At 72.3% G+C, this 230686-nt stretch carries 201 protein-coding genes, 1 tRNA gene and 3 pseudogenes (2 of these 205 running past the window's edge); 80 read left to right on the top strand and 125 right to left on the bottom strand.

The window, feature by feature from the left end; genetic code table 11:
* The 7 genes from pheT to infC form a co-directional block, all read right to left on the bottom strand.
* A protein-coding gene (gene pheT, locus C6376_RS21400; RefSeq protein WP_107444910.1) for a phenylalanine--tRNA ligase subunit beta crosses the window boundary here: on the bottom strand, window positions 1-2514 show its 5' portion. The gene continues 9 nt to the left of window position 1, outside the view; the window shows 2514 of its 2523 coding nt (coding positions 1-2514); its start codon is at window positions 2512-2514; the stop codon falls past the left edge of the window.
* Window positions 2514-3635: a phenylalanine--tRNA ligase subunit alpha gene (pheS, locus tag C6376_RS21395; protein ID WP_107444909.1), complete on the bottom strand. Its 1122-nt coding sequence runs from the start codon at window positions 3633-3635 to the stop codon at window positions 2514-2516. The genes pheT and pheS overlap by 1 nt, the downstream gene beginning before the upstream one ends.
* Window positions 3636-3786: 151 nt before the next feature.
* A complete protein-coding gene (locus C6376_RS21390) occupies window positions 3787-4902 on the bottom strand; it encodes an ATP-binding protein (protein ID WP_107444908.1) in 1116 nt (371 codons plus the stop codon).
* A 47-nt stretch (window positions 4903-4949) separates the two neighbouring features.
* Window positions 4950-5801, bottom strand: coding sequence for an RNA methyltransferase (locus tag C6376_RS21385; RefSeq protein ID WP_107449092.1), 852 nt, complete (start codon window positions 5799-5801; stop codon window positions 4950-4952).
* A gap of 209 nt (window positions 5802-6010) precedes the next feature.
* Window positions 6011-6394, bottom strand: a complete 384-nt coding sequence (rplT, locus tag C6376_RS21380) for a 50S ribosomal protein L20 (RefSeq protein ID WP_057580434.1) — start codon at window positions 6392-6394, stop codon at window positions 6011-6013.
* 96 nt (window positions 6395-6490) lie between these two features.
* Window positions 6491-6685 (bottom strand): 50S ribosomal protein L35, encoded by a 195-nt coding sequence (rpmI, locus tag C6376_RS21375; protein WP_003977225.1) that lies wholly within the window; start codon window positions 6683-6685, stop codon window positions 6491-6493.
* A gap of 107 nt (window positions 6686-6792) precedes the next feature.
* Window positions 6793-7494: a translation initiation factor IF-3 gene (infC, locus tag C6376_RS21370; protein ID WP_079041356.1), complete on the bottom strand. Its 702-nt coding sequence runs from the start codon at window positions 7492-7494 to the stop codon at window positions 6793-6795.
* Between the two features lie 384 nt (window positions 7495-7878).
* Here infC and C6376_RS21360 point away from each other — a divergent pair, with 384 nt between their 5' ends.
* Complete coding sequence (locus C6376_RS21360; protein ID WP_107444907.1) at window positions 7879-8247, top strand: DUF1844 domain-containing protein; 369 nt, start codon at window positions 7879-7881, stop codon at window positions 8245-8247.
* A 212-nt stretch (window positions 8248-8459) separates the two neighbouring features.
* Here C6376_RS21360 and C6376_RS21355 read toward each other — a convergent pair whose 3' ends face one another.
* Window positions 8460-9191: an SseB family protein gene (locus C6376_RS21355; RefSeq protein ID WP_107449091.1), complete on the bottom strand. Its 732-nt coding sequence runs from the start codon at window positions 9189-9191 to the stop codon at window positions 8460-8462.
* A 149-nt stretch (window positions 9192-9340) separates the two neighbouring features.
* Here C6376_RS21355 and C6376_RS21350 point away from each other — a divergent pair.
* Window positions 9341-10373: pseudogene (locus tag C6376_RS21350) on the top strand (serine hydrolase).
* Window positions 10374-10441: 68 nt separating this feature from the next.
* Here C6376_RS21350 and mycP read toward each other — a convergent pair.
* Window positions 10442-11641, bottom strand: a complete 1200-nt coding sequence (gene mycP / locus C6376_RS21345) for a type VII secretion-associated serine protease mycosin (protein ID WP_107444906.1) — start codon at window positions 11639-11641, stop codon at window positions 10442-10444.
* A complete protein-coding gene (locus tag C6376_RS45340; RefSeq protein WP_254076004.1) occupies window positions 11638-13896 on the bottom strand; it encodes a hypothetical protein in 2259 nt (752 codons plus the stop codon). Before C6376_RS45340 ends, mycP begins: the two co-directional genes overlap by 4 nt.
* Window positions 13897-14175: 279 nt before the next feature.
* Here C6376_RS45340 and C6376_RS21330 point away from each other — a divergent pair, with 279 nt between their 5' ends.
* Complete coding sequence (locus C6376_RS21330; protein ID WP_107444904.1) at window positions 14176-15378, top strand: amino acid deaminase/aldolase; 1203 nt, start codon at window positions 14176-14178, stop codon at window positions 15376-15378.
* 24 nt (window positions 15379-15402) lie between these two features.
* Here the strand turns inward: C6376_RS21330 and C6376_RS21325 are convergent, their stop codons facing one another.
* Genes C6376_RS21325 through C6376_RS21315 form a run of 3 tightly spaced genes read right to left on the bottom strand, consistent with a single transcriptional unit; the run spans window position 15403 to window position 18970 of the window.
* Window positions 15403-16185 (bottom strand): 3-oxoacyl-ACP reductase, encoded by a 783-nt coding sequence (locus C6376_RS21325; RefSeq protein ID WP_107449089.1) that lies wholly within the window; start codon window positions 16183-16185, stop codon window positions 15403-15405.
* A 14-nt stretch (window positions 16186-16199) separates the two neighbouring features.
* Window positions 16200-17588, bottom strand: coding sequence for an aldehyde dehydrogenase (locus C6376_RS21320; protein WP_107444903.1), 1389 nt, complete (start codon window positions 17586-17588; stop codon window positions 16200-16202).
* Window positions 17589-17599: 11 nt separating this feature from the next.
* Window positions 17600-18970: a glutamine synthetase family protein gene (locus C6376_RS21315; RefSeq protein ID WP_107444902.1), complete on the bottom strand. Its 1371-nt coding sequence runs from the start codon at window positions 18968-18970 to the stop codon at window positions 17600-17602.
* A 105-nt stretch (window positions 18971-19075) separates the two neighbouring features.
* Here C6376_RS21315 and C6376_RS21310 point away from each other — a divergent pair, with 105 nt between their 5' ends.
* Together C6376_RS21310 and C6376_RS21305 are read left to right on the top strand one after the other, a co-directional pair.
* The gene (locus C6376_RS21310) at window positions 19076-19810 is read left to right on the top strand and encodes a FadR/GntR family transcriptional regulator (protein WP_107444901.1); all 735 of its coding nucleotides are present in this window, start codon (window positions 19076-19078) and stop codon (window positions 19808-19810) included.
* Window positions 19811-19872: 62 nt separating this feature from the next.
* On the top strand, window positions 19873-20616 hold the full coding sequence (locus tag C6376_RS21305) for a gamma-glutamyl-gamma-aminobutyrate hydrolase family protein (RefSeq protein ID WP_107444900.1): 744 nt from the start codon (window positions 19873-19875) through the stop codon (window positions 20614-20616).
* Window positions 20617-20784: 168 nt separating this feature from the next.
* On the opposite strand, the gene C6376_RS21300 is transcribed toward C6376_RS21305, so the two are convergent.
* Window positions 20785-21729, bottom strand: a complete 945-nt coding sequence (locus C6376_RS21300; RefSeq protein ID WP_107444899.1) for a LysR family transcriptional regulator — start codon at window positions 21727-21729, stop codon at window positions 20785-20787.
* A 70-nt stretch (window positions 21730-21799) separates the two neighbouring features.
* On the opposite strand from C6376_RS21300, the gene C6376_RS21295 reads away from it, so the two are divergent.
* Window positions 21800-22966 carry a TDT family transporter gene (locus C6376_RS21295; protein WP_107444898.1) on the top strand — a complete coding sequence of 389 codons (1167 nt, stop codon included), beginning with the start codon at window positions 21800-21802 and terminating at the stop codon, window positions 22964-22966.
* On the opposite strand, the gene C6376_RS21290 is transcribed toward C6376_RS21295, so the two are convergent.
* Both C6376_RS21290 and C6376_RS21285 read right to left on the bottom strand, forming a co-directional pair.
* Entirely contained in the window at window positions 22878-23594 is a 717-nt protein-coding gene (locus C6376_RS21290) for a helical backbone metal receptor (RefSeq protein WP_107444897.1), read from the bottom strand. The two genes, C6376_RS21295 and C6376_RS21290, sit on opposite strands and share 89 nt — an antisense overlap.
* Window positions 23594-24190: a helix-turn-helix domain-containing protein gene (locus C6376_RS21285; RefSeq protein WP_107444896.1), complete on the bottom strand. Its 597-nt coding sequence runs from the start codon at window positions 24188-24190 to the stop codon at window positions 23594-23596. The genes C6376_RS21290 and C6376_RS21285 overlap by 1 nt, the downstream gene beginning before the upstream one ends.
* Window positions 24191-24888: 698 nt before the next feature.
* Between C6376_RS21285 and C6376_RS21280 the strand changes: the two genes are divergently transcribed.
* Both C6376_RS21280 and C6376_RS21275 read left to right on the top strand, forming a co-directional pair.
* Window positions 24889-25830 (top strand): 5'-3' exonuclease, encoded by a 942-nt coding sequence (locus C6376_RS21280; RefSeq protein ID WP_107444895.1) that lies wholly within the window; start codon window positions 24889-24891, stop codon window positions 25828-25830.
* Window positions 25831-25978: 148 nt separating this feature from the next.
* Entirely contained in the window at window positions 25979-26824 is an 846-nt protein-coding gene (locus C6376_RS21275; protein WP_107444894.1) for a siderophore-interacting protein, read from the top strand.
* Between the two features lie 200 nt (window positions 26825-27024).
* Here the strand turns inward: C6376_RS21275 and C6376_RS21270 are convergent, their stop codons facing one another.
* Window positions 27025-27531 carry a hypothetical protein gene (locus C6376_RS21270; protein ID WP_107444893.1) on the bottom strand — a complete coding sequence of 169 codons (507 nt, stop codon included), beginning with the start codon at window positions 27529-27531 and terminating at the stop codon, window positions 27025-27027.
* A gap of 238 nt (window positions 27532-27769) precedes the next feature.
* On the opposite strand from C6376_RS21270, the gene C6376_RS21265 reads away from it, so the two are divergent.
* Window positions 27770-29329, top strand: coding sequence for an amino acid permease (locus tag C6376_RS21265; protein ID WP_107444892.1), 1560 nt, complete (start codon window positions 27770-27772; stop codon window positions 29327-29329).
* A gap of 34 nt (window positions 29330-29363) precedes the next feature.
* Here the strand turns inward: C6376_RS21265 and C6376_RS21260 are convergent, their stop codons facing one another.
* A complete protein-coding gene (locus C6376_RS21260) occupies window positions 29364-29945 on the bottom strand; it encodes a GNAT family N-acetyltransferase (RefSeq protein ID WP_107444891.1) in 582 nt (193 codons plus the stop codon).
* A 114-nt stretch (window positions 29946-30059) separates the two neighbouring features.
* Here C6376_RS21260 and C6376_RS21255 point away from each other — a divergent pair, with 114 nt between their 5' ends.
* Window positions 30060-31034 (top strand): RluA family pseudouridine synthase, encoded by a 975-nt coding sequence (locus C6376_RS21255; RefSeq protein WP_107444890.1) that lies wholly within the window; start codon window positions 30060-30062, stop codon window positions 31032-31034.
* Between the two features lie 19 nt (window positions 31035-31053).
* On the opposite strand, the gene C6376_RS21250 is transcribed toward C6376_RS21255, so the two are convergent.
* The 6 genes from C6376_RS21250 to C6376_RS21225 form a co-directional block, all read right to left on the bottom strand.
* The gene (locus C6376_RS21250) at window positions 31054-32574 is read right to left on the bottom strand and encodes a cytochrome P450 (protein WP_107444889.1); all 1521 of its coding nucleotides are present in this window, start codon (window positions 32572-32574) and stop codon (window positions 31054-31056) included.
* A gap of 58 nt (window positions 32575-32632) precedes the next feature.
* Entirely contained in the window at window positions 32633-33253 is a 621-nt protein-coding gene (locus tag C6376_RS21245; protein ID WP_107444888.1) for an ATP/GTP-binding protein, read from the bottom strand.
* Window positions 33234-33656, bottom strand: a complete 423-nt coding sequence (locus C6376_RS21240; protein WP_107444887.1) for a DUF742 domain-containing protein — start codon at window positions 33654-33656, stop codon at window positions 33234-33236. Before C6376_RS21240 ends, C6376_RS21245 begins: the two co-directional genes overlap by 20 nt.
* Entirely contained in the window at window positions 33653-34060 is a 408-nt protein-coding gene (locus tag C6376_RS21235; protein WP_057579584.1) for a roadblock/LC7 domain-containing protein, read from the bottom strand. The genes C6376_RS21240 and C6376_RS21235 overlap by 4 nt, the downstream gene beginning before the upstream one ends.
* Window positions 34057-35676 carry an ATP-binding protein gene (locus C6376_RS21230; RefSeq protein ID WP_173985699.1) on the bottom strand — a complete coding sequence of 540 codons (1620 nt, stop codon included), beginning with the start codon at window positions 35674-35676 and terminating at the stop codon, window positions 34057-34059. The genes C6376_RS21235 and C6376_RS21230 overlap by 4 nt, the downstream gene beginning before the upstream one ends.
* 401 nt (window positions 35677-36077) lie before the next feature.
* Window positions 36078-36704 (bottom strand): TetR/AcrR family transcriptional regulator, encoded by a 627-nt coding sequence (locus tag C6376_RS21225; protein ID WP_107444885.1) that lies wholly within the window; start codon window positions 36702-36704, stop codon window positions 36078-36080.
* Between the two features lie 174 nt (window positions 36705-36878).
* Here C6376_RS21225 and C6376_RS21220 point away from each other — a divergent pair, with 174 nt between their 5' ends.
* Genes C6376_RS21220 through atzF form a run of 4 tightly spaced genes read left to right on the top strand, consistent with a single transcriptional unit; the run spans window position 36879 to window position 43472 of the window.
* Window positions 36879-37706: an urea amidolyase associated protein UAAP1 gene (locus C6376_RS21220; protein WP_107444884.1), complete on the top strand. Its 828-nt coding sequence runs from the start codon at window positions 36879-36881 to the stop codon at window positions 37704-37706.
* Complete coding sequence (locus C6376_RS21215; RefSeq protein ID WP_107444883.1) at window positions 37703-38305, top strand: urea amidolyase associated protein UAAP2; 603 nt, start codon at window positions 37703-37705, stop codon at window positions 38303-38305. Before C6376_RS21220 ends, C6376_RS21215 begins: the two co-directional genes overlap by 4 nt.
* Entirely contained in the window at window positions 38302-41808 is a 3507-nt protein-coding gene (locus tag C6376_RS21210; RefSeq protein ID WP_107444882.1) for a 5-oxoprolinase/urea amidolyase family protein, read from the top strand. Before C6376_RS21215 ends, C6376_RS21210 begins: the two co-directional genes overlap by 4 nt.
* Before the next feature lie 11 nt (window positions 41809-41819).
* Entirely contained in the window at window positions 41820-43472 is a 1653-nt protein-coding gene (gene atzF, locus C6376_RS21205) for an allophanate hydrolase (RefSeq protein ID WP_107444881.1), read from the top strand.
* 208 nt (window positions 43473-43680) lie between these two features.
* Here atzF and C6376_RS21200 read toward each other — a convergent pair whose 3' ends face one another.
* The 12 genes from C6376_RS21200 to C6376_RS21145 form a co-directional block, all read right to left on the bottom strand.
* Window positions 43681-46533 (bottom strand): RNA helicase, encoded by a 2853-nt coding sequence (locus C6376_RS21200; RefSeq protein WP_107444880.1) that lies wholly within the window; start codon window positions 46531-46533, stop codon window positions 43681-43683.
* Window positions 46534-46572: 39 nt separating this feature from the next.
* Window positions 46573-47487 carry a diacylglycerol kinase gene (locus C6376_RS21195; RefSeq protein ID WP_107444879.1) on the bottom strand — a complete coding sequence of 305 codons (915 nt, stop codon included), beginning with the start codon at window positions 47485-47487 and terminating at the stop codon, window positions 46573-46575.
* Window positions 47488-47518: 31 nt separating this feature from the next.
* On the bottom strand, window positions 47519-48463 hold the full coding sequence (gene tatC, locus C6376_RS21190; RefSeq protein ID WP_173985698.1) for a twin-arginine translocase subunit TatC: 945 nt from the start codon (window positions 48461-48463) through the stop codon (window positions 47519-47521).
* 47 nt (window positions 48464-48510) lie between these two features.
* Complete coding sequence (gene tatA, locus C6376_RS21185) at window positions 48511-48798, bottom strand: Sec-independent protein translocase subunit TatA (protein ID WP_107444878.1); 288 nt, start codon at window positions 48796-48798, stop codon at window positions 48511-48513.
* A gap of 285 nt (window positions 48799-49083) precedes the next feature.
* Complete coding sequence (locus C6376_RS21180; protein ID WP_107444877.1) at window positions 49084-49278, bottom strand: hypothetical protein; 195 nt, start codon at window positions 49276-49278, stop codon at window positions 49084-49086.
* Between the two features lie 20 nt (window positions 49279-49298).
* Window positions 49299-49589, bottom strand: a complete 291-nt coding sequence (locus C6376_RS21175; protein WP_057579600.1) for a hypothetical protein — start codon at window positions 49587-49589, stop codon at window positions 49299-49301.
* The gene (locus tag C6376_RS21170) at window positions 49586-50647 is read right to left on the bottom strand and encodes a YafY family protein (RefSeq protein WP_107444876.1); all 1062 of its coding nucleotides are present in this window, start codon (window positions 50645-50647) and stop codon (window positions 49586-49588) included. Before C6376_RS21170 ends, C6376_RS21175 begins: the two co-directional genes overlap by 4 nt.
* An 18-nt stretch (window positions 50648-50665) precedes the next feature.
* Window positions 50666-51643 carry a YafY family protein gene (locus C6376_RS21165; RefSeq protein ID WP_107444875.1) on the bottom strand — a complete coding sequence of 326 codons (978 nt, stop codon included), beginning with the start codon at window positions 51641-51643 and terminating at the stop codon, window positions 50666-50668.
* A 155-nt stretch (window positions 51644-51798) separates the two neighbouring features.
* Complete coding sequence (locus tag C6376_RS21160; protein WP_020128331.1) at window positions 51799-52170, bottom strand: FKBP-type peptidyl-prolyl cis-trans isomerase; 372 nt, start codon at window positions 52168-52170, stop codon at window positions 51799-51801.
* A gap of 65 nt (window positions 52171-52235) precedes the next feature.
* Window positions 52236-53240, bottom strand: coding sequence for an FKBP-type peptidyl-prolyl cis-trans isomerase (locus tag C6376_RS21155; RefSeq protein ID WP_107444874.1), 1005 nt, complete (start codon window positions 53238-53240; stop codon window positions 52236-52238).
* Window positions 53241-53377: 137 nt separating this feature from the next.
* The gene (pafA, locus tag C6376_RS21150; protein WP_057579606.1) at window positions 53378-54739 is read right to left on the bottom strand and encodes a Pup--protein ligase; all 1362 of its coding nucleotides are present in this window, start codon (window positions 54737-54739) and stop codon (window positions 53378-53380) included.
* 9 nt (window positions 54740-54748) lie between these two features.
* Entirely contained in the window at window positions 54749-56008 is a 1260-nt protein-coding gene (locus tag C6376_RS21145; protein ID WP_107449087.1) for an MFS transporter, read from the bottom strand.
* Between the two features lie 121 nt (window positions 56009-56129).
* On the opposite strand from C6376_RS21145, the gene C6376_RS21140 reads away from it, so the two are divergent.
* Window positions 56130-57149, top strand: a complete 1020-nt coding sequence (locus C6376_RS21140) for a LacI family DNA-binding transcriptional regulator (protein WP_107444873.1) — start codon at window positions 56130-56132, stop codon at window positions 57147-57149.
* Window positions 57150-57239: 90 nt separating this feature from the next.
* Here the strand turns inward: C6376_RS21140 and prcA are convergent, their stop codons facing one another.
* The 6 genes from prcA to arc all read right to left on the bottom strand — a co-directional run bounded on the left by prcA (window position 57240) and on the right by arc (window position 63397).
* Window positions 57240-57995, bottom strand: a complete 756-nt coding sequence (gene prcA, locus C6376_RS21135) for a proteasome subunit alpha (protein ID WP_107444872.1) — start codon at window positions 57993-57995, stop codon at window positions 57240-57242.
* A gap of 60 nt (window positions 57996-58055) precedes the next feature.
* Window positions 58056-58901, bottom strand: a complete 846-nt coding sequence (gene prcB / locus C6376_RS21130; protein WP_107444871.1) for a proteasome subunit beta — start codon at window positions 58899-58901, stop codon at window positions 58056-58058.
* Entirely contained in the window at window positions 58853-59446 is a 594-nt protein-coding gene (locus C6376_RS21125; RefSeq protein ID WP_107449086.1) for an endonuclease VII domain-containing protein, read from the bottom strand. The genes prcB and C6376_RS21125 overlap by 49 nt, the downstream gene beginning before the upstream one ends.
* Before the next feature lie 32 nt (window positions 59447-59478).
* Complete coding sequence (locus C6376_RS21120; RefSeq protein ID WP_107444870.1) at window positions 59479-59697, bottom strand: ubiquitin-like protein Pup; 219 nt, start codon at window positions 59695-59697, stop codon at window positions 59479-59481.
* Window positions 59698-59885: 188 nt separating this feature from the next.
* Window positions 59886-61397 (bottom strand): depupylase/deamidase Dop, encoded by a 1512-nt coding sequence (dop, locus tag C6376_RS21115; protein ID WP_367881049.1) that lies wholly within the window; start codon window positions 61395-61397, stop codon window positions 59886-59888.
* A gap of 233 nt (window positions 61398-61630) precedes the next feature.
* On the bottom strand, window positions 61631-63397 hold the full coding sequence (gene arc, locus C6376_RS21110) for a proteasome ATPase (protein ID WP_057579618.1): 1767 nt from the start codon (window positions 63395-63397) through the stop codon (window positions 61631-61633).
* A 243-nt stretch (window positions 63398-63640) separates the two neighbouring features.
* Between arc and C6376_RS21100 the strand changes: the two genes are divergently transcribed.
* A complete protein-coding gene (locus C6376_RS21100; protein ID WP_107444868.1) occupies window positions 63641-63946 on the top strand; it encodes a ferredoxin in 306 nt (101 codons plus the stop codon).
* Between the two features lie 57 nt (window positions 63947-64003).
* Here C6376_RS21100 and C6376_RS21095 read toward each other — a convergent pair whose 3' ends face one another.
* The 3 genes from C6376_RS21095 to C6376_RS21085 form a co-directional block, all read right to left on the bottom strand.
* The gene (locus C6376_RS21095) at window positions 64004-64576 is read right to left on the bottom strand and encodes a hypothetical protein (RefSeq protein ID WP_107444867.1); all 573 of its coding nucleotides are present in this window, start codon (window positions 64574-64576) and stop codon (window positions 64004-64006) included.
* A 277-nt stretch (window positions 64577-64853) separates the two neighbouring features.
* On the bottom strand, window positions 64854-65756 hold the full coding sequence (locus C6376_RS21090) for a tRNA (adenine-N1)-methyltransferase (RefSeq protein ID WP_107444866.1): 903 nt from the start codon (window positions 65754-65756) through the stop codon (window positions 64854-64856).
* A gap of 73 nt (window positions 65757-65829) precedes the next feature.
* On the bottom strand, window positions 65830-67458 hold the full coding sequence (locus C6376_RS21085) for a site-2 protease family protein (RefSeq protein ID WP_107444865.1): 1629 nt from the start codon (window positions 67456-67458) through the stop codon (window positions 65830-65832).
* Between the two features lie 152 nt (window positions 67459-67610).
* Between C6376_RS21085 and C6376_RS21080 the strand changes: the two genes are divergently transcribed.
* Together C6376_RS21080 and C6376_RS21075 are read left to right on the top strand one after the other, a co-directional pair.
* Window positions 67611-68591, top strand: coding sequence for a RecB family exonuclease (locus C6376_RS21080; RefSeq protein ID WP_107444864.1), 981 nt, complete (start codon window positions 67611-67613; stop codon window positions 68589-68591).
* A gap of 14 nt (window positions 68592-68605) precedes the next feature.
* Window positions 68606-69277 carry a response regulator transcription factor gene (locus C6376_RS21075; RefSeq protein WP_107444863.1) on the top strand — a complete coding sequence of 224 codons (672 nt, stop codon included), beginning with the start codon at window positions 68606-68608 and terminating at the stop codon, window positions 69275-69277.
* Between the two features lie 107 nt (window positions 69278-69384).
* Here the strand turns inward: C6376_RS21075 and C6376_RS21070 are convergent, their stop codons facing one another.
* The 4 genes from C6376_RS21070 to metH form a co-directional block, all read right to left on the bottom strand.
* Window positions 69385-70965 carry an ABC transporter substrate-binding protein gene (locus C6376_RS21070; RefSeq protein ID WP_107444862.1) on the bottom strand — a complete coding sequence of 527 codons (1581 nt, stop codon included), beginning with the start codon at window positions 70963-70965 and terminating at the stop codon, window positions 69385-69387.
* Window positions 70966-71059: 94 nt separating this feature from the next.
* On the bottom strand, window positions 71060-72667 hold the full coding sequence (locus C6376_RS21065) for an ABC transporter substrate-binding protein (RefSeq protein ID WP_107444861.1): 1608 nt from the start codon (window positions 72665-72667) through the stop codon (window positions 71060-71062).
* Window positions 72668-73141: 474 nt separating this feature from the next.
* Window positions 73142-73840: an HAD family phosphatase gene (locus tag C6376_RS21060; protein WP_107444860.1), complete on the bottom strand. Its 699-nt coding sequence runs from the start codon at window positions 73838-73840 to the stop codon at window positions 73142-73144.
* 113 nt (window positions 73841-73953) lie between these two features.
* On the bottom strand, window positions 73954-77472 hold the full coding sequence (metH, locus tag C6376_RS21055) for a methionine synthase (RefSeq protein WP_107444859.1): 3519 nt from the start codon (window positions 77470-77472) through the stop codon (window positions 73954-73956).
* A 353-nt stretch (window positions 77473-77825) separates the two neighbouring features.
* Here metH and C6376_RS21050 point away from each other — a divergent pair, with 353 nt between their 5' ends.
* The 6 genes from C6376_RS21050 (at window position 77826) to C6376_RS21025 (ending at window position 85144) form a co-directional block, all read left to right on the top strand.
* Window positions 77826-78590, top strand: a complete 765-nt coding sequence (locus C6376_RS21050; protein WP_107444858.1) for an IclR family transcriptional regulator — start codon at window positions 77826-77828, stop codon at window positions 78588-78590.
* A 375-nt stretch (window positions 78591-78965) separates the two neighbouring features.
* A complete protein-coding gene (locus tag C6376_RS21045; RefSeq protein WP_107444857.1) occupies window positions 78966-79760 on the top strand; it encodes an MIP/aquaporin family protein in 795 nt (264 codons plus the stop codon).
* Between the two features lie 75 nt (window positions 79761-79835).
* Window positions 79836-81374 carry a glycerol kinase GlpK gene (glpK, locus tag C6376_RS21040; protein ID WP_057579641.1) on the top strand — a complete coding sequence of 513 codons (1539 nt, stop codon included), beginning with the start codon at window positions 79836-79838 and terminating at the stop codon, window positions 81372-81374.
* 9 nt (window positions 81375-81383) lie between these two features.
* Entirely contained in the window at window positions 81384-83000 is a 1617-nt protein-coding gene (locus C6376_RS21035; RefSeq protein WP_107444856.1) for a glycerol-3-phosphate dehydrogenase/oxidase, read from the top strand.
* A gap of 210 nt (window positions 83001-83210) precedes the next feature.
* A complete protein-coding gene (locus C6376_RS21030) occupies window positions 83211-83882 on the top strand; it encodes a FadR/GntR family transcriptional regulator (protein ID WP_107444855.1) in 672 nt (223 codons plus the stop codon).
* 299 nt (window positions 83883-84181) lie between these two features.
* Entirely contained in the window at window positions 84182-85144 is a 963-nt protein-coding gene (locus tag C6376_RS21025; protein ID WP_107444854.1) for a PAC2 family protein, read from the top strand.
* Window positions 85145-85264: 120 nt separating this feature from the next.
* Here the strand turns inward: C6376_RS21025 and mshC are convergent, their stop codons facing one another.
* The 4 genes from mshC to C6376_RS21005 form a co-directional block, all read right to left on the bottom strand.
* Window positions 85265-86494, bottom strand: a complete 1230-nt coding sequence (gene mshC / locus C6376_RS21020) for a cysteine--1-D-myo-inosityl 2-amino-2-deoxy-alpha-D-glucopyranoside ligase (RefSeq protein WP_107444853.1) — start codon at window positions 86492-86494, stop codon at window positions 85265-85267.
* Window positions 86495-86652: 158 nt separating this feature from the next.
* Window positions 86653-87453, bottom strand: coding sequence for an SCO1664 family protein (locus C6376_RS21015; RefSeq protein ID WP_107444852.1), 801 nt, complete (start codon window positions 87451-87453; stop codon window positions 86653-86655).
* Window positions 87450-88040, bottom strand: coding sequence for a DUF3090 domain-containing protein (locus C6376_RS21010; protein ID WP_057579653.1), 591 nt, complete (start codon window positions 88038-88040; stop codon window positions 87450-87452). The genes C6376_RS21015 and C6376_RS21010 overlap by 4 nt, the downstream gene beginning before the upstream one ends.
* Window positions 88041-88151: 111 nt before the next feature.
* Entirely contained in the window at window positions 88152-88838 is a 687-nt protein-coding gene (locus tag C6376_RS21005; RefSeq protein WP_107444851.1) for a histidine phosphatase family protein, read from the bottom strand.
* A gap of 62 nt (window positions 88839-88900) precedes the next feature.
* Between C6376_RS21005 and corA the strand changes: the two genes are divergently transcribed.
* Window positions 88901-89896: a magnesium/cobalt transporter CorA gene (gene corA / locus C6376_RS21000; RefSeq protein WP_173985696.1), complete on the top strand. Its 996-nt coding sequence runs from the start codon at window positions 88901-88903 to the stop codon at window positions 89894-89896.
* 102 nt (window positions 89897-89998) lie between these two features.
* Here corA and C6376_RS20995 read toward each other — a convergent pair whose 3' ends face one another.
* Window positions 89999-90787: a hypothetical protein gene (locus tag C6376_RS20995; RefSeq protein WP_107444849.1), complete on the bottom strand. Its 789-nt coding sequence runs from the start codon at window positions 90785-90787 to the stop codon at window positions 89999-90001.
* 231 nt (window positions 90788-91018) lie between these two features.
* A complete protein-coding gene (locus C6376_RS20990; protein WP_107444848.1) occupies window positions 91019-92074 on the bottom strand; it encodes an LLM class F420-dependent oxidoreductase in 1056 nt (351 codons plus the stop codon).
* A 184-nt stretch (window positions 92075-92258) separates the two neighbouring features.
* On the opposite strand from C6376_RS20990, the gene C6376_RS20985 reads away from it, so the two are divergent.
* Window positions 92259-93245 carry an aldo/keto reductase gene (locus C6376_RS20985; protein WP_107444847.1) on the top strand — a complete coding sequence of 329 codons (987 nt, stop codon included), beginning with the start codon at window positions 92259-92261 and terminating at the stop codon, window positions 93243-93245.
* On the top strand, window positions 93242-95623 hold the full coding sequence (locus tag C6376_RS20980; protein WP_107444846.1) for a helix-hairpin-helix domain-containing protein: 2382 nt from the start codon (window positions 93242-93244) through the stop codon (window positions 95621-95623). Before C6376_RS20985 ends, C6376_RS20980 begins: the two co-directional genes overlap by 4 nt.
* Window positions 95624-95702: 79 nt before the next feature.
* Here C6376_RS20980 and C6376_RS20975 read toward each other — a convergent pair whose 3' ends face one another.
* Window positions 95703-96377 (bottom strand): hypothetical protein, encoded by a 675-nt coding sequence (locus tag C6376_RS20975; protein ID WP_107444845.1) that lies wholly within the window; start codon window positions 96375-96377, stop codon window positions 95703-95705.
* 47 nt (window positions 96378-96424) lie between these two features.
* Here C6376_RS20975 and C6376_RS20970 point away from each other — a divergent pair, with 47 nt between their 5' ends.
* Window positions 96425-96613: a DUF5703 family protein gene (locus tag C6376_RS20970; RefSeq protein ID WP_014671721.1), complete on the top strand. Its 189-nt coding sequence runs from the start codon at window positions 96425-96427 to the stop codon at window positions 96611-96613.
* 68 nt (window positions 96614-96681) lie between these two features.
* On the opposite strand, the gene C6376_RS20965 is transcribed toward C6376_RS20970, so the two are convergent.
* The 3 genes from C6376_RS20965 to C6376_RS20955 all read right to left on the bottom strand — a co-directional run bounded on the left by C6376_RS20965 (window position 96682) and on the right by C6376_RS20955 (window position 99431).
* Complete coding sequence (locus tag C6376_RS20965) at window positions 96682-97512, bottom strand: chaplin (protein ID WP_107444844.1); 831 nt, start codon at window positions 97510-97512, stop codon at window positions 96682-96684.
* A 191-nt stretch (window positions 97513-97703) separates the two neighbouring features.
* Window positions 97704-97937 carry a chaplin ChpH gene (gene chpH / locus C6376_RS20960; RefSeq protein WP_107444843.1) on the bottom strand — a complete coding sequence of 78 codons (234 nt, stop codon included), beginning with the start codon at window positions 97935-97937 and terminating at the stop codon, window positions 97704-97706.
* Between the two features lie 165 nt (window positions 97938-98102).
* On the bottom strand, window positions 98103-99431 hold the full coding sequence (locus C6376_RS20955) for a M20/M25/M40 family metallo-hydrolase (protein ID WP_107444842.1): 1329 nt from the start codon (window positions 99429-99431) through the stop codon (window positions 98103-98105).
* Window positions 99432-99635: 204 nt separating this feature from the next.
* On the opposite strand from C6376_RS20955, the gene C6376_RS20950 reads away from it, so the two are divergent.
* From C6376_RS20950 to C6376_RS20935, 4 genes are all read left to right on the top strand, one after another.
* A tRNA-Leu gene (locus C6376_RS20950) sits at window positions 99636-99720 on the top strand.
* 327 nt (window positions 99721-100047) lie between these two features.
* On the top strand, window positions 100048-103914 hold the full coding sequence (locus C6376_RS20945) for a Pls/PosA family non-ribosomal peptide synthetase (protein ID WP_107444841.1): 3867 nt from the start codon (window positions 100048-100050) through the stop codon (window positions 103912-103914).
* 80 nt (window positions 103915-103994) lie between these two features.
* The gene (locus C6376_RS20940; RefSeq protein ID WP_107449085.1) at window positions 103995-105347 is read left to right on the top strand and encodes a M1 family metallopeptidase; all 1353 of its coding nucleotides are present in this window, start codon (window positions 103995-103997) and stop codon (window positions 105345-105347) included.
* A 140-nt stretch (window positions 105348-105487) separates the two neighbouring features.
* Window positions 105488-105922 (top strand): YchJ family protein, encoded by a 435-nt coding sequence (locus C6376_RS20935; RefSeq protein ID WP_159083232.1) that lies wholly within the window; start codon window positions 105488-105490, stop codon window positions 105920-105922.
* An 18-nt stretch (window positions 105923-105940) separates the two neighbouring features.
* On the opposite strand, the gene C6376_RS20930 is transcribed toward C6376_RS20935, so the two are convergent.
* On the bottom strand, window positions 105941-106642 hold the full coding sequence (locus C6376_RS20930; protein ID WP_107444840.1) for a FadR/GntR family transcriptional regulator: 702 nt from the start codon (window positions 106640-106642) through the stop codon (window positions 105941-105943).
* A gap of 143 nt (window positions 106643-106785) precedes the next feature.
* On the opposite strand from C6376_RS20930, the gene C6376_RS20925 reads away from it, so the two are divergent.
* The 4 genes from C6376_RS20925 to C6376_RS20910 all read left to right on the top strand — a co-directional run bounded on the left by C6376_RS20925 (window position 106786) and on the right by C6376_RS20910 (window position 110804).
* On the top strand, window positions 106786-107304 hold the full coding sequence (locus tag C6376_RS20925; RefSeq protein ID WP_107444839.1) for a gluconokinase: 519 nt from the start codon (window positions 106786-106788) through the stop codon (window positions 107302-107304).
* A 220-nt stretch (window positions 107305-107524) separates the two neighbouring features.
* Complete coding sequence (locus tag C6376_RS20920; protein ID WP_107444838.1) at window positions 107525-108922, top strand: gluconate:H+ symporter; 1398 nt, start codon at window positions 107525-107527, stop codon at window positions 108920-108922.
* Window positions 108923-109009: 87 nt separating this feature from the next.
* The gene (locus C6376_RS20915) at window positions 109010-109768 is read left to right on the top strand and encodes an SDR family oxidoreductase (RefSeq protein WP_107444837.1); all 759 of its coding nucleotides are present in this window, start codon (window positions 109010-109012) and stop codon (window positions 109766-109768) included.
* A gap of 28 nt (window positions 109769-109796) precedes the next feature.
* A complete protein-coding gene (locus C6376_RS20910) occupies window positions 109797-110804 on the top strand; it encodes an L-idonate 5-dehydrogenase (RefSeq protein WP_107444836.1) in 1008 nt (335 codons plus the stop codon).
* 136 nt (window positions 110805-110940) lie between these two features.
* Here C6376_RS20910 and C6376_RS20905 read toward each other — a convergent pair whose 3' ends face one another.
* Window positions 110941-111564, bottom strand: a complete 624-nt coding sequence (locus C6376_RS20905; RefSeq protein WP_107444835.1) for a cytochrome b/b6 domain-containing protein — start codon at window positions 111562-111564, stop codon at window positions 110941-110943.
* Window positions 111548-112273, bottom strand: coding sequence for a molybdopterin-dependent oxidoreductase (locus C6376_RS20900; RefSeq protein ID WP_107444834.1), 726 nt, complete (start codon window positions 112271-112273; stop codon window positions 111548-111550). The genes C6376_RS20905 and C6376_RS20900 overlap by 17 nt, the downstream gene beginning before the upstream one ends.
* Window positions 112274-112827: 554 nt before the next feature.
* Between C6376_RS20900 and C6376_RS20895 the strand changes: the two genes are divergently transcribed.
* The 4 genes from C6376_RS20895 (at window position 112828) to C6376_RS20880 (ending at window position 115162) form a co-directional block, all read left to right on the top strand.
* Window positions 112828-113721 (top strand): DMT family transporter, encoded by an 894-nt coding sequence (locus C6376_RS20895; RefSeq protein ID WP_107449083.1) that lies wholly within the window; start codon window positions 112828-112830, stop codon window positions 113719-113721.
* A 161-nt stretch (window positions 113722-113882) separates the two neighbouring features.
* A complete protein-coding gene (locus tag C6376_RS20890; protein WP_107444833.1) occupies window positions 113883-114404 on the top strand; it encodes an NUDIX hydrolase in 522 nt (173 codons plus the stop codon).
* 45 nt (window positions 114405-114449) lie between these two features.
* Window positions 114450-114842: a YidH family protein gene (locus C6376_RS20885; RefSeq protein ID WP_107444832.1), complete on the top strand. Its 393-nt coding sequence runs from the start codon at window positions 114450-114452 to the stop codon at window positions 114840-114842.
* Window positions 114839-115162, top strand: coding sequence for a DUF202 domain-containing protein (locus tag C6376_RS20880; protein ID WP_107444831.1), 324 nt, complete (start codon window positions 114839-114841; stop codon window positions 115160-115162). Before C6376_RS20885 ends, C6376_RS20880 begins: the two co-directional genes overlap by 4 nt.
* A gap of 48 nt (window positions 115163-115210) precedes the next feature.
* Here C6376_RS20880 and C6376_RS20875 read toward each other — a convergent pair whose 3' ends face one another.
* Entirely contained in the window at window positions 115211-116221 is a 1011-nt protein-coding gene (locus C6376_RS20875; protein ID WP_107444830.1) for an NADP-dependent oxidoreductase, read from the bottom strand.
* 399 nt (window positions 116222-116620) lie between these two features.
* Between C6376_RS20875 and C6376_RS20870 the strand changes: the two genes are divergently transcribed.
* The 3 genes from C6376_RS20870 to C6376_RS45335 all read left to right on the top strand — a co-directional run bounded on the left by C6376_RS20870 (window position 116621) and on the right by C6376_RS45335 (window position 120632).
* A complete protein-coding gene (locus C6376_RS20870; protein WP_107444829.1) occupies window positions 116621-117643 on the top strand; it encodes a phosphotransferase family protein in 1023 nt (340 codons plus the stop codon).
* A gap of 5 nt (window positions 117644-117648) precedes the next feature.
* Window positions 117649-118863: an acyl-CoA dehydrogenase family protein gene (locus C6376_RS20865; protein WP_107444828.1), complete on the top strand. Its 1215-nt coding sequence runs from the start codon at window positions 117649-117651 to the stop codon at window positions 118861-118863.
* A 149-nt stretch (window positions 118864-119012) separates the two neighbouring features.
* Entirely contained in the window at window positions 119013-120632 is a 1620-nt protein-coding gene (locus C6376_RS45335; protein ID WP_254075823.1) for an IS1634 family transposase, read from the top strand.
* A 56-nt stretch (window positions 120633-120688) separates the two neighbouring features.
* Here the strand turns inward: C6376_RS45335 and C6376_RS20855 are convergent, their stop codons facing one another.
* From C6376_RS20855 to C6376_RS20845, 3 genes and pseudogenes are all read right to left on the bottom strand, one after another.
* Window positions 120689-121282 carry a TetR/AcrR family transcriptional regulator gene (locus C6376_RS20855; RefSeq protein WP_107449082.1) on the bottom strand — a complete coding sequence of 198 codons (594 nt, stop codon included), beginning with the start codon at window positions 121280-121282 and terminating at the stop codon, window positions 120689-120691.
* A gap of 54 nt (window positions 121283-121336) precedes the next feature.
* Window positions 121337-121792, bottom strand: a pseudogene (locus C6376_RS20850) (long-chain fatty acid--CoA ligase); the annotation flags it as partial.
* A gap of 134 nt (window positions 121793-121926) precedes the next feature.
* Window positions 121927-122688 (bottom strand): SDR family oxidoreductase, encoded by a 762-nt coding sequence (locus C6376_RS20845; protein WP_107444827.1) that lies wholly within the window; start codon window positions 122686-122688, stop codon window positions 121927-121929.
* 268 nt (window positions 122689-122956) lie between these two features.
* Here C6376_RS20845 and C6376_RS20840 point away from each other — a divergent pair, with 268 nt between their 5' ends.
* Window positions 122957-124330 carry a serine-threonine protein kinase gene (locus C6376_RS20840; RefSeq protein WP_107444826.1) on the top strand — a complete coding sequence of 458 codons (1374 nt, stop codon included), beginning with the start codon at window positions 122957-122959 and terminating at the stop codon, window positions 124328-124330.
* Between the two features lie 22 nt (window positions 124331-124352).
* Here the strand turns inward: C6376_RS20840 and C6376_RS20835 are convergent, their stop codons facing one another.
* Window positions 124353-127142 carry a penicillin acylase family protein gene (locus C6376_RS20835; protein WP_107444825.1) on the bottom strand — a complete coding sequence of 930 codons (2790 nt, stop codon included), beginning with the start codon at window positions 127140-127142 and terminating at the stop codon, window positions 124353-124355.
* A gap of 208 nt (window positions 127143-127350) precedes the next feature.
* Here C6376_RS20835 and C6376_RS20830 point away from each other — a divergent pair, with 208 nt between their 5' ends.
* Both C6376_RS20830 and C6376_RS20825 read left to right on the top strand, forming a co-directional pair.
* Complete coding sequence (locus tag C6376_RS20830) at window positions 127351-127953, top strand: hypothetical protein (RefSeq protein WP_107444824.1); 603 nt, start codon at window positions 127351-127353, stop codon at window positions 127951-127953.
* A gap of 314 nt (window positions 127954-128267) precedes the next feature.
* Entirely contained in the window at window positions 128268-129335 is a 1068-nt protein-coding gene (locus C6376_RS20825; protein WP_107444823.1) for an RNA ligase (ATP), read from the top strand.
* A 195-nt stretch (window positions 129336-129530) separates the two neighbouring features.
* On the opposite strand, the gene soxR is transcribed toward C6376_RS20825, so the two are convergent.
* Window positions 129531-130019 carry a redox-sensitive transcriptional activator SoxR gene (gene soxR, locus C6376_RS20820; RefSeq protein WP_107444822.1) on the bottom strand — a complete coding sequence of 163 codons (489 nt, stop codon included), beginning with the start codon at window positions 130017-130019 and terminating at the stop codon, window positions 129531-129533.
* Between the two features lie 131 nt (window positions 130020-130150).
* On the opposite strand from soxR, the gene C6376_RS20815 reads away from it, so the two are divergent.
* Window positions 130151-130612 carry a MaoC family dehydratase gene (locus tag C6376_RS20815; protein WP_107444821.1) on the top strand — a complete coding sequence of 154 codons (462 nt, stop codon included), beginning with the start codon at window positions 130151-130153 and terminating at the stop codon, window positions 130610-130612.
* Window positions 130613-130704: 92 nt separating this feature from the next.
* Here the strand turns inward: C6376_RS20815 and C6376_RS20810 are convergent, their stop codons facing one another.
* From C6376_RS20810 to C6376_RS20800, 3 genes are all read right to left on the bottom strand, one after another.
* Window positions 130705-131331 (bottom strand): TetR/AcrR family transcriptional regulator, encoded by a 627-nt coding sequence (locus C6376_RS20810; protein WP_107444820.1) that lies wholly within the window; start codon window positions 131329-131331, stop codon window positions 130705-130707.
* Between the two features lie 71 nt (window positions 131332-131402).
* On the bottom strand, window positions 131403-131645 hold the full coding sequence (locus C6376_RS20805; protein WP_107444819.1) for a YiaA/YiaB family inner membrane protein: 243 nt from the start codon (window positions 131643-131645) through the stop codon (window positions 131403-131405).
* Between the two features lie 59 nt (window positions 131646-131704).
* Complete coding sequence (locus C6376_RS20800; RefSeq protein ID WP_107449081.1) at window positions 131705-132856, bottom strand: acyl-CoA dehydrogenase family protein; 1152 nt, start codon at window positions 132854-132856, stop codon at window positions 131705-131707.
* Between the two features lie 157 nt (window positions 132857-133013).
* Here C6376_RS20800 and C6376_RS20795 point away from each other — a divergent pair, with 157 nt between their 5' ends.
* Window positions 133014-133649 (top strand): TetR/AcrR family transcriptional regulator, encoded by a 636-nt coding sequence (locus C6376_RS20795; protein WP_107444818.1) that lies wholly within the window; start codon window positions 133014-133016, stop codon window positions 133647-133649.
* Window positions 133650-133695: 46 nt separating this feature from the next.
* The gene (locus tag C6376_RS20790) at window positions 133696-134499 is read left to right on the top strand and encodes a helix-turn-helix transcriptional regulator (protein ID WP_254076003.1); all 804 of its coding nucleotides are present in this window, start codon (window positions 133696-133698) and stop codon (window positions 134497-134499) included.
* Window positions 134500-134843: 344 nt separating this feature from the next.
* On the opposite strand, the gene C6376_RS20785 is transcribed toward C6376_RS20790, so the two are convergent.
* From C6376_RS20785 to C6376_RS20745, 9 genes are all read right to left on the bottom strand, one after another.
* Window positions 134844-135923 carry a Zn-dependent alcohol dehydrogenase gene (locus tag C6376_RS20785; RefSeq protein WP_107444816.1) on the bottom strand — a complete coding sequence of 360 codons (1080 nt, stop codon included), beginning with the start codon at window positions 135921-135923 and terminating at the stop codon, window positions 134844-134846.
* 10 nt (window positions 135924-135933) lie between these two features.
* Entirely contained in the window at window positions 135934-137322 is a 1389-nt protein-coding gene (locus tag C6376_RS20780) for an aldehyde dehydrogenase family protein (protein ID WP_107444815.1), read from the bottom strand.
* Between the two features lie 464 nt (window positions 137323-137786).
* Window positions 137787-138497, bottom strand: coding sequence for a class F sortase (locus C6376_RS20775; protein ID WP_107444814.1), 711 nt, complete (start codon window positions 138495-138497; stop codon window positions 137787-137789).
* Window positions 138484-139230: a hypothetical protein gene (locus C6376_RS20770; RefSeq protein WP_107444813.1), complete on the bottom strand. Its 747-nt coding sequence runs from the start codon at window positions 139228-139230 to the stop codon at window positions 138484-138486. The genes C6376_RS20775 and C6376_RS20770 overlap by 14 nt, the downstream gene beginning before the upstream one ends.
* A gap of 103 nt (window positions 139231-139333) precedes the next feature.
* Entirely contained in the window at window positions 139334-140584 is a 1251-nt protein-coding gene (locus C6376_RS20765) for an MFS transporter (protein ID WP_107444812.1), read from the bottom strand.
* Between the two features lie 19 nt (window positions 140585-140603).
* On the bottom strand, window positions 140604-142037 hold the full coding sequence (locus C6376_RS20760; protein WP_107444811.1) for a CitMHS family transporter: 1434 nt from the start codon (window positions 142035-142037) through the stop codon (window positions 140604-140606).
* A gap of 141 nt (window positions 142038-142178) precedes the next feature.
* On the bottom strand, window positions 142179-144416 hold the full coding sequence (locus C6376_RS20755; protein WP_107444810.1) for a molybdopterin oxidoreductase family protein: 2238 nt from the start codon (window positions 144414-144416) through the stop codon (window positions 142179-142181).
* Between the two features lie 117 nt (window positions 144417-144533).
* Window positions 144534-145151, bottom strand: a complete 618-nt coding sequence (locus C6376_RS20750) for a TetR/AcrR family transcriptional regulator (protein ID WP_107444809.1) — start codon at window positions 145149-145151, stop codon at window positions 144534-144536.
* Between the two features lie 73 nt (window positions 145152-145224).
* Entirely contained in the window at window positions 145225-145803 is a 579-nt protein-coding gene (locus C6376_RS20745; protein WP_216825598.1) for a hypothetical protein, read from the bottom strand.
* Window positions 145804-145964: 161 nt separating this feature from the next.
* On the opposite strand from C6376_RS20745, the gene hmgA reads away from it, so the two are divergent.
* The 4 genes from hmgA to C6376_RS20725 all read left to right on the top strand — a co-directional run bounded on the left by hmgA (window position 145965) and on the right by C6376_RS20725 (window position 150642).
* The gene (gene hmgA / locus C6376_RS20740) at window positions 145965-147317 is read left to right on the top strand and encodes a homogentisate 1,2-dioxygenase (protein ID WP_107444808.1); all 1353 of its coding nucleotides are present in this window, start codon (window positions 145965-145967) and stop codon (window positions 147315-147317) included.
* A 27-nt stretch (window positions 147318-147344) separates the two neighbouring features.
* Window positions 147345-148094 carry a GntR family transcriptional regulator gene (locus C6376_RS20735; RefSeq protein WP_107444807.1) on the top strand — a complete coding sequence of 250 codons (750 nt, stop codon included), beginning with the start codon at window positions 147345-147347 and terminating at the stop codon, window positions 148092-148094.
* A 26-nt stretch (window positions 148095-148120) separates the two neighbouring features.
* Window positions 148121-149287: a type ISP restriction/modification enzyme gene (locus C6376_RS20730; RefSeq protein ID WP_107444806.1), complete on the top strand. Its 1167-nt coding sequence runs from the start codon at window positions 148121-148123 to the stop codon at window positions 149285-149287.
* A 92-nt stretch (window positions 149288-149379) separates the two neighbouring features.
* Window positions 149380-150642 (top strand): CaiB/BaiF CoA-transferase family protein, encoded by a 1263-nt coding sequence (locus C6376_RS20725; protein ID WP_254076002.1) that lies wholly within the window; start codon window positions 149380-149382, stop codon window positions 150640-150642.
* A 35-nt stretch (window positions 150643-150677) separates the two neighbouring features.
* Here the strand turns inward: C6376_RS20725 and C6376_RS20720 are convergent, their stop codons facing one another.
* The 3 genes from C6376_RS20720 to C6376_RS20710 form a co-directional block, all read right to left on the bottom strand.
* On the bottom strand, window positions 150678-150959 hold the full coding sequence (locus C6376_RS20720) for a hypothetical protein (RefSeq protein ID WP_107444805.1): 282 nt from the start codon (window positions 150957-150959) through the stop codon (window positions 150678-150680).
* A 126-nt stretch (window positions 150960-151085) separates the two neighbouring features.
* Window positions 151086-151904 (bottom strand): anti-sigma factor, encoded by an 819-nt coding sequence (locus C6376_RS20715; RefSeq protein ID WP_107444804.1) that lies wholly within the window; start codon window positions 151902-151904, stop codon window positions 151086-151088.
* Window positions 151901-152443, bottom strand: coding sequence for a sigma-70 family RNA polymerase sigma factor (locus C6376_RS20710; RefSeq protein ID WP_107444803.1), 543 nt, complete (start codon window positions 152441-152443; stop codon window positions 151901-151903). Before C6376_RS20710 ends, C6376_RS20715 begins: the two co-directional genes overlap by 4 nt.
* Before the next feature lie 210 nt (window positions 152444-152653).
* Here C6376_RS20710 and C6376_RS20705 point away from each other — a divergent pair, with 210 nt between their 5' ends.
* From C6376_RS20705 to C6376_RS20690, 4 genes are all read left to right on the top strand, one after another.
* On the top strand, window positions 152654-154162 hold the full coding sequence (locus C6376_RS20705; protein WP_173985695.1) for a DUF4331 domain-containing protein: 1509 nt from the start codon (window positions 152654-152656) through the stop codon (window positions 154160-154162).
* A gap of 201 nt (window positions 154163-154363) precedes the next feature.
* A complete protein-coding gene (locus C6376_RS20700) occupies window positions 154364-156118 on the top strand; it encodes a tetratricopeptide repeat protein (RefSeq protein WP_107444801.1) in 1755 nt (584 codons plus the stop codon).
* Complete coding sequence (locus C6376_RS20695) at window positions 156115-157854, top strand: nickel transporter (RefSeq protein WP_107444800.1); 1740 nt, start codon at window positions 156115-156117, stop codon at window positions 157852-157854. The genes C6376_RS20700 and C6376_RS20695 overlap by 4 nt, the downstream gene beginning before the upstream one ends.
* A gap of 60 nt (window positions 157855-157914) precedes the next feature.
* Window positions 157915-159546, top strand: a complete 1632-nt coding sequence (locus C6376_RS20690) for a serine/threonine-protein kinase (protein WP_107444799.1) — start codon at window positions 157915-157917, stop codon at window positions 159544-159546.
* A 43-nt stretch (window positions 159547-159589) separates the two neighbouring features.
* Here the strand turns inward: C6376_RS20690 and C6376_RS20685 are convergent, their stop codons facing one another.
* Window positions 159590-160396: an SGNH/GDSL hydrolase family protein gene (locus C6376_RS20685; protein ID WP_107444798.1), complete on the bottom strand. Its 807-nt coding sequence runs from the start codon at window positions 160394-160396 to the stop codon at window positions 159590-159592.
* Window positions 160397-160750: 354 nt separating this feature from the next.
* Between C6376_RS20685 and C6376_RS20680 the strand changes: the two genes are divergently transcribed.
* Together C6376_RS20680 and C6376_RS20675 are read left to right on the top strand one after the other, a co-directional pair.
* Window positions 160751-161845: a DUF5925 domain-containing protein gene (locus tag C6376_RS20680; protein ID WP_107444797.1), complete on the top strand. Its 1095-nt coding sequence runs from the start codon at window positions 160751-160753 to the stop codon at window positions 161843-161845.
* A 91-nt stretch (window positions 161846-161936) separates the two neighbouring features.
* A complete protein-coding gene (locus C6376_RS20675) occupies window positions 161937-162710 on the top strand; it encodes a DUF72 domain-containing protein (RefSeq protein ID WP_107444796.1) in 774 nt (257 codons plus the stop codon).
* On the opposite strand, the gene C6376_RS20670 is transcribed toward C6376_RS20675, so the two are convergent.
* Window positions 162711-163079 (bottom strand): GntR family transcriptional regulator, encoded by a 369-nt coding sequence (locus C6376_RS20670; protein WP_107444795.1) that lies wholly within the window; start codon window positions 163077-163079, stop codon window positions 162711-162713.
* 71 nt (window positions 163080-163150) lie between these two features.
* Here C6376_RS20670 and C6376_RS20665 point away from each other — a divergent pair, with 71 nt between their 5' ends.
* Together C6376_RS20665 and C6376_RS20660 are read left to right on the top strand one after the other, a co-directional pair.
* Window positions 163151-164080 (top strand): GNAT family N-acetyltransferase, encoded by a 930-nt coding sequence (locus C6376_RS20665; protein WP_107444794.1) that lies wholly within the window; start codon window positions 163151-163153, stop codon window positions 164078-164080.
* A complete protein-coding gene (locus tag C6376_RS20660; RefSeq protein WP_107444793.1) occupies window positions 164061-164564 on the top strand; it encodes a DUF402 domain-containing protein in 504 nt (167 codons plus the stop codon). Before C6376_RS20665 ends, C6376_RS20660 begins: the two co-directional genes overlap by 20 nt.
* A 113-nt stretch (window positions 164565-164677) precedes the next feature.
* Here the strand turns inward: C6376_RS20660 and C6376_RS20655 are convergent, their stop codons facing one another.
* Window positions 164678-165292, bottom strand: coding sequence for a class I SAM-dependent methyltransferase (locus tag C6376_RS20655; RefSeq protein ID WP_107444792.1), 615 nt, complete (start codon window positions 165290-165292; stop codon window positions 164678-164680).
* Window positions 165293-165432: 140 nt separating this feature from the next.
* Between C6376_RS20655 and C6376_RS46155 the strand changes: the two genes are divergently transcribed.
* Both C6376_RS46155 and C6376_RS20645 read left to right on the top strand, forming a co-directional pair.
* Window positions 165433-165567: a hypothetical protein gene (locus C6376_RS46155; RefSeq protein ID WP_107444791.1), complete on the top strand. Its 135-nt coding sequence runs from the start codon at window positions 165433-165435 to the stop codon at window positions 165565-165567.
* A gap of 381 nt (window positions 165568-165948) precedes the next feature.
* Entirely contained in the window at window positions 165949-167091 is a 1143-nt protein-coding gene (locus C6376_RS20645) for a lytic polysaccharide monooxygenase (RefSeq protein WP_107444790.1), read from the top strand.
* A 76-nt stretch (window positions 167092-167167) separates the two neighbouring features.
* On the opposite strand, the gene C6376_RS20640 is transcribed toward C6376_RS20645, so the two are convergent.
* Both C6376_RS20640 and C6376_RS20635 read right to left on the bottom strand, forming a co-directional pair.
* Window positions 167168-168043, bottom strand: a complete 876-nt coding sequence (locus C6376_RS20640; RefSeq protein WP_107444789.1) for a triacylglycerol lipase — start codon at window positions 168041-168043, stop codon at window positions 167168-167170.
* A 170-nt stretch (window positions 168044-168213) separates the two neighbouring features.
* Window positions 168214-168657, bottom strand: coding sequence for a MarR family winged helix-turn-helix transcriptional regulator (locus C6376_RS20635; RefSeq protein WP_107444788.1), 444 nt, complete (start codon window positions 168655-168657; stop codon window positions 168214-168216).
* Window positions 168658-168748: 91 nt separating this feature from the next.
* On the opposite strand from C6376_RS20635, the gene C6376_RS20630 reads away from it, so the two are divergent.
* Window positions 168749-169123 carry a cupin domain-containing protein gene (locus C6376_RS20630; RefSeq protein ID WP_107444787.1) on the top strand — a complete coding sequence of 125 codons (375 nt, stop codon included), beginning with the start codon at window positions 168749-168751 and terminating at the stop codon, window positions 169121-169123.
* 144 nt (window positions 169124-169267) lie between these two features.
* On the opposite strand, the gene C6376_RS20625 is transcribed toward C6376_RS20630, so the two are convergent.
* Window positions 169268-169879: a TetR/AcrR family transcriptional regulator gene (locus C6376_RS20625; protein ID WP_107444786.1), complete on the bottom strand. Its 612-nt coding sequence runs from the start codon at window positions 169877-169879 to the stop codon at window positions 169268-169270.
* 152 nt (window positions 169880-170031) lie between these two features.
* On the opposite strand from C6376_RS20625, the gene C6376_RS20620 reads away from it, so the two are divergent.
* The 3 genes and pseudogenes from C6376_RS20620 to C6376_RS46430 form a co-directional block, all read left to right on the top strand.
* A complete protein-coding gene (locus C6376_RS20620) occupies window positions 170032-171687 on the top strand; it encodes an amidohydrolase (RefSeq protein ID WP_107444785.1) in 1656 nt (551 codons plus the stop codon).
* Between the two features lie 84 nt (window positions 171688-171771).
* A complete protein-coding gene (locus C6376_RS20615; RefSeq protein ID WP_107444784.1) occupies window positions 171772-173259 on the top strand; it encodes an APC family permease in 1488 nt (495 codons plus the stop codon).
* Between the two features lie 431 nt (window positions 173260-173690).
* Window positions 173691-173984, top strand: a pseudogene (locus tag C6376_RS46430) (aldehyde dehydrogenase family protein); the annotation flags it as partial.
* Between the two features lie 87 nt (window positions 173985-174071).
* On the opposite strand, the gene C6376_RS20605 reads toward C6376_RS46430, so the two are convergent.
* Both C6376_RS20605 and C6376_RS20600 read right to left on the bottom strand, forming a co-directional pair.
* Entirely contained in the window at window positions 174072-175058 is a 987-nt protein-coding gene (locus C6376_RS20605; protein WP_107444782.1) for an ImpB/MucB/SamB family protein, read from the bottom strand.
* Complete coding sequence (locus tag C6376_RS20600) at window positions 175055-178510, bottom strand: DNA polymerase III subunit alpha (protein ID WP_107444781.1); 3456 nt, start codon at window positions 178508-178510, stop codon at window positions 175055-175057. The genes C6376_RS20605 and C6376_RS20600 overlap by 4 nt, the downstream gene beginning before the upstream one ends.
* A 382-nt stretch (window positions 178511-178892) precedes the next feature.
* Between C6376_RS20600 and C6376_RS20595 the strand changes: the two genes are divergently transcribed.
* Window positions 178893-179942, top strand: a complete 1050-nt coding sequence (locus C6376_RS20595) for a DUF3533 domain-containing protein (RefSeq protein ID WP_107444780.1) — start codon at window positions 178893-178895, stop codon at window positions 179940-179942.
* A 54-nt stretch (window positions 179943-179996) separates the two neighbouring features.
* Here C6376_RS20595 and C6376_RS20590 read toward each other — a convergent pair whose 3' ends face one another.
* The 4 genes from C6376_RS20590 to C6376_RS20575 all read right to left on the bottom strand — a co-directional run bounded on the left by C6376_RS20590 (window position 179997) and on the right by C6376_RS20575 (window position 185310).
* Entirely contained in the window at window positions 179997-181079 is a 1083-nt protein-coding gene (locus tag C6376_RS20590; RefSeq protein WP_107444779.1) for a S1 family peptidase, read from the bottom strand.
* Between the two features lie 518 nt (window positions 181080-181597).
* Window positions 181598-182509, bottom strand: a complete 912-nt coding sequence (locus tag C6376_RS20585; protein ID WP_107444778.1) for a S1 family peptidase — start codon at window positions 182507-182509, stop codon at window positions 181598-181600.
* Between the two features lie 511 nt (window positions 182510-183020).
* Entirely contained in the window at window positions 183021-183644 is a 624-nt protein-coding gene (locus tag C6376_RS20580) for an ATP/GTP-binding protein (RefSeq protein WP_107444777.1), read from the bottom strand.
* Window positions 183645-184074: 430 nt separating this feature from the next.
* Entirely contained in the window at window positions 184075-185310 is a 1236-nt protein-coding gene (locus C6376_RS20575) for a DUF5685 family protein (RefSeq protein WP_173985694.1), read from the bottom strand.
* Between the two features lie 311 nt (window positions 185311-185621).
* Between C6376_RS20575 and C6376_RS20570 the strand changes: the two genes are divergently transcribed.
* Window positions 185622-186059 (top strand): cell division protein SepF, encoded by a 438-nt coding sequence (locus tag C6376_RS20570; RefSeq protein WP_057579807.1) that lies wholly within the window; start codon window positions 185622-185624, stop codon window positions 186057-186059.
* 36 nt (window positions 186060-186095) lie between these two features.
* On the opposite strand, the gene C6376_RS20565 is transcribed toward C6376_RS20570, so the two are convergent.
* The gene (locus C6376_RS20565) at window positions 186096-187286 is read right to left on the bottom strand and encodes an acyl-CoA dehydrogenase family protein (protein ID WP_107444775.1); all 1191 of its coding nucleotides are present in this window, start codon (window positions 187284-187286) and stop codon (window positions 186096-186098) included.
* A gap of 123 nt (window positions 187287-187409) precedes the next feature.
* Window positions 187410-189005, bottom strand: a complete 1596-nt coding sequence (locus C6376_RS20560) for an MFS transporter (protein WP_107444774.1) — start codon at window positions 189003-189005, stop codon at window positions 187410-187412.
* Window positions 189006-189318: 313 nt separating this feature from the next.
* On the opposite strand from C6376_RS20560, the gene C6376_RS20555 reads away from it, so the two are divergent.
* Together C6376_RS20555 and C6376_RS20550 are read left to right on the top strand one after the other, a co-directional pair.
* A complete protein-coding gene (locus C6376_RS20555; RefSeq protein WP_107444773.1) occupies window positions 189319-190593 on the top strand; it encodes a mannosyltransferase family protein in 1275 nt (424 codons plus the stop codon).
* A gap of 207 nt (window positions 190594-190800) precedes the next feature.
* On the top strand, window positions 190801-191823 hold the full coding sequence (locus C6376_RS20550; protein WP_107444772.1) for a phosphatase PAP2 family protein: 1023 nt from the start codon (window positions 190801-190803) through the stop codon (window positions 191821-191823).
* Window positions 191824-191970: 147 nt separating this feature from the next.
* On the opposite strand, the gene C6376_RS20545 is transcribed toward C6376_RS20550, so the two are convergent.
* The 3 genes from C6376_RS20545 to C6376_RS20535 all read right to left on the bottom strand — a co-directional run bounded on the left by C6376_RS20545 (window position 191971) and on the right by C6376_RS20535 (window position 194488).
* Window positions 191971-192186 (bottom strand): I78 family peptidase inhibitor, encoded by a 216-nt coding sequence (locus C6376_RS20545; protein ID WP_107444771.1) that lies wholly within the window; start codon window positions 192184-192186, stop codon window positions 191971-191973.
* Between the two features lie 409 nt (window positions 192187-192595).
* Window positions 192596-193609 carry a YafY family protein gene (locus C6376_RS20540; RefSeq protein ID WP_107444770.1) on the bottom strand — a complete coding sequence of 338 codons (1014 nt, stop codon included), beginning with the start codon at window positions 193607-193609 and terminating at the stop codon, window positions 192596-192598.
* A gap of 111 nt (window positions 193610-193720) precedes the next feature.
* Entirely contained in the window at window positions 193721-194488 is a 768-nt protein-coding gene (locus tag C6376_RS20535; RefSeq protein ID WP_107444769.1) for a transglycosylase family protein, read from the bottom strand.
* Window positions 194489-195024: 536 nt separating this feature from the next.
* Between C6376_RS20535 and C6376_RS20530 the strand changes: the two genes are divergently transcribed.
* Both C6376_RS20530 and C6376_RS20525 read left to right on the top strand, forming a co-directional pair.
* Window positions 195025-195807: a hypothetical protein gene (locus C6376_RS20530; protein WP_107444768.1), complete on the top strand. Its 783-nt coding sequence runs from the start codon at window positions 195025-195027 to the stop codon at window positions 195805-195807.
* A 150-nt stretch (window positions 195808-195957) separates the two neighbouring features.
* Window positions 195958-196362, top strand: a complete 405-nt coding sequence (locus tag C6376_RS20525) for a hypothetical protein (protein WP_107444767.1) — start codon at window positions 195958-195960, stop codon at window positions 196360-196362.
* A gap of 165 nt (window positions 196363-196527) precedes the next feature.
* Here C6376_RS20525 and der read toward each other — a convergent pair whose 3' ends face one another.
* From der to aroH, 5 genes are all read right to left on the bottom strand, one after another.
* Window positions 196528-198009 carry a ribosome biogenesis GTPase Der gene (der, locus tag C6376_RS20520; protein WP_107444766.1) on the bottom strand — a complete coding sequence of 494 codons (1482 nt, stop codon included), beginning with the start codon at window positions 198007-198009 and terminating at the stop codon, window positions 196528-196530.
* Between the two features lie 86 nt (window positions 198010-198095).
* Window positions 198096-198683: a 1-acyl-sn-glycerol-3-phosphate acyltransferase gene (locus C6376_RS20515; RefSeq protein ID WP_107449079.1), complete on the bottom strand. Its 588-nt coding sequence runs from the start codon at window positions 198681-198683 to the stop codon at window positions 198096-198098.
* Between the two features lie 62 nt (window positions 198684-198745).
* Window positions 198746-199432: a (d)CMP kinase gene (gene cmk / locus C6376_RS20510; RefSeq protein ID WP_107444765.1), complete on the bottom strand. Its 687-nt coding sequence runs from the start codon at window positions 199430-199432 to the stop codon at window positions 198746-198748.
* A gap of 193 nt (window positions 199433-199625) precedes the next feature.
* Window positions 199626-200711, bottom strand: a complete 1086-nt coding sequence (locus C6376_RS20505) for a prephenate dehydrogenase (RefSeq protein WP_107444764.1) — start codon at window positions 200709-200711, stop codon at window positions 199626-199628.
* Window positions 200708-201070 carry a chorismate mutase gene (gene aroH / locus C6376_RS20500; protein ID WP_057579833.1) on the bottom strand — a complete coding sequence of 121 codons (363 nt, stop codon included), beginning with the start codon at window positions 201068-201070 and terminating at the stop codon, window positions 200708-200710. The genes C6376_RS20505 and aroH overlap by 4 nt, the downstream gene beginning before the upstream one ends.
* A 186-nt stretch (window positions 201071-201256) precedes the next feature.
* Between aroH and C6376_RS20495 the strand changes: the two genes are divergently transcribed.
* Genes C6376_RS20495 through C6376_RS20485 form a run of 3 tightly spaced genes read left to right on the top strand, consistent with a single transcriptional unit; the run spans window position 201257 to window position 202954 of the window.
* The gene (locus C6376_RS20495; protein WP_107444763.1) at window positions 201257-201910 is read left to right on the top strand and encodes a hypothetical protein; all 654 of its coding nucleotides are present in this window, start codon (window positions 201257-201259) and stop codon (window positions 201908-201910) included.
* A 43-nt stretch (window positions 201911-201953) separates the two neighbouring features.
* On the top strand, window positions 201954-202538 hold the full coding sequence (locus C6376_RS20490) for a DUF6529 family protein (protein WP_107444762.1): 585 nt from the start codon (window positions 201954-201956) through the stop codon (window positions 202536-202538).
* Window positions 202535-202954, top strand: a complete 420-nt coding sequence (locus tag C6376_RS20485; RefSeq protein WP_107444761.1) for a Rieske (2Fe-2S) protein — start codon at window positions 202535-202537, stop codon at window positions 202952-202954. Before C6376_RS20490 ends, C6376_RS20485 begins: the two co-directional genes overlap by 4 nt.
* Window positions 202955-203033: 79 nt before the next feature.
* Here the strand turns inward: C6376_RS20485 and C6376_RS20480 are convergent, their stop codons facing one another.
* The 11 genes from C6376_RS20480 to C6376_RS20430 all read right to left on the bottom strand — a co-directional run bounded on the left by C6376_RS20480 (window position 203034) and on the right by C6376_RS20430 (window position 216231).
* Window positions 203034-204056 carry an ADP-ribosylglycohydrolase family protein gene (locus C6376_RS20480; protein ID WP_107444760.1) on the bottom strand — a complete coding sequence of 341 codons (1023 nt, stop codon included), beginning with the start codon at window positions 204054-204056 and terminating at the stop codon, window positions 203034-203036.
* On the bottom strand, window positions 204053-204802 hold the full coding sequence (locus C6376_RS20475) for an NUDIX domain-containing protein (protein ID WP_107449078.1): 750 nt from the start codon (window positions 204800-204802) through the stop codon (window positions 204053-204055). Before C6376_RS20475 ends, C6376_RS20480 begins: the two co-directional genes overlap by 4 nt.
* An 84-nt stretch (window positions 204803-204886) precedes the next feature.
* A complete protein-coding gene (locus tag C6376_RS20470) occupies window positions 204887-206074 on the bottom strand; it encodes a pseudouridine synthase (protein WP_107444759.1) in 1188 nt (395 codons plus the stop codon).
* The gene (gene scpB / locus C6376_RS20465; RefSeq protein ID WP_057579916.1) at window positions 206074-206643 is read right to left on the bottom strand and encodes an SMC-Scp complex subunit ScpB; all 570 of its coding nucleotides are present in this window, start codon (window positions 206641-206643) and stop codon (window positions 206074-206076) included. The genes C6376_RS20470 and scpB overlap by 1 nt, the downstream gene beginning before the upstream one ends.
* A gap of 53 nt (window positions 206644-206696) precedes the next feature.
* Entirely contained in the window at window positions 206697-207803 is a 1107-nt protein-coding gene (locus C6376_RS20460) for a ScpA family protein (protein WP_107449077.1), read from the bottom strand.
* A 447-nt stretch (window positions 207804-208250) separates the two neighbouring features.
* Window positions 208251-208829 carry a hypothetical protein gene (locus tag C6376_RS20455; RefSeq protein ID WP_107444758.1) on the bottom strand — a complete coding sequence of 193 codons (579 nt, stop codon included), beginning with the start codon at window positions 208827-208829 and terminating at the stop codon, window positions 208251-208253.
* Complete coding sequence (locus C6376_RS20450) at window positions 208814-209950, bottom strand: ParA family protein (RefSeq protein WP_173985691.1); 1137 nt, start codon at window positions 209948-209950, stop codon at window positions 208814-208816. The genes C6376_RS20455 and C6376_RS20450 overlap by 16 nt, the downstream gene beginning before the upstream one ends.
* A gap of 402 nt (window positions 209951-210352) precedes the next feature.
* Window positions 210353-211477: an alanine dehydrogenase gene (gene ald, locus C6376_RS20445; RefSeq protein ID WP_173985690.1), complete on the bottom strand. Its 1125-nt coding sequence runs from the start codon at window positions 211475-211477 to the stop codon at window positions 210353-210355.
* A gap of 136 nt (window positions 211478-211613) precedes the next feature.
* A complete protein-coding gene (locus C6376_RS20440; RefSeq protein WP_107444756.1) occupies window positions 211614-213680 on the bottom strand; it encodes a tetratricopeptide repeat protein in 2067 nt (688 codons plus the stop codon).
* Window positions 213681-213863: 183 nt separating this feature from the next.
* Window positions 213864-214490: an NUDIX hydrolase gene (locus tag C6376_RS20435; RefSeq protein WP_107444755.1), complete on the bottom strand. Its 627-nt coding sequence runs from the start codon at window positions 214488-214490 to the stop codon at window positions 213864-213866.
* 91 nt (window positions 214491-214581) lie between these two features.
* On the bottom strand, window positions 214582-216231 hold the full coding sequence (locus tag C6376_RS20430; protein ID WP_107444754.1) for a CTP synthase: 1650 nt from the start codon (window positions 216229-216231) through the stop codon (window positions 214582-214584).
* 469 nt (window positions 216232-216700) lie between these two features.
* Here C6376_RS20430 and C6376_RS20420 point away from each other — a divergent pair, with 469 nt between their 5' ends.
* Together C6376_RS20420 and C6376_RS20415 are read left to right on the top strand one after the other, a co-directional pair.
* Complete coding sequence (locus tag C6376_RS20420) at window positions 216701-218503, top strand: glycoside hydrolase family 15 protein (RefSeq protein ID WP_107444752.1); 1803 nt, start codon at window positions 216701-216703, stop codon at window positions 218501-218503.
* Between the two features lie 110 nt (window positions 218504-218613).
* Window positions 218614-219996 carry an FAD-binding oxidoreductase gene (locus C6376_RS20415; protein ID WP_107444751.1) on the top strand — a complete coding sequence of 461 codons (1383 nt, stop codon included), beginning with the start codon at window positions 218614-218616 and terminating at the stop codon, window positions 219994-219996.
* On the opposite strand, the gene C6376_RS20410 is transcribed toward C6376_RS20415, so the two are convergent.
* Window positions 219983-220174 (bottom strand): hypothetical protein, encoded by a 192-nt coding sequence (locus C6376_RS20410; RefSeq protein WP_254076001.1) that lies wholly within the window; start codon window positions 220172-220174, stop codon window positions 219983-219985. The two genes, C6376_RS20415 and C6376_RS20410, sit on opposite strands and share 14 nt — an antisense overlap.
* 116 nt (window positions 220175-220290) lie before the next feature.
* Here C6376_RS20410 and C6376_RS20405 point away from each other — a divergent pair, with 116 nt between their 5' ends.
* Window positions 220291-221934, top strand: a complete 1644-nt coding sequence (locus C6376_RS20405) for a PucR family transcriptional regulator (protein WP_107444750.1) — start codon at window positions 220291-220293, stop codon at window positions 221932-221934.
* 47 nt (window positions 221935-221981) lie between these two features.
* Here the strand turns inward: C6376_RS20405 and C6376_RS20400 are convergent, their stop codons facing one another.
* The 5 genes from C6376_RS20400 to C6376_RS20380 form a co-directional block, all read right to left on the bottom strand.
* Window positions 221982-223112 (bottom strand): glycosyltransferase family 4 protein, encoded by a 1131-nt coding sequence (locus tag C6376_RS20400; RefSeq protein ID WP_173985689.1) that lies wholly within the window; start codon window positions 223110-223112, stop codon window positions 221982-221984.
* Window positions 223113-223385: 273 nt separating this feature from the next.
* On the bottom strand, window positions 223386-225104 hold the full coding sequence (recN, locus tag C6376_RS20395) for a DNA repair protein RecN (protein WP_107444748.1): 1719 nt from the start codon (window positions 225102-225104) through the stop codon (window positions 223386-223388).
* 165 nt (window positions 225105-225269) lie between these two features.
* Window positions 225270-226175, bottom strand: coding sequence for an NAD kinase (locus C6376_RS20390; RefSeq protein ID WP_107444747.1), 906 nt, complete (start codon window positions 226173-226175; stop codon window positions 225270-225272).
* On the bottom strand, window positions 226172-226987 hold the full coding sequence (locus C6376_RS20385; RefSeq protein WP_107444746.1) for a TlyA family RNA methyltransferase: 816 nt from the start codon (window positions 226985-226987) through the stop codon (window positions 226172-226174). The genes C6376_RS20390 and C6376_RS20385 overlap by 4 nt, the downstream gene beginning before the upstream one ends.
* A gap of 57 nt (window positions 226988-227044) precedes the next feature.
* Window positions 227045-227371, bottom strand: a complete 327-nt coding sequence (locus C6376_RS20380; RefSeq protein WP_107444745.1) for a hypothetical protein — start codon at window positions 227369-227371, stop codon at window positions 227045-227047.
* A 42-nt stretch (window positions 227372-227413) separates the two neighbouring features.
* On the opposite strand from C6376_RS20380, the gene C6376_RS20375 reads away from it, so the two are divergent.
* Window positions 227414-227761: an SCP2 sterol-binding domain-containing protein gene (locus tag C6376_RS20375; RefSeq protein ID WP_107444744.1), complete on the top strand. Its 348-nt coding sequence runs from the start codon at window positions 227414-227416 to the stop codon at window positions 227759-227761.
* Here C6376_RS20375 and C6376_RS20370 read toward each other — a convergent pair.
* From C6376_RS20370 to C6376_RS20360, 3 genes are all read right to left on the bottom strand, one after another.
* Window positions 227745-228644: an ABC transporter ATP-binding protein gene (locus C6376_RS20370; RefSeq protein WP_107444743.1), complete on the bottom strand. Its 900-nt coding sequence runs from the start codon at window positions 228642-228644 to the stop codon at window positions 227745-227747. The two genes, C6376_RS20375 and C6376_RS20370, sit on opposite strands and share 17 nt — an antisense overlap.
* Window positions 228641-229660: an iron chelate uptake ABC transporter family permease subunit gene (locus tag C6376_RS20365; protein WP_254076394.1), complete on the bottom strand. Its 1020-nt coding sequence runs from the start codon at window positions 229658-229660 to the stop codon at window positions 228641-228643. Before C6376_RS20365 ends, C6376_RS20370 begins: the two co-directional genes overlap by 4 nt.
* A gap of 83 nt (window positions 229661-229743) precedes the next feature.
* Window positions 229744-230686 carry the 3' portion of an iron ABC transporter permease gene (locus C6376_RS20360; RefSeq protein WP_107444741.1) on the bottom strand. It continues 104 nt past the right edge of the window, so the window shows 943 of its 1047 coding nt (coding positions 105-1047); the start codon falls outside the window, past its right edge — the gene reads right to left on this strand; the stop codon is at window positions 229744-229746.

The following is a 230686-nucleotide window of genomic DNA, read 5'->3' as shown; positions in this document are numbered from 1 at the left end:
CAGGACGGCTCCGGTGCGCTCGCCGGCCAGGGCCACCGCCGCGTCCCTCGCCGCCGACGCCTCGTCGACCGTCAGCGTCCGGTCGCCGGCACGGAAACGGAGCGCGTAGGCGAGCGACTTGCGCCCGTCGCCCAACTGCTCCGCGTTCTCGTACACGTCGAACAGCCGGATGCCCTCCAGCAGTTCGCCCGCGCCCTCGCGCAGCGCGGCCTCGACCTCGGCGTGCGGGACGAACCCGTCGACGACGAGGGCGACGTCCTGCGTGGCGACGGGGAAGGTGGAGATGCCCGGCGCCTGCGGGGTGTCGTCGCCGACCTCCTCGAGGACGTCGAGGTCCAGCTCCATCGCACAGGTGCGGGCGGGCAGACTCAGCGCCTTCAGCACCCGCGGGTGCAGCTCGCCCGCGTGACCGACGACCTGCTCCGCGCCGTCCACGACCGCCACGAACTCGGCGCACCGGCCGGGATGCCACGGCCCGTACTGACCCTTGCGGACGATCAGTTCGACGCCGGCTTCCCGGGCGACCGTGCGTGCCGCCTCGACGGCGTCGGCCCAGTCCGCCGGACGGCCCCTGCCCCACCAGCCGGCCTGCTCGCGGGCGCCCGCGAGGACGACGGCGACATGGCGCGGCTGCTCGGGCAGCACGGCGTCCAGCGACGCCAGCTCCTCGTCGGTGGGACGGCGGTCGACCGGCAGCTGACCGGCGACGCCCTGCTCCTCGCGCGGGAGGAAGACCAGACCCGTCTCGAAGAGGGCCAGGTCGTGCGAGCCCCGGCCGTCGTTGCGCCGCAGCGCGGCCAGCAGCCCCGGCAGCAGCGACGTGCGGAGCGCGGGCTCCTCGTCGTTGAGCGGGTTGGTGAGGCGCACGACACGGCGGGCCGGGTCGTCGGCGTCGAGCCCGAGCTGGTCGAAGACCTGCTCGCCCACGAACGGGTAGTTCGGCGCCTCGACGTAGCCGGCGCCCGCCAGCGCGCGGCCGACGCGGCGGTGCAGCCGCTGGCGGTGGGTGAGACCGCGGCCCGACGGCGGCTTGGGCAGCGTGGACGGCAGGTTCTCGTAGCCCTCCAGCCGGATGACCTCCTCCGCCAGGTCGTTGGCCTCGGCGAGGTCCGGCCGCCAGGACGGGACGGTGACGATCAGCTCGTCCTGCCCGTAGACGTCGCAGCCGATCTCCTGCAGCCGGCGCACGACGGTCTCGCGGCCGTACACCACGCCCGCGACCCTGTCCGGATGGTCGGCCGGAACGCTGACGGTGTGCGGGGCGGACGGCGCGACGACCTCCGTGACGCCCGCGTCGGCCGTGCCGCCGGCCAGCAGCACCAGCAGGTCGACCGTGCGCTGCGCGGCGGCCGCCGCGGCCTGCGGGTCGACGCCGCGCTCGAAGCGGCGCGATGCCTCCGAGGACAGCTTGTGCCGACGGGCGGTGCGCGCGATCGACACCGCGTCGAAGTGGGCGGCCTCGATGACCACGTCTCCGGTGGAGTTCCCCCCGTTCTCGAAGGCGTCGTGGTCGGCGATCTCCGTGTCGGCGCCGCCCATGACGCCGGCCAGACCGATGGGACCGCGGTCGTCGGTGATGACCAGGTCCTCGGCGTGCAGCGTGCGGGTCACCCCGTCGAGGGTGACGATCCGCTCGCCCTCCGCGGCCCGGCGGACGCCGATCGTGCCCTGGACCAGGCTGCGGTCGTAGGCGTGCAGCGGCTGGCCGAGCTCCATCATCACGTAGTTCGTGACGTCGACGGCGAGCGAGATCGGGCGCATGCCGACCTTCTGCAGCCGGCGCTTCAGCCAGATCGGGGAGCGCGCCTCGGGGCTCAGACCGCTGACGGTGCGGGCCGTGAAGCGGTCGCAGCCCATCGGCTCGGACACCTGCACGGGGTAGCCGAAGGCGTTGGGCGCCGGTACGTCGATCAGCGCCGGGTCGCGCAGCGGCAGACCGTAGGCGATGGCGGCCTCGCGGGCGACCCCGCGCAGGGACAGGCAGTCGCCGCGGTTGGCGGTGACGGCGATGTCCAGCACCTCGTCGACCAGCTCGAGCAGCTCGATGGCGTCCTTGCCGACCTCGGTCTCCGGCGGCAGCACGATGATGCCGTGGCTGCCGTCGTCGCCCATGCCCAGCTCGTCGCCGGAGCAGATCATGCCGTGGGACGTCTTGCCGTACGTCTTGCGCGCGGCGATCGCGAACCCGCCGGGCAGCACGGCGCCCGGGAGGACCACGACGACCTTGTCGCCGACGGCGAAGTTGCGGGCACCGCAGACGATCTCCTGCGGCTCGCCCGTGCCGTTGGCGGTGCCGACGTCGACGGTGCAGAAGCGGATCGGCTTCTTGAAGCCCTCGAGCTCCTCGATCGTGAGCACCCGGCCCACGACGAGCGGGCCCTTCAGGTCGGCTCCGAGGTGCTCGACGGTCTCGACCTCGAGGCCCGCCGACACGAGCTTGGCCTGCACGTCACGGCCGGTCTCGGTGGCCGGCAGGTCGACGTACTCCCGCAGCCAGGAAAGCGGGACCCGCATCAGATCTCCATCCCGAACGGCCGGGTGAACCGGACGTCACCCTCGACCATGTCTCGCATGTCTTCGACGTTGTGGCGGAACATCAGCATCCGCTCGATGCCGAACCCGAAGGCGAACCCGCTGTACTTCTCCGGGTCGACGCCGCAGGCGGCCAGCACCTTGGGGTTGACCATGCCGCAGCCGCCCAGCTCGATCCAGCCCTCGCTGGAGCAGGTGCGGCAGGGACGGTCGGGGTTGCCGACGGACTCGCCGCGGCAGACGTAGCACACCATGTCCATCTCGGCGGACGGCTCGGTGAACGGGAAGAAGTTCGGCCGCAGCCGGGTCTTCATGCCCTCGCCGAACAGCGACTGGACCATGTGGTCCAGGGTGCCCTTGAGGTCGGCCATGGTCAGGCCCTCGTCGACGGCGAGCAGCTCGACCTGGTGGAAGACCGGGGTGTGCGTGGCGTCCAGCTCGTCGGTGCGGTACACGCGACCGGGGCAGATCACGTACACCGGCAGCTCCCGCGACAGCAGCGAGCGGATCTGCACGGGCGAGGTGTGGGTGCGCAGCACGACGCCGGACTCGGTGCCGCCGCCCTGGCCCTGCACGAAGAAGGTGTCGGCCTCGCCGCGGGCCGGGTGGTCCGGCCCGATGTTGAGAGCGTCGAAGTTGAACCACTCGGCCTCGACCTGTGGGCCCTCGGCGACCTCGTAGCCCATGGCCACGAAGACGTCCTCGATGCGCTCCGACAGTGTGGTGAGCGGATGGCGGGCGCCGGCCGGCACGCGGTCGTAGGGCAGTGAGACGTCCACCGCCTCCTCGACCAGGACGCGCTGGTCGCGCTCGGCCTCCAGCTCCTCCTGACGCGTGCCGAGGGCCTTGTTCACGGCGCCCCGGGCCTGACCGACCAGCTTGCCCGCGGCGGCCTTGGCGTGCGGCGGCAGCGCGCCGATCTCGCGGTTGGCCAGGGCCAGCGGGGAGGCGCCGCCGGTGTGGGCGACCTTGGCCTCCTGGAGCGCGTCGAGGGAGTCCGCGGCGGCGAAGGCGGCGAGCGCCTCGTCCCGCATGCGCTCGATCTCTTCCGGTTTCAAGGCCTCGACCTCTACCGGGTCGTACGACTTATTCGGTGCCGACATCTCTTCCCGTGTCTTCCGATTGGCTGGCTGAAGGTCCCCGTCACCGACTCACGCAGAGGTCAGAGGGCCGTCCCTGGGACACAAAGGTGCCAAAGGCCGAGTCTAACGGGGTGGAGGTGTGCGAACGCGCCCGCGGGCCGCCCGGCCGTTCTCAGGTGAGATACGCCGGAGTGCTCACGGGCAACGTAAATCGGAACTCCGCGCCGCCGCCCGGGGCGCGGCCGACGGTGATGACGCCGCCGTGGGCTTCGACGATGCCCTTGACGATGTACAGCCCGAGGCCCGTGCCGCCGCGCTTGCTGCCCCGCCAGAAGCGGGTGAACACGCGGTTCATGGAGTCCTCCGGGATGCCTGCGCCCTCGTCGCTCACGGTGACCGCGGTACCGGTTTCCTCCCCCTCACGGGGAGACGCGGCGGGCGTGACGTCAATGGTGACGGTTCCCTCGCCGTGGCGCACCGCATTTTCGATGAGGTTGCTGAGGACCTGGTCGACCTTGTCGGGGTCGGCCCACAGGGCGGGCAGCGGTTGTTCGAGGCGCAACAGGAACCGGTCGGCGGGCTGTCCGGCGGCCACGTACGCCTGGATGTGCCGACCCACGGCGGCGCCCATGTCGACGGGCTGGCGGCGCACCTCCAGCCGCCCCGAGTCGATGCGCGAGATGTCCAGCAGTTCGGCGATGAGACGGGTGACCCGGTCGGCGTCGGCGTCGACGGTCTCCAGCATCAGCCGTTTCTGGTCGTCGGTGAACCGCGACCACTTGGCGAGCAGGGTGGCGGTGAACCCCTTGACCGAGGTGAGGGGTGAGCGCAGTTCGTGGGCGACGGTGGCGATCAGCTCGGCGTGGCTGCGTTCGGTGCGGCGGCGGGCCTCGGTGTCGCGGATCGAGACGACGACCCGGCGGACGGGTCCGGTGGGTCCGGTGCGGACGTAGCGCACCGAGACGAGCACCTCGCGTCCGCCCGGCAGCAGCAGGTTGCGCTCGGGCTGGCCGACGCGGATGGCGAGGCCGCCGTAGGGGTCGGTGAGCTGCCACCAGCGGCGGCCTTCGAGGTCCTCCAGCGGCAGGGCCGCCTCGAGGCGCTGTCCGAGGGCGTCCGCGGCGGCGACGGCGGTGATGCGCTGGGCGGCGGCGTTGAAGCAGACGACGTGCCCGTGCTCGTCGGCGACCACGAGCCCGTCGGGCAGGTCGTCGGGGTCCACGCCGAGTTCGGCCAGGTCACCGGCGGGTCGAGCCGCTCCCGGTGCGCTGTTCGTGCCGACACTCATCCCCGTACCCCACCTCCCAGACGAGGATCCCCGAGCACGCCACCCTACTAGCTGTCGGTGACGGAGCGGCACCCTCCGAAGGCGCGCTGTGCACGGGCCGATGCGTAGAGACATACGGCGGCGGCGGTCGCGAGGTTCAGGCTCTCCGCCCTTCCGTGGATCGGAACCCGCACGACGGCGTCCGCGAGGGCCCGCGTCTCCTCCGGCAGGCCCCACGCCTCGTTGCCGAAGACCCAGGCGGTGGGCCCGCCCATGGTGCGCCGGTCGAGCTCGTCGTCGAGGTCGTGGTCGCCGGCGCCGTCGGCGGCGAGGACGCGCACCCCGGCCGCCTTCAGTCCGGCCACGGCCTGTTCGACGGGGACGCCGACGGCGACGGGCAGGTGGAAGAGGGAGCCGACGGAGGCCCGGACGGCCTTGGGGTTGTACAGGTCGACGGACGCGTCGGTGAGGACGACGGCGTCGGCGCCGGCGGCGTCGGCGCAGCGCAGGACGGTGCCGGCGTTGCCGGGGTCGCGCACATGGGCCAGGACGGCGACGAGCCGGGGCCGGGCGGCGAGGATCTCCTCGAAGGGCGTGTCGACGAACCGGCAGACGCCCACGAGCCCCTGCGGGGTGACGGTCGTGGAGATCTCCGCGATGACCTGCTCGTCGGCGAGGTGGACGCGGGCGCCGGCCGTCCTTGCCTCCCCCACGATGTCGGCGTACCGCTCCGCGGCCTCGACGGTGGCGAACAGTTCGACCAGCGTCTCCTTGCCGTACCCCGCCGCCTCCCGCACGGCCTGCGGCCCCTCGGCAAGGAACAGCCGCTCCTTCCCCCGGAAGTTCCGCCGGGCAAGCCGCCGGGCGGCGGCCACCCGGGGGGAACGGGGGGAGATCAGCTCGGGGTTGGCGGGGGGCATGTTCACCTTCGCTACTCAATTGGCTTTCGGCCGGCGCGAGTGGTCCGACCTGGGGGGCGCGGGGAACTGCGCGACCGGCCACCGGCGGCCCGCATCCGAACGGAGGGAAGCTGCGGTCGACCCACGCCTCAGCGGGCCGCAGCAGCAAAGGACCCGCAGGCTGGAACCTGCGGGTCCTTCGGTCACGTCCGGCCTGGGCCAGCGCGGTGTCACGCGGCCTTGGGCGCGTTCACGTCCGCGGGGAGGGCCTTCTGCGCGACCTCGACCAGCGCGGCGAACGCGGTGGCGTCGTTGACGGCCAGCTCGGCCAGGATCTTGCGGTCGACCTCGATGTTCGCGGCCTTCAGACCCTGGATGAGGCGGTTGTACGTCATGCCGTTCTGGCGGGCCGCAGCGTTGATGCGCTGGATCCACAGCTGACGGAAGTCGCCCTTGCGCTTCTTGCGGTCGTTGTAGTTGTAGACCAGCGAGTGGGTGACCTGCTCCTTGGCCTTGCGGTACAGGCGCGAACGCTGACCGCGGTAGCCGGAGGCCGCCTCGAGGATCGCCCGGCGCTTCTTGTGGGCGTTGACTGCCCGCTTGACGCGTGCCACTTGTTAACTCCTTGTAGCGGGGCCGCGGTTGGACTCACACGACCCGGAAACGATTGGGTCCCGGTCAGGGATCAGGCGCGATGGTTGCGCCTGACGTCACTTGCCGAGAAGCTTCTTGATCTTCGCGGCGTCGCCCGGGGCCATCTCGGCGTTGCCGGTGAGGCGACGCGTCACGCGGGACGACTTGTGCTCGAGCAGGTGGCGCTTGCCGGCGCGCTCACGGAGCACCTTGCCGGAGCCGGTGATCTTGAAGCGCTTACTGGCACCGCTGTGCGACTTGTTCTTCGGCATAGCGCCGTTCTCTCCTCGTCGGTGGCGTTCCGGTGCCCGGTCGTGAAACCGGGCACGGTGGAACGTCGCTTGTATCGGATACGCCCTCAGGGCTCGCGCCCCGTGGATCACGCCTCGGCGGAAGCCTCGGCAGGGGCCTCGACGTCTGCTTCGACGTCTGCCTCGGCGTTCACGGCGTCGGCGTCCGCGGCGTTCTGCGAACGGCCCGGGTTGGCCTTCGCTTCGGCCTTGCGGGCCTCCTGCGCCTGACGGGCCTCGGCCATGGCCTCGGTCTTCTTCTTGTGCGGACCGAGGACCATGATCATGTTGCGGCCGTCCTGCTTCGGGTTCGACTCGATGAACCCGAGGTCCTGGACGTCCTCCGCGAGACGCTGCAGCAGTCGGTACCCCAGTTCGGGGCGGGACTGCTCGCGGCCGCGGAACATGATCGTGATCTTGACCTTGTCGCCCTGCTTGAGGAACCGGACGACGTGACCCTTTTTGGTGTCGTAGTCGTGCGGGTCGATCTTCGGCCGGAGCTTCATTTCCTTGATGACCGTGTGCGCCTGGTTCTTGCGCGCCTCACGGGCCTTCATGGCCGACTCGTACTTGAACTTCCCGTAGTCCATGAGCTTGCAGACCGGCGGGCGTGCGCTCGCCGCCACCTCGACCAGGTCGAGGTCGTACTCCTGCGCAAGCTCCAGTGCCTTGGCAAGCGGCACGATGCCGACCTGCTCGCCACTGGGACCGACAAGTCGCACTTCGGGAACGCGAATCCGGTCGTTGATGCGGGGCTCGGTGCTGATGGATCCTCCTCGGTAGCACCACACGGCAGTCTGGCGGACAGCCACGTAACGTCTGTGTTCGATATGTTTTCAACCACGTCGACGCACAAAAAATGCCCCGAACGATCACATGCGGGGCTCCAAGCACTACCGGAGCACCGCCGCGAGGATCGCGGGGCGCACTACCGGGCGATTCCATCGTCCGTACGGAACGATGGGGACCGCCTGACCGGGGTGACCCGCCGTCCTCGGGGAACGATCGGGTGGGAGTTCGGAGCCTCCACTTGTGGGCCGGGTCCGCCTGCTGGATGGCACGCGTGTCCGACCGGTCGTTACACGAGATTAGCAGCTCGGGCAGGCGGGCGCTAATCAGCCGCCGCCCGCCTCCTGCTGTCAAGAGGGCGTGCGGCGGGTCCTATCGTGTGGGGCATGAGTGACACCTCCCCCGGCGATGCGGCCGGCTCCCCCGACTTCGACGAGATGACCCGCGACATCGCCGAGGTCCCCGCCGTCGAGGTGATCGTGACGGTCGCCGTGAACCTGATGAGCGCCGCAGCCGTGAAACTCGGGCTGACCGAGGAGGGCGACACCTACAAGGACCTGGACGAGGCCCGCAAGCTGGTCACCGCGCTCGCCGGGCTGCTGGACGCGAGCACGACCGAGATCAGCTCCTTCCACGCCGCGCCGCTGCGCGACGGCCTGAAGTCGCTGCAGCTGGCGTTCCGCGAGGCGTCGGTCGTGCCGGACGAGCCGGGGCAGGGCCCGGGCGAGAAGTACACGGGCCCGGTCTACGGCTGAGCCGCAGACCGTCCGGGCACGGACGGGCCGGCCTCCGGAACACCAGGGGCGCGGAGCGCTCTGTCCGCGCGGACCTCGCGCAGGCGGACGGCTCGTGCGGGGACGACTCCGTGCAGCGACGGCTCCTGCGCGGACGGCTCGTCGGCGAACGGCCCGTCGGTGGACCGCTCCTCCCGGACGGCTCCTCGGCGGACGGGTCATCCGCAGACGGGTCATCCGCGGACGTACAGGGGCTCGCCCGAAGGCGTGGAACCGGCCGGCAGCAGTGCCAGGTCGAGGCCTCGCACCAGGCGGGCCCTCAGCGTCTCGTCGGCGGCCAGCCGCCGGGCCACCGCCCGGGCGGCCTCGGCCGGATCGGCCGACGGGTCGAGGACGAGGGCGAGGATGCCGTCCGCCCCGCCCGGCCCGAGATGGGCGCGGACGACCTCCGGTCCGGCGGCGACGGCGGCCCGGACCGCGGCGACGACCGCCGGGTCGTCGAGCGGGTCGGTGGAGGTGCGGCCCTCGGCGAGCGCCAGGAGCGCCGGTCCGGTCAGCTCGAAGGGCACCGGTCCGGCCAGGTCGAGGACGAGCGTGTCCGCCTTCTCGTGCGCGACCGCCCGCAGCGCCTGGTGCAGGGGGACGGCCACCGGGCGGGCCCCGGGGTCCCAGCGGGCGAGGGTGTCGGTGGAGGTGAAGGCGGGCAGGGCGGTGCGGGAGCCGGCCTTCAGGGTCGGCACGGCCATGTCGCTGGTCTTCTCGCGGCGCAGCCCGTTCTCGTCCTCCTCCACCTCGCCCAGAACGGCCACCACGGGCACCAGGAGCCGGGCGCCCCTGAGGGCCTCCAGCACCGGTCCCACGGCGGTGCGGTCCTCGGCCCAGGCGGCCAGCGCCGCGCTCAGTCGCGGGTCGGCGGAGCCGTCGTCGTCGGAGAAGCCGGGGTCGGGAATGTTCTTGTTCGCCACGGTCGTCGACCCTATCGGGGGGATGCCGTCGCCCTCGTGCCGGGCCGGGAACGCGGGGGTGACCGCTTTCACGGGATTCCCGGTCTCCGCTGAGCCGGCTCTCGCGTCCGCCCGACGATCCACACGGTGCCGCCTCCGGCATCGCGGGCATGGACTCCTCCGGAGCACGTCGCCGTCGCCGCGCTCGCCCCTCCCGGCGTCGTCCGTTGCTCGCGGGTCGCGCTCGCCGCGGCAGCCGTCCTCGGGGCGACGGCGGGCGGGACCGTCCGTGTGAAGACGCAGGCGCACCCGCGCACCGGAGCCGTATCGTCGTGCACTGCGACGACGCCGTCCGTCCCGGCGTCCGGACCGGGAGACGGAGAGGGGGCCCTGACGGTGCCGGAGGAGGACTACGACGCGGTGCTGGCGTCGGCGATGGCGTCGGTGACCGTGCCGGGCGAGGCCGCAGTGTCCGTGGCGGTGCTCGCCGTGGACTCCGGGGCCGCCGCCGTGTACGGCGGGGGCGCCTTCGACACGGCGAGCATCGTGAAGGTGGACATCCTGGCGGCTCTGCTGCTGCAGGCGCAGGACGCGGACCGTCATCTCACCGCGGCCGAGAAGACGCACGCCGTCGCGATGATCGAGAACAGCGACAACGACTCGGCGTCGGCACTGTGGCGGACCATCGGGAAGGCCGAAGGACTCGACGCGGCGAACGAGCGGTTCGGGATGACGGACACCGCGGGCGGCGAGGGCATGCTGTGGGGACTGACGCAGACCACGGCCGCCGACCAACTCACTCTGCTGCAGCAGGTGTTCGGTGACACGTCGGAACTGGGCCAGGCGTCGCGGACGTATCTGCGGGGCCTGATGGGGCGGATCGCCGTGGGCCAGCGGTGGGGCGTCTCGGCCGCGGCCGACGGCTCCTCGTGGGCGCTGAAGAACGGCTGGCTGCCCCGCAGCACGACCGGACTGTGGGACGTCGACAGCATCGGCCGGGTGACCGCCGACGGCCGCGACTACCTGGTGTCCGTGCTGTCGAACGGCAACGCGACGCAGGCCGCGGGGATCTCCCTGGTGGAGACGGTGGCGAGGACGGCGGTGGCGGTCGTCGCGGGCGGCGACGCCGCGGGACCGACGTCCCGGTCGTCGCCGACGGCCTCGGCGCCGGCCGTGTCCGACTCCTCTTCCGCGGCCGGGTAGCCGTGCCGGGGGGTGTGCCGGGGCCGCGGCGGCGGGTGGCGCCGCTCCGGCCGGCGGACGGCGTCCGGCTAGACGACGGCCTCGTAGGGCTCGTTCGGGTCGCGCTCGCGGCGGCCGCGCCACAGCAGGACCGCCGTCACCAGCAGCACGCCTCCGGCGCCGCCCGCGAGCAGCCCTGCCCAGCTCGACGTGGCGTGGTCCGTCCTCGGCTCGTCCGGTCCGGAGCCGAAGTACCGCTCGCCGTAGGCCGCGGACTGCAGGCCCGCGGGTTCGAGGCGGCCGGCGGTCCTGATCGCTGCGGCCGGGTCGATGAAGCCGTAGCCGCGGGAGTCGTCGCGGCCGCCGTTCGGGGCGTTGCGGGCGGTGTCCTCCAGGAGCTTCTTGATCTGCGCGGGGGTCAGACCGGGATGGGCGGCCTTGACGAGCGCCACCGCCCCGGAGACGAACGCGGAGGCCGCGCTGGTCCCCCAGCCCTGGTAGTACTTGTGGTCCGGGTCGGCGATGACGACGTCGACGCCGGGAGCGCTGACCGTGGCGTACCAGCGGCGGGTGGAGAAGGACGCGCGGGTGCCGTAGCGGTCGACGGCGGTCGCGGCGATGACGCCCGGGTAGGCGGCCGGGTACGAGATGTGGTCGCCCTTCTCGCCGCCGTTGCCGGCGGAGGCGACGACGACCGAGCCCTTCTTCAGCGCGTACTGGACGGCCTCGTCCTCGGCGGGTTCGGGATGCGCGGAGGCGGAGTCGTCGCCCAGGGAGAGGTTGATGACGTCGGCGCCCTGGTCGGCGGCCCAGCGGATGCCCTCGGCGAGGGCGTTGCCGCGGGTGTTGCGGGCCTTGGCGCGCTGCGGGTCGCCGTCCTCGAGGATCACGCGGACGGGGAGGATCTTCGCCTCCGGCGCGATGCCGAGCACTCCGTCGTCGTCGCCGTAGCCGTGTCCGTGACCGGCGATGATGCTGGCCATGGCGGTGCCGTGACGGGCCCAGGCGCGGTCGCCGGGCGCGGCGCCGAAGCCGACCAGGTCCTTGCCGGTGAGGACGTTGCCGGCGAGGTCGGGGTGGTCGGCCTCGACGCCGGTGTCCAGGACGGCGACCGTGACGCCCTTGCCCTTGGTGGTCTGCCAGGCCTGCTCGGTGTGCAGGGCGGTCAGGGCCCACTGCTGGGCGCGGATGCCGTCGGCGTGGGCCTGGGCGGCCGGCAGGAACGCGACGGAGCAGGCGAGCAGGCAACTGAGGAGTCCGGCCCGGCGGGCGGTGGTGCGTCGGCTCATGAGGGCTGCTCCGAGGACGGCGTGACGACGGTCTTGCGCAGACCGCGTTCGATGCGGTCGGCGAGGCCCTGTGCCTCGTTGCCGAGTCCCGCCTGGGCGGGGGCGGTCGTGGCGCCGGTCGCGGTGGCCGCGGGCGCGGGCTGCGGGGTGTCCACGGTGCGGCCGTCGGCCCAGCCGGAGACTGCGTAGACGACGACCGGCGCGTCCGTCAGGACGGAGATCGTCCACGCGGCGCGCTGTCTGTCGCCGAACGCGGCGGCCACGGTGCCCTTCGCGGCGTACGGACGGGGCATCAGATCGGCCCGCTTCGCCAGGCCCTCCTTGGTGACGCGGGCGTCGAGGGAGCGCATGGCGGGTGCGTCGGCCGTGGTGAACAGCAGGCCGACGGTGGTCACATAGCTCTGGGTGGCGTCGGTGTAGGTCGCTCGCAGCAGCCGCTCACAGCCGACCGGGGCGAGGACCTTCAGCAGCAGCGGGTCGAAGGCGTCGGCGCAGCCGCCGTCCGGGGCGACGGCGATCCGCGTCCAGGCGCGGTCGGCGCCGCCGGGACCGGCGCCCTGCCCGTCCACCGTGGGCGGGAACAGCTGGTCGACGGGGACGTTGTGCCACAGGCCGCCGGCGGTGACGTAGGCGCTGCGATCGGCGTCGTCCCCCGAGCCGCCGACGAGCCAACTGCCGGTCAGGGCACCGCCGATGAGGCCGAGCCCGAGAACGGCGCAGGCCGCGGCCGCGGCGGTGCGTCCCCGTTTGCCGAGGATCCAGGGGGTGTCTCGGTATCCCTCGGGCCGCCCGAACGTCACCACGGGCCGCCGTGCGCCGTGGCCGCCGCCCGGGGACATCGGAGCGCTCCAGGAGAGCGACGGGTCGGGTCCGCCCGCCGCGTCGGGGGCGGCCTCGGGCCGCCGCGGAGCCTCCGGCGCGGAGGACGAGGGGGGCCCGGGCGGGGCGGGGGGCGCGGCCGGGTGCGGCGCGGCGAAGTCGGGTTGCCGCAGGGCCGCGGCGGGACTCCACGCCGGTCCGTCGTCCGGCTGCGCGGCCTTCGGGAAGCCGCCGCGCGTGCCGGTGCCGGCCGCCTCGGGCGCGGGCACCCAGTCACGGGGCAGCGGCGTCCAGGCGCGGTCGGACGTGTGCACGCTCGCGGCGCCGGCGGCGGAACGGGTGCCCTCGGGACCTGCGGGGCGCGGGTCGTCCCGGTCGGCTGGGGCGGAGGCGGGGCGTGGACCCTGCTGGTCCGAGGCGCGCCGGGCGTCGCGGTCGGCCGGGCGCGCGGGAGCCGGCGGGGTGGTCCGGGAGGCGTCGTCCGGCCCGGTGGACCGAGGGGCCGGGTCGAAGGGCCGGAACGGGTCCGTGCCGACGGTACGGCCGGCGGCCGGACGGGACGCCCGGCCGGCCGCGTCCGGTCCGTCGACGGGGGCGGCGGGAGTGGTACCCGCGGCCGGGGAACGCGGGGGCTCACCGCCCGTGGGGGGCCGAGTCCCCCCGGACGTGGGACGCGGGGGCTCGGCGACCGCGGGGCCGGGGGCGTCCGGGTTCGCGGGGCGGGGGGCCGGGGCGGTGGGGCGGAAGAAGCCCGTGGTGAAAGGACGTGAGGCGGCCGCGTCGGTGGTGTTCCGGCCGTCCGCGGGGCGGGGCGCGGGCCTCGCCGGGCGTACGGCGCGGCGGAAGTCGTGGGGCGGGGCGGGACGCGGGACGGCGGGCGGGCGCTCGTCGGTCGGCGCGGGTACCGCGGTGTCGTCACCCCGCGGGGGCCGCGCGGGGCGGATCGGCGAGGGCGGGGTGTCCGGGAAGCGGGCCGACGCGGGGGGCGGGGGCGGGGTCATGGCGTCCGTGTGCGGGGCCCGCAGGGTGGTGAAGCGGGGGCCGGGGGGCGCGGTGTCCGCTGAGGCGGGCACGCCGCCCTCCTCCGCCGTGCCGGTGTCCTGGGCGGCCGGCGCCCCGGGGCCGGACGCCGCCCGGTGCGCGGACTGCTGCCGTGCGGCCGGGTCGGGCGTCGCGCGTGGCGCGGCTTCGCGTTCCGCACGGTCGGGTGCCGGGCGGTGCGGGGGCTCCTGCGCCGGCCGGCCGGGGCCGGTGGGGCGGGCGGTCCTCGCGCGGACGGTCGCTGGGTCCGCCGCGTCGGGGGCGTCCGCCGGGGCGGGGGCGGGGGCGGGCGGCTGGGCCGGGCGGGGCGGGGCGCTCGGGCGCGGCGGGACGCCGGGGTGGGGAGGCACGTCCGGGTGCGGGGGGACCGAGGCGCGGCGTGCTTCCGTGCTCATGCGCCCCCCGTTTCCTCGTCCCCGGGCCGTCGTTCTCGTACGCGGGCCGTCGATCCGTGCCCTGGCGAGCCGACGCGACCCGGTCGCCGTCGCGGACAGGCATACCCGCGCGGGCGGACCGGCATCCCGGCGCGACTGTCCGGCCGGAGCCGTTCCTCCGTACGTGCGCGTCACTCTACGGCTTGTCGCCGGTCGAACGGGAACCGGTCCGAGGCGCCCGGGGCATTAGCCCGGAACGTCCCCCTACCCTGCGGTAATCCTGTCTGGCAGGCTTCCTTCATGACTGCGCGCGCCGCCGACCGGGCCCGGTACGACCGGGCCACCGCCCATCTCGACGCCCCGCTCGCCCTTGTGGACCTGGACTCCTTCGACGCGAACGCCGAGGATTTGGTCCGCCGGGCCGGCGGCAAGCCGATCCGGGTCGCGAGCAAGTCCGTGCGCTGCCGGACGCTGCTGGAACGCGTCCTGGCGAAGGACGGCTTCGCGGGGATCATGTCGTTCACCCTCGCCGAGTCGCTGTGGCTGGCCCGCTCGGGTTTCGAGGACATCCTCCTCGCGTACCCGTCGGCCGACCGCGGCGCCTACGCCGAGTTGGCCGCCGATCCCAAGCTCGCCGCCGCCGTCACCGTCATGGTCGACGATGTCGCGCAGCTCGACCTCATCGACGCGGCACGGGCCGGCGGCAGTGAAGTCATCCGCGTCTGCCTGGAGTTGGACACCTCGCTGAAGCTGCTCGGCGGCCGGTTCCGGGTAGGCGCCCTGCGCTCGCCGCTGCACTCCCCCGCCCAGGTCGCCGACGTGGCGCGGGCGGTGGCCCGGCGGCCCGGCTTCCGGCTGGTGGGGATCATGGCGTACGAGGGGCATATCGCCGGGGTCGGCGACGCCGTCGCCGGACGGCCCCTGCGGTCCCGGGCGATCCGGCTGATGCAGGCCACCGCCCGCCGGGAGATCGCCGAGCGGCGGGCGGCCGTGGTGCGCGCGGTGCGGGCCGTCGTGCCGGACCTGGAGTACGTCAACGGCGGCGGCACCGGCAGTGTGCAGCACACCGCCGCGGAGGACGCGGTCACCGAGATCGCGGCCGGGTCCGGGCTGTACGTGCCGCGGCTCTTCGACAACTACACGTCGTTCAGCGGGCGTCCGGCCGCGCTGTTCGCCCTGCCCGTCGTGCGCAGGCCCGGCGTCGGGGTGGTGACCGTCCTCGGCGGCGGCTACCCGGCCTCGGGGGCGGCCGGGCCCGACCGGCTCCCGGTGCCGTACCTCCCCGAGGGCCTGCGTTACGACCCCCAGGAGGGCCCCGGCGAGGTGCAGACGCCGCTGCTCGGCTCCCCCGCCGACGATCTGCTGATCGGCGACAAGGTGTGGTTCCGGCACGCGAAGGCAGGCGAGCTGTGCGAACGGTTCGACGTGCTGCATCTCGTGGAGGGGGACGCCGTGACGGCGACCGTGCCGACCTACCGGGGCGAGGGTCACACGTTCCTCTGACCGACGCCCCGGGCCGCCGGGGTCCTACAGGGGGGTCACGTAGGCCCCGGAGATCCCGCCGTCCACCAGGAAGTCGGTGGCGTTGACGAACGAGGAGTCGTCGCTGGCCAGGAAGGCGACGGCGGCGGCGATCTCCTCGGCCTCGGCGAACCGGCCGACGGGGATGTGGACGAGGCGGCGGGCGGCCCGCTCGGGGTCCTTGGCGAACAGCTCCTGCAGCAGCGGGGTGTTGACCGGCCCGGGGCACAGGGCGTTCACGCGGATGCCCTCCCGGGCGAACTGCACGCCGAGTTCGCGGGACATGGCGAGGACGCCGCCCTTGGACGCCGTGTACGAGATCTGCGAGGTCGCCGCGCCCATCCGCGCCACGAAGGACGCCGTGTTGATGATCGAGCCGCGACCCTGTCGGCGCATGTAGGGGATGGCGGCCTTGCAGCACAGGTAGACGGAGGTCAGGTTGACCTCCTGGACGCGCTTCCAGGCCTCCAGGCCGGTCTCCAGGATGGAGTCGTCGTCGGGCGGGGAGATGCCCGCGTTGTTGAAGGCGACGTCCACGCTGCCGTACGTGTCGTAGGCCGCCCGGAACAGCGCCTCGACCTGCTCGGGGTCGGTGACGTCGACCTTCACGAAGATTCCGCCGACCTCCTCGGCGGCCGCCTTGCCGCGGGTCTCGTCGACGTCGCCGCAGACGACGTGCGCGCCCTCGGAGGCGAGCCGGCGCGCCGCGGCGAGGCCGATGCCGCTGCCGGCGCCGGTGACGACGGCCGTGCGGCCGACCAGGCGGCGGCAGATGTTCTCGTCGGGCAGGGGGGTGGATGACGTCACTGTGCGGGGCCCTCCGTGCTGATGAAGACGTTCTTGGTTTCGGTGAAGGCGGTCAGGGCGTCCGGGCCCAGCTCACGGCCGACGCCGGACTGCTTGTAGCCGCCGAACGGGGTCCAGTAGCGGACGCTGGAGTGGGAGTTGACGGACAGGTTCCCGGCGCGCACGGCCCGCGAGACGCGCAGCGCCCGGCCGACGTCGCGGGTCCAGACGGAGCCGGAGAGGCCGTAGGGGGTGTCGTTGGCGAGCCGGACCGCGTCCGCCTCGTCGGTGAAGGGCAGCAGCACGGCGACGGGTCCGAAGATTTCCTCGCGGGCGGCCGCGGAGTCGGGCCGTTCGCCGGTGAGCACGGTCGGCGGGAACCAGAATCCGGGGCCGTCGGGGGCGCTGCCGCGCAGTGCCTGCGCGCCGTCCGGCACGAACGACCGTACGCGGTCCACCTGCTGACGGGAGATCAGCGGTCCCATCCGACTCGCCTCGTCGGCCGGGTCGCCCACCACCACGGCGGCCAGCTCCCGTGCCAGGTGGTCGGCGACCTCGTCGTACACCGACTGCTGGACGAGGATCCGGGTGCGGGCGCAGCAGTCCTGGCCGGAGTTGTCGAGGAAGGAGTACGGGTCGACGGCGGTCCCCAGGTCGGCGTCGGCGAACACGATGTTCGGGCTCTTGCCGCCGAGCTCCAGGGTGACCGGCTTGACCTGCCGGGCGCAGCGCTCCATGACCTCGCGGCCGGTGCGGGTGGAGCCGGTGAACACGATCTTCGCGACGTCGGGGTGGTCGACGAGCGCCCGTCCGGCGACCGCGCCGTGGCCCGGCAGCACCTGGAAGAGATGCTCGGGCAGGCCTGCCTCCAGGGCGAGTTCGGCCAGCCGCAGGGCGGTGAGCGGGGTGGTCTCGGCGGGCTTGAGGACGACCGCGTTGCCCGCCGCGAGGGCCGGGAAGGCGCCCCACGCGGCGATCGGCATGGGGAAGTTCCAGGGGGCGATCACGCCGACCACGCCGAGCGGTTCGTGGAAGGTGACGTTCCAGCCGCCGGACACGGGGATCTGGCTGCCCAGGAGCCGTTCGACGCCGCCCGCCGCGTACAGCAGCAGGTCGCGGGCGTTGCCGGCCTCCCAGCGGGCGTTGCCGAGGAGGTGGCCGGCCTCGCGTACCTCGAGCAGCGCCAGTTCCTCGACGTGCGTGTCGACCACGTCGGCGAAGCGGCGCAGCAGCCGGGCGCGGTCGGCGGGGGCCGCCGCGGCCCAGGCGGTCTGCGCGGCGCCGGCCCGGGCGACCGCGCGGTCCACGTCGGCCGCGTCGGCGGCCGGGACGACGGCGACGACCTCCTCGGTGGCCGGGTTGAGCACGATCAGCTCGTGCGGGGACTGCTCGTGCGGGTGGGACAAGGAGGGACCTTTCACAGACGTTCGAAGGAGCGGCGCAGCTCCCAGTCGGTGACCGCGGCGTCGAAGGCGTCGAGCTCGACGCGTGCCATGTTGCGGTAGTGGGCGACGACCTCCTCGCCGAAGGCGGCCAGGGCGATCGGGCTCGCCGACCAGAGCTCGGCGGCCTCGCGGAGCGTGGTGGGGACGTGCGCGTAGTCGCCGGCGTAGGCGTTGCCCGCGCAGGCCTCGGGCAGTTCCAGCTTGTGCTCGATGCCGTACAGCCCGGCCGCGACCAGACCGGCGACGGCGAGGTGCGGGTTGACGTCGCCGCCGGGCAGGCGGTTCTCGAAGCGGGTCGACCGGCCGTGGCCGACGACGCGCAGCGCGCAGGTGCGGTTGTCGTGCCCCCAGGCGACGGCGGTCGGGGCGAAGGAGCCCGGCTGGAACCGCTTGTAGGAGTTGATGTTGGGGGCGTAGAGGAGGGAGAAGTCGCGCAGGGCGGCCAGCTGCCCGGCGAGGAAGTGCCGCATGACCTCGGACATGCCGTCCGGGTCGTCGGCCGTGCCGGCCATCACGTTCACGCCGTCCGTGTCGGTCAGCGAGAGGTGGATGTGGCAGGAGTTGCCCTCGCGCTCGTTGTACTTGGCCATGAAGGTGAGGGAGACGCCTTCCTGGGCGGCGATCTCCTTGGCGCCGGTCTTGTAGATCGCGTGCTGGTCGCAGGTGATCAGGGCCTCGTCGTAACGGAACACGATCTCGTGCTGGCCGGGGTTGCACTCGCCCTTGGCGGACTCCACGGTGAGGCCGGCGCCGGCCATCTCGTTGCGGATGCGGCGCAGCAGCGGCTCGATGCGGCCGGTGCCGAGGACCGAGTAGTCGATGTTGTACTGGTTGGCCGGGGTGAGCCCGCGGTAGTCCGCGTCCCAGGCCGCCTCGTAACTGTCCTTGAAGACGATGAACTCCAGCTCGGTGCCGACCTGGGCGGTGAAGCCGTGCTCGGCGAGGCGCTCCAGCTGGCGGCGCAGGATCTGGCGCGGGGCGGCCACCACCGGCGAGCCGTCGTTCCAGGCGAGGTCGGCGACCAGCATCGCGGTGCCGGCGTTCCAGGGCACGCGGCGCAGGGTGGCCAGGTCGGGATGCATCGCGAAGTCACCGTAGCCGCGCTCCCACGAGGACATGGCGTACCCGTCGACGGTGTTCATCTCGGTGTCTACGGCGAGGAGGTAGTTGCAGCCCTCGGTGCCGTGCCGGAGCACCTCGTCGAGGAAGAATCCGGCGGCGAACCGTTTGCCCTGGAGCCGCCCCTGCATGTCGGGGAAGGCGAGGACGACGGTGTCGATCTCACCGCTCGCCACGAGGGCGCGCAGCTCCTCGACGCCGAGCGGGGGTGTGCGGTCTGCCACGGGAAGGGCCTCCTTCGGCTTCCCCGGCTCCCTCGTCTTCTTCGGGCGGGCCGGGAGCCATAAGGTATTGCGCAGAACCATTGCTTGGGAAGGGGGCGCGGCCTGATGTCGGTGGACGCTGACGGCGGACCGGACGACCGGCTGACGCCGGTGCTGCGGCCGGTGCGGGCCGGAAACGGCTTCGAGGAGGCGCTGGAGCAGATCCTGCAGGTCGTACGGCTGGGTCTGGTACCGGGGGGCGAACGGCTGCCGGCCGAGCGGGAGCTGGCGGAACGGCTCGGGATCAGCCGGGTGACGCTGCGCGAGGTGCTGAAGGTCCTCCAGGACCAGGGGCTGGTCGAGTCCCGCCGGGGCCGGTACGGCGGAACGTTCGTGCTGCCGCGCGCGAACGCCGGCGGCGAGGACGAGCTGCGGCGGCGGATCGCGAGGACCGACGTCGAGGACGTCCTGCGGTTCCGCGAGGTGCTGGAGTCGGGCGCGGCGGGGCTGTGCGCGTCGCACGGCCTGACGGACGAGCAGGGTCGCCGGCTGCGCGAGGCCCTCGCCGCCACCGGGAACGCGCCGCCGGCCGACTACCGTCGACTCGACACGATGCTCCACCTGACCCTCGCCGAGCTGTGCGGCTCGCCCTCGCTGACGGCGCAGTACGCGGCCGTGCGGGCCACGGTGAACGACCTGCTCGACTGCATCCCGCTGCTCGTGCGCAACCTGGAACACTCGCAGCGTCAGCACACCGCGCTGGTGGAGGCGGTGCTGGACAGGGACGCGGACGGCGCGCGGGAGATCATGCGGGAGCACTGCGCGGGGACGGCGGCGCTGCTCAGGGGCTTCCTGACCTGAAGCGCGCCGGACGGTGAGCAAAGGTTCGGTGGGTGTCCATTGAAGGTCGACCGGGAGTACGTATGACGGTGACGGGTCACGGCGCGAGGTCGCCGGAGGGGCCGGGCGGGCCGGGCGGGAGACCGCTGATCGGCGTCAGCACCTATCTGGAGTCCGACACGCGCTGGCGGGTGTGGGAGATGGAGGCGGCGCTGCTGCCCGCGGCCTATCCGAGGCTCGTCCAGCGGGCCGGCGGGCTGGCCGTGATGCTTCCGCCGGACGCGCCCGAACACGCGGCGACGGTGGTGGCCCGCCTCGACGGCCTGGTCGTCGCGGGCGGCCCGGACGTCGATCCGGCCCGCTACGGGGCCGAGCGCGATCCGCGCACCGGGCCTCCGTCGCCCGAGCGGGACGCGTGGGAGCTGGCCCTGATCGGGGCGGCGCTGGCGGCGGACGTCCCGCTGCTGGGCATCTGCCGGGGCATGCAGCTGCTGAACGTCGCGCTCGGCGGCACGCTGATCCAGCACCTCGACGGGCACGCCGAGACCGAGGGCGTCTTCGGCCGCCACCCGGTCGAGCCGGTGCCGGACAGCCTGTACGGCAGGATCGCCGACGCGCAGGCCCTCGTGCCGACCTACCACCACCAGGCGGTGGACCGTCTCGGCACGGGCCTCGTGCCGTCGGCCCACGCGGCCGACGGCACCGTGGAGGCCGTCGAACTGCCCTCCGCCGGGTGGGTACTCGGGGTGCAGTGGCATCCGGAGATGGGCGAGGACCTGCGGGTCGTGCGCGCCCTCGTGACGGCCGCGTCCCGCCCCGCCGGCTGAGGCCCGCCGGCCGCGCGCACAACTTCGCCCCGGCCCGCCTCACGTCCGGTGACGGATCGCGCGACTCACGCATGGCGTCCCGTCCACCGACGTCCCGCACGCGGATGTCCCGCACCGGATGTCCTGCCCCCGGGCGCCTCGCACGCGCGCGTCACGTCGCCGCGGGCGTCAGCCTCGCGTGAGGGACAGCAGTTCGCGGGCCGGGCCGGTGGGGCGGTGACCCGTCGGCCAGACGGCCCTGAGGTCCCGGGCCAGGGAGACCCCCTCGACCGGGATGCCGACGAGCCGGCGCAGCGCCAGTTCCTCACCGACCGCGAGTTCGGAGAGGACGGCCGGCCCCGCCCCGCTCACCACGGCCGCCTTGACCGCCGTCGTCGAGGAGAGCTCGATCAGCGGGCGGGCCAGGCCGCCGAGGGCCGTGTCGAGGACCTGACGGGTCCCGGAGCCCTTCTCGCGCAGGATCAGCGGTGTCGTCGCCAGTTCGGCGGCGGGCAGCGGGCGCCGGCGGCGGGCCCACGGGTGCGCGGGCGCCACGACCACGATGAGGCGGTCGTGGGCTATCACGGCGCAGTCCAGGCCGGGCGGGAGCGTGAGGCCCTCCACGAAGCCCAGATCCGCCTCCCCGGCCAGCAGCCGCTCGGCGACGGCCGCCGAGTTGCCGGCGAGCAGCGAGACCGCGGTGTCCGGCCGGCCCGCGCGCAGCGCGAGCAGCCAGCCGGGCAGCAGATACTCGGCGATGGTCATGCTGGCCGCCACCCGCAGCCGCGAGTCGCGGCGGTCGCGCAGCGCCTGCGCGCCCGCGTCGAAGGCCTCCGCCGCCTCGACGATCCGCCGCGCCCAGTCCGTCACCAGCGCACCCGCGTCCGTCAGTCGGGAGCCACGGGGCGACCGGTCCACCAGGGCCACGCCCAACTGACGTTCCATGGACCGGATCCGGCTGCTCGCGGCCGGCTGGGTGATGCCCAGCTCGCGCGCGGCCGCGCCGAGGCTGCCCAGCCGGGCCACCGCCAGCAGCAGTTCCAACGCGCCCAGGTCCGGGACGCGGTGGGCGATCGAACCCCCGCCGCCGGGCCCCTGTTCCTGCGTGTCCCGCGCACCCGCCGCACTCCCCATAAGCCCAGTTTATGCCCCCATAGCGTCATCGTCCCTGGTGGCGGCTGCCCGGCCGGGCGACCGTGGAGTCATGGTCACCGCCGCCCAGCCCCTGTCCGCCCTTTCCCGTCCGCGCGCCGGAGCCGTCCGTCACCTCGGACCGCAGTGGTACTCCACGGTGATGGGCACCGCGATCCTCGGCACGGCGGGCGCCGCGCTTCCCGTCCGGCCGCCGGGGCTGCGGCCGCTGTGCGCGGCGTTCTGGGCGCTCTCCCTGGTGCTTCTGCTGGGCCTGCTCACCGCCCGCGCGCTGCACTGGCGCCACCACCGCGACCAGGCCCGCGCCCATCTCCTCGACCCGGCGACGGCCCCCTTCTACGGCTGCCTCGCGATGGCCCTGCTCGCCGTCGGGGGCGGCGCGCTCACCGGCGGCCGGGACTGGATCGGCGCCCCGGCCGCGGTCGTCCTCGACGCCGTGCTGTTCACCGCGGGCACAGCCGTCGCGCTCGCGGCCGCCGTCGCCGTCCCGTATCTGATGGCCGTGCGCCACCGGGTGGAGGCCTCCCAGGCCACGCCGGTGTGGTTGCTGCCGCTGGTCGCGCCCATGGTGTCCGCCGCGGTGGGCCCGTCGCTGGCGCCGCATCTGCCGGCCGGGCAGCCCCGGGAGACCCTGCTGCTCACGTGCGTCGCGCTGTTCGGGCTGAGTCTGCTCGCCACCTTCGTCATGCTGCCGCTGGTGTTCGCGCGGCTGGTGACGGGCGGACCGCTGCCGCTCGTCCTGACGCCGACCCTGTTCCTGGTGCTCGGCCCGCTCGGGCAGTCCACCACGGCCGTCGGAAGGTTCGCGGAGGTCGCTCCGGGGGTCCTGTCCGGCCCGGACGCCCGCGGTCTCGCCGTGTTCGCCGTGCTGTACGGGGTACCCGTCATGGGGTTCGCACTGCTCTGGCTCTGTCTGGCCGCCGCGCACGTGGTGCGCGCCCGCCGGCACGGGATGGGCTTCGCGATGACGTGGTGGGCGTTCACCTTCCCGGTCGGCACCTGTGTGACCGGGGCCGCGGCGCTGGCCCGGCACACCGGGCTCGCCGTCTACGGCGCGCTCGCCTGCGCGCTGTACGTCGCCCTGGTGGCCGCCTGGGGCGTGGCCGCGGCGCACACCGTCCGCGGGCTGCTCAGCGGAGAGCTGCTCGCAGCGCCCCGCCCAGCACCCGCGGGGCCTCGGCCAGTGACGGCCCGTACCACGTCAGGTGCCGTCCGCTGACCAGCGCGCAGGGCAGGCCCGGAAAGGCCTCCGGCCCGTCGTCGGCGGTGAAGCGGTAGGGCTCGTCCGGCAGGACGACCAGGTCCGGGCCGGCGGCGAGCAGGTCCTCGAGGGCCGTCCTCGGGTAGCGCTCGGGGTGCCCGGAGTACACCTGGTGGACGCCCAGGCGGGCCAGCACGTCCCCGGCGAAGGTGTCGCGGCCCAGCACCGTCCACGGCCGGCGCCACACCGGCACGACGGCCGTCCGGCGGACGAGCGGCCCGGGCGCGGCCCACGCGTCCTCCGCCTCGGCGAGCCATTCCGGTCGCGCGGGTCCTCCGCACGCCCGGAGCACCCGCGAGAGCTCCCGGAAGGCCTGCTCGAGGTCGCGGACCTCCGTCACCAGCACCTCGAGGCCCGCCGCGCGCAGTGCCTCGAGGTCCGGCCCGCGGTTCTCCTCCTCGTTGGCGATCACGAGGTCGGGGGTGAGCGCGAGGACGCGTCCCACGTCGGGGTTCTTGGTGCCGCCGATGCGGGCGACGTCCAGGCCGGCCGGGTGCGAGCACCAGTCGGTGGCGCCGACCAGGACGCCGGGCGCGGACACGGCCACCGCCTCGGTGAGCGACGGCACCAGCGAGACGACCCGCACTATCGCTTCCGGCCCCGGTCCCGGTCGCGTACCGCCTCGATGTGCTCGGCCACCGCGACGACGACCACGCGGGTGTCCGGCACGGTCGCCCGCCAGCGGTGGCGGACCCCGCCGGTGAGATACAGGGTGTCGCCGCGGCCCAGCCGGTAGGCGCGCCCCTCCGCCTCGATCTCCACCGCACCGTCGGCGACGTACATCAGCTGGTCGTTGCGGTGCTGGAACTCGCGGCCCGCGTCATGGTCGCCGGTGAACTCGGAGGCGTGCATCTGGTGGTGCCCGCGGACCAGGGAGCGCGAGCGCGGCTCCGGCTCCGGCCGGGCGTCCGCGCCCGGCTCGGCGATCTCGGCGCGGACGACGTCGACGCTGCACGCCGGGTCGGCGGCGGCGAGGAGTTCCACGGCGGTGGTGCGCAGGGCGTCGGCGACCTTCTCCAGGGAGCTGGTGCTGGGCCGCGCCCGGTCGTTCTCGATCTGGCTCAGGAACGGGACGGAGAGGCCGCTGCGCTGGGCCACGACGGCGAGGGTGAGCTCCAGGGAGCGGCGGCGGCGCCGCACGGCCGCACCGACCCGCAGGGGCTGTTCTTTGTGGTCGCCCATCGCTCCGGCTCCCTCCTTCGCTCGTCGGCGCCGTGTGTCCTCGGACACGTCCTCTGATGAGTTCTCTGCACCCTACGCATGTTCGGCAAACCGTTTCACGGGGCTGTCACATCGGCGCCACCCGGCGTGACATCCGACCTCACGGTTCACGCCAGCCGGCGGGGACCGCGCGGACCGCTGCGGGAGGCCCGCCCCGCGGTCTACCGGTTCAATGCGCGGACGGCCGCCTGTGTTCCCGCTCGTCCTCGGCCTCGGGGAGAGCCGGTCCGGGGCTGAGCGTAGCGCTCTGTGGTTGGCCGGATCCAGGCTGTGGACGGGCCTCGGCCCGCGCCTCGACCGCTCCACCACCATGGCACGACCACGACACGAGGGAGGGCCCCCGCGACCGCCGTGAAGCCCGTACGGGGGCCCGCCCCTGGCGAGGGACGGTCGCGGTGTTGTCAGGTCACCGCGCCGCCCGGTTCTCCGGCCCCGGACCGGCCACCGGTCCCCGCATGTCGACCAGGCCGGGATTTCCTTCGGCCAGGTGCGCACCGCGTCCTGCTCCGAGGCGGCGTGGCGGCCTCGGCGGTGCCGGCGGACGGCCCGAGGACGCCCCGGGCCGTCTGCGAGCCGGGCGAGGACCGCCGACAGGCCGGCATGCCGACCCGGTCGACGCCCGCCATGAGCGTCGGCGGTCGGCGGGACGCCCGTGCGGCATGATGCGTGGCGTGACCGGACGACTGATGCTTCTCGACACCGCCTCGTTGTACTTCCGCGCCTACTTCGGCGTCCCGGACTCCGTGCGGGCTCCGGACGGCACCCCCGTGAACGCGGTGCGCGGGCTGCTGGAGTTCATCGACCGGCTGGTGAAGGACCACCGGCCGGACGACCTGGTCGCCTGCATGGACGCCGACTGGCGCCCTCGGTGGCGGGTCGACCTCATCCCCTCCTACAAGGCGCACCGCGTCGCCGAGGAACGCGGGAGCGGGCCGGACGAGGAGGAGGTGCCGGACACCCTCTCGCCCCAGGTGCCGATCATCGAGGCGGTCCTGGACGCGCTCGGCATCGCACGCGTGGGCGTCGCCGGGTACGAGGCGGACGACGTGATCGGCACCTTCACCGGGCGGGCGAAGGGCCCGGTCGACATCGTCACCGGCGACCGCGACCTCTACCAACTCGTGGACGACGCGCGCGGGGTGCGGGTCCTGTACCCGCTGAAGGGGGTCGCCTCGCTGCAGTTGACGGACGAGGCGTGGCTGCGCGAGAAGTACGGGGTCGACGGGCGCGGGTACCCGGATCTGGCGCTGCTGCGCGGCGACCCGAGCGACGGACTGCCGGGGGTGCCGGGCATCGGGGAGAAGACCGCGGCCAAGCTGCTGGCGGAGTTCGGCGATCTGGCCGGGATCATGGCGGCGGTCGACGACCCGAAGGCAAAGCTGACGCCGTCTCAGCGCAGGCGGCTGGACGAGTCGCGGCCGTACGTCGCCGTCGCGCCCAAGGTGGTCAGGGTCGCCGACGACGTGCCGCTGCCCGAGGTGAGCACCGCCCTCCCCGACGCGCCGCGGGACGGGGAGATGCTGGAGGCGCTGGCGGCGCGCTGGGGTCTCGGGGGCTCGCTGCAGCGGCTGCTGACGACGCTGGGCGCACGGCGCGCGTAGGGCGTCGTCCCGCATCGGGCAACATCCCGCCGAGCTTGACGGGCCGTCCTCGGGAAGAGAGGTGAACCGGACTCTCGACCCTGAGGACGTCAACCGGGGAGAGATGCTAACTTAGGCTTACCTAAGCGAGGATGACTGGGAGGCCGTCATGGCAGAACGTCCGGCACGGAAGCCGCGCAAGCCCCACGTCGCGCAGGTCGTCCGCACCGAACGGCTCACCCCGCACATGCAGCGCGTCGTGCTCGGCGGAGAGGGCCTCGCGGAGTTCGCCACGGGAGCCTGCACCGACCACTACGTCAAACTCCTCTTCGGCCCCGAGGGCGTCTCCTACCCGGAACCCTTCGACCTGGAGCGCATCCGGGCCGAGTTCCCCCGCGACCAGTGGCCCGTGACCCGGACGTACACGGTGCGCCACTGGGACGCCGAACACCGGGAACTGACCCTCGACTTCGTCATCCACGGTGACGAGGGCCTGGCCGGGCCGTGGGCCGCGCGCGTCCGGCCGGGCGAGACCGTCCGTTTCCTCGGCCCCGGCGGCGCGTACGCCCCCGACACCTCCGCCGACTGGCATCTGCTGGCCGGCGACGAGAGCGCCCTGCCCGCCATCGCGGCCACCCTGGAGTCGCTGCCGGCCGGCGTCGTCGCCCACGCCTTCATCGAGGTGACCGGCCCCGAGGAGGAGCAGAAGATCGACTCCGACGTCGAGGTCGTCTGGCTGCACCGCGGTGACCGGCCGGTCGGCGAGAAACTCGTCGAGGCCGTACGGGCGCTGGAGTTCCCCGCGGGCCGCCCGCACGCGTTCGTGCACGGCGAGGCGGCCTGTGTGAAGGAGCTGCGCAGAATGCTGCGCGTCGAGCTGCAGATCCCGCGTGAGGACCTGTCGATCTCCGGCTACTGGCGGCTCGGTCACAACGAGGACGGCTGGCAGGCCGCGAAGCGAGAGTGGAACGCCCGCGTGGAAGCAGAGCAGGAGGGCACGAACCCGGCCGCGTGAACCGGCCGGAGCGGCCCGCCGCAGGAAGGCGACCCGCTCGCGCGGAGCGGGCCGCCTGACACCTCCGCACGGCCGTCGGAACCCCCGACCGCCGTCGGACACCTCGCGGCGCACGCGCCGGCTCGTGCCGCCTCGTGCCGCCTCCCGGCAACCGGCCGCTGCAGCGACCGCCGGTACGACCTGAACCTCCGGACCGAGAGTCACACGGCCGCCACCGCGAGCGCGAGCGGCCCCCGAGCCCCCCCGCCGCAAAGGAGCGCCGCGCCCCGGTCGAAGTCGGCGGACAGTGCCGAACGCCCCGCCGCCCTCGCCCGGTCCAGCGGGTTGCGGCAGCCCGTGCGCCGGTTGCGGCCGGGTATCCCCTCCGACGCGGTGAACGCGCGGGAGGGGAAGGCCGGCGACGGCAGCGGGAACGTGCTGACGCCGATGACCGACTCCGGTTGCCGCTCCCGCACGCCCGGGGCGCCGCCCTGCGCCCCGAAGACCGCGCCCGGCAGCACCGAGGCGACGACCACGCCCACGCAGCCGCCCGGCCGGTCCGCGCCCGCCCGCCGGACCGAGCCGGTCTCCGCCCGCCCGGCCCCCTGGGTCCGCGGAGCCGCACGCCCGGAACGGTTGCCCGGGCGGTGGACGTCGGCCACCTCGACGAGGCCGCGCTTCTCGAGGTCCCGCACGACGGTGCGGAGCGGGCCGTGGTCGGTCCGCACGCCGACGTCCTGTCCCGGCCGTACAGGGCCCGGACGATCTCGCAGGAGTCGGGGCGGACATCGCAGGTCGGCGTGAACCCATGAGGGACGCGATGTATCGCGATCGGATGAAGCCGGAAGCGACGTGAGGACTTGGGCCCGCTCCGGACATGCCCGCGTGACGCGGACGAAACAGCCCGTCCCTAATTTCTGTCGCCCGACAGGAATTCCGTTCCCTGGGCCCAAGGCAGGTTCCGCCGTGACGACGACCACGACTTCCACCGACGTACGTCCCGATCCGCCGCACCACTTCGACGTGGGCGACGGCTCGCTCGCCGAGTTCGGCTACCGCCAGGAACTGCATCGCAGCCTGGGCCGGTACGCCTCGTTCGCCGCCGGGTTCTCCTTCATCTCCGTCCTGACGACCGTCTTCCAGTTCTTCGCCTTCGGGTACGCCTTCGGCGGCCCGGTCTTCTTCTGGACGTGGCCGGTCGTGCTGACCGGACAGCTGCTGGTCGCCGCCTGCTTCGCGGAACTGGCGGCGCGCTACCCGATATCCGGCGCGATCTACCAGTGGTCGTCGCGGCTGTCGACGCCGTCGTTCGGCTGGTTCGCGGGCTGGATCATGGTGATCGGCCAGATCGTGGTGGTCGCGGCGGCGGCTCTCGCACTGCAGATGGTGCTGCCGGCCATCTGGGCGGGATTCCAGCTGATCGGCGACGACCCGGCGCCCACCTCACCCGACGGCGCGGCCAACGCGGCCCTGCTCGGCCTGGTCCTCCTGGTGCTGACCACGCTCGTCAACGTCCTCGACAACCGGGTGATGTCCCTGGTCAACCGGGTGGGCGTGACCGCCGAGATCATCGGCGCGATCCTCATCGCCGTCCTGCTGCTGACCCACTCCGAGCGGACCCCCGGCATCACCTTCCACACCACGGGCGCGGCCCGGTCCGGGCTGTTCGGGGCGCTCGCGGTGGGCTCGTTCACGGCCGCCTACGTGATGATCGGCTTCGACAGCGCGGGCGAGATGAGCGAGGAGACCCACCACCCCCGGCGCACCGCGCCCCGCACGATCCTCACCGCGCTCGGCGCGGCAGGACTGCTCGGCGGGTTGATCGTGCTCGGCGGACTGCTGGCCGCGCCCAGCCTCAGCGACGGCCGCCTCGGCGTGGACGGGCTCAGCTACGTCCTCACCAGCAGCCTCGGCGACGGCGTCGGCAAGGTGCTGCTCGCCGACGTGGTGGTGGCGATCGCGGTGGCCACGCTCGCCATTCAGACCGCGGCCTGCCGCATGCTGTTCTCCATGGCCCGCGACGGCCAACTGCCCCTGTCCGCCCGCCTCGCGCGCGTGAACCCCCGCACCGGCATGCCGAGCGCCCCCGCGCTCGTCGTCGGCGTCCTCGCGGCGGCCCTACTGCTGCTCGACTTCGCGTCCCCGGACGCCTTCCTGGCCATCGGCACCACCTGCATCGTGATGCTGTACCTGGCGTACGCGATGGTCACCGGCCCGCTGCTGGTCCGCAGGCTGCGCGGCGGATTCTCCCCGGCCGGCACGGACGAGACGGGCGCCCCGCTGTTCTCCCTGGGCCGCTGGGGCGTCCCGGTGAACGCCCTCGCGCTCCTCTACGGCCTGCTGATGACGGTCAACCTGGCCTGGCCGCGGGCCGCGGTGTACGACCCGGCGGGCGGCCACTGGTACTTCCAGTGGTTCACCGTCCTGTTCCTGGCCGCCACGGTCGCGGCGGGCGTCGCCTTCCGCGCGTACCGCAGGCGCACCGCCGCGTCGGCGACCGCTCTCGCTGATGCGCGGTCCGTCTAGGGCGTCGACGCGTGCGGGCGGGGCGGCCGAGCGGTCAGTCGCCCTGTACGCGCGCGTGCAGGTGCATGTCGTGCCAGCCGTCCTGATGGAGCACCGCACTGCGCTTGGTGCCCTCCAGGGCGAAGCCCGCCTTGCCGGCGACCCGGCAGGAGGCCTCGTTGGCGATGGCGTGCATCAGCTCCAGACGGTGGAAGCCGATCTCGTCGAAGGCCCAGCGCGTCAGGGCGGTCGTGGCGCGCGGCGCGACCCCCCGGCCGCGGGCCGCCCCGGTCGTCCAGTACGCGACCTCGGCCACGCCCTCGTCCAGTTGGACGGCGCGCAGCGCCACCCGGCCCAGCAGTTCGTCGGTGTGCGCGTCGACGACGGCCCACTGGGCGCTGCGCTCCTCCTGCCAGCACGTCCGCCACTCCTCGATCCAGCCGGCCACCTCCTCCTCGGAGTCGGCGGCCCGGATGTGCCACTGGTGCATCGCCGGGTCCTGGAAGGCGACGTGGACGGCCGGCGTGTCGGTGGCCCGCCACGGGCGCAGCAGCAGGCCGTCGCCGGTGCGGAGCACGGGCTGCGGGGCGCCCGAGAGGGTACCGGCGGGCAGGACGGGGTCGGCGGTGTAGGGCATGACCCGCATCCTTCCAAGCGGCCGCGGGCCGTCAACCGGATTTCCCCGTCGCCGCGCGAACCGGGGCTCCCGCCGGGGCCCCGCCCGGCACCCCCCGCCGTACGCTGGACCCCGATGAGACGCCGCACCCCTCCCCCGCCCTCCCCCCTGCCGCAGCGCGACGGCATCGACCCGGTGCGGGTGCGGCTGCCCGGCGAGGGCGACTGGGCCACCGTCCGGGAGCACCTGGTGGAGCGGCTCGGCGAGACGCGCGCCCCGATCGTGGACGCGATGCTCGCGGCCGGCCTGGTCGTCGGCGCCGACGGGACGCCGGTCGCGCCCGACGCTCCGTACGTGCCGGGCAAGTTCGTGTGGTTCCACCGGGAGCTGCCGGCCGAGACGCCCGTGCCGTTTCCGCTGGAGATCGTGTACCGCGACGAGCACATCGTCGTCGTCGACAAGCCGCACTTCCTGGCCACCACCCCGCGCGGCAGCCATGTGACGGAGACGGCCCTGGCCCGGCTGCGGCGGGAGCTGGGCCTTCCCGCGCTGGGTGCCGCACACCGCCTGGACCGGCTCACGGCCGGTCTGGTGCTGTTCACGGTGCGGCCCGAGGAGCGCGGTGCCTACCAGGGACTGTTCCGTGAGCGCCGGGTGCGCAAGGTGTACGAGGCCGTCGCACCGTACGACCCCGCCCTCGTCCTGCCCCGGACGGTGCGCAGCCGGATCGTCAAGGAGCGCGGGGTCCTGGCCGCCTACGAGGTGGCGGGCGAGCCGAACGCGGTGAGCCGCGTGGAGCTGCTCGAGCACAGCGCGGCGCGGGGGCTCGGCCGCTACCGGCTGCTGCCCGCGACCGGGCAGACGCACCAGCTGCGCGTCCATCTGAACTCCCTCGGCGTGCCGATCCTCGGGGATCCGCTCTACCCCGAGGTGGCCGCCCCCGTGCCGGCCGACGACTTCCGGCGCCCGCTGCAACTGCTCGCGCGGGAACTGGAGTTCACCGACCCGGTCACGGGGACGGAGCACCGGCTGCGCAGCGCGCGCACACTGCAGGCCTGGGCGTCGTACGACCGCTGGGCCGCCGCCGCACAGCCGGAGACCGGTCGGTGAGCGGTGCGGTGCGACCGGCTCAGTAGCCGCGCCACCAGGCCAGGAAGCGACGCCAGGCGTTCGGCCTGCGGGCCGGCGCGGCCGGCTGCGCGGCGGCCGGAACGGGCGGCGCGGGCGGCGCCGGCCGTGGCGCGGCGGCCGGCTCGGCGACGGGGCCCGGCACGGGCGCGGTCCGCGGCGGGGTGATCACCGGGGGCATGGTCCGCTGCGGCGGGACCGGGGCGTGGCTCGGCTTGTGCTTGACGTCCTGCTGGGGCTTCGGCTCGAACCGGACCGGCAGCTCCACCAGGTGGCGTGAGGCGATGGACGTCGTCCAGCGCAACTCGTCCTCTTCGCAGTCCAGTTGGATGTCCGGCAGCCGCATCAGCAGCGCGTCTACGCCGACGTCGGCGATGGCACGGCCGATGTCCTGGCCGGGGCACTCGTGCGGGCCGCTGCCGAAGGCGAGATGGGAGCGGTTGCCCTGCATGTGGGCGGACAGGTCGGGGCGGACCCGGGGGTCCACGTTGCCGGGCGCGGGCGAGAAGAAGAGGCCGTCGCCCCGGCGGATGCGCTGACCGCCCAACTCCGTGTCCTGCTTGGCGAAGTAGCCGAAGATCGTGCTGAACGGGGGCTCGTCCCACAGGGACTGCTCCACCGCCTCCGCCACCGTCATCTGGCCGCCGTTGAGCTGGGCGAGGAAACGCGGGTCGGTGAGGACCATGCGCAGCACGTTGGAGAGCAGGTTGACGGTGGCCTCGTAGGCGGCGAAGAGGACCAGGCGCAGATGCTCCCTGATCTCGTCGTCGGTGAGCCCGGCAGGGTGGCCGATGAGGTGACTGGTGAAGTCCTCCTCGGGCTCGGCGCGGCGGCGGGCGGTGAGGCGGCCGAGCGCCCCGACGACGTACTCGTGGCTCGCGACCGCGGTCTCCGTACCCTTGAGGGCGTCACGGGCGGCGTGCACCATCGTGTCGTTGTACTCGTCGGGCATGCCCAGGACATGGCACATCACGGCCATCGGGAGGTGTTCGGCGAAGTCGCCGACCAGGTCCGCCCCGCCCTTCTCACAGAAGCGGTTGACCAGGCGCTGACTGGAGCGGTTGATGTGGCGGCGCACGCTGCGGTCGTCGATGGTGGCCAGGGCCGCGGTGACCGCGCCCCGCAGCCGCTTGTGCTCCTCGCCCTCGGCGTGGGCGCAGATCGGCTGCCAGGCGATGTGCGGCATCAGCGGGTGGTCGGGCCGGACCTTGCCGTCCACCAGCTGCGACCAGATGCGGCTGTCCTTGGTGAACTGCGAGGGCGTGCGCACCATGCGCAGGTTCTCGGCGTGGCCGAGGACCATCCACATCGGCAGGTCGTCGTGGATCAGGACCGGCGCCACGGGGCCGTGTTCCTCGCGCAGTCGCTCGTACAGTTCGTTCAGGTCCTCCGCTCCGGGGCCGTAGAGGCGGGCCAGGCCGCCGGGGCCCCGCACGTGTGCGGGGCAGCCGGCCGGCGGGTCGAGGGCGAGGTCGTGCGGGCCGGTGGGGGCGCCGGTGGGGGTGGGGTGTTCGGGAGTCACAGGGGGTCGCTCCGAAACTGTGCTGAATCCGGTGTCGGTGGAGGGGGTGCCGTGCGGGTCAGGTGAGGCTGCGGCTGAGCGCCAGGGAGTGCAGGAAACGCATGAGGGTCATCAGGACGTCGCGGCTGGAGGCTCGGCGTCGGACGTCGCACTCCACGATCGGGATCTCGGGAGGCAGGTCGAGCGCGGCCCTCAGGTCGTCGAGGGGGTAACGGGGGCCGTCGGGGAAGGTGTTGACGGCGACGACGAAGGGCACGCCGCCCTCCTCCAGCCGGCCCATGACCTCGAAGCTGACTTCGAGGCGGCGGGTGTCGACCAGCACGACCGCGCCCAGCGCCCCTTCGAAGAGCCCGTTCCACAAGAACCAGAAACGCTCCTGGCCCGGGGTGCCGAAGAGGTAGAGCACGACCTGGTCGGTGATCCGGATGCGTCCGAAGTCCATGGCCACGGTGGTGGCGGTCTTGGTCTCGGAGCCGTAGTCGTCGTCGATCCCGATGCCCGCCTGGGTCATGGTCTCCTCGGTGGTCAGCGGCCTGATCTCGCTGACGGAACCGACCATGGTGGTCTTGCCGACGCCGAAGCCGCCCACAATGACGATCTTCGCCGCGGCGGTGGTGGTGTGCGGCAGGTGGTCCTCGGCCCGTGGGCCGGGGAGCGTGTCAGAGCCGTTGAAGTCCATGCATCACCGCTTCGAGAAGGGAACGGTCGGGGAGCTGCTGCCGGACGATGGGGGCGCGCGCCTGGACGAGCTCGGCCGCCAGCATCTCGGTGAGCAGCACCGTCACCACGCTGAACGGCAGGCCCAGATAGGCCGACACCTCGGCCACCGAGAGCGGGGCGCCGCACATCCGCAGCACCGCGGTCTGTTCCGGCGGGGCCGACGAAGGCGGCTCGGCGCACGCCACGATCAGCGTGACGAGGTCGAGGGGCGCCCGCTCGCCGTCCGCTCCCGTGATGATGTACAGCCGTTCGGGGTTCTTGCCCTCCCCCTCCTGCGGGGGCTCCGCGGCCTGCGGGGACGGCGGAGGCTGCGGAGGAGGTACGGGCAGGGGTTGTCGCCGCCGGCGTTGCGGAGGGGTCATACGTTCTGCCCGTTGCGCCGGGGAGGACTGGTCAGGTGAGCGCCGATGCGGACGACCAGGTCGCGCATCATGCCGCTCATCCGGCCCGCCTCGCAGCGCACGTCGGCGAGGACCGCGAGGTAGGCGTTGGCGCCCGCCGACATCATGTAGAAGTAGCCGCCGCTCAGGTCGATGACGACCATGTCCATCTCGCCGTTGCTGGAGTGGATCTCCTGTCCGACGGCGGTGGCCAGGCTCTGCAGACCGGCGCAGGCCGCGGCGACCCGGTCGGCGGCGTCGGGGTCGCCGGCGTAACGGGCGATGCGCAGTCCGTCGGCCGACAGCACCACGATCATCTCGATGCCCGGAACGCCGTCGTAGAGCTCCTTGAGCAGCCAGTCGAAGTTTTGGCGCTGCTGGATCACGTGGGGTCCCCTTCATCGTCGGCCTCGGTCTTGGCCTTGTCTTCGAGCAGGTGCAGGTAGGCGGTGGGATTGCGGGTGAAGTCCGTGGGGTGCACGCCGGGCGGAGCGACTTTCTTCAGGCCCTCCCAGAAGGCCTCGAAGGCCAGTCCGGGCTCGCGCTTCGGCTCGGGAGCGGGCTCCGGCTCGGGCCGCGCGAACGGGTCGGGCTTTCCCTCGCGGGCGGCCTCCTGGGCGGCGTACGCCTCGGCGTAGCGCTGGGTGATCGGGATGGTGGTCTTGCTGCGGCGCTGGGGCAGGCCCTGCTCGGTCCACTCGGTGACCTCGGGCACGTCGTCGGTCAGGGAGACTCCGGCCGGGATCCGCGCGTTGGTGGGCCGGCGCTTCTTGGGCGGGCGCTTGGGACCCTCGCCGACGGTGCTCAGGTCGATCTGCGGTACGGCGGTGGCGCCGATGCCGTGCGCGAAGCCGGGGGCCGGATCGCAGGTCTGCATCTCGCTCGGCACGATGAGGACGGCCCGGACACCGCCGTAGGCCGAGGTGCGCAGCGAGACCTGGAGGTTGAACGAGGTGCACAGACGGCCGACGACCGCGAGGCCCAGGCGCGGGGTGCCGCCGGCGTCCTGGATGTCGACGCCGGCTTTGGCCTGCTCCAGCATGCGTTCGGCCTTGGCGCGGGCCTCTTCGCTGAGGCTGACGCCGGCGTCCTCGATCTCGATGGCGATGCCGGTCTGCACCTCGACCGCGTTGACGTGCACCTTGCTCTGCGGGGGCGAGTAGCGGGTGGCGTTGTCGAGGAGCTCGGCCAGCGCGTGGATGAGCGGCTCGACGGAGAGCCCGCGGATGTTGACCTTGGCGATGGAGTCCAGCTTGATGCGCCGGTACTCGAGGATGCGGGACATGGCGCCGCGCAGCACGCTGTACAGCGGGACCGGCTGGGGCCAGTTGCGGCTGGGCCGGCCGCCGCCGAGCACGCCGATGGAGTCGGCGAGGCGTCCGATCAGCGCGGTGCCGTGGTCGATGCGCAGCAGGTCGTCGAAGACCTCGGGGTTGCGGCCGTGGTCCTCCTCCATCTCCCGCAGTTCCGCGGCCTGCTGGTGGACGATGGCCTGCATGCGGCGGGCGACGCTGACGAAGGAGCGCTGGGCGGAGTCGCGCAGGGACTCCTCGTGGTCGACGATGTCGAGGATCCTGCGGACCACGGCCCGCTGCGCGTCGTCGAGTTCGCGGAACGAAGGATCACTCTCGCTGAGGTCGCGCATCACCTCCCTGGGGGAATTTCCGGCGCGCAGCCACTGAACGGCGCTCGGCACGTGTTCCTGGGCGAGGCGACGGTTCTCCTCGGCGTGGTCGGCGACGCGCCGTTCCAGGTACGCGAGGCGCTGGTTCCTCTCCGCGCGCAGTTCCCGCAGTTGCCGACCGCGCCGGACCGACTCGGCTCCCGCCGCGATCACCAGGAGGGTGGCGACGCCTCCACAGACGCCGACGGCGAGCCGGGCCTGCGCCGCCACCAGGGCGACGGCGGCGCCGGTCGCCGCGGCCATCAGTATCGCGGGCAGCAACAGCACACGCGCAAGGGGAAGTTCTCGGCGACCGGGTGGGGACTGAACACTCACCATGTGGGCACCCTCTGTAGGGATCTGTCGTCATCTTCGGGATATCGGGGAACAAGCGCACGAATTCGCCTCAACTCGGTGCGTCGCGGGCGAGCTTAGTCCGACCGGATCATCGCCGCGCCAGATTCGGCAACCGCCTGAAACCACTCCCGTACGTGGAGTAACCTCAGGTCATTTACACGATGCGCGATCACACGAACACCGTGAGTAGCGGCGCACAGGCGTGCGAAACAATTCACCGGGACGGATGGGAGCACCGCCCTTCGGGCGGCACCACGCGAGACGCGGTCACCACGAGACCGAGACCGGCCGGGCGCCGTCGAGTCAGCGGCGCACGGCCCGCGCCAGTGGTCCCCAGCCCTCGTCGGTCACGCACGGCCCGCGCCGGCCGCGCGCCGCTCCCGTCAGTCGCGCACGATACGCAGGGCGGCGTCGGCGGTGGCGCGGGCGAAACGCGAGGCGGAGCCCTCCGCATCCGACCGGCGGACGAGGATGACGCCCTCGATGAGCCCGAAGACCAGGTCGGTTCGCACATCGAGCTCGTCCGCGTCGAGCGCGTCGCCCGCCTCGGTCGCGGCGACCAGCCGTCGGTAGGCGTCCTTGAGTTCGGCGCGCACGGCGTGGAAGCCGGCGAACCGCTCGGCCCGCACCTCGGGGAGCAGATAGAGACCGCCGAGGTTGTGGGGGCCGCCGCACAGCAGCTCCACATCGGTGCGGCACAGCTCCCACAACCGCTCCCCGGCCGGCCGCGCGGTGTCGGCCAGCAGCTCGCGGGCGCGGGTCAGCGACGGTGCGACCGTCGACTCCAGCAGGGCCGCGAGCAGCTCCTCCTTGCCGGAGACGTAGTGGTACATGGAGGCCTGGCGCATGCCCGCGCGTTCGGCGACGGCCCGGGTCGTGGTGGCGGCGTAGCCGCGCGTGGTGAACAACTCCGCGGCCGCCACGAGCAGTTCGTCGCGCGGCGCGAGCCCGCTGTCCGGGCGCTGCGCGGCCCGCGGCCGGCCCACTCGACGCCCGCTGTCCGTCCCCATGCGTTCGATCCTCGCACACGCCCCGGTACGGCGATCTTCGTCCGGGCCCCCGGTGAGGAGTCGGTAACCGGCCCGCAATCCGAGGGCAACGACGGCGACCCGCCCCGGACCTAATTTCTGTCGGGCGACAGAAATCAACGCGACAGTGACGGAACCGAGCTGCGGAGGTCCGCCATGGCGGCGACAGCGACCACATACGGAGCACGCGCCCACGCCCGGGCCCAGGAGGGCGCACGCGCCGAGGCCATGCCGGTCGTACCGGCCCGGGACTGGCCTGCCCCGCCCTGCGAGGCGGGACTCCTGGTCTGGGCCGAGACGGTCGCGGGCGGCAACTACACCCACCGCGTCCTGGCCCGGGGAAGCGAACTGCGCCTGACCGACCTGCACGGCGACGCCTGCGCCCACCTCCTGCTGTTCGCCGACGACCGGCCCTGGGAGCGGCTGAACGTCGCCGACACGGTCAAGGTGCAGTGGAACGCCTACCTCGGCGAGGGCGTCCTGCTCCTGTCCGACCAGGGGCGCGTCCTCGCCTCGGTCGTCGCCGACACCACCGGCCGGCACGACGCCCTGTGCGGCACCTCCACACTCGTGCGCAACACCGAGCGCTACGGCGACGGCGCCCCGCAGTCCCCCTCCCCGGCCGGCCGGGAACTGTTCAAACTGGCCGCCGCCAAGAACGGCCTCGATCCCCGCGACCTGCCGCCCTCCCTCTCCTTCTTCCAGGGTGTGCGGGTCGGCGAGGACGGCACCCTCGACTTCATCGGCTCGGCGGGCCCGGGCGGCAGCGTCACCCTGCGCGCCGAACAGGACGTGACCGTCCTGATCGCCAACGTGCCGCACCCGTCCGACCCGCGCCCGCGGTACGTCAGCACCGCGCTGGAGGTCCTCGCCTGGCGGGCCGGCCCGACACGACCGGGCGACCCGCTCTGGGACGCCACCCCCGAGGGCCGCCGCGCCTTCCTCAACACCGCCGAACACCTCACCGCCCGGGGGCTCGTATGAAGACCGTCGTTCCCGCCCGCGCCGCATGGTCGTCCGTCGTCCGCGCCGACGCCGTCCTCACCATCACCGACCTGCACGGCAACCAGGCAGTCGACTTCCTCGTGTACGACGCCCACGACACGTCCGTGCGCTACAGCGCCCCCGACACCATCCACGCCCAGGGCGGCATCTTCCTCACCACGGGCAGCGTGCTGATGTCCAACGAGCACACCCCGCTGATGACGGTGACCGCCGACGCCGTGGGCCGCCACGACACCGTCGGCGGCGCCTGCTCCAAGGAGTCCAACACCCTGCGCTACGGCCACCACACCTTCTCCCAGCACGCCTGCGTGGACAACTTCCTCGCCGAGGGGGCCCGGCACGGCCTCGGCAAGCGGGACCTGGTCTCCAACATCAACTGGTACATGAACGTGCCCGTCGAGAAGGACGGCACCCTCGGTATCGTCGACGGCCTCTCCGCGCCCGGTCTGTCCCTCTCGCTGCGCGCCGAACGGGACGTGCTGGTACTGGTCTCCAACTGCCCGCAGATCAACAACCCGTGCAACGGCTTCGAGCCGACGGCGGTGGAAATGACGATCACCGAGGCGGCCGGCGCATGATATTCGACACGGTGCTGGTCGCCAACCGGGGCGAGATAGCCGTCCGCATCATCCGCACCGCCCGCGAACTCGGCCTGCGCACGGTCGCGGTGTACTCCGACCCCGACCGCTCGGCGCCGCACGTCCGGCTCGCCGACGAGGCCGTGCGGCTCGGGCCGGCCCCCGCGAAGGAGTCCTACCTCGACGCCGACCTGGTCCTGCGGGCCGCCAAGGACACCGGGGCCGGCGCGATCCACCCGGGGTACGGCTTCCTCTCCGAGGACGCGTCCTTCGCCCGCCGCTGCGCCGACGCCGGCATCGTCTTCGTCGGTCCGACCCCCGGGCAACTCGAGCTGTTCGGCGCCAAGCACACCGCCCGGGCGGCGGCGAAGGCGGCCGGGGTGCCGCTGGCGCCGGGCACCGAACTGCTCGCCTCGCTCACCGAGGCGCAGGAGGAGGCCCGGGCCATCGGCTACCCGGTGATGCTGAAGGCGACCGGGGGCGGCGGCGGGATCGGCATGTCGGCCTGCGCCGGACCCGACGAGCTCGCCGACGCCTGGGAACGCGTCCAGCGCGTCGCGGCGGCCTCCTTCGCCACCGCCGGCGTCTTCCTGGAACGGCTCGTCGCCGACGCCCGCCACGTCGAGGTCCAGGTGTTCGGCGACGGCCGGGGCGGCGTCGTCGTCCTCGGCGACCGCGACTGCTCGCTGCAACGCCGCAACCAGAAGGTCCTGGAGGAGGCCCCCGCGCCGGGCATCCCGGACCATGTGCGCGCACGGCTCGCCTCCGGCGCCCGCGACCTGTGCGCCTCCGTGCGCTACCGCTCCGCCGGTACCGTCGAGTACGTCTACGACGCGGCCCGCGAGGAGGCGTACTTCCTCGAGGTCAACACCCGGCTCCAGGTGGAGCATCCGGTCACCGAGGAGATCTACGGCGTCGACCTCGTCGCCTGGATGCTGCGACTGGCGCGCGGCGAGGAGGACGTCGTCCGCGACCCCGGCCCGCCGCGCGGCCACGCCGTGGAGGCCCGCCTCTACGCGGAGGACCCGACCCGCGGACACCGGCCCAGCGCCGGCCTGCTGACCCGGGTGGAGTTCCCCGCGGGGGTGCGCGTCGACGGCTGGGTGGAGACCGGCACCGAGGTGACGACGTCCTACGACCCGATGCTCGCGAAGGTGATCGCGCACGGACCGAACCGCACGGAGGCCCTGCGGCGCCTCGACGCCGCCCTGGCCCGCACCCGTGTCGACGGCATCGAGACCAACCTCGGGCTGGTGCGGGCGGCGCTGACCGACGACCGCCTGGTCACGGCCACCCACTCGACGGCCACCCTCGCCGACGTGCACGACCCCACCCCGCGCGTGGAGGTGGTCTCCGGCGGCACCCTCACCACCGTCCAGGACTGGCCAGGCCGCACCGGCCACTGGCAGGTCGGCGTCCCCCCGTCCGGCCCGATGGACGACCGCTCCTTCCGCCTCGGCAACAGGGCACTCGGCAACCCCGAGGGCGCCCCGGGTCTGGAGTGCACCCTGCGCGGTCCGGCACTGCGGTTCAGCCACGCCACGTCCGTCTGCGTGACGGGCGCGCCCGCGACCGTCACCGTGGACGGCACGGCGGTCGCCCAGTGGGAACCGCTGACCGTGCCCGCCGGCTCCCTGCTGGAGATCGGCGCGCCGAGCGAACACGGCCTGCGCACCTACGTCCTGTTCGCCGGCGGTCTGGACGTCCCCGCCTTCCTGGGCAGCGCGAGCACCTTCACCCTGGGCCGGTTCGGCGGCCACGGCGGACGGGCCCTGCGGACGGGCGACGTCCTGCACGGCGGGACGACCGCCGAGGGCTCCCCGGTCACGGACCGGCCGTCCTTCGGCTCCGTCTGGGACGTCGGCGCCGTCGAAGGACCCCACGCCGCACCGGAGTTCTTCACCGAGGACGACATCCGCGACTTCTACGCCGCCGACTGGAAGGTCCACTTCAACTCGGCCCGCACCGGCGTGCGCCTGATCGGACCCAAGCCGCGCTGGGCACGCACCGACGGCGGCGAGGCGGGCCTGCACCCGTCCAACATCCACGACACGCCGTACTCCGTCGGCGCCGTCGACTACACGGGCGACATGCCGGTGCTGCTCGGACCGGACGGGCCCTCCCTCGGCGGGTTCGTGTGCCCGGCGACGGTCCTGAGCTCCGAACGCTGGAAACTGGGCCAGCTGCGGCCCGGCGACACGGTCCGCTTCCGGCCGGTGGACGTGGACGGCGCACCGCGCGCCGCGATCGTCGACGGCGGCGTGCTGGCCCGGGACGGCGACGTGACGTACCGGCGCAGCGGCGACGACAACCTGCTGGTCGAGTTCGGCCCGATGCAGCTGGACCTGGCCCTGCGGATGCGGGTCCACGCCCTGATGGAGGCGGTGGCCGAGACCGGCCCCGACGGCGTCACCGACCTCACCCCGGGAATCCGCTCCCTGCAGATCCGGACCGACCCGGACCGTCTCCCGAGCCACGAACTCCTCGCGGCCGTACGGAAGACGGTGGCCGCGTCGCCGCCCACGGACCGGCTGGTCGTGCCCTCCCGCACCGTGCACCTGCCGCTCTCCTGGGACGACCCGGCGACCCGGGACGCCATCGCGCGCTACATGGCGGGCGTGCGCGACGACGCCCCCTGGTGCCCGTGGAACATCGAGTTCATCCGCCGCGTCAACGGCCTCGGCACGCCGGCGGACGTCTACGACACGGTCTTCGCCGCGGAGTACCTGGTCCTCGGACTCGGCGACGTCTACCTGGGCGCACCCGTGGCCACCCCGCTCGACCCCCGGCACCGGCTGGTGACGACGAAGTACAACCCGGCGCGCACCTGGACCGCCGAGAACTCGGTGGGCATCGGCGGCGCGTACCTGTGCGTCTACGGCATGGAGGGTCCGGGCGGTTACCAGTTCGTGGGCCGGACGACGCAGGTGTGGTCGCCGTGGCAGCAGCGCGGGGCGTTCGCACCCGGCTCACCCTGGCTGCTGCGCTTCTTCGACCGGATCCGCTGGTACCCGGTCGACGCCGACGAACTGCTGGAACTGCGCGCCGACATCACCTCGGGCCGGTTCGTCCCGCGCATCGAGGAGGGCACGTTCTCACTCGCCGCGTACCAGGCCTTCCTCGCCGAACACGCCGACTCCATCGCCGCGTTCAGGGCGGGACAGCAGGCGGCGTTCGCGGCGGAGCGCGACGCGTGGGAGGCGGCGGGCGAGTTCGCGCGGGCGGAAGCGGCGACGGCGCCGCCCGCACCCCCCGCCGAGGTGAGCGTCCCCGCGGGCGGCCGGCTGGTCGAGGCGGAGTTCGCCGCGTCCGTGTGGCAGGTGAACGTCTCGCCCGGGGACGAGGTGAGCGCCGGTCAGCCGCTGCTCGCCCTGGAGGCGATGAAGATGGAGTCCAGGGTGCTGGCGCCGGTCGACGCCGTGGTGGCGCGGGTGCTGGCCCGGCCCGGCGACCAGGTGGAGGCGGGGACGGCGCTGGTCGTCCTGGCCCCGGCCGCGAACTGAGAGGAACCGCCATGTCGACGACGCTCCGTCGGATCCGCGCCGCCTACGACCGCGTCGAGGCCGTGGACCGCCCCGAGGTCTGGATCGCCCTGCGCCCGCGGGAGGAGGCCGAGGCGGAGGCCCGCGCGATCGACGAACGCGTCGCCGCAGGGGCCCGGCTCCCCCTCGCCGGACGGCTCTTCGCCGTCAAGGGCAACATCGACGCGGCCGGCCTGCCCACCACCGCGGGCTGTCCGGCGTACGCCTACGAACCCGCCGAGGACGCCCCGGCGGTCGCCGGTCTGCGCGCGGCCGGCGCGCTGCTGCTCGGCACGACGAACCTGGACCAGTTCGCGACCGGCCTGGTGGGGACCCGATCCCCGTACGGCGCGGTCCGCAACGCGTGGGATCCGGCCCGCGTCAGCGGCGGTTCCAGCTCCGGCTCGGCCGTCGCGGTCGCCCTCGGCATCGTCGACCTCGCGCTCGGCACGGACACCGCCGGCTCCGGCCGCGTGCCGGCCGCCTTCAACGGCATCGTCGGGCTGAAGCCGACCCGGGGCCTGGTGCCGACCACAGGTGTCGTCCCGGCCTGCGCGTCCCTGGACTGTGTGACGGTGTTCGCGCGTACCCTCGCGGAGGCCGAGCAGGCCCTCGCCCACATGGTCACCGGCCCCCTGCCGGCCCTCCCCGGGCGAGCCGCCGGCCCCTGGCGGATCGCCGTCCCGCCGCTCGCGCAGCTCGGCGAGCTGGACGAGGGCTGGGGCGAGGCGTACGAGGCGGCGGCCCGTCGGCTGGCGACGGCCGGCGCCGAACTGCGCCCCCTGGACCTGACCCCCTTCACGGAGGCCGCTGCCATGCTCTACGAGGGCGCCTTCGTGGCCGAGCGTTACACCGCCGTGGGCGCCTTCGTCGACAGGGCGACGGCCGAAGGCGGGGCGGGCCTCGACCCGACGGTGGCCGCCATCATCGGCGCCGCCCGCGACATCCCCGCCCACCGGCTCTTCGCCGACCAGGACCGGCTGGCCGCCCTGCGCACCCGTGCCCTGGCCGAACTGGCCGACGCGGACGCCCTGCTGCTGCCCACCACCCCCGGGCACCCCACACTCGCGGAGGTCGCCGCCGACCCGCTGGGCGCCAACGCCCGGCTGGGCCGCTTCACCAACTCCACCAACCTCTTCGACCTGGCGGCGGTGGCCGCGCCGGCCGGCGAGGTGAACGGGCTCCCGTTCGGCGTGATGCTCGTCGGGCCGGCTCACACGGACGAACGGCTCACACGGATCGCCGCCCTGCTCCGGCCGGAGACCCGACTTGCCGTGGTGGGCGCGCATCTGACGGGCCAGCCGCTGAACCCGCAACTGCTGGCGCTGGGCGCCCGGCTCGACACCGCGACCACGACCGCCCCGCTCTACCGCCTGCACGCCCTGCGCACCTCACCCCCGAAGCCGGGCCTGGAGCACGTGGGCGAGGGGGGCGCGGCCGTCGAGGCCGAGGTGTGGCGCCTGCCCGCGGAGGGCCTGGGCCACCTGCTGTCCGCACTCCCCCGCCCGATGGCGCTGGGCAGGGTGCACCTGTCGGACGGCAGCAGCGTCCCTGGCTTCCTGTGCGAGCCCGGCGCCCTGACGGACGCCGAGGACATCACGTCACACGGCAGCTGGCGCTCCTACCTGAACCACCACCAGGGGTAGCCCCCGGCGGCACAGGCGCGGCAGACCTCCCAGGGGTGCCGGGGGCGGCAAGCCTCCGGCGCGCTGGGCCAGGCAGGCCTTCCAGGGGCGCGGGAAACCGCGCACCCAAACCCCCGGGCACCCTTGCATCCAAGGGCGGGGAAAACGCCCTCAGGGGCGCGGGGAACTGCGCGACCAGCCACCAACTCCCCGCACCCGCCGCCCTCGCTCACCCGACCGACGAGTAGGCCACAACTCCCCGCAGCAGCTGATCGACGGCCTTGCGCGCGGCCTTCGCCACGGTCGAGCCCTCCGCAGGAGAAGCCGCCGCGATCTGCCCCAGCACGTCGATCACCTGCTTGCTCCAGCGCACGAAGTCGCCGGCCGGCATCTCCGCCTCGCGCAGCACCTCGTCGAGCCCCTTGCCGGAGGCCCACATATAGGCGGACCAGGCGAATCCCAGGTCGGGTTCGCGCTGTCCCACGCCCTCGGTCTGACTGATCCGGAAGTCCTCCTCCAGAGCGTCCAGCCGGCCCCAGATCCGAACCATCTCGCCGAGCGCGGCCTTCGCCTTGCCGGAGGGCAGCTTCGGTGCCATCGCGTCGTCGCCGACCCGCGACTCGTAGACCAACGCCGATACGCAGGCGGCGAGTTCGGCGGGGGCCAGCCCCTCCCACACGCCGGCGCGCAGGCACTCGCTGGCGAGCAGGTCGAGCTCGCCGTAGAGCCGGGCGAGCCGCTTGCCGTGCACGGTGACCTCGTTGCCGCGCAGATAGTCCAGCTCGGTCAGCAGCGCCACGATCCGGTCGAAGGTACGCGCGATGGTGTTGGTGCGTCCCTCGATGCGGCGCTCCAGCTGCGAGGTGTCGCGCAGCAGGCGGTGGTAGCGCTCGGCCCAGCGGGCGTGGTCCTCCCGGTCGGAGCAGCCGTGGCAGGGGTGCGCCCGGATCGCGGTGCGCAACCGGGCGATCTCCCGGTCGTCGGCGGCCTGGGAACGCTGCTTGCGGGCCCGCTCCGGCGGAATGTGCCCGGCCTTGGTGCGCAGCGCGGAGGCCAGGTCGCGGCGGGACTGCGGCGAGCGCGCGTTGAACGTCTTCGGGATCCGCATGCGGTCCAGAGCCTCGACCGGCACCGGGAAGTCCATCGAGGCCAGCCGCTTGACCTGCCGCTCGGCGGTCAGGACCAGCGGGCGCGGCCCGTCGTGGTGGTCGAAGCCGCGATGGCCGTTGGCCCGCCCGGCCGGAAGCCCCGGGTCGAGCACCAGCGCCAGTCCCGCGTACTTGCCGGCGGGCACGTGGATGACGTCCCCCGGCTTGAGCTTCTCCAGGGCCACGGCGGCCTCGGCGCGCCGCTGGGCCGCGCCCTGTTTGGCCAGCTCCGTCTCGCGGTCCTTGAGGTCGCGGCGCAGCCGCGCGTACTCGTCGAAGTCGCCGAGGTGGCAGGTCATGGAGGACTTGTAGCCCTCGAGACCCTCCTCGTTGCGCTGCACCTGCCGGGAGATCCCGACCACCGAACGGTCGGCCTGGAACTGCGCGAACGACGTCTCCAGCAGCTCGCGCGAGCGGTGCCGCCCGAACTGCTCGACGAGGTTGACCGCCATGTTGTACGACGGCTTGAAGCTGGAGCGCAGCGGATAGGTGCGGGTGCCCGCGAGCCCGGCCAGGTGGTCGGGGTTCATGGCGCGCTGCCACAGCACGACGGCGTGGCCCTCGACGTCGATGCCCCGTCGGCCCGCGCGCCCGGTGAGCTGGGTGTACTCGCCGGGGGTGATATCGGCGTGCTGCTCGCCGTTCCACTTGACGAGCTTCTCCAGGACGACCGAACGGGCCGGCATGTTGATGCCCAGGGCAAGCGTCTCGGTGGCGAAGACGGCCTTGACCAGGCCGCGTACGAACAGCTCCTCGACGACCTCCTTGAAGGAGGGCAGCATGCCCGCGTGGTGGGCGGCGATGCCCCGTTCCAGGCCCTCCAGCCACTCGTAGTAGCCGAGGACGTGCAGGTCCTCGTGGGGGATGGCGGCGGTACGCTCCTCGACCAGGGCGCGGACCTCGGCGCGCGACTCCTCGTCGTTCAGCCGCAGCCCCGCGTACAGGCACTGCTGGACGGCGGCCTCGCAGGCGGCCCGGCTGAAGATGAACGTGATGGCGGGCAGCAGACCCTCGGCGTCGAGCCGCTCGATGACCTCCGGCCGCCCCGGCGTCCACACCCGCGAGCGCTGCCGGCGCTCGCGCTCACGATCGGCTTCGCGCACGTTCCGGCCGCGCCTGCGGTCCTGGTAGGAGGGCTTGGAGGCCTCCATCCGGGCCAGACGGGCGAGGTCGGGGTTGACGGCCCTGCGGTGCCCCTCGCCCTCCTCGAACAGGTCGTACATCCGCCGGCCGGCGAGAACGTGCTGGAACAGCGGCACGGGCCGGTGCTCGGAGACGATCACCTCGGTGTCGCCGCGCACGGTATCCAGCCAGTCGCCGAACTCCTCGGCGTTGGACACGGTCGCCGACAGGGAGACCAGGGTGACCGACTCGGGGAGGTGGATGATCACCTCCTCCCACACGGCGCCGCGGAAGCGGTCGGAGAGGTAGTGCACCTCGTCCATCACCACGTACCCGAGGCCGAGGAGGGTCTGCGAGCCGGCGTACAGCATGTTCCGCAGTACCTCGGTGGTCATCACGACCACCGGGGCGTCGGAGTTCACGCTGTTGTCGCCGGTGAGCAGACCGACCTTGTCACTGCCGTAGCGGCGGCACAGGTCGGAGTACTTCTGGTTGGAGAGCGCCTTGATGGGCGTCGTGTAGAAGCACTTCCTGCCCTGCTGGAGAGCGAGGTGGACGGCGAACTCGCCCACGATCGTCTTGCCGGAACCGGTGGGCGCGGCGACCAGGACGCCCTTGCCCGCCTCGAGTGCCTGACAGGCCTCGATCTGGAAGGGGTCGAGACCGAAGTCGTACATCTCGCGGAAGGACGCGAGCGAGGTGGCCTGCTCGACAGCGCGCTTACGTGCTGCCTCGTACCGCTCGGCCGGGGAGAGATCCTCTGTCATCGTGCTTTCGAGCGTACCGGGCCACACCGACAACAGGACGATCATTATCCGGATCGGCTGCCGTCGAGCCTCGGTACGCCCAGCTCACAGGGGCACCGGCAGCCCGGTTCGGGGTCCGATGACCCGGACCGCGCCCGGCACGCACCGCGCGGTCAGCGGCAGCCGTCCGAGCCGCTCCCCGTCCGCGTACCCCGACACCCCCTCGGCGGCGATCTCGACCTTCGCCGCCCGGTGCACGGTGACCTCGCGGCGCTCCACGTGCGTGCCGCGGTACACCTTCGGGAAGACCCGCAGCAGCGTCGAGCGGCTGCAGGCCCCGACCACGGTGACGTCGAACAGCCCGTCGGTGAGGTCGGCGCCGGGGCAGATCCGCATGCCGCCGCCGTAGGACGGTGCGTTGCCGACGGCGACCAGGGTGGCCTCGGTCTCCAGGACGGCACCGTCGTCGAGGGTGATCCGGTACGGGAAGGGGCGCAGGGCCGCCAGTTCGACGAGCATCGCCAGGTCGTACCGGAGCCGTCCGGCGGGCCATCGCAGCCGGTTGCCGCGGTCGTTGACGCGGGAGTCGAAGCCGGAGGCGAGGACTGTGCCGAACCAGCGTCCGCCGGTCCGGCCGAGGTCGACGTCGCGGATCCGGTCCTCCTTGAGGGCCTCGGCGATCAGACGTCCGGCGGCGGCCGGGTCCCGCACGGGCAGGCCCAGGGCGCGGGCGAAGTCGTTGCCGGTCCCGGCGGCGACCAGACCGAGCGGGGTGCGGGTGCCGGCGACGGCCTGGAGCGCGAGGTGGGCCAGTCCGTCGCCGCCGACGGCGATCAGGGCGCCGGTGCCGTCCGCGACGGCGGCACGCGCGCGAGTGAGGGCGTCCCCTGCGTTCTCGCCGAGGACGGTGCGCACGCGGAAGCCGGCCGCCCGCAACGCGGAAGCGGCCGGCCGCGCTGCGCGGGCGCCCCGGCCGCGGCCCGCCGCGGGGTTGACGAAGAGGGTGATCTCACTGGTCACGGGGATGACCCCAAGAACTCTCCGACGCCTCTCAGGTCACGTCGTCATAACCGTTGACGCGGTCCGTGGTCGCCTGCTCCGGCAGCGACCGGCTCGCGGAGACGGTCTCGACCTCGCCGATGGCCTCGGGGGTGAGGTCCAGATCCGAAGCCTCGTCGTCGGCCGGTCCCATCGCGTCGCGACGGCTCTTGCGACGGTCGTTGAGCAGGGAGAAGGCGGTCGCGCAGAAGTAGAGGACCCAGATGGGACCGGCGAGCGCCAACATGGTCAGCGGGTCGGTGCTGGGCGTGGCGACCGCGGCGAACACCGTGATACCGATGATCATTCCGCGCCACCAGCCGAGCATGCGCTTACCGGTGAGCACCCCGGTCAGGTTGAGCATCACCAGCAGCAGCGGCAGCTCGAACGAGAGCCCGAAGACCAGCACCATGCGCACGATCAGGTCGAGCAGTTCGTCCAGCGGCAGCTGGTTGTCCAGGTCTGCGGGCGAGAACTGGAGCAGCACCTTGGCCATGGTCGGCAGCGTCTCGTACGCGAAGAACGCTCCGCCGAGGAACAGCGGAACGCCCGTGCCGACGAACGCGTAGGCGTACTTGCGCTCGTGCTTGTGCAGGCCCGGCGCGACGAAGGCCCACAACTGGTACAGCCAGACCGGCGACGCGAAGATCACGCCGGCCATCAGGGAGACCTTCAGAGCGAGCGTGAACGGCGTGAGCAGACCGTTCAGCACGATGCGGGCGCAGGTCGCGCTGCGCTGGTGCGCCAGCTCCGCGAAGCTGGAGTCGCACCCCACGGCATGCAGGATCGGGTTCGTGAAGAACTCGATGATGCTCTTGTAAAAGAAAGCGGCGACGATCGTCACGACGACGATGGCCAGCATCGCCTTCGCGAGCCGGTTGCGGAGCTCACGAAGGTGATCCGCGAGGGGCATCCGCCCCTCGGGGTCCATCTCCTCTTTGCGGGCAGACTTCAGCAACCCACGTTCCCATCTCGTGCGGCGGGCCGGAGGTCACCGGCCCTGCGTCAGCGCTTGGTCGTGTCCGTCGGCTCGGTGACCGGACGGGAGCTGGTCACGTCGCCGGGAGAGGCCTGGATGGTGCGCTGAACCGGGGGCTGCTCGTCGTTGTGGGGCGGGCCGGCCGGCGTGGCCGTGCTGCTGCCCTCTTCCTTCATCGCCTTCGCCTCGCTCTTGAGAATGCGAGCGGACTTGCCGAGCGACCGCGCCATGTCGGGAAGCTTCTTGGCGCCGAACAGCAGGATGACGACGACGAGGATGAGAATGATCTCGGGGGCGCCGAGCCTTCCGAACATAAGTCTTTACCTTCTCACCGAGGCTGCGGGGGTGGTTGCCGTCCGACCGGTCGGACAACTGTCCGAACGATCGTGATGACAGCGATCGTAACGCTCAGGGGTAAACGGGAGGCAATCCCCTTGTGCCTACTCCCGGTGCGCGGTCCGGGCCTCGTTATCCGAGCCGCGATCAGCAGCGTACCTGCCTCCCCCACCGGCGCGGGAGGGCGAAGTGGCCCAAAACGCATTCACCCGGCGCTCACGGAACGGCCACGGCTCCGCGCGTGCTCCGGCAGGGAGCAGCGGTCACAAGGAGTCCACGGCGCGCGCCGCACTCACCGCCGCCCGCTCCAGGTCCTGGGCGGCCCGGTCGATACGGCGTGCGGACTCCGCGACCTGCCGCCCCAGACTCCGCGCCTCGAGGAAGACCCGCACGGCGAACACCGCGAGAACGGCGAGACCCGCAAAACCCAACGCAACCGCGCACATCGGCCAGAACATGGGGCCGAGCCTAAACCCCGTTACGGGGTCTGCAGGCGCAGGGTCCTGACCCCGCCGCCGGTGAGCAGCTCGACGATGCGCTCCCCGGCCGGCTTGCGCACGGCCGCCCCGCAGTCGGGACAGGTGAACGAGTAGAAGGTGGTACGGCTGGAGGCGCCGATCGCGAGCCGCAGCGCGCTCGCGGTCAGCTCGAAACGGCCCCGGCAGTCCGGGCAGCCCGCCCGGAAACGGACCGGCGCCACACTGCGCATCCCCGCGAACGCGGACGCCACCGACAGCGCCCGCACCCCCGACGTCACCGACTCGCTCAAGTCCCCTGCTCCCGCCCGTCGACCCCACCGTCGCCCCGCTGCCGCTCCCCCTGCGCGACCGCCGGCTCCGCCGCCTCGAACCCGTCGTACGCCGCCAGCGCCTCACGGGCGGCACGGCGGGCGCTGTCGGCGAGGTCCGGCGGCGAGACGATCCGCCCGTCACGCCCGAGCCGCAGGGCCAGTCGCCGCAGCGAGGCCGGGTCGGGCGTACGCAGAGTGATACGCAGGCCGCCGTCGGGAAGTTCATCGGCGCTGTCGTGCGGGTAGTACTCGGCGACCCAGCGCCCCCCGGGACCGACCTCGACGACCACCTCCGGGTCCTCCGCGGACGGCTGCACCAGCCCTTCCGACAGGTCCCGCAGCTCGACCTCCGGCGGCGCGGACGGCTCGTCGAGAATCCTGATCTCGGCCACCCGGTCCAGCCGGAAGGTGCGGCGCGCCTCCGAGCGGCGACACCAGGCCTCCACGTACGTGTGGCCCACGCTGACCAGGCGGATCGGGTCGATCTCGCGCTCGGTGACCTGGTCACGGGCGGGCGAGTAGTAGCGGATCCACAGCCGGCGCCGCTCCGAGATCGCCCGGTCGACGTCGGCGAAGACGCCGCCCTCGGACTCGAACGTCACCGACAGGCGGGAGCTGGCTCCGGCCGCCTCGCCCGCGGCGGTCTCTACCTTCGCCGTGGCGCGCAGCAGCGCCTGCCGGTCGCCCTCGCGCAGACCGGGCAGCGTCGCCACCGCCCGCGCCGCCACCAGCAGCGCGGTCGCCTCGTCGGCGGCCAGCCGCAGCGGCTCGGCGGCGTCCGCGCCGAGCGCGGCCGGGTTGTGCCACCAGATGCGCTCGCCGTCGGTGTCGATGTCGAGGAGGTCCCCGCCCCGGAAACTGGTGCCGCACATGGGCAGCACGTCCAGGTCGGAGACCAGCTCGTCCTCGGTGATGCCGAAGGCGCGCGCCACGTCCTCGATGCGTGCGCCGGGGCGTTCCCGAAGGTACGTCACCAGGGAGAGCATCCGCCGGGTCTGGTCGATCGCGTTCGTGGGCCTGACCGGTTTGCCTGCCACTGTGTTGCTCGCTCCCCCTCAGCCCTTGGCCACGGCCCGTAGCCGGTCCACGACGTCCGCCCGCAGCTCGGCCGGCTCCAGCACCACCACGTCCGGCCCGAACTCCACCAGCCAGGCGTCCAGCCCGTGGCCGTACGGAATCTCCAACTCGTCCCAGCCGTCCCCGAGTTCCCGCACCGCGGTGGCCTTGGCCCGCAACGGGTACCCGGCGTCCGTCCGCAGCCGGATCAGGGCGCTGCGGTCGGCGGTCTCCCCCGCCCAGCTGGCGACCGTCTCGCGCACGATGACCACGTCGGGGACCGGCGCGGTGAAGCGCGCCCCGCGCGAACGCACCTTGCCGGTGATCCGCGACAGCCGGAAGACCCGCTCGGCCCCCCGGTCGCGGTCGAATCCGGCCAGATACCAGTGCCCGCGCCAGCACTCCAGCGCCCACGGCTCGACATGCCGGGGCTCCGGATGCGCCGCGGTCGCCTTGCGGTAGTCGAACACCACCGGCCGGCGGTCACGGCAGGCCAGCATCAGCGGCTCGAACGCCGCCTCGTGCACGGGAATCCGCGGTTCCAGCGCGCTGTGGGCCTCGTAGGGGTCGACGTCCTCGGGCAGCCCCGCGGCGCGCAGCTTCTGCAGAGCACCACTGGCCGCCCCCGCGAGCCGGGCCTGCTGCCACACCTTGGCGGCCAGACCCAGGGCAGCGGCCTCCTCGGCGTCCAGGGTGATCGGCGGCAGACGGTTGCTGTCCCGGCGGGCGAGATAACCGATCTCGCCGTCCAGGCTCTCCACGGTCTCGATGACCAGCCCGAGCTCACGGAGATCGTCCTTGTCCCGCTCGAACATCCGGTTGAAGGAGTCCTCCGACGCCGGGCCGCCGTGCCCGGACCGGACGGTCTCGACGTACGCCTCGATGGAGTCGCGCAGCTCACGCTTGCTGAGCGGCCTGCGCGTCCCGAGCAGACACAGCGCGAGGTTCATCAGCCGCTCGGCCTTGGCAATGGCCATCGACGCCCTTCGCCTCCCCTATGGTGCTTACGATCTACGACCGTACCGCCCCGCGGTACCCGGGCAAAAGCCGAGGGCCCATGCCCGGGCAGGCATGGGCCCCGGATGACCGCCACCGGTCGCGCCGCGACCGGCGCGGACCGGACGATCCGGGGTCAGACCCCGAGCAGGTCCACCACGAAGATCAGCGTCTCGCCCGGCTTGATCGCCGGGGTCGGGCTCTGGTTGCCGTAGGCGAGGTGGGCCGGGATCGTCAGCTGACGACGGCCGCCGACCTTCATGCCCTGCACGCCCTGGTCCCAGCCCTTGATGACCCGGCCGCCGCCGAGCGGGAAGCGGAACGGCGTGCCGCGGTTCCAGCTGGCGTCGAACTCCTCACCGGTGCTGAAGGCGACACCCACGTAGTGGACGCTGACGTTGTGGCCGGCCTGCGCGACCTCGCCGTCGCCCTCCCAGATGTCCTTGATCTCGAGGTCCGCCGGGGGCTCGCCACCGGGGAAGTCGATCTCGGGCTTGTCAATGCTCACGTCACTGGCTCCTGCACGTCTCACGGAAAAGCAACAACACGGACAGTCTTACACCTTGGACGGCCTCACGCCTTGGCGATGACGTCCACCGAGAACACCATCGTGGAGTCCTTCTCGATGCCGCTGCCGCTCGGCGGGTTGTCGCCGTACCCCAGCGCCGGCGGAATGACGATGACGACGCGGCTGCCCACCTTCTTGCCCGTCAGACCCTGCGCCCAGCCCGGGACCACCTGCTGCAGCGAGAACGACGTCAGCGCCTTGCTGCGGTACGTCGAGTCGAACTCCTTGCCCGTTTCCCAGACGACGCCCTTGTACTGCACCAGCACGGTGTCGTCGGCCGCGAGCTCCGCGCCGTCCCCCTCGATCACGTAGTTCGACACCAGCTTCGTCGGCGCCTTCGTCTTGGGGACGTCGATCGAGGGCGCCTTGCCGTCGGTGTTCGTGCCGACCTTGGGCACCCCGGCCTCGTTCTGCGGAACGTCCTTGCCCTTGGCGGAAGCCGTCGAGTTGAAGGTGTTCTGGATGTCGAACACGAACACCAGGGTGTCGGTGCCCGTGATGCCCGCCTGCGTGTTGCCCTCCTTGCCGAAACCCCAGGCCGGCGCCACCGAGAACAGCACCCGGCTGCCGGTCTTCTTCCCCGTCAGGGCATACGTCCAGCCCTCGAGGTTGCCGCCCTTGGCGAGCCGGGTGAACTGCATCTTCTTGGAGTCGTAGGAGTTGAGGAGAACCTTCCCGCTGGCCCAGATCTGACCGAGACAGTGGGCCTGGATGTAGTCGTTCTCCGCGACGGTCTTCCCGCTGCCCGCGATCACCGTCTTCACCGCCAGCTGGTCCGAGGGCTCACCGCTGCCCTTGGCGACCGTCGGCTTCTCACCGAACTTCACCCCCGCCGTGATGGCCGGCAGCGGACCGTCGACGATCTTCGGCGGAGGAGCCGCGGACGTGGCTTCCGCCGAGGGCGACGCGCTGTCGCTCGCCTTGCTCGTGTCGGACTTGTCGTCGCCGCACCCGGCGAGCGTGACCAGTCCCGCGGGTACGGCGGCAAGGATGAGGGAGCGTCGGCGCACGATGAAAGCCTCGTAATCGGTCGATCTTCTGATGGCGTGCGCGCAACTCTACGACGCGACACGGGCACCGTACGGGAAACGTACGGTGCCCGTGTTGCGTTGCCGTCCGCGCACGCAGCACGCGAGCGGCCCATCCCTCACATGCCGGCGATCAGCTTCTCCACCCGGTCGTCCACCGAACGGAACGGGTCCTTGCACAACACCGTGCGCTGCGCCTGGTCGTTCAGCTTCAGATGCACCCAGTCCACCGTGAAGTCCCGGCGCTGCTCCTGCGCACGGCGGATGAAGTCACCGCGCAACCGCGCCCGAGTGGTCTGCGGCGGCACCGACTTGCCCTCGAAGATCTTCAAGTCGTTGCAGATCCGCGCCGCCTGGCCCTTGCGCTCCAGCAGGTAGTACAGACCACGACGCCGGTGGATGTCGTGGTAGGCGAGGTCTATCTGCGCCACGCGCGGATGCGACATCGTCATGTTGTGCTTGGCCCGGTACCGCTCGATGAGCTTGTACTTCATGACCCAGTCGATCTCGGTGCCGATCCGGTCCAGGTCCTCCGCCTCGATCGCGTCCAGCGTGCGGCCCCACAGCTCCAGGACCTGCTCCACGGTGCCCGTACGGACACCCCGGCGCTCCACGAAGTCCACGGCCTTCTCGTAGTACTCCCGCTGCACCTCCAGCGCGGAGGCCTCACGGCCGCTGGCCAGACGGACCTTGCGGCGGCCCGTGATGTCATGGCTGACCTCCCGGATCGCCCGGATCGGGTTCTCCAGCGTCAGGTCCCGCATCACCGTGCCCGCCTCGATCATGCGCAGCACCAGATCGGTCGCCCCGACCTTCAGCAGCATGGTCGTCTCGGACATGTTCGAGTCGCCCACGATGACATGCAGACGGCGATACCGCTCGGCGTCCGCGTGCGGCTCGTCGCGGGTGTTGATGATGGGCCGCGAGCGGGTCGTCGCCGACGACACACCCTCCCAGATGTGCTCGGCCCGCTGACTGACGCAGTAGACCGCCCCTCGGGGCGTCTGCAGCACCTTGCCCGCGCCGCACAGCAGCTGCCGGGTCACCAGGAACGGAATCAGGATGTCCGCGAGCCGGGAGAACTCCCCGTGACGCGCCACCAGATAGTTCTCGTGACAACCATAAGAGTTGCCCGCCGAGTCCGTGTTGTTCTTGAAGAGGTAGACGTCGCCCGCGATTCCTTCCTCGTGCAGGCGTCGCTCCGCGTCCACCAGGAGTCCCTCGAGAATACGCTCGCCGGCCTTGTCGTGGGTGACCAGCTCGGTCACGTTGTCACATTCCGGTGTCGCGTATTCCGGATGCGAACCCACGTCGAGATAGAGGCGGGCGCCGTTCCGCAGAAAGACATTGCTGCTTCGGCCCCATGACACGACACGGCGGAAGAGGTACCGCGCCACCTCGTCGGGAGACAGCCGGCGCTGTCCCCTGAACGTACATGTGACGCCGTACTCGTTCTCCAGCCCGAAAATGCGGCGGTCCATGACTGAACATTACGCCCGATCCCCTGAACTGAAACGGGGTTCGGCAGCACGGTTTGGATCATTTTCCGATGAAGCCGCAACAACCCCACCCCCGGCGGGAACTGCGAGTACCCGCCCCGTGGCCAGCAAAACCAGCAAGGACACGCCCCCCGCGACAGCCGGCGCGACGAAACCCCACAGCGCCCCGCCCGCCTCCACCACCGGACCCGCCAGCCCCGTACCCACCGACGCGCCGACCGTGAACGTCGTCACCAGCCAGGAGAAAGCCTCCGTCACCGTCCCCACCGGCGCATGCCGGTCCACGATGACGAACGCACACGCGATGACAGGCGCCAGGAACAACCCCGCCAGCGCCGTCAACGCCACCATCGCCGCCGCCCCCGGCATCAACGTCAACGGCAGATAACACACCACCAGAAGCGCCACCAGCACCCGCAACCGCCGCTCCGGCGGCCCCGCCCACCGCCGCGCCCCGTACACCAGCCCCCCGACCAGCGCACCCAGGCCCAGCGCCGCCATCAACCAGCCGTACACCGCGTCCCCGCCGTGCTCGTCCGCGTACGGCACCGACGCCACCGTGATGGAACCCAGCGCCATCCCGATGAACAGGAACGCCCCCAGCAACGCCAGCAGACCGCGCGAGCGCAGCGCCCCCAGCCAGTGCGCCTCACGCGGAGCCGAACGCCACGCACGCGACGGCGGCGACACCACCACCCACAGCGCACCCGCCACCCCCACCGCGCTCAGCACCACCAGAGCCGCCCGCGCCGACCACAACGACACGCACAGCGTCACCAGCAGCGGCCCCACGGTGAACATCACCTCCTGCGCCACCGCGTCCATCGCATACGCCGTGTGCACCTGGTCCTCACGCCTCAGCACCGCCGGCCACAGCGCCCGCAGACCGCCCTCCAGCGGCGGCGTGAACAGCCCGGAAGCCGCCACCGCCGCATACGCCACCGGCCGCGGGTCCGTCCCCGTGAACGCGAAAACCGTCATCGCCGCGGCCGAGGCGAGCGCCGCCGGCAACTGCACCCACGGCTGCCCGTACAGATCCACCAGCCGCCCCAGCAGCGGCTGACCCACGGCGTTCGCGACGCCGTACACGGCCGCGAGCGCGCCCGCGAGGCTGTACGAACCGCCCTGCGCCCGCACGAACAGCACGATCGCGATGGCCGCCGTGGCGTTGGGCAGCCGGCCCACGAGCGTGCCGACGAGCAGCCGGGCAGCATGCTTCGCCCTGAGGATCTCCAGGTATCCCGCGGCCAATGTCCCGCCTCCGGTCGGCTCGCCCCGAGCGACGGTCACCCCCGAGGTTTTACGTATAACTTCCTGTGCCATACGTACCATGTGCGCTGTTCACCAGTCCAGACGAAGGAGCGACCCCACCGTGCCACGAGGCAGCACGCGCCCGACGAGCCGCGACGTCGCCCACGCCGCGGGAGTCTCCCAGGCCGCCGTCTCCCTCGTACTCGGCGACAAGTGGCGCGGCCGCGTCTCCGCACCCACCGCCGAACGCGTCCGCCAGGCCGCCCGCGAACTCGGCTACCGCCCCAACCTCGCCGCCCGCAACCTCCGCCTCGGCCACACCCGCACCGTCCTCCTCGTCGTCCCCGTCCTCACCACCGAGTTCTTCGCCGGCGTCTACACCGGCGCCGCGCGCGTCGCCGCCGAACACGGCTTCGGCGTCGTCCTCTACCCCTCCCCCGAAGGCATCGGACCCGCCCGCTCCCCCTTCGCCTCCGCCGAGGCCGCCCTCGACGGCGTCATCGCCTCCTCGATGGCCGCCGACGCCCTCACCGCCCTCCGCGGCGACCAGCTCCCCCTCGTCATGCTCGACAGCGACCCCGCCGGCAGCCTCGGCGCCGCCACCGTCAACCTCGACATCGCCGACGGCATCCGCCAGGTCGCCGACCACCTCCTCGGCCTCGGCCACCGCCACTTCCTGCACCTCGCCGCCGACGTGCCCTCCTGGACCTTCCACATCCGCGCACGCGAACTCGCCGCCCGCATCGCCGCACAACCCGGCGCCACCCTGCGCACCGCCACCACGCCCGTCACCATCGACGGCGCCCTCGCCGCCGCCGAGACCGCCCTCGGCGCCACCACGGGCCCCCGCCCCACCGCCGTCGTCTGCGACGACGACAAACTCGCCGCCGGCGCCTACAAGGCCCTACGCCGCCTCGGCCTGCACGTCCCCCACGACGTCTCCGTCACCGGCCTCGACGACCTCGCCCTCGCCACCGCCCTCGACCCCGAACTCACCACCGTACGGCTCGACGCCGAACTCTTCGGCGAACGCGGCATGCATGCCCTCCTCGCCGTCCTCGAGGGCCGCACACCGGATGCCGGGGACATCCCCGTCCACCTCGTCGTACGCGCCTCCACGGCACCGCCCAGGCCCTCCTGAGACACCTCACGCCCCGGCCGGGACACCGGCCGGGGCGTGAAAGAGGCGAACCACCCGGACACCGAGAGGCAACCCCGCGAGAGCGCGGACCTACTCCTTCCCCACGTCCTCGGAATCGTCCGAACTCTCCGCCTCCGTGGAAGCGCCGCCCGCCTCCAGCAACCGCGCGAGCTGACGACCCACGATCCGCTTGAACTTACGCTGCTGCGGCCTCGTACGGTCCAGCACCGCGACCTCCAGCCGCTCCGCCGGAATCTCCCGCTGCGTCCCGTTCGTGTCACGCGACAACGCCTGAACAGCCAGCTTCAGAGCCTCCGCCAGACTCATACCGTCCTGATGACGCTGATCCAGATAGCTGCTGATCTGCTCCGCGTTGCCACCCACCGCGACCGAACCGTGCTCGTCCACGATCGACCCGTCGTGCGGCAACCGGTAGATCTGGTCACCGTCCGGCGTGTCACCCACCTCGGCCACCACCAACTCCACCTCGTACGGCTTCTCACCGGCCGAGGAGAAGATCGTGCCCAGCGTCTGGGCGTACACGTTCGCCAGACCACGCGCCGTCACATCGTCACGGTCATAGGTGTAACCCCGCAGATCGGCATACCGCACACCACCGATCCGCAGATTCTCGTACTCGTTGTACTTACCGGCGGCCGCAAAGCCGATCCGGTCATAGATCTCACTGAACTTGTGCAACGCACGCGACGGATTCTCACCGACGAACACGATGCCGTCGGCATACTGCAGCACGACCAGGCTGCGACCACGAGCGATGCCCTTGCGCGCATACTCCGCGCGGTCCGCCATCGCCTGCTGGGGTGAGACATAGAACGGAGTCGACACCGGTTATCCGTCCCTTTCTGTCGAAGTCACTGGATCACCTGGGACACACACGGACCACGCCTACAGCAACGCCGCACGCGGGCCGTCCGGCTGCTCCAGACGACGCTCGAGGATCGAACGGGCGATACCCGACGACTCCTCGTCAGTGAGCCTGCGGAACCCGTCCTCGGTGATCACCGTGACGATCGGGTAGATCCGGCGCGCGACGTCGGGACCACCCGTCGCCGAATCGTCGTCAGCCGCGTCGTACAGAGCCTGCACCACGAGCGTCGTGGCCTGCTCCTCCGTCAGGTCGTCCCGGTACAGCTTCTTCATCGCCCCGCGCGCGAAGATCGAACCCGAACCCGTCGCCGCGAAGTGATGCTCCTCCGAACGGCCGCCCGTCACGTCGTACGAGAAGATCCGGCCCCGGTCCCGGTCCACGTCGAACCCCGCGAACAACGGCACCACCGCCAGCCCCTGCATCGCCATGCCCAGATTCGACCGGATCATCGTCGACAGCCGGTTGGCCTTGCCCTCCAGCGAGAGCTGCGCACCCTCGACCTTCTCGAAGTGCTCCAGCTCCAGCTGGAACAGCTTCACCATCTCGACGGCCAGGCCCGCGGTGCCGGCGATGCCGACGGCCGAGTACTCGTCCGCCGGGAACACCTTCTCGATGTCCCGCTGCGCGATGATGTTGCCCATCGTGGCCCGGCGGTCACCGGCGAGCACGACCCCGCCGGGGAACGTGACGGCCACGATCGTCGTCCCGTGCGGCGCCTCGATCACACCCTGCGTCGGAGGCAGCTGCCGCTTGCCGGGCAGCATCTCCGGCTGGTGCTCGGACAGGAAGTCCATGAAGGACGAGGACCCAGGCGTCAGGAAGGCAGCTGGTAGACGCCCGGTGCTACGAGTGTTGGCTTCCACGAAGTTCCCTCCAGGTAGGCGGCTGCCCGACGAACAGCGTCGGGGTCGTCTCCCAACTTGCCGATGGCCGAATTGCAGTTGAAGCACAGTACGCCTCGGACCCTACCCGTCTCGTGGCAATGATCCACATGGACGGCCGGGGCTTTCAGGCAGATCACGCACAGCCCTTTTTGGGAGGCGACCATGGCGTCGCGCTCGGCTTCCGTCAGGCCGTACTGGCGCTTCAGATGCCCACGGCGCCCCTTGACGGCTTTGCAGGCCTTGCAGCAAGTCGCAAGGCCGTCGGACGCCGTGGCGTTGCGATGCCACTCACTGTGCGGCTTGACCTCCTCACAGGTGCGGCAGAACTTGTGCCCCGCGGGTGCATACACCCGCGGCCGCACGCTCTTTCCCCTGGCCACCTGCCGGGCCTGGTAGTAGACCGCCCAGCACTCACGGCAATAGGCCTGCAACCCGTCCCGGGCTGCTTTGTTACTGGCGAAGGCTGCCCGCGACCTGAGCTCTTTGCACCGCGAGCAGCGCTTCACACCCTCTTCGCTTGCCAACCCGAAGACCCCCGAGACCTTCGATTCGAAGGCTACTCGCCACCCTTCTGAACGAAACTTCGAACGAAATCCTCGGCATTTTCCTCGAGTACATCGTCAATCTCGTCAAGAACCGAGTCGACGTCGTCGCTCAGCTTCTCCTGGCGCTCCTTGAGGTCTTCCGAGCCCTGCGTCTCGACCGCCTGCTCCTCGACCTCCTCCGTGGAGCGCGTCGCCTTCTGCTGGCCGCCGCCGGTGTCCTTGGTCGCCATAACCCTCACCCCGCTCTTTCGCCCGATGTGGTCGACAGGTCGGCATTCCTGCCGATCGGTGATGATCAGACCCTACAAGCCGGGTCCGACATCGGCCCCGCAGTTGCGTCAACGCAAGGGGACCATCTCCATGATTCCCGGCCAGGGCGCTTTCCACCCCGCCGGGCAGGTACCGTCCGGATAACCGTTCAGCCGCCCGAGAGGACCTTGACCAGGTCTTCTGCCGTGCGGCAGCGGTCCAGGAGCTCCTTGACGTGATTTCGCGTTCCGCGAAGGGGTTCGAGGGTTGGGACGCGCTGGAGCGAGTCCCGGCCCGGCAGGTCGAAGATCACGGAGTCCCAGGAGGCCGCGGCGACGTCGTCGGCGTACTGCTCGAGGCAGCGGCCCCGGAAGTACGCGCGGGTGTCCTCCGGGGGCTTGCTGACGGCCCGCTCGACCTCGGACTCGTCCAGGAGCCGCTTCATGCGCCCGCGGGCCGCCAGACGGTTGTACAGGCCCTTCTCGGCCCGTACGTCGGCGTACTGGAGGTCGACGAGGTGGAGGCGGGCGGCGTCCCAGTCGAGGCCGTCACGGCGCCGGTATCCCTCCATGACCTCGCGTTTCGCGACCCAGTCCAGTTCGCCGGCGAGGCTCATGGGGTCGTTCTCGAGGCGGGTGAGGGTGTCCTCCCAGCGGGCGAGGACGTCCTTGGTCTGGTCGTCGGCGTCCGCGCCGAAGCGCTCCTCCACGTATTTGCGCGACAGCTCGTAGTACTCCATCTGCAGCTGGACGGCGGTGAGCGTGCGGCCGCTGCGGAGGGTGACCAGTCGCTTCAGGCCCGGGTCGTGGGAGACCTGGTGAAGGGTGCGCACGGGCTGGTCGACGGCGAGGTCGACGGCGATGAAGCCGTCCTCGATCATCGACAGGACCAGGGCGGTGGTGCCGAGTTTCAGGTACGTCGAGATCTCGGAGAGGTTGGCGTCGCCGATGATCACGTGGAGTCGGCGGTACTTCTCCGCGTCGGCGTGCGGTTCGTCGCGGGTGTTGATGATGGGGCGTTTCAGCGTCGTCTCCAGGCCGACCTCGACCTCGAAGTAGTCGGCGCGCTGGCTGAGCTGGAAGCCGTGTTCGTGGCCGTCCTGGCCGATGCCGACCCGGCCGGCGCCGGCGAAGACCTGGCGGGAGACGAAGAAGGGCGTGAGGTGGCGCACGATGTCCGAGAAGGCGGTCTCCCGCTTCATCAGGTAGTTCTCGTGCGTGCCGTAGGAGGCGCCCTTGTTGTCGGTGTTGTTCTTGTAGAGGTGGATCGGCTGGGCGCCGGGCAGCGCGGCGGCGCGTTCGGCGGCCTCGGCCATGATGCGTTCGCCGGCCTTGTCCCAGAGGACGGCGTCGCGGGGGTTGGTGACTTCCGGGGCGCTGTACTCGGGGTGTGCGTGGTCGACGTAGAGGCGTGCGCCGTTGGTGAGGATGACGTTGGCGAGGCCGATGTCCTCGTCGGTGAGCTGGCTGGAGTCGGCGACCTCGCGGGCGAGGTCGAAGCCCCGGGCGTCGCGCAGCGGGTTCTCCTCCTCGAAGTCCCACCGGGCTCGGCGGGCTCGGTGCATCGCCGCGGCGTAGGCGTTGACGATCTGGGACGAGGTGAGCATGGCATTGGCATTGGGGTGGCCGGGGACGGAGATGCCGTACTCCGTCTCGATGCCCATTACTCGCCGTACGGTCATGCGGCCCTCCTTGCCCGGCGGCACCCTCGGTCGTGGGCGCCGCTCAGATACCGGTGGTGCTCCGGTGCGTGTGCGGTGCCCGTCCCCGCAACTAGCGACCCGGCGGTACGGAAGAGCCTAGAACGCCTCTGCGCTGGTGGGGAGATCATTTGCGTCATTGCCTTGCTCCAGCCGTGGCCCGGAAAACAGTCGGCTGCGGGTACCCGTGGTGGGCACCCGCAGCCGCCCTGCTTTTACAGGTACTGTCCGGTGTTCGCCACCGTGTCGATGGAGCGTCCGGTGTCCGCGCCCTGCTTTCCGGTGATGAGGGTGCGGATGTACACGATCCGTTCGCCCTTCTTTCCGGAGATGCGGGCCCAGTCGTCGGGGTTGGTGGTGTTGGGGAGGTCCTCGTTCTCCTTGAACTCGTCCACGCACGCCTGGAGGAGGTGGGAGACGCGCAGGCCCTTCTGATTCTTGTCGAGGAAGTCCTTGATGGCCATTTTCTTGGCGCGGCCGACGATGTTCTCGATCATGGCGCCGGAGTTGAAGTCCTTGAAGTAGAGGACTTCCTTGTCACCGTTGGCGTAGGTGACTTCCAGGAAGCGGTTTTCCTCGGATTCGGCGTACATGTGTTCCACTGCCGTCTGGATCATGCTCTGGACGGTGGTGGTCTTGTCGCCGCCGTGTTCGCCGACGTCCTCGGAGTGCAGGGGCAGGCGTTCGGTGAGGTACTTCTGGAAGATGTCCTTGGCCGCTTCGGCGTCCGGGCGCTCGATCTTGATCTTCACGTCGAGGCGGCCGGGACGCAGGATGGCGGGGTCGATCATGTCCTCGCGGTTGGAGGCGCCGATGACGACCACGTTCTGCAGGCCTTCGACGCCGTCGATCTCGGCGAGGAGCTGCGGGACGATGGTGTTCTCCACGTCGGAGCTGACGCCGGAGCCGCGGGTGCGGAAGAGGGACTCCATCTCGTCGAAGAAGACGATGACGGGGGTGCCCTCGGAGGCCTTCTCCCTGGCGCGCTGGAAGACGAGGCGGATCTGTCGCTCGGTCTCGCCGACGTACTTGTTGAGGAGCTCGGGGCCCTTGATGTTCAGGAAGAAGCTCTTGCCGGTGGCCTGGCCGGTGACCTCGGCGACCTTCTTGGCCAGCGAGTTGGCGACGGCCTTGGCGATGAGCGTCTTGCCGCATCCGGGCGGCCCGTAGAGCAGGACGCCCTTGGGCGGGCGCAGCTCGTGCTCCTTGAAGAGGTCGGGGTAGAGGTAGGGGAGTTCCACGGCGTCTCGGATCATCTCGATCTGACCGCCGAGGCCGCCGATCTGCTCGTAGCCGATGTCGGGGACCTCTTCGAGGACGAGTTCCTCGACCTCGCTCTTGGGGACGACCTCGTAGACGTATCCCGATCGGGGTTCGAGCAGCAGGGCGTCGCCGGGGCGGATGACGACGTCGAGGAGTGGTTCGGCGAGCCTGACCACTCTTTCTTCGTCGGTGTGTCCCTGCACGAGGGCTCGTACGCCGTCCTCGAGGACCTCTTTGAGGGTGACGATGTCGCCGACGCTCTCGTATTCCATGGCCTCGACCACGTTGAGCGCTTCGTTGAGCATCACTTCCTGGCCGCGTCGGAGCTCTTCGAGCTCGACGCCGGGGCTGACGTTCACGCGGAGTTTGCGGCCTCCGGTGAAGATGTCGGCCGTGCCGTCCTCGTTCGCCGTGAGGAAGACGCCGAAGCCGGCCGGCGGCTGTGCGAGCCGGTCCACTTCTTCCTTGAGGGCCACGATCTGGTCGCGTGCCTCGCGGAGTGTGCCCGCGAGTCGCTCGTTCTGGGCGGACACGCCGGCCAGGTTGGTCTGCAGCTCGACGATCCGCTCTTCGAGAATCCTCGTGTGTCGCGGAGAGTCGGCGAGCTTGCGCCGCAGGACGGCGATCTCCTGCTCAAGGTAGGCAATCTGCCCGGACGGGTCGTCGGACCCTCGTCCCGGGCGGATGCCGCGGTTCATGTCGTCGTCGTGGGCTGCCACGGTCCTCACCTCCTCCAAGGGGAGCTGGACGCTTCCAGACCCTACCTGGGTGGGTGTCGATTGAAACCCCTAGATCACAAAGACTGTCGGGGTGTGTCCGATCTTCACCCTTGCGCTCTCCCTCACGCCAGGGGAATACCCACCGAACATGATTGGAAAGCGGCCGGGGGTAGGGTCGAAGTGTTCAACACCCGTCGGAGCCTGCATGGTTCCCCGGCGGTTCGACGATAAACGGCGGGAGTCATGGGCGTGCAGCAGGAGGTCGGTGTCGGCGGTGAGGCGCTGGAGGTCTGGATCGATCAGGATCTCTGTACCGGCGACGGGATCTGTGCGCAGTACGCGCCCGAGGTGTTCGAGTTGGACATCGACGGTCTGGCGTACGTCAAGGGTGCGGACGACGAGCTGTTGCAGGCCGTGGGGGCGGCCACGCCGGTTCCGCTGCCGTTGTTGACGGACGTGGTCGACTCGGCGCGGGAGTGTCCGGGCGACTGCATTCATGTGCGCCGGGTCTCGGACCGGGTCGAGGTGTACGGCCCGGACGCCGGGTGACGCGTCGGCTGCGCACTGTGAGCGCTGTCTGATTTCTCACAGGGCGAACGGCCCGGTTCAGACGCTGCGGGCGGCGGCGGGGGTGGAGCGGACGAACCTGTCGTCCTTCCACTGCCATCTGGCGCTGTCCTTCACGTCGGGGCAGCAACTGGGCACGTCGGCGGTCGAGTAGCCGAGGAGTGTGGCGAGGACGGCTCCGTCGGTGACGGTGAGGCCGGTGACGGTGTTGCGTGCCCTGGGGTCGACGAGGGTGGCTACCACGCGCGCGTGGGTGTGGCCGGGGTTGTGGGTGAGGACGTAGACGCCGTCGGGCGGGGTGCCCATGGGGGCGTCGCAGTGGACGACGGCCACGGTTTCGGGGGCGCCGTCGCCGTCGAGGTCTCCGGTCGCCTTCTTCACCACGAGGGCTTGCTGGGGGCCGCAGTCGAGGGGGAATTCGACGTCCGCGGTGGAGGGGGCCGTGGTGGGGGCGGGTCTGGCGTCGGGGGTGGCGCCCTGGGCGGCGGTGGCGGGTTTGGGTTGCAGGAGCGAGGAGAGGGCGACGACGCCGGCGATGGCGGTGGCGGTCGCGACCCAGTGGATCGGCCGGGTGTGGGTGTGTGCCAGTTCCGGGACGGCGGGGTGCTGCACTAGGAGTTTCTCCTGCGGTGGCGGTGCCGGTGGGGGTGGGGGTTGGCCAGCATCGTGCCACACGTCACAGGGTGGGGGAACGGCGGGGTGCGGGATTTCGGACGTGCGGAGAGGAGTGGGGAACCGCCCTCGTCCACGCTCCGGCTCCGGTTCCGGCTCCGGTTCCGGTTCCGGTTCCCGGCAACGAGAAGGCGCCGTGCTCGCGTTCCCGTGGTGCTGGGGGGAACTCGGTCACGGCGCCTTGTCGTTGGGCTGGGGCGGGGTGGCGTGGGCCGGGTCAGCGGCCGCTGCCTCCGTCGGCGTTGGGACCGGTGTAGTCCTCGCCGTAGGCGCCCTTGGCGGGGCGGCGGCGGCGCATGGGCGGCTCGACGCCGTCGGCGAGGCGGCGGGCGGTGAGCAGGAAGCCGGTGTGGCCGATCATCCGGTGGTCCGGGCGGACGGCCAGGCCCTCGACGTGCCAGTTGCGGATCATCGACTCCCAGGAGGTGGGCTCGTTGAAGGAGCCGATCTCCCGGATGGACTCGACGGTCCGGGCGAGCTGGGTGGTGGTGGCGACGTAGCAGCACAGGATGCCGCCGGGCACCAGTGCCTTGGAGACGGCCTCGAGGCACTCCCAGGGGGCGAGCATGTCGAGGATGACGCGGTCGACGTCGGTGTCGGACAGGTTGTCCTGGAGGTCGCCGACGGTGAGCTGCCAGGCGGGGTGCGGGCCGCCGAAGTAGCGCTCCACGTTCTGCCGGGCGATCTCGGCGAAGTCCTCGCGGCGCTCGTAGGAGTGCAGCATGCCCTGGTCGCCGATGGCGCGCAGCAGGAAGCTGCTGAGCGAGCCGGAGCCGACGCCGGCCTCGACGACGCGTGCGCCGGGGAAGATGTCGGCGAAGGCGAGGATCTGTCCCGCGTCCTTCGGGTAGACGACGGCTGCCCCGCGGGGCATGGAGAGGACGTAGTCGGGGAGCAGGGGGCGCAGCGCGAGGTAGGCGACGTTCCCGGTGGTGCGGACCACGCTGCCCTCGGGTGCGCCGATCAGTTCGTCGTGCGGGAAGGAACCCTTGTGGGTGTGGAAGTTCTTCCCGGCTTCGAGCGTGAACGTGTAGTGGCGGCCCTTGGGGTCGGTCAGCTGAACCTGGTCCCCGACCTTGAAGGGCCCGCGCCTGCGGGCGGCACCGGTCGGTTCGGACATGTGAACAGCCTACCGGCGTTTGGCGGGGCCGCCGACCATCGGGGGCGTGCGCACCGGCTCGGGAGAGCGGTGGTCAGTTGGGGCGGGCCATGGCTTTGACGAAGGCGCGTTCGACGTCGGCGGCGGAGAGCACCCCGAAGATCTCTCCGGTCTCCTCGACGACGAGGTATTCGGTGGCGGGGGTGGCGCGCAGGACGTCGAGGAGGTCCTCGCCGGCGAGTTCGGCGGAGACGCGCATGCCGTCGTTGAGGTCCTGGGCGAGGCCGCTGACGGCGACCCAGGGGCGGCGGTGTTCGGGGACGCCGACGATCGCGGCCTCCCGGACGAGGGAGAGCGGTTCGCCGTTGGCGTCGACGACGACGAGGGCGCGGGCGCCGGCGTCGTTGGCGCGGCGGAGTGCTTCGGACAGGGGGGTGTGGGTCTCGACGGGGACGGCGCGCCGGGTGAGGGTGCGGGCGCGCAGTTCGGGGAGGTGTTCGCGCAGGCGGGCCATGCGCAGGCTGTTGCCGGCGCCGGTCCAGATGATCGCGGCGAGGATGGCGGCCAGCAGCGCGTCGGTGACGGTGTCCATGCCGACGCTGTCCTCGGCGCCGGAGCCTAGGGCGCCGGACTGGGTGAGGAGGGGGAGGCCGATGAGGACGGAGACGGCGAGCGCGCGGCCGACCCAGGCGGCGGCGACGGTGCCGGTCATCGGCCTGCCGGTGATCTTCCAGACGACGGCGCGGAGCATGCGGCCGCCGTCGAGGGGAAGGCCGGGCAGGAGGTTGAAGATCGCCACGATGAGGTTGGAGATCATCAGGCCGGCGACCAGGACGCCGGGGACCGTGCCGGGTTCGACGGCGTTCATGGCGAGGTAGAACACGCCGGCCAGGGCGAGGGAGAGGAGGGGGCCGACGAAGGCGAGCCAGAACTCGCGGCCCGGTGTCTCGGCTTCCTTCTCGATCTCGGAGACGCCGCCGAAGAACTGGAGCTGGATGCGGCGGACCGGGAGTTTGAAGCGGAGTGCGGCGATGGTGTGGGCGAGTTCGTGGATGAGGACGGAGGCGTAGAAGGCGACCGCGAAGAAGAGGGAGACGAGGTAGCGGGCGGCGCCGAGTTCGGGCAGGACGCGGTCGAGCTGGCCGCCGAAGACCCAGGTGATGAGGGCGGCGACGAGGAACCAGCTGGGGGCGACGTAGACGGGCACGCCGAAGGGGCGGCCCATGAGGATGCCGCCGCGGGGCTGCTCCGGTGGGCGCTGGGGCGGGGGGCCCTTGGGGAGGGCGGGGGGTGCGGGGCGTCCGGTCTCGGCGTCGGATCTGTTTCCGGCTCCGGCTCCGGCGGTGTGGTGGCCGGTGCGGGTGGCGGTGTCGCGAATGTCCTGGGCGTCGGTGTCCTGGGCGTGGGTCCCGTCGGTGTCGGTCTCTTCGGGGGCGGCCTGGTCCGCTGCGGGCTCGTCGCCGTCGGCCGTGCCGCCGTGGCCGGCCTCATCCGCTCCGGGCCGACCGGTGCCGGTGTCGGCCGTGTCGCCGGGGGCGGGGGCCGCTTCGGGGGTGTGACGTTCGTCGGGCGGGGACGGCTGCTGCCGCTGGGCGACTGTGGGCTCGGCGCCCCGGGGCTCGCTCGGCGGGACGTCGGTGGCCGCGGACGCAGGTGTCGCGGGGTGCTCGGCCGACTCTTCGTTGTCCGGCCGCGGCCGCCCGCTCCCGCCGCTTTCCACCACGGTGTCCCCTCGATCGAAGCGTCTCCCGCCCGTGCCGGGAGGGAGGGTCTGTGACCGATGGTATGCGGCGGTCGTGCGGTGTTCCGCCCGGCACCCCCCGCGTTTCCCGGCTCGGGGGTGACTGTCGGTGCCGGGCCGTAAGGTCTTTGGTCATGGAGAGCAGCAGCGAGGGCGTCGTCCGGGCGGGCGACGACGGTGTGGTGGCGGAGCCGTCGCGCACGGGGGCGGCGGGGTCCGAGGGGGCGGCGGGGGTCGTCGCGGTGGCTCCCGCGTCGCTGTCGCCGTCGCGGGCCGGTGATTTCATGCAGTGCCCGCTGTTGTACCGGTTCCGGGTGATCGACCGGCTGCCGGAGAAGCCGAGTCCGGCGGCGACGAAGGGGACTCTGGTGCACGCCGTCCTCGAGCGGCTGTTCGACGCGCCGGCGGCCGAGCGGACGGCGGCGGGGGCGAAGTCGCTGATCCCGGCGCAGTGGGACCGGCTGCGGGAGACGCGGCCGGAAGTGGTGGAGCTGTTCGCCGACGATCCCGAGGGCGAGCGGCTCGCCGGCTGGCTGGCGGAGGCGGAGCGGCTGGTCGAGCGCTGGTTCACGCTGGAGGATCCGACGCGGCTGGAGCCCGCCGAGCGGGAGCTGTTCGTGGAGACCGAGCTGGAGTCGGGGCTGCGGCTGCGCGGGATCATCGACCGGGTCGACGTGGCGCCGACGGGTGAGGTGCGGATCGTCGACTACAAGACGGGCAAGGCTCCGCGGCCTGAGTACGCCGAGGGCGCGCTGTTCCAGATGAAGTTCTACGCGCTGGTCGTGTGGCGGTTGAAGAACGTCGTGCCGCGGCGGCTGCAGCTGGTGTATCTGGGCAGCGGGGACGTGCTGACGTACGACCCGGTCCTGGCGGATCTGGAGCGCGTGGAGCGCAAGCTGCTCGCGTTGTGGGAGGCGATCGGGGAGGCAACGCGGACCGGCGAGTGGCGGCCCCGGCCGACGAAGCTGTGCGGCTGGTGCGATCACCGGGCGCACTGTCCGGAGTTCGGCGGTACTCCCCCGCCGTATCCGCTGCCGGTGACGCTCGAGCCGCCGGCGCCGGTGAGGGCGGCCGCGTCACAGGACGGGGCGCAGGGCAGAATGGGGCCGGGCTAGAGAAGGAGATCCACGTGGCCATCCGCGTCCTACTGGTCGACGACCAGCCGCTGTTGCGCACGGGCTTCCGGATGATTCTGGAGGCCGAGCAGGACATCGCGGTCGTCGGCGAGGCCGGAGACGGTCTGCAGGCCATCGACCAGGTGCGGGCGTTGCAGCCCGATGTGGTGCTCATGGACATCCGCATGCCGCGGATGGACGGGGTGGAGGCGACCCGGCAGATCACCGGTCCCGGGCGGGACGGTCCGGCGAAGGTGCTGGTGCTGACCACGTTCGATCTGGACGAGTACGTGGTGGAGGCGCTGCGGGCGGGGGCCAGCGGGTTCCTGCTCAAGGACGCCCCGGCCAATGAGCTGGTGCAGGCGATCCGGGTGGTGGCATCCGGCGAGGCCATGTTGGCGCCGAGCATCACGCGCCGGCTGCTCGACAAGTACGCCACGCATCTGCCGTCGGGTGAGGAGCCGGTGCCGGACACGCTGCACACGCTGACCGACCGGGAGGTGGAGGTGCTGAAGCTGGTGGCGCGGGGGTTGTCGAACGCCGAGATCGCCGCCGACCTGTTCGTCAGCGAGACCACGGTGAAGACGCATGTCGGGCATGTGCTGACGAAGCTGGGACTGCGGGACCGGGTGCAGGCCGCGGTGTACGCGTACGAGAGCGGTCTGGTGCGTCCCGGCGCCCAGTAGGCGAGCGGGAGCACGGGGCCTCGACGGCGTAAGGTCCGGCGACGCGGCACGGGTACGACAACGAAGGGCGCCCCGGCAGGGGGCGCCCTTCGTTGTCGTCCGCGGGCTCAGCTCTTGCTGAGTTCCCAGAAGCGGAACACGGTGGAGGCGTCCAGGCAGTTCTCCAGGCCGTAGACGTTCTCGCCGACGACCGCGTACTGCTTGCCCTGCCATACGGGCAGGACGGGCACCTGTGCGGCCACGATGTTCTGCAGCCGGCCGTAGTCGGCGTCGGTGGCGCTGCGGTCGCTCTGCGCGGCGGTGCGCGGGATGAGCGTCCCGGTGATCGTCTTGTCGGTGTAGTGGTTGCTCAGTACGTTGCCCTCGCCGAAGAAGGGCGATGTGAAGTTGTCGGCGTCCGGGTAGTCGGGCACCCAGCCCTTGACGTAGACGCCGTACTTGCCGGCGGCGATGTCCTTCTCGTACTGGCCGAAGGCGACGGACTTGACGTCGGCGTCGAACAGGCCGCTGGCGTTGAGCTGTGCCGCGACGGCCTTGAGTTCCTGGTCGGTGGCCGGGCCGTAGCGGGACGGGGTCGACCAGAGGGTGAGCCGCACCTTGTCGGTGATGCCGGCCGCGGCGAGTGCGGCGGCCGCCTCGGTCCGGGAGGGCCGGGCGCCGTAGCGGTCGAAGAAGGCGGTGTTGTGGCCCGCGATACCGGCCGGGACGATCGAGTAGAGCGGGTCGGCGGTGCCCTGGTAGACGTTCTTGATGAGGGCTTCGCGGTCGATGAGGTGGGCGATGGCCCGCCGGACGCCGAGCTTTCCGGCGACCGGGTCGTCCATGTTGAAGACCAGGTGCTGGACTTCCGCGCTGCTGCCCTCGACGACCTCGGCGCGGGCGTCGGCGCTCTGCTGGATGTCGGCGACGTCGGCGGCGGTCAGGCCGCGGTAGGCGATGTCGACGTCGCCGTCGAGCAGGGCCTTCTTGAGGGCCTTCTGGTCACCGCCGAAGAACTTGAGGGTGACGCCGGTGTTCTGGGCGTCGGAGGCGGTGCCCCGGTAGTGGTCGTTGACGGAGAAGACGGCTTCGTCGTCGCTGAAGGAGTCGAGCGTGTAGGGGCCGGAGCCGACGGCTTCGCCGTCCTCGCGCAGGCCGTCGGCGTCGTACTGCCGGTGGTCGACGATGGACCCGGCGCCCGAGGCGATCTTGCTGGGGAAGGTGGCGTCGGGGGCCTTGAGCTTGAAGACGACGGTCTTGGCATCGGGTGTCTCGACCGCGCCGAGGGTGGCGAACATGATCGCCGGTCCGGCGTCGTCGTTGATCTTCAGCATGCGGTCGAAGGAGAACTTGACGTCCTCCGAGGTGAGCGCGTCGCCGTTGCTGAACGTCAGGTCGTCCTTCAGCGTGCAGCTGTAGACCTGGGTCCGTGTGTCGGTGAAACGGCACTCGCGGGCGGCGTCGGGCTCGGGTTCGGTGCCGCCCTTGGGGAAGCTCAGCAGTGACTGGAAGACGTTGTTGAACAGCAGCCAGGAGCCCGGGTCGTAGCCGGAGGCGGGGTCCGTGGCCAGGACCTCGTCGGACATGCCGAGGACCACCGAGGAGCCGTCGCCCCCGGTGCCCCCGTTCTGGGTGCCGCAGCCGGTCAACAGGCCGGAGGCCAGCCCCGCCATGATCGGCAGGACCGGCCACTGGTTGCGCAGGTTCACGTAGTGCCTTGTCGTCGTGTTCTCGTCGCGCCGGAGCCACGGTCCGGGCCCCTGGCATAGGGCAGGGAGCAGTGAGCAGGGAGCCGGAGGCTCGTCAGCTGCTCGCGCCGCGGCCGAGCTCCCACAGCTGCAGCGTCGCGGAGGAGTTGAGCGCGTACGCCGTGCCCGTGACGTCGTTGTTGGCGGCGACGTACTGCTTGCCCTGCCACAGCGGCAGGATCGGGACGTCCTTGGCGACGATGTCCTGGATCTCCGTCAGGCTCTTGGTGGCGCTCTGGCGGTCGGCCTCGCGGCGGGAGGACGGGATCAGGGTGTCGATGATGTCGCTGTTGCCGTACGGCGACTTGAGGAAGTTGTCCTTGTCGAGGAACGGGGCGACGAAGTTGTCGGCGTCGGGGAAGTCGGGGAACCAGCCCATGCCGTAGACGGCGTACTCGCCCTTGCGCTCGGCCGGGACGAACGCGTCCCAGGCGGTGCCCTTGATGGTGACGTCGAACAGGCCGCTGTCGTTGAGCTGCTTCTGCAGCACCTCGAACTCCTGCTTGGTGGCCGGACCGTAGTGGTCGGTCGTGTAGTTCAGCGTCAGCTTCACCGGCTTGGTGATGTCCGCGTCGGCCAGCAGGGCCTTGGCCTTGCCGACGTTGGGTTCGCCGTAGGTGTTGACGAACGAGTTGGAGTGACCGGTGAGGCTGGCCGGGACGAGCGAGTAGAGAGGCTCGGCCTGGGAGCCGTAGACCTTCGACACGAGCTCGTTGCGGTTGATGATCTGGGCCATGGCCTGGCGGACGGCCTTGGACTTGACGGCCGGGTCCGTGGTGTCGAACGCGAGGTAGCGGATCTCGAGGCCGTTCAGTTCGACCAGGTCGATGTCTCCGCCGGCGGGGCTCTCGGAGAGCTTCTTGATCTGCTCCGGCGACATGGTGCGGGTCATGAGGTCGATGTCGCCCTTCTGCAGGGCGGTGCCCATGGCGTCGGCGTCCTTGTAGGACACCATGTCGACCTCGTCGTTGTTCACCTTCAGCGTCCCCTTGTAGTGGGGGTTCCGGGTGAACACGGCCTTCGTCATCTCGTCGCCGTCGGTGTCGGCCTTGAGGATGTAGGGGCCCGATCCGTCGACCGCGAAACCGTCGCGCAGCTTGCCCTTGTCGTAGTCGTCGGGGTTGACGATGCCGGCGACCGGGGTCGACAGCTTGAAGGGGAAGGTGGCGTCGGCGGTCTTGAGATGGAAGATGACTTCGTTGTCGCCCTGCGTTTCGATGGTGTCGATGGTGGACAGCAGGGCGAACACGCCGGAGTCGGCCTTGATGGCGCGGGCGCGGTCGATGGAGAACTTGACGTCCTTCGCCGTGACGTCGTCGCCGTCGGCGAACTGCAGGCCGCTGCGCAGCTTGCAGGCGTAGCGCTCGTTGCCGGTGTCGGTGAAACCGCAGCTCTCGGCCGCCTCGGGGACGGGCTCGCCCTCGCCCTTGGGCTGGATCATCAGGGTCTGCACGGTCTGGCGCAGGATGTTCCACGTGCCGACGTCGTAGGAGTACGCGGGGTCGAGCGGGGCCGGGGCGTCCTTGGTGGCGGTGAACCGGTCGGTGGTGCCCACGACGATGGCGTCGCCGCCGCCGCTGCCACTGTCGGACCCTCCGCAGGCGGCGAGCACGGGCGCGAGCAGACCGACCACGGCCGGCAGCACCAAAGTCTTGCGGTTCATGCTCGAGTTTCTCCAGAGCTGTCGGTCCGTGTACCCGGCATGCAGGGGTGGCGCTGCGGATCACGGGGTAGGCGATGTTGTCCCAATGAGATTAGTCCGCGTCGACAGGAGCGTTCACAGCCACCGGAGTTGAAGGGCCATCACGCAGCGAAACCGGCTGTGGACGCACTGAACAGCCGTCTGCGGAAGGATTAGTACAGCCGCTTACCAATCAGGACACAAGGACACCTCCGGACGCCCCCGGCACGGCCGGGATGCATACGGAGAGTCATCTGTCGAGCCCCGGCCAGGTGGGGAACGTCACAACCGGGCGAGGTTCGGGGCGGCCGGAATTCGGCCGTCACGGAGCGGCAGATGAAGATCCGAATTCCGCTTGGCTCACCCTTCGCCGAATTCCTGGTTATCGGTAGTGCACGCTGGGTGAAGGGCGCTGCATTTCCGTCATCGGCCGATCACGAATGGTCGTCGCGGTGATCAGTTGAGCGGCATCAGGCCGCGCAGAAAAGACAGGTCGACCTGTTCGAGCGAGGAGACGACGGTGCGTCCTTGCGCCGGGGCGATCGGCGCCACGGAGGGCACCGCGACCACGAGGCAGCCCGCGGCCTCCGCCGAGGCGACGCCCGTCGCGGTGTCCTCGACGACCGCGCACCTCGTGGGATCCACGCCGAGGCCGGCGGCGGCGAACAGGTAGGGGTCGGGGTGCGGCTTGGTGTGGGCAACCTCGTCGCCGGCGACGCTGAGGCGGAAGTGCTCGACGCCGAGCGAGGCGATGACGCGGTCGATGATGCGGCGGTGGGAGGCGGAGACGAGGGCGGTGGGCACCTCGTGCTCGGTCAGCTCGGCGAGCAGCCGCGCCGCTCCCGGCATCAGGGGCAGGGCGCGGGTGATGCGGTCCTCGAACCCCTCGTTGAGCAGGCCGGTGAGTTCGCCGACGGTGACGTCGGCTCCGGTCGCCTCGATCAGGAACCCTGCGCTGCGGCTCATCGGGCCGCCGACCACGACGTGGCGCCAGGAGTCGTCGAGGGTGTGTCCGAGCGCGCCGAAGACCTCGACCTCGACGTCCCACCAGAAGCCCTCGGTGTCCACCAGGGTGCCGTCCATGTCGAGGAACACGGCCTGCAGGGCTGAGCCCTCGGCCGTGCGGGTGACTGGCGCGGGAACCGTACTGGTCATCCGCGTACCTCCTTGAGGGACGAGCAGGCCGGTTCCCGCTGTGGGGAACCGGCCTGCAGTGGACCGACCAGTGTACGACTTATCGGATCAGTGTGCTGAGCGGCGCGCTCACGTCACCGGGCGTTGAAGTACTTCGCCTCGGGGTGGTGGATCACGATGGCGTCCGTGGACTGCTCGGGGTGGAGCTGGAACTCCTCGGACAGGTGGACGCCGATCCGCTCGGGACGGAGCAGCTCGGCGATCTTGGCGCGGTCCTCCAGGTCGGGACAGGCGCCGTAGCCGAGGGAGAAGCGGGCGCCGCGGTACTTCAGGGCGAACATGTCCTCGACGTCGGCCGGGTCCTCGCCGGCGAAGCCGAGTTCCGAGCGCACGCGCGCGTGCCAGTACTCGGCGAGGGCCTCGGCCAGCTGCACGGACAGGCCGTGCAGTTCGAGGTAGTCGCGGTAGGAGTTCGACGCGAAGAGCTTGGCCGTCTCCTCGCCGATGCGCGAGCCGACGGTGACGACCTGGAGGCCGACCACGTCGGTCTCCCCCGACTCCTCCGGGCGGAAGAAGTCGGCCAGGCACAGCCGGCGGCCGCGGCGCTGACGGGGGAAGGTGAAGCGGGTCCGCTCGTTGCCCTGTTCGTCCAGGATGATCAGGTCGTCGTCCTTGGACACACAGGGGAAGTAGCCGTAGACCACGGCGGCCTCGAGGAGGTTCTCGGTCTGCAGCTTGTCCAGCAGGCCGCGCAGCCGGGGGCGGCCCTCGCTCTCGACGAGTTCCTCGTAGGTCGGCCCGTCGCCGGTGCGGGCCTGCTTGAGGCCCCACTGGCCCTTGAAGAGGGCGCCCTCGTCGAGCCAGGAGGCGTACTCCTTGAGCTGGATGCCCTTGATGACGCGGGTGCCCTCGAAGGGCGGCTTCGGCACGGGGTTGTCGGTGGCGACGTCGGAGCGGACGTGGCCCTCCTCGGGTCGCTCCTCGACCTCGGCGGGGGCGGCGCTCGCGCGCACCCGGCGTTGCCTGAGCTCGGGCAGCTTCGCGCCGGGCACGCCCCGCTTGACGCCGATCAGGGCGTCCATGAGGCGCAGGCCCTCGAAGGCGTCGCGGGCGTAGCGGACCTCGCCCCCGTAGATCTCGTGCAGGTCCTGCTCGACGTAGGCCCGGGTGAGGGCGGCGCCGCCGAGGATGACCGGGTAGTCGGCCGCGAGTCCGCGCTGGTTGAGCTCCTCCAGGTTCTCCTTCATGATCACCGTGGACTTGACCAGCAGGCCGGACATGCCGATGACGTCGGCGCGGTGCTCGGCGGCGGCGTCCAGGATCGCGGAGACCGGCTGCTTGATGCCGAGGTTGACGACGTTGTAGCCGTTGTTGGACAGGATGATGTCGACGAGGTTCTTGCCGATGTCGTGGACGTCGCCGCGGACCGTGGCGAGCACGATGGTGCCCTTGCCGTCGTCGTCGGACTTCTCCATGTGCGGCTCAAGGTGGGCCACCGCCGCCTTCATGACCTCGGCGGACTGCAGCACGAACGGCAGCTGCATCTGGCCGGACCCGAAGAGCTCGCCGACGACCTTCATGCCGTCCAGCAGGGTGTCGTTGACGATCTCCAGGGCCGGCCGGGTGAGCAGCGCCTCGTCGAGGTCGGCCTCGAGGCCGTTGCGCTCACCGTCGATGATGCGCCGCTTGAGGCGTTCCTCCAGGGGGAGCGCGGCCAGTTCCTCGGCCCGGCCGGCCTTGAGGGACTTGGCGGTGGCGCCCTCGAAGAGCTGCATGAGCTTCTGGAGGGGGTCGTAGCCCTCGGTCCGCCGGTCGTGGATCAGGTCGAGGGCGGTCTGCACCTCTTCCTCGGTGAAGCGGGCGATGGGCAGGATCTTGGAGGCGTGGACGATCGCGGAGTCCAGGCCCGCCTTGACGCACTCGTCGAGGAAGACGGAGTTCAGCAGGATGCGGGCGGCCGGGTTGAGGCCGAAGGAGATGTTCGACAGGCCGAGGGTGGTCTGCACGTCGGGGTGACGGCGCTTGAGCTCGCGGATCGCCTCGATGGTGGCGACGCCGTCGCCCCGGGACTCCTCCTGGCCGGTGCAGATGGTGAAGGTCAGGGTGTCGATGAGGATGTCCGACTCGAGGATGCCCCAGTTGCCGGTCAGGTCGGCGATGAGCCGTTCGGCGATCTCGACCTTCTTCTCGGGGGTGCGGGCCTGGCCCACCTCGTCGATGGTCAGCGCGATCAGGGCCGCGCCGTGCTCCTGGGCCAGCCTGGTGACCTTGGCGAAGCGGGACTCGGGGCCGTCGCCGTCCTCGTAGTTCACCGAGTTGATCACCGCGCGGCCGCCGAGCTTCTCCAGGCCGGCCCGGATGACCTCGACCTCGGTGGAGTCCAGGACGATCGGCAGGGTGGAGGCGGTGGCGAAGCGGCCGGCGAGTTCCTCCATGTCGGCGACGCCGTCACGGCCGACGTAGTCCACGCACAGGTCCAGCAGGTGCGCGCCCTCGCGGATCTGCTCGCGGGCCATCTCCACGCAGTCGTCCCAGCGGCCGGCCAGCATGGCCTCGCGGAACTTCTTGGATCCGTTGGCGTTGGTGCGCTCGCCGATCGCCAGGTAGGAGGTGTCCTGGCGGAAGGGCACGGTCTGGTAGAGGGAGGCGGCGCCGGGCTCGGGGCGGGGGCTGCGCTCGGCGGGCTCGAGGCCGCGGACGCGTTCGACGACCTGGCGCAGGTGCTCGGGGGTGGTTCCGCAGCAGCCGCCGATGAGGTTCAGCCCGTAGTCGCGGACGAACGTCTCCTGGGCGTCGGCCAGGCCCTCGGCGTCCAGCGGGAAGTGGGCGCCGTCCTTGGTGAGGATCGGCAGTCCGGCGTTCGGCATGCACAGCAGCGGGGTGCGGGAGTGCCGGGCCAGGTAGCGCAGGTGCTCGCTCATCTCGGCGGGGCCGGTGGAGCAGTTCAGGCCGATCATGTCGATCCCGAGCGGTTCCAGCGCGGTGAGCGCGGCGCCGATCTCGGAGCCGAGCAGCATGGTGCCGGTCGTCTCGAAGGCCATGGACACCAGCAGGGGCACGTCGGCGCCGGTCGCCTCCATCGCGCGCCTGGCGCCGAGGATCGACGACTTCGTCTGGAGGAGGTCCTGGGTGGTCTCGACGATCAGGGCGTCGGCGCCGCCGGCGAGCAGGCCCTCGGCGTTGGCCTGGAAGCCGTCGCGCAGGGTGCCGTAGCCGATGTGGCCGAGGGTGGGCAGCTTGGTGCCGGGGCCGATGGAGCCGAGGACCCAGCGGGTGCGTCCGTCGCGGGCGGCGAAGGCGTCGGCGGTCTCGCGGGCGATGCGGGCGCCGGCCTCGGACAGCTCGTGCACCCGCTCGGCGATGTCGTACTCGGCCATGGCGGAGTGGTTGGCGCCGAAGGTGTTGGTCTCGACGCAGTCCACGCCCGCGGCGAAGTACTCCTCGTGCACGGAGCGCACGATGTCGGGCCGGGTGATGTTGAGGACCTCGTTGCAGCCCTCGAGGTCCTGGAAGTCCTCGAGAGTGGGCTCCTGGGCCTGGAGCATGGTGCCCATGGCTCCGTCGGCCACCACCACACGGGTGGCCAGGGCCTCTCGGAGCGCGGACACACGGGTCCGGCTGTCGGCGGAAGGGGTCGGCGGCACAGAGGCCATGAAAGGGCTCCCTCAGATGCGACGGCTGTCGGCTTTGCGTCACCCCGGGATGCGTGGAGCAGGGACTTCCCGAGGAGCGCGCACGCCGTCAGGGTAGCCGGGACCGAGGCCTTATGGTCAGGGGCGTCCACGGGGCGGACGGGTGTGGCGGCCGGGCAGGGGCCGGTCACGGCGGGTTCGGCGGGTGTCACGACCGTGCGACGGTCTTGCTGCTTCCGGGGGACGGACGGTGGAACACGTGTCGACCGACCATTGGCGGGAGGTCGGCATGGACCGGTAGTGTTCGACATTGCCGAACGGTGGCAGTGGATGCCGCCTACAGGCGGTCCGATGGGGACGGAGGCGGGAGGGCGATGGCGCGGAACATCCAGTCGGTCGAACGAGCGGCCGCGATGCTGCGGCTGCTCGCGGGCGGCGAGCGGCGACTGGGCCTGTCGGACATCGCCTCGTCCACGGGCCTGGCCAAGGGCACCGCCCACGGCATCCTGCGCACCCTCCAGCAGGAGGGCTTCGTCGAGCAGGACGACGCCTCCGGGCGCTACCAGCTGGGCGCGGAACTGCTGCGCCTGGGCACCACCTACCTGGACGTGCACGAGCTGCGCGCGCGGGCCCTGGTCTGGACGGACGACCTGGCCCGCTCCAGCGGCGAGAGCGTGCACCTGGGGGTGCTGCACCAGCAGGGTGTGCTGATCGTGCACCACGTCTTCCGGCCGGACGACAGCCGGCAGGTGCTGGAGATCGGAGCCATGCAGCCGCTGCACTCCACGGCCCTGGGCAAGGTGCTGTCGGCCTACGACCCGGTCGCGCACAGCGAGGCCCTGGAGGCCGAGCGCAAGCCCTACACGGACCGCACGGTGTGTGACGCGGAGGCTTTCGAGCACATCCTCGACATGACCCGCGCGCGCGGGTACGCGGCGGACGTCGAGGAGACCTGGGAGGGCGTCGCCTCCATCGCCGCGCCCATCCACGACCGGCGGCGCATGCCCGTCGGCGCGGTCGGCGTCACCGGCGCCGTGGAGCGGCTGGCCCGGGACGGCGAGCTGCGCCCGGAGCTGATCGCCGCGGTGCGCGACTGCGCCCGCGCGGTCTCCCGGGACCTGGGCGGCGGGCGTTTCTGAGCCCCGGGGCGGCCGCCGCCCCTGAGAAGTGCGCAAGACCCGGCCGGGACGTCCCACGACGTTCCGGTCTCTGTCATGCCCTGCAAAAAGACGTTCAAAGTGGGCATCGGGGGCGAGTATGTGCGCACCCACGCGAAGATCGGTAACTCACATCGATCAATAACGATCGCGTTTTCAATAACGGCACCCTTGACGCACACGTAACCGCCGGGCAAGACTCCCGTCCATCGGTCGACATTGTCGAACACCTAACGGCAATACGCGCTAGAGTGTGACAACGCCAAAGGCCGGCATCGCTCTCATCCCCGAGGGCGCTCGAACCCCCGGCGGGACCCGGGGTTCGGCTTCCCTGGACGAAGGACAAAGGAGTCGCGGGTGTCCAGCTCCGACATCTTCATCGGCGAGACCATCGGTACCGCCATACTCATCCTGCTCGGCGGCGGCGTCTGCGCCGCCGTGACGCTGAAGGCCTCCAAGGCCCGCAACGCCGGCTGGCTCGCCATCACCTTCGGGTGGGGTTTCGCCGTTCTGACGGCTGTCTACACCTCGGCGCCCCTCTCCGGCGCCCACCTCAACCCGGCGGTCACCCTCGCTCTCGCGATCAAGGACGACGACTGGAGCAACGTTCCGGTCTACTGGGCCGGGCAGCTGCTCGGCGCCGCCATCGGCGCCACCCTGGTCTGGGTCGCCTACTACGGCCAGTTCCACGCGCACCTCACCGACAGGGAGATCGTCGGCGGACCGGGCGCGCAGTCGACCAAGGTCAAGGCCGTCGAGGCGCAGGAGCAGGGCGCGGGCCCGGTCCTGGGCGTCTTCTCCACCGGCCCGGAGGTCCGGGTCGTCTGGCAGAACCTGGCCACGGAGATCATCGGCACCGTCGTGCTGGTCCTCGCCGTCCTCACCCAGGGCCTCAACGACAAGGGCAACGGCCTCGGCAACCTCGGCGCGCTGATCACCGCGCTCGTCGTGGTGTCGATCGGCCTCTCCCTCGGCGGCCCGACCGGCTACGCGATCAACCCGGCCCGCGACCTCGGTCCGCGCATCGTGCACGCCCTCCTGCCCCTGCCCAACAAGGGCGGCTCCGACTGGAGCTACGCCTGGATCCCGGTGGTCGGTCCGCTGATCGGCGGCGCGATCGCCGCAGGCCTCTACAACGTCGCCTTTGCTTAAGAGCACCAGCTGCACCGCGTACTCGGCAGCGCCGTACAGACAGCCTCTTATCCACGGAAACCCCAGGAGCACTCAGTGACCGACGCGCACACCGCCGGCCCGTTCATCGCCGCCATCGACCAGGGCACCACCTCCTCGCGCTGCATCGTCTTCGACCGGGACGGCCGGATCGTCTCCGTCGACCAGAAGGAGCACGAGCAGATCTTCCCCAAGCCGGGCTGGGTCGAGCACGACGCCAACGAGATCTGGACCAACGTCCAGGAAGTCGTCGCCGGAGCCATCGAGAAGGCCGGCATCACCCGTGACGACATCAAGGCCATCGGCATCACCAACCAGCGTGAGACCACGCTGCTGTGGGACAAGAACACCGGTCAGCCCGTCCACAACGCCATCGTCTGGCAGGACACCCGCACCGACGCCCTCTGCCGCGAGCTCGGCCGCAACGTCGGCCAGGACCGCTTCCGCCGGGAGACCGGCCTGCCGCTGGCCTCCTACTTCGCCGGCCCCAAGGCCCGCTGGCTGCTCGACAACGTCGAGGGCCTGCGCGAGCGCGCCGAGGCGGGCGACATCCTCTTCGGCACCATGGACACCTGGGTCATCTGGAACCTGACCGGCGGCGTCGACGGCGGCAAGCACTACACCGACGTCACCAACGCCTCCCGCACCATGCTGATGAACCTCCACACCCTGGAGTGGGACGACAAGATCGCCGAGTCCATCGGCGTCCCGCTGGCGATGCTGCCCGAGATCCGCTCCTCCGCCGAGGTCTACGGCGAGGTCACCGGCGGCAGGCTCGGCGACCTGCTCGGCGGCATCCCGGTCGCCTCCGCGCTCGGCGACCAGCAGGCGGCCCTGTTCGGCCAGACCTGCTTCGCGGAGGGCGAGGCCAAGTCCACGTACGGCACCGGCACGTTCATGCTGCTGAACACCGGCGAGAAGATCATCAACTCGTACTCCGGCCTGCTGACCACCGTCGGCTACCGCATCGGCGACCAGAAGCCGGTCTACGCCCTCGAGGGCTCGATCGCCGTCACCGGTTCGCTGGTGCAGTGGATGCGCGACCAGATGGGCCTGATCTCCACCGCCGCCGAGATCGAGACGCTCGCGCTCTCCGTCGAGGACAACGGCGGCGCCTACTTCGTGCCGGCCTTCTCGGGCCTGTTCGCCCCGTACTGGCGCTCCGACGCCCGCGGTGTGATCGCCGGCCTCACCCGGTACGTCACCAAGGCGCACCTCGCGCGCGCCGTCCTGGAGGCCACGGCCTGGCAGACCCGCGAGATCACCGACGCCATGACGAAGGACTCCGGCGTCGAGCTGGCGGCCCTCAAGGTCGACGGCGGCATGACCTCCAACAACCTGCTGATGCAGACCCTCTCCGACTTCCTGGACGCCCCCGTGGTGCGCCCGATGGTCGCCGAGACCACCTGCCTCGGCGCCGCGTACGCCGCCGGCCTCGCCGTCGGCTTCTGGACCAACACCGACGACCTGCGCGCCAACTGGCGACGGGCCGCCGAGTGGACCCCCCGCATGGACGCGGAGACCCGCGACCGTGAGTACAAGAGCTGGCTCAAGGCCGTCGAGCGGACCATGGGCTGGCTCGAGGACGAGGAGTAAGAACCCCACATGACCAGTCAGTCCACCCTGCAGTCCGTGCCTGCCCTGGGGACGCGCCCGGCGTCCGGCTCCAACCCGAGCCGCGCCGAGACCCGGGAGCAGCTCTCCAAGGCGTCGTACGACCTCCTCGTCATCGGTGGCGGCATCCTGGGCATCTCCACCGCCTGGCACGCCGCGCAGTCCGGTCTCAGGGTGGCCCTGGTCGACGCCGGCGACTTCGCCGGCGCCACCTCCTCCGCCTCCTCCAAGCTGCTCCACGGCGGTCTGCGCTACCTGCAGACCGGCGCGGTGAAGCTGGTGGCGGAGAACCACTTCGAGCGCCGTGCGGTCTCCCGTCAGGTGGCCCCCCACCTGGCGAACCCGCTCACGTTCTACCTCCCCGTGTACAAGGGCGGGCCGCACGGCGCGGCTAAGCTCGGGGCGGGCGTCTTCGCCTACTCCGCGCTGTCGGCGTTCGGCGACGGCGTCGGTCACCTCCTGTCCCCGGCCAAGGCCGCCCAGGACGTGCCCGAGCTGCGCACCGACAACCTCAAGGCCGTGGCCGTGTACGGCGACGACCAGATGAACGACGCGCGCATGGCGCTGATGACGGTCCGCGCGGCCGTCGAGGCGGGCGCGGTCGTCCTCAACCACGCCGAGGTGTCGGGCCTGCGCTTCACCAAGGGCCGGGTCACCGGCGCGGACCTGCGCGACCGGCTCTCCGGCGACGAGTTCGGCGTCAACGCCCGCCTGGTGCTGAACGCGACCGGTCCGTGGGTCGACCACCTGCGCAGGATGGAGGACCCGAACGCGGCGCCGTCCATCCGCCTGTCGAAGGGCGCACACCTCGTCCTGAAGCGCACCGCCCCCTGGCGGGCCGCGCTCGCCACCCCCATCGACAAGTACCGCATCACCTTCGCCCTCCCGTGGGAGGACATGCTGCTGCTCGGCACCACCGACGAGGAGTTCGAGGGCGACCCGGCGGATGTGTCGGTCACCGAGAAGGACACCGCCCAGATACTCGACGAGGCCGCGTTCTCCATCCGCGACCAGCAGCTCGACCGCGACCTGATCACGTACGCCTTCGCCGGGCTGCGGGTGCTGCCGGGCGGCCCCGGCGACACCGCGAAGGCCAAGCGCGAGACCGTCGTCACCGAGGGACGGGGCGGCATGCTGTCCGTCGCCGGCGGCAAGTGGACCACGTTCCGGCACATCGGCCGCACGGTGATGCAGAAGCTGGAGGCGCTGCCGGGCCACCCGCTGGGCGACGACTTCGAACCGATCTCCTCGCTGCCCAAGAAGCTGCCGCTGCCCGGCGTCGCCAACCCGCGCGCGGTCGCCCACCGGCTGCTGGCCGACAGCCCGGCGCCCGGCCCGCGCATGGCCGCCGACACGGCGAAGCACCTGGCGACCCACTACGGCTCGCTGGCCTTCGACATCGCACGGCTGGCCAACGAGGAACCCGAGCTGGCCGCGCGTGTCCACCCGGACGCCCCGGAGATCTGGGCGCAGGTCGTCTACGCCCGCGACAACGAGTGGGCCGAGACGGCGGACGACGTACTGCGCCGCCGTACCACGCTGACCATCCGCGGTCTCGCCACGGACGACGTCCGCGCCAAGGTGCAGGACCTGCTCGACAAGAAGTGACCGGACGGCACACCGACCCGGCGCCGGCCCGCCGCCCCGACCGGGTCCGGCGTCGGGGAACGGCCCTCTCCGTACCGGGGCCGGAACCGGGAAGGGGCGGCTCCCCGGGGAGCCGCCCCTTTCGCGGAGGTGGAGGCAGTCCCCTGGTCAGGCCTCATAATGGCGACGAGACGTCCGATGTCTCGGCGACGGACGAGAGGGAGACCGGTCATGGCAGTCACCGACGAGGCGATCGAGAAGATCAAGGGCATGATCGTCTCGGGTGCGCTGCGCCCCGGCGACCGGCTGCCCAAGGAGAGCGAGCTGGCGGCCGACCTCGGGCTGTCCCGCAACTCCCTGCGGGAGGCGGTGCGCGCGCTGTCGCTGATCCGGATTCTGGACGTGCGGCAGGGCGACGGCACCTACGTCACCAGCCTCGACCCGCAACTGCTGCTGGAGGCGCTGAGTTTCGTCGTCGACTTCCACCGCGACGACACGGTCCTGGAGTTCCTGGCGGTGCGCCGGATACTGGAGCCGGCCGCCACCGCGATGGCGGCCCTGCGCATCAGCGAGCAGCAGCTGGACGCACTGGACGCCCAGTTGGACAGACTCGGCACGGAGCCCTCGGTGGAGGAACTCGTCGCGGGCGACCTGGAGTTCCACCGGGGCATCGTGCAGAGCGCCGGCAACTCGGTGCTGTGTTCGCTGCTCGACGGGCTGTCCGGACCCACCACCCGGGCCCGGATCTGGCGGGGGCTGACCCAGGAGGACGCCGTCGCCGGCACCCTGCGGGAACACCGGGCGATCCTCGCGGCCCTGCGCGACCGGGACGCGGAGGCGGCCAGATCGTGGGCGACGGTCCACATCGCGAGTGTGGAGCAGTGGCTGCGGTCCACTCTGTGAGTCCGGCCGGGGGCGCCCCGAGGGCCGTCGGACGCTCGGCTTCCGGCCGACGCCGGCCTGTCGGGGCCCGGCCCGCCGATCCTCCTCGTCCCCCTCGTCCCCCGGCCTGCCCCGGGCCGCTCGCGCCGACGCGATCGCCCGGTGCGGGTTCCGGGTGTTCAGGGGTGTTCAGGGGTGTTCAGGGGTGGCGAACGGGGCAGTGATCCGTTCACTCCCCCGTGCAAGGGGGCTGCGGGCGCCTGCGCGGAACGCCGTAAGGTTGGGTGGTCAAGCGAGGGCACGTCGGAAGGAGGCGCTGGGTGATCGAGCTCGAGGGGGTTCCCGAGCTGATCGACCCGGTCATGGTGGCCGCGTTCGAGGGCTGGAACGACGCCGGCGACGCCGCCTCCACCGCGGTCGCGCATCTGGAGCGGGAGTGGAAGGGCGAGGTGTTCGCGGCGCTGGACGCCGAGGACTACTACGACTTCCAGGTGAACCGTCCCACGGTGTGGCTGGACGGGGGCGTGCGCAAGATCACCTGGCCGACGACGCGACTGTCCGTGGTGCGGGTCGGCGGCGACAAGCCGCGTGACCTGGTGCTGGTACGGGGCATCGAGCCGTCGATGCGCTGGCGCTCGTTCTGCAACGAACTGCTCGGCTTCGCGCACGAGTTGGGCGTGGAGCTGGTGGTCATCCTGGGCGCCCTGCTCGGCGACACCCCGCACACGCGTCCGGTGCCGATCAGCGGGACGACGTCCGACGCGGACCTGGCGCGGCGGATGGACCTGGAGGAGACGAAGTACGAGGGCCCCACGGGCATCGTCGGCGTCCTCCAGGAGGCGTGCACGCACGCGGGAGTACCCGCGGTGAGCCTCTGGGCGGCCGTGCCGCACTACGTCTCGCAGCCGCCGAACCCGAAGGCGACGCTGGCCCTCCTCAACCGCCTGGAGGACCTGATCGACGTCCGCATCCCGCTGGGCGAGCTGCCCGAGGACGCGCGTGCCTGGCAGGTGGGCGTGGACCAGCTGGCCGCCGAGGACACCGAGGTCGCCGAGTACGTCCAGACGCTGGAGGAGGCCCGGGACACGGCCGAGCTGCCGGAGGCGTCGGGCGAGGCGATCGCCCGCGAGTTCGAGCGCTATCTGCGGCGGCGGGACGGCGGCGGCCCGCCCGGCCCCGGGGAGCGGACCCGTCCCCCGCGGCCCCCGAAGCCGAGCGAGGAGGCCGCCGGCGACAAGCCGAGCGAGGAGGCCGCCGAGGACGGCGATTCGTCGGAGGACTGAAAAGCGGCGGAAACAGCGGAAAACAGTCGGCCGGCCATGCCGGCGGACAGGACGGGGGCGGTGCGCCGGTGCGCACCGCCCCCGTCGCCGCTCCCGTGGGTGACGGCGCCGTCCGTACGGTTACAGCGCCACGCCCAGCAGGGCGTCCACCGCACGGGACACGACTCCGGGTGCGCCGATGTCGGTGCCGCCCCGCTCCTGCTGGAGCGCGGCCCAGCGGTCGACGGCGGCCAGCGCGGCGGGGGCGTCGAGGTCGTCGGCGAGGGCTGCCCGGACCTCGTCGACGAGAGCCTCGGCGGGCGGCCCGTCGGGCCGGGAGACCGCGGCGCGCCAGCGGCCGAGCCGGGCCTCGGCGTCCGCCAGGACCTGGTCGGTCCACTCCCAGTCGGCACGGTAGTGGTGGGCGAGAAGGGTGAGCCGGATCGCCGCGGGGTCGACGCCGTCCTGCCGCAGCCGGGAGACGAAGACGAGGTTGCCGCGGGACTTCGACATCTTCTCGCCGTCGAGGGCGACCATGCCGGCGTGGACGTACGCCTTGGCCATCGGGAACTCGCCGGTCAGCGCCTGGGCGTGGGAGGCGCCCATCTCGTGGTGCGGGAAGGCGAGGTCCGAGCCGCCGCCCTGCACGTCGAAGCCCATCCCGAGGTGGTCCAGCGCGATGGCCACGCACTCGATGTGCCAGCCGGGGCGGCCCCGGCCGAGCGAGCCGCCGTCCCAGCTGGGCTCGCCCTCGCGGGCGGCCATCCACAGCATCGGGTCGAGCGGGTTCTTCTTGCCCGGGCGGTCCGGGTCGCCGCCGCGCTCGGCGGACAGCAGCCGCATGGCCGCCGCGTCCAGGTTCGAGACCCGGCCGAAGTGCGGGTCGGACTCGACGGAGAAGTAGACGTCGCCCTCGAGTTCGTAGGCGGCGCCCGCGTCCCGCAGGCGCTCGACGAGCGGGACGATCCCGGGTATCGCCTCGACGGCGCCTATGTAGTCCCGCGGCGGGAGCATCCGCAGGGCGGTCATGTCCTCGCGGAAGAGGGCCGTCTCCTTCTCGGCCAGGGCGACCCAGTCGACGCCGTCGCGCTCGGCTCGCTCCAGCAGCGGATCGTCGACGTCGGTCACGTTCTGGACGTAGTGGACCTGCCGCTTGGTGTCGAGCCACACGCGCTGAACGAGGTCGAACGCGTTGTAGGTCGCCGCGTGACCGATGTGGGTCGCGTCGTACGGCGTGATGCCGCAGACGTAGATACGGGCGACGGGACCGGGGTCGAGGGAGACCAGACCGCCGGTCGCGGTGTCGTGGATCCTCAGGTCGCGGCCCTGACCAGGCAGGGCGGGGACCTCGGAAGCGGGCCAGGCATGCATGTCATGAGCCTAACCGGACGGAAGTTGCGGGTACGAACCGGAGCGGGCCGGATGGCCGGGAAGGCGTTCTTGTGCGATCCCGGCCGACGTGCCCGCGAGAGCGCTCCGGGAGGACGCCCCCGAGGGCCGGGGACGGCTGCACGGGAGGCCGGGGACGGCTACACGGGAGGCCAGGGGATCGCCGGCCACTCACCGGACGGCTCCGGGTGGGTGCCCGACTCCAGCAGCGCCTCGGTACGCGCGCGCGTGGCGTCGATTTCGGCGGGGGTGATCAGCGCGGTCAGGGCGGCCGTCAGCCGCCCGCCCGGTTCCAGGGCGCCCTTGAGGCTCTTGAGCACCTCCACGGCCTCGCCGGTCAGCGGCTCCCCCGCCCAGCCCCACAGCAGGGTGCGCAGCTTGTTCTCGGCGTTGAAGGCGACGCCGTGGTCGATGCCGTAGAGCCGGCCGTCCGCGGTGGGCAGCAGATGGCCGCCCTTGCGGTCGGCGTTGTTGATCACCGCGTCGAGGACGGCCAGCCGCCTGAGCCGCTCGTCGTCGGCGTGCACCAGGAGCGCGGTGCGCCCCTCGCCGACCTCGGCGAACCCGACGGCCTTCCAGCCGGGCCCGGGTTCCTCCGCCTCGACGAGGGCGAGCAGCTCGGCCTCGGGGGCCGTCTCGATCCACAGCTGGCACATGCCCTCGCCGTACGGTCCCTCCCGCAGGACGGTCGGCGGCACGAGGCCCCAGCCGGTGGCCTCGGAGACCTCGTAGGCGGCCGCCTCGCGCCCGGCGAGGGTGCCGTCGGGGAAGTCCCACAGCGGCCGCTCGCCGGCGACGGGCTTGTAGACACAGGCGGCCTCCCGGCCCTCGTGGGCGATCGTGCAGTACAGCGCCGCGTTCGAGGCCTCACGGATGCGTCCGCGGACGGTGAGCTCACCATGCGCGAGGAGTGCGGCGGTGGCGGGGTCGGTGGTCGTCACGCCCCCCGGCGGTATCCGTTCTGGCGCGGACATACATGTCCTTCCGGGTCGAGCGGCAGACTGCACAGCGGGCACGGCGGGCGGCCGGCGTTGACGACGTCGAGGGCGCGTTTGGCGAAGGCCCTGGCCTGGGAGCCGCTGAGCCGGACGCGCAGCATCGGCGGCCCGTTCTCCTCGTCCTGCAGGAGTTTCTCCTCGGCCTCCGCGAGGTCCTCCTCGGAGTCCGCCTCGAGTTCCACGAGAGCCTGCGCCTCGACGATCATGCGCTGCTCCTCGCCGTCCCAGGCGAGGGCCATCGTGCCGACCCGGAACTCCTCCTCGATCGGGGTGTCGAGGGGCGCCGTGTCGGTGTTCTCGGCGGGCGACACGGCGGGTACCGCGGCGCTGCCGCCGCTGCGCCGGACGACCTCGTCGAGCAGTTCGTCCATCCGCTCGGCGAGTGCGGCGACCTGGGTCTTCTCCAGCGCCACGCTGGTCACCCGGGTACCGGCGGTGGCCTGGAGGAAGAAAGTACGGCGCCCGGGCAGTCCGACCGTACCGGCCACGAAGCGGTCCGGGGGGTCGTAGAGGAACACCTGACGGGACACGTCCTGATCTCCATGGGAATCGAGGGTCGTCGTGGATCGGGGGACGGATGAGGCTCGTCCGTGCGGGTAGGCGCGCCTACGCGAACCGCTTCACCCTACTGCGGCCGACGATCACGGTGCGCCCGCACCGCCCCCGACCGTGGCGTCCCCGGTCGGCGGCTCCTCGCGGGGGGCGAGGGAGGCGAGGTCGCCGGTGTCGCCGAGGCGTACGAGGAAGGGGCGCAGCCGGGTGTAACGGATCGCGGTGACGGAACACGGTTCGACGGAGATCCGCTGGAAGAGGTCGAGATGAAGTCCGAGGGCGTCCGCCACGAGCGACTTGATGATGTCGCCGTGCGAGCACATCAGGTAGACGGCGTCGGCGCCGTGGTCGCGTTCCACGCGCGCGTTCCACTCGCGGACCGCCTCCGCGGCGCGGGTCTGCATGGCCCGCAGGGACTCCCCGCCGGGGAAGGCGGCGGCAGAGGGGTGCGTCTGCACGACCTCCATCAGCGGCTCGTCCATCAGCTCGGCGAGCTTGCGGCCGGACCAGTCGCCGTAGTGGCACTCCCCGATCCGCTCGTCGGTGTGCGCGCGCAGGCCGGGGCGGGCGTCGAGGAGGGGCCGGATCGTCTCCTGGCAGCGCTGCAGGGGACTCGCGACGACCTCCGCGAGGGGCAGCGCCTCGAGCCTCGCGGGCAGCGCGGCGGCCTGTGCGGTGCCGCGCTCGTCGAGGGAGACTCCCGGTGTCCAGCCGGCGAGCACGGCGGAGGTGTTGGCGGTGGACCGGCCGTGCCGGACGAGGATCAACGTGGGCATGCGGCCCAGGGTAGGCGCACGCGCGCGTGTGCCGGTGAGGGTGCGAGGGGAGAATCCGACGCGTGATCGTCGACTGTGCCATCTACCGTGACGGGCGCCGAGCAGAGGGCCCGCAGGACTTCTCGGACGCCGTGGACGAGGCGCGTTCCGCGGGCGGGTTCGTGTGGATCGGGCTGCACGAGCCGACCGAGAAGGAGTTCGACCACGTCACCCAGGAGTTCGGGCTGCACCCGCTGGCCGTCGAGGACGCGTTGAAGGCCCATCAGCGGCCCAAGCTGGAGGTCTACGACGACTCGCTGTTCCTGGTGTTCAAGCCGGTCGTCTACGAGCCCGAGAGCGACACCGTCTCCTCCGGCGAGGTGATGGTGTTCCTCGGCGACTCGTTCCTGGTGACCGTCCGGCACGGCGACGGCGCCCCGCTGGCCGCCGTGCGCCGCCGGCTGGAGGACGAGCCGGAACTGCTCGCCAAGGGGCCGACGTCGGTGGTGTACGCGATCGCCGACGCCACCGTGGACCACTACCTGGACGTGGCGACCGAACTGCAGACCGACCTGGAGGAGCTGGAGACGGAGGTGTTCTCGCCCGACGGGGGCGGTTCACGCAACACCGCGTCGCGGATCTACACCTTCAAACGGCAGATCCTGGAGTTCCGCCGGGCGACCGGCCCCCTGGGGCCGCCGCTGAGCAGGCTGGCCGGCACCGGCGCGTACGGTTCGGGCGTGCCGTTCGTGAACGACAGGGCGCGGCCCTTCTTCCGGGACGTGCACGACCACCTCACGCGCGTGAACGAGTCCGTGGAGGGCCTGGACCGGCTGGTGACGGACATCCTGTCGGCGCATCTGGCGCAGATGAGCGTGCGGCAGAACGACGACATGCGGAAGATCTCGGCGTGGGCCGCGATGGCCGCCGTCCCCACGATGATCGCCGGGATCTACGGCATGAACTTCGAGCACATGCCGGAACTGCGCTGGGTGTGGTCGTATCCGGCGGTCGTCGCGGTGATGGGCGTGCTCGAGGTGCTGCTGTACCGGCTGTTCAAACGGCGCGGCTGGCTGTAGGCGCGGCCGTCCGGCCTGCCCGCGGCCGGCTCAGGGCCGGCGGCCGCTCCGAGGCGCGCGGCCGGCTCAGGGCCGGCGGCCGGTCCGAGGCGCGCGGCCGGCTCAGGCGAACTCTGCGGCGGTGGTCGCCGGGCCGCCGAGCGCGTCACGGCGCTCGGGCATCTCCAGGGACACCATGCGCCGCCAGCCGGCGACCCGCTCCCACGCGTACACCGCGTGGATGCCGGCCGCGAGGACGGCCGACTTCGCCCTCGGCCAGCCCAGGAGCCGGCCCATGTGGTCCATGACCGCGAGGCTGACGTCCCGGTAGACGCGGATCTCGGCGAGCGCGCAGGCCCGCAGGGTGCGCTGGATGACCCGGCCGTGGCCCGCGCGGGCGAAGCGGAGCAGTTCCTCGTGGCAGTAGGCGAGGTGGTTGTCCTCGTCGTTCGAGATCATCTTCACGGCGCGGCCGATGTCGGGGTGGTCGGCGAAGTGCCTGCGCAGCAGTTCCATCTGCTCGGAGGCGCGCTGTTCGGTGACCCGGCTGTGGGCGAGGTAGGTGACGATGTCGGGCACGCTCAGCGGCTTGTCGGCGGTGAGGCGGTCGTGGGCGAGACCGATGCCGCCCCGCTCCAGGAGCATCGTGTAGTCGGTCTCCGGCGGTACGGGGACGGGAGCCAGGCCGCGCTTGCTCATCAGTGCGCCGAAGATCCGCCCGTGCTTGTCCTCGTCGGCGCCGTGGCGGGCGATCCTGGGGGCGAGGTCGCGTTCGCTCCGCGGAACGAGCGCCGCGATCCGGGCGTTCTCCCAGCCGCCCTGCGACTCGCCCCCGGCGGCGATGGAACAGAACAGCGCGAAGGACTCGTCGTTGTCGATGATCTCCTGGAACAGACTCTTGGCCGAAAGCACTCGTCGATCACCTCTCCGCATGACACGCGATTCCGTGGCATTCCGTGAGGAACGAGTCAAGTGCGGTGGCGACGACGGTGCAACAGCTGTGCCGGACGGCTCCGCCGAACGGGGGATCCCGGAAGTCCGGCGCGGGAGCGTAACCGCGCGGCGTGCGGCGCGTTGTTCCCCGTGACGGCCGTGGCGGGGAAGACCCCCGAGCCCCCACCACGGCCGCAGACCTTCCCCCGGCTATCCCAGACCGGCGAGTTCCAGAGCCTGGGTGCCCGCCCGCAGCGAGGCGAGGCGCTCCTCCAGGGTGAACCCGGCGGGGGCCAGGGTGAGGGTGGTGACGCCGGCCGCCGCATAGGCCTTCATACGGTCGGCGATCCGCTCCACCGAGCCCAGCAGGGTCGTCTGGTCGATCAGCTGGTGCGGGACGGCGGCCGCAGCGCCCTGCTTGTCGCCGGCCAGGTACTTGTCCTGGATCTCGGCCGCAGCCTGTTCGTAGCCCATGCGCTGGGCGAGCTGGTTGTAGAAGTTCTGCTTACGGCTGCCCATGCCGCCGACGTACAGCGCGGTGTAGGGGCGGAAGGTGTCGGCGAGCCGCTCGACGTCCTTGTCCTCGCCGAGCGCGAGCGGCAGCGTCGGACACACGTCGAAGCCGTCGAGGGTCTTGCCGGCCTTCTCGCGGCCGGCCCGCAGGTAAGTGATCGCGGTGTCCTCGATGTGGTCGGCGGACGGGAAGATCAGCAGCGCCCCGTCCGCGATCTCGCCGGTCTGCTCCAGGTTCTTCGGACCGATCGCCGCGATGTACAGCGGGATGTGCTCGCGCTCCGGGTGCACGGTCAGCTTGATCGGCTTGCCCGGCCCGCCGGGCAGCGGCAGCGTCCAGTGCGCTCCCTCGTACGACAGGCGCTCGCGCGTCATGGCCTTGCGGACGATCTCGACGTACTCGCGCGTGCGGGACAGCGGCCTGTCGAACTTGACGCCGTACCAGCCCTCGGAGACCTGCGGGCCGGAGACGCCGAGGCCCAGGCGGAAACGGCCGCCGGAGAGGGAGTCGAGGGTGGCGGCGGTCATCGCGGTCATCGCGGGCTGGCGTGCCGGGATCTGGAAGATGGCCGAGCCGACGTCGATCCGCTCGGTCTGCGCGGCGACCCAGGTGAGCACGGTGGCCGCGTCCGATCCGTAGGCCTCGGCGGCCCAGCAGACGGCGTACCCGAGGCGGTCGGCCTCCTGGGCGACGGCGAGGTTGTCGCCGTCCATTCCGGCACCCCAGTAGCCGAGGTTGATCCCGAGCTGCATGACCGATCCCCTTACTCATCAGTAACGACGCTGTTCCGCAGACCTTAGCGCGGTGCCTGACGGCCCGGGCCTCCCGGAGCGCGCCGCAGGCCGCGGCCTGCGCGGAACCCGGCCGCCCGGCGCGGAGACTCCGGTTGTCCACAGGCAACCCACTGCCCAGTTCTGGCCAGTAATCTCGGCGTCCATGGAGCAGAGGCATCTCGGCCGCACCGGCCTGCGCGTGTCCCGTATCGGGCTCGGCACCCTGACCTGGGGCCGCGACACCGACGAGCACGACGCCGCGGACGTCATGAAGACGTTCTGGGAGGCGGGCGGGACCCTCGTCGACACGGCCGACGTGTACGGGGACGGGGACGCCGAGTACCTGCTCGGGAGGCTCCTGGACGGTCTGGTGCCGCGCCGGGATCTGATCATCTCCACCAAGGCGGGCAGCGTGCCCGACCCGGACCGCCGCTTCGACGGTTCGCGCGGCCACCTCCTCGCCGCCCTCGACGCCTCGCTGGCCCGGCTCGGCACGGACCACGTCGACCTGTGGCAGGTGCACGCCTTCGACCCGGACACCCCGCTGGAGGAGACGCTGCAGGCCCTCGACATCGCCGTCGCCAGCGGTCGTGCCCGCTACGCCGGGGTCTCCAACTACTGCGGCTGGCAGCTCGCCAAGGCAGCCACCTGGCAGCTCTCCGCTCCCGGCACGCGGACGCGGCTCGCGGCGACGCAGATGGAGTACTCGCTGCTGCAGCGCGGCATCGAGCGCGAGGTGCTGCCGGCCGCGCTGGACCTGGGCATCGGTCTGCTGCCCTCCTCCCCGCTGGGCCGCGGCGTGCTGACCGGCAAGTACCGCGGCGACGCCCTGCCACCGGACTCGCGGGGCGCCTCCGACCACTTCGGGCTCTTCGTCGAGCCGTACCTCGACGACACCGCGAGCCGCATCGTGGACGCCGTGTCCACCGCCGCGGACGGGCTGGCGGTGACACCGCTGCAGGTCGCCCTCGCCTGGGTCCGCGACCGTCCCGGGGTGGCCGCCCCGATCGTCGGCGCGCGCAACGCGCAGCAGCTCACGGCGGCTTTGTCAGTGGAGGCGCTTAGTCTTCCTGACGAGATCTGCCGGGCGCTGGACGATGTGTCGGCGCCCGTGCACCGCTATCCCGATCACGACTGGAGCACGCTGTGAGCACGGAGCCGGAGCCCCGGGACACGACGGAGAACACCGGACCGGGGACGCCGCGGAGCACGGGGCGCCCCGCGACACCGGACGATGCCGGGACGGCGCAACCGTCCGCAGCCGCCGACGACGCCTCGGCCGCCGACGAGGCGGCCGGCCAGGAGCCGGAGGACACGGAGCCCGAAGGTGCGGAGCCCGACGGCGCGGAGGCTGCTGCCGACGGGACTGCCCGCGGGACCGTGGACGAAGGGGCGGACGGCGCGGCCACGGCGTCGGGGACCGCGGACATCGGTGACGCGGAAGCGGCCGCGCAGGTCTCCGAGGCCCAGGCCGAGCTGGCGGCGCAGAAGCTCGAACGGGAGCGGATCGAACGGCGGAAGGCCGAGAAGGCCGCGCCCATCACCGCCGGGGCCAAGCTGAGCGGGAAGGCCGCCGACCTGCTGGCGGCCGTGCGCGCCGTGGAAGGCGGCGCGAAACCCCCGGCCACCGTGTTCGACGCCCCGCAAGCCGCCCCGCGCCGTGCCGCCGCGGAGCCGGTGCGCCGCCCGCACCAGGTTCCCGCCGAGGTCACCGGACCGGCGGCGCCGGCACCGGACACCGTCGAGGACGTGCGGCGCGTACTGGCCGACGGCGGTGCGCCCGAGGCGCTCGCCCCACAGACGGCCGCAGCACTCGGCGAAGGCGCCGGGCATCAACTGCGCGAGGACCCGTGGCAGCTCCTGCGCGTGGCCGGTGTGCGCCCCGAGCAGGCCGACGGCTTCGCGCGGGCGCTGCTCGGCCCGGACTGCTCCCCCGACGACGAGCGGCGCGGTCGCGCGGTCACCGTGTGGCTCCTGGAGCAGGCCGCCCTGGCCGGCCACACCGCCCTCGACCTGCCGACGCTCACCACGGCCCTCGGCCGCCAGTCCGTACCGGACGCGGAGACGGCCGTACAGAACACGCTGGACGAGGGCGAGGCCCTCGCCTTCCAGGACTTCCTGGACGAGCCGGGCGCCGGCCGGCCGGCCTCGGCGACGGCTCCGGGGCCGGGGACGCACGCCGACGAGGGCGAGGCGGGCGAGGAGAGCCGGCCGGTCCGAGTCCTGGTCGGACTGGAGCGATACGCGCTCGCGGAGGAGAGCCTCGCCGACGCGCTGGCCCGCGTGGTGAACTCGCCCGCGAAGGACTCCGCCGCGGCGTGGGAGCCGGCGGCGGCCGCCGCGACCGGCGGCACGGCCGAGCTGATCCGCGCCGTCGCCGGAAACGGTCTGGTGCTGCACACCGGCGGGGAGGCCGCCCGCGCCGAACCGGCCGCCCTGCTCACCGCGGCCCGGGCGCTGGGTCTGCGCGCGGTCGCGGCCTGCCACACGCCCGACGGACGGCGTCGCCTCGCGGCCCTCCTCGGCGAGGAGGGCGGCGCGGGGAGAGGCGCCGACAGCGCGGTCGTGACCGTCCGCGGTCTGCTCTCGGGCGCCGAGGGACCCGGCCGGGACGCCGAGGGCGCCTTCGCCCTCGACCTGCTGGTCCTGCTCGACGCGCCGCAACTCGACGTGGAGAGCGCGGCGATGCTGACGGAGTCGCTGCCGGACGGGGCCCGGCTGGTGCTCAGCGGGGATCCGGGGGTGCTCTGGTCCGCGGGCCCGGGGCGGGTCTTCGCCGACCTGCTCGCGGCGCGCGTCAGTCCGCAGATCGCCTCACGGACCCCCGATCCGGGTCCGATCGGCGAGCTCGTCTCGGGCGTCGGCATCGGTGAGCTCAACCAGGTCGACGCGCCCGGCAGGGAAATCGTCGTCGTGCCGGTGCGGGACGCCGAAGACGCCGTGCACCGGACCGTGCAACTGCTGGCCGAGTCGGTGCCGCGGGCCTTCGGGGTCGCGCCCGAGGAGGCCGTCGTGATCACTCCGGGCCACGGCGGCGCGGCCGGCACGCGCGCGCTCAACGCCGCCCTGAAGGAGCGGCTCAATCCGGGCCCCGGCCGCTTCGGCGGCTTCGACCCCGACGACCGGGTCGCCTACTCCCCCGAGCCGGGCCGCACGGTGCCGGGCCGGGTGGTGACGGCCGACGCGGAGGGGCTGCACCTTTCCTGCGCCGAGGGCTCCGTGGTCGTTCCGAGAGAGCGGGTGGAGCGGGCCGTGCGCCACGGGTGGGCGCTGACCGCGCACCAGGCGGTGGGCAGCCGCTGGCCCGCGGCGGTCGTGGTACTGCCCGGAGATGCCGCGCGGGCCCTCTCCCGCCCCTGGGTGTACACGGCCTTCGGCCGGGCGGAGCGCCATCTGTCCGTGGTGCACGGCGTCGAGCAGGCCCTTCCGCAGGCCGTCGCAGAGGTCCCGGCGAAGCCTCGGACCACCCGGCTGCCGGTGCTGCTGCGCACCCAGGTCCCGGCGGCCGCCGAGCAGGCCCCGGTCTGACGCGGACGGCGGCGGTCGCGCAGGGTCTCCCCTGCGCGACCGCCGCCGTCGGTGGTTCACGGAAGCAGCCTGGTGCCGGTCAGCGATCCGTGTCGAGCGTCTCCAGCTCCTCCTCGATCCCGTCCACGAGATCGTCGTCGGCGTCGTCGTCGAGGTCGTCGAAGACCGAGCTGACGTCGAAGCGGCAGATCACGCGCCCCGGGTCGGGCTGGTCGAACGGCGTCTCCAGCCACTCCCCCGGGTCGGCCGGGTCCTCGGCGGCCAGCACCCACAGCGTCGAGTCGGCCTCCTCGAGACCGAACTCCTTGTGCCGGGAGGCGATCTCGTCCGGTTCGAACTCGCCGAACAGGATGCCCAGCGCCCCGTGCACGGTGGCCGAGACCTCGGCGCCCGTTCCCTCGTCCTCCGCCGCCTCCACCCGCTGCGCCTGCGCCATCAACCGCTGCGGCTCCGCGACGGCGTAGTCGCGTCGGATCAGCACGCTCAGGGCGTTGGGCTCCTCGGGACCCTCGTACGGCGGCAGGGAGTCCTCCGCACCGGGGATCTCGAAGGGCGTGACCTCGTCGTAACGGTCGTAGAGCAGTTCGTCGTAGACCTCGGCGGCCGCGGCCAGCTCGTTGAACGCCTCGTAGACGGCCGGGTCGTCCTCTCCCGTCCTGCGTTCGACCGCGGCCAGGTGGCGGTCGAGCGCGGTCTTGACCGCCTCGGCGGCGGCGCGTACCTCGGCAGCGGTGGGCTGCGCAGCATCAGACATAGTGCAGACGCTATCCGTACCGGGCCCCAGCCCGCACAATAGATGCGATGCCGGAATACGAATTTGTCGACGTGTACGTACCGCGCGGGGTCTCCCGCAAGGAGGCGACACGACTGCTGACCGACCATGCCGAGTACGGACACTGGGAGTTGGACCGCCTGAGCCTGCTGCGCGACGGCAGTCGCAGGGTGCGGTTGCGCCGGCGGATCATTCGTCAGGTGCGCGCCACGTGGTGAGGTGAGACGACGAAACGGAGCGGGCCCCGCCTGGGCGGGGCCCGCTCCGTCGTGAGGGCCGGGACGTCTCACGCCGAGGGGCGCGCCTTGCGGTAGAGCAACGCGCCCGCGAGCAGTGCGCCCGCGCCGGCCGGCACCGCGAGGCCGATCGGCAGCTCGCTTCCGGTGTGCGCGAGCTGCGGCGCGTGGGCTGCGGGGCCGTGCACGGAGGAGTCGCCGACCGGCGTCGCGTGACCCGGGGTGGACGGCGCCTCGGGTGCGGACGGGGTGGACTCGCCGGGCTTGCCGGGGGTGTGGTGTCCGGGCCTGCCCGGCGTCTCGTGGCCGCGGGACGGGGGCCGCCGCGGGCCGCTGCCGTTGGCGCAGTCGTTGCCCATCGACGGGTTGAGGATGCCGACGGCGTCCACGCTGTTGCCGCACACGTTCACCGGCACGTCGACGGGCGCCTGGACGTGGTTGCCCGAACCGACGCCCGGCGACCCGCCGGTGTGGCCGCCCGCCTGGGCGCCCCCGGAGTCCCCGTGGGCGCCGGAGCCGGCGTGCTGACCGCCGCCGTAACCGCCGCCGTAACCGCCGTCGTGGTGGCCGCCGTGGTGGCCGGCCTGGCTGCCGCCGCGACCCTGGTGGTCGCCGTAGCCGCGGGACATCCCGCCGCCGCCCTTGTTGGCGCACGAGTTGCCGAAGGTCGGGTTGAGCACCCCGATGAGGTCCACGGTGTTGCCGCAGACGTTGACGGGCACGTTGACCGGCGCCTGTACCGAGTTGCCCGACAGGACGCCGGGCGAGTCGGTGGCGGCGCCGTACGCGCCGGAGTCGGCGTGGGCGTAGCCGCCGGCGGCAGCGATCACCCCCGTCGCGGCCGCCACGGTCATGAGGCTTTTGCGGGTGGCCTGTCGCATTGCTGAATCCCTGCTTTCGATCTCGCCTGTTTCCCGAATCGCTCCGAATCGCTCGCATCAGTGCAGCTGTTCGATGTCATCGGGCTCTACTGACTTCTCGGCTTTCCCTTCGGGAAAAGACCGGTCGGCCCCGGAGCACATGGCGTGCGCTCCGGGGCCGACGGCGTGGACGACCCCTCAGCGGGTCGACGTCACTTGTTGACGCAGGTGTTGCCGAAGGCGGGGTTCAGCAGCCCGATCGCCGAGATCGTGTTGCCGCAGACGTTCACCGGGACATGCACGGGAACCTGAACGACGTTGCCGGACAGGACGCCCGGGGAGTGCACCGCGGCACCCTGAGCGCCCGCGTCGGCGACGGCCATGCCCGCGCCCGCGAGAACCAGCCCACCAGTGGCAGCCGCAGCAGCGACGACCTTCTTGATCATTATTCCTCCTTGTAGGCAAAGCGACCCCATGCAGCAGATCGCATCACCAGTAACGAGGCGGAATTAGTGGGGCTACGCGCTTATCGGCGCATTCACTCTTCCCAGTCACTCCCGCACAGGCGGCCGATTCCATCAGCCCGGTGGGATCTCGTTCCGGCCGGACGTTCAGGACGCGTCGATGAAGCGGTCGAGCACCCGCACACCGAAACGCAGGCCGTCCACCGGGACCCGCTCGTCCACACCGTGGAACATGCCGGCGAAGTCGAGCTCCGGGGGCAGCTTGAGCGGGGCGAAGCCGAATCCGCGGATGCCGAGGTCGTCGAAGGACTTGGCGTCGGTGCCGCCGGAGAGCATGTAGGGGACGGCCTTGGCGGTCGGGTCCTCGGCGAGCAGCGAGGACTGCATGGCCTCGACCAGCGCCCCGTCGAAGGACGTCTCCAGGGCCTTGTCGGAGTGCACGTCCTCGCGGCGCACCTTCGGGCCGAGGATCCGGTCGAGGTCGGCGAGGAACTCCTCCTCGTAACCCGGCAGGAACCGGCCGTCGATGTGCGCGGTGGCCTCCCCCGGGATGACGTTGACCTTGTAGCCGGCGCCGAGCTGGGTGGGGTTGGCGGTGTTGCTGAGCGTCGCGCCGATCAGCTTGGCGATGCCGCCGAGCCGGGCCAGCGTCGCCTGCATGTCCTCGGGGTCCAGCGGTGTGCCCAACGCGTCGCCGAGTTCGTCGAGGAAGGCCCGGGTCGTCTTGGTGACCCGCACCGGGAAGGTGTGGCGGCCGAGCCGGGCGACGGCCTCGGACAGCTCGGTGATGGCGTTGTCCCGGTGGATCATCGAGCCGTGTCCGGCGGTGCCGGCCACGGTCAGCTTCATCCAGTGCATGCCCTTCTCGGCCGTCTGGACGAGGTAGAGCCGCCGCTCCTCGCTCACGGTGAACGAGAACCCGCCCACCTCGCTGATCGCCTCGGTGACGCCCTCGAACAGGTCGGGGTGGCGGTCGACCAGGTGCCGGGCGCCGTACGTGCCGCCGGCCTCCTCGTCGGCGAGGAACGCGAGCACGATGTCGCGGGGCGGGCGGCGCCCGGAGCGCAGCCGGTCGCGGACGACCGCCAGCGTCATCGCGTCCATGTCCTTCATGTCGACCGCGCCCCGGCCCCACACGCACCCGTCCGCGACCTCGCCGGAGAAGGGGTGGTGGGTCCAGTCGGCGGCGTTGGCCGGGACGACGTCGAGGTGGCCGTGGATGAGCAGTGCGGGCCTGGAGGGGTCCTCGCCCTCGATCCGGGCCACGGTGGAGGCGCGGCCCGGGTGCGACTCGAAGATCCGGGGCTCGAGGCCCACCTCGGCAAGCTTCTCCGCGACCCATTCGGCCGCCTTGCGCTCGCCGGGACCCGAGTGGTCGCCGTAGTTGCTGGTGTCGATCCGGATCAGGTCGCGGCAGAGGTCCACAACCTCGTCCTCGCCGGTGACACTCCTGGCATGGTCGTCCGTCGCGCTCACGCTGCTTCCTCCCGCTGTCACTGCTGGTGGGTCTCCTCATCCTCCCCCGCCCGCGGGTCCGCGCCCAAGACCGGTCCCGGCCCGTCACGAGCCGTTCACGCGGGCACGGCCGCGGCCGTCCGCCGACCGTGATCGGGGCACCCCGGAAAGCCTGGTAATGTTTACGACGTCGCCGCGAGGGAAACCGCGCACGACAGACACCTTGTCCGGGTGGCGGAATGGCAGACGCGCTAGCTTGAGGTGCTAGTGCCCTTTATCGGGCGTGGGGGTTCAAGTCCCCCCTCGGACACAGCAGCGAAGAGGGTGGTCCCGGCCGATGGCCGGGCCGCCCTCTTCGCGTTCACGCCCTCGTCGGCCCCCGGTCTCCGCCGGTCCGTGCACCTTTTCCCGCCCATGTGGGGCAGATCTCTCCGCCGTGCATGCCGCGCAGGTCAGCGCGTTGCGAACGATCTTCTTCCGTGCCCCGGACAGCCTCCCCAGGTGGCCGGCACAAGCCGACGAGCCTAGCTTCGTACTAAAATTTCCGGCTTGTCATGGAGCTGGACCGGACAACCCCAGGCAGACCTGCGGGCCCGCCGGCGCCCCGGAGGCTTCCGGGTTCGAGACGCGAGGACCGATGGCAGCCATTCACGAGAGCAGCGCTCTCGGCCTGCTCGACGAAGAGATCCACGCTCGATTCGGTGACACCGCCCGTTTCTCCGGCGGTCCCGCCGCCTCCGCCCGCACCCTCGTCGACGTCTTCGACGCCTCCGTGCGGTCCTTCCCGGACGAGCCCGCCCTGGACGACGGCAGCACGCTCCTGACCTACCGTGCCCTCGCCGTCGAGGTGGAGAACCTCCGGCGCCGGCTCGCCGCCGCCGGGGTCGGGCTCGGCGACCGGGTGGGCGTGCGCGTGCCCTCCGGCACCAACGACCTGTACGTGGCGATCCTGGCCGTCCTCGCCGCCGGAGCGGCCTACGTTCCGGTGGACGCCGAGGACCCGGACGAGCGGGCCGAGCTGGTCTTCGGGGAGGCGGACGTGCGGGCGGTGGTCGGCGCCGGCCACGAGATCACCGTCCACGGCGCGTCCGGGGTGGCCGCCGCCCGCCCCGGTACCGGGCACGACGCCTGGATCATCTTCACCTCCGGCTCGACGGGGAAGCCCAAGGGCGTCGCCGTCAGCCACCGCAGCGCCGCCGCGTTCGTGGACGCCGAGGCCGCGCTGTTCCTCACCGAGGAGCCGATCGGACCCGGCGACCGTGTCATGGCAGGGCTGTCGGTGGCCTTCGACGCCTCCTGCGAGGAGATGTGGCTGGCCTGGCGGTACGGGGCCTGTCTGGTGCCGGTGCCGCGCTCACAGGTCCGCAGCGGCGCCGACCTCGGGCCCTGGCTGGTCGACCAGGAGATCACGGTGGTCTCGACCGTGCCGACGCTGGCCGCGCTGTGGGAACCCGAGACCCTGAACGACGTCCGGCTGCTGATCTTCGGCGGCGAGGCCTGCCCGCCGGAGCTGGTGCAGCGGCTGGTGACGGAGGGCAGGGAGGTGTGGAACACCTACGGGCCGACCGAGGCGACGGTGGTGGCCTGCGCCTCGCTGATGTCCGGCGAGGAGCCGGTCCGCATCGGCTTGCCGCTGCGGGGCTGGGAGCTGGCCGTCGTGGACGAGGCCGGCGAGCCGGTGCCGATGGGCGGCAGCGGACAGCTGGTGATCGGCGGGGTCGGGCTCGCCCGGTACCTCGACGCCGAGAAGGACGCGGAGAAGTACGCGCCGCTCACGTCGCTGGGCTGGGAGCGGGCATACCGCAGCGGCGACCTGGTGCGCGCGGACGCCGACGGACTCGTCTTCCTCGGCCGGGCCGACGAGCAGATCAAACTCGGCGGGCGGCGCATCGAACTGGGCGAGGTGGACGCCGCGCTGCAGGCGCTGCCCGGCGTCGCGGGGGCCGCGGCGGCCGTGCGCAGCGCCCGCGGCGGCAACCAGCTTCTCGTGGGGTACGTCGTCGTCCAGGAGGGCTGGGACCAGGCGGCGGCCGTACGGCGGCTGCGCGCCGAGCTGCCCGCGGCCCTGGTGCCGCTGCTCGCGCCGGTCGACGACCTGCCTACCCGCACGTCCGGCAAGGTGGACCGCAACGCGCTGCCCTGGCCCCTGGAGGGGCTGGAGACCGGCGGCAGGACCGAGCAGCTGTACGGCACCGAGGCCTGGCTCGCCGAGCAGTGGACGGAGGTTCTCGGCATCCCCGTCTCCGGCGCCCGCGACGACTTCTTCGCGATCGGCGGCAGCAGTCTGGCCGCCGCTCAGCTCACCACGAGGCTGCGCACCCGGTATCCGAGCGCGGCCGTCCTGGACGTCTACCAGCAGCCCACGCTGCGCAAGCTGGCCCGCCACCTGGAGGAGTCGGCGCAGGACGACGGGTCCGCCCGCGTCGTCGCGCCGGTGGCCGTGCGCGCCAAGGTGGTCCAGCTGCTGCTCCTCGTCCCGCTGTTCACGCTGCTGGGGCTGCGCTGGACGGTGCCGCTGGCCCTGGTGGGCAACCTGTTGCCGAGGTACTCCTGGCTGCCGACCGCGCCCTGGTGGCTGGTCGTGAGCGGTGCGCTGCTGCTGTTCAGCCCACCCGGGCGGCTCGCGATCGCGGCCGGCGGTGCGCGGCTGCTGCTGCGCGGGGTGCGGCCCGGGCGGTACGCGCGCGGCGGCGGCGTCCATCTGCGGTTGTGGACGGCGGAGCGGCTCGCCGAGTTCAGCGGGGCGACCTCGCTGACCGGTTCCTGGCTGGAGCGCTACGCGCGGGCGCTGGGCGCCAAGGTCGGGCCGGACGTGGATCTGCACTCGCTGCCGCCGGTCACCGGCATGCTCAGGCTGGGCCGGGGCGCGGCCGTCGAGTCCGAGGTGGACCTGTCGGGCCACTGGCTGGACGGCGACCGGCTCGAGATCGGCCCGGTCAGGGTGGGTGCGCACGCGGTCGTCGGCACCCGCAGCATGCTGTTCCCGGGCGCCCGGGTCGGCAAGCGGGCCGAGGTGGCGCCGGGTTCCGCGGTGACCGGTCAGGTCCCCACCGGCCAGCGCTGGGCTGGCGCGCCTGCGGCCAAGCTCGGCAAGGCCAAGCGCAACTGGCCCAAGGAGCGGCCGGCGCGGGGCACGTACTGGCGCTTCATGTACGGCCTGACCGGATTCGCGCTGACCGCGCTGCCGGTGCTGGCCGGCGGGGCGGCGCTGCTGGTGGCGGGTCTGTTCGTGCCGCCCGGCGGCGGTCTCGCCGCGGCGCTGTCGGGTGCCGCGCTCGCCCTGGTCCCGGCGACGCTCGCCTTCGGGCTGGCGTACGCGGTGCTGCTGCTGGCGGCCGTGCGGCTGCTGAGCCTGGGTCTGCGGGAGGGCACGCACCCCACACACAGCCGGACGGGCTGGCAGGCCTGGACGGTCACGCAGCTCATGGACCGCTCGCGGGAGACCCTGTTCCCGCTGTACGCCGGGCTGGTCACGCCGGTGTGGCTGCGGCTGCTCGGCATGCGGATCGGCAAGGGCGCCGAGATCTCGACGGTGCTCGCGCTGCCCAGTCTGACCACGGTCGGCGAGGGCGCGTTCCTCGCCGACGACACGCTGACCGCGCCGTACGAGCTCGGCGGCGGCTGGATGCGGATCGGCCGGGCGGAGATCGGGCGGCGGGCGTTCCTCGGCAACTCGGGGATGACCGCGCCGGGGCGGAGCGTGCCGGACGGCGGTCTGGTGGGCGTGCTGTCGGCGACGCCCAAGAAGGCGAAGAAGGGCAGCTCGTATCTGGGGCTGCCGCCGGTGAAGCTGCCGCGGAACACCACGGACAGCGATCGGAGCCGGACGTACGAGCCGACCGCGCGGCTGTTGTGGGCGCGCGCGCTGGTGGAGCTGTGCCGGATCGTGCCGGTGTTCTGCTCGGCGGGGCTGGCGGTGCTGACGGTGGCGGCGCTGTGCGCGCTCGGAGCGTGGGCGCCGCTGCTGTCGGGGCTCGTGCTGCTCGGGGCGGGGGCCGCGGCGGCCCTCGTCTCGGTGGTCGCCAAGTGGCTGCTGGTCGGCCGGCACCGCAGTGGCGAGCACCCGCTGTGGAGCGGGTTCGTGTGGCGCAACGAGCTGGCGGACACGTTCGTCGAGGTGGTGGCCGTGCCGTGGCTGGCCGGGGCCGTGCCGGGTACGCCGGTGATGACGGCGTGGCTGCGCGGGCTCGGGGCGCGGATCGGCAGGGGCGCGTGGGTGGAGAGCTACTGGCTGCCGGAGTCGGACCTGGTCACGCTGGAGGACGGTGTGACGGTCAACCGCGGGTGCGTGCTGCAGACTCACCTCTTCCACGACCGGATCTTGCGGACGGATACTGTGGTCCTCCGTGAGGGTGCCACGCTGGGCCCTGGCGGGATCGTGCTGCCCGGCAGCACGGTCGGGGCCCGGACGACCCTGGGTCCCGCGTCGCTCGTCATGGCCGCGGAGTCCGTCCCGGACGACACCCGCTGGCTCGGCAACCCGATCGAGGCATGGCGTCCCTGAGGACGGGCCACTCGGACCCGGAGCGCGGCGACGCACCGGCGACGGGCGGTTCGAGCACAGGGCAGGGAGCGGACGCGGAAGTGGCAGTTCAGCAGTCGGTCGGGCCGGACCCGTATTTCCCGGCCAACGGTGACTCCCGGTACCGGGTGCACCGCTACGAGCTCACGCTGGACTACCGGCCGGGCCCGAACCGGCTGTCGGGCGCGGCGCGGATCAACGCGATCGCGGGGCGGTCGGCGCTGGCCGAGTTCCAGCTGAACCTGGCCGACTTCAAGATCGGCCGGGTCCGGGTGGACGGTCGTCCGGCGCACTACACGCATCGGGGCGGCCGGCTGCGGGTCCGGCCGGCCAAGCCGGTCCGCGCCGGGGCCGCCTTCACGGTGGAGGTGCAGTGGTCGGGCAACCCGAAGCCGGTGAGCAGCCCCTGGGGCGGGCTCGGCTGGGAGGAGCTGGACGACGGGGCGCTGGTGGCGAGCCAGCCGGTCGGGGCGCCGTCCTGGTACCCGTGCAACGACCGTCCGGCGGACAAGGCGTCGTACCTGATATCGGTCACGACGCCGTCGGCGTACTCGGTGGTGGCGGGCGGCCGGCTGCTGACGCGGACCACGAAGGCGTCGACGACCACCTGGGTGTACGAGCAGTCGGCGCCGACGTCGAGCTACCTGATAGGGCTGTCGATCGGCAAGTACCAGACGGTCCTGCTGGGCGACCCGGGGCTCGGCGGCGTCCCCCAGCACGGGCACATCCCGGCGCGGCTGCTGCCGGAGTTCTCGCGGGACTTCGCTCGCCAGCCCGGCATGATGCACCTCTTCCAGCAGCTCTTCGGTCCCTACCCGTTCGACGAGTACGCGGTGGTCGTGACGGAGGAGGAGCTCGACGTCCCCGTCGAGGCGCAGGGGTTGTCGCTGTTCGGCGCCAACCACGTGGACGGGGCGCGGGGTTCGGAGCGGCTGGTGGCGCACGAGTTGGCGCACCAGTGGTTCGGCAACAGCGTGTCGATCGCCGACTGGCGGCACATCTGGCTGAACGAGGGGTTCGCGAAGTACGCGGAGTGGTTGTGGTCGGAGCGGTCGGGCGGCCGCAGCGCGCAGCAACTCGCCGCCGCCGCACACCGGTTGCTGGCGACGCAGCCGCAGGATCTGCGGCTCGCCGATCCGGGGCGCAAGTCGATGTTCGACGACCGGCTCTACGAGCGCGGCGGTCTCGCCGTGCACGCCGTGCGCTGTGCGCTGGGCGACGACGCGTTCTTCCACATGGTGCGCGCCTGGCTCGGCGTGCACCGCGGCGGATCGGTGACCACGGCGACGTTCGCCGCGCACGCCGCCCGGTTCGCGTCCGAGCCGCTGGACGAGCTGTTCGCGGCCTGGGTGTACGGGACGGCGCTGCCGCCGTTGCCGACGCCTTCGGCGCAGCGGGGCGCGGCGTCGGCCTGAGCGCGGGGCCGTACCGGCGCCGGCCCGGTGACGAGGCGGGCGGCGCGGGGCGGTCGCACCTTGGGCTCCCGGGCACCTCGAGAGGCCCGGACGGGCGGCCCGCCGTCCGCCGGGCGGGGATCGCCCGGCACAATGTGCGCATGGCCCGACGTCCCGCCCGCCCGCGACAGCGCGCCTCCGCGGCTGTCCCCATTGTCCCCGCCTCCGGCACCGACTGCCCGTGCGGGCTTTCCGCACCTTACGAGGGGTGCTGCGGCCGCTACCACGCGGGCGCAGGGGCCGCGCCGACCGCCGAGGCGCTGATGCGGTCGCGCTACAGCGCGTTCGTCAGGGGCGAGGCGGGCTATCTGCTGCGGACCTGGCATCCGCGGACGCGTCCGGAGCGGCTGGAGCTCGATCCGGGGACGCGGTGGACGGGCCTGGAGATCCTCTCCGTGTCCGACGGGAGCGCGTTCCACCGGAGTGGGACGGTGGAGTTCCGTGCGTCGTACCGGGGCGGCTCGCTGCACGAGCGCAGCCGCTTCGAGCGGGTGGACGGGACCTGGGTGTACGTGGACGGGGAGTTCCCGGAGTGACGCCGTACGCCGGCCGCGTCAGGGAGCCAGGATGTCGAGTTCGTGGAGGGCGCCGACGGTGATCTCGCGGGTGAGGCGTTCCGCACGGGCCGCGTCGCCGGCCCGGACGGCCTCGGCGACCTGGACGTGCAGGGTGACGGCGGCCGGGTCGGGGTCCTCGAACATGACCTCGTGATGGGTGCGGCCGGCCAGGACCTCCGCGACGACGTCGCCGAGACGGGCGAACATCTCGTTGCCGGAGGCGGCGAGGATCACCCGGTGGAAGGCCACGTCGTGGATCAGGTACCCCTCCAGCCGGTGGCCGCGTGAGTGGGCCACCATGCCGAGCGCGCACTCGGTGAGCTCGGCGCACTGCTCCGCCGTGGCGTGGCGTGCGGCCAGACCCGCCGCGACCGGCTCGATCGCCGAGCGCAGGACGGTGAGCGAGCGCAGCTGACGCGGGCGGTCGGCGCCGGCCAGCCGCCAGCGGATGACCTGCGGGTCGTAGACGTTCCACGCCGACCTGGGGCGGACCGTCACGCCGACGCGGCGGCGCGACTCGACCAGGTCCATGGACTCCAGGACACGGACCGCCTCGCGCATCACGGACCGGGAGACGTCGAAACGCTGGGCCAGCTCGTCGGTGCGCAGGACGCTGCCGGGCGGGTACTCGCCCGCCGTGATCGCGGGCCCCAGGGCGTCCAGTACGCGGCCGTGCAGCCCCCGGTCCGGAGTGGTCATGCACTCAGCGTACGGGGTAGATCACGGAGCCAAAAAGTCAGACTTATTTGGTGCAGGGTCTTGCAATAGTCCTACCTAATCGGTTTCAGTGTCGTCGGCGGCGTCCACCGGCGCCGGATGTCGAGGAAGACAGCGAGGCAGAGATGCGTACCCCGCACGTCGTCGTGGTGATGGGCGTCGCCGGCACGGGCAAGACCACCATCGGCCCCCTGCTCGCCGCCCGGCTGGGAGTCCCGTACGCCGAGGGCGACGACTTCCACCCGCCGGCCAACATCGCCAAGATGTCGGCCGGCACCCCGCTCGGCGACGACGACCGGTGGCCGTGGCTCGACGCCATCGGCGCCTGGGCGGACGGGCGGGCCGGGCTCGGCGGCGTGGTCAGCTGCTCGGCGCTGAAGCGGTCGTACCGCGACCGGCTCAGGGCCGCCGCCCCCGCCGTCGTCTTCGTCCACCTGGCGGGCGACCGGTCGCTGATCGAGGACCGTATGGCGCACCGCCGGGGTCACTTCATGCCTACGGCACTGCTGGACTCCCAGTTCGCCACGCTCCAGCCTCTCGAGGCGGACGAGGCCGGCGTCGTCGTCGACGTCGTCGGCAGCCCGGAGGCCATCACCGGGCGGGCGGTGACGGCGCTGAGCACGCTCGCCGATCCCGTGGACTGAGCCTCCCCGTCCGGCCGACCACCGTCGGCCGACCATGGGACCGGCCTTCGTCGACCGGTCCTCGTCGACAGACCGTCGTCACCCTCCTCCTGAGCACTCCCGCAGGAGCACTCCCCCCGCGTGGGCCGTACCCGCGCGCTCCCCCGGCGTCGGCAGTACCCCCGCACGCCCCCGCACCCCCGTCACCCTCACCACTCCCCTACCTGACAAGGGAATCCCCGTGACCAGACTCAGTGTCGAGATGCTGGCAGCGGACGCCGTCGAGCCGATCACCTCGGCCGGCCACGCACAGCTGGGCATCGCCGTCCTGGCGGGCATCGCCGTGATCGTCCTGCTCATCACCCGGTTCAAGCTGCACGCCTTCCTGGCGCTGACCATCGGCTCGATCGCGCTGGGCGCGTTCGCCGGGGCGCCGCTCGACAAGGCCATCGCCTCGTTCACCACCGGGCTGGGCGCCACCGTCGCCGGGGTGGGCGTGCTGATCGCCCTGGGCGCGATCCTCGGCAAGATGCTCGCGGACTCCGGGGGCGCCGACCAGACCGTGGACACGATCCTCGCCAAGGCGGGCGGCCGCTCCATGCCCTGGGCGATGGTGCTGATCGCCTCGGTGATCGGTCTGCCGCTGTTCTTCGAGGTCGGCGTGGTGCTGCTGATCCCGGTGGTGCTGATGGTCGCCAAGCGCGGCAACTACTCGCTCATGCGGATCGGCATTCCCGCGCTGGCCGGCCTGTCGGTGATGCACGGGCTGGTCCCGCCGCACCCCGGTCCGCTGGTCGCGATCGACGCGGTGGGCGCCAACCTGGGCGTGACCCTGGCGCTCGGCGTGCTCGTTGCCATACCGACGGTCGTCGTCGCCGGTCCGCTGTTCTCGCGGGTCGCAGCACGCTGGGTGGACGTCCCCGCCCCCGACCGCATGATCCCCCAGCGTCCCTCCGAGGACCTGGCGAAGCGGCCCGGGTTCGGCGCCACCCTCGCCACCATCCTGCTGCCCGTCGTGCTCATGCTGTCCAAGGCACTGGTCGACATCGTGGTGGACGACCCGGAGCACAACGTGCAGCGCGTCTTCGACGTCGTCGGATCCCCGCTGATCGCGCTGCTCACGGCCGTGCTCGTCGGCATCTTCACCCTGCTGAGGCCCGCCGGGTTCGCCAAGGACCGGATCTCGGGGCTGGTCGAGAAGGGCCTCGCGCCCATCGCGGGCATCCTGCTGATCGTCGGCGCGGGCGGCGGCTTCAAGCAGACGCTGATCGACTGCGGCGTGGGCCGGATGGTGCTGGAGATCTCCGAGGACTGGTCCATCCCCGCCCTGCTGCTGGCCTGGCTGATCGCGGTGGCGATCCGGCTGGCGACCGGTTCGGCGACCGTGGCGACGATCTCGGCGGCGGGCCTGGTCGCCCCGCTCGCGGCCGACATGTCGACGACGCACACCGCCCTGCTGGTGCTGGCCATCGGCGCCGGCTCGCTCTTCTTCAGCCATGTCAACGACGCCGGGTTCTGGCTGGTGAAGGAGTACTTCGGGCTCACCGTGGGTCAGAACGTGAAGACCTGGTCGGTCATGGAGACGATCATCTCCGTGGTCGCGGGCGGTCTGGTCCTGCTCCTCTCCCTCGTGATCTAGACGACAGGTCACGGGCGTGGGCGGAAGGGACGGCGGGCGACGCCCGCGTGGACGGAAAGACGGACGCCGGGAAGAGGAGTCACGGCGATGAGCCACCCCCTGTTCGACATCAGCGGCCGGACGGCGCTGGTCACCGGCTCCAGCCGCGGCATCGGCCTGGCACTGGCCAGGGGGCTGGCCGAGGCCGGCTGCACGGTCGTCCTCAACGGGCGCGACGCCCCACGGCTCGAGCGGGCGGCCGCCGGACTCCCGGGCACCGTGCACACCAGCGCCTTCGACGTCACCGACGGGCCCGCGGTACGGGCCGGCCTCGCCGACGTCGAGAACCGGGTCGGCCCACTGGACATCCTGGTCAACAACGCCGGCATGCAACTGCGCGCCCCGCTGCTGGAGTTCGCCGACTCCGACTGGCACCGGGTGCTGGACGCGAACGTCACCAGCGCGTTCCTGGTGGGCCGGGAGGCGGCCCGGGGGATGACCGCACGCGGGCACGGCAAGATCGTCAACATCTGCTCCCTGCAGAGCGAGGTGGCCCGACCCGGCATCGCCCCCTACGCGGCCGCCAAGGGCGCGCTGAAGATGCTCACCAAGGGCATGTGCGCCGACTGGGGCCCGCACGGCGTCCAGGTCAACGGCCTCGGACCTGGCTACATCGAGACCGAGCTGACCCGGCCCCTGGTCGAGGACGAGGAGTTCAGCGCGTGGGTGCGGCGGCGCACCCCGGCCGGACGGTGGGGCCGTACCGAGGACCTGGTGGGCGGGGTGCTGTTCCTCGTCTCCCCGGCGGCGGACTTCGTCGGCGGGCAGGTGCTGTACGTCGACGGCGGTATGACGAGCGTGCTGTGAAACGTGCTGTGAAAGGACGTGACGACGGATGCTGGCATGTGTGATCCACGGTCCGGGCGACCTGCGCGTCGACGAACTGGCGCCTCCCTCGCCGGGGCCGGACGAGGTGCTCGTCGCCGTTCGGCACGGCGGGATCTGCGGATCCGACCTGCACTACTGGCGGCACGGCGGGGTCGGTGACTTCCGGCTGCGGGAGCCGATGGTGCTGGGGCACGAAGTCGTCGGCACGGCGTCGAGCGGGCCGCTCGCCGGCGCCGCGGTCGCCGTGCACCCCGCCACGCCGTGCGGGGTCTGCCCCGAATGCGCGGACGGGCGGCGACACGTCTGCCGGGACACCCGCTACCTCGGCAGCGCGGCCAGGATGCCGCACGTGCAGGGCGGCTTCGCCGCCGAGATCGCCGTTCCCGCCGCGCAGGTGCGGCCGCTTCCTGAGGGGCTGCCGCCGCGCCGGGCCGTGCTCGCCGAGCCGTTGTCGGTGGCACTGCACGCGGTGCGCCGAGCCGGTGCGGTGTCCGGACGGCAGATGCTGGTCACCGGGGCCGGTCCCATCGGCTCCCTGGTGGTCGCGGCGGCGAAGGCGGCGGGCGCGGCCCACGTCACCGTGACCGACCTGCTGCCCGCCGCGCTCGGGTACGCGCGCGCCGCGGGCGCCGACGCCGTCGTCCGGGCCGACGATCCGGCCGATCCCGGGTGGCCGGCGGAGGCGGACGTGGCCGTGGAGGCGTCCGGGACGGCCGCCGGGCTGGAGACCTGTCTGCGCCTGGTGCGCCGCGGCGGGGTCGTCGTGCAGCTCGGCATGCTGCCGCCTGGGCAGAGTCCCTTTCCGGGGAACCTGCTGGTCAGCCGGGAGATCGAGCTGCGCGGGGCGTTCCGTTTCGACACCGAGTTCGACGACGCGCTCCGGCTGCTCGCCGCCGCGCCCGCGTTCGACGCGCTGGTCAGCGCGGTCGTTCCGGTGCGGGCGGCGGAGTCGGCGTTCACGCTGGCCGCCGACCGCGGCCGCTCCTGCAAGGTGCTGCTGGACTTCGGCGACTGACCGACCCACAGCCGTCGGCGGCGAGGCCCCACGGGGGCGCGTTCCGGCGATCCGCCGGTGGCGGGGTGGGCCGGTCGCGGTCGCGCGGGGCCGGGCCGGGCGGTCATGGGGGGGCCGGTCACGGGGGATGCGCCGGTCACGGCCGCCAGTGGCGGTGTTCGCGCTCGGCCCACTCGCGGCTCACGGAGCCGGTGCGCATGCCGCGCCGCGCCTCCGGGTCCCCCAGCGCCATGCCGATGTGGCCGGCCAGGACGATGCCGACGGTCAGGGCCAGCCAGTCGTGCACGAAGGTCGCGCTGGTGCGCCACACGATCGGGGTGATGTGGGTGAACCACATGAGGAGCCCGGTGCCGAGCATGACCAGCGTGGCCCCGGCGATCCAGGCCGCGTAGATCTTCTGACCGGCGTTGAACTTGGCCGCCGGACGCGACTCCCGCCGCTTGTCCCGGCGCAGGACGGCCCGCAGCCAGCGGCGGTCGTACGGGCCGAAGCGGTTGAGGTGGCGCAGGTCGGCGCGGAACGCGCGGGAGGCGAGACCCGCGAGGACGGGGACGGGCAGGGCCAGCCCCGCCCACTGGTGGACCCGTACGACCAGTTCACGGCGGCCCACGAGCTGGGCGAGCTCGGGGACGTACAGGCAGGCGGCCGTCACCACGCACACGCCCATCAGCAGCGCCGTGGTGCGGTGCACCCAGCGCTCGGCGCGGGTGAAGCGGCGCACTCGCGTGGCGGCCGGCGGGGCCTCAGCTCGTAGGCTCATCGTCGCGTCCGTTCGAACGGCCGACCCAGGCGTCGACGTCGTAGCCTCGGTCCTCCCAGTAGCCGGGCCTCACCTTCTCGGTGACGGTGATGCCGGAGAGCCACTTGGCGGACTTGTAGAAGTACATCGGCGCCACGTAGAGACGGACGGGTCCGCCGTGGTCGTGACCGAGGTCCTTGTCCTGCATGCGCAGGGCGACCAGGACGTCGGCGCGGCGGGCCTGGTCCAGGGTGAGGCTCTCGCTGTACGCGCCGTCGAAACAGGTGAAGCGGACCGCGCCGGCCTTCGCCCGCACACCGGCCGCGTCGAGGAGGGCGGAGAGCCGCACGCCCTCGAACGCGGTGCCGGGGACCCGCCAGCCCGTGACGCACTGGACGTCCTTGACCATCCGGGTCTGCGGCATCGCTTTCAGCTGGGCCAGCGTGTAGCTGACCGGGCGGTCGACCAGGCCGTCCACGGTGAGCCGGTAGTTCGAGGCGTCCCTGTGCGGGACGGACGAGGTCACCGAGTAGTAGCGGAAGCCGCCTCCATTGGGGAGCAGCCCGGTCAGGCCCGTGGGGTCCTTGTCGGCGGCGCTGCCGAGGAAGGCCTCGAGACCGCGCTGCAGCGGGGGTGCGGCGACGACCCCGAGGGCGCCGAGGGCGAGGGTGCCGAGGAACACCCGGCGGCCGACGGGGGCGCCGCGTTCCTCGGACGGTTCGGGATTCACCCGTCCATTCGAACACCCACCGGCGGCCCGTACCAGGTTTCCCCGGCAGCCGTCAGACTTCCGTCATCACTTCCTGCCTTTCCGGGCCGCGGCGGGCCGGGTCCGCGCGGCCCGGAAACCCTCCGAACGCCGGGGCGATCCCGGGGGACGTCACGGCGGTCCCGTGAGCGCCGGGGCGATCCGAAGACCCGGCAACTCGAAGACCCGGCGACCCGGCGATCCGGGCGGTCACGGTGGCGGCGGGCAGTTGTCGGCGGCCCGCTCCTGGTGGGGGCCGCCGCCGGCCGCGTACCACGGGACGAGTGTGGCGTGCGCCATGGCGCGACCCGGCCGGAGCCCACACCATGGCCGTAGGGGCGCCCCGCGCCTCCGGCTTCGGCCGCGGGCCCCGCGACCGGGTCAGCCGCCCGGTTCGGGTACCCCCGCAACCATCGCCCCGGGCGGGCCCGTGGCGGACGCTTCGGGCACTCCCAGGGTGCCGAGGGCGCCGGGGCGCTACAGTCGGCCACTACGCACCCCGTCCGTGGCCCGACCGGATGATCGAGGTACGCAGCGTGTCGGTTCTGGTTCTGGTTCTCGCCGTGAGCGCCGCCTGCTGTCTGGGCTTCGGGTTCGTGCTCCAGCAGAACGCGGCCCAGCGGGCGCCGCTCGGCGACTTCCTCTCGCCGCGGCTGCTGCTCGACCTGATGCGGGTGCCGCGCTGGCTGGGCGGCCTCGGTCTCATGGTGGCCGGGATGGCCCTGGGCGCGATCGCGCTCGGCCAGGGCGAGATCTCCCTGGTGGAACCGCTGCTCGCGACCAACCTGCTCTTCGCCCTCGCGCTCTCCCGGCATCAGACGAAACAGTCGCTGGGCCGTCAGGGCTGGGCGGGGCTCGTCCTGCTCGCGGGCGGGGTGACCGTCTTCATCGTGGCGGGCGAGCCGCGCGGCGGCAGCGCGGTCACGGATCCGCTGCGGCACTGGACGATCATCGGCGCGATGATCGGACTGGCGCTGCTGCTCACCACCTACGCCAAGCGCTCCCGGCTCAGCGCGGGCCCGGTGCTGCTGGCCCTCGCCGCCGGTCTGCTGTACGGCGTGCAGGACGCGCTGACCCGGGTCAGCGGCCAGAACTTCTCGGCCGGCGGCCTCGGCGAGCTGATGACCGGGTGGGAGCCGTACGCGGTGCTCGCGCTCGGCGTGACCGGCCTCGTGCTGGTGCAGAGCGCCTTCGAGACGGCGCCGCTGCGGATGTCGCTGCCCGCGCTGACGGCGGCACAGCCGCTCGCCGGGATCCTCTGCGGCGTCGGCTTCCTGGGCGACCGGCTGCACACCGACACCGCCGCGCTGGCCTGGGAGGCGGTGGGGCTGGCGGCGATCGTCACGGGCATCGTGCTGCTCGGGCTGCACCCGGCGATGCCCCGGGGCGGGGCCCCTCGGGAGCGGGTGCCGAAGCTCCAGCCGCAGTAGGCGGCCCATCCGGCCGGGGCTCCCGGCGGCTGCTCGAGCGGATCGCCCGCGCGGGACCACCCGACCGGGGCTGCCCGAGCGGGAGCTGCCCGCACGGGGCTGCCGGGACGGTTGCCCGGATGGGGCTGGGGTCGCTCGCGTCGGGCTGCTTGGATGGGGCGATGAGCGCTGCTGACGAGATCCTCGACATCGTGGACGAGAACGACCAGGTCGTCGGCCGGCGTCCGCGCGGCCAGGTGTACGCCGAAGGCCTGCGCCACCGCTGCGTCTTCGTCCAGGTCAGGGACGCCGAGGGGCGGATCTTCGTTCACCGCAGGACGGCGACCAAGCTGGTGTTCCCGTCCCTGTACGACATGTTCGTCGGCGGTGTCGTCGGGGCGGGCGAGGCCTACGACGACGCCGCGCTGCGCGAGGCGGAGGAGGAGCTGGGGGTGAGCGGGCTGCCCCGGCCGGAGTACCTGTTCACGTTCCTCTACGAGGACGGGGCGGCGGGGAGCTGGTGGTCGGCCGTGTACGAGGTCCGCTGCGAACTGCCGGTGACCCCGCAGGCGGAGGAGGTGGCCTGGCACGACTTCCTGCCCGAGGAGGAGGTCGAACGGCGCCTGTCCGTCTGGGAGTGGGTGCCGGACGGGCTGGCGGCGTACGAGCGGCTCGGGGAGCACCGGGCCCGGTCCACGGCATGAGAGGCACCGGCGGGGCCCTAAGCGGCGACGGGTAGGGTCCTGCGGGTGATCGAGTTCGTACGGAACGTCCGGTTGTGGTTCGCCCCCGAGCAGGTCAGGGAGGAGGGCAGCACGCCCGACTACCGGTTCTCGCTGGCGAACGAGCGCACGTTCCTGGCCTGGCTGCGCACCGCGCTCGCGCTGATCGGCGGGGGCTTCGCGGTGGACCAGTTCCTGCCGGACCTGCGGTGGGGCTGGCGGGTGGGGCTGGCGCTCGCGCTGCTCGCGGCGGGCGTGCTGTGCTCCCTGCGGGCGGTGAACCACTGGGTGCGCTGCGAGCGGGCGATGCGCCGGGGCGAGGACCTGCCGTCCTCCCGTTTCCCGGCGCTGCTGGGCGTGGTGGTCGCGGTGGTGGCCGTGGCGATGGTGCTGGTGGTGCTGGTGGGGTGGGAGGGATGAGCGCCGGGCCGGCGCCGGAGCGGGACCCCGGTCTCCAGCCCGAGCGGACCCGGCTGGCCTGGCGGCGTACGACGCTGGCGAGCACCGTCTCGGCCGTGCTGGCCCTGAAGACCGCGCTGCACGGCGGTCCGTCGGCGTTCGGGATCGTGGCGGGTGCGGTGTGCTGCGCCCTGTGGCTGGCGTTCCTGCTGCTCGCCCACCGGCGCATCCACGCCCTCGCCGCCACGCCGACCCCGGCGGCCCTCACCGTCCGGCACGCCACGGCGGCCGTCGCCTGCGCGGTGGCGACGGCGGTGTGGGCCGTCGTCCTCGTGGTCTGACCCGCCCGCCGACGGGCTCCCCCGCCCACCTCCTCCCGGCCGGGCCCCCTACGCGCCGTCCGCAGCCGCTTCCTTCCTGTCTTCCGTTTCCTTCGCGTCTTCCGCTTCTTCCGCGTCTTCCGCTTCTTCCGCCCAGTCCACCGTGACCACGATCTTGCCGCGGGTGCGGCCCTCCTCGCTCAGGCGGTGGGCCTGCGCGGCCTGCTCGAGCGGGAACGTCCTGGAGACGTGCACGGAGACGACGCCCTGTTCGGCCAGTTCCGCCAGGCGGGTGAGGTCCTCGGCGTCGGGGCGGACCCAGCAGTAGCGGCCGCCGTAGCCGACGACGTCCCCGTCGGCGATCGAGGCCAGGCGTCCGTCCGGGACCAGCAGGTTGGCGGAGACCCTCAGCGCCTCGCCGCCGACCGTGTCGAAGGCGGCGTCCACGCCCTCCGGGGCCAGCCCGCGCACCCGTTCCGCCAGCCCCTCGCCGTAGGTCACCGGCTCGCCGCCCAGCGAGCGCACGAAGTCGTGGTTGGCCTCGCTCGCCGTGCCGATCACCCGGGCGCCCAGGTGACGCGCGAGTTGTACGGCGATCGAACCGACGCCGCCCGCGGCCGCGTGGACGAGGACGGTCTCGCCGCGTCTGACCCGGAGCGCCCCGGTCAGCACCTGGTAGGCGGTGAGCCCGGTGAGCGGCAGGCCCGCGGCCTCCTCCCAGGTGAGGTTGCGCGGCTTGCGGGCGAGGGTGCGCACGGGAGCGGCGACGTACTCGGCGAAGGTGCCGCGGGAGAGGAAGTCCTCACGGACGTAGCCGATGACCTCGTCACCGACCGCGTACTCCGGGACGGACACGCCGGGCTGGACGACGACCCCCGAGACGTCCCAGCCGGGGATCACCGGGAAGACGGCGTCCAGCATCCCGTCCAGATATCCCTCCCGGGCCTTCCAGTCGACGGGGTTCACGGCCGCCGCGCGGACCTTCACCAACACCGCGTCGGGGCCGATTCTGGGGTCGCGCACCTCCCCGTACGCGAGTGCCTCGGGGCCGCCGTAGCCTGCGTAACTGATCGCCTTCATGGGTCCGACCCTCCGGGGTCCGCGGACGTCACGCAAGCCGGATCACCCGATATGCCTGATCCCGTGGCACCCCGTCCGACGTCATCGCCCGCAGCCTCGAGGCGGGCCGCCCCCGTGACCGCCCTCCATCTCGAGCACTCCGCCCACACCCCCACACACAGAGCCGGGCGGCGGCCGCAGCCGCAGCCGTAGCCGCAGCCGTAGCCGCGGGAACGGCCGGAACGGGAACAGCCCGGACGGCCGAAAAGGGCCTGCCGACGGCTCCCCGGGTTCTGTCCGGGGTGCCGGCGGCCTATGGTGGCCCCGATCACGTTGGGCAATGACCCCTGGACTCCATACCGACCGGTCGGCATCATGGGGCGAGCCCCTGTTCACCCGTCCCGTCCGTAGGAGCGACGCATGAGCCCCGACCACCCGCCCGGACTCGACCTCGACCGGTTGCGCGCCCTGCTGCAGCGCGAGCGTCCCGGTCTGGTCCACGGCCCCCTCACCGGAGGGCTGATCGAAGGCGGGCGGTCCAACCTCACCTACGCGGTCTCCGACGGCGAGGCGAAGTGGGTCGTGCGCCGGCCTCCGCTGGGGCATGTGCTGGCCACCGCGCACGACATGAAGCGTGAGCACCGGGTGATCAGCGCCCTGCACCCGACGAGCGTGCCGGTTCCCCGCCCGGTCCTGCTGTGCGAGGACGACGACGTGCTCGGGGCCCCGTTCTACGTCATGGAGTTCGTCGAGGGCACGCCCTACCGGACGGCCGACGAGCTCGCCCCGCTCGGCGAGCGGCGCACCCGGGACGCGGTGCTGTCGCTGGTGGACACCCTGGTGGAGCTGCACGCGGTGGACCCCGCCGAGGTCGGCCTCGCCGACTTCGGCCGGCCCGAGGGGTTCCTGGACCGGCAGCTGCGCCGCTGGGGCAAGCAACTGGACGCCTCCCGCAGCCGCGAGCTGACCGGGATCGACGAGCTGCACGCGGCGCTCGGCCGTGAGCTGCCGGACTCGCCGGCCGCCGCCGTCGTGCACGGCGACTACCGGCTCGACAACGTCCTGATCGGCCCCGACGACACGATCCGCGCGATCCTCGACTGGGAGATGTCGACCCTCGGCGACCCGCTGACCGATCTGGGGCTGCTGGTGATGTACAGCGTTCCGCTGCGGCTGCCGGACTCCCCGATCTCCACGACCGCCGCGGCGCCCGGCCATCCGTCGCCCGCCGAGCTGATCGAGCGGTACGCGGCGGGCTCCGGGCGCGACGTCTCGGCGGTCTCCTGGTACACGGCCTTCGCCTGGTTCAAGCTCGCCGTGATCCTCGAGGGCATCCACTACCGCTACACGCTCGGCCAGACGGTCGGGCGCGGCTTCGACCGCATCGGGGAGCTCGTCCCCGTCTTCATCGAGCACGGACTGACCACACTCCAGGAAGGCTGACCGGCATGGACTTCGCGTTCGACGCCCGCACCGAGGACCTCCGCGCCAGGCTGCTCGCCTTCATGGACGAGTACGTCTACCCGGCCGAGGCGGTGGCCGAGGAGCAGCGCGCACTGCTGGCCTCGCCGTGGGACACCCCGGCCGTGGTGGAGGAGCTGAAGGCCGAGGCGCGCAGCCAGGGCCTGTGGAACCTCTTCCTGCCCGACACCGAGCACGGCGCCGGGCTCACCAACCTGCAGTACGCGCCGCTCGCCGAGATCACCGGCCGCTCCCCCCAGCTGGCGCCGACGGCGCTGAACTGCGCGGCGCCGGACACCGGGAACATGGAGGTGCTCGCGCAGTTCGGCGACGAGCGGCAGCAGAAGCAGTGGCTGGAGCCGCTGCTGGCGGGCGAGATCCGCTCGGCGTTCGCGATGACCGAGCCGGAGGTGGCCTCCTCTGACGCCACCAACATCACCACCCACATCGAGCGGGACGGCGACGAATACGTCATCACCGGTCGAAAGTGGTACATCTCCGGGGCGATGAACCCGGACTGCAGGATCTTCATCGTGATGGGCAAGACGGACCCGGACGGCCCGGACATCCGGCGCCAGCAGTCCATGGTGCTGGTGCCGCGCGACACGCCCGGCGTCACCGTCCGGCGGGCCATGCGGGTCTTCGGGTACGAGGACCACTCCCACGGCGGCCACGCCGAGGTGGTGTTCGACCACGCGCGCGTGCCGGTGACGAACCTCGTCGGCGAGGAGGGCGGCGGCTTCGCCATCGCCCAGGCCCGCCTCGGCCCCGGCCGGATCCACCACTGCATGCGGCTGATCGGCATGGCGGAGCGGGCGATCGAGCTGATGTGCCGCCGGGCCGTCTCCCGTACGGCCTTCGGCAAGGCTCTGGGACAGCAGGGCGTGGTGCACAACTGGATCGCGGACGCGCGCGTGACGGTCGAGCAGTTGCGGCTGCTGGTGCTCAAGACCGCCTGGATGATGGACACCGTCGGCAACCGGGGTGCCCACGCGGAGATCCAGGCCATCAAGATCGCCACTCCGCGCGCGGTCGTCGACATCATCGACCGGGCGATCCAGCTGCACGGCGCGGGCGGCGTCAGCCAGGACTTCCCGCTGGCCGAGCTGTACGCCGGGGCGCGCACGCTGATGATCGCGGACGGGCCGGACGAGGTGCACCAGCGGTCGCTGGCCCGGCGCGAGCTGAAGAAGTACCTCTAGACCCGGATTTCGCACATGCCTCGTTCGGTTGGAACGAGGCCCGTGCGGTGTCTGGTTGTCGGTCTGGTCGTTGATGTGATGTGTCGATGATTTCGCGTGCCGAGCGGTCGCGGGTACGTCGCCCACGGATGAACGTGGAGATCGCACCTGTGGTGGAGAGACGTCTGGGCGCTCTGCCTGCCTCTGCCGAGTTTCTGCGCCGGCTGGACGTGGCCCGGATCGTCGACGAGCTGTGCCCGGTGCGCGATGTCGCGCATCTGACCCACGGGCAGGTCGTCGAGGTCCTGGTCGCCAACCGGCTGTCTGCGCCCGCGCCACTGGTGCGGGTCGGCGACTGGGCACGTGAGTGGGCGGTGGAGGAGGTCTTCGGAATCGAGGCGGACCTGCTCAACGACGACCGTATCGGCCGCGCCCTGGACGCCATCGCGCCCGAGCTGGAACACATCGTCGGCACGGTCGGTGCGAGCGCGATCGCCGAGTTCGGCATTGATGTCTCGCGCCTGCACTGGGACATGACCAGCATCTCCCTGCACGGCGCCTACGAGACCCCGCAGGAGGAGTTCCCGCAGGTCAAGTACGGTCATCCCAAAGACCGCCGGGCTGATCTCAAGCAGATCCAGGCCGGGATCGCGATCTCTGCGGACGGCGGCATTCCCGTCTTCCACCGTGCCTACGACGGTGGGGCCGGCGAGGTCTCCCAGGTCGTCGGGGCGATGACGGCCCTGCGCGAGGTGGCCGCACCCCGCGAGTTCTTGATGATCGGCGACTCGAAGCTGGTCTCCTACTCCAACCTCCTGGCCATGCAGGAAGCCCGAGTGAGGTTCATCGCCCCGGCGCCTGCGGCCAGGATTCCCGATGGCCTGTTCGCCGGTCTCGACACGGCCCGGGCCCGCCCGGTCGACTACACCGCCGGACGAGACGCGGCAAAGCCACCCGCTCAGCGTGGCCAGTACCGCGTGCTGGAGGACACCCAGACCCTGGCTGGTCCGCGCAAGCGCGACCCGGCCATCACCGTGCGCCGGATTCTGGTCCACTCCAGCGCCAATGCCCAGGCCCAGCAGGCCGCCCGCATCCGACGCCTGGACAAGGCCCGTGAGGAACTGGACAAACTCCAGCGTGCCTGCGGCGGCCGGCACTACGCCACCGCCCAGAAGGTCACCGCCCGGCTCGGCGTGATCACCAGCAAACGCCGCATCGGCTCCTGCCTGGTCACCTCCATCACCGTCGATGAGAGCGGACGACCTGCCCTGACCTGGTACTACGACCAAGAAGTCCTGGCCGTCGAAGCCGCCGCGGACGGCTGGTACGCGCTGCTGAGCACCCTCGGTCCCGCAGAGGCCGACGCCGCCGAGGTCCTCATCCGCTACAAAGGCCAGCCGGTGATCGAGCGCCGCTACAGCGACTTCAAGGGCCCGCTCGCCGTGGCCCCGGTCTTCCTGCACCACAACCGGCGCATCGCCGCCCTGATCACCGTGATCTGCCTGGCCCTGCTGGTGTTCTGCCTCATCGAACGCCAGGTCCGCCAAGCCCTGGGCGGCGACCAGACCATGCGCGGGCTCTACCCCGACAACCGGGCCCTGCGCCCGACCGGACGCCTGATCCTCTACCACCTCGCCGACCTCCGGATCCGGGCCGGAACCGCCACCGACCCGCCAACCATCCTGATCACACGCGCCGTTCAAGCCCACCTGCTCGAACTACTCGGCATCGACGAAACCCGCCCACGCTGGCTGGACACCTCAAACCCCATGTGCGAAATCCGGGTCTAGACGCTGGGGCGCGGGGCCGGCGTCCATCGGCGGCCGGCCCCGCGCCTGTCGGCTCGTCAGGGCCGCAGGGCCCGCAGCAGCAGGTCGGCCAGGTGGTCGGCGACCTCCTGTGCGCCCATCGGGCCGTCCGGCCGGTACCAGGTCGACAGGTGGTGCACCGACCCGAAGTGGTAGTCGACGACCAGGTCGGCCGGGGTCGCGGTGGAGAAGACGCCGCAGGCCTGGCCCTCCTCGACGAGCGCCCGGAAGCGTTCGTGGTAGCGGCGGCGCTCGGATCTCACCTGCTTGTTCTTCTCCGGGCTCAGGTGGTGCATCGAGCGGAAGAAGATCATCGCGTCGTCGAGGTTCTCGATGGTCGTGACGACGACGTCGGCCGCCGCGCCCCGCAGCCGCTTCTCGATCGGCTCGTCGGCGTTCGCGAAGGCGTCGAGCCGCTCCTGCTGGACGCGCAGCACGCGCGCGTACACCTCGTGCAACAGGTCGTCCTTGGAGCCGAAGTAGTGGTACAGGGCCCCCTTGGTGACGCCGGCCGCCTCGACGATCTCCTGCACCGAGGTGCGGTCGTAGCCCTGCTCGGCGAAGAGCCGGGTGGCGGCGGCGAGCAGCCGCTGCGGCACGGGGGTCCCGTCTCCGTCCGTGGTCCTGGGCACTGCCGCCACCTGCCTTCCTCGATGCCTTGTCGGCGTGTCTCACCGGCTGTCGTGCTACTGACCGTCGTGCGGGCGGGAACGCAGTTCCCGACGGAGGATCTTGCCACTCGCCGTCTTCGGCAGGTCGGGCAGGATCTCCACCTGACGCGGGCACTTGTAGGCCGCCAGTCTGTCCTTGCAGTAGGCCGCGAGCGTATCGGCATCGGCGTCCGTGCCCGCACGCAGGCTGATGTACGCCTTCACGGTCTCCCCGCGGTAGCCGTCCGGCACCCCGGCGACGGCCGCCTCGCGCACCGACGGATGGGTGTACAGCACGTCCTCGACCTCGCGCGGCCACACCTTGAAGCCGGACGCGTTGATCATGTCCTTCTTGCGGTCGACGACGTACAGCCGGCCCTGTTCGTCCATGAAGCCGATGTCCCCGGTGCGCAGCTCGCCGCCCGGGAAGGCCTCGGCGGTGGCCTCGGGCCGCCGCCAGTAGCCGGGAACGACCTGCGGACCCCGCACCACGCCTCGGGCAGTCGCAGGCCGGTGCGCTGCCGCTCGGCGTTGTACCAGGGAGTCGGCCGGCGCGATCGGGGCGCGCTGGGCGTGGTCGAGGAGGGCCAGCCAGGGCTTGGCCTCGTAGCGGGAGGCGGGCGCCGTCACCGGGCCGCCTCCCACTTCTGCTGGAGATGGTTCATGTTGCCCAGCCAGCGCTCGGGATCGCCGGCGCGCAGCTGGTGGTACCCGGCGACCTCGGGGTGCGGCAGGATCAGGAAGCGGTCCTCGGCGATGCCCTTGAACAGGGCGTCCGCCACGTCCCGCGGCTCGATCGCGGTCGGCTTGAGCACCAGGTCGCCCGCGCTGCCGGTGGCGTCCAGCATGTCGGTGCGCACGCCCTGGGGACAGATCGCGTGCACCTTGATGCCCCGGTGCCGGTAGGTCAGCGACAGCCACTCGGCGAAGGCGTACGCGCCGTGCTTGGTGACGCTGTAGGGGGCCGCGCCGATCATCGTGAGCAGGCCGGCCGCGGAGACCGTGGAGACGAAGCGGCCCCGGCCGCGCTCCAGCCAGTCCGGGAGCAGCGCGTGGGCCGCGCGGACGTGAGCCATCACGTTGACGTCCCAGGCCTGCGCCCAGACGGACTCCTCGGCCGCCTCGGAGCCACCGGAGGCGACGCCGGCGTTGGCGCAGTACACGTCGACACCGCCACCGAGGGCCTCGCGGGCCCGGTCCACGACCGCCGAGGCGTCGCCGGGGACCGCGATGCCGCCGATCTCGTCGGCGACCGCCCGCGCCCGGTCCGCGTCGAGGTCGTTGACCACGACCCGGGCGCCCTCGGCGGCGAAGCGGCGGGCCAGCGCGGCACCGATGCCGCCTCCCGCTCCGGTGACGACCACTCCGGCATCCTGCACGGCTTCCACCCTCGGTCTCCTTCGACGCGGCTGCGGCACGGACTGCGGAGCCGGGGCGCGCACCGGCTCCGCGTCCCAGACTAACCAGTCGGTATGTTGTGGCGGAAGGGCTGCTCCTGATTCACGGCCGTTCGGCGCGCACCGGGTTCCGAGAGCCCGGGAGGGCGCCTTCCGCGCGGGCGCGCACGGATGAGGCGTGACGTATGGCCAATCGCTGCCGTTCGCAGGACGATGCGCGCACCTGGTGCGCACCGCTTCGCGAACGGGAGGGCCTGTCGTGGCGGAACCTGCGATGAGCGTGACCCCCTACTGGGAGCTGACCTTCGACGCCGACGGCGACGTCGACGGCGGACGGCGCGACCGGCTGGCGGCCGAGGTAGGGCGGCGCGGCGTGCGTGACCTGATCGTCTTCGCGCACGGCTGGAACACCGAACGCTCCTCAGCGACCGGGCTCTACAGCCGCTTCTTCGCCCCGATGCCCGCACTCGCCCCGTCCGCGCGGATCGGTTACGTCGGCGTGGTGTGGCCGTCGATGCGGTTCCCGGACGAGCCCATCCCGGACTTCCCGCGGTCCGCCGCCGCTGCCACGGGCGAGGGCGGGGTCCGGCGTCGGACGCTGGACGGGGAGACCCGGCACGCACTGCGGGAGACCTTCCCGGGCGGGGCCGCGGCGGTGGACCGGATCGGGCGACTGCTGGAGGAGCGGCCGCCCGAGGAGGGCGCGCTGGAGGAGTTCGGGCGGCTGGTGCGGCTGCTGGTGGACGTGGCGCCGCCCGGGCCGCAGGCGCTGTTCGCGGCGGACACCCTCGCGGAGGGCGTCCCCCAGGACGGGCCGCGGATGTTCGCCGGGCCCACGGCGGAGGTCTGCGAGGAGTTCGCCCGGGCGCTGGCCGGCCTCGAAGCCGGAGGACCGCTGTCCGACGGCCCGGAGCCCGGCCCGGAAACCGGCCCCGGTGTCGCGGAGTTCTCGCTGCCCAACCTCTGGGACGGGGCGCACGAGCTGCTGCGCCAGGCGACGTACTACGCGATGAAGCGGCGGGCGGGGACCGTCGGCGAGCGCGGGCTCGGTCCGTTCGTGGGCCGGCTGGCGGCCGTCGCGCCCGCGGTACGGGTGCATCTGGTGGGGCACAGCTTCGGCGGGCGGCTGGTGTCGTTCGCGCTGCGCGGACTGCCCGAGGGCGTGCGCACGGTGAAGTCCGTGACGCTGCTCCAGGGGGCCTTCTCGCACTACGCGTTCGCGGCGCGGCTGCCGCACGACGCGCGCGCGGGCGGAGTGCTGCAGGGACAGCAGCACCGGGTCGACGGACCTCTGGTGTGCTGCCACTCCTCCTTCGACGCTGCGCTCGGCACGATGTATCCGCTGGCCTCCCGGATGGCGGGCGACGCCCGGGGGGCGGTCGAGGAGTTCGGCGTCGGCAGCGTGCTGGGTGCCAAGTGGGGCGCCATGGGGCACGACGGGGTGCAGGCGGTGCCCGGCACGCGCGCGTGCACGCTCGCCGAGGCGCTGGCCGGGCCGCTACCGGCGTCGGGGTGCGTGAACGTGGACGCGGCCGCGGTCGTCCGGCGCGGTGGGGCGCCGGCCGGGGCGCACAGCGACATCGTGCACCCCGAGCTGGCGCGGCTGGTGCTGGCGGCGGGCCGCGTGCGCTGACCCGCCGCCGTTCCTCAGGGCCTCACCGGTGCGAGGTGAACTCCACCACCTGCTGGAAGGTGGGCCGGTTCTGCCAGCTGATGTTGCCGTGCTTGATGCCGCCCAGGGTGCGCTGCACGATCGAGTCGGCGCACCACTGGTTGCCGGCGGTCGTGCAGAGCTTGTCGGCCGGGTAGACCTGGGCCGCGGTCTTGCCGGCCGCCGTCTTCAGGGTGCTGATCAGGACGTCCCGGCAGCCGCTCAGGGTGCCGCCGCCGCAGTACTTCTGCGTCAGCCCGCCCTGCACGCTCTCGCCGAGCACGGCGCGGACGTCCTTGTCGACATAGCTCCACCAGCCGTACTGGAAGGAGCTGCCGGCGTGCGATCCGGTCGGCCCGTGGGCGGCCGACGGGGCCTCGTCGATGGGCAGGTTGGCGCCGAACGCGTTGTAGAGGGCCGTGCCGAGACCGGGTTCGAACTCGGCCTTGACCAGCAGCGGCCACCACGCGTCCAGGATGCGGATCGCGTCGGCGTCGGCGTACGTCTTGGAGCCCGCCGCGGTCTCCGTGCGCCTGCCGCCGGCCGTCAGCCAGGTCTGCAGCTTGGTCACGGCGGCCGCCGCGGTGGAGTCGGTGACCGTCGAGCTGTTGATCACCTTCAGCAGGTCGGGCAGGACGTCCTCGGCGCGCAGGTCGGTGAGCGCCGCCTCCCCCATCGCCTTCGTCAGCGACGCGCGCGTGACGCCGCCGGCCGCGACCAGTTTCTTCACCCGGTCCTCGAGGAGGTTGCCGCGGTGCACGGACCCGTCGCCCCAGGAGGCCGTCGTGTAGTCCTTGGCCTGCTTGTTGTTCCAGGAGATGTAGTAGTCCTGGTCGACGGAGTTGGGGTGCGCCGAGGCCGGGGTGTACTCGGCCGTGTTGGTGGCCGGGACCCAGTTCTTCCACTCGTAGGCCGCCTGCGCCCACACCGGGAACTCGGCGTCGACGCCGCTCGCGCGGACCGGGTTGTCGCCGCTGTTGTAGTACGCGGTGTGCGTGGAGTCGGCGTAGAACCAGTTGAACGTGTAGTTGATGTGCTGCACCGCGGCCTGGAAGGTCTGCGGGCTCTTGACGTAGTCCGGGTCGTTCAGCATCTGGAAGCCGATGATCGAGTCGGCCTCGTGCATGTAGGACGACCGCAGGGTGGTGTAGGCGACCTTCTTCCCGCCCACCGTCGCCCGGTACTCCACGGGCCCGTACTTCGTGCGGTAGACGCGCATGGTGTACGAACCGGCGGCCGTCCCGTCGGCGGTGGTGGGCTTCCAGGCGTTCTTCTGCTCGACGACGTCCATGGCCGTGCACACGCCGTGGTACAGGTAGTGGTAGTCGTCCTGGCACAGTTCGACCGCGTAGGAGTCGATGATGTCCTGGCCGGACGTCGTGGCGCTCCACGCGTAGTCCTGGCCGCGGCCGAGTTCGACGTACATGCTCAGGCCCGCGAAGGAGGCGCCGCGGGCGCTGATGCCCGGGCCCTGGATCTCCTGGAGCATGAGCAACTGCGGGGCGAAGTAGCCGGTCTGCGGCCCGAAGACGGCGATCGGGTGGCCGCTCGCGGTGGACCTGCCGCTCACCACGAGGGCGTTGGACATACCGCGCTTGGCCGAGCTGACGGCTGCGGCGGTCGCCGTGGCGGTGGCGGCGGTCGCGCTCGCGTCGGCGCCGGTGCCCGTGGCGTCGTAGACCAGCGGCTGCGAGGCCACCGAACCGGCGTCGGGCAGCGCCTCGCCCTGGGGGGTCGCGGGCTTGCCGCCGTAGGGGAAGCTCTCGCCGTTGTGGACGGTGAGGACGGCCTCGGGATCGTTGCGTTCGCGGAACGCCTCCCAGACCTGGGTGCCCTGCGCCACGCCGTACTTCTCCTGTGCGGCGAGCAGCGAGACGGCGTTGTTGACCTCGCCGCCGCCGCCCGAACCGAACAGCGCGCCGATGACCGAGGCCAGCGCCACCAGGTCGGTGATCTTGAAGTGGTCGATGGTGCCGGCGTTGGTGATTGAGTCCTTGTGCCCGGTCAGGACGTATTCACCGGGGAAGTAGCGGCCGCTGTCGGAGGCGTCGACGTAGGCGTTGACACCCGCCAGGTAGGCGTTGGCGTCGGCGAGTGCCTGCTGGCCGCGGGCGCCGTTGGTGGCGACGGCGTTGTCGATCTGAGCCTGGAGGTCTGCCTCGGTGTACGGAGCATTGCGCCAGAACTGCTGCTCGAGACCCTGGTTGGAGGGGTCGCCGCCCGCGAACGCGGTCAGCTGGCCGCGCCCGACGTGACGGAAGACGTCCATGAGCCACAGCCGGTCCTGGGCGGCCGCGTAGCCGGCGCCGAACTCGGTTCCGTACCGGGTGGTACCGGTGATGTGCGGCACACCCGTCTTCTTGTCGCGGACGATCGTCACGTCCGTGCGGCCCGCGGGCTTCACGGTCGAGGCGACCTGGTCGGCGGCGACGCCGAACGAGGCGTCGTTGAAGAAGGTGTTGATCGTGGCGTTGGTGAGGGTGGGGTAGCCCTTGGCGAGGTTGGCGTAGGGACCGAGCTGGTCCTCCGCGTGTTCGGGCTGGGTGCCGAACGCCTGGTTGAGGAGGATCTGCGCCAGGGTGGCGTTGCCGTTCTCGCCGGGCGGCAGGATGTCGGAGCACTGTCCGCCGCAGTAGTCGTTCGCGGCCGTGCCCTCGGCCGCTGCCGCCACTTGGGAAAGAGGCGACAAAAGACCGGCGATGAGAGCGCATATGGAAGCGGTCTTCAGGAACCCGGGGAATCTGCCGGGAGTTCTCAGTCTGTCGAGAGAGTTGCGGGGGGTTCGCCGAGGCATCGGCTGCTCCTAGCGACGGGGGTGGCCGAAAGGTTACCGCCGGTATCCCCGGGATTGAAGATGAACATGCGTCAAGTTTTCGGCTCGTGGAGGTCGTCGGACATCGGATGGAGCCGAATCGCTTGTCGATACGTCTATTCGACGACGTCCGTGCGACGACGCCGAAGTGACCGAAGCTCAGGTGCAGATGTGACGGAGGTGCAAGGCGATGGCCGGTTTCCGGAGTCTGGCGAGACAGGTGCGAGACCCGCGGTGCGATCTGGCGCTGCGGCGGTATTCGCTGCGTAAGTGCCTTGAGCGGTTCGCCCCCTACGGGCACCGGGCGACCTGGGACCATCTGTGCTCCCGGGCCGGGTTCGGCCCGGAGGACCGCTCCCCCGACCCGGCGCGGCTCGTGGCCGCGTTGGACGAGCTGGAGGCGGCGCGGGCGGTGTGGCTGACCTACGAGGGGGAGTTCGCCGAACGCCGCAAGAAGGAGAAGCACGACGGGCTGCGCCGGCCCGGGAGTGTGGACGACTGGCACCGCCTGACCTGGGGCGGGTTCGGCGTCGCCTGGTGCGACGACCCGCGGCTCCATCCCCGTGAGCCGCTGGCGGACGTGCTGCGCAAACTGATCGCCGCGCTGGAGCGCGCGCCGGGCTCCGGTTGCCCGGTGTGCGGCGGCGAACGGCTGCCCTGGAAGTACGAACTGGACCACGAACCGTCGTCGGGGCCGGTCTGCGCCGACTGCGGGATCCTCGTCCCGCGCCCCGTGCTCACACCCGAGGCGCTGGCGCACGCCCGGCGAGGACGGCTGCTGGTGTCGGCCTGACGCCCGCCTGACGCCGGCCCGAGCTCCGCGCGAGGCCGGCAGCCCTCAAGAACCGGCCCGCGAGGACGACGCGGGGGTGCGCCGGGGATGCCGCACCCCTGTTTCACACCGGCCCGCCCCGGGCCGGGCGACGCCCGGCCGGTTGCCGACGCGCCGTTCCCGCACGTCCCGAACGGGCGGACACCTCTCGAACGGGCGGAAGGGACCGGAAGGTACCAGCCGCCAATACGGTCGCTCCACCGTTTTTCCGGCGGGGAGGGTTGGGGGGATGAAACCCAACCGAGCCACCCGCCCGAGGACTTGAAGGAGCCCTGATGTCGACGCTGCGCGTCACCGCCGAAGTGCTGACCGTCCACGAACACCCCGACGCCGACGCCCTCGAACTGGCCCAGGTCGGCCTGTACCGGGCCGTCGTCGCCAAGGGGGCGTACCGCACCGGGGAGGCCGCGCTCTACATCCCCGAACAGTCCGTGCTCCCTCTCGATCTGGTCGAGGAGCTGGGACTGACCGGGCGGCTGGCGGGCAGCAGGTCGGACCGGGTCAAGGCGGTGCGGCTGCGGGGCGAGCTGTCACAGGGCATCGTGTGCCGGCCGAGGGCGCTGGCCGACGTCGATCTGGCGCGGGCCGCGGCGGACGGCGTCGACTTCGCGGAGCGGCTGGGCATCGTCAAGTGGGCGCCGCCGATCCCGCCGACCATGAACGGGGACGTCGAAGCGGCCCCGGAGCTGCTGCCGTGGGTCGACATCGAGAACATCCAGCGCTATCCCGGCATCTTCGAACCGGGCGAGCCGGTGGTGCTGACCGAGAAGCTGCACGGATCGGCGTGCCTGCTCACCTACGTCGCCGGCGAGGAGCGGGTGTTCGTGTCCTCGAAGGGCTTCGGCGCGAAGTCCCTCGCCCTCACGGAGGACCCGCGCAACCTGTACTGGCGTGCCGTACGCGGGCACGGCGTCGCCGAGGCGGCCGCCCGGCTCGCCGAGCGGCTGGGCGCACGCCGGGTCGGCATCTTCGGCGAGGTGTACGGCGCGGGCGTGCAGGATCTGACGTACGGCGCCGACGGCCGGCGCGAGACCCTCGGATACGCCGTGTTCGACGTCAGCGCGGAGATCGACGGCACCGTCCGCTGGCTGGACGCGGAGCAGCTGCTGGGCGGCGAACTGCCGCTGGTCCCCCGCCTGTTCGAGGGCCCCTACGACAGCGCGCGGGTGCTGGAGATCGCCTCCGGCCGCGAGACGGTCTCCGGACGCGAGCTGCATCTGCGCGAGGGCGTGGTGATCCGTCCGGCCGTCGAGCGGTACAGCCCGGTGACCGGAGGCCGGGCCATCGCCAAGGCGGTGAGCGGGGCCTACCTGACCCGGAAGGGCGGTACGGAGTACGAGTAGCCGAGGGCGGGGCGGGGGCAGTGCGAGGCTGAGGGCGGCACGCGCCCGGGGAAGCGTGCGCCCCGGGGCGGCGTGCACCCGGAGACGGCGTGCATCTCGGGGCAGCGCGCCGGGGCGGCGGCCGTACGGCCCGCGCCGGCCTCGCGTGTCGCGCGCCGGCCCCCAGTCCCGGTGCGGGAGCGGCCGGCCGTCGCGTCAGCCCTGTCCCGGGCCCCTGCCGTCTCCCTCGCGTCGCTCGGCCAGCAGACGCGAGCCGGCCAGCCGGTCGCCCAGGATGTCGTCCGGGTTGGACAGGACGCAGGTGGCGAGGGACAGGCAGCCGCAGCCGATGCAGTCGGTGAGGTGGTCGCGGAGCCGGTTGAGCTGCATGATCCGCTCGTCCAGCTCCACTCGCCACGCCTGCGACAGTGCGGCCCAGTCCTCACGGGTCGGGGTGCGCTCCTCCGGGAGTCCGGCGAGGGCCTCCCGGATCGTGGCCAGGGGGATGCCGACCCGTTGCGCGGCACGGACGAAGGCGACGCGGCGCAGCGTGTCACGGTGGTAGCGGCGCTGGTTGCCCGAGGTGCGGCGACTGCTGATCAGGCCCCTGGACTCGTAGAAGTGCAGGGCTGAGACGGCGGCGCCGCTGCGGGCGGCGAGCTGGCCCACGGTGAGCTCGTGGATCTTCTCGGGAATCTGAGGCACCCCTCGAAGCCTACCCACCCGTATCGGCCCCGGGTCCGTTGACATCGGCCCGCCAGCCGAGCATGCTAAGCAGTTGCTTAGACCCATGGCGCGGTGGCATGGGTATCCAGTGACGCGAGAGGGCCGCAGACATGGCAGAGCCGAGGATCTTCACGTCCGCCGACGAGCTGAGGGCGGCGGTGGGCGAGCAGCTGGGGTACACCGACTGGCTGGAGGTGGACCAGAAGCGCATCGACCTCTTCGCGGAGGCCACCGGCGACCACCAGTGGATCCACGTGGACCCGGAGAAGGCCGCCGCCGGTCCGTTCGGCACGACCATCGCGCACGGTTACCTCACCCTGTCGCTGCTGCCGCTCTTCGGACCGCAGCTGATCACGGTCGAGAACGTGAAGATGGGCGTCAACTACGGGACGAACAAGGTGCGTTTCCCCGCCCCGGTGCCCGTCGGCTCGCGTGTGCGCGCCACCGCGACGATCACCGGTGTCGAGGACGTCACCGGCGGAGTTCAGGTCAGCGTCGCGTTCACCGTGGAGCGCGACGGCGGCGACAAGCCCGTCTGCGTCGCGGAGTCGGTGGCCCGCTACTACCTCTGAGGCCCGCCGTCCCGCCTCCGACGCCTGACGTCCGACGTCTGCGCCTCGGAGGCCCGCCCGGGAGGCCCGGCGCCCGCGGGACGCCGGCGCGGCTACTTCGCCGCGCCGACCATCCGCAGCACGAGGTCGGCGTACAACTCGCCGACCTCGTCGGGGGTGCGCGGCCCGCCGACGTTGAACCAGCGGGCCACGTCGATACAGAGGGACAGCACGGCGAGGGTGGTGCCGTGCACGTCCGGCACGGAGAACTCGCCGCTCGCCACGCCGTCCTCGATGATCCCGCGGACCTCGGCGTCGACCTTGCGTCGCAGGCCCAGGATCTCCGCGCGGGCGTCCGGGCCGAGGGCGTCCAGCTCGTACTGCACGACCCGTGCCGTGGTGCGCCGCCCGGCGTGCCAGCGGACGAAGGAGCTGACGGCCTCGGCGAGACGCTCGGTGGCGCTGCCCTCGGCGGCGGCCGCCGTGCGCAGGATGTTCAGCGCACGGTCGTGACCGATCCGGCTGATGCGGTGCAGCAGCTCTTCCTTGGTCTTGTAGTGGATGTAGAGGGCGGCCGGGCTCATGCCCGCGCGGCCCGCGATGTCCCGGGTGGTCGTCGCGTGGTAGCCGCGCTCCGCGAAGGCCTCCACGGCGGCGACGAGGAGTCGCCGGGCCGCGTCAGGGGTGACCTCGTCCCAGGGCTCGATCTCGCCGCCGGCCGTCTCCTCCGCCGTAGTCATCGCTCGTCGCCTCTCTCGGTACAGGAGCTACACCATACCGCCGAAGGTGAGCGCTCGCTTAGAGTGCCCGCTCAGAGCTTCTCGAAGGGGCTGTACACCCGGGCCGCGGCGTCCTGCTTGTCCCGGATCACCTTGGCCAGGGTGAAGGCCGACGTGACGAGATAGAGGACGGCGATCGCGAGGAAGGCGCGCACCCAGGCGTCGGCGTTCAGCTTGAAGATGCCGATGGCGGTCGCCGCCATGGCCACGGCGAAGGACGCGACCGCCTGGCCGTAGAAGGCGGCGGTGTTCTGCTTGACCGGTGTCTCACTCATGGCCACAGCGTCGCGCGGGCAGGACACGCACCGCATCCGTCCGCGTACTCAGAACGTACTCAGAACGCCGAGACCCCCGTCAGGGCCCGTCCGATCAGCAGTTTCTGTATCTGGCTGGTGCCCTCGTAGAGCGTCATCACGCGGGCGTCGCGCAGCAGTTTGCCGGCCGGGTACTCGTCGATGTAGCCGTAGCCGCCGAAGACCTGGAGGGCGTTGTTGGCGGCGCGCACGGCGGCCTCCGAGGCGAAGAGCTTGGCCTTGGAGGACTCGGTGGCGAAGGGGAGGCCCCGGTCGATCAGGTCGGCGACCCGCCAGGTCAGCAGCCGGGCCGCGTCCACGTCGACCGCGATGTCGCTGATCAGCTCCTGGACGAGCTGGTGGTGGGCGATGCTCTTGCCGAACTGCTCGCGCTCGCCGGCGTACCGCACCGCCGCGTCCAGGGCGGCCTGTGCGATGCCGACACAGCCCGCCGCCACCGACATCCGGCCCTTGGCCAGCGCCGACATCGCGACGGAGAAGCCCCTGCCCTCGGGTGCCAGCATCGCGGAGGCGGGCACCCGGACGTCGCTGAGGACCAGTTCGGCGGTCGCCTGCCCGCGCAGGCCGAGCTTGCCGTGAATGGTGCGGCGACCGAGACCGGTAGTGTCCGTGGGGACGAGGAACGCGGAGACGCCCTTGTGTCCGGGCGCGTCGGTCGAGCGGGCGAAGAGCAGGACGACGTCGGCCCAGGTGCCGTTGGTGATGAAGGTCTTGGCGCCGTTGATCACGTACGAGTCGCCGTCACGGACCGCGCGGGTGGTGAGGTTGCCCGCGTCCGAGCCGGTGCCGGGCTCGGTGAGGCCGAAGCAGCCGACGTACGCCCCCGACGTCAGTCCGGGCAGCCAGCGGCGCTTCTGTTCCTCGCTCCCCCAGGCCGCGACCGACTTGGCGACCAGGCCGAGGGAGACGGACACGATGCCGCGCACGGACGAGTCCCCGCGGCCCAGCTCCTCCGTGACCAGGCAGTAGGAGAGGTGGTCGCCGCCGGAGCCGCCGTACTCCTCGTCGACGGTCAGCCCGAGGAAGCCGACCTCGCCGAGCTTCTTCACGACGGACCGGTCGACCTCCTCGGCCCGGTCCCAGGCGACGACATGCGGAGCGATCTCACGGTCCACGAACTCCTTGGCGAGCCGCCGGACGGCCGTCTGCTCCTCGCTGAGCCCCAGGTTCACCACGAGATCACCTCACTGAAGAGAAGCCGGACCCGGAAGGTCGACCCGGACGCCGGACCGGAAGGCGACCCGGAAGATCGACCGGGGATGCCGGCTCGGGAAGTCGGAATTTAAATTAGCACTGCTAGTTTACACCTGCAGCCCTACTATGTGCGCCATGGCCCGACCGCGCAAGCCCCTCCTCAGCACCGACCGGATCGTCGAGACCGCGCGGGCCCTCGTGGACGCGGAGGGCCTCGCGGCCGTCTCCACGCGTCGGCTCGCCGCCGAACTGGGGGTGAGCGGGCCCTCGCTGTACAACCACTTCCGCACCAAGGACGAGATCCTCGAAGCCGTCGCCGACTCGGTGAGCGCCCAGGTCGACCTGTCGATGTTCGAGGACACGGGCCGGGAGTGGCGGACGGCGCTGCACGACTGGGCCGTCTCCTACCGGGCCGCCCTGCGCGATCATCCGAACATCGTCCCGGTGCTCGCCCAGGGACCCGGCCGCCGCCCGGCCGGGCTTCGGCTCGCCGACGCGGTGTACGGCGCGATGGTCCGCGCCGGATGGCCCGCCGCCCAGGCCACCAGCATCGGCGCGCTGATGCGGTACTTCATCATGGGCTCCGCGCTCGGCTCGTTCGCCGGCGGTTTCGTCGACGACGTGAGCGCCTACGACCCCGCCGACTACCCGCACCTGGGACAGGCCCACCTGCTCGCCGAGCAGCAGGAGAAGATCGACGAGCGGGCGTTCGAGACCGGGCTCACGGCACTGCTGGACGGTCTCGCGCGGCAGTTCGAGCAGTTGCCCTGACATCGTTCGGCACCGGCCGAAGTGTGCGTCGCGCATGCTGGACGGCATGAGCGTCACGGACACCGGCAGCCGCAAGGACCCCCGGGCGGCGGGGCTGGCCGCACTCGCGGGCCTCGTCGCCGACGAGACACGGGCCTCCTGCCTGCTGGCCCTGCTCGACGGGCGGGCGTGGACCGCCGGCGAACTCGCCCGGCACGCGGGCGTGACCGCGTCCACTCTGAGCGAGCACCTGGGCAAGCTGGTCGCGGGGGGCCTGCTGACCGAGGAGAGGCAGGGGCGGCACCGGTACGTACGGCTCGCCGGCACCCGGATCGCCCAGCTCCTGGAGGACCTGGCCGCCCAGGTGACCACGGATCCGGCGCGGCCCCGCGGGCTGCGCGCCTCGAGCGCCGGCTCGGCGATGGCCCGGGGCCGTACCTGCTACGACCATCTCGCCGGCAGGCTCGGCATCGTCCTGGCGGACGCCCTCACGGCACGCCGCCTGATCACCCCGGCGCCCGCGCCTCCTCCGGCCGCCGCGCACCCCCGGTCGTCCGCCGAGACCGGCGGCGACCCCGCCCCCGACGAGCGGGGCACCGGGTTCGCGCTGACCACGGCGGGCATGCGGTGGTTCGCGGACTGCGGCATCGTCCTCGACCTCGCCGGCCGAAGGCCCCTGGCCCGTGCCTGCCTCGACTGGACCGAGCGGCGGCCGCATCTGGCGGGCGCGGCGGGCGCGGCCCTGTGCCGGCACGCCCTCGACACGGGCTGGTGTGTGCGCATCGGATCCGAGCGGGCCGTGAAGGTGACCGCGCGGGGCGAACGCGCGCTGGCCGAACTGCTGGGCGTCGAGACCGCCGCCCTGTGCTGAGCCTAGGCCGACGCCCCGCCGGTGTCCGCGCCCGGCCCGGACCCGCGGCTGCGCCCGCGTCGTCCGGCATGGCCGCCCACGCGATGCTCCCCGCCCGAAATCCGCGCGCCCCCGTCCGCCCGCCCCCTCCGCGGGTTGCCGCGGAGGGGGTGGGCCGCGGGGTCCGCACGGGGGGCGAGGGAGGCAGGGTTCCAGGGCCGGGGCCCGACCGGGAGGCCGGCCCCGGTCGGGCCGACCCCACGGGGCCGCTCCGGGCCGGGAGGCGGCGTCGGTGCTCGCCCGCGCCGGCGGGGTCGCGGGGGCGTTCGACGCCCGGTGCGCCCCGCACGGCAGCGGTGCGGGGTTCAGAAGACGACGAGCGCCCGGCCGCCCTTGCCGGCCAGCATGTTGTCGAAGGCCCCCGGGATGTCCTCCAGGACGATGCGCTCCGTCACCAGGGCGCCGAGGTCCAGACGGCCCGCCCGGACGTGGTCGGCCAGGACCGGGAGGTCCTTCGCCGGGTCGGAGTTCCCGTAGACGCAGCCCGAAAGGGTTCTGCCCCAGTGGAAGAGCTCCAGGGCGTTGAAGGTGACCTGCTGGTCCTTGCCGCCGATGCCGACGACCGTGGTGCGGCCGCCGCGCCGGGTGGATTCCCAGGCCGTGCGGATGGCGACGGCGCGTCCCACGCACTCCACGGCCACGTCGACGCCCTGCCGGCCGGTGAGGGCGCGGATCTCGCGGGCGGTGTCCGCCGAGGCGACCACGTACTCCGTGGCGCCCACCGACCGGGCCAGCTCCTCCTTCTCCGGGGAGACGTCCACGGCGACGATCGTCGGGGCGCCCGCGATCCGGGCCGCCTGGAGGGCGGCGAGGCCGACTCCGCCGACGCCGAAGACGGCGACCGTCTCGCCGGCCCGGACGCGCGCGCTGTGGTGGACGGCGCCGTAGCCGGTCAGGACGGCGCAGCCCAGCAGGGCCGCGTCGGTGAGGGGGATGCCGTCCGGCAGGGGCAGCAGGCAGGACTCCCGCACGACCGTCTCCTCGGCGAACGCGGCGACGTTCAGCCCGGGGTGCAGGTCCCTGCCGTCGGCGGTGCGGGCGTACACGTCAGCGGAGCCGTTCAGGGCGTTGGCGCACAGCCAGACCTCGCCCAGCCCGCAGGCGTGACAACTCCCGCAGGAAGGAGCCCAGTTGAGGACGACCCGATCGCCCGGCGCGACCCGGTCGACGCCCTCGCCGACGGACACGACCGTGCCCGCGCCCTCGTGGCCGAGGACCGCGGGGACGGGCACCCGCATGGTCCCGTCGGACAGCGAGAGGTCGGAGTGGCAGACCCCGGCGGCGGCGAGCCGGACGCGGACCTGGCCCGGACCGGGTTCCGGGAGCTCGATGCCGATGATCTCCAGGGGAGCTCCGACGGCGGGAAGTACGGCGGCACGAACCACTTCGGGCTCCTCAGAACTGCAGGGACTTGGTCTGGAGGTACTCGGTCAGCCCGTGGGCTCCGAGCTCGCGCCCGACGCCCGACTGCTTGTAGCCGCCGAAGGGGGCGAGGGGGTTGAACCGGCCGCCGTTGATGTCGACCTGGCCGGTGTCCATGCGGCGGGCAAAGGCCACCGCCTCCGCCTCGTCGCCGGCCCAGACCGCGCCGGCGAGCCCGTAGACCGTGCCGTTGGCGATCCGCAGGGCGTCGTCCTCGTCCTCGTAGCGCAGCACGGACAGCACCGGGCCGAAGATCTCCTCCTGCGCGATCGTCATGTCGGGGGTGACGTCGGAGAAGACCGTGGGGCTGACGAAGTAGCCCTGTTCGCGGGGGGCTTCGGGGCCACCCGCGACCAGCGTCGCCCCCTCGGCCACGCCCTGTTCGATGTACCCGCGCACGCGGTCGCGCTGCCTGGCGTTGACGACGGGGCCGATGCGGTCGCCGTACTTGGCCGCGGCGGCGGCGGCGAGCCCGACCGCCTCCTCGTACTGGTCGCGGTGGACGAGCATGCGGGTCCAGGCGCTGCACGTCTGGCCGGAGTTGGACATCACGTTGGCGACGCCGACGTTGACCGCCCGGGCGAGGTCGGCGCTCGGCAGGATGACGTTGGCGGACTTCCCGCCGAGTTCGAGGGCGACCTTCTTGACGGCCGCGCCCGCCGTCGCCGCGATCCGCTTCCCGACGGCCGTGGAGCCGGTGAACGACACCAGGTCGACACCGGGGTGTTCGGCGAGGGCCTGGCCGGCCACCGGGCCGAGGCCGGTGACCAGGTTGAAGACGCCGGCCGGGACGCCCGCTTCGTGGACCGCCTCGGCGAACAGCTGGGCGGTGAGCGGGGTGTCCTCGGCGGGCTTGAGGACCACGGTGCAACCCGCGGCGAGGGCCGGGGCGACCTTGGCGACGATCTGGTGCAGCGGGTAGTTCCAGGGGGTGATCGCACCGACCACGCCGACCGGCTCGTGCAGGACCGTGGAGTTGCCGACCCGTTCCACGAAGGAGTGCGTCGCGGCCAGCTCGGCGTAGGAGCCCGCGACCGCGATCGGCACCGCCGCGTGGACCGCCTGGGAGAAGGCGAGGGGTGAGCCGAGTTCGGCGGTGACCGTCTCGGCGATCTCGTCCTTGCGGGCCGCCAGGACGTCCCGGAGGGCGCTCAGTCGGGCGGCGCGCTCGGCGGGCGGGGTCGCGGCCCAGCCCGGGAGGGCGGCGCGGGCGGCGCGCACCGCGGCGTCGACGTCGTCGGCCCCGCCCGCCGGGACGCGGCCGATCACCTGCTCGTCCACCGGGTCGACGACCTCGATCACGTCCTGGCCGGCGGCCGGGCGCCACGCGCCGTCGAGATAGATGCCGTCGTGTGCCTTCATCGTGTTCCCTCCGGGCGGTCCTCGTGGTCCACGACCTAAACTAGCGTCGATAGTTTTCTGGCACCAGGGGCCACGGGAGAACGTCCGCCCGGTCGTCCGGGTCCGGCAGCCGGGCCGGGGCCGGGCCGATCCGGTCGCCGTCCCGTCGAATGCGAGGAGGGGCGATGTCGACGAGGGGCGATGTCCGCGAGGAGCGGCGTCCGCCTGCCGTGCCGGAGGCCGAGCCGGGACCGCGTGCGCACGGCCGGGCGGGCGGGTACGCGGGGCGCCGGGCGCGATGTCCGGCGACAGCCGGCCCACGACCCGGCCGCCTCGGGCGTGGACCTCGTCGGCGTCGTGCGGAGAAACGATGCGGGGAAATGACGCAGGAAGACGGCGCGGGGGCCCGGCGCGTGTCGTGAGAGGCGTCCGCCGGACGCGTGGGCCTCGGCCGGGCGGGACGGTGGGTGCGTCCCGGCGCCGGGTCAGCGGGTCGCCGTCAGATGGGCGAAGACGACGACGTTGCTCGTGTACCCGGTCGCGCGCCGGAAGAGGCCGCCGCAGGTGAGCACGCGCAGTTCGGGGCGGCGGGTCGGGCCGTACACCTCCTTGTCGGGGAAGGTGTCCTTGTCGAAGACCCGGACCCGGTCCACGGTGTAGACGGCGGTGCGGCCGTCGGCGCGCCGGACCTCGATCCGGGCGCCCCGGGCCACGCGCGCGAGGCCGGCGAAGACGGCGGGGCCGGTCCTGGTGTCACGGTGTCCGACCGCGATGGCGGCGCCCCGCTCGCCAGGGGTGGGGCCGCCCGCGTACCAGCCGACGAGCTTGGGCCGGTCGAGGGGCGGCGTCCCGAGGTGCCGGTCGGGGCCGAGCCGCAGCGGGACGATCGGCGCGTCGATGCCCAGCGACGGCACCCGCAGGACGGTCGCCGGGGACCGGGGCAGCGGGCGCGGCGGGGCGGCGTCGGGGCGCTCCGGCCCCTTCCCGCCCTCCTCTCCGGCGTCGCCCGCGGAGGCCGGGCCGGCGGCGGACCCGTTAGCCGCCGTCCGCCCGGCCCCGGGCGGCGCGCCCGGAGCGTCGTGCCCCCCGCACCGGACTGCCGCCGTCACCAGGACGACCGCGAGCACGGCCGTCCTGGTGAGGCGGAAGAGACGGGTCCGGTGCCAGGGCCTGCGTCCGCGCCTACGCGGCACCATGGTTGCGCCGGCGGGTCAGACGGAAGTAGGCGACTCCGCCGACGGCCACCAGGCCGACGGCCGCGGTGGCGGCCAGCGGGGTGAAGGCCTGCGAGGTGTCGGCGAGTCCGCCGCCGCCCGCGTGGACGCCGCCCTCGGGGCCGCCCTTCTCGCCGTTCCAGGCGCCGCCGCCCTGGCCGCCGCCTTCACGGCCGCCGGCGCCCTGCGCGGTGCCGTTCTGGCCCCCGCCGCCCCGGCCGTTCGCAGCCCCGAACTCCCGGCCGTCGTCCGTGATCGGACGGTTCGGGCCCTCGTTCCCGCGGTGCCGGTCCTCATCGCAGTGGATCTTGAAGACCTTCGTGGTGGGCGGGGGCGTCCCGGCGGGGAGGGCCCACTCGAGGGTGTACGAGCCCTCGGCCAGCCCCAGGGTGTCGGTGTGGCCGGCGCCGTTGGTGAGGGTGATGGTGCCGGTCACGGTGGCCGTGCCGGCGACCGGGGGCCGCGCCTTGATGGTGTAGGTGACGGCCGGCAGTTCGCCGAAGTTGGCGGCGTCGAGGTAGAACCGGCAGGCCACCGGGTCGTCCTTGGAGACGCCCGGGGGCACGTGCTCACGGTGGATCCTGATGTCGCCGGCCTCCCCGACGGCCATGGCCGACGGTGCCGCGAGGCAGGTGAACCCCGCCGCGGCGAGCACCGTGAGAGCCGTGGCGCCGAGGCGGGTGCCGAAGGCGGGCGGGAGCGTCGAGCTGGACATGCGCATTCCTCCGAGTCAGGACGATTTTCATACAAATCGCTCTTGCACCTGACTCTCTTTCACATCGGCGGCCCCGATGGTGGGACCGCCGCCCGACGCGCCGTCAGGCGTCGCTCGACCGGCGCAGTCCCGCCCCGGACCGGCGAGGCGCGGACCGGTCCTTCCTCACCTCCTCGCCTCCCCCGGCCTCTCCCGGCGACCTCAGGGCCACCCCGGAGGACAGCAGCAGCAGCGCTCCCAGCATCACGAACGGCGCGGCCACGCCCGCGAGCCCGGCGACCAGACCCGCGGCGGCCGGCGCGGCGACCTGGCCGAGCCGGTTGCCGGTGAGGCGCAGCGCGAGTGCGGTGGAGCGGGCGCCGTCCGGCGCGGCCCGGACGACCGTCGTCATGGACAACGGCTGTCCGACGCCCAGACAGAAGCCGAGCAGCGCGAGGATCCCGCCCAGCACCCAGACCGGCGCGGGCAGGGCGATGCCGGCGCAGAGCAGGGCCGCCAGCAGACAGGTCACCGTGAGCAGCGCGGTCCGGCCGAGCAGTCGCAGCAGCGGGGTGAGCACGAGCCGGCAGGCGATGGAGGCCGCCGCGCGGACGCTGAGCAGGACCCCGACGACGGACGGCGCGATGCCCCGGTGCTCGCCGACCACCGGCAGGTAGGCGGTGAGGATGTCGGTCGCGGACAGTACGGCGAGGCTGATGAGGATGCCTGCCGGGACGCCCCGGGCCCGCAGGATGCGCCGGACGGGGACGCGGTCCCCGTGCTCGCCGCGATGGTCCGGCCCTGGCTCGCGGTGCTCGACGCGCCACAGCGACGTGAACGCGACGGCGCACCCCGCTCCCGCCACGAGCAGGGCGAGCGCACTGCCGCCCGCCATGTCGGCACGGCCGATCAGCGCTCCGGCCGCCACCGGGCCGACCAGTTGGCCGAGCGAGGCGCCGATGGTGAAGTGGCCGAAGTTCCGGTCCTGTTCGTGCGGTGCGGACTGGCGGGCGACGAGCGACTGGGCGCCGATCACGAAGCAGAGGTGCCCGAGGCCCATCACGCCGCTCCACAGGGCCATCGTCCACAGGGCGTCGGCGAGCCCGCTGAGCACGCAGCCGCCGGAGATGAGGACCACACCGGCCGGCAGCAGGGGGGCGCACCGGCCGTGGTCGGTGCGCCGGCCGAGCGGGACGGCGGCCAGCAGCGGCAGCAGCGCGTAGACGCCCGCGACGACGCCGACGGCCCCCTCGTCGGCGCCCAGCGCGAGGGCCCGGTAGGAGACGGCGGGCCGCGCCATCGACACCGCCCCCTGCGCGAAGCCGAAGGCGATGACGAGACGGAGCAGCCAGCCGCGGTTCCTGCCGGGCCTCACAAGTTCCTCCACCGGACGGTCAGATGATCCCGAACAGGATGCCCGCGCCGAGAATCGTCAGGCAGGTCAGGACGGCCCACTTGACCACGAAGCGGGTGTGGTCGCCGAACTCGACCCTGGCCATGCCGACGAGGACGTAGACGGCCGGGACCAGCGGGCTCGACATGTGCAGGGGCTGGCCGACGAGCGAGGCACGGGCCATCTCCAGCGGGGTGACGCCGTGCGCCGCGCCGGCCTCGGCGAGGACCGGCAGGACGCCGAAGTAGAAGCCGTCGTTCGACATGAAGTAGGTGAGCGGGAGGCTCAGCACGCCGGTGACCAGGGCCATGTGCGGCCCCATGCCCTCGGGGATGACGTCCACCATCCACTTCGCCATGTGGTCGACCATGCCGGTGCCCTGGAGGACGCCCGTGAAGACGGCGGCGGCGAAGACCATGCCGGAGACGTTGAGGACGTTGTCCGCGTGCGCGGCGAGCCGGGCCTTCTGGTCCGGGATGTGCGGGAAGTTGACGGTGAGGGCGAGCGCGGCGCCGAGCAGGAACAGCACCGGGATCGGCAGGTACTCCATGATCATGGCGGTCAGCAGCGCGACCGTGAGCAGCGCGTTGAACCAGTACAGCTTGGGGCGCAGGGTGGCGCGGTGCGGGTCGAGGCCCTGGAAGCCGTCGTCGTCCGCGTCCTCGGCGTCGTCCTCGCCGGCGTCGCCGAGAGCCGCGGCGCCGGAGCCGCCGGCCGGGGCGGCCGCCTTGCCGGGGCCGGTGCCGGGGCCGCCGGCCCCGACGAGCACCGTCTCGGTCCGCTCGGCCTTCTCGTCCACCAGCACGTCGTCCAGGGTCAGTACGCCGAGCCGGGCCCGCTCGCGGCGGCCGAGGACGTAGGAGAGCGCGACGACGAGGACGAGGCCCACGGCGAGGGCCGGGATCATCGGCACGAAGATGTCGCTGGCGTCGACCTTGAGCGCGGTGGCGGCGCGGGCGGTGGGGCCGCCCCAGGGCAGCGTGTTCATCACGCCGTTGGCCATGGCGGCCACCCCGGTCATCACGACCAGGCTCATCTTCAGGCGCTTGTACAGCGGGTACATCGCCGAGACGGTGATCATGAAGGTGGTGGAGCCGTCGCCGTCGAGGGAGACGATCGCGGCGAGCAGCGCCGTGCCGACGACGATGCGCAGCGGGTCGGCCCTGCAGAACTTCAGGATGCCCCGGACGATCGGGTCGAACAGGCCGACGTCGATCATCACACCGAAGTAGACGATCGCGAACATGAGCATCGCCGCCGTGGGGGCGAGGCTGGTGACGCCGTCGATGACGTAGTCACCGAGCTTGGCGCCCTTCCCGACGAAGACGCAGAACAGTGCCGGGATCAAGACGAGCGCCGCGATCGGCGACATCTTCTTCAGCATGATCAGGACCAGGAAGGTCGCGATCATCGCGAAGCCGAGGATGGTCAACATGAATGGATACCTATCGTTCGCCCTTGAACATCCCACCTGGGGGTCGGCGGTGCGTTGACGTTAGGTCCGTTCAAACAGGGTTAACAACCCGTTGACGTGCGAGCAATAAGCGCAAAACTCCAGGTCACAGCTTTGCTCAGGTCACAGCGCCGGGATCGCGGCCAGTTCGACCGGCACCCCGTTGAGGACCGCGTTGCCCGACAGGGGGTCGAGCTGGCTGCCGTCGAGGAGCTGGTTGACGTTGACTCCGGGGTCGGCGGCGGCATGGCTCAGGCGCGTGCCGGGGCGGTCGTGGCCCCAGCCGTGCGGCAGGCTGACGACGCCCCGCCGCACGCCGTCGGTGACCTCGGCCGGCGCGGTCACCTCGCCCCCGGCGCCCGTCACCCGCACCGGCGCGCCGTCGCGCACGCCCAGCCGTTCGGCGTCCTCGGGGTGGATCTGCAGCGTGCAGCGGTTGGTGCCGCCGGTGAGGACGGGGACGTTGTGCATCCAGCTGTTGTTGGACCGCAGATGGCGCCGGCCGACCAGGACGAGCCCGTCCGGCCGCCGCTCCAGGGACTCGCGCAGCCGCGGGAGATCGTCGGCGATCGGCCGCGGCAGTAGTTCGATCCGGCCGGAGACCGTCTTCAGCGGCTGCGGCAGGCGGGGGCCGAGCGGCCCGAGGTCGATGCCGTGCGGACGCTCGAGCAGCCGGGCGAGACTCAACCCGTCCGGGCGGGCGCCGAAGCCGTCGCCGTAGGGGCCGAGGCGCAGCATCATGTCGAGCCGGCGTTCGGGACCGCTCTCGCCGGTGAGCTGCGCGGCGAGCTCCTGCGGGGCGCGGCCGTGCACGGGCGAGTGCGGCTCCTGGACGGCCTTGCCGAGGGTCCGGCCGACGGCCAGTTCGTCCACGGCCGACGGGTCGGCGCCGTGCATGCCGGTCACCGCCAGCGTCAGCCGGGCGAGGATCTCCGTCTCGGCCATCCGGCCGGGTTCCAGCGGGACGGCGGGGCGGGAGTAGCGGACCTGGTTGCGTACGGCCAGGGTGTTGAAGGCGAAGTCGTGGTGCGGGCTCTGGGAGGGCGGGGGCGGCGGCAGGACGACGTCGGCGTGGCGCGAGGTCTCGTTCAGGTAGGGGTCGACGCCGACCATGAACTCGAGCGACTCCAGCGCCTTGTCGAGCCGGTCGCCGTCGGGCGCGGACAGCACGGGATTGGCGGCCACCACCACCAGCGCCCGGATCGGCTCGCCCTCCTCGGTGGTGGTGTCGATCTCCTCGGCCAGCGCCGAGAGCGGCAGTTCGCCCTTGGCCTCCGGGTGCCCGCCGACCCGGGAGTGCCACCGGCCGAGCCGGAAGCCGTGTCCGGGGCCGGCAGGGCGGGGCGTGCGGTCGGTGGCGGCCTGCGGGAAGAGAGCGCCGCCGGGCCGGTCGAGGTTGCCGGTGAGGATGTTGAGGACGTCGACGAGCCAGCTGCCGAGGGTGCCGAACGGGACCGTGCAGCTGCCGATGCGGCCGTAGACGGCGGCGGTCGGGGCGGCGGCGAGCTCCCGTGTGAGGGCGCGCACGACGCCGGCCTCGACGTCGCACGCCGGGGCCACCGCCTCGGGAGTGAAGTCCCTTACGGCGGACCGGAGTTCGTCGACCCCTTCGACGTGCGGGGTCAACGCTCCCAGCCGCACCAGGTCTTCCTCGAACAGCACGTGCGCCATGGCCGCGAGGAGCAGCGCGTCGGCGCCCGGCCGGATCTCGATGTGCCGGTCGGCGAGTTTCGCGGTGCGGGTGCGGCGCGGGTCGATGACGGTGAGGGTGCCGCCGCGGGCCTTGAGCGCCTTGAGCTTGCCGGGGAAGTCCGGGGCGGTGCACAGACTCCCGTTGGACTCCAGGGGGTTGGCGCCGATGAGGAGGAGGTGGTCGGTGCGGTCGAGGTCCGGGACGGGGATCGCGTTCGCGTCGCCGAAGAGCAGTCCGCTGGAGACGTGCTTGGGCATCTGGTCGACCGTGGAGGCGGTGAACAGACTGCGGGTGCCCAGCCCGCCGACCAGCAGCTGCGGGTAGAGGCCGCCGGCCATGGTGTGCACGTTGGGGTTGCCGAGGACGACGCCGACGGCGTGCGGGCCGTACCGCTCGACGACCGGCCGGATTCCGGCGGCCACCGCGTCGAAGGCCTCCTCCCAGGTGGCCTCGCGCAGCTCCCCGTCACGGCGGACGAGGGGCGAGCGCAGCCGGTCGGGGTCGCCGTCCACCGCCGGGAAGGCGGCGCCCTTGGGGCAGACGAAGCCCCGGCTGAACACGTCGTCCCGGTCGCCGCGGGCGCCGGTGACCCGCGTTCCCTCGATGGTGAGCGTGAGCCCGCAGGTGGCCTCGCACAGGGGGCAGATTCGCAGGGCGGTGCGGGACACGGGTCCTCCTGGGGGCGGCGTTGCCTCGTCCCGGCCGAGCATACCGACCGGTATGACTTCTGGGGAGACCCCACGGAGGCGGCGTCCCCGCTCGCCGGACCGCCGTCGGCGCCCGGGTCAGTCCAGGACGCGCGCCAGGTACGCCCGCAGCAGCTCACGGGTCTCGTCGATCACTTTCGCGTCCCCCTCCGGGTCCACCCGGAAGGCCAGCTGGACGAGGGTGTCCGCGGCCTCCACGGCGATCAGGAACACCCGGCGCAGATCGTCGTCGGGTTCCCGGTCCAGGTGGCCGGCGAGCAGCTCGGTGAGGCGGTCGGCGACCCGGTGGTTGGGCTCGGCGTGCCGTGCGCCGACCGGGATCTGGTTGCCGAAGTCGACGAGGGAGAAGCCGGGCGCGGTGCGCTTCATGGCGAGGTACTCGTCGAGCACGGCGTCCATCGCGGTCCGCCAGTCGCCCGGCCGGGCTCCGCGCAGACGCTCGGTGACGCGCTCGGAGTAGTGCTCGAGGTTGCGCTGCGCGAGCGCGTCGGCCATCTGCCGCTTGTTGCCGAAGAAGCGGTAGACCGAGCCGATGGGGACGCCTGCGCGCTCGGCGACGGCCCGGGTGCTCAGGGCGTCGTAGCCGACCTCGTCCAGCAGGTCGGCGCAGGCGTCGAGGATCCTGGTCAGCCGTTCGGCGCTGCGCCGCTGTACGGGCGCACGACGGAGCGATGTCGCATGGGGCACGGACTTCATGATGCCTTTCCGTCGCGGCCGAGTGAACCTCACCTCTGGGTACGAAGAAACATGCCCGATGCACTCAACGCGCTCAGGGGGACGGCGGCCCCGTCGGCGCCCCGCTCGGCGCCTCCGCCGGGAGCCCGCCGGGCGGCACCGCGGACGCGGCCGACGGCTCCGACGCCGTGACGTCCGCCGTGGCCTCCACCGGCTTGCCCTCCACCGCCCAGACCGTCGCGTCGTCCGCGTAGAGACGGGCGGTGACGTGGTGGGTGCCGTGCGGGAGGTAGCCGGCCGGGATGCGGTACGCCAGGGTGCGCAGATCGGCGACGGCCAGGTCGTCGACGTACAGCCGGGCGAGGCCGCGACCGGTGACGGCCCGCTGCGGCGCTCCCGCCGGCGAGAACCGGAAGTTGGCCAGCTCCAGTCGCACGTTCCAGCCGCCGGAGCCGTCCGGCTGGACCACCACGCCGACCTCGGGAGCCCCCTTCTTCGCCACCTGGCGGTAGTGGCGCCCGTCGTCGTCCGTGTGGTCCAGGACCTTGCCGACAGGTGAGGGCGACGCCGCGGGCCCCTGTCCGCGCCCGTCGCCCAAGGCGCAGCCCGCGGATCCGGTCAGCAACAGGACACAGACCGCGAGCGCGGCGGGGAGGGGGCGCGTCCACGACATGGTCCGGACACTAGAGCACCGGCTCCCGCCCACGGATCCCCCTGAAGTCTGGTTCCGGCCGTGCCGTGATCGTCCTGTGAGAGGAGGACCGGCGGACCTCTTGCGTCCGGGAAACCGCAATCCTACGGTGATGCATAGGAATCAGTCGCGAGGGAGCCATGATGAGCAGCGGGGACGCACGCAAGACGGCCGAGGGGCTGGCCCACCTCTCGGGGTTCGGCAACGAACACGCCTCACAGGCCGTCCCGGGGGCCCTGCCCGACGGCCGCAACTCGCCCCAGCGCGCCCCCCTCGGCCTCTACGCGGAGCAGCTCAGCGGTACGGCGTTCACCGAGCCGCGCGCCCACAACCGCCGCTCCTGGCTGTACCGGATCCGCCCGTCGGCCGCGCACCCGGCCTTCACCCGGGCCTCGGACGGGGCGCTGCGCACCGGCCCCTTCACCCAGACCGTCGCCGATCCGAACCGGCTGCGCTGGGACCCCCTGCCCGAGCCGCCCGTGGGCACCGACTTCCTGGCCGGCCTGTGGACCGTCGGCGGCAACGGGGACGCCGCCCAGCGCAGCGGCATGGCCGTGCACCTCTACCACGCGAACGCCGGCATGGACCGCGTCTTCGGCAACGCCGACGGTGAGCTGCTGATCGTCCCCGAGCACGGCGGGCTGCTGCTGCGCACGGAGTTCGGGCTGCTGCACGCCGAGCCCGGTCATGTCGCGCTGATCCCGCGGGGGGTCCGCTTCCGCGTCGACCTGCTGGACGACTCCGCGCGCGGTTACGTCTGCGAGAACTACGGCGCCCCCTTCCGGCTTCCCGACCTCGGGCCGATCGGCGCCAACGGCCTCGCCAACCCGCGCGACTTCCGGGCGCCGGTCGCCGCGTACGAGGACGTCGAGGGGCCGGTGGAGGTGGTCAACAAGTTCTGCGGCCACCTGTGGAGCGCGACCTACGACCACTCCCCGCTCGATGTCGTCGCCTGGCACGGCAACCTCGTGCCGTACGTGTACGACCTGCGCCGCTTCAACGTCATCGGGACGATCTCCTACGACCACCCGGACCCGTCGATCTTCACGGTGCTGACGTCCCCGTCCGACACCCCCGGCCTGGCCGGCGTGGACTTCGTGGTCTTCGCCCCGCGCTGGCTGGTCGGCGAGGACACCTTCCGTCCGCCCTACTTCCACCGGAACGTGATGAGCGAGTACATGGGCCTGATCGAGGGCGCCTACGACGCCAAGACGGCCGGGAAGGGCGGCTTCGTGCCGGGCGGCGGCTCGCTGCACAACATGATGTCGGCGCACGGCCCGGACCGTGAGACGTTCGACCGTGCGAGCGCCGCCGACCTGAAGCCGCACAAGGTCGACGACGGGCTGGCGTTCATGTTCGAGACGCGCTGGCCGCTCGTCCTCACCCCGCAGGCGGCGCGGGCGGATCATCTGCAGCAGCGCTACGACGACGTGTGGCAGGGCCTCGAGCGTCACTTCCGTCCGTCCGCCGCACCATCCGACGGCACATTGCACTGAACGTTCCCGACCGGTACGGATAGGCCCGTGACCTCCTTCGCCCCGGACTCGATCGTCCTCACCCGAAAGCTGCCGCTCTGGTACCAGGTGTCGCAGTCGTTGCGCGCCTCGATACTCGGCCGCTCACCCCGGGATCCGCTCCGGCTGCCGACGGAGGAGCAGCTGGCCGGGCACTACGGGGTGAGCGTGCTGACCATGCGGCAGGCCCTGAAGGAGCTCGAGGACGAGGGGCTGATCACCCGGCACCGCCGCCGGGGCACGTTCATCGAGCCCACGGCACGGCGCGGGGCCCCGGTCCGGCTGCTGGGCTCGGTCGACGCGATCGTCGCCCAGCAGTCCGGGATGGCGACCGAACTGCTGGACCACGGCCGGGCGGCCGTCCCCGCCGAGGTCGCCGAGCACTTCCCGGATCTGGCGGAGGTGGGCACGTACCACCGCCTGCGCAGCGACGAGAAGACGGGCGAGCCCACCAACCACGCCCGCAACTACGTCCGTCCCGAGCTCGCCGCCCGCATCGATCCGGCCGACCTGGTCCGCTGGCCGATGACGAAGGTGCTGCGGGACGTGGTCGGCGTGGCCATCGGCCGCATCACGGACACGGTCGAGGCGCGGCTCGCGGACCCGGAGACGGCGCAGTTGCTCAGGGTCCCGCTGCTGAGCCCGATCCTGCACTACACGGGCGTCACCTACGACACCGACGGCCGGGCCCTGGACGCGGCCGTCATCCACTACCGCGGCGACCGTTTCTCCTTCACGGTCACCCTCGACGCGACGTGACCGCGGCGCGACCGGGCCGACGTACCATGCCCAGCGTGACGCCCGACGACGCTCCGCCGCTGGCGGACCTCATGCCGTGGTCCGTCGCACCGCCGAGGCTCGGCCGGGGATGGCCGACGGCCCCCGACCCCGCGTGTCTCAAGGCCCGCTGGGACGCCCTGCTGAAAGCCGAAGGGCCCGACCGCGAGGCCCTGTTCGAGCCGACGCGCTCGCGTACCCTGCACACGGCGGTCGGACAGCTGCCCGGCCGGTCCGGCGGCACCGAACGGCTGGCCCGCGCCTCGGGCCGCTGCCCCGAGCCGGTACGGGTGCTGGCGGCGCCCTTCGACGAGCAGTGGCTCATCCCCGACCACCGTCTGCTCGACTCCGCCCGCCCGGAACTGTGGCGGGTCGCGGACGACGCGCAGGTGTTCGTGGTGGAGACGCCGCAGACGGCGACGCGGCCCCTGCTGGCGACCTCCGTGCTGCCCCTGCTGCGGCCGGGCCGGATCCGGCCGCTGTACCGGCGGCCGGGCGGGGTGGAGCCGAACCTGGCGCCGGGGCTGCCCGACCTGCTGCGCCGGCTGGGCCACTCCCCCGATCCGGTGGACTTCCTGGCGTGGACCCTCACCGCAGTCCGCCCGGATCTCACCGTCCCGCTCACCCGGGACCGGGATCTGTGGGCGCACGGCGTCGAGTCGGGCCGTCGCGTGCTGTGGCTGCTGAGGCGGCACGGCGAGCGGCCCAAACTGCCGGGCGGCCGCCGGCCCTACGTCCGCGCCCCGATCCCGGCCCGCCCGCTCACCCTGCGGTACGACCGCGACGAGGAGATCCTGCGGCTGGACGAGGGCCGGATCTCGCCCGTTCCGCCCGAGGCGTGGGACGCCGAGTCGGAGCCGGGAGTCCGGGTCCTGGAGCGCTGGTTCGCGGCCCGGACGGCCCAGGAGGCCGAGCCGGGCACGCTGGCCGCGATCCGCCCCGCTTCCTGGCAGCAGACGTGGACCTCCGAACTCCTGGAACTGATCACGGTGCTGGCGCTGCTCGCGGAAGTCGGCGCGCGGCAGGCGGAGTGGGACGCCACGCCCCCGGACACGGTCACCACGGCGGAGCTGCGCGCGGCGGGCGTCCTGCCGGTCCCGGACGCGGCACGTCACCCCGCGACGGTCCTCGACCACCACGAGGAGGGACCGGAGGGCCAGTTCGCCCTCGTCTAGGGCTTGCTCCGGGAGTCCCGGCCACCCGGCCCCGCCTGCCCGGTCCGGCTCCCGCATGACAGAGGGGGCGAACGGAGGCCATGATCCACCCCATGGACCAGCCGCCCCAGCCCACGCCCCCACCACCGCGCCGGCTCCGGCCGGAGCCCCTGCCCCTGCCCCTGCCCCTGCCCCTGCCCCTCGAGGGTCTCGTCGTCGTCGCCGTCGAACAGGCCGTCGCGGCGCCCTTCGCCACCCGACAGCTCGCCGATCTCGGCGCCCGGGTGATCAAGGTCGAGCGGATCGACGGCGGGGACTTCGCACGCGGCTACGACACGGCCGCCGGCGGACTCGCCTCCCACTTCGTGTGGTGCAACCGCGGCAAGGAGTCGATCGCGCTGGACCTGAAGGACCCGCGCGGCCTGGCCGTGGTGCGCCGGCTGATCGCCGGCGCGGACGTGTTCGTGCAGAACCTGGCGCAGGGGGCCGCGGCCCGGCTGGGCCTGGACGCGGACACCCTGTGCGCGGCGCACCCGCGACTGGTGGCGGTCGACGTCTCCGGGTACGGCGCCGGCGGCCCCTACGCGGACAAACGGGCGTACGACATGCTCGTGCAGTGCGAGGCGGGACTGGTGTCGGTGACCGGGACGCCCGGGCAGCCGGTCAAGGCGGGCATCCCGGCGGCGGACATCGCGGCGGGCATGTACGCCTTCTCGGGGGTGCTGGCCGCGCTGGTGCGGCGGGGCACCACCGGGCGGGGCGGTCCGGTGGAGGTGTCGATGCTGGAGTCGCTTGCGGAGTGGATGGGCCATCCGCTCCATCACACGATGCACGGGGGCGTCCCTCCGCGGCGCACCGGCCTCGCGCACGCGGTGATCGCGCCCTACGACGCCTACCCGACGGCGGACGGCGGACGGGTGCTGCTGTCGGTGCAGAACGACCGGGAGTGGCGGCGGCTGGCCGAGCAGGTCCTCGGCCGGCCCGAGTTGGGCACGGACCCGGCGTATGCGACGAACGCCGCCCGGGTCACGAACCGGGAGGGCACGGACGCACTGGTGGCGCAGGCGCTCGGCGCGCTGGGCGCCGACGAGGCGGTGGCGCGTCTGGAGGGCGCGGGCATCGCCTGCGCACGCCTGAGGGATCTGCCCGAGGTCGCGGAACATCCGCAGCTGGCGGCCCGTGAGCGGTGGCGGGAGGTGGGGACGCCGGTCGGGCCGCTGCGGGCACTGCTGCCCCCGATCACACTGCCGGGCGGGACGGAGGCGCGGATGGGGGACGTCCCCGCGCTCGGGGAGCACACCGAAGCAGTGCTGCGTGCCGTGGGGATGACGGACGAGGAGATCGCAGCGCTGCGCCGGGACGGTGTGACCGCCTGAGCGCGGGACTCAGTGCATACGGGCGGGCGGGACGGTCAGTGCTTGTGCCCGCCGAACAGCGAGCGGCGCAGGCGGCGCAGGGGAGCGAAGAGCGAGACCCGGCTCACCCGTGCTCGCACCGTCCTCGAGCCGGCGTCGCGTACGGGCTCACGGGCCGTCAGCTCCCGCATGAGCGAGGTCGCCTCGAGCGTCTCGCGCTGCGGAATGGCGGGACCCCCCAGTACCGAGAGATGTCGGTCGAGCCGCGAACTGGTCGCGCTGCTCCCGCAGGTGATCGCGGGGACCCTAGCCCTACTGTGCATCGTTATCTGTTCCATGTCACTCCCCACCCGTACGAGTCCACCCGGCCCGGGCAGGGTAACCCTATCGCCCCGTCGAGGCACACATGTATCGAGCTCACAGGATTCACCTTCCCCGTAAGGGGGTTGACGACTCCTTTGCGATCACTCTCCGAATCCGACCGATTTCAGGGTGAGTTGGACAACCGGCTGTGTAGTGGGTTGCGACGAACCCCCGTCGGGCTCGACGGTCACAGCGAGTGACGTCGCGGCCTTGTCGAGACCGGTGGCGACCAGAGGCGTGTCGCTCGCGAACAGCCCCAGGGAGCGCGGTTGCGCGTCGGGGCGCATGAGCCACAGCTGGTGCACCTGCCCGGCCGGGAGATCGCCGTATCCGCTCAAGGTCACGACCGCCTCGCCGTCGGCAGCGGAAGCGATCACTCCGATAATGCGCCCCCGAGCGTCCCGCCCGGTGCTCGCCCGGGCGTCGGGAGCTGCGAGAACGTGGGCGATCTCACGCGCCTGGGCGCGCTCGGCGTTCAGCTCGTCCCGGGTCCGGTCGGCCTGGACGGCGAACAGCGAGGCGACGACGAGGGCCGCGGCGGCGGTGGCCGTCGCGAACGGCACGAACAGCGGGCGGCGCGCGCGGGGCGCTCGGAAGCGTTTCGGCGGTGGCTGTGTGCCCCAGACGTGCGGGGGCAGTTGGGGCGCGTGCTCCCGCACCGGGGCGCGCGAGGACTCCTGCGGGGTTCTCTGCACCGCGGCCAGCACCCGGTCGCGCAGGGCGGCCGGCGGTGGGGCGGCGGTCGACCAGGCGAGCCGCACCGCGTCCTCGGTCAACGCCCGTACCTCGGCCGCGCAGCGGTCGCAGGTCTTCAGATGCTTGTCGAAGCGGCGCCGCTCGTCCCCTTCGAGGGCGTCGAGCGCGTAGGGGGCGGCCAGCGAGTGAAGATCCTCCCGGCGGAACATCCCGAGGATGCTCATACGGCGCCTCCCAGGCAGTCGCGCAGCCGCGTGAGTCCGTCGCGCATCCGAGTCTTGACCGTGCCGAGCGGCAACGACAACCGGTCGGCGACCTCACGGTAGGTGTAGCCGTCGTAGTAGGCGAGGGTGACGGACTGCCGCTGAAGCGCCGTCAGGCGGTCGAGGCAGCGGCGCACCCACTCGCGTTCCAGGCCGGCCTCGACCTCCTCCGTCACCTGGTCGAAGGCGGGGTCGTGGTAGCGGCGTCCCTCACGTTGCTCGCGGTCCACGGCGGCGCGGGCGCTGCGCACCCGGTCGACGGCGCGGCGGTGCGCGAGGGTGAGGATCCAGGAGAGGGCGCTGCCTCGGCTCGGGTCGAAACGGCCGGCGGAGCGCCAGGCCTCGAGAAGGACCTCCTGGGCGACCTCCTCCGACTGCGCGGGGTCCCGCACGACCCGTCGGACGAGCCCGAACACCGGCCCGGACACCAGCTGGTAGAGCTGTTCGAAGGCCTTCTGGTCGCCTCCCGCCACGAGCACCAGAAGCTCGTCCGCCTCCATGCCGTCCCCCTTCCTGCGGCCACCGCATCCTGGCCGCCCCGTCACACCCGGCATCCGCAACGCACACACCTCCGGGGAGGGGGTACGGATGGGAGCACCGAAAACGCGGGTGAGCAGGAAATTAAAAGTTTTTTGGTTTTGACCAATCCGAACCGCCCCTCCGCTCCGTATCTCTGTCCGTCAGGCAACTTGGCACAGAGGACGGACGGCATGACAGCTATCTCCAGGAGCGGCAACGGACGCAGGAGCGTCGCGACCCTCATATGCGGTGCGTTGGCCGCCGGGGGGCTCGCAGCCGCCGGCGCCGCCACGCTGGCACCGGGGGCCGCCTACGCCTCCAGTCACCGTGAGGCTCCTCTCATCTCGGGCACTCCCCAGTACGACAACACGGACGTGTACGCCTTCGTCAGCCCGGACCACGCGGACACGACGACCATCGTCGCGAACTGGATCCCGTTCGAGGAACCCGCGGGCGGCCCGAACTTCTTCCCGTTCGCCGAGGACGCCCAGTACGACCTGCACATCGACAACAACGGTGACGCGAAGGAGGACCTGACCTTCCGTTACACGTTCAAGACGCACACGAAGAACAAGAAGACGTTCCTCTACAACACCGGCGCGGTCGACAGTCTGTACGACCCCGACCTGAACGTCACGCAGTCGTACGACCTCGAGCTGCTCAAGCTGAAGAAGGGGAAGGTCCAGCACAAGACGAAGATCGCGGACGATGTGCCGGTGGCCCCGTCCAACGTGGGCAAGGCGTCGATGCCCAACTACAAGAAGCTGCGCGACCAGGCGATCTACAAGCTCCCCAACGGAGCCAAGACCTTCGCCGGCCAGGCCGACGACCCGTTCTTCCTGGACCTGCGCGTCTTCGACCTGCTGTACGGCGGCGACCTCTCCGAGGTCGGCAACGACACGCTCAAGGGCTACAACGTCAACTCGATCGCGCTGCAGGTCCCGAGCGACATGATCACCGAGGGCAAGCACCAGCCGATCGTCGGCGTCTGGTCGACCACCCAGCGCGAGAACGCCGAGGGCTACTACACGCAGGTCTCCCGCCTGGGCAGCCCGCTGGTCAACGAGGTCGTCAACCCGATCAAGGACAAGGACCGGTTCAACGCGTCCCAGCCGAAGGACGACGGCCAGTTCCTGAAGAACGTCACCAACCCCGAGCTGCCCAAGCTGATCGAGGGGATCTACAAGATCAAGGCGCCGGCCGAGCCGCGCAACGACCTCGTCGACGTGTTCCTGAAGGGCGTCAAGGGCCTCAACCAGCCGCCCTACGTGACGCCTTCGGAGGAACTGCGCCTCAACACCTCCATCAAGCCGACCGCCAGCCCCAAGCGGCTCGGCGTCCTGGACGGCGACAACGCGGGCTTCCCGAACGGCCGTCGCCTCACCGACGACGTCATCGACGCCTCCCTGCAGGTCGTCGAGGGTGAGCTGGTCGGCTCCAAGAACGACCTGGGCGACGCCGTCGACAAGAACGACAAGAGCTTCGAGAAGGCGTTCCCCTACGTGGCCCTGCCGACCGAGGGCTCGCGCGGCGCGTCCGCCAAGAGCGGCGCCGACGTCCGCAGCCAGCTCGGCGACGCCCTGACGGGTTCGGAGAGCAACACCGCGCTGATCGCCTCCTCCGCGGGCGCCGGCGCGGCGGGCATCCTCCTCATCGGCGGCGGCCTGATGTGGTGGCGCGGGCGGCGCAGGGCCTACTAGGCCCTCCCTGAGCGGGCCGGGGAGAATCCTGCGCTCCCCGGCCCGGCCCCACCGACTGGCGCGGCCCGCGTAACTCATCCCCCACGGCGCGGGCCGCGCCACCCCCACACCCCCACACCCCCACACCCCCACACCCCCACACCCCCACACCCCCACACCCCCACCGGCAGAGCGAACCACCCAGGCGACCTAGGAGAGGGCATGTCCCCGCGGACGAACGACGGCGAGCGCGAGCTGCCCGGGCAACCGGATGCCGGCCGGCCGACACCTCAGGCACGGCGACCGGAGCCCGCCACGGGCCGGCCGACGCCGAAGCCGGAGGCCCGGCGCGCCACGAGCGGGGACGACGCGCCCGATGCCGTGACCACCGGCTCCGTGCCCGAAGCCGACGCCGACGCCGTTGCGTCCGCCTCCGACGAGCCCGCCGAGGCCCGGAAGTCCCGCGGGCCCGCCGAAGCCCACGCGTCCGGCGGACCCGGCGAGCCCACCGAAGCCCCTGAAGCCTCGGAAACGCGCGAGCCCCGCGAACCCACCGAAGTCACCGAGTCCGTCCTCACGGCGCATCCGGCGCCGGCCGTCGACGACGAGCGGGTCGCCGCCGTGCGGCGGGTGGGCGAGGCGGGCCGTCGCTGGCGGGCCGTGCACCTCGGGGCGTGCGCCGCCATGCTGGCCGTCGCGCTCACCGCCGGGGCGGTCGCGCTCGGGGCGGTGCACGAACAGCGCGCAGTGCCCGTGGCGGCGGCCGCGGCGGTCTCCCCCGGGCTGCTCGCAGGCGGCGACCTCGACGCGAGCATCACCGCTCTGCAGGCCCATCTGCGTGTGCAGCCCCGTGACTTCGGCGGCTGGGCCACCCTCGGGCTCGCCTACGTCGAGCAGGCCCGTACCAAGGGCGACCCCTCCCGCTACCCGCAGGCCGAGCAGGCCCTCGAGCGGTCCCTGGCCCTGCGCGCCGACAACGACCAGGCCCTGGCCGGCCGGGCCGCCCTCGCCGCCGCGCGTCACGACTTCGCCGGCGCCCTGTCCTTCGCCGACCGGACGCTGAAGCAGAACCCCTACAACGAACGCGCCCTGAGCTCCCGGATCGACGCCCTGGTCGAGCTCGGCCGCTACGACGACGCCGACGCCGCCGTCCGCACCGCTGACCAACGGCGGCCCGGGGTACCGGTGTTCACCCGCTACGCCTACGTCCACGAGCTGCGCGGGGACGTCACCACCGCCCGCCGTGTCCTGGACCGGGCGCTGGCCGCGTCCAGTTCACCCGGCGACATCGCCTACGTCGCCGCCCAGCTCGGTCAACTCGCCTGGAACCAGGGCGACTACGCCACCGCTCTCACGCACTACGCCCGTGCCCTCGCCGCCGACGAGAACTACCTCCCCGCGCTGGAGGGCCGCGCCCGCGCCCAGGCGGCGAGCGGACAGCAGGCGGAGGCCATCAAGGGCTTGGAACTCATCGTCGCCCGTTACCCGCTGCCCGGCCCGCTTGTCGAGCTCGGCGAACTGTACGAGGCCCGGGGCCGGACCGGGGACACGGCGAAGGCCGCCGACCAGTACGCCCTGGTCGACGCCTGGACCGCCATCGCCCGCGCCAACGGCGTCAACGCCGACCTCGACACCGCGCTCGCCGCCGCCGACCACGGCGACCGGGCCACGGCCCTGCGGGCGGCCCGCGACGACTGGTCCCGCCGCCACACCGTGCACACCGCGGACGCCCTCGCCTGGGCGCTGCACGTCAACGGCAAGGACGCCGAGGCCCTCCCCTACGCCCGGCAGGCCACGGCCACCGGCTACCGCAACGCCTCCTTCCTCTACCACCTCGGTGTGATCGAGAAGGCGACCGGCCATCCGCAGGACGCCCGTACCCACCTCTCCGCCGCCCTGAAGCTGAACCCCGGCTTCTCCGCACTGGGCGCCCGTGAGGCCCGTACGGCGCTCAAGTCGCTGGAGGCGACCAAGTGATCTCACGTCGTCTGTTCGCCTCCTGCGCGGCCGTGTTCACGGCCGGGTGCGCGCTCGTGCTGGTTCCTTCCGCCGCCGCGAGCGCGCACCCCCTCGGCAACTTCACCGTCAACCGCTACGACGGTCTCGTCGCCGCCCCCGGGCAGCTGCGCGTCGACCACGTCGAGGACCTCGCCGAGATCCCGGCGACCCAGGCCAAGCCCGACATCGAGCGGCTGGGGATGGACGCCTGGGCGCGTGAGCGCTGCGCCACCGCCGCGGCCGGCAGCAGGCTCACCGTCGACGGCCGGGCGGTCACGCTCACGGCGGGCGCGAGCAAGGCGGTCGTACGGCCCGGCCAGGCGGGGCTCGACACGCTCCGCGTGGAGTGCCGGCTGACGGCCCCGCTGCCCGACGAGAGCACCGTCGCCGTCGCCTTCCACAGCGAGGGTGCCTCCTCCGGACCCGGCTGGCGTGAGATCACCGCACGCGGCGACCGGATGACGCTCGCCGACTCCGATGTTCCGGAGAAATCGGTCTCACACGAACTGACCACGTATCCGAAGGAGTTGCTGTCCTCTCCGGCGGACACCGCGACCGCGGCCGTGACGGTGCGGCCCGGCGGCGCGGCTCTCGTCGAGGAGAGCCGGGACGCGCCGGCCGCGTCGGTGCTGCCCCGCGGCGCCGACCGCTGGACCCGGGCGCTGGACGACCTGGTCGCCCGGCAGGACCTCACCGTCGGCTTCGCCGCGCTGGCCCTGGTGATCGCCGTCGTCCTCGGCGCGATGCACGCCGTCGCGCCCGGCCACGGCAAGACCATCATGGCGGCGACGGCGGCCGCCCGGGGCGGCAAGGCCCGGATGAAGGACGTCCTGCCGCTCGCCGCCTCCGTGACCGTCACGCACACCCTGGGCGTCGTCGCGCTCGGCCTGCTCGTCACCGCCGGATCGGCCGCGGCGCCCTCGGTGATCGCCTGGCTGGGGCTGGCGAGCGGGGCGCTGGTGCTCTTCGCCGGCGCGACCCTGGCCCGCCGCGCCTGGCGCGGCCGCGGCCCGGACACCCCGCACGGCCACAGCCACAGCCACAGCCATGGCCACGACCACCCTCACCCGCACCCGCACCCGCACCCGCACGGCGACGGTCACGACCACCCGCATCCCCACGAGCCCGCGAAGACCCCCGAGCGTCAACTCGCCCTCGTCGGGGCCACCACCCCGCACACCCATGCCCATCACGATGCCGACCACGGGCACAGCCACGACCACGGCCACGCGCACGAGCACGGCCACGACGACGAGCACGCCCGACCGCACGACCACGAGCACCACGAGCACCACGAGCACGGTCGTCCGCACACCCACGGGGGCCACACGCACTCCCACGGCGGCCGCACCCACACCCACGCCGTCGCCCCGACCCTCCGCGGAACGCTCCTCCTCGGGTTCGCCGGAGGCATGGTGCCCAGTCCGTCCGCCGTGGTCGTGCTGGTCGGCGCCGCCGCGCTCGGCCACGCCTGGTTCGGGCTGCTGCTCGTCGTCGCGTACGGCGTCGGGCTCGCGCTGACCCTGACCGCCGCCGGGTTCGCGGTCGTCCGGCTGGGCGCCGGGGCGACCCGCCTGCTGGAGCGGCAGCCGCGCTGGACGAGCCACCCGGCCGTGACCCTCGTCCGCCGCAACATGCCCCTGTGGTCCGCGTTCCTCGTGGTGGCCCTGGGCGCCGGACTGGTGCTCAAGGGGGCCGCATCCGTACTCGGCTGAGCTACGTTTGTGGGGTTGCGGAGGCTTTCGCCCGGATGCGAAGAGCGAAATGGGGGCGCGGTGAGCGAAGAACCGGGCAGTGAACGTCTGATCGCGGGCCGGTACCGGCTGCTGACGCCGCTCGGCGAGGGCGGCATGGGCACGGTGTGGCGGGCCCGTGACGAGGTGCTGCACCGCGAGGTCGCCGTCAAGGAGGTGCGGGCCCCGCACGGGCTGGCGGCCTCGGACGTCGAGCGGCTGTACGCGCGGCTGGAGCGCGAGGCCTGGGCCGCGGCCCGGGTCGCGAACCGGAACGTCGTGACGGTGTACGACGTGGCCACCCAGGACGGGCGGCCGTGGATCGTCATGGAGATCGTGCACGGCATCTCCCTCGCCGACCTGCTGGACGCGCAGGGACCGGTCGAGCCGGCGCGGGCCGCCCACATCGGGGCCGAGGTGCTGGCCGCACTGCGGGCCGCGCACGAGGCCGGTGTGCTGCACCGGGACGTGAAGCCGGCGAACGTGCTGATGTCCAACGACGGCCGGGTGGTGCTCACCGACTTCGGCATCGCCACCGTCGAGGGCACCTCCGCACTGACGATGACCGGCGAGGTCATCGGCTCCCCCGAGTTCCTCGCGCCGGAGCGGGCGCTGGGGCGCACGCCGGGGCCCGAGTCGGACCTGTGGTCGCTGGGCGTGCTGCTGTACGCGGCGGTCGAGGGCAACTCCCCCTTCCGTCACGACACTCCGCTGAGCACCCTGCGTGCCATCGTGGACGAGGAGCTGCCGGCGCCGCGCCGGGCAGGTCCGCTGACGCCGGTGATCGAGGGGCTGCTGCGCAAGGATCCGGCCGAGCGGCTGCCCGCCGACCGGGCCGAGCAGGATCTGCGGCTCGTCGCCGCCGGGGGCGTCCCCTCCGCGGGAGGCGATTTCCGCACCGACTCCGCCCCCACGGCGCCGTACACGTCGTTCCCGCCGACGCCCGCGCCCCCCGGCGGGCCGATGGGGCACGGGTCGGCCCCCGCGCCCCCGCCCCAGCCCTGGTCGACAGCGCCGCCGACCACGTCGTCGACGGCCGCCGGGGAGCCGGACCGGGGCCGGCGGGCCGGCACGGTCCTCGTCGTGGGTGTGCTGGCACTGGCGTTGGCGGTCGCGGGTCTGACGTACGGGCTGCTGAATCACGACGACGACAAGAGCGGGTCCGGCGGGGTCACCAACAGTGCCTCGGACGCGGCGAGTCCGCCGAAGACACAGCCGGAGACCAGCGCGGAGGCCGAGTCGCCCACTCCGAGCCCCACCCCGAGCGCCCGCTCCGAGACGCCGAAGCAGACCGTCTCGGTCACCGTGACCGGCGCGCACACGGAGTACTCCGGCGCATGCCCGCCGAAGGACGCCGACGCACCCGCCTTCACCGCGACGATCACGGTGGGGCAGCTGCCCGAGACCGTGTCGTACCGCTGGGTGTCGAAGGACGGCGAACTGGCCGGGCAGACCTGGAAGACGCTCGAGTTCCCGTCGGGCGGCGGCAAGTCCAAGCAGGACAAGGTGATCGTGTCGACGTACGCGGGGAGCGGGACGTACGAGAACGCGATCGCGGTCGAGGTGCGTGAGCCGGTGAAGACGACGTCCGGCTCGGTGCCGTTCTCGGTCACCTGCGAGACGGCGGAGTCCCCGTCGGGCGAGGCCTCGCCCTCGCCCTCGCCGTCGGAGTGAACCGGGCCTGACCACCGGTGCGGTGCGTCAGGCCCGGCGCGGATCAGGCCGCGCTGTTCAGAACCGGCAGATAGCCGCCCGACTGTCCGGACGCGGTCGGGTGGTAGGACTCGCCGATGTTGAGCAGGTTGAGACTGTGCAGCCAGGAGCTGCCGGAGCAGATCTCGTGGCCGCCGAACGAGCCGCGGACGTCGCCGAAGACGAAGCCGTGCGCGGCGGCGCGCCGGGCGGTGGCGGCGTCCAGGTAGTCGGCCGCGCCGTTGATGGCGGAGCGCTTCGCCTCGGACAGCCCCAGACAGACCGTGCCGAGCCGGTAGAAGCGCGGGTAGCCGATGACGACGACGCGCGCGTTCGGGGCCCTGTCCCGGATCGACGAGTAGACGGTGTCGAGTTTGCCGGGGAGCGTGGAGTCGACATACGCCCTGGCGGTGTCGATGCGGGACAGGCAGGTGCTGTCGGAGCTGGTGACACAGGTCGTCATGACGTCGGCGAAGCCCGCGTCGTTGCCGCCGATGGTGACGGTCACCAGGCCGGTGGAGGCGTTCAGGCCGCCGAGCTGGTTGGCCAGAAGATCACCCGTACGAGCGCCTGAACACGCCGCGAAGGTGAACGAGGACGGGGCGTGGGCGGCGTTCCAGAGGTAGGGGTACGCCTTGGTGCTGCGCTTGCAGCTGCCGCTGGAGCTGATGTAGCCGCCCGCTCCGACGCCGGAGGAGTAGGAGTCGCCGAGCGCCACATAGCCGCCTGTGGCGGCGAGTTGGGATGCCTGCGCGGGAACCGCCCCGGTGAGGGCGGCGCCGGCGGCGAGGAGGACTGAGCTGACGAATACGACAAGTCGGGAACGTCTCATGGAACCTCCCTTTAGCAGGATCTCTGCCATGACTGTCGTAGCAACTACGCGTGTTGACGGGAAGTGTCCATGCCAACTTTGGCGCCGACGGAGTGCGCCGTTCTGTAACGCCGACCGGACGGAGGGTCAGGAACCGCCGGAGCGCGGCCGTTCGCGGCCGGCCGGAGCCCGCTCCCGGGCCGACCGGGACGGACGGGGCGGACCGGGCGATGCCGACGGGACGGACGGGATGACGGGGCCGGACGGGGCGGACGGGGCGGGACGGATCGAACAGGTGAATCCGAAACAACCGACACACCGCGCGCACCTCGGAAACCGGGTGCACAGGGGGGCCTCGTGCCGGATCATGGCGGCATGTCCGCACTCCCACACGACGCACTGCCGATCCGGCTCACCGTCGACGACTCCGACTCCCCGTCCGACGTCGTCGACGCGCTGTTCCTCGGCCGCTTCGCGACGGGCGAGCAGCCGTACTCGCACGCGGCGAACATCGACCGCGTGCGCTCCGGCGCGACCCTGCTGCCGCCGCAGGCCCGGGTGCTGCGCATGGCTCGCGACGAGGACCGCAGCGCCACCCTGGCCGAGGGCGACGGCTGGACGCTGCTGATCTCCCGCTGGAACCGCGGCGCCGACGTCACGGTCACCGCGACCAGCGCCGAACTGGCCGCGCAGGTGCTGGAGGAGGCCACGGGCGGAGCGGCGGACGAACCCGAGCCCCAGCCGGAGAACGTGACCATGGGCTTCTGGTACGTCTCCCCCCGGCGCGGCCCGCACCGCACCACGCGTCAGATCTCCGCGGGCACGTGGGACGAGGTGCGCCCCAACTACACGGCCCCCGTCGCCGAGGTGATGGACCGCCTGATGGGCACGACCCCGGAGAGCATCGCGGGCCGGCTGCTCCTGCTGCACGGCCCGCCCGGCACCGGAAAGACGTCCGCGCTGCGCACCCTGGCCCGCTCCTGGCGGGAGTGGTGCCAGGTGGACTGCGTACTGGACCCCGAGCGGCTGTTCTCGGACGTCGGCTACCTGATGGACATCGCGATCGGCGAGGAGGACGGCGCCGGCAAGAGCCGCTGGCGGCTGCTGCTCCTGGAGGACTGCGACGAACTGATCCGCGGCGAGGCCAAGCACACGGCGGGACAGGCGCTGTCCCGGCTGCTGAACCTGACCGACGGCCTGCTCGGTCAGGGCCGCAACGTCCTGGTCGGCGTCACCACCAACGAGGACCTGGAGCGTCTCCACCCCGCCGTGGTCCGCCCCGGCCGCTGTCTGGCCCGGATCGAGGTGGGTCCGCTGACCCGCCGGGAGGCCGTGGACTGGCTGGGCACGGAGGAGGGAGTGGGGCGCGAGGGCGCGACGCTCGCGGAGCTGTACGCGCTGCGCCGCGGCGTCTCCCCCACCGCGCTGCCGGAGCCGCGCGGGGTGGCGGACGCGGGGCTGTACCTCTGAGCCCTTCCGGCCGACGGGTCGCCGCCGACGTGATAGGGCACCCGGCCGCCCGCGCGCGGCCTCCGGCAGGGCCCGGGTGTTTGATGGAGGTATGACGCTGCACGTCGGCACGTCGGGCTGGCAGTACAAGGACTGGAGGGACGTCCTGTACCCGGCCGACGTGCCCGTACGGCGATGGCTGGAGGAGTACACCGGACACTTCGCCACCGTGGAGGTCAACAACGCCTTCTACCGGCTCCCGTCCCGGGAGACCTTCGCCTCCTGGGCGGAGCGCGTCCCGCCGGACTTCACGGTCGCGGTGAAGGCGAGCCGTTATCTCACCCACATCAAGCGGCTGAAGGAACCCGAGGAGCCGGTGCACCGGCTGATGACCCACGCGGCGGGCCTCGGCGGCCGCCTCGGTCCGGTCCTCCTCCAACTACCGCCCACCCTGCGGGCCGATCCCGCTCTGCTGGACGCCTGTCTGGCCTGCTTCCCGCCGGGCGCCCGGGTGGCGGTCGAGCCGCGCCACACGTCGTGGTGGACGCCGCTGGCGCGGGAGGTCCTGCGGTCCCGGGGCGCGGCCCTGTGCTGGGCCGACGACCGCTCCCGCCCGGTGACCCCGTTGTGGCGGACCGCCGACTGGGGGTACGTCCGCTTCCACCAGGGACGTGCCCGTCCCTGGCCGCACTACGGCCGCCGGGCCCTGGAGACCTGGCTGGACCGCATCGCGACGACCTGGCCGGACGACGCCGACGTCTACGCGTACTTCAACAACGATCCCGGCGGCGCGGCGGTGACGGACGCGGCCGTGTTCGGGCGGACGGCGGCACGGGCGGGGCTGACGGTGACCCGCACCCCGCGCGGGCTCGCCGCGCGCCGGTGATCACGCCCGGTAGGCCGCACGCAGGGCTTCCCGGACGGCGGCCGCTCCCTGCTCCTCGCTGAGCCCCAGCCGCACCACCCGCTCGGCGTACGCCTGCGCGGCGGCCGCGGCCTCGCGCTCCGCCGCCGGTCCCGCGGCCGCGACGACGGTGCCGTTACGCCCCCGGGTCTCGATCACCCCGTCCCTCTCCAGCGCCCGATAGGCCTTGGCGACGGTGTTCGCGGCGAGGCCCAGCGACTCGGCCAGGCCCCGCACGGTCGGCAGCCGGTACCCGACGGGCAGCTCACCCGACCGCGCCTGTTCGGCGATCTGCGCCCGGACCTGCTCGTAGGGCGCGGCACTCTCATCGATGCGGATCTTCAAGGTCACGGGCCCGATTGTCCCGTACCCGCCGGAAAATGGGAGGCACCCGCGGGCCGCCTCTCCTAGCGTGGGGCCACATGACCGTCATCGTGCGCGATCTTCCTCCCGGCGCAGACGCCGACATCGAGGGCTTCGTCCGCGTCCGGCACGCCGCGCTGCCGTACGTGTACTTCAGCCCCGCGTCCGTACGCCACCACCTCGCTCTGACCTCGGCCCGGGCCCGCTACCGCGCGCTGGTCGCCGAGGAGGACGGCGAGGTCGTCGGCACGGCACAGGTCGGCCTCGCGTACGACAGTCCGGATCCGGGACAGGGCTGGCTCAACGTGTATGTGGACCCGGCCCGCACCCGCCGGGGCGCGGGCACGCTGCTGGTGCGCGCCGCCGAGGAGCATCTGGCGGCGCACGGAGCGACCAAACTGTTCTCCTGGGTCCTGGACGAGCCCGGCCATCGCGGCTTCGCCGAGCGGCACGGCTACCGGGCGAGCCGCTCCGCGCACTTCCTGGTGCTGGACCTGGGGCACGCCGAGCTGCCGCCCCTGCGGGAAGCGCCGGCCGGCGTCGAGTTGCGCACGGCGGCCGACTTCGCGGACGACCCGCGCCCGCTGTTCACCCTCGACGCGGAGGCGGGCTCCGACGAACCGGGGGACATCGCCACCGAGTTCACGGACTACGAGGCGTGGATCGACGAGTACTGGAAACACCCCCACCTCGACCGCGAGCTGACCTCGGTCGCCGTGGCCGACGGCCGTCCCGTCGCCTTCAGCGTGGCGCACACCGACGGCGCCGGGCGCTACAGCACCGGCATGACCGGCACCGTCCGCGACCACCGCGGCCGGGGCCTGGCCAAGCTCGTCAAGAACGACTCCCTGCACCGGGCACGCGCAGCGGGGTACACCGAGGCGCACACCAGCAACGACGCGGACAACGGGCCGATGCTCGCCGTCAACCGGTGGTTCGGGTACGAGATCCGCGCGACGGAGGTGCGGCATGTCCGTGAACTCGGCTGAGCCGACGGGCTTGGTGGACGTCGTCCTGGTCAAGGGCGGCCGGACGAAGATCCGTTACCCGGCCGGGCTGCTGTCCGACGACGGCGTCCGGATCGCCGTGCGCGCCCCGTGGGCCGGTGCCGGCGTACGCGACTTCGGCTTCGTGCGCTTCGAGCCGGGCGACGTCTTCACCGAGTTCTACTGGCGCGACCGGTGGTACTCGGTGAAGGAGGTCCGCGCCGCGTCCGGCGCCCTGAAGGGCTGGTACTGCGACATCGCCCGGCCGGCCGTGCGGTCCGGCGCGGAACTCGTCGTCGAGGACCTCGACCTGGATCTGTGGCGCTCCGCCGACGGCGCGGACGTACGACGCCTGGACGAGGACGAGTTCGAGGAGAGCGGACTCGCCCGGCGAGACCCGCGGGCCGCGGCCGCCGCGATCGCCGCCCTCGACGAACTGGAAGCGCTCGCCCGCGCCGAGGGCGGTCTGGAGTCACTGCTGACGTGACCGGCGACGGGGACCGACTGCGACGTGAGAACCCCGATCGGCGACCGGCTGCGGCGCGCGAGCCACGACCGGTGCCGACTGCGGTGCGAGAGCCACGGCCCGCGACCCGTGGCTCACACCGTCGCCACCACCGCGTACCGTTCGTCCCCCACCGGGCCGCCCCACAGAAGCGCGTCCTGCGACAGCCGCTCCACACGCGTGTGCCCGGCCAGCGGGGCCAGCAGCGCGGTGAGCCGGTCCGCCGGTATGCCGACCGGGGTGACGGCGCCCCAGACGCCCTCGACCAGCACGAGTCGCCCACCGGGGCGCAGCAGAGCGCGCCAGTTCCGCAGGACGCGGGCGGGGTCGGGCAGGGCCCACAGCAGGTGCCGGACGATCAGCGCGTCGAAGCGCTCCTCGCCGACCGGGGGCGCCATCGCGTCACCGTGGAGGAACACCGCGTCACGCCCGGCGAGTTTGGCCCGGGCCAGGTCGATCATGGCCGGCGACAGATCCACGCCCGTCACACGGTGTCCCTGCTCGGCCGCGAGGAGCGAGAGGCTGCCGGTGCCGCAGCCCAGATCGAGCACGTCACTCGCGCGCTCCGGCAGCCAGGCGCGCAGCCGACGGGCCCATGCCGCGCGCACCTCGGGGTCGCGCAGGCCGTGGTCCGGCTGCTCGTCGAACGCGGCCGCCGCCGCGTTCCAGTCGACTTCGGGCGGAGTGGATTCGTCACTGTATTCCCTCATACGCACCAGAGTGACACCCACCACTGACACTCGAATCGTGACACCCGCCACTGACAGATCAGGGGTTGATGGGGAACTCTCCCGGAAAGGGTCTACCTCCGTGAGAACGCGGAACTCGGTAGTCCTTGAAGGAGGCAGCCATGCGCCGCACCACCGTGCAGAAGCCCCTGAAGAAGACGGAATCCCGCAGGATCCGCGACGAGGTCGACGAACGGCCCGCCGGCCGCCCCGAGGTGCGCAAGGACATCGCCCGCACCTGGTGGCCGGACGGCTGAGGCCGCCCCTTTCAGGGCCCGTTCACCTTCTGACGGCCTGTTGGCCCCCGGCAGCCTCCTCACCCTCCGGCCCGGTGCAGGCCCGCGCACGCGCGTGTGACGTCCATGAAGTGCAGCCGCCGTCCGGCGCCCCGGCCTTGGGCGTCCGGGCGGACGGTCATGCTCTCGCGCGTGGGTGACCGCCCCTGCCGCCGGCCGCCGTCGCGGGCGGATCTCCTCGCTCGCCGCGCCGGACACGGCGCCTGCCTGATCCCAGGCTCAGCGCTTCCTTAACGCACCCCTAAAGATCGCCGCCGGCCGCCCTCGGCCGGCCGATTCAGGGTTTCTTGGTTCCGGGCGCACCACGCGCCGCCGTCCGTTCCGGTTCCGAGGAGCTCTCCCATGCCCGCACGCCGCAAGGCCGTCGCCGCCGTCGCTCTCGGCCTGATCGCGCCGGCCCTGGCCGCGCTGTCCACCGTGCCCGCCGCCGCGCACGGGTCGATGGGCGATCCCGTCAGCCGGGTCGCGCAGTGCTACGCGGAGGGGCCGGAGAGCCCGAGGTCTGCCGCCTGCCGGGCGGCGGTCGCGACGGGCGGCACCCAGGCGCTGTACGACTGGAACGGCATCCGCATCGGCGACGCGGACGGGCGTCATCAGGAGCTGATCCCGGACGGCAGGCTGTGCAGCGCGGGCAACGAGGAGTTCAAGGGGCTGGACCTGGCCCGCGCCGACTGGCCCGCGACCGCCGTCCACAGCGGCCCGTACACGTTCGCCTACCGCGTGACCGCTCCGCACAGGGGGACCTTCACGGTCTACCTCACCAAGGCCGGTTACGACCCGGCCCGGCCACTGGCCTGGTCCGACCTGGACCTGGCGCATCCGGTGGCGGCGGCGGCCGACCCGGTCGCGGTGGGCGGCTTCTCCACCTTCTCCGGGACTCTGCCCGAGCGGTCGGGCCGGCAGTTGCTGTACGCGGTGTGGCAGCGCTCGGACAGCCCGGAGGCGTTCTACTCGTGCTCGGACGTCACCTTCCCGGGAGCGGGTTCGGGAACGGGAACGGGGACCGGTCCGGGCAAGGGTTCGGGGACGGGCGACGGCGCCGCGCCGGCCGCCTCCGCGCCCTCCGAGGAGCAGATCCAGGACGGCGCCGACCGGTCGACGGTCGAGCACCATGGGCACGGCGACGACGACGCGGCCACGACGACGGACCCGGCCGCTCCCGGCACGCCGTCCGCCGACGGCGATGCGATCGGCGGCGACGCGCACGGCGGTGGTGCGGGCGGTGGTGGTGCGGGCGGTGGTGGTGCGGGCGGTGGTGGTGCGGGCGGTGGTGGTGCGGGCGGTGGTGGTGCGGGCGGCTCGGCGAACGCGCCGCAGGCGGCCGGCGTACGCGCCGGTCCGGGCGGAGGTCTCGCGCACACCGGCGGTGACGGCAGCACCTCGTACCTCGCGGTGGGCGGCGCGGCCGCCCTGGCGCTGGGCGCGGCCCTGCTGTTCGCGTCGGTACGCCGACGGGCGAATTCCGCCGGGCGGCACGGTCGCTGAGCCGGCGGACGACACGGACTCCGGGGCCTGACCGGCGGCTCAGGCCGGCCAGGCCCCGGCGAACGCGAGCGGCGCGTCAGCTCAGGACGGACGCGCAGGTGGTGGCGGTGGCGTGGGCCGGGTCGAGCGCGTTGGCCACCTCGTGGAAGGCGATCCGGTCGAGCAGCCCGATCGCCAGGTGCTCGGAGAGGTCCAGCGGGCACAGGTCCTGGAGCAGGACGTTGTGCACGTTCGATCCGCTGAGGAACTGGGTGCGCCACGGTGTGACGACTTCGTCGTACCGGGTGGCGATGACGGTGTAGCGGACGCCGGGGACGGTGTCCCCGCCCTTGTTGAGCTCGGTGAGGAAGTCCGACCCGACGATCTGGTCGGCGAGGCCCGGGGTGGCGGCCGAGATCAGGTCCTCGGCACCCGGGAAGTAGGGCAGCAGACGGGTGAGTCCGCCGAGTGTGGTGCCGTGGTTGTCGGGGGCGATCCCGACCAGCGCGTTGACCTTGACGGCTCCGCCGAGGAACTTCAGGTAGTAGCGCGGCATCATGCCGCCCTGGGAGTGGCCGACGAGGTCGGCCTCGGCGGCGCCGGTCGCGGCGAGCACCTTGTCGACGAAGGCGGCGAGCTGGCCGGCCGATGCGTCGATGGGGCCGAGCCCGTTGAAGAGCGGGACGCCCGGCAGTTGGCCGTAGTCGACGGAGAAGACACAGTAACCGCGGACCGTCAGGTAGGGAGCGAGGGCCAGCCAGTTGTCGACGGAGTTGCCGAGGGTGCCGTGCACGAGGACGACGGGGCGGGGGTGGGCGGCGGAGGGCCTGCAGCGGTAGTCGTTCCAACCGCTCGAGGAGGCGGTGGCGTCCGCGGCGGTCGTGGCGTGGGCGGCGGCGGTCGGGAGGGTGGCGGCCGCGGCGGCCAGCAGCAGGGCGGCGAGTGGTCTGAGCACGCGATTCCAGGGCAGCATCGGGTGATCTCCTTGCGGCTCAAGGGGAGTGCGAGGGCCGTACGCCCTGTGATCCGGATCACGGGATGCTGTTCACTTGTCAAGTTACGGACGAGTAAGTGAAGTGTGAAGTTACGCGTCAGTAAAAACTTCCAGTGATAGTCGGCGACGGCCCGGCGGCCGACGCTCCGTCACCAGACCGGCCTGATCGGACCGTAGGGGGCGATGCGCGCCAAACGCTCGTACAACGCGCGCACTTCACCCTCACCGAGCACATCGGCCCACGCCCGCACCGCCTCGGCCGCCGCCTCCTCCGCCGCCCGGGTGCATTCCCAGCCGTGCTCGGTGAGGACGATCAGCCGGGCGCGCGCGTCCACGGGGTGCGGCCGGCGCTCGACGTACCCCTTGCGCACCAGCTCTTCGACGAGTTGGCTCGCGGCCTGCTTGGTGACCCCGAGATGGGCGCCGAGTTCGGAGACCGTCGCACCGTCCGGGGCCAGCCGGGCGAAGGTGAATCCGTAGGAGGGCCGCCCCTCGAAGCCGCGGGCGACGACGCCGTCGTTGATGCGCCGGGTGAGCTCGCCGGCGGCGGCGAGCAGGGCGGCGGACAGGGCGAGAGCTTCGGAGTTCTGCACGTCTGCATTGAAACACCCTTGACAGATTGGTCAAGCAGCTTGACCATTGGGTTGCTTAGTCAACCTTCTTGACCATTCTTGAGGAGTCCCCATGCCCGTCGTCCGTTCGTCCGAGGCCGTCACCCATGAGATCCACGGCGCCCGCTTCGTCTCGTACGCCACCCCGCTCACCGGAAGCAAGGAACTCTGCGCCTGGCGGGGCGAGATCCCGGCGGGCACGAAGGCGCCCGCGCACACCGTCAACCGGGAGGAGATCCTCCATCTGCTCGTCGGCGAACTGCTCGTCACCCTCGACGGCCGCACCGAGCGGATCACCGCCGGCGACACGCTGATCGTCAATCCGGGCGCGACCCTGACCGTCGAGAACCCGACCGATCACACCGCGCTCTCCTGGGTCACCACCTCCGTCGGCCTGGAGGCGGAGCTGGCCGACGGAACCCGGATCACTCCCCCATGGGCCAACTGACCACGCCGCACCCGACGTCGACGCCGTAGTGGGCCATCAGCCCGAGCTTCGCCAACCGGACGACGCAGCAGAGGGACAGGAGAAGTCTCCGTGATGGTGCTCCATGAGGCGCTTCGCCGCCTGGTTCTTCGCCCTCGACCGCCGTCAACGACGCAGCAGTTCGCCAAATCCGGTCAGCAGGGCCCGCAGCCCGAGATCGAAGGCCAAGGTGGCGCGGCTGCGGTCGGCGGGGCTCTGGTCGAGTACGGCGCTGAGGTGCGGAGCCGTGTCGCGGGCGAGGTCGGAGACCATCACGGGCGGCGCCACCAGGTCGAGGGCGGAGCCGAGAACGAAGCTCTCCAGTGCGGTGATCAGCGGCATGACCTCGCGTGTGGCGAACCCGGCGTCCAGGAGCAGCTCCGCGACCTTCTCGTACATGGCGTGCATGAAGGGTTCGGCCAGCGGGGCGGTGGCGAGCAGGGGTACCGCCCCCGGGTGGGTGGCGAAGGCGGCGAGGTAGGAGCGGGCCCAGCGCTCCAGGGCCTTCTCCCAGGGCTGCGACCACTCCTGGTCGTATCCCGTCGTCAGGGCCAGCTCCTCGCGCATCAGCGAGATGATGTCGTCGCGGCCGGCGACGTGGTGGTAGAGCGCGGACGGAGCGACGCCCAGAGCCTTGGCCAGGGCCGGGATGGAGAGTGCGCCCTTCTCGTCGGCCAGGCGCAGTGCCGCGGCACCGATGCGCCGACGGTCCAGCAGAGGTGTGCGCGGCCGTCCCACGGTGGCTCCTCGTCTTCGTGTGCCGTAACCCAGACGTTACCGAATGACATTCAGTAAAACTCTTCCCAGTCGCCCGGGCGGCGCCTACATTACCGGAAACCGAATGCCTTTCAGTTGGGCGGTCGGTCGAAGGAAAGGCAACGCCACACGCCATGCATGCCGACATCGTCTTCACCGGAGGGACCGTCCGGACCGGGGCCGCAGAGGTCCCCGACGACAACGCCCTCGCCGTCACCGGCGGCCGGGTCACCGCGCTCGGCGCGCAGGCGCTGGCCGCCCGGGGGTCGCGTACCACCGTCGTCGACCTGGCCGGCGGCGCCCTGCTGCCGGCGTTCGGCGACGGACATGTGCACCCGGTGATGGGAGGCCTGGGACTGGCCGGGGTTCCGGTCCGCAACCGTACGAGCGTCGACGAGATCGTCGAGGCCGTACGAGGCTGGGCCGCCGAACGCCCGGAGACGGAGTGGATCACAGGTGACGGCTTCGACCCGTGGCTCGCCCCCGACGGCCGGTTCGACGCCCGGTGGCTGGACGCCGTCGTTCCCGACCGTCCCGTCGTCCTGCGCACCATGGACCACCACACCGCCTGGGTGAACAGCGAGGCCCTGCGCCGGGCTGGTTACACCGCCGGCACCCCGGATCCGGACGGCGGAGAGATCCTGCGCCGGAAAGGGTCCGCCGAGCCGCTGGGCACCCTGCGCGAGTTCGGCGCCCTCGGCCCGGTGCTCGCCCTCATTCCCACGGCGTCCCACGAGACACAGGTGGCGGCGCTGCGCGAAGCCGCCGCCCGGTTCGCCGCGGCGGGCGTGACCTGGGTACAGGACGCCTGGGTCGAACCGCACCAGGCCGACGTCTGGGTCACCGCCGCGACCACCGAGCCGGGGCTTCCCGTACGAGCCGACCTCGCCTTCGTCCTGGAACCCGACGGCTGGCGCGAGCGCATCCTCCGGTTTTCGGCGGACCGGGACAAGGTGGAGAGCTCCGCCCCCGGGCTGCTGACCGCGCGGACCGTGAAGTTCTTCGCCGACGGCGTCATCGAGTCCGGCACCGCCGCCCTCCTCGAGCCCTACACCGACTGCCCGCACTCTCACGGCATGGCCAACTGGTCACCCCAGGAGCTCGCCGCGGCCGTCACCGCCGTCGACGCACTCGGCTTCCGCGCGCACCTCCACGCCATCGGCGACGGCGGAGTCCGGATCGCCCTGGACGCGATCGAGGCCGCCGCCGGCACCAACGGCGCCCGCGACCGCCGTCCGGTCATCGCCCACGCCCAGCTGATCGACCCCGCCGACCTCGCCCGGTTCGCCGCACTCGGTGTGGTCGCCAACCTCCAGCCGCTGTGGGCCCAGCCCGACCCGCTGATGACCGAGCTGACGCTGCCGCGGATCGGCCAGGAACGCGGCGGACGCCAATACCAGATCGCCGCCCTGCTCGGCTCCGGTGCCCGGCTCTCGTTCGGCAGCGACTGGCCGGTCACCGCCCATGAACCACTGCGGGGCATCGCCACCGCCGTGACCCGCCAGACGCCCGAGGGTGTTCCCGAAGGCGGCTGGCTACCCGACGAGCGGATCGACATCGACACCGCTCTCACCGCCTACTCCGCAGGATGCGCCTACCAGGCGTTCGAGGAGAAGGAATGGGGCGCGCTGCGTCCCGGAATGCGCGCCGACCTGGTGCATCTCGCCGCCGACCCGGCCGGGACCGCCCCCCGCGACCTCGCGCACCTCCCCGTCCTGGGCACCTGGCTCACCGGCCGGCGTACTCACGACGCCACCACCCCCCGCAGCACGCGTACCGGGAGACGATAGACCCACGTCGTCGTCACGACCGGTCCGCGTCTCCCCGACATCTCGCTCGCTCTTCGACGACACACACACCACGCGGAGACCTCCATGACCGAGCCCCTCGTCCCCACCGCTCTCCAGCAGCCCCCACCGGCCACCGGGACCGATCAGGGTCATCACCTCCAACGCGGCAGCCTCGGCGCCGCCGACATCGTCTTCTTCGTCGTCGCCGCGGCCGCCCCGCTCACGGTGATGGCCGGCGTCGCTCCTCTCGCCATCCTCTTCGGCGGTATCGGCGCCCCGGTCGCCTATCTCGCCGTCGGCGTGGTGCTGGTCCTCTTCGCGGTCGGGTTCACCGCGATGACGCCGTACATCCGCAACGCCGGCGCCTTCTACTCCTACATCGCCCGAGGCCTCGGACGTCCGGCAGGGCTGGGGGCCGCGTTCCTCGCGGTGTTCTCCTACAACTCCCTGCAGATCGGTATGTTCGGCGCCTTCGGCTTCTTCGCCTCCACCACCGCGAACGACCTCCTCGGCGTCGACCTGCCCTGGCCGGTGTACGCCTTCGCCGGGATCGCCGTCGTCTGGTTCCTGGGCTTCCGCTCCATCAACCTCGGCGCCAAGGTCCTGGCCGGCCTGCTGATCGCGGAGACCGCCGTCCTGGTACTGCTCGCCGGCGCGGTCCTGGTCAAGGGCGGCGCGAGCGGGCTGACCTTCGACTCCTTCGCCCCCTCGCACGTGTTCGTCTCGGGGATGAGCGGACCGCTCGGTCTGGCCGTCGCCGCGTTCATCGGTTTCGAGGCCACCGCCCTCTACCGGGAGGAGGCTCGCGAGCCCGACCGCACCGTGCCCCGCGCCACCTACCTCGCGATCGGTTTCCTCGGCCTCTTCTACGCCTTCATCGCGTGGATCATCGTGCAGGCCTTCGGCAGCGACCAGGCCGTCGCCGCCGCCGCGAAGAACCCGGCGGAGATGTTCTTCACCGCCATGACCCAGTACGTCGGCGGCTGGGCGACCGACGTCCAGCGCGTCCTGATCGTCACAAGCGTGCTTGCCGCTCTGCTCGCCTTCCACAACGCCATCACCCGGTACGTCTACGCCCTCTCCGTCGAGAATGTCGCCCCCGCGGCGCTGGGCCGGGTCCACCCCCGGCATGGCTCGCCGTGGGCGGCCGGCCTGGCCCAGAGCGTCCTGGCGGTCGTGGTCGTCGCCGTCTTCGCCTCGTTCGGCGTCGACCCGTACACCAAGTTCTTCCTGTGGGTGAACACTCCCGGTGTGGTCGGCATCCTCGTCCTGCAGGCACTGGCGGCCTTCGCGGTGGTCTCGTTCTTCCGCCGCAACCGCGCCGAGCACGGCGAGGGACAACTGCGCACCCTCCTCGCGCCCGGCGCGGCCGGCATCCTCCTCACCGCTGTCACGGTGCTGGTCTGCAAACGCCTGGACCTGTTCACCGGCGCCGGCCCGACCGTCAACTGGACACTGGTCGCGCTCACCCCGGCGGTGTTCCTGGCCGGCACAGCCCTCGCCGCACGCATCCGCCGCACCCGGCCCGACGTCTACGCCAAGCTCGCCACCACCGACGTCGACGCCGCCTGACGTGCGCACTGTGGCGGTCCCGGCTCACGGCCGCAGGCCGGAACCCGGAACCGCCCGGCGCGGTACCTCCGACCCACGAGACGCCCCGCGAGGGAGAGCGGTCACGATCCGCGGCCCGGGCAGAAAGCCGACACCGTGCCCCGCCGCGGAACTCGACGACGCCGAACCGGGCCGGTTGCGCCACCATCCCGCGCGCGTGGTCGCTTCCGGCGACAGGAAGACGCCGACCGGCAGTCCCGTCCGGCTCGGGTCACCGCCGCTGACGAACACCGGCCCATGAGCAACCACGTATCCGCGCCGACCGTGTCGGTCGCGGTCTACGCCGAGCCCGCCTCGTCGACGGCGGCGGGTACGCCGGCATCGGTGGCGCGCCCGGCAGCCCGGCCCCCGGTGCCGGCCTCGGTGCGTTCGTACGGGAGGTCGTGACCGAGATGGCGGTCGAGGCGGGCCGGAAGTGCACCGCCATCCGCCGCGTCCTCGTACCCCGCGAGCACGAGAGCGCCGCGCTCGACGCGATCGCGTCCCGGCTCGCCGGGGTGACCATCGGCAACCCCGCCGCGGAGGGCGTGCGGATGGGCGCGGTCGCCGGTCTCGCCCTGCGCGAGGACGTACGACGGGCGGTGCGGGCCATCACCGCGTCCGGGCGCTTCGTCCACGGCGACCCGGCCAAGGTGCGCGTGGTCGACGCCGCCCCCGAGCGGGGCGCCTTCCTGGACACCCTGCTGATCTGCGCCGACCCCAACGCCGCCGCGCCCCACGAGGTCGAGCCCTTCGGCCCGGCCGCCGGAGTCAGTGGTTCTTGGCATAAACGATCAATTCGCGAGAGCCGCTGGACGTACGGCTTTCAGACCGAAGCGTCGGCGGGCTCGGTCCGCGGCGGCCTCGGCCGCACGGGCCCGGTCGTCGCCCGGCTCCAGGGAGAGCTGACGGTAGGCACTGCAGGCCGGCAGCAGATCGTCTGCGCGGATCGCGTAGGAGCGGACTCGCGCTCGTTGCAGCCCCAGGGCGGCCAGCAGCCCGAGGGCGGTTGCCGCGACGGCGGGTGAATGGTCGGTCGGTTCCGGCAGCGTGCGAGTACGTGTGGTCGAACTGCGGTCGGCATAGCGCACCGTCAGGGCGAGCCGCCCAGCAACCCGGCTCTCGCCGCGCAGGCGTTGGCCGATCCGGCCGGCGAGTCCCAGGACTGCTCGGTGATGTCCGCTCGGGTCGAGACAGTCCCGCTCCAGCACGAGGTCTGCGACCATGTGCTCCGCCGGTTCGGACGGAGTGACCGGGCGGGGATCGTGGCCGCGGGCGCGTTCGGCCAGCAGACGGGCGGGGCCTGCGCCGAGCAGGCGCTGCAGGGTCCCCGCCGGCAGATCCGTGATCTGGCCGATGGTGTGCAGCCCGTACCTGCTGAGCGTCTCCGCCGTGGTGCGGCCGATTCCCGGCAGCGCGGTGACCGGTCGCGGGTACAACCAGGCGGCCGCTTGCCCGGTGGGGACCCAGGTGGTCTCTCCGGGGGCGGACGCGTCGGCGGCCATGGCCGCGAGCATGCGGTTGCCCGCCAGCCCGGCGCTGCTGTCGATGTCGTAGAGGGCCTTCAGTCTGATCTTCGCCAGTTGGACGACGTCATAGGGGGACAGGTCGAAGTACCGGAGTGCGGAAGTCAGGTCCAGTTGAAGGGCGTTGGGCGGAACGGCCTGGACGTGAGGCGTGATACCGCACATCAGTTCGGTCAAGTCGTCGTACTGATCCTCGGTCGGCGAGGCGTGCAGATGCAGGTGGAGGTGGGCGATATGCCGCTGCCGTGGAGTCATCCCGCGCTCCCTGGACTGCGATGGCCGAACTTCTTCAGATCGGCCGAGCGGGTGCCGGCGGGCTGAAGGTCGGCGTACGGATGCAGCCGAGCCCCGGTCGTACCGTTGGCCAGAGTGCGCTGCGGCTGGGCGGGCGTCGGATGCGGACGGCTCTCGCCGAGGAGGGCGAGCGCAGCCTCGGGCCCGTTGTCGCGGCGGGCGGCGGCGATCTCGTCCAGGTCCCAGGCCATGGTGCCGACGACGGTACGACGGGTGCCGCGCACCTGGACCGTGCCGCGCACCAGCAGCAGCCCGCTGTGGAAGACGGTGTGCGCGCAGGCCGGATGGGAGTCCTCGAAGAAGGCCAGGTCGACCAGGCCGGAGCCGTCCTCCAGGGTGACGAAGATGATCCGCCGGCCACTCGCGATCGGCGGAGTCTGGGTCGAAGCCCGCACACCCGCGACCAGCACCTGCCGACCGGCCCGCATCCCGGCCAGATGCGCCGCGTCGGTCGCGCCGATCTCACGCAGCAGCCGGTGGTGGTGCTCCATGAGGTGCTTGGAGACATCGATACCGAGAGTGCTCAGCTCGGCGCTCAGGGCTTCGCGTCCGGTCATCTCCGGCAGGCCGCTCGGCTCGGCCCCGCCGACGGCGCCCGCAGCGATGGGCAGTTGACCCTCATGCGCAGAACGGGTGCGGGACTGCCGATGCAACTCCGTTATCTGGAGCAGGAGATCACGCCGGGTGAGCCGGCCGTCGTGCAGACAGTTCAACGCACCGATCTCGGCGAGGCGTTCGGCCACCGGCCTGCTGGGATGCGCCCGCTGCCAGAAGTCCGACAGCGATCCGTACGGCTGCCCCTCCTCGATCCGCGCGCACTCCTCCTCGCTGATGCCACGCACCTCGGACAGCGCGAGCCGCACCCCCCACTGGTCTCCGTCGGTCTTCTCCACGGTGTGCTTCACCTGGGAGTGGTTGATGTCGACGGGCAGGATCTGTACGCCGCCCCGGCGGGCGTCGGCAACCAGGACGCGCTTGGGCCACATACCGGGGTCGTGTTCCAGGAGGCCTGCCAGCAGGAACGCCGGGTAGTGCGCCTTGAGCCAGGCGCTCTGCAGAGCCGGTACGGCGAAGGCGACCGCGTGGGCGCGGCAGAAGCCGTATGCCCCGAAGGCCTCGACGGTCTTCCAGACCTCCTCCCGGACGGCCGCGCTGTAGCCGCGCGTACGCGCCAGGGCGTGGAACCAGTCCCGGATCTTCGGTAGCCGCTCCTTCTCACCGAGCGCCCGCCGGGCGATCTCCGCCAACGCGTAGTCGCAGCCGGTCATCACCGACAGCGTCTCGATGATCTGCTCGTGCCAGATGGTCACGCCGTAGGTGTCGGCGAGCACCGGCTCCAGGTCCGGATGCGCGTACGACGGTGTACCGCCGTGGCGGGCCGCGATGTACCGCTCGGGCATGCCGCCGGCGACCGGTCCGGGACGGAAGAGACTGATGTCGGCGATGACGTCCTGCACGTCGCGCGGCTGCAACCGAGACAAAAGATCTTGCTGGCCTGGCGACTCCAGCTGGAACAGGCCCAGGGTTCGGCTGTCCTGGATGAGCTTGAACGCGAAAACGTCGTCGAGCGGCACCTGTCGCGGATCGTCCAAGTCGACATGGTTGCCGGTCGTCCGTTCGATCTCGGCGATCGCATGAGTCATCGAGGACAGCATTCGAACTCCCAGGACGTCCAGTTTGATATTGCCCAGCGCCTCGATCTCCTCCTTCGCGGCCATGGCCATGGGGTAGTCGCCCTGCGGGGTGGGCTGCACCGGCAGCCGGTCCAGGAGGGTGGCGTCGCTGACGACCACGCCGCAGGGGTGCATGGCCATGCCGTGGACCAGGGAGTCGAGCCCCTCGGCCAGCTCCCACAGCGGACCGTAGCGGTGCGCCTCGGCCGCCAACTGCCGTAGCTCGGGCAACTCGGCGAGGGCGCCGGTGATGTCGGAGGCCCGCAGGTGCGGGAAGCTCTTGGCGATCCGGTCGACGTCCGCAGGCGCGATGCCGAGAGCAAGGCCGACGTCTCGCAGGGCCCGGCGGGCCCGATAGGTCTCGGGCATGGCGGTGACCGCCACCCGCTCCTTGCCGAACCGTTCGAAGATCGCGTCGTAGCACTCCAGGCGGCGAGCGGACTCCACGTCGATGTCGATGTCGGGCAGCGAGGCCCGGCGCACGCTCAGGAAGCGTTCGAACAACAGGTGGTGATCGAGCGGATTGGCGGTGGCGATGTCCAGCGCGTGGCAAACCATCGACCCTGCGCCCGAGCCGCGGGCCGCGACCCGGATGCCCTTGGCCCGGATGTCGGCGACGACCTGGCCGACGGCGAGGAAGTACGAGTCGTAGTCCAGCGTGGAGATCACAGCGAGCTCTTCGTCCAGCCGGCCGAGCGCCGCACGGTCGCGGTCGAGTCCGCGCCGGGCCATGCCGGCCTCGCACTGCCGACGCAGCAACTGTGCGGCTCCGCCCGGCCCGGGCTCGGCGCCGAAGAGCGACGGTTCCGGGAAGTGCGGTGTGCCGAGCCCGAGGTCCGCTGCAGGGTCGACGGTGCACGCAGCCGCTGTGGCCGCGGTGTCCGCCATCAGACGGCGGGCCCGTCGGACATCCGCTCCGGCGCACTCGGCGACCATCTGCGCGATGACCGTCATCGCCCTGTCGTCCTTGAGCCAGCGCTGCCCGCTGTCCAGGTGACGTCGGTCGACGGGACGCAGCAGTCGTGCCGCGTCCAGGACATCGGCGAGCCGGTGCTGGTCCGGGTCGGCGTAGCGGACGGCGTTGGAGAGGACCGCGGTGGTGTGGGTGCGGTCGGCCAGGGCGAGGGTGCGGGCGGCCAGGCGCAAGGACCCCGGGCCGGTGCCGGAACGTTTCTGCGCGACGACTTCCAGCCGGACACCCCTCCCGAAGATCTCCTTCCAGGGCGCCAGCAGCTTCATCGCGACGTCCTCCCGGCCCACCGACAGGGCCCGCACCGGTTCCGAGAGCGGTCCGAGCAGCACGGTCAGGCCGGGACCTCCGTACTCGCGCAGCGCCCCCCACGACACCTCCACCGGGGCCGCGCCGGACGCGGTGCCCACGTGGGCGGACGACGTGATCCGGCACAGCCGCGCCCACCCTTCCCGGTTCTGCGCGAGAAGCACGAACCGCAGGGGCGGCTCGACGACGTGCGCGCCGCCGCGCGCCGGAGTACGGCGCTGCCGGACGGGCGGCGGAGGTACAAGAGCCTCCACCGCGAGGTCGATGCCGAAGATCGGCCGGACCCCGCCCTTCTCACACGCCTGCGCGAACCGGACGGCACCGGTGACCGTGTCCCGGTCGGTGAGCGCGAGCGCCGCCATGCCTCGCTCGGCCGCCCGCCGGGCGAGGTGCTCGGGGTGGGCGGCGCCGTAGCGGGCGGAGTAACCGGACGCGACGTGCAGATGAGCGAAGCCCGTCATGCCGCACCTCCATCACTCCACCCCTTTTCAGCCAAAAGCCCGATACGTTCATCGTACGCCCGTTCGATTACTCTAACCCCATCAGCCCCGGTCAGCGACTAGATTCGAACATGGCATCGATTCTTCGACCCGGTGAGAGCGTCCGGAAACAGACACCCGCCACGGAGGACGGCCACCGCACGGCCGGATGTGGAGCCGGGGCGCCGACATCCCACCGCCCGGCGAGCACCGACCTCGGCGCAGCGGACCGCGCCGACAGGTATTCGAACATCAGTTCACACCTCCCGCCCATCATCGCGGACCGCATCTTCGAACGTCAGTACGATAACCGTTCGGGCGCCTCCCACCTGCGGAAACGCCTTCCACCCCGGACCGTGGGGACATGACACAGACCACCGGGCCCGACGCCCCCCGCGCCTCCCCCCGCGGCTCCTTTCTCGACGAGGTCAAGGACGCCGTCACCCCGCGGGCCACACTGCTGGTCGTCGGCGTGGTCGCCCTCCATCTGCTCTTCATCGCCTCCTACGTGGGAGCGCTGCACGACCCGAAACCGAAGGACGTGCCCTTCGGGGTCGTCGCGCCCGGGGCGGCCGCCCGGCAGACCGTGGCCCGACTGGAGAAGCTGCCCGGCAGCCCCCTGGACCCCCGCGCGGTGGCCGACGCCTCGACCGCCCGGAGGCAGATGATGAACCGGGAGATCGACGGAGCCCTGATCGTCTCCCCCACAGGCGCCACCGACACCCTGCTGGTGGCCACCGGCGGCGGAAAGGTCCTGGCCGCCACCCTGGTGACGCTCACCACCACCCTGCAGAAGTCCGAGGCGCGCACCCTGCGGACCCTCGACGTGGTCCCGGCCGACCGGGAGGACGCCAACGGGCTGTCGTCGTTCTATCTGGCCGTCGGCTGGTGCGTGGGCGGCTATCTGTGCGCGTCGATCATGGTGATCAGTTCGGGTGCCGGGAGCTCGACCCCACGGCGCGCGATGATCCGGCTGCTCGCCATGGCCGTCGTCGGGATCGTCGGCGGACTCGGCGGCGCCCTGATCGTCGGTCCGGTCCTGGACGCACTGCCGGGCGGCCTCGCGGCCTACTGGGGGCTCGGCGTGTTGATCATCTTCGCGGTCGGCGCGGCCACCCTGGCCTTCCAGGGCGTCTTCGGGCTCGCCGGCGTCGGGCTGGTCATCCTGCTCGTGGTGATCCTCGGCAACCCGAGCGCGGGCGGTGCGCTGCCGCCCCCGCTGCTCCCGCCGTTCTGGCGGGCGATCGGCCCGGCGCTGCCGCCGGGCGCGGGTACCTGGGCGGCGCGCTCGATCGCCTACTTCCAGGGCAACGACATGACCGCGGCGCTGCTGGTGCTGTCGGCGTGGGCGGTCGGAGGGATCGTCGTCACGCTGCTCGCGGCAATGCTGCGCACCCGGCGGAAGACGGCGTGAGGTCCCGCCCCTCGCGTGCGCGGGGAGCGGGACCTCACGCCGGGTAGGGCCGGGTCAGCCGATCTGCGTCCCGGTGACCGACAGGGCCTCCGTCACCGGCTGGAAGAACGTTTCTCCGCCGGACGTGCAGTCGCCGCTACCGCCGGAGGTCAGACCGACGGCGCTGCTGCCCGAGAAGAGGGAGCCGCCGCTGTCGCCGGGCTCGGCGCAGACGTCGGTCTGGATGAGACCGTTGACGACGTCGCCGTTGCCGTAGTTCACCGTGGCGTCGAGGCCCGTGACCGTACCGGAGTGGATTCGGGTGGTCGACCCGCTGCGGGTCACCTTCATGCCGACGGTGGCCTCGGCGGCACCGGTGATGGCCTGCGCGGAGCCGTTGTAGAGGTTCACCTCGCTCGGGTGGTCGACCTCGGCGGTGTACTTGACGAGGCCGTAGTCGTCGTCCGGGAAACTGGAGACCTCGTTGGCGCCGATCTGCGCGCCGGAGGAGTCCGACCACGTGGAGATGGCGTCGGTGCAGTGTCCGGCCGTCAGGAAGTACGGCTCGCCGCCCTTGACCACGTTGAAGCCGAGCGAGCAGCGCCCGGTGCCGCCGGTGATGGCGTCGCCGCCGGCCACATAGGGCGTGAACTCCCCCTTGGTGCGCTGGAGTTCCACTGTCCCCCCGAGCCCGCCGACGACCTTGGTGAGGGTGGCCCACTCGGCCTCGGAGACGGTGCGGTCGGCGGTGACGACGACCTTGTTGGCGGTCGGGTCGGTCACCCAGGCGGTACCCGGGATGCTCGCGTCCGACGTCAACGCGGTTCGGGCGCCGGTCAGTTCCGCGAGGGAGTTCTCGACGAGTCTGGCCTTGGCGCCGGCCGCCTCGACGGTCTTCGCCGCGGCCTTGTCGAGGACGTTCACCACCAGGCTCTTGCTCTTGGCGTCGTAGTACGTGCCCGCCGCGTCGGTGCCGAGGTCCCGGCCGAGCGACGAGGCGAGTTTTCCGGCCGCGAGGGCCGAGAGCGCAGCGGGCTGCGAGGTCTTCGCAGGTTCGCTGGCGTTCGCAGTCTGGAAGGTCACTCCCGCCGCGACGAGCGCGGCGACGCCCGCTCCCGCCATGGCCGCCCGTCGCCGGGGTATGCGTCGGTGCTGCAACTCGGGTCCTCCTGTGGGGGGTCGGCGCGGGCGGTCGTGGGGACCGCGACGGGCCGGAAGGCTGGTTGACGGCCGCCCACTCTTCCGAATCCCACAGAGAGCACACAAGGTCGACTTCAGGACGCGCACAGGGTGGGCACCGGGCGCCCTTCACACCTTCACCGGCCCTGCACCTCGGCAGGTCACCGGCGGGTCGGCAGAGAGGAATTCGCACAGCAAACGCTACGAATGGGTAACCTCTCATGCCGCGCCGACCTCCGACGGGCGTGGTCCTGGCCGGAATCCACCACCGCGGCGGGCGTCACGGGTGGTGAAGCCGTCGAGGGTGTGGAGGACGTCGGGGGAAGCGGTTGCCGCCGCGCTCCGCCGCACCCGCTTCCCCGCCCGCCCACCCGGCGAAGCGCACCGACACCGCGGGGAACGGCGACCGCCCCGTGGACAGGAGCGAGCCCCCGCACGCCGGTTGCGTGCGGGGGCTCGCCTGCGGACGGCCGCAGGACCCGGCCGGGAACCAGGTCCTAGAAGACGCTGACGCCGTAGCGGCTCAGGGCCTCGGTCACGGGCTGGAAGAAGGTCGTGCCACCGGACGAGCAGTTGCCGCTGCCGCCGGAGGTCAGACCGAGCGCCACGCCGCCGGAGGTGTAGAGCGCACCCCCGGAGTCACCGCCCTCGGCGCAGACGTTGGTCTGGATCATCTGGTAGACCACGTCGCCGCCGCCGTAGTTCACCGTGGCGTTGAGGGCGGTCACCCGGCCGGTGTGGATGCCGGTCGTGGAGCCGTCCCGGATCACCGACTGGCCCACGGTGGCGTTGCCGGCGCTGGTGATGTCGGTGTTGCCCGCGGTCCCGGCCTTGGCGACCGAGGTGTTGGTGTACCGGACCAGCGCGTAGTCGTTGGTCGGGAAGCTGTAGCCGCTGTTGGCGCCCAGCACGGCCGTCTGACCGGAGTTCGAGTACCAGGTCGAGGCGACCTCGCCGCAGTGCCCGGCGGTCAGGAAGTAGTAGGTGCTGCCGCTGCGCACGTTGAAGCCGAGCGAGCAGCGGTAGCCGCCGCCGTAGATGGCGTCGCCGCCGCCGATGAGCTTGTTGAACTTGCCCGGCGTGTGCTTGATCGTGAGCGCGCCGGCGTTGTCGCCCGCCTGCTCCTTGATCTTCGCGATCTCGGCGTCCGACACCGTGCTGTCGACGGTGACCATCAGCCGGTTGGTCTTGCTGTCGACGGCCCAGGCGGTGCCCGGGATGTCCGCCCGGAGCACCGAGTCGCCGGCGCTCCTGAGTTCGGCGCTGCTGTAGACGGCGTCGTCGGCCGCGTTCGCGTGGGGGATCGCGATGGCGGCCGCGGCCACGAGTCCGGTGGCGACGGCGGTCAGCCGGGCCCGTCTCGAGATGCCGTGCGTGGGGATGGTGGGGGTGGTGCGCTTGATCCTCACGTTTCGTTCCCTCCCAGGGGAAGTCGGGGGCCCGTCGTGTGGGGTCGGGGCCCGGGTGAGGCGCAGCCAGGATCTACGTTCGTCCACATTTCGGACACGCCGTGACCCTGACAAGCGCTGAGGGGGAGTATTCGGCCGAACGGCCGGTAGGCGCAAGGGCGCCTTTCGGCCGTCAGACGGTGAACGGACTGCGTGAGTTGAGCCCTCTTGCAGCCCTCTTGCCCCAGCTCAGACCAGGTTGTGCTGTGCTGCCTCGACCTCCACGCCCCATGTGTTCCCCGCCAAGGGGGCGGTGTGGAGGAAACGACCGACAAGGCGCACGGAGGCAGTAAGGCCGACCGGGTCCGCCTTCACGCCCCGGGCCCACGCCGTACGCGCCGTGCGCGGCCCACTTCCACGTCCCGCTCCCGACGGCGTCCCGGCCGGTTCACCTCCATGCCCGGCATGGCTCACCTCCACGCCCGGCGGGCTCGCGTCCCGGTCGGCCCAGCGGCCTCGGCCGGCTGCCTCGTCACACGCGGGCCTTCTCCGCGGCCGGCATCTTCCCGTTCCGCGTCCTCGGGGCCGCCCGGAAGCCGATCACCCGGTCCATCAGCGCCTCCAGCACGTCCCGCACGGAACCCCGCTCCCGGGCGTCGCACTCGAGCACCGGCACGTCCGCGCTGAGGCCCAGGGCGTCCCGGACCTCCTCCAGTTCGACGGGCACCGCCCCCTCGAACCGGTTCACGGCGAGCACGAACGGCGCTCCCCGGGCCTCGAAGTAGTCGACGGCCGGGAAGCAGTCCTCGATCCGCCGGGTGTCCGCGAGGACCACCGTCCCGAGCGCGCCCTCGGCCAGGTCGTCCCACAGGAACGTGAAGCGGTTCTGCCCTGGCGTGCCGAAGAGATACAGCGCGATGGCGGTGTCGAGGGTGATCCGCCCGAAGTCGAGCGCGACCGTGGTCGTCGTCTTGGACTCCACTCCTTCGAGCGAGTCGATCCCGACCGACACCTGGGTGATCGCCGCCTCCGTGTCGAGCGGCTCGATCTCGGAGACGGCCCCGATGAAGGTGGTCTTGCCGACCCCGAGCCCCCCGCTCACCACGATCTTCACAGCGAGCGGCACGGTCGTGGCGGAGCGGGAGCGCCCGGGCATGGTCCCTGATCCTTTCGCGCAGCGGGCGCGGCGCCCCGGCGCGGGTCCGCCCGGAGCGGCTGGGCCGGACCGCCGGCGACGGCGGACCGGCCGCAGAGATCCGCGTCCTCGCCCAGGGATACGTGCGCGGGCGGCGAGCCGCTCAGCAGCGGTCCGCCGGACCGGTGACGGGCAGCGCCGCCACGAACGGACGGGGCGAGCCCGCCGAACCGGTCGAAGCCGCCGTCGCTGTCGCTACCGCAGTCGCTACCGCAGTCGAAGCCGCAGCCCAGTCGTCACCCGAGCCGCGGACCCGACCCCGCTCCGCTACTCCCTCCGCCCCGCTACGCACCCCTGCGCCCTCCACCCCGCTGGGTCCTCCGCCAGCCTGGCGAGGTGACGCCGTGTCAGCAGGTACAGCCGGCCGTGCCGACGGGTACGGCCGGCCGTGTCAGCAGGAGCAGTCGCAGGAACAGCAGTCGCACCCGTCGCAGCAGCCGCAGTCACAGCAGTTGCCGCAATCGCAACAGTTGCCGCAGTCTCCGCAGTCGTTGCACAGGCCCTCGCGCTTCTTCCGCGACCAGGGGCCCTCGAACTCGTCGGCGCAGCACGCCTTGCAGGTGCAGCACAGCCCGAGCGCGACCGCGCAGCCGGCCAGCAAGCCACGCTTGCCGGGCCGGGGCGGCTCACCCCCGTAGGGGTTGCCGTGGGGATGGCCGGGCGCGTGCGGATCCACCGGGTTCCGCGGCGCGTACGGCCCGGTGGGCGGCCCGAACGCACCCTCGGATCCGAACGCTCCCTCGGGCCCGTGCGCGTGACCGCACGAGCGGGTGCCGAAGGCCCGCTCGACCGACCGTTCCAGCTCGTGGGCGAGCAGCAGATGCGCCAGCCTGCCCTCCTCGAACTGCACGTCCTTGAGGGCGAGCCGGATGCCGTGCAGGGCGTCGTCGGCGAGCCGACGGGCCTCGGTGAGCGGAGTCCCGGTGGCCGTGAGCGGGTTCCAGGCGCCGGCAGCGGCGTCCGCCTCCCGGTCCTCGACCGCGTCCAGCAGATGTGCGAGACGTCCGAACAGGCGGCCGGCCTCGGCGAGCGGCGCGGTGTTGCCCGGCCGGCCCGCCAGGACCGCGGTGTGCGCGAAGGCCGCGGCGGTGGCGGTCTCGGTCGGCTCGGTGACGGCCAGCAGCGGGGTGCCCGGCCCGGCGAGCGCCTCGATGCCGACCTGCCGGTCCACGGCGTCGACCAGGACGGCGGTGTCGAACCCGACGGCGGCCCCGCTCCGTTCTCCGGCCCGTCCCCAACCGGCGGCGACCCGGCGCGCGGCGACGGCGACCGGCCGCCGCGCGAGCAGGCCGTCTCCGTCGGCGACGTGGTCGCGCACCTTGGCGGAGGCGAGCACCAGCGAGACGGCGGCCGCGAGACGGGCGCCCTCGCCCTGCGCGACGGACGCGGTGCGCATGCCGCGCAGCGGGCACGGTCCGGCCGTGCGCCGCCACCCGTCGGCCGTGGCGCGCTCAGCCTGAGCCTCCGTCAGAACCGATATGAGCAGGCCGTCGTAGTTGGTGACGACCCGCGCGAACTGCCCGTGGTCGCCGCGCAGCGCGAGGCACAGCCCGCACAGGTGCGCCATCCACTGGGTCTTGAGGCTCTCACCGAGCCGGTGGGAGCAGGGTCTGACGATTCCGAACACGACAACCCCCGTCGTCCTTGGGACATTGAGCTGCCGCATGTTATCGACTGATTGTCGCGCCGGATCCGGGGCACTCGTTCACCCGGACGCACCGAGCGTCACCCGTCCGCCACGAAGAATCATATTTCACTCACAGTCAGCAGTCGTATCCGGTACGACCCTTGGGAGACGCGGGCTCTCGACGGATTCGCTGTGCACCAGTACCGTCACAAACCCCCCGCGCGGCGTCTATCCACTTGGCGCGACATCCGCATCATGGACGACCATGGGGAATGCGGAAAGCAGAATGACCGCTGTGAGAGGAGGCGTCCATGGGATCGGTGCGCAAGGCGAGTGCCTGGCTTGGCCTCGTCGACGACAACGATGACGAGCGTTACTACGACGACGACTATTCCGAGGGGACCGACTCCGGCGACGCCTGGGTCACCGACCCCCGCGTGAAGGTGGCCACGGACACGGCCGAGGAGAAGGGCCGCCGGATCGGCACCGTCACCCCGGACAGCTTCCGGGACGCGCGGGCCATCGGTGAGCTGTTCCGCGAGGGCGTGCCGGTCATCATGAACCTCACCGCCATGGAGTCCGCCGACGCCAAGCGCGTCGTCGACTTCGCGGCCGGGCTGATCTTCGGCCTGCGGGGTTCGATCGAGCGGGTGTCCACCCGGGTGTTCCTGCTGACCCCCGCCAACACGGAGATCGTGAACGGGGACCCGTCCGCACGCCGGACGGACGGTTTCTTCAACCAGAGCTGAGGCAGGGCCGCTCGCCGGCCCTGCCCCCTTCGGGGGTCAGCGGAAGGCGTCGAGTCCGGTGAGCGCCTTGCCCAGCACGAGCTGGTGCATCTCGACGGTGCCCTCGTAGGTGAGCACCGACTCGAGGTTGGTGGCGTGCCGCATGACCGGGTACTCGAGCGAGATCCCGTTGGCCCCGAGGACGGTGCGGGCGGTACGGCAGATCTCGATGGCCTCCCGCACGTTGTTGAGCTTGCCGAAGCTGACCTGCTCGGGACGCAGGCGGCCGGCGTCCATACGCCGCCCCAGATGGTGGGCGAGCAGGATCCCCTTGTGCAGTTCGACCGCCATGTCGGCGAGCTTGGCCTGGGTGAGCTGGAAGCCCCCGATGGGACGCCCGAACTGCTCACGGGTCTTCGCGTAGCCGACGGCGGCCTCGAAACAGGAGCGGGCGGCCCCCATCGCTCCCCACACGATGCCGTAGCGCGCGTGGTTCAGACAGCTGAGCGGCCCCTTCAGACCGGTGACCTCAGGCAGCACGGCGTCGGCCGGCAGCCTCACGTCGTCGAGGACCAGCTCGCTGGTCACGCTGGCCCGCAGGGACCACTTGTGCCTGATCTCCGGGGCGGAGAAGCCCGGAGAGTCGGTCGGCACGACGAATCCCCGGATCCCGTCGTCGCTCTGCGCCCACACCACGGCGACGCCGGCGACGGAGCCGTTGGTGATCCACATCTTGCGCCCGTTGAGCACCCAGTCCGCGCCGTCGCGCTTGGCGTGCGTCCGCATGCCGGCGGGGTCGGAGCCGTGATCCGGCTCGGTGAGCCCGAAGCAGCCGATGACCTCGCCGGCCGCCATCCGGGGCAGCCACGTCTGCTTCTGCTCCTCGCTCCCGAAGCGGTGGATCGCGTACATGGCGAGGGAGCCCTGCACGGAGACGAGGGACCGGATCCCGGAGTCGGCGGCCTCCAGTTCCAGGCAGGCGAGCCCGTACTGCACGGCGCTCGCCCCCGCGCAGCCGTAGCCGTCGAGCGACATGCCGAGCGCGCCGATCCCGCCGAGCTCACGCGCGAGCTCCCCGATGGCGGGCAGCTCCCCGCGCTCGTACCACTCGGCGACGTTCGGCAGGACCCGGTCCGCCGCCCAGGCGCGCACGGTGTCGCGGACCGCGAGGTCCTCCGGCTCCAGCAGGTCGTCGAGCCCGAGCGGGTCGGCGGGGTCGAAGGGCGGCAACTTCGAGGACGCGGACATACGGCAGCCTCCGGCAGGAACCAAGTGGACCAGCACGCCAGCCATGAAAAACTAGCACCGCTAGTCACGATGTCCCGGGTGACGTTACGACGCGACGCCCCGCACGTCCACCCGGCGCCCCCTTCACACGGAGACGCGGGACTGGGCGACCTCCCTGGGAGCGGGCAGCTCCACAGGAGGCGACTCGCACTGCATGGTCCGCGGCAGACGCAGCGCCATCACCGCCCCGAGCAGCAGCAACCCGGCGCTGACCAGCAACGTCACATGCAGTCCGTGGACGAAGCAGTCCCGGGCGGTGGCGCGCAAAGCCGCTCCGACCGGTCCTCCGAGCCGTCCGGCGACCTCATAGGCCTCGCCCAGCGAGTGCCCCGCCGCGGCCGACGCCGACGCGGGAACCCCGGGGACGGAGCTCAGCCCGGGCGCGTACGCCGCGTTCATCACGCTGCCGAGCAACGCTATGCCAATGCCCGCGCCCAGCTGGTACGAGGTCTCTCCGATGGCCGCCGCCCCGCCCGCCTGCTCCGGCGGTGCCTCGCTCAGCATCGACTCGTACGCCGCGAAGAGGGTCGTCTCCAGACCGAAACCCAGCAGCAGAAAGCCGCACAGCAGGAGCCCCGTGTTGTCCGACTCGCCCATCGCGGTCAGCGTCAGTACCGCCGCCGCGGTCAGGACGAACCCCCCGCACACCATCCGGCGCGGCCCGAACTGCCGCAGCAGCCGCGCGCCGGCCAGCCCGGCCGCCATCGCGGCGAAGGTCAGGGGCAGCAGACGCAGGCCCGTCTCCAGCGGGGACAGCCCCAGCACCAGCTGGAGGTACTGCGCCGCGATCAGCTCGAGGCCGACCAGCGCCAGCATCGCCAGCACGATGCACCCCACCGACGTGCTGAACGCCGGCCGCCCGAACATCCGGAGATCCACCAGCGGATGAGACCGACGCCGCTGACGGCGGACGAACATCACGAGCAGCAGGGCTCCGGCCGCCAGCGGGAGCAGGGTGAGCGGGCCGACCTCCCCGCTGCCCAGCCGCTTCACGCCGAACACGGCGCCGAACAGCCCCGCCGCCGCCATCAGCGCACCGACCACGTCCCAGGGACCGTCCCCCGCACCCTTCGACTCGGGCAGGAGCAGTCGCCCCACCGGCAGGCTGACCAGCATCAACGGGATATTGACCAGGAAGACCGAGCCCCACCAGAAATGCTCCAGCAGAAAGCCGCCCAGCAACGGGCCCACGGCCGCGCCCACCGCGGCCACCGCGCTCCAGATGCCTATGGCCAGCGCCCGCTCGCGGCGGTCGGGGAACACCTGCCGCAGGATCGACAGCGTCGCCGGCATGATCATCGCACCGCCGACGCCGAGCAGCGCCCGCGCCACGATCAGCACCTCGGCGCTGCCCGCGAAGGCGGCCAGCGCCGAGGCCACACCGAACAGGGCGTATCCGAGCAGCAGGATTCGTCTTCGCCCCACCTTGTCGCCGAGGGTGCCGAACAGGATCAGCAGCGAGGCGCAGACCAGCGGATAGGTGTCGACGATCCAGAGCAGTTCGATGGCGCCGGGCCGCAGGTCCTCGGTGACGGCGGGCACCGCCACGTGCAGCACCGTCGCGTCGACGGCGACCAGAAGCAGGCTGACGCACAGCACCACCAGGACGATCCAGCGGTTGGCACCGGCCCCGGCCGCCCGACGGCGCAGCCCGACGGCGGCCGTGGTCGTCCCGGACATGTACGTACCTCCCAGGTGATCCCTCGGTTCGGCGGGCTCACGAGGTGGGGACTCCCCGTGGCTCGGCCGGAGAGGAGCGGTGGTCTCCGGCCCGCGCAGACGAACACGAGTGACACGCAGCGTACGCGAGTTCGCGCCGGGGCCGCGTGGCGGACCTCTCACCGTCCGGGGCAACCCGTGTGGCGTACGCCACTCGCGGCCTGACGCGCCGCACGGTCCGCGAGCGCCCTTCGCGCCGCTCCCGGTCCGCTCCCGCCCAGGTCCGCGCGCCCCGGCGGTCCCGGCAGCCGCGCATGCCGTCGATAATCGGCCCGTGACCGATCTTGACGTGCGCGCGACGCACCCCGGCTCCGCCGCCCTGCGCCGGGCGGCTCCGGCCCTCCTCGGGTACGCGGCGGTGCGCGCCCTGGGCCTGCTCGCCCTGGCGCTGTGGAGCGCGGACCGCGACAAGAGCGCGTACACCCTGCTCACCGCCCGCTGGGACGCCCTCTGGTACACGAGGGTCGCCGAGCTGGGCTACGGCTACGAGGTCCGCCTGGCGAACGGCGACGTCCACTCCAACCTCGCCTTCTTCCCGCTGCTGCCCTGGCTGGAGAGGCTGCTCCACGCGACGACCCCGTTGTCGTACGCCGGCGCCGGCTTCACGGTCTCCGTGGTCGCCTCGCTCGCGGCGGCCTGGGGGATCTTCGCCGTCGCCGACCACGTGTACGGGCGGCGGGCGGGGGTCTGCGCGGTGCTGGTGTGGGCCGTGCTCCCCGTCGGAATCGTGCAGTCGATGGCGTACAGCGAGTCGCTCTTCACGGCACTGGCCGCCTGGTCGCTGTACGCGGTGCTCACCGACCGGTGGGTGACCGCGGGGATGCTGGCCTCGTTGTCCGGTCTGACCCGCCCGGTGGGGCTCGCGGTGGTCGCGGCGGTCTGGGCGGCAGGATCGACGTCCCTCCTTCACGGCCGCCGGACCCCGGGGACGGGCCCGTTCGTGCGAACCCGCGGCACGGCGCTCGTGCCCGGCGCGCAGGGCCCCGGACACGCCTCCCGACCGTCCGCGGAGGCCGCCTCGGGGCGCGGGGCCACCGTCCACGAACCCCGTGTCGCGCCGCGCGCCCTCGGCATGCTGCTCGCGCCCCTCGGCGCCGCCGGCTACGTCCTGTGGGTCGGCCACCGCACCGGCCGAGGCCCCCTCGGCTACCTCGACGTCCAGGCGGGCTGGCGCAACGGCTTCGACGGCGGGTACGCCTTCGCCCGGTTCGTCGCCGACAAGTTCACGGCGTTCCCGTCGGCCCTGGCCGGCGTCGGACTGATCGTCGGCGTCGCCCTGCTGCTGTGGCTGTACGCGGTCTGTGTGCGGCAGCGTCAGCCGTTGCCGCTGCTGGTGTACGCGGGCGTGGTGCTCGCGCTCGCCCTGTGCGCGTCGAGCTACTTCGGCTCGAAGCCGCGGCTGCTGCTGCCCGCGTTCCCGCTGCTGCTCCCGCTCGCGCTGGCCCTGGCCCGGCTGCGGACCACCCGGTCGGCGCTGGTGGCGGGGTGCCTTGCGGTCGCCTCGGCCGTGTACGGGGCGTGGTGGCTGAACGGCTCCGGTCCCCCGTAGACGCGGAACGGGCTTTTCCGCGCAGCCTTTCATAACTTCCCTAAAGTTATCCCCTGGAATGATCAAAGGAATTGCGGGAAGAAGGGTCGAGGGATTGCGGATCCCACCGGAATTGTCACCGTTCTGAGAGCAATCCCACATCACATCGTCATCACAAACCCGCGGAATCGGCCGAGTCTCGAGCTCACTCGCTGTAACGTCGTTTAGGTGCGTACCGAACAAAACCTCACCCGTCTGGACCGGGTGTTCGCCAGGCTCGACCGTGAGCCGGAACGACCGGCCCACATCGATGTGCCGAAGATGAGCAGGCACAGGGTCGCGCTGCTCGTCGCGACCCTGGCCTTCTATGTGGCGATCGTGTGGCTCGTGGTGGTCACGTCGTGGCTGGTCCGCTTCGACTGGCAGGTCATGTTCTTCCGGCCGTACCAGCAGTGGCCGGAGATCCACGCCTTCCTCGACTACTACGTGGTCCTCGGCCAGCGCGGCCCGACCGCCGTGATGGTCGCCGCGTGGCTCGGCTGGAGGTCCTGGCGGCAGCACACCCTGCGCCCGCTGCTCACCCTGGGCGCCTCACTGCTGCTGCTGAACATCACCGTCGGGGCCGCCAAGATCGGCATGGGCCGGCTCGGACCGCATTACGCGACCACCATCGGCGCGAACGAGATGTGGCTGGGCGGCGATATATTTCCCAGCGGCCACACCGCCAACGCCGTCGTGACCTGGGGAATCCTCGCGTATCTGGCCTCCACGCCGAGAGCTCGCCGCTGGCTGTCCGCCGTCTCCGCGGTGGTCTCGCTCGGCGTCGGCCTGACCACCGTCTACCTCGGTACGCACTGGCTGAGCGACGTGGTGCTGGGCTGGACCTCAGGTCTGCTCGTCATGCTGGCGCTGCCGTGGTGCGAGCCTCTGATCGCCCGCGCCGAGGTCGCGATCCTCGCCTGGCGCGACCGCCGACGCGATCGCCGCAGCGGCACGCTCCCGGTCCCGGCCGCCCCGGTGGCCGCCCCGGTGTCGGTCGTGGCGGTCGCCGCGGTCTCCGCCCAGGACGAGGCCGCCGCACGCCGCGAGACCGCCACCGCGGCCCGTCCGCCGCGCCCACCGGTCTATCTGGCCCCCGGCCCGCACACCACCCGCTCGGAACGCACACCGGTCACCCCGGTCGGCAGCCGCCGGCCACCGCACGCCGACCGGCTCCCCCGCGGTGCCACGACCTCGACGGCCCGCCCCTGACCGGGGGACGACCTGCGCGGATCCGCCTCACGACGGCGGGGCCCGGTACGCACCCCGGCCCCGCACCCACAGGCCCCGCTTCCCGGCATCGGGAAGCGGGGCCTGTTGTCGGGCCGGCGGGACCTTCCGCTCGAGGCGCCGGGCGGCTCAGCCCTTCCAGGCGCGGGCCACCCGCCCCTCGCGTACCTCGAAGTTCAACCGGCCGAAGCGGTACTCCATGGTGATGATCGTTCCCGGGGCCAGCGAGCGCACCGTCGACCACCCCCGGTCGCGCGCGAGCCGCTCGGCCTGCGCGGCCTCGAGGCCGACGTATCCGTCCGGGCTGTCCTGCGGCTCCGCTGGCGGAGTGGGATTCGGTGCCATGCCGCCACGCTAGGCCGCTCGCCGGACTCCCGGGAACCCCGTACGGGAGGCGCGGATCACCCCGGTCACACTTCTGTCACAGGATCACGACACTCGTTTCGGCCTAACCCCGTCACACGTACGAGCGATTTCGTACATCTTGTTCACGCATTCGAACGCCATTTCCGTACGGCGTCCGAGACCTTCGAAAAACCCTGCGGAAATAGTCCGCAACGTCGATTCCGAAACCGTCGGAACCCGTTCCGTTCCGCTTACCGGCGGGCTCTGCGGAGCTGACTGCCCGTAGGAAATACACGGGTCCTCCACACATCCTCCCGGTGCCGCCGGCCGGTCCTCCGGCCGGGGCGGCGACGCCGGCCGAGGGAGTACGCAGGGGGTCCGAACCGGCCCACGGCGGGTCGGGCGGCCGTCAGGGGCGCGGCGCCGGCGCCGGTCCACCGGTCGGCGTGCGGGGCCCCGAGGCCCGCGCCAGAGCACCGTCGAGCCGGTCGCGGGCGGTCCTGATCGCGTCGATCAGTTCCACGGGTTCCAGCACCTCGAACTCGAGACCCGCCATCAGCACGTGGACCACCATCACGTCGAGGCTCGCGGCTCCCGTGCGCAGCACGCAGGCCCCGTCCCCGTCCGGCTCCAGCGTGCCCGCCGAGGGCGAGACGTGTTCGGCGGCCACGGCCAGGGGCGCCAGCAGCCGGACGGTGGCCCGCACCGCGTACGCGCGGGTGGAGACGCCCTCGGAGACATACCCGGCGAGGTCCTGGGCGGGCGGCTCACGCGGATCGAAGCGCGGGCCGTGCGGCGGCCTCGGGGTGAGACGGTCCACCCGGAACGTACGCCAGTCCGCCCGGTCGAGATCCCAGGCGACCAGGTACCAGCGGCGCTCGGTGCACACCAGGCGGTGGGGTTCGACCGTGCGGCGGGTCTCGCCGCCGTCGTGCCCCCGGTAGTCGAAGCGCAGCCGCTCCGCGTCCCGGCAGAGATGGGCGAGCTCGGTGAGCAGGGCCGGGTCCACGGCGGAGGACTGCGGGCCGCGCAGCATCGGCACGGTGAAGGCGTTCAGGGCGCCCACCCGCCGCCGCAACCGGTGCGGCAGCACCTGCTCCAGCTTGGCCAGCGCCCGTACCGAGGTCTCGCCGATGCCCTCGATGCCCTGCCCTGCCGCCGTCCGCAGCCCCACGGCGACGGCGACGGCCTCGTCGTCGTCCAGCAGCAGCGGCGGCAACTCGGCGCCGACGCCCAGCTGATAACCGCCGCCGGTACCGGGAGTCGCGTTGACCGGGTAACCCAGTTCGCGCAGCCTCTCCACGTCCCGGCGCACCGTGCGTGGGGTGACACCGAGCCGGTCTGCGAGCTGCGTACCGGACCACTCGCGGTGGGCCTGCAGCAGGGAGAGCAGGCGCAGCAGTCGGGCGGAGGTCTCCAGCATGCGCCCAGTGTGTCTCACGGCGGACGCGCCGGACGCCGCCCGGATCCCGGGGAACGGCCCCGTCCCGTCGTCGGACCGGACGGGGCCGCCGTGCCCCGGAGGGGGAGCGGCTCAGAGCACGAGGCGCTGTCCGGGCACGATCAGGTCGGGGTCACCGCCCACGACGGTCTTGTTGGCGGCGTAGACACGCTGCCAGGTCATGCCGTGCCGGGCGCCGATGGTGCTGAGGGTGTCGCCCTCGCGGACGGTGTAGTCACCGCGGGAGGAACCGCGGGAGGCCTGCTTCTCCGCGCGGTCCCCGGAGTCGGAAGAACGCGAACCCGATGCCGACGCCCCCGAGCCCGAACCGGACTTCCAGGAACTCGCCTTCTTCGAGGACGTCCCGGCGGACTTCCACGAGCCGGACGACTTCGAGGACTTGGACGACTTGGACGACTTGGACGACTTCGAGGACTTGGAACCGGAGGAGGAGCTCGAGCCGCCCTCGGACGAACCGGCGCCCGGTGCGCTGCCGGAGGCTCCGGCGCGCGCCGAGCAGGTCGGCCACGCGCCCCACCCCTGGGCGTTCTGCACCTTCGCCGCAATGGAGATCTGCTGTGCCTTACTGGCCTTGTCGGCGGTGGACGCGTAGGCGCCGCCGCCGAACGCGCGCCAGGTGCCGGCGGAGAACTGCAGTCCGCCGTAGTACCCGTTGCCGGTGTTGATGTGCCAGTTGCCGCCGCTCTCGCACTGGGCGATGCGGTCCCACACCCCGCTGTCGGCCGCTGTGGCCTCGCCGGTCGCGGACAGCAGTCCGAGAGGGGCGAGAAGTACCGCCCCGGCGAGGACCGCCGTCTTGCGCGACGACTTGCGGGTGCGGATATCGGCACATTCGGACATGTAGATCCCTCTCTACGAACCCGGGCTCCCCCGGGACGGGGCACGTCTGCCGCACAGGGCGCGGCCGTCGTGCTCCGTCCCGTCCGCCGGCGGTCGTGCTGCGCGTTGTCTGGCCGCGCGGCCGGCGGACGTTCCCGAGCGGTGCTCGTTGCACACGGCGGAGCAATCTAGGGATGCTGACGGGTCGTTAACAACCAACTCCCCTCCGCTGCAGGCCACTCGCCGGTTACCTTAGGTAGCGGCGATTTTCGGCCACCTGTTTCATCCGCTCATTTCCTGCTTTGTCGACCAGCAGACCCAGCTGACTGTGAGCCAGCTCACCGGATCAACTTCCGTGACCTCTCCGTAACTTGACAAGGAGTGTCCGATTCAGCACCCAGGGTGACCGTGCGCGCAGGACGGTTCGATTCCGTTCGCCCTGCAGCGTGACTCCCGCCACAGATCGCCCGTTGTCTTCTTCATGAGCCGGGGACCCGCCCGGACCACGAGCCGGGGCCACCCGGACTCGCCCCAGCACCGCATCCGAGGGAGCCCCCGTGCCGCGCATGCTCGACGTCAGCGACGAGGTTCGCGCCGAGATCGGCGACGAAGAAGCCGACCGGCTGCTCGCCGGAGACAACGCCCCGGGCAGTTACGACTGCACGTCCTGCCGCACCCCGGGCGACTCCGACAACGAGCGCACCAGCACCGTCCTGTTCATCGGGGACGAGACCGCCGTCCTCGCCTTCGCCCACTCCACCTGCCTGCCCTCGCAGGTCGTCCAGGTCACCGAGGAGCAGCTGCAGGGCGCGGTCCGCTCCATCAACGGCGACTCGGCCGACCTGGACGCCGGCAAGGTCGTCCCCGAACAGGCTGTGCTCGGCGTGACCAGCGGACTCGTCCTGATCGCCGGGGAGTTGCACCCCGCCCTGGTCGTCGAGCCGACCGCTCCGATCGTGCGGCCCGGTGCCACCGGCGCCGGCGACGACTTCCTGCCGCTGCTCATCGAGCAGGGCTTCATGCCGCTCTCCCAGCTGTCCGAGGTGCCGCCGGTGCAGCACGGCTGGTCCGTACTGCTGGCCATGGGCCAGCTCCACGCGGTGCTGCAGCCCTCCGCGAACGGCGGCCAGCCGGTCGCCTGGTGGCAGGCCCACCAGCCGCTGCAGGTGACGGAGGGGTGGCGCGCCGCCGCCAACAAGCACCAGCAGGTGCTGATGTTCGCCGCCCCCGTCGGGTCGATCGGCCGTCAGCCCCGTGAGGACCTGCTGCGCGACGCGCTCGACAGGGCCGCCGCGGGCGGTCAGTTGGTCGGGGCGGCCCTGCCGCTCGCCGGTACCTGAGGTCTCCGCTGCGCGGGGCCCGCACCACCGTCCCGCGCCGCACCACCGTCCCGTGCGGCGTGCGTCGGGCGTGCGGCCGTGTGGGGCGCACGCGCCCGACGGCACGTCGCGCGGCCGCATCCCTTGATGTCCGACCTCGTTTGGACATACGTGCACACCTACGACGTTCCCCGCCGCCCGCCCTTCCCGTCGATCCCGTCCGCGCGACCGGCCCAGGACTCGCAGGGCGGCCCATCGGCCACGCCGATCTACGACGCGCTGTACGCCGAGTACGTCAAGACGTTCCGCTCGTTGCCGGGTGACCGCAGCGGCGAGGACGAGCTGGGGTTCACCCCTTTCGGGAACAATCCGCATCACACGAGCTCGTACCCGGCGCCCCGCCCGGGGTCGTTCAGCAGCTCGTACAGCGCCTACAGCGCCGGGGCGCAGAGCGCGCGGCACGGGGGGCAGCAGTCGCAGTGGCAGCGGGTCGGGCAGATCGGCGGCCAGCAGCACCAGTCCACCGCGATGCACCACGTCCCGGCACTGCCACCGGCCCCCCGCAAGACCTTCTGACCGGGGCCCGAAACGGCGGGAGGAGGGCGGCGCCCGCCACGGGCGCCGCCCTCCTCAGGTCCGGGAAGCCGCATCTGCGCCACCCCGGCTCCCGCACCGCTTCGCCGAACTGCTTCCGGCGGGCTGCTTCGGGCGGGTTGCTTCGGGCGGGTTGCTTCCGGCGGGTTACTTCTTCTTCGTGCCGCGCTTCTCGCGCACCCGAACCGAGATGTGGATGGGGGTGCCCTCGAAGCCGAACTCCTCGCGCAGCCGACGCTCGATGAAGCGCCGGTAGCCCGCCTCGATGAATCCGGAGGCGAAGAGGACGAACCGCGGCGGCTTGGTGCCGGCCTGGGTGCCGAAGAGAATGCGCGGCTGCTTGCCGCCCCGCACCGGGTGCGGGTGGGCGGCGACCAGCTCGCCGAGGAAGGCGTTCAGGCGGCCGGTGGGGACACGGGTCTCCCAGCCGGCCAGCGCGGTCTCGATCGCCGGGACCAGCTTCTCCATGTGGCGGCCGGTGCGCGCCGAGACGTTGACCCGGGGGGCCCACGCCACCTGGGCGAACTCGGTCTCGATCTCCCGCTCCAAGTAGTAGCGGCGCTCCTCGTCGAGGGTGTCCCACTTGTTGTAGGCGATGACGAGGGCGCGGCCCGCGTCGACGGCCATGGTGACGATGCGCTGGTCCTGGACCGAGATCGACTCGGAGGCGTCGATGAGGATGACCGCCACCTCGGCCTTCTCGACGGCGGCGGCGGTGCGCAGCGAGGCGTAGTAGTCGGCGCCCTGCTGGAGGTGGACGCGCTTGCGGATGCCGGCCGTGTCGACGAACTTCCAGATGACGCCGCCGAGTTCGATCAGCTCGTCGACCGGGTCACGGGTGGTGCCCGCGATCTCGTTGACGACGACGCGCTCCTCGTTCGCCACCTTGTTCAGCAGCGAGGACTTGCCGACGTTCGGGCGGCCGATGAGCGCGATCCGGCGAGGGCCGCCGACCGCGGTGCCGAAGGTCTGCGCCGGGGCCTCCGGCAGGGCCTCCAGGACGGCGTCCAGCATGTCGCCGGTGCCGCGGCCGTGCAGTGCGGAGATCGGGTGCGGTTCGCCGAGGCCCAGGGACCACAGGTAGGCCGCGTCGGCCTCGGCGCTCGGGCCGTCGACCTTGTTGGCGGCCAGGACCACGGGCTTGCCGGCCTTGCGCAGCAGCCGTACCACCGCCTCGTCGGTGTCGGTGGCGCCGACCTTGGCGTCCACGACGAAGACGACGGCGTCGGCGGCCTCGATCGCGTACTCGGCCTGCGCGGCCACGGAGGCGTCGATGCCGAGGACGTCCTGCTCCCAGCCGCCGGTGTCGACGAGCTTGAAGCGGCGGCCCGACCACTCCGCCTCGTAGGTGACGCGGTCGCGGGTGACGCCCGGCTTGTCCTCGACGACGGCCTCGCGGCGGCCGATGATCCGGTTCACCAGGGTCGACTTGCCGACATTGGGGCGGCCGACGACGGCGAGCACGGGCAGCGGCCCGTGACCGGCCTCCTCGATGGCCCCCTCGACGTCCTCGATGTCGAAGCCCTCGACGGCGGCGAGCTCCATGAACTCCGCGTACTCGGCGTCGCCGAGCGCCCCGTGATCGTGCTCGAAGGGGTCCGAGCCGTCGGGCTGGCTGTGGTCGTTCATGAAGTCCGTACCTCGTCGTTCCATCGTGGTGATCGGTGGAGCCCCGTTCGTCCGGGTTGATCCACTACTCGGTCATTCAGTGTCGCTCAGCGCCCGGTCAGGCGCCTGGCGTTTTCCAGGTGGGCGGCCAGCTGCTTCTGGATGCGTTCGGTCGCCTCGTCCAGTGCCTTACGGGTCCTGCGGCCGCTTCCGTCGCCGGCGTCGAACGGGTCTCCGAAGACGACGTCGACGCGGGAGCGCAGCGGGGGCAGCGCCTTGATCAACCGTCCGCGGCGCTCCGTGCTTCCCAGCACGGCGACGGGCACGATCGGCGCCCCGCCGCGCACCGCGAAGTAGGCGAGCCCGGCGCGCAGGGCGGCGAAGTCGCCCTCGCCCCGGGTGCCCTCCGGGAAGATCCCGAGAACCCCGCCGTTGCCGAGCACGCCCAGCGCACGGGTGATGGCCGTGCGGTCGGTGGTGTCCCGGTCGACCTTGAGTTGACCGATGCCGGTCAGGAAGGGGTCCAGCGGGCCGATGAACGCCTCCTTCTTGATCAGGAAGTGCGTGGGCCGCGGGGCCACGCCCATCACCATCGGTCCGTCGATGTTGTGGGAGTGGTTGATGGCGAAGATCAGCGGGCCGCTCGCCGGCACCTTCCAGGCGCCCAGCACGCGCGGCTTCCACAGCCCGTACATCAGGCCGACACCGATGCGCCGGCCGACCTCGGCGCCCTTCTCGGAGGGCACGGACGGCTGAGTCACTTCGCGGCCCGATTCTCCTCGACGAGGGTCACCACGCGCTCGATGACCTGGGTGAGCGTCAGCTCGGTGGTGTCCACCTCGACGGCGTCGCCGGCCTTGGCGAGCGGGGAGGTCTTGCGGGAGGAGTCGGCCGCGTCCCGCTTGATCAGTGCCTCCCGGGTGCTGTGCAGGTCCGCGCCCTTCAGCTCGCCGCTGCGGCGGGCCGCGCGGGCCTCCGGGGAGGCGGTGAGGAAGACCTTCAGATCGGCGTCGGGCAGCACGGTCGTGCCGATGTCGCGCCCCTCCACGACGATGCCCTGCTCCGCGGAGGCCGCCAGCGAGCGCTGCAGCTCGGTGATCCGGGACCGCACCTCCGGCACGGCGCTCACCGCGCTGACCTTGGAGGTGACCTCCTGGGTGCGGATCGGACCGGCGACGTCGACCCCGTCGACCATGATGGTCGGGGCGCCCGGGTCGGTGCCGGAGAGGATCTCGGGCTTGCCCGCGACCGCGGCGATCGCCGTGGGGTCCTCGATGTCGATCCCGTTGGTCACCATCCACCACGTGATCGCCCGGTACTGGGCGCCGGTGTCCAGGTAGCTCAGCCCGAGCCGGGCGGCCACGGCCTTGGACGTGCTCGACTTGCCCGTGCCGGAGGGGCCGTCTATGGCGACAATCACGGGCTGGGCGGCGCCGTTTTCCACGGGGGGACACCTTCCTGGTGCGAGGCGGTGGAGGTACGGGGCGCGACTGTGCCCCGTACCAGGTTACCGGCCGCAGGTCACTCGTCCGGCCGCGCCTTCCGCACGCCGCCCCGCGCCGGCGCTCCACGGCGCGGCCACGCCCCCGCTTCACGGCGCCGGCCCGCATCACCCGGCCCGTCCGGCGGTCCGCCGGCTACTGACGGATGACCCAGCCCTTCTCCCGCAGCGCCGACGACAGCACCACCGCCGACTTCGGCTCGACCATCAGCTGCACGAGACCCGCCTGCTGTCCCGTCGCGTGCTCGATGCGGACGTCCTCGATGTTCACCCCCGCCTGCCCGGCGTCGGCGAAGATGCGGGCCAGTTGGCCCGGCTGGTCGTCGATCAGCACGGCGACGATCTCGTACGCCCGCGGAGCGGCCCCGTGCTTGCCGGGGACCCGTACCTGGCCCGCGTTGCCGCGGCGCAGCACGTTCGCCACGCCGTCGGCGCCCGCCCGGCGCTCGGCGTCGTCGGGGGACTGCAGGGCCCGCAGCGCCTGCACCGTCTCCTCCAGGTCGGCGGCGACGTCGGTGAGCAGGTCGGCGACCGGCCCGGGGTTCGCGGACAGGATGTCGATCCACATCCGGGGGTCGGAGGCGGCGATCCGGGTGACGTCCCGGATGCCCTGCCCGCACAGCCGCACGGCGGCCTCCTCGGCGTTCTCCAGCCGGGCCGCGACCATGCTGGAGACGAGGTGCGGCATGTGGGAGACGAGGGCGACGGCGCGGTCGTGGGCGTCCGCGTCCATGACCACGGGGACGGCCCGGCAGTGCGAGACCAGCTCCAGGGCGAGGTTCAGCACCTCGGTGTCGGTGTCCCGGGTCGGCGTCAGCACCCAGGGCCGCCCCTCGAAGAGGTCGCCGGTCGCGGCCAGCGGTCCGGACTTCTCCCGGCCCGACATGGGGTGGCTGCCGATGTACGCCGACAGGTCGAGGCCGAGCGCCTGCAGCTCGCGGCGCGGCCCGCCCTTGACGCTGGCCACGTCGAGGTAGCCGCGGGCCGCCCCCCGGCGCATCGTGCCGGCGAGGACGCCGGCCACGTGGGCGGGCGGCGCGGCGATGATCGCGAGGTCGACCGGCCCCTGCGGCTCCTCGTCGGTGCCGGCGCCGAGCGCGGCCGCCGTACGGGCCTGCTCGGGATCGTGGTCCGCTAGGTGGACGACGACGCCCCGCTGGGCGAGAGCCAGGGCCGCGGACGTGCCGATCAGCCCGGTTCCGATGACGAGCGCGGTCCTCACTGGGCGATGTCCTTGCGCAGGGCGGCCGCGGCGCCGAGGTAGACGTGGCTGATGTCGGCGCGCGGGGTGTCCGACTCGACGTGCGCGAGTATCCGCACCACCCGCGGCATGGCGCCCTCGATGTCGAGTTCCTGGGCGCAGATCAGCGGCACGTCGACGATGCCCAGCTTGCGGGCGGCGGCCGCCGGGAAGTCGCTGTGCAGGTCGGGCGTGGCCGTGAACCAGATACTGATCAGGTCGTCGGCGCTGAGCGCGTTGCGTTCCATGACGGCGGTGAGGAGGGCGCCGACCTGCTCGTCCATGTGGCCGGCGTCGTCCCGCTGAAGTTGGACGGCTCCCCGGACCGCTCGTACCGCCACGGCGCTGCTCCTTTGAAGTGCTGGACTACGGCTTCTGCTGCATCCAGCGTAGTCAGACGGCGTGAGTGCGGTGCGCACAGCCCGCGTGCCGAGACGACTGCACCCCCGTACGCCCTTTACGGCGGGTGCCGCCTGCGCTGTCATGGCACTCTGACGGCAGGACACCCGCATCGGGGAGGGCCCGACATGAAGCGTCCCGGACCCCTGCTCACCCTTCTCGCGGGACTGGTGCTCGCCGCGTTCCTGCTGACGCTCAACGCGACCACGGGGACGAGGTCGGCCTCCTCCTCGTACCAGGATCAGTCTCCGAGCCCGGCCCCCGTCCGCAGCTCGGCCTCCCCCACGCCAGCGCCGACCCCCTCCCGCCCCCGGGCCGCCGACGCCGACTACGCCGGTCGCACGGACGACGACGCGGCGGCGGTCGCCGTCTCCGTCCGCGGCGACCGGGCGATCGCGTACTTCTGCGACGGCCGCACCCAGGAGTCGTGGCTCAGGGGCGACGTGGAGGACGACGGGACCCTGCGGCTCACCGGCAGCCACGGCGCGAAGCTGGAGGGCACCCTCGAGGACGGCAAGGGAATAGACGGCACGGTCGAGGTGAGCGGAACGCGCCACGCCTTCACCGTGGAGCGGGCGAAGAAGCCGTCGGGGCTGTGGCGGGCGACGGCCACCGTGCGCTCCGCGAAGATCGACGGCGGCTGGATCGTGCTGAAGGACGGCAGCCAGGTGGGCGTCGTCAACCGGGACGGCGAGCCCTCGCCCGCCCCCCGCATCGACCCGGAGACCGGCGCGGTGACGGTCGACGGGCAGCGGCTCACGGCCCGCCCCGCGACCCCCTGACGAACCCTGACAACCCCTGACCCCCTACGAGCAGGGAGCGACCATGACTGTGGACCCGAACGCCGCCACCCAGGGCTTCCCGGGCCCCGGGCCCGCACCGCGCGGCCCGCGTCCGGCGGGCTACCTGGTCCCGGCGCTCGTCGCCGCCGCGGTGGCGCTCGCCCTGGGCGCGTACGGCCGTGTCCACGACCCGGCCGGGACGGCCTTCAACCTGGCCGGCTTCAGCAGCACGGGTGCGGTGAAGTCGTGGCTGGCGTCGGCCGCGATGCTCTTCGCGCTGGTGCAGCTGGTCTCGGCGCTGATGCTGTACGGGAAGCTGCCGGGCCCCGCCTGGTCCGGCAGGCTGCACCGCTGGTCGGGCCGCGCGGCCTTCCTGATCGCGGTCCCGGTTGCGGTGCACTGCCTGTACGCGCTCGGCTGGCAGACGTACGAAACGCGCGTGATGTGGCACTCCGTCCTGGGTTGCTTCTTCTTCGGTGCTTTCAGTGCCAAGATGCTGCTGCTCCGCTGGGAGCGACTCCCCGGATGGCTGCTGCCGCTCGTCGGCGGACTCGTCTTCGCCGTGCTGACGGTCGTCTGGCTGACCTCGGCCCTCTGGTTCTTCCGCACGTTCGGAGTGACGACATGACTTCCCCCGCGACACGACGCACGGTCCTCCTCGCGACGGGCGGCGCGGCAGCGGCGCTCACCGTGGGCTGCAGCCGGTACGGCGACGACAGCTCGTCGTCGTCCACGAGATCCACGAACGCCTCCGCGGGCCAGGAGCTCTCGAAGACGAGCGACATTCCCCTCGGCGGCGGCAAGATCTTCGCCGACGAGAAGGTCGTCGTCACACAGCCGACGAAGGACGACTTCAAGGCGTTCTCCGCGATCTGCACCCATCAGGGCTGCACCGTCGCCACCGTCGCCGACGGTCTGATCCAGTGCCCCTGCCACGGGAGCGAGTTCCGCGTCGCGGACGGCTCGGTGGCCCGCGGCCCGGCGCCGACGCCGCTGCCCGGCGAGCGGATCACCGTCGTGGGCGGCTCGATCCGGCTGGCCTGAACCCGCCCCGCCCCGAACCCGTCCGACGTGGCCCGTCCGGCGTGGCCCGTCCGGCGTGGCCCCGGGCCGGGTCGGTGGCTCACTGGTCCCAGAGCGCCCCGAGCGTCATCAGTTCGCCGTGGTACTCGATCCGGTCCGCCCACGCCGTGGGCCAGGCGTCGGCGCCGACGTGCGCGCCCGCGAAGGCGCCCGCGAGGCAGGCGACGGAGTCGGAGTCGCCGGACGAGCAGGCGGCCCGGCGCAGCACGGTGACCGGCTCGTCGGGGAAGAGCAGGAAGCACAGCAGACCGGCGGCCAGGGCCTCCTCGGCGATCCACCCCTCCCCCGCGGCCAGACACGGGTCGGTCTCGGGCGAGGGGCGGCGCAGCGTCTCCTGGAGCCGCTCCAGCACGGCGAGGCACTCGTCCCAGCCGCGTGTCATGAAGTGCTCCGGGCTCGGATCCTGGCTGCGGGTCCACAGGTCGCCGAGCCAGCGGTGGTGGTAGTGGGACCGGTTGTCGAGGGCGTACGAGCGCAGCAGCCCGACCAGCGCGGCGGGGTCGGCGCCCTGCGCGAGCAGCCGGACGGCGTGTGCGGTGAGGTCGGAGGCGGCGAGCGCGGTGGGATGCCCGTGGGTGAGGGCGGACTGCAGCTGGGCTGCGCCGGCCCGCTGCTCGTCGCTGAGTCCGGGGACGAGGCCTAGCGGGGCGACGCGCATGTTGGCGCCGCAGCCCTTGGAGCCGATCTGACTGGCGTCCTGCCACCGCCGCGTCTCGTCCTCGAGCAGGTCGCACGCGGTCAGGCAGGTGCGCCCCGGGGCCCGGTTGTTGTCCGGCGACCGGTTCCACGCCACGAACTCCTTGCGCAGCTGCGGCACCAGGGAGTCCGGCACGAGCAGGCCGCGGTCCATGGCGCTGCGCAGGGCGCGCCCGACCGCCAGGGTCATCTGGGTGTCGTCGGAGACGAAGGCGCGCGCCGGGAGCTCCATCTCCCGCCAGGGCCCGCACTTGGCGAGGATCGACGGAACGTCGTCGAACTCGGTCGGAAACCCGAGCGCGTCCCCCAGGGCGAGTCCCAGCAGGGATCCGGTGGCGCGCTTGCGGACGGTGGTCGAGGTGGTCATGCGGAACGTCCTTCCCGGGGCGGTCGCAGCAGGGGCGGGTGGAGCGCGGTGGCGGCCCCCGCCCGGTAGAGGGCGGCGGGTTTGCCGCGGCCGCCGGTGAGGCGCGCGCCGCCGGGGACGGGCTCGACGAAGCCCGGGGTGGCGAGGACTTTGCGACGGAAGTTGGGCCGGTCGAGGCCGGTCCCCCACACCGTCTCGTAGACCTGCTGGAGCTCCCCGAGGGTGAACTCGGGCGGGCAGAAGGCGGTCGCGAGACAGGTGTACTCGAGTTTGGCTCCGACCCGGTCGTGGGCGTCCGCCAGGATCCGGTCGTGGTCGAAGGCGAGCGGCTCGACGTCGTCGTACGGCTGCCAGCGCGCCTGGACCGCGTCGCCGCCGCTCATCGGCTCGGGCGCGTCGGGAAGCAGCGCGGCGAACGCGACCGAGACGACCCGCATACGAGGGTCGCGGCCGGGCTCGCTGTAGGTGCGCAGCTGCTCGAGGTGCAGCCCGGAGACGTCCTTCAGGCCGGTCTCCTCGGCGAGTTCGCGCCGGGCGGCCGTCTCGGCGGACTCGTCCGGCAGCACGAATCCGCCGGGCAGCGCCCACCGGCCGGCGTACGGCTCCTGCCCGCGCTCGACGAGCAGCACGTGCAGGGCGCCCGCGCGGAGCGTGAGGACGGCGAGATCGACGGTGACGGCGAAGGGCTCGTAGGCGTGCTTGTCGTAGGCGCGCCCGTCGTTGGTGTGCCGGTCGTGGCCCTGCATGACGAGCACCCCCTCTTAATAGTCACCACGACTATAAAAAGGGGGTGTCGCTTCGCACAAGCCCCGGGGTCCGGGATTCGCGTCCTAGAGGTCGACTTCCTGCATCAGCATGCCGACCTCGGTGTTGGACAGCCGGCGCAGCCAGCCCGACTTCTGGTCGCCCAGGGTGATCGGCCCGAAGGCGACGCGCACCAGCTTGTCGACGGGGAAGCCGGCCTCGGCCAGCATCCGGCGCACGATGTGCTTGCGGCCCTCGTGCAGGGTCACCTCGACCAGGTAGTTCTTGCCGGTCTGCTCGACGACCCGGAAGTGGTCCGCCTTCGCGTACCCGTCCTCCAACTGGATGCCGTCCTTGAGCTTCTTGCCCAGGTCACGCGGGATGGGGCCCACGATGTGCGCGAGGTAGACCTTCTTCACGCCGTACTTGGGGTGGGTCAGCCGGTGCGCCAGCTCACCGTGGTTGGTCAGCAGGATGACGCCCTCGGTCTCGGTGTCGAGCCGGCCGACGTGGAACAGCCGCGTCTCGCGGTTGGTCACGTAGTCGCCGAGGCACTGCCGGCCCTCGTTGTCCTCCATCGTGGAGACGACGCCGGCCGGCTTGTTCAGCGAGAAGAACTGGTACGTCTGCGTGGCGACGGTCAGGCCGTCGACCTTGACCTCGTCCTTCTCCGGGTCGACCCGCTTGCCCTGCTCCAGGACGATCTCGCCGTTGACCTCGACCCTGGCCTGCTCGATCAGCTCCTCGCAGGAACGCCGGGAGCCGTAGCCCGCGCGTGCGAGGACCTTCTGCAGCCGCTCGCCCTCCTGCTCGGCGCCGGGGAAGGTCTTGGGTGTCCTGACGTCCTTCCTGCCCGCGTACCGCTCGCGGTTGCGCTCCTCGGCCCGCGCCTCGTACTCCCGCGAGGTCGCCGGGACCCAACGGCCGCGCCCGGTGCCCTGCCCCTGCTTGGGGCCGCCCTTCGCGCCGCCGCGCGCGGAGGCGCCGCGCCCCGACTTCGGGCCCTCGTGGCTGCCGCCGGGACCCACGTCGTAGCGGCGCTCCTCGGGGCGCGGGTTCTTCGGCCTGGCGCCCTGCTGGTCGTCGCGGGCGTTCCCGGCGCCGCGGTAGTCACCGCGGCCACCACTGCTCCCGCCGCGGCCGCCGCCACTTCCGCCGCGGCCACCACCGCCGCTCCCGCCACGACCACCGCTGCTCCCGCCGCGGCCGCCGCTGTTGCCACCACGGCTCCCGCCGTTGTTTCCGCTGCTGTTCCTGCCGCTGCTGCTTCGCATCAAAGTTCCGTCTTGTCGTCTGCGTCCTCGGAATCCGGAGCGTCCGGATCGAACGACGGCACGCCCTCCTGGGTCTCGGCCTCGATCGCCTCCGCCTCGGGCAGGAAGGGCGCGAGCTCCGGGAGCTCGTCCAGACCGCGCAGGCCCATCCGCTCCAGAAAGTAGTTCGTCGTCACGTACAGGATCGCACCTGTTTCGGGTTCCGCGCCCGCCTCCTCCACCAGACCGCGCTGGAGCAGGGTGCGCATCACACCGTCGCAGTTCACTCCGCGCACCGCGGAGACCCTGCTGCGGCTGACCGGCTGGCGGTAGGCGACGACCGCCAGGGTCTCCAGCGCCGCCTGGGTGAGCCGGGCCTGCTGGCCGTCCAGGACGAACCCCTCGACGGCCGCCGCGAACTCCGGCCGGGTGTAGAACCGCCAGCCGCCCGCGACGAGCCTCAGCTCGAAACCGCGCCCCTGCACGGTGTACTCGTCGGCCAGCTCGCGCAGCGCGTCCGCGACGCTGCGCCGGGGCCGCTGGAGGATCTTCGCGAGATGCTCCTCGGTCGCGGGCTCGTCGACGACCATCAGGACGGCCTCGAGGGCCGGCTTGAGATCCAGTGCGGCGACGGTCTCCTCGCTCACGTCTTCGTCTCCTTCCCGGGCTCCTCGGGAGGCCGGTCGAACTCGTCGGTGACCCTGGGCTGCGCGTCCCCGTCCCCGCCGGTCCAGCGCACCAGCAGCTCGCCGAGCGCGGTCTCCTGGTCGAGGGCGACGGCCTTCTCCCGGTACAGCTCCAGCAGCGCGAGAAAACGGGCGACGACGGTGAGGGTGTCGTCGGTGTCCGCCACCAGCGCCCGGAAGCTGGCCTCGCCGAGCTCACGCAGCCGTGCGACGACGATCCCCGCCTGCTCCTGCACGCTCACCAAGGGCGCGTGGATGTGGTCCACGTACACCTGCGGCTTGGCCCTCGGCTGCATCGCCTTGACCGCGAGTCTCGCGAACCCTTCCGCGCCGATGCTGATGACCACCTCGGGCAGCAGCTCGGCGTGATGCGGTTCGAGCCCGACGGTGCGGGGGTAGCGGCGCCCCTCGCTCTCCAGCCGGTGCGTGAAGATGTCGGCGATCTGCTTGTAGGCGCGGTACTGCAGCAGGCGGGCGAAGAGCAGGTCCCGGGCCTCCAGCAACGCCAGGTCGGCCTCGTCCTCGACCTCGGCGGCGGGCAGCAGCCGCGCGGCCTTCAGATCGAGCAGGGTGGCGGCGACGACCAGGAACTCGGTCGTCTGGTCCAGGTCCCAGTCGGGGCCCATCGCCCTGATGTGCGCCATGAACTCGTCGGTGACCTTCGACAGCGCGACCTCGGTGACGTCCAGCTTGTGCTTGGAGATCAGCTGGAGCAGCAGGTCGAAGGGACCCTCGAAGTTGGCGAGCCGGACCTTGAAGACACCGTCGGGCACCGCCTCAGCGGCTGCCACGGAACCTGCGGGGACAGCCCCCGGAACTGCGGTTCCCGCGGCGACGGTTCCAGGAGCGGCGATGCCCGGAGCTGCTGCGGTTCCCGCGGCGACGGTTACCGGGGGACCCGGTTCCGCACCTCTTTCCGGATCCCGGGTGAGCGCATGCGGGACAACCTCTTCCCGGCCCGTTTCCGGCTCGGGCTCCGGCTCCGGCTCGGGCTCCGGCTCCGGCTCCGGCTCCGGCTCCGGCGGCGCGGATTCCGCGGCAACCGGTTCCGAACCCGTTTCCAGTTCCGGGACGGCGACGTCGAGGGCAACCGGTTCCGAACCTGTTTTCGGCTCGAGGGCGGGGGGGTCCGCGGCAACCGGTTGCCTGCCCGTTTCCGGCTCCGGGTCGGCAACCTCCGGAGCAACCGCTTCCCGGGCCGCTTCCCGTTCCGGGGCGGCGGCGTCTTCAGGCACCGGTTCCCGGCCCACTTCCGGCTCAGGAGCGGCGGGCTCTGCGACAACCGGTCCCTGGATCGCCTTGATGGTGACGGTTCCCGGGATCGCCTCGATGGCGACCGGCTCCGGAACCGTTTCCGCTGCGACCGAATCCGTCACGACCGGCTCTGTACCGGGCTGCGGATCGGTGGGCGCCGTGCCCGGCCCCCGCCCCAGCGCTCGCCGACGGCCGGCTGCTGCGCCGGGGCCGGGGGCGGAGGCGTTGTTCGAGGTCATGGCCTCCGCAGGCTACCGCTACCGCCCGCGAAGTCGTCGTACGAGGATGCTGGCGTCCCCGCGGCTCTCCAGGTCGGCGAGGACCACGGCGACCGCCTCGCGGACGATGCGCCCCCGGTCCACAGCCAGCCCGTGCTCTCCCCGGAGCACCAGACGGGCGTGCTCCAGATCCATGAGCTCCTCGGCGGAGACGTAGACGGTGATCTTCTCGTCGTGCCGCTCCCGGCCGCTGGGCCGGCGGGAAGCCTGCCGTCCGCGCTTGCGCGGCTGGTCGTCGGCGGAGGCAGAACCTTCCTGCACACCCTGACGGCGCTCGGCACGCTCACCGGGGGTGCCCCTGGTGCGGGACTCCCCGGCGTCCGCCGGGCCGGCGTCGGCCGCCACGTGCTCGGCGCCCTCACCGTCGCCGCCCTGCGCGGGCACGGCCTGCGGCGCGTCCTGCGCGCCGCCGGCCGCCACCCCGTCGCTCTCGCCGGCCGGCGCGGGCACCCGGGCCTCGCCGTTGGCGTTGCGCCGGGGTGCGGACGGCTGAAGCGCCGTTCCCCCTGTCGTACGGAAGAGTTCGTCGGCCCCCGGCAGACTCACTCGGCGTGACACCGGGCGAGCACCTCCCTGGCGAGCTGACGGTAGGCGGCGGCGCCGACGGAGTTGGACGCGTACGTGGTGATCGGCTCACCGGCGACCGTGGTCTCCGGGAAGCGGACCGTGCGCCCGATGACCGTGTGGTAGACGTGGTCGTCGAAGGCCTCGACGACCCGTGCGAGCACCTCGCGGCTGTGCACGGTGCGCGAGTCGTACATGGTCGCCAGGATCCCGTCGAGTTCCAGCTCGGGGTTGAGCCGCTCCTGGACCTTCTCGATGGTCTCGGTCAGCAGGGCCACACCGCGCAGCGCGAAGAACTCGCACTCCAGCGGCACGATCACCTTGTGGGCGGCCGTCAGGGCGTTGACGGTGAGCAGACCGAGCGAGGGCTGGCAGTCGATGACGATGTAGTCGTAGTCGTCCATCAGCGGCTTGAGCGCACGCTGGAGCGTGGACTCGCGCGCGACCTCGGAGACCAGCTGCACCTCGGCGGCCGACAGGTCGATGTTGCTGGGCAGCAGGTCCATGTTGGGGACCGCGGTCTTCAGGAGCACCTCGTCCGCCGCCATGCCCCGCTCCATGAGCAGGTTGTAGACGGTGAGGTCGAGCTCCATCGGATTGACGCCGAGTCCCACCGACAGCGCGCCCTGCGGGTCGAAGTCCACGAGCAGCACGCGCCGTCCGTACTCCGCGAGCGCGGCACCCAGGTTGATGGTCGACGTGGTCTTGCCCACGCCGCCCTTCTGGTTGCACATCGCGATGATCTTCGCGGGGCCGTGTTCGGTCAGCGGGCCCGGGATCGGGAAGTACGGCAGCGGGCGTCCGGTCGGACCGACGCGCTCACGGCGCTGTCGGGCCGCGTCGGGCGCGAGCGTGGCCGCGTACTCCGGATCCGGCTCGTATTCGGCGTCGGGGTCGTAGAAGTGCCCGTCGGGCAGTTCGTCGTAGTCGGCGAAGTGGTTGTGGGGCGCGCCACTTCCGTCGCCGGCCATGGCGTTCACGTAATGGCCATCCATGCTCTGGAGTGCTGACAGAGCCAACTGGGGGCTGCTCTGGCTCTGGTGGGCTGCGAAGGTTCGGACAGCGACGGAGCCGACAGCCTCGAGCCCCGCGGAACCCGGGCCCCGCGTACGCATTCCTGGTTGACCACCCCCGGGAGCAAATGTCGACTCATTCACAAGTCGTCTTACCTCCTTGGTGACCAGGAAACTTCTAGACAAGGTCAGCGTGGCACCATGCCGACGGTTGGCGACTCTATGGCGTGTCGGGCGTCCGCAGCAACACAATCCGCCGGACCCGGCCCGATGTGTCGGCAATGAAACATCACGCTGTCAAGGGCGTACGGCCGTCGCACGGCAGGATTCACCGGTGTGCGAATCGGTCGAAGCGTTACGTTCGAGGCGAGTTGGCCGAGAGCCGCAAAGTGACCATACACACATCCGGCCGGACCTTGTCGGGCAAGGTCCGGCCGGGTGTGCGCGGTTGACGCGCCTTGTTGACGTATCGCCTTTACGAAAAGGTGACTTAGCTCCTCCGGCTCAGCCGAGCAGGGAGTCCAGGTCCACGTGCTCCAGCCCGTGCGCCTCGGCGACCTCGCGGTAAACGACCTTGCCGTCATGGGCGTTGAGACCCTTCGCCAGGGCGGCGTCGCGGCGCAGCGCCTCGACCCAGCCCTTGTCGGCGAGTTCGACGATGTAGGGCAGCGTGGCGTTGGTGAGGGCGTAGGTGGAGGTGTTGGGGACCGCGCCGGGCATGTTGGCGACGCAGTAGAAGACCGAGTTGTGGACCGGGAAGGTCGGCTCGGCATGGGTGGTCGGGCGGGAGTCCTCGAAGCAGCCACCCTGGTCGATCGCGATGTCGACAAGGACACTTCCGGGCTTCATCCGGGAGACCAGTTCGTTGGTGACCAGCTTCGGGGCCTTGGCGCCCGGGATGAGGACGGCGCCGATCACGAGGTCCGCCTCGAGGCAGGCCTTCTCCAGCTCGAAGGCGTTGGAGACGACGGTCTGGATCTTCGTGCCGAAGACCTTGTCCGCCTCCTTGAGCTTGTTGATGTCCTTGTCGAGCAGGGTCACGTGGAAGCCCATGCCGATGGCGATCTGCGCGGCGTTCCAGCCGGAGACGCCGCCGCCGATGACGACCGCCTTGGCGGCCAGTACGCCCGGGACGCCGCCCGGCAGCACTCCGCGGCCCCCGTTGGCGCGCATCAGGTGGTAGGCGCCGACCTGGGGGGCCAGCCGGCCCGCGACCTCGGACATCGGGGCGAGCAGCGGCAGCGCGCGGCTCGGCAGCTCGACGGTCTCGTAGGCGATCGCGGTGGTCCCGGACGCGACGAGCGCGTCCGTGCACTCCTTGGACGCGGCCAGGTGCAGGTAGGTGAAGAGCGTCTGGTCCTTGCGGAGGCGGTGGTACTCCTCGGCGATGGGCTCCTTGACCTTCAGCAGCAGGTCCGCCGTGGCCCACACCTCGTCGGCGGTCTCCAGGATGCGCGCCCCGGCCGCCACGTACTCCTCGTCCGTGATGGACGAACCGACGCCGGCGCCTCGTTCGACGACGACCTGGTGACCGTGGCGCACCAGCTCGTGCACACCGGCGGGGGTGATGGCCACCCGGAACTCGTTGTTCTTGACCTCGCGGGGGATGCCGACCTTCACGTCGATCACGGTCCTTGGCTCAGAGGGTGTGGGGGCACAGCAATGACATTCCCGGAGATACAGGACGCACCGGGGCGTACCGCAGGAGAACGTGCGGCAGAGCCAGTCTAATGAAGGCGTTCCCGCTGTCTAGCCTTTCATTGCATCAATCTTTCGGAGATGCGCTACGGATTTCGCAGGCATCTTCGGCGTTCTTCGAGTGATCGGGCTCTTCGGGGCCGTCCGACGGCGCCTCTCCCAGGATGCGTTCGGCCGCGCCGCGGTGCAGGCGGGCCGCCACCGGGTCGCCGAGGCGCTCCAGGGTGTCGGCCAGCCTCAGCTGCAACGCGGCCTGCAGGCGCGTGTCCTCGGCCCGCCCGGCCCACTCCGACGCCTCCTGGCAGGTGCGCAGCGACTCCTCGGGGCGGCCCGCGTACTCCTGGACCCGGGCCAGCTCGCTCAACGCCCTTGCGTGCGCGCCCACATCGTCGTTCTTGCGGTGTCCGGCGACCGCGGCCCGCCAGGCCCGCTGCGCCTCGCCGTAGCGGCCCGCATAGGTGTGCGCGGTGGCGATACGGCCGTAGAGGCGGGCGGCGTCGGCGCGCTCGTCGCGGGCCAGGCGCTGGGCCAGGGCCCGGCCGAACCAGTCCGCGGCCCGGTCGTAGTCGCCGAGCTCGAGATGCGCGCCGCCTACGGATTCCATCGCGCGGCCGATCGCGTACGGGTCGTTCGCCTCGCGCCCGGCGTCCAGAGCGGCCCGGTAGCGCACCAGCGCCTCCGCGGTGCGCCCGGTCCCGGCGTCGACGTCGGCCAGGTTCAGCAGCGCGGCGGCCTTCTCCCGGGGCAGCCGGCGGCGCTCGGCGACGTCGAGGACGAGCTGGTGGATCCCGTACAGGTCCGGTGCGGCGGCCTGGGTGCCGACATGCGCGACCATCGCCCTGACCAGCTGGGACATCAGGCGGCGGGCAAGGGTGTCCAGGTCCCCGTCGGCGACCGCGAGGCGGGCCGAGGCGAGCAGGGCCGGGCGGCGGGCCTGCAGCCAGTCGGCGGCCGCCCGCGGCGTGGGGAAGCGCAGCGCCCGGGGCATGGCCTGGAGCTTCTCGCGGGCCTGGGGACGGTCGGTCTCGGTGCTGGCCCGGCAGGACTGCAGCAGCCGCACCGTGCGCTCCAGCATGCGGGCGCGGGCGAGCTGGAGCTCGGCGGGGCGCTCGTGGGCCTCGGCGGCGGTCCGCAGCAGGGAGTGCAGGCAGCCGGGCACCTCGTACTGGACCAGCGGGGAGTCCAGGGCCCGCAGCAGGCCTCGGGCGACGAGGTCGTCCAGGGCGGTGCGGGCGGTGCTCACCGAGCAGCCGGCCAGCGCGGAGGCGGTGTGCGGGTCGGCCAGGCCGGCCGGGGCCAGGGAGAGCAGTCGCAGTATCCGGGCGGCGGAGGCGGGCAGCGCGGTGTGCACGAGGCGGAAGACGCGGCTGAGCGGGGTGCCCTCGTCGCCCTCCGCGTGAAGCTGCTTGGCGAGGTCGGCGACGGCCGCCTTGGGGCGGGCGGCGAGCCAGCCGCCGGCCAGGACAAGCGCGGCGGGCTGACCCTGGCACGCCTCCACGAGCTGCTCGGCGGAGCGCGGGTCCACGGTGATGCGGACCGAGCCGGTGTAGCGGGTCAGCAGGTCGAGGGCGGACTTGGTGTCCAGGCCGCCGAGGGTGCAGGGACGGACGTCCGCGATGCCGGTGAGGGGGCCGGCGGACACGGCGACGAGCAGGCACTGCGGGGCGTCCGGGAGCAGGGCGTCGACCTGTTCGGCGCCGGTGGCGTCGTCCAGCAGGAGCAGCGCGCGGCGCTCCGCGAGGGTCTGGCGCAGCAGGGACGCGAGGTCGTCCTCGTCCGCGCCGGGCGGGGTGGGCACGTCCAGTGCGGCGAGCAGTTCGCGGGCGGCGCGCTCGACCGGCACAGGTGTGCCGTCGGGCTCGGCGAGGCGGGCGCGCAGGACGCCGTCCGGGTAGCGGTGGGCGACCTGGCGTACGAGTTCCCCGGCGAGCGCGGAGCGCCCCGAGCCCGGCCGGCCGGCGATGAGCAGGACCCGCGCGCGGGGCGCCTTCCGCCCGGAGATGGTGTCCAGGCCGGTGCGCTCGATGTCGGCGCGCAGTTCCTTCAACTCCCGGGTACGGCCCAGGAAATGGCCCTCTGTCGCAGCGTGTCCGGACAGCTGCACGCCGCCTGTGTCCACTGCCTGATCCGTCACGGGCCACACTCCCGTCCCACCGCACGCGCCAGCCCGCCGGGACTCCGGTTCGGGCTGTTCCCGAGCCTAGTTCACGCTCTGCGACGTTCCGGGAGCAGCACGTCGGGCAGGGCCCGGAGGTCCCCCGATCGGATCAGCCGATCGTCACACCGCGAGGGTGCGGGAGGGGGCCCGAAGGCGGGCTCAGGCCTCGAACGGCCGCGCCGGCCACGGCGCCTCCGCCGGGCGCAGCGCGTCGAGCCCGTCGCCGTTCTCCGCGGCGGCCAGCGACAGGACGCCGACGACGAGGCAGGCGTTGTGCACGTCGCCCGCCAGCACGGCCCGGACGAGTTCTGCGACCGGCACACGCGCGTGCTCCATGTCGGCCTCCTCGTCCTCCACCTCGAAACGCCGCCCCTGCGCTTCGGAGAGGTTGCGGGCCAGGAAGATCCGCACGGACTCGTCACAGCCGCCGGGGGTCGTGTACATGTCGGTGAGAACCCGCCAGTCCTCCGCCTTGACGTGCGCCTCCTCGTACAGCTCGCGCTGCGCCGCGTGCAGCGGGTTCTCGCCCGGCACGTCGAGCAGGCCGGCCGGGATCTCCCACAGCTTCTGCCGCACCGGGTGCCGGTACTGCTTGATGAGCAGCACCCGCCCCTCGTCGTCGACGGCGAGGACGGCCACGGACCCGGGGTGCACCTGGTAGTCCCGGCGCACCACCGACCCGTCGGGCATGACCACCTCGTCGGTGCGGACGGCGGTCTTGCCTCCCGTGAACGGGGTCGTCGTCGCCCGGATCTCCCACGCCTCGGGGGTGTCCTTGATCGTCATGCCGTGCGTCCTCCCACGTGCCACCTGCGCAAACGAAACCGGGGTGCCCACCCTTGAAGGTTTGCACCCCGGCCACCGTACAACTGGTGTGTTACTTCGAAGTCTTCCGCTCGACCGCCGCCTTCACCAGGCCGGCGAACAGCGGGTGCGGACGCGTGGGCCTCGAGCGCAGCTCGGGGTGCGCCTGCGTGGCGACCAGGTAGGGGTGGACGTCGCGCGGGTACTCGACGTACTCGACCAGCTTGCCGTCCGGGGAGGTGCCGGAGAACAGGATGCCCGCCTTCTTCTCGAGCTCGGCCCGGTAGGCGTTGTTCACCTCGTAGCGGTGCCGGTGCCGCTCCTCGACGTACTCCTTGCCGTCGTACACCTCGCGGACGATGGACCCTTCGGCGAGCTTGGCCGGATACATGCCCAGCCGCATCGTGCCGCCCATGTCGCCCTCGCCCGCGACGATGTCGAGCTGCTCGGCCATGGTGGAGATGACCGGGTGGGCGGTGGCGGAGTCGAACTCGGTGGAGTTCGCGTCGCCGATGTCGGCCAGATTGCGCGCGGCCTCGATCACGATGCACTGCAGGCCCAGGCAGAGGCCGAGCAGCGGGATCTTGTTCTCGCGGGCGTAGCGGATGGCGCCGACCTTGCCGAGCACGCCGCGGTCGCCGAAGCCGCCCGGGATGCAGACGCCGTCCACGTCGGCGAGCTGCGCCTTGGCGCCGGCCGGGGTCTTGCAGTCGTCGGAGGTGACCCACTTGATCTTGACGCGTGCCTTGTTGGCGAAGCCGCCGGCGCGCAGCGCCTCGGTGACCGACAGATACGCGTCGGGCAGGTCGATGTACTTGCCGACCAGGGCGAGCGTGATCTCGTGGTCGGGGTTGTGGACGCGGTCGAGCAGGTCGTCCCAGGTCGTCCAGTCCACGTCGCGGAACGGCAGGTCCAGCTTGCGGACGACGTAGGCGTCCAGGCCCTCACCGTGCACGGTCTTCGGGATGTCGTAGATCGACCGGGCGTCCGGGCAGGCCACGACCGCGTCCTCGTCGACGTCGCACATCAGCGAGATCTTGCGCTTGATCGCGGTCGGCACCTCGCGGTCGCAGCGCAGCACGATCGCGTCCGGCTGGATACCGATGTTGCGCAGCGCCGCGACCGAGTGCTGGGTCGGCTTGGTCTTCAGCTCACCCGAGGGACCGATGTACGGCAGGAGCGAGATGTGCACCACGAAGACGTTGTCCCGGCCGACCTCGTGCCGGACCTGGCGGACCGTCTCGAGGAACGGCAGCGACTCGATGTCGCCGACCGTGCCGCCCACCTCGGTGATCACCACGTCCACCTCGTCCGTCGCCATACGGCGGATGCGGTGCTTGATCTCGTTGGTGATGTGCGGGATGACCTGCACGGTGTCGCCCAGGTACTCGCCGCGCCGTTCCTTGGCGATCACCGTGTTGTAGACCTGGCCCGTGGTGACGTTGGCGGAGCCGTCCAAGTCACGGTCGAGGAAGCGCTCGTAGTGTCCGATGTCCAGGTCCGTCTCGGCGCCGTCGTTCGTGACGAACACCTCACCGTGCTGGAAGGGGTTCATCGTGCCAGGGTCGACGTTGAGGTACGGGTCGAGCTTCTGCATGACCACGCGAAGACCGCGCGCCTTGAGCAGCATGCCGAGGCTGGAGGCCGTCAGACCCTTGCCGAGCGAGGAGGCGACACCCCCGGTGACGAAGATGTGCTTGGTCGTCGTGGATTTGGGCGTCATGGCCAAGAGGGGGCTCCCGTGGTCGCGTTTCGAGGGTGCGGTTCGGGGGCTTCGAGACCACCGGTCCACGGGCTACCAGGGTATCAGCGCCTCGGAGAGATGGCCTCCGGCCACGCTCCGCGCACGGGCCGACACGGGCCGCCGCCCGCACACCGGTTCCTCACTCGCTGCTCACCCGTTCGGCCCACCCGCGTTGCCGGGAGCGGCACGCAGATCATCTACGTGCGTCGTATCCTGCTCGGACACTCGCTGCCGAGCCCGGCCGGCAAGACGGCACACCCCAGCCCGTATCCCACCGGAACAACGAGAGCTCGTCAGTTCGCTGAGCAATAATCGGCGTTTTGCCCCCAGGGCCGAGCGGCTGCTTTGCTTCAGCGCTCAACGACGCATTACCAACGACCCCTTGACCGCACTAGCGACAGCCCCCATTTCCCCTGGGGGTGACGTGGCCGTTCGACTGGAGTTGCACGTGGCCGGGCGCATCGAAGACTACGCACTCATCGGAGACATGCAGACCGCGGCATTGGTCTGCCGGGACGGCACAGTCGACTGGCTGTGCCTGCCCCGCTTCGACTCGCACGCGATCTTCGCAGGTCTGCTCGGCACCGAGGAGCACGGCTTCTGGCGCCTCGGTCCCGCGCACGCCTCCGACGCGCCGCCGCCACGCGCGGCCCGGCGCACCTACCGGGGCGACTCGCTCATCCTGGAGTCGGAGTGGGACACCCCCCGCGGGACGGTCCGGGTGACCGATTTCATGCCCCCTCGCGACGGCGCCCCCCAGCTCATCCGTATCGTCGAGGGCGTCTCGGGCCGCGTCCCGATGCGCTCCGCGCTGCGCATGCGGTTCTCCTACGGGCGGGTCGTCCCGTGGGTGCACAAGCACGAGGGCCGCACGGTGGCCGTCGCGGGCCCGGACTCGGTGTGGTTCGACACGGACTGCGAGACCTACGGCAAGGCGCTGACGACCTACGCCGACTTCACGGTCGCGCCGGGTGACCGGATCGCGTTCACGATCTCCTGGGAGCCCTCGCACAAGCAGCCGCCGCCACTCCCGGAACCCGAGCAGTCGCTCCAGGCGACCGAGGACTTCTGGCGCGAGTGGGTCGAGCACTGCACGTACCACGGCCCCTACCGCGAGGCCGTGATCCGCTCGCTGATCACGCTGAAGGCGCTGACGTACGGGCCGACCGGCGGCATCGTCGCCGCCCCCACCACCTCCCTGCCCGAGGACATCGGCGGCGTCCGCAACTGGGACTACCGCTACACCTGGCTGCGCGACGCTGCCATCACCCTGTCCTCGCTGCTGCGCACCGGCTACCGCGAGGAGGCCCGCGCCTGGCGCGAGTGGCTGCTGCGCGCGGTCGCCGGCGACCCCGAGAACCTGCAGATCATGTACGGCATCGCGGGCGAGCGCGAGCTGGGCGAGGCCGAGCTGGACTGGCTGCCCGGCTACGAGGGCTCCGCCCCGGTCCGGGTCGGCAACGGCGCGGCGCACCAGCTCCAGCTGGACGTGTACGGCGAGGTCACCGAGGCCCTGCACCTCGGCCACATGACGGGTCTGGCCCGCAACGACTACGCCTCCCTCCTCCAGCTGAAACTGATCCGCTACCTGGAGCAGCACTGGGACGAGCCGGACGAGGGCATCTGGGAGGTGCGCGGCCCGCGCCGCCACTTCGTGCACTCCAAGGTCATGGCCTGGGTCGCCGTCGACCGGACGATCAAGCTGATCGAGTCCGGCGACGCCGACGGCCCGCTGGAGCAGTGGCGCGAACTGCGCGACGACATCCACCGGGACGTCTGCGAGAAGGGCTACGACAAGGAGCGCAACACCTTCACCCAGTCCTACGGCTCCAAGGAGCTGGACGCGTCCTTGCTGCTCATCCCGCAGATGGGCTTCCTGCCGCCGGACGACAAGCGGGTCATCGGCACCATCGAGGCGATCCAGCGCGAGCTGTCCACCGCGGACGGCTTCATCCTGCGCTACCCGACCTCGGGCGGCGACGAGGGCGTCGACGGCCTGCCCGGAGACGAGGGCGCCTTCCTGGCCTGCTCGTTCTGGATGGCCGACGACCTCGCGATGATCGGTCGCGTCGACGAGGCCCGCAAGCTCTTCGAGAAGCTGCTGGCACTGCGCAACGACCTCGGTCTGCTCGCCGAGGAGTGGGACCCTCGTCTGCAGCGCCAGGTCGGCAACTTCCCGCAGGCCTTCAGCCACGTCCCGCTGATCGACACCGCGCTGCGCCTGACGGCGTCCGGGGCGTACGGCGGCTGAGTCTTTCGGTTCCATGACGTGGGGGCGGCGTCCGGCGGCTGAACAGGACCGCCGGATCGTCCCCGCCTACGCTGGAGGTCATCAGCCCCTGCACGGAAGGGGGCGCCCCCATGGCCTCCCCATCGAAGGCGGGCACGGCTCTCGCCGCGCTCCGCGAGGATCTGGTCGGCGACGTGTTCGCCCCGCAGGACCCGGGCTACGACGACGCCCGGACCGTCTTCAACGCGATGATCGACCGGCGGCCGTCGGTGATCGCCCAGTGCGTCGACGAGGACGACATCGTCCGGACCGTCCGCTTCGCCCGCGACCTCGACCTGCCGATCGCGGTGCGCGGCGGCGGGCACAGCGTCGCCGGCATGGCTCTGGGCGACGGGGCCGTGGTGGTGGACCTGCGTCATCTGCGCGCCGTCGACGTCGATCCCGCCGCCCGGACGGTACGCGTCGCGGGCGGGGCCACCATGAGCGACCTGGACCGCGCCTGCGAGCCCCACGGTCTGGCCACGACCGGTGGCCGGGCCTCCACCACCGGCGTCGGCGGATTCGTCCTCGGCGGCGGCACGGGCTGGCTGGACCGGTGCCACGGGCTGGCCGTGGACAACCTGCTGAGCGCCGAACTGGTGACCGCCGAGGGCCGGCGGGTGCGGGCGAGCGCCGACGAGCACCCCGACCTCTTCTGGGCCCTGCACGGCGGCGGAGGCAACTTCGGCGTCGCCGCCTCGCTCACCCTGAGGCTGCACGAACTGCCCGGGTTCTCCATCGCGCTGCTGCTGTACCGGCCCGAGTACGGCCCCGAGGCCACCCGCACCTACCGGGACGTGATCGCCGCGGGCCCCGACGAGGCGAGCGGCGCGGTGCTGTATCTCACCGGCCCGCCCGAGGAGTTCGTCCCGCCGCAGCTGGTCGGCTCACTGCTGTGCGGGGTGCTGCTGACCTACGCGGGGGCGGAGGAGGACATGCGCAAGCTGGCCGAACCGCTGCTGGCGCTGCCGCACGAGTCGGAGGTCGTCGGGGCCATGCCCTACGCCGACGTCCAGTGCATGATCGACGATCCGCCCGGGATGCGGAACCACTGGTCCGCGGAGTACCTGACGGGCGCGCCGGACGACTTCGTGGACGTCTACTGCGGGCTCGGGGAGTCCCTGCCGGTGCCGACGGGCACCATGCACGCGCTGTTCCCGCAGGGCGGAGCGATCGCCGCCGGCCCGCACGAGTACCCCGTGCCCTACCGTGACGCGCCCTGGGGCTTGCACCCCTTCGGGCTGTGGGCGGACCCGGCGGACGACGCCCGGTGCGAGCAGTGGGTGCGGGACGTGCGGGCCGGGGCGCAGCCGTGGAGCACGGGCGCGGTCTACCTGAACTTCATCGGCGACGAGGGCGCCGACCGGGTCGTGGCCGGCGTGGGCGCCGAGAACGCCCGGCGGCTCGCGGATCTGAAGCGGCGCTACGACCCGGACAACGTGTTCCGCTTCAACCACAACATCAGGCCGGCCTGAGCGCCGTCAGGGTCCGCTGCCCCGCCGGGTCGCCGTCGGTGGCCGGGACGAGCGCGATCTCGTCGAGGCCCGTGCGGGCGTGGTCGTCGATCCGGGCGCGCACGGCGTCCAGGTCGCCGACCAGGCCGACGGTGGCGGCGGCCGCCGCCGGCCGGGCCCGCACCGGGGCGGCGGGCACGGGCGGGCGGTCGGGCAGACGAGGACGGGGCACGGACAGCGGCGGGTGCGTGGGCGGGTGTCCGCCGCGTGACCCGCGGATGTTGCCGGGGCGTCCACGCAGGTAGCGTCCGTCGCATGGACAGCCGCACGGACCACCGTTTCGACAGCCGCAGTGCCGGTATCACCGTGCAGCGTGCGCTGGAGCTGCCCGGCCTGCGCAGCGGGCTCCCGGAGATCGTCGCGGGCGGGGACCGGCTGGGCCGCACGGTGCGCTGGGTGCACGCCGGCGAGGTCCCGCACATCGCCTCCCTGCTCAAGGGCGGCGAGCTGCTGCTGACGACCGGATACAGCCTCGGCACCCGCCCGGCCGAGCAGCGGGCGTTCGTGCGGACCCTGGCCGAGCGGGGCATCGCGGCCCTGGTGATCGAGCTGGGCCCGCGCTTCGCCCGGCTGCCCTCGGCCCTGGTGGAGACCGCGCGGGCGACCGGCCTCCCCCTGGTCCAACTGCACCGGGAGGTGGCGTTCGTGACGGTCACGGAGGAGATCCACACCGAGATCGTCAACGGCCACCACGCGCTGCTCCAACGCGCCGAGGAGGTGCACCGTCGCTGCACGGAGGCCCTGCTCGGCGGCGGCGGGATCCCGCAGGTGCTGGGCGTCCTGGCGGACTTCGCCGGCAATCCGGTGTTCCTGGAGACGCCCGACGGCCAGCTGCTGTACGCGGCCGGCGAGGGGCCGCAGGGAGCTGATCCGCTCCAGGTGTGGGAGGGGCTGCGCGGCCCGCACAAGGACGCGCCGCCGCCCGCCGGCTCTGTGCTGGTGGACGTGCCCGGGGGCGGGGCGGGGGCGGGTTCGGTACGCGCCCGGCTCGTGCTGCTGCCCGTGCGCGCGGCCCTCGCACCGGTGCACCGGATCGCCGCCGACCGGGCGGCCGGGATCCTGGCCGTGGTGCTGATGCAGGCCCGCCAGGAGGAGGAGCTCGCCGCGCGCGGCCGGGGCGACTTCCTGACCGACCTCGCCGAGGGCCGGATCGCCGAACAGGACGCTCCGGCGCAGGCGCGCGTCCTCGGGTTCCGGCCCGGCGCGGGCCCGTTGCTCCCGGTCGTCATGCGGCTGGGCGACGGGATCTCCCCGGGGGCGGGCTGGGCGGTGCTGGCCCGGGCGGTCGCCGAGGAGCTGACGTCGGTGGGCGTGCCGGTGCTGCTGGGCGTGCGGCCGGTGGAGGGCCGGGTACCGGTGCTGCTGGGCCTGCGCGCGGAGGCGGACCGCCCGACGGTGGCGGACCGGGTCGCGGCGGCGCTGCGGGCGGGTGTGGAGCGGGCCGGGATGCAGCGGCCGGGGGCGCGGCCGCCCGTGGTCGTCGTCGGGGTGGCGGGCAGCTGGGCGGCCGCCTCGGCGGGACTGCGGCACGCGGCCGAGACGGCGACGGCGGCGCAGGGTCTGCCGGACCGTCCCTGGTACGACGCCCGTCGCCTGGACATCGACCTGCTGCTGTGGCGGTTGCGCGGCCACCCGGACCTCGCGGCCTTCGTCGACCGGGCGATCGGCCCGGTCCGCGACCACGACCGCCGCTCCAAGCCTTTGCTGCTGCCGACCCTGGAGACCTACCTGGCCCATGCCGGACGCAAGGCGGAGACGGCCCGCGAACTGCATCTGAACCGCCAGACGCTCTACAACCGCCTCGCCCGCATCGGCGAGTTGCTCGGCACCGATCTGGACGACCCGCAGACGGTCCTGGCGTTGAGCCTTGCCCTGCGGGCGCGCAGGCACCTGCCCTGACGGTCACGGGTGACCGGTGACAGTCGACCGGTCACCCGTGACCGATGTCAGATCATGGGCCGGGGCTGCGTCAGCTCGTCGTAGACGCTGAGGACCTGGGCGACGGTCTCGTCCTCGGTGGGCCAGGTGGCGGTCTGCCGGGTGCCGAGGTCCCGCAGCCGCTCGCACCGTTCGGGATCGCCGAGCAGGCGTACGACGGCGGCGGAGAAGGCGTCCGCGTCGCCGGCGGGCACCAGTTCCGCCGCGTCCCCGACGAGTTCGCGGACACCGCCGGTCAGCGTCGCGACGAGCGGCACGCGGGCGTGGAGGGCCTCCTGCGCCAGGACGGACCGCGACTCCCCGCCGCCGGGCAGGAGCGCGAGGTCGGCGGCGGCGAGCAGCTCGCTCGCGTCGCCGCGCCGGCCGAGCAGGCGGACCGGCAGTTGCTCGTCCTCGATGCGGCGTTGGAGCTCCGCCCACTGCGGGCCCTCGCCCGCGATCACGACCAGGGGCGTGCAGTCGAGCCGGCGCCACGCGCGGGCGGCGTCCAGCAGGAGGCCGTAACCGCGGTGACGGTCCAGGGAGCCGACCGCCATGAGCAACGGGCGGCCGACGGCGCCCAGTTCGGCTCTCAGTTTGGAGGCCGGCAGCTCCGCGGCCTCTTCCTGGTGTTCGTACCGGCGGGGGCCGGGCAGCGCCGCGGCGGCGAGCCGCGCGTCACGGGCTCCCGTGCGCCGGGCGCGGTCGACGAGGTCGGAGGTGGTGCCGAGGACGACGGCGGCCGTCCTCGCGACCCGGCGCTCCATCAGCCGCAGCAGGTGGGCGCGGGCGCCCTCGGCGTGCGCGCGGTTGTGCCAGGTGACGACGAGCGGGGTGGTGCGGCCGCTGAGTGCGAGGACGGCCCGGAAGGAGGCGTGCAGTCCGTGCGCGTGGACGAGGTCGGCGCCGGTGCAGGCCGCGCGGAGCGCCGCCACCGACCCCGGATCGCTGCTGCGCGGCACGTGCACGTGTTCGACGCCGACATCGGTGAAGCCGTAGGCGTGATCCGCTTCGACGGGGGCGCACACCGTCACCCGCACGCCCCGCGCGACGAGCCCCGCTGCCAGGGAGCGCACATGTGCGCTGCTGCCGGCATTGCCTCCGCCGAGCACCTGGACGGCGCGCAGCGACGACTGGCCGTACGGCGAGGGGCTGCTCACGTGGCCGGGGCTCCTGGTTCGGCGTCGGACGGTCACGGGGAAACGTACAGAGGGACCGCGGGCGGAGGGGTGGACCGCTGACGTTCCTCCACGTACTACGCCCCAGGATGCCAGCACCCACCCATGTTCCGTGTCCTGGAGCCTCACGACGACGGGTCACCCACCCCTCCCTGTCACCCACACGGGTGAAGAGAACCGCACATCCGTTCGCGCCGCCGACCCGAACGGCGACCGGACCGCGCCTGTCGCTCTTCGGCAGTCCCGGCCCCGCCGCTACCCGTCCCCCCTGGCGGTGGCGAGGAGCTCCTCCGCGTGGGCACGGGCCGTCTCGGAGTCCTCCTGGCCGGCGAGCATGCGCGACAGCTCGCGGATGCGCTCCTCGCCCTCCAGGACCTTCACCCCGGACCGGGTCACCGTGCCGTCGTTGGTCTTCTCCACCAGCAGCTGCCGGTCGGCGAACGCCGCGACCTGCGGAAGGTGGGTGACGACCACGACCTGCGCCGTCCTCGCGAGCCGCGCCAGCCGCCGGCCGATCTCCACGGCCGCCTTGCCGCCGACGCCCGCGTCGACCTCGTCGAAGAGATACGTCGGAACCGGGTCCGTCCCCGCGAACACGACCTCGACGGCCAGCATCACCCGTGACAGCTCACCGCCGGACGCTCCCTTGGCGATGGGCCGCGGCGGCGCGCCCGGGTGCGGGGCGAGCAGCAGCTCGACCTCGTCCACGCCGGCCGGCCCGTAGGCGACGGGACGTCCGCCGACCTCGACGCCCTCCGGGTCCTCGGTCTGCCGGATCGCGAAGGACACGCGCGCGTGCGGCATCGCCAGCGACGCCAGCTCCGCGGTCACCGCGGCGGCGAACTGCTCGGCGGCCTCCGTTCGGGCGTCCGTCAGCGCCTGAGCCAGGCCGCCCAGTTCGGCTCGCAGGACGTCCCGCTCGGCGGTCAGCTCGTCGATCCGTTCGTCGTCGCCGTCCAGTTCGGTGAGCCGGGAAGCGCTCTGCTCGGCCCAGGCGAGGACGGAGTTCACGTCCTGCCCGTACTTGCGGGTGAGCGCGGTGAGCGCGGCCCGCCGCTCCTCCACGGCCGACAGCCGCAGCGGATCGGCGTCGAGGTCCTCCGCGTACCCGGCCAGTTCCCCGGCCACGTCTCCCAGCAGAATCCCGATCTCCCCGATCCGGTCGGCGAGCGCCGCCAGCGCCGGATCGTGCGACCTGACGGCCTCCAGGGCTCGCTGCGCGCCCGCGACGAGCGTGGCCGCGTCGATGCCCTCGGGGTCCTCGGGATCGGCGGCGAGAGCGGCGTGGGCGGCCGTCGCGGCAGAGGACAGCGCCTCCGCGTGCCCGAGCCGCTCGGCCTCCTCCGCGAGTTCCACGTCCTCGCCGGCGCGCGGCTCGACGCCGGCGATCTCCTCGAGCCCGAAGCGCAGCATGTCGGCCTCCTGGGCCCGCTCGCGCGCGCGTGTGACGATCTCCTCCAGCTCGCCTGCCACCGACCGCAGCCGCCGGTAGGCCTCCGTGTACTTGGCGAGCGGCACGGTCACCGCGTCGCCCGCGTACCGGTCGAGCGCCTGTCGCTGCCGGGACAGCTTCAGCAGCCCCTGCTGGTCCGTCTGCCCGTGCACGGCCACCAGCTCGTCCGCGAGCTCGGCGAGCACGCCCATGGGTACGCTCCGCCCGCCCACGTGCGCCCGGGACCGCCCTTCAGCGGAAACGGTACGGCTGATGAGCAGCGCCCCGTCGTCGAGTTCGGCCCCGGCCTCCTCGGCCCGGACGACCACCGAGGAGTCGGCGGGCAGGGCGATCCGCCCCTCGACCACCGCCTTCTCCGCGCCGATCCGCACGAGCGCGGGGTCGGCACGCCCGCCCAGCAGCAGCCCGAGGCTGGTGACGACCATGGTCTTGCCCGCGCCCGTCTCGCCCGTGACCGCGGTGAACCCCGGCGACAGCTCGACGACCGCGTCGTCGATGACTCCGAGCGACCGTATCCGCATCTCCTCCAACACGGGGAAGACCTTACGAGGTCCGGCGGCAGAAGTGCGAGGCACCCTGTCACCCGCGCGGGTGGAGATGACCGATGCGCGTACGACAGCGACCGGCCGCTCACTCTCCGCGGCCGCCGCCGGACCACTGCGGATCGCGCCGGACCCGCCGCGCCTTCAGTGCCGCGCCCCGCGCCACCCGGACACCGGCAGCGCGAACTTCGCCACGAGACGGTCGGTGAAGGACGCGTGGTGCAGCCGCGCCAGCCGTACCGGCACCGCGCCCCGCCGCACCTCGACCCGGGCCCCCGGGGGCAGCTCGAAGGTCCGCCGCCCGTCGCACCACAGGACGCCGGGCGGGATGTGCGGCAGCAGTTCCACGGCCAGGACCGAGTTCGGCGAGGTCACCAGGGGCTTGGCGAACAGCGCGTGCGCGCTGATCGGCACCATCAGCAGGGCCTCGACCTCGGGCCACACCACGGGACCGCCGGCCGAGAACGCGTACGCCGTGGAACCGGTCGGGGTCGACAGGACGATGCCGTCGCAGCCGAACCCGGTGACCGGCCGCCCGTCGATCTCCAGCACGACCTCCAGCAGCTTCTCGGCACCGGCCTTCTGCACCGCCGCCTCGTTCAGCGCCCAGTCGGTGTGCACGATGTCGCCGTTGCGGTGCACGATGACGTCGACGGTCATCCGCTCCTCGACCTCGTACGACTTCGTCACCACCCGGTCGACGACCTTGTCCAGGTCGTCCCGCTCGGCCTCCGCGAGGAAGCCGACGGAGCCGAGGTTGACGCCGAGCATCGGCACCCCGGAGGCCCGCGCGAACTCCGCGCCGCGCAGCAGCGTGCCGTCGCCGCCCAGCACGATCAGCAGCTCGCACCCCTCGAGGCACTGCGGCGTGGCCTCGGAGACCAGCTCCACCTCGTCCGGCAGCGGCAGGTCGGCGGCCTCGTACTCGAGGACACGCACCCCGATGCCCTCACGCAGCAGCCCCTTGACGACCAGCTCGGCACTGCGGATGGCCGCCGGCCGCCCGGTGTGGGCGAGCAGGAAAACAGTACGAGCTCGGTTCACGGTCACCGCGGCCCCTCCGCAACTGCACGGTCGACGTCGGCAGGGTCCAGGACAGGAGCCCCGGCCCGAAGCCACAGAAAATACTCCACATTGCCCGACGGCCCGGGCAGCGGACTGGCGGTGACACCCTGCACCCCGAGTCCCAGCTCCCACGCCTTGCCGGCCACCCCCCGCACGGCTTCCGCCCGCAGTTCGGGACTGCGCACGACGCCCCCGCTGCCGAGCCGTTCCTTCCCCACCTCGAACTGCGGCTTGACCATCATCACCAGGTCCGCGTCCGGTCCGGTGCACCGTGCCAGGGCGGGCAGCACCAGCCCCAGCGGGATGAAGGACAAGTCCCCCACGACAAGATCCACAGGCTCCCCATCGATCGCTTCAAGCGTCAACTCGCGTACGTTCGTACGGTCCTTGACGGTGACGCGTTCATCGCTCCGCAGAGACCAGGCGAGTTGTCCGTATCCGACGTCGACGGCGACCACGTGCGCGGCCCCGGCCCGCAGCAGCACGTCCGTGAACCCGCCGGTCGAGGCTCCGGCGTCCAGCGCCCGCCGGCCCTTCACCACGAGTCCGCGCGGCACGAAGGTCTCGAGCGCGCCGGCCAGCTTGTGGCCGCCGCGGGACACGTAGTCGGGGTCGTCGGCGTCGGTGGAGACGACGATCGCGGCCGCCGTCTCCACCTGTGTGGCCGGCTTGGTCGCGACGGTCTTGCCGACGGTGACCCGCCCGGCGGCGATCAGCTGCCCGGCGTGCTCGCGCGAACGCGCGAGCTTGCGGCGTACCAGCTCCGCGTCCAGACGGCGACGTGCGACTCCTGCCACGTTCGGTTCAGCTCCTGTGTTGTCCGTACGGCGATTCGGGGGCGAGACCGGAGGGTCTCATCCGGGGGTGACGGTCGGACGACCGACGGGACCCGCAGGCCCCGGGCGGGCGTCGAGCGCGGTGAGCGCGTCGCGCAGCCCCCGGTGTACATCCTCGTACACCTCGAGGTGTCCGTCGGTGGCGAGGTGATCGGCGTCGGCCAGCCGTTCCAGGTGCGCGTCCGCCTCGGCGTGACCGGTGGGGGTGCGCGGCACGCCCAGCGGGGCGGGGGCGGCCGGGTCGTGCTCCGGCTCCCGCTCGGCCGGGTCGTGCTCCGGCTCCCGCTCCTCGGGCGTGGCCTGTGCCTGCGGCTCCGTCCCCGTCTGCGGCACTGTGTCGCTCATGCCCAGACGCTACCCCGAACGTCTGGGGTACCGTCGGTCGCCATGGCCACGATCGAGGAGTGCCGCGCCGCACTCGAGAAGCTCTCGGACAACATGAGCCGCGCCGAAGGGGACGTCGGGGCGGCCGCGGCCCTGGACCGTTCGGTGAGCTGCCGGATCACCGACCTCGACGTCACGTTCGTCGGCCGGATGACGGCAGGCCGGATCACGGTCCACGACACCCTGCAGGGCCCCCCTCGGCAGAAGGCCGAGATCCGGCTGACCATGACCGGCGACGACCTGGTCGCGCTGGTCGCCGGCGAGCTGAACTTCGCCAAGGCGTGGGGCTCCGGGCGGGTCAAACTCGAGGCCGGACTGCGTGACCTGTTCCAGCTCAGGAAACTCCTGTAGCGACCGCCGAAGCCTCTGCGGCGGCGACGGCCCGTCCGGCCTGCGCCCGCGCCTTGCGCGCCGCCGGCACCACCAGCGGCGTCCCCGTCTCCGGATCGTCGATGACCTGGCAGCGCAGCCCGAAGACCGCCTCCACCAGGTCGGCCGTGACGACCTCGTCCGGGGTGCCCTGCGCGATGACCTCGCCGCCCTTCAGCGCGATCAGATGGGTGGCGTACCGGGCCGCGTGGTTGAGGTCGTGCAGCACGGCCACGAGCGTGCGCCCGTGCTCCTCGTGCAGCTCCGCGCACAGGTCGAGGACGTCGATCTGGTGCTGGATGTCGAGAAACGTGGTCGGCTCGTCGAGCAGCAGCAGCGGGGTCTGCTGGGCGAGGGCCATCGCGATCCACACCCGCTGTCGCTGACCGCCGGACAGCTCGTCGACATACCGGTCGGCGAGCTCGCCGACCCCGGTCCGCGCCATGGACTCGCGCACGACCCTCTCGTCCTCGGCCGACCACTGGCGCAGGATCCCCTGGTGCGAGTAGCGGCCCCGTCCGACGAGGTCGGCGACGGTGATCCCGTCGGGTGCGACGGACGACTGCGGCAGCAGCCCCAGCGTCCGCGCGACCTTCTTCGCGGGCATCGACTGGATGACCTGCCCGTCGAGCAGCACCCGCCCCCGGTGCGGCTTCAGCATCCGCGACAGCGCCCGCAGCAGCGTCGACTTGCCGCAGGCGTTCGGACCGACGATCACCGTGAAGGACTGGTCCGGTATCTGCACCGACAGCTCTTCGGCGATGACCCGCTGGTCGTAGGCGAGGGTGACGTTCTCGGCGGACAGGCGGTTCACGATGCTCCTTCGGTCGTCCGGCCCATGGTCTTCCGGGGCGGGAGTGCTCATATCCGGCCCGCCCGGCGCTCGGTGACGAGGAGCCACAGCAGGTACACCCCGCCCAGCACGCCGGTGACCACGCCCACGGGCAGCTGTCCCGCACCGAAGAGCCGCTGCGCGGCCAGGTCTGCGGTGACCAGCAGAGCGGCGCCCATGCACAGGGAGGGCACGAGGTTCGGTCCGGGCGAGCGGGTCAGGCGCCGGGCGAGCTGCGGTGCGGTGAGCGCCACGAAGCTGACGGGACCCGCGGCCGCGGTGGCAGAGGCGGTGAGCAGCACCGCCGCGACCATCATCACCAGCCGTACCCGCTCCACCCGCACCCCCAGAGCGTGGGAGACGTCGTCGCCCATCTCCGTCATCCGCAGCCCGCGCGCGTGGGCGAGGACGAGCGGCACGAGCACGCAGGTCAGCGCGAGCAGTGGCCACACCTGCTTCCAGTCACGGCCGTCGAGGGTGCCGGTCATCCACACGATGGCGCGCGCCGCGTCGACGAAGTCGGCCTTGGTCATCAGATAGCCGTTGACCGCCGTCGCGACGGCCGAGACACCGATGCCGACGAGCACCAGCCGGTACCCGTGCACCCCCCGCCGCCACGCCAGCAGGTAGATGAGGGCCCCGGTCACCAGGCCTCCCACCAGCGCGCCGACGGTCACCTGGGTGGCGCTGCCGGAGAACAGCACGATCATCACGAGCGCGCCGGCCGTCGCCCCCTGCCCGAGCCCCAGCACGTCGGGGCTGCCCAGCGGATTGCGCGAGACGGCCTGGAACAGGGCTCCGCCGAGCCCGAGCGAGGCGCCGACGAGCAGCCCCACGAGGACCCGGGGCAACCGCAGTTCGTCGACGACGAACTCCTGCCCGGCGTCGCCGTGGCCGAGCAGCGTCCGAACGACGTCACCCGACGAGATCGGGAAGTCCCCGGTGCCGATCAGCACCACGCTCGCGGCGAGCGCGGCCACCACCAGCAGCACGACGACGACGAGCGCCCGCAAATCCAGCCGGACGGACAGCCCACCCGGCCCGCGCAGCGCACGGGGGCCCCGAGAGGTCTGCCGCGCGGGCTTGTCGGCGGGCTTGTTGGCGGGCTTCTGCGGGGTCTCTTGTGCGGTCTTCACAGTTGGGCCGTCCTGCGCCGTCGTACGAGAAAGACGAAGACCGGGCCGCCGATGATCGCGGTCACGATGCCCACCTGGACCTCCGACGGGCGGGCCACGACCCGGCCGACGACGTCCGAGCCGAGCAGCAGCACCGGCGACAGGACCGCCGCGTACGGCATGATCCAGCGCAGGTCGGGGCCGGTGAACGAGCGGACGACGTGCGGGACCATCAGGCCGACGAACACGATCGGCCCGCAGGCGGCGGTCGCGGCGCCGCTCAGCACGGTCGCGGCGAGCATCGACAGCGCCCGGGTGCGGGTGAGGTCGGCGCCTAGCGCCCTCGCCGTGTCGTCGCCCATGGCCACGGCGTTCAGCGGCCGGGCGAGCACGAACGCGAGCAGCGTGCCGACCACCAGGAAGGGCAGCACCTGCCGGACGGTGCCCTCGGTCGCCGAGGACAGCGAGCCCACGGTCCAGAAACGCATCCGGGCGAGCGCCGCGTCGTCCATGATCATCACGGCCTGGAGGTAGCCGTAGAGGGCGGCGCTGATCGCGGTGCCGGCGAGCGCGAGCCGCACCGGTGTGGCCCCGCGGCTGCCGCCGAGGAACCAGACCAGCGCACCGACCGCCGCCGCGCCGAAGAACGCGAACCACACATAGCCGTTGAGGCTGGTGACGCCGAAGAAGGTGATGGCGGTGACGACGGCCGCCGACGCGCCCGCGTTGATGCCGAGCAGCCCGGGGTCGGCCAGCGGATTGCGCGTCAGCGCCTGCAGCACGGCCCCGGACAGACCGAGGGCGGCCCCCACGAGCAGCCCCAGAACGGTCCGCGACAGCCGCTCGTCGACGACGACGTCCGCGTACGTCCCCGAATCCGCGAACAGCCCGTGCCAGACCTGTGCGACCGACAACTCCTTGGCGCCGACGGCGATGCTCGCCACCGCCACCAGCAGGAGG

Source organism: Streptomyces sp. P3, from assembly GCF_003032475.1.
Taxonomy (GTDB): domain Bacteria; phylum Actinomycetota; class Actinomycetes; order Streptomycetales; family Streptomycetaceae; genus Streptomyces.
Note: the sequence above shows the minus strand (reverse complement) of the source record. Positions and strands in the feature narration are given on the sequence as shown.

Bases quoted from the DNA above. Each gene is read 5' to 3' on its own strand.
- pheS (WP_107444909.1), bottom strand. From the start codon at position 3,635: ATGTCGGCACCGAATAAGTCGTACGACCCGGTAGAGGTCGAGGCCTTG.
- C6376_RS21390 (WP_107444908.1), bottom strand. From the start codon at position 4,902: ATGAGTGTCGGCACGAACAGCGCACCGGGAGCGGCTCGACCCGCCGGT.
- C6376_RS21385 (WP_107449092.1), bottom strand. From the start codon at position 5,801: ATGCCCCCCGCCAACCCCGAGCTGATCTCCCCCCGTTCCCCCCGGGTG.
- rpmI (WP_003977225.1), bottom strand. From the start codon at position 6,685: ATGCCGAAGAACAAGTCGCACAGCGGTGCCAGTAAGCGCTTCAAGATC.
- C6376_RS21360 (WP_107444907.1), top strand. From the start codon at position 7,879: ATGAGTGACACCTCCCCCGGCGATGCGGCCGGCTCCCCCGACTTCGAC.
- mycP (WP_107444906.1), bottom strand. From the start codon at position 11,641: ATGAGCCGACGCACCACCGCCCGCCGGGCCGGACTCCTCAGTTGCCTG.
- C6376_RS45340 (WP_254076004.1), bottom strand. From the start codon at position 13,896: ATGAGCACGGAAGCACGCCGCGCCTCGGTCCCCCCGCACCCGGACGTG.
- C6376_RS21330 (WP_107444904.1), top strand. From the start codon at position 14,176: ATGACTGCGCGCGCCGCCGACCGGGCCCGGTACGACCGGGCCACCGCC.
- C6376_RS21310 (WP_107444901.1), top strand. From the start codon at position 19,076: ATGTCGGTGGACGCTGACGGCGGACCGGACGACCGGCTGACGCCGGTG.
- C6376_RS21305 (WP_107444900.1), top strand. From the start codon at position 19,873: ATGACGGTGACGGGTCACGGCGCGAGGTCGCCGGAGGGGCCGGGCGGG.
- C6376_RS21300 (WP_107444899.1), bottom strand. From the start codon at position 21,729: ATGGGGAGTGCGGCGGGTGCGCGGGACACGCAGGAACAGGGGCCCGGC.
- C6376_RS21295 (WP_107444898.1), top strand. From the start codon at position 21,800: ATGGTCACCGCCGCCCAGCCCCTGTCCGCCCTTTCCCGTCCGCGCGCC.
- C6376_RS21285 (WP_107444896.1), bottom strand. From the start codon at position 24,190: ATGGGCGACCACAAAGAACAGCCCCTGCGGGTCGGTGCGGCCGTGCGG.
- C6376_RS21280 (WP_107444895.1), top strand. From the start codon at position 24,889: ATGATGCGTGGCGTGACCGGACGACTGATGCTTCTCGACACCGCCTCG.
- C6376_RS21275 (WP_107444894.1), top strand. From the start codon at position 25,979: ATGGCAGAACGTCCGGCACGGAAGCCGCGCAAGCCCCACGTCGCGCAG.
- C6376_RS21260 (WP_107444891.1), bottom strand. From the start codon at position 29,945: ATGCCCTACACCGCCGACCCCGTCCTGCCCGCCGGTACCCTCTCGGGC.
- C6376_RS21255 (WP_107444890.1), top strand. From the start codon at position 30,060: ATGAGACGCCGCACCCCTCCCCCGCCCTCCCCCCTGCCGCAGCGCGAC.
- C6376_RS21245 (WP_107444888.1), bottom strand. From the start codon at position 33,253: ATGGACTTCAACGGCTCTGACACGCTCCCCGGCCCACGGGCCGAGGAC.
- C6376_RS21240 (WP_107444887.1), bottom strand. From the start codon at position 33,656: ATGACCCCTCCGCAACGCCGGCGGCGACAACCCCTGCCCGTACCTCCT.
- C6376_RS21230 (WP_173985699.1), bottom strand. From the start codon at position 35,676: ATGGTGAGTGTTCAGTCCCCACCCGGTCGCCGAGAACTTCCCCTTGCG.
- C6376_RS21225 (WP_107444885.1), bottom strand. From the start codon at position 36,704: ATGGGGACGGACAGCGGGCGTCGAGTGGGCCGGCCGCGGGCCGCGCAG.
- C6376_RS21220 (WP_107444884.1), top strand. From the start codon at position 36,879: ATGGCGGCGACAGCGACCACATACGGAGCACGCGCCCACGCCCGGGCC.
- C6376_RS21215 (WP_107444883.1), top strand. From the start codon at position 37,703: ATGAAGACCGTCGTTCCCGCCCGCGCCGCATGGTCGTCCGTCGTCCGC.
- C6376_RS21210 (WP_107444882.1), top strand. From the start codon at position 38,302: ATGATATTCGACACGGTGCTGGTCGCCAACCGGGGCGAGATAGCCGTC.
- atzF (WP_107444881.1), top strand. From the start codon at position 41,820: ATGTCGACGACGCTCCGTCGGATCCGCGCCGCCTACGACCGCGTCGAG.
- C6376_RS21200 (WP_107444880.1), bottom strand. From the start codon at position 46,533: ATGATCGTCCTGTTGTCGGTGTGGCCCGGTACGCTCGAAAGCACGATG.
- tatA (WP_107444878.1), bottom strand. From the start codon at position 48,798: ATGTTCGGAAGGCTCGGCGCCCCCGAGATCATTCTCATCCTCGTCGTC.
- C6376_RS21180 (WP_107444877.1), bottom strand. From the start codon at position 49,278: ATGTTCTGGCCGATGTGCGCGGTTGCGTTGGGTTTTGCGGGTCTCGCC.
- C6376_RS21165 (WP_107444875.1), bottom strand. From the start codon at position 51,643: ATGGCCATTGCCAAGGCCGAGCGGCTGATGAACCTCGCGCTGTGTCTG.
- pafA (WP_057579606.1), bottom strand. From the start codon at position 54,739: ATGGACCGCCGCATTTTCGGGCTGGAGAACGAGTACGGCGTCACATGT.
- C6376_RS21120 (WP_107444870.1), bottom strand. From the start codon at position 59,697: ATGGCGACCAAGGACACCGGCGGCGGCCAGCAGAAGGCGACGCGCTCC.
- dop (WP_367881049.1), bottom strand. From the start codon at position 61,397: ATGACCGTACGGCGAGTAATGGGCATCGAGACGGAGTACGGCATCTCC.
- C6376_RS21100 (WP_107444868.1), top strand. From the start codon at position 63,641: ATGGGCGTGCAGCAGGAGGTCGGTGTCGGCGGTGAGGCGCTGGAGGTC.
- C6376_RS21090 (WP_107444866.1), bottom strand. From the start codon at position 65,756: ATGTCCGAACCGACCGGTGCCGCCCGCAGGCGCGGGCCCTTCAAGGTC.
- C6376_RS21080 (WP_107444864.1), top strand. From the start codon at position 67,611: ATGGAGAGCAGCAGCGAGGGCGTCGTCCGGGCGGGCGACGACGGTGTG.
- C6376_RS21065 (WP_107444861.1), bottom strand. From the start codon at position 72,667: ATGAACCGCAAGACTTTGGTGCTGCCGGCCGTGGTCGGTCTGCTCGCG.
- C6376_RS21060 (WP_107444860.1), bottom strand. From the start codon at position 73,840: ATGACCAGTACGGTTCCCGCGCCAGTCACCCGCACGGCCGAGGGCTCA.
- metH (WP_107444859.1), bottom strand. From the start codon at position 77,472: ATGGCCTCTGTGCCGCCGACCCCTTCCGCCGACAGCCGGACCCGTGTG.
- C6376_RS21050 (WP_107444858.1), top strand. From the start codon at position 77,826: ATGGCGCGGAACATCCAGTCGGTCGAACGAGCGGCCGCGATGCTGCGG.
- C6376_RS21035 (WP_107444856.1), top strand. From the start codon at position 81,384: ATGACCAGTCAGTCCACCCTGCAGTCCGTGCCTGCCCTGGGGACGCGC.
- C6376_RS21030 (WP_107444855.1), top strand. From the start codon at position 83,211: ATGGCAGTCACCGACGAGGCGATCGAGAAGATCAAGGGCATGATCGTC.
- mshC (WP_107444853.1), bottom strand. From the start codon at position 86,494: ATGCATGCCTGGCCCGCTTCCGAGGTCCCCGCCCTGCCTGGTCAGGGC.
- C6376_RS21005 (WP_107444851.1), bottom strand. From the start codon at position 88,838: ATGCCCACGTTGATCCTCGTCCGGCACGGCCGGTCCACCGCCAACACC.
- C6376_RS20990 (WP_107444848.1), bottom strand. From the start codon at position 92,074: ATGCAGCTCGGGATCAACCTCGGCTACTGGGGTGCCGGAATGGACGGC.
- C6376_RS20985 (WP_107444847.1), top strand. From the start codon at position 92,259: ATGGAGCAGAGGCATCTCGGCCGCACCGGCCTGCGCGTGTCCCGTATC.
- C6376_RS20975 (WP_107444845.1), bottom strand. From the start codon at position 96,377: ATGTCTGATGCTGCGCAGCCCACCGCTGCCGAGGTACGCGCCGCCGCC.
- C6376_RS20970 (WP_014671721.1), top strand. From the start codon at position 96,425: ATGCCGGAATACGAATTTGTCGACGTGTACGTACCGCGCGGGGTCTCC.
- C6376_RS20965 (WP_107444844.1), bottom strand. From the start codon at position 97,512: ATGCGACAGGCCACCCGCAAAAGCCTCATGACCGTGGCGGCCGCGACG.
- chpH (WP_107444843.1), bottom strand. From the start codon at position 97,937: ATGATCAAGAAGGTCGTCGCTGCTGCGGCTGCCACTGGTGGGCTGGTT.
- C6376_RS20945 (WP_107444841.1), top strand. From the start codon at position 100,048: ATGGCAGCCATTCACGAGAGCAGCGCTCTCGGCCTGCTCGACGAAGAG.
- C6376_RS20935 (WP_159083232.1), top strand. From the start codon at position 105,488: ATGGCCCGACGTCCCGCCCGCCCGCGACAGCGCGCCTCCGCGGCTGTC.
- C6376_RS20930 (WP_107444840.1), bottom strand. From the start codon at position 106,642: ATGACCACTCCGGACCGGGGGCTGCACGGCCGCGTACTGGACGCCCTG.
- C6376_RS20925 (WP_107444839.1), top strand. From the start codon at position 106,786: ATGCGTACCCCGCACGTCGTCGTGGTGATGGGCGTCGCCGGCACGGGC.
- C6376_RS20915 (WP_107444837.1), top strand. From the start codon at position 109,010: ATGAGCCACCCCCTGTTCGACATCAGCGGCCGGACGGCGCTGGTCACC.
- C6376_RS20910 (WP_107444836.1), top strand. From the start codon at position 109,797: ATGCTGGCATGTGTGATCCACGGTCCGGGCGACCTGCGCGTCGACGAA.
- C6376_RS20905 (WP_107444835.1), bottom strand. From the start codon at position 111,564: ATGAGCCTACGAGCTGAGGCCCCGCCGGCCGCCACGCGAGTGCGCCGC.
- C6376_RS20890 (WP_107444833.1), top strand. From the start codon at position 113,883: ATGAGCGCTGCTGACGAGATCCTCGACATCGTGGACGAGAACGACCAG.
- C6376_RS20880 (WP_107444831.1), top strand. From the start codon at position 114,839: ATGAGCGCCGGGCCGGCGCCGGAGCGGGACCCCGGTCTCCAGCCCGAG.
- C6376_RS20875 (WP_107444830.1), bottom strand. From the start codon at position 116,221: ATGAAGGCGATCAGTTACGCAGGCTACGGCGGCCCCGAGGCACTCGCG.
- C6376_RS20870 (WP_107444829.1), top strand. From the start codon at position 116,621: ATGAGCCCCGACCACCCGCCCGGACTCGACCTCGACCGGTTGCGCGCC.
- C6376_RS20865 (WP_107444828.1), top strand. From the start codon at position 117,649: ATGGACTTCGCGTTCGACGCCCGCACCGAGGACCTCCGCGCCAGGCTG.
- C6376_RS20835 (WP_107444825.1), bottom strand. From the start codon at position 127,142: ATGCCTCGGCGAACCCCCCGCAACTCTCTCGACAGACTGAGAACTCCC.
- C6376_RS20830 (WP_107444824.1), top strand. From the start codon at position 127,351: ATGGCCGGTTTCCGGAGTCTGGCGAGACAGGTGCGAGACCCGCGGTGC.
- C6376_RS20825 (WP_107444823.1), top strand. From the start codon at position 128,268: ATGTCGACGCTGCGCGTCACCGCCGAAGTGCTGACCGTCCACGAACAC.
- C6376_RS20815 (WP_107444821.1), top strand. From the start codon at position 130,151: ATGGCAGAGCCGAGGATCTTCACGTCCGCCGACGAGCTGAGGGCGGCG.
- C6376_RS20810 (WP_107444820.1), bottom strand. From the start codon at position 131,331: ATGACTACGGCGGAGGAGACGGCCGGCGGCGAGATCGAGCCCTGGGAC.
- C6376_RS20805 (WP_107444819.1), bottom strand. From the start codon at position 131,645: ATGAGTGAGACACCGGTCAAGCAGAACACCGCCGCCTTCTACGGCCAG.
- C6376_RS20795 (WP_107444818.1), top strand. From the start codon at position 133,014: ATGGCCCGACCGCGCAAGCCCCTCCTCAGCACCGACCGGATCGTCGAG.
- C6376_RS20790 (WP_254076003.1), top strand. From the start codon at position 133,696: ATGAGCGTCACGGACACCGGCAGCCGCAAGGACCCCCGGGCGGCGGGG.
- C6376_RS20780 (WP_107444815.1), bottom strand. From the start codon at position 137,322: ATGAAGGCACACGACGGCATCTATCTCGACGGCGCGTGGCGCCCGGCC.
- C6376_RS20775 (WP_107444814.1), bottom strand. From the start codon at position 138,497: ATGGTGCCGCGTAGGCGCGGACGCAGGCCCTGGCACCGGACCCGTCTC.
- C6376_RS20770 (WP_107444813.1), bottom strand. From the start codon at position 139,230: ATGTCCAGCTCGACGCTCCCGCCCGCCTTCGGCACCCGCCTCGGCGCC.
- C6376_RS20760 (WP_107444811.1), bottom strand. From the start codon at position 142,037: ATGTTGACCATCCTCGGCTTCGCGATGATCGCGACCTTCCTGGTCCTG.
- C6376_RS20750 (WP_107444809.1), bottom strand. From the start codon at position 145,151: ATGAAGTCCGTGCCCCATGCGACATCGCTCCGTCGTGCGCCCGTACAG.
- C6376_RS20745 (WP_216825598.1), bottom strand. From the start codon at position 145,803: ATGTCGTGGACGCGCCCCCTCCCCGCCGCGCTCGCGGTCTGTGTCCTG.
- hmgA (WP_107444808.1), top strand. From the start codon at position 145,965: ATGAGCAGCGGGGACGCACGCAAGACGGCCGAGGGGCTGGCCCACCTC.
- C6376_RS20730 (WP_107444806.1), top strand. From the start codon at position 148,121: ATGCCCAGCGTGACGCCCGACGACGCTCCGCCGCTGGCGGACCTCATG.
- C6376_RS20725 (WP_254076002.1), top strand. From the start codon at position 149,380: ATGGACCAGCCGCCCCAGCCCACGCCCCCACCACCGCGCCGGCTCCGG.
- C6376_RS20720 (WP_107444805.1), bottom strand. From the start codon at position 150,959: ATGGAACAGATAACGATGCACAGTAGGGCTAGGGTCCCCGCGATCACC.
- C6376_RS20715 (WP_107444804.1), bottom strand. From the start codon at position 151,904: ATGAGCATCCTCGGGATGTTCCGCCGGGAGGATCTTCACTCGCTGGCC.
- C6376_RS20710 (WP_107444803.1), bottom strand. From the start codon at position 152,443: ATGGAGGCGGACGAGCTTCTGGTGCTCGTGGCGGGAGGCGACCAGAAG.
- C6376_RS20705 (WP_173985695.1), top strand. From the start codon at position 152,654: ATGACAGCTATCTCCAGGAGCGGCAACGGACGCAGGAGCGTCGCGACC.
- C6376_RS20700 (WP_107444801.1), top strand. From the start codon at position 154,364: ATGTCCCCGCGGACGAACGACGGCGAGCGCGAGCTGCCCGGGCAACCG.
- C6376_RS20685 (WP_107444798.1), bottom strand. From the start codon at position 160,396: ATGAGACGTTCCCGACTTGTCGTATTCGTCAGCTCAGTCCTCCTCGCC.
- C6376_RS20680 (WP_107444797.1), top strand. From the start codon at position 160,751: ATGTCCGCACTCCCACACGACGCACTGCCGATCCGGCTCACCGTCGAC.
- C6376_RS20675 (WP_107444796.1), top strand. From the start codon at position 161,937: ATGACGCTGCACGTCGGCACGTCGGGCTGGCAGTACAAGGACTGGAGG.
- C6376_RS20665 (WP_107444794.1), top strand. From the start codon at position 163,151: ATGACCGTCATCGTGCGCGATCTTCCTCCCGGCGCAGACGCCGACATC.
- C6376_RS20660 (WP_107444793.1), top strand. From the start codon at position 164,061: ATGTCCGTGAACTCGGCTGAGCCGACGGGCTTGGTGGACGTCGTCCTG.
- C6376_RS20655 (WP_107444792.1), bottom strand. From the start codon at position 165,292: ATGAGGGAATACAGTGACGAATCCACTCCGCCCGAAGTCGACTGGAAC.
- C6376_RS46155 (WP_107444791.1), top strand. From the start codon at position 165,433: ATGCGCCGCACCACCGTGCAGAAGCCCCTGAAGAAGACGGAATCCCGC.
- C6376_RS20645 (WP_107444790.1), top strand. From the start codon at position 165,949: ATGCCCGCACGCCGCAAGGCCGTCGCCGCCGTCGCTCTCGGCCTGATC.
- C6376_RS20640 (WP_107444789.1), bottom strand. From the start codon at position 168,043: ATGCTGCCCTGGAATCGCGTGCTCAGACCACTCGCCGCCCTGCTGCTG.
- C6376_RS20630 (WP_107444787.1), top strand. From the start codon at position 168,749: ATGCCCGTCGTCCGTTCGTCCGAGGCCGTCACCCATGAGATCCACGGC.
- C6376_RS20620 (WP_107444785.1), top strand. From the start codon at position 170,032: ATGCATGCCGACATCGTCTTCACCGGAGGGACCGTCCGGACCGGGGCC.
- C6376_RS20615 (WP_107444784.1), top strand. From the start codon at position 171,772: ATGACCGAGCCCCTCGTCCCCACCGCTCTCCAGCAGCCCCCACCGGCC.
- C6376_RS20605 (WP_107444782.1), bottom strand. From the start codon at position 175,058: ATGACTCCACGGCAGCGGCATATCGCCCACCTCCACCTGCATCTGCAC.
- C6376_RS20600 (WP_107444781.1), bottom strand. From the start codon at position 178,510: ATGACGGGCTTCGCTCATCTGCACGTCGCGTCCGGTTACTCCGCCCGC.
- C6376_RS20595 (WP_107444780.1), top strand. From the start codon at position 178,893: ATGACACAGACCACCGGGCCCGACGCCCCCCGCGCCTCCCCCCGCGGC.
- C6376_RS20580 (WP_107444777.1), bottom strand. From the start codon at position 183,644: ATGCCCGGGCGCTCCCGCTCCGCCACGACCGTGCCGCTCGCTGTGAAG.
- C6376_RS20570 (WP_057579807.1), top strand. From the start codon at position 185,622: ATGGGATCGGTGCGCAAGGCGAGTGCCTGGCTTGGCCTCGTCGACGAC.
- C6376_RS20565 (WP_107444775.1), bottom strand. From the start codon at position 187,286: ATGTCCGCGTCCTCGAAGTTGCCGCCCTTCGACCCCGCCGACCCGCTC.
- C6376_RS20560 (WP_107444774.1), bottom strand. From the start codon at position 189,005: ATGTCCGGGACGACCACGGCCGCCGTCGGGCTGCGCCGTCGGGCGGCC.
- C6376_RS20545 (WP_107444771.1), bottom strand. From the start codon at position 192,186: ATGGCACCGAATCCCACTCCGCCAGCGGAGCCGCAGGACAGCCCGGAC.
- C6376_RS20540 (WP_107444770.1), bottom strand. From the start codon at position 193,609: ATGCTGGAGACCTCCGCCCGACTGCTGCGCCTGCTCTCCCTGCTGCAG.
- C6376_RS20535 (WP_107444769.1), bottom strand. From the start codon at position 194,488: ATGTCCGAATGTGCCGATATCCGCACCCGCAAGTCGTCGCGCAAGACG.
- der (WP_107444766.1), bottom strand. From the start codon at position 198,009: ATGAACGACCACAGCCAGCCCGACGGCTCGGACCCCTTCGAGCACGAT.
- C6376_RS20515 (WP_107449079.1), bottom strand. From the start codon at position 198,683: ATGTACGGGCTGTGGAAGCCGCGCGTGCTGGGCGCCTGGAAGGTGCCG.
- C6376_RS20495 (WP_107444763.1), top strand. From the start codon at position 201,257: ATGAAGCGTCCCGGACCCCTGCTCACCCTTCTCGCGGGACTGGTGCTC.
- C6376_RS20490 (WP_107444762.1), top strand. From the start codon at position 201,954: ATGACTGTGGACCCGAACGCCGCCACCCAGGGCTTCCCGGGCCCCGGG.
- C6376_RS20485 (WP_107444761.1), top strand. From the start codon at position 202,535: ATGACTTCCCCCGCGACACGACGCACGGTCCTCCTCGCGACGGGCGGC.
- C6376_RS20480 (WP_107444760.1), bottom strand. From the start codon at position 204,056: ATGACCACCTCGACCACCGTCCGCAAGCGCGCCACCGGATCCCTGCTG.
- C6376_RS20475 (WP_107449078.1), bottom strand. From the start codon at position 204,802: ATGCAGGGCCACGACCGGCACACCAACGACGGGCGCGCCTACGACAAG.
- C6376_RS20470 (WP_107444759.1), bottom strand. From the start codon at position 206,074: ATGCGAAGCAGCAGCGGCAGGAACAGCAGCGGAAACAACGGCGGGAGC.
- scpB (WP_057579916.1), bottom strand. From the start codon at position 206,643: ATGGTCGTCGACGAGCCCGCGACCGAGGAGCATCTCGCGAAGATCCTC.
- C6376_RS20450 (WP_173985691.1), bottom strand. From the start codon at position 209,950: ATGCGTACGCGGGGCCCGGGTTCCGCGGGGCTCGAGGCTGTCGGCTCC.
- C6376_RS20435 (WP_107444755.1), bottom strand. From the start codon at position 214,490: ATGACGATCAAGGACACCCCCGAGGCGTGGGAGATCCGGGCGACGACG.
- C6376_RS20430 (WP_107444754.1), bottom strand. From the start codon at position 216,231: ATGACGCCCAAATCCACGACGACCAAGCACATCTTCGTCACCGGGGGT.
- C6376_RS20415 (WP_107444751.1), top strand. From the start codon at position 218,614: ATGGCCTCCCCATCGAAGGCGGGCACGGCTCTCGCCGCGCTCCGCGAG.
- C6376_RS20405 (WP_107444750.1), top strand. From the start codon at position 220,291: ATGGACAGCCGCACGGACCACCGTTTCGACAGCCGCAGTGCCGGTATC.
- recN (WP_107444748.1), bottom strand. From the start codon at position 225,104: ATGCGGATACGGTCGCTCGGAGTCATCGACGACGCGGTCGTCGAGCTG.
- C6376_RS20380 (WP_107444745.1), bottom strand. From the start codon at position 227,371: ATGAGCGACACAGTGCCGCAGACGGGGACGGAGCCGCAGGCACAGGCC.
- C6376_RS20375 (WP_107444744.1), top strand. From the start codon at position 227,414: ATGGCCACGATCGAGGAGTGCCGCGCCGCACTCGAGAAGCTCTCGGAC.
- C6376_RS20370 (WP_107444743.1), bottom strand. From the start codon at position 228,644: ATGAGCACTCCCGCCCCGGAAGACCATGGGCCGGACGACCGAAGGAGC.